We start from the raw sequence: 226,801 nt of genomic DNA, 5'->3' as shown, positions 1-226,801 counted from the left end.
GGAAGAGTTCACGGAAGACCGGATAGATATCCCCGGCCGAGACCAGTTGTTGCTGGGCGAACGTGTCGGAAAAGGCTTCGGCGATGCGTTCGTACTCGAACCACAGGGCCTGGTGCTCCCGCGGGGTTATTTCAACGTAAGTGTAGTACTGCACGAACGGCATGATCTGGTTGATCAGAATGTCGCGGCAGATTGGCGAGTCGTCGTTCCAGTTGTCGCCGTCGGAGGCTTGTGCGGCGTAGATGTTCCACTCATTGCTTGGATAGCGGTCGGCCATGATTTCCTGCATCAGCTTCAAGGCACTGGAAACGATGGTGCCACCGGTCTCGCGAGAGTAAAAAAACTCCTCCTCGTCGACTTCCCGGGCGCTGGTGTGGTGGCGGATGAACACGACGTCGATCTTGTCGTAGTTACGCTTGAGGAACAGGTACAGCAAAATGAAGAAGCGTTTGGCGATGTCCTTGGTCGCCTGGGTCATCGACCCGGAGACGTCCATCAGGCAGAACATCACCGCCTTCGAGCTGGGGTTGGGTTGTTTGATGAGCAGGTTGTATTTGAGGTCGAAGGTGTCGAGAAACGGCACGCGGTGAATGCGCGCGCTGAGTTTTTCGATTTCAGCTTCGATTTCCTGAATATCGCCGAAGTTGTCCGGCTCTTCCAGCTTGAGTCGCAACAATTCCTCTTTGGCTTCGCGCAATTTTGCCCGGCTGCTGCCAGACAGGGCTATCCGCCGGGCATGGGCCGAGCGCAAGGTGCGGATGATGTTGATCCGCGACGGGTTGCCCTCGTTGCTGATCCCGGCTCGAACGGTCTTGAAGGTGTCGGTGCCGGTCAGATTGCGCTTGACCAGGTTCGGCAGTTCAAGGTCCTCGAACATGAACTCGAGAAATTCTTCCTGGGTGATCTGGAAGACGAACTCGTCCATCCCTTCACCCGAGTTGCCGGCCTTGCCGGGGCCTCTGCCGCCAGCACCTCCGGGTGGACGGGCAATGTGCTCGCCACTGGTGAATTCCTTGTTGCCCGGATGCACGACGGTCTGCTTGCCACCGCGCCCGTGATGAAGCACCGGCTCGTCGATGTCGCGGCCAGGGATGCTGATCTGTTCGCCGTGTTCCATATCGGTAATGGAGCGCCGGCTGACCGCCTCTTCGACGGCTTTCTTGATGTGATCACGGTAGCGCCGCAGAAACCGCTGACGGTTCACCGTGCTCTTGTTCTTGCCATTGAGACGTCGGTCGATCACATAGCTCATAGGTGGCCCTCCGGGCAGCTTCAAGTTGTGAGCTGCAAGCTGCAAGTAGAAGCAGTTGCCCGAACATCAGGGCTTACGCGCTTTTTTCTTGCAGCTTGTGGCTTGTAGCTTGTAGCTGCTTCATTGCGATTTCCGCACCCGTAGGTACCATTCGGAAAGAAGCCGTACCTGTTTGTCGGTGTAGCCCCGTTCGACCATTCGTGTGACGAAGTCGTTGTGCTTTTGCTGGTCCTCTTTGCTGGCCTTGGCGTTGAAGCTGATGACCGGCAGGAGGTCCTCGGTGTTGGAGAACATTTTCTTCTCGATGACCACCCGCAGTTTTTCGTAACTGAGCCAGGTCGGGTTTTTGCCGTTGTTGTTGGCCCGGGCGCGTAGAACGAAGTTGACGATCTCGTTTCGAAAATCCTTTGGATTGCTGATGCCGGCCGGCTTTTCGATTTTCTCAAGTTCTTCGTTCAGCGCCACGCGGTTGAGGATCTCGCCGGTTTCCGGGTCGCGGTATTCCTGGTCCTGGATCCAGAAATCGGCATACAGCACGTAGCGATCGAAGATGTTCTGGCCGTACTCGCTGTACGACTCAAGGTAGGCGGTCTGGATTTCTTTGCCGATGAACTCGATGTACCGCGGCGCCAGGTATTCCTTGAGGAAGCGCAGGTAGCGTTCGCGGGTTTCAGCCTGGAATTGCTCCTGTTCGATCTGTTGTTCCAGCACATACAGCAAGTGCACCGGGTTGGCGGCAATTTCGTGTGGATCGAAGTTGAAGACCTTCGACAGGATCTTGAACGCGAAACGAGTCGACAGGCCGTTCATGCCTTCGTCGACGCCAGCGTTATCGCGGTATTCCTGGATCGACTTGGCCTTTGGATCGGTGTCCTTGAGGTTTTCGCCGTCATACACACGCATCTTGGAGTAGATGTTGGAGTTTTCCGGCTCCTTGAGGCGCGAAAGCACGGTGAACTGGGCCAGCATCTTCAGCGTATCCGGCGCGCAGTGAGCCTTCGCCAGCGAGCTGTTGAACAGCAGCTTGTCGTAAATCTTCACTTCGTCGCTGACCCGCAGGCAGTACGGCACCTTGACGATGTAGATCCGGTCGATGAACGCTTCGTTGTTCTTGTTGTTACGGAAGGTGTGCCATTCCGATTCGTTGGAGTGGGCCAGCAGGATCCCGGTGAACGGAATCGCGCCCAGGCCTTCAGTACTGTTGTAGTTGCCTTCCTGTGTGGCGGTCAGCAGTGGGTGCAGCACCTTGATCGGTGCCTTGAACATTTCGACGAATTCCATCAGGCCCTGGTTGGCCCGGCACAGTGCGCCCGAGTAGCTGTAGGCGTCAGCATCGTTCTGTGGGAATTCTTCCAGCTTACGGATATCGACCTTACCCACCAGTGCCGAGATGTCCTGGTTGTTTTCATCGCCCGGCTCGGTTTTGGCCACGGCGATCTGGTTGAGGATCGACGGGTAGAGTTTCACCACACGGAACTGGCTGATGTCACCACCGAACTCGGCCAGGCGCTTGGTGGCCCATGGCGACATGATGGTGTTGAGGTAGCGCCGTGGAATGCCAAAGTCTTCCTCGAGGATCGCGCCATCTTCAGTGGCGTTGAACAGACCCAATGGCGATTCGAAAACCGGCGATCCCTTGATCGCATAGAAGGGCACTTTCTCGATCAGTTGTTTGAGCTTCTCGGCCAGGGACGATTTACCGCCACCGACGGGGCCGAGCAGGTAGAGGATTTGTTTCTTCTCTTCCAGGCCTTGAGCGGCATGGCGGAAGTACGACACGATCTGGTCGATGCATTCTTCCATCCCGTGGAAGTCTTCAAAGGCCGGATAGCGGCGGATCACTTTATTGGAAAAGATTCGCGACAGTCTCGAGTTGGTCGAGGTGTCGAGCAGCTCCGGTTCTCCGATGGCCAGCAATAGACGCTCAGCGGCGGAAACGTAGGCGCTGCGGTCCTTTTTGCACAGCTCAAGATACTCTTGTAGCGAGAGTTCTTCCTGGCGTGTGGACTCGAAGCGTTGTTGGAAGTGGCTAAAGATACTCATGACGTCACCTCGCTCGATACGTGGAGCCGACGCCGGATCATTCAGTCGATGCTGGCAGCAACCGAACAGGCAGTCGCTGTTTACCCCCCAGAACTCTTTCGGAGCTGACTACCCCGAAAGCTACTCCCGATGATCCGCGCGCCGGTGTACCGGCTCTCCCCTGTTTTGGATGGCCTGCGCTTAAGGATAGTTGCTTATTCGGGAGGTAAAGGCGAGATACGTAATTAGTTGTGGCAGACCGTTCGTCTGCCACCGCGCTAGCCCGCGGGAGCCGGGGCTTGCGCGTTACAAAAATATTATTCGGAAGTGCCTTGCGCCGTTTCCGAAGGATAAGTCGTACGCCACAGCTCAAAACCGCCATCCATGCTGTAGACGTCGGAGAAACCCTGGCTGATCAGGTACGCCGCCGCGCTTTGGCTGGAATTGCCGTGATAGCAGACCACTACCGTCGGCGCATCAAGGTCGGCGGCACGGATGAAATCCGAGATGGAAACGTTGTCCAGATGCTTCGAGCCGCTGATGTGCAGCGCGGCGAAGGTTGCAGGATCACGGACGTCGACCACCACTGCGCCATGTTCGCGCAAGGCTTGCGCCTGTTCCGGGGGGATACGTTTGAATTCGCTCATGGCGGGCTCCTGTGGCTCGGCTGAAAGCGCAGTCTAGCGCGGGGCGCTGGCTGACGATGGTTCGGAAATAGGTGGGGCGACTGGCGGCACGGCGGCATTGCCGTGTTCGTCGCATTTACAGGACAGGCGTACGCCGCTGTCGACATTCATCAGGGTCAGGGTGCCACCCCAGACGCAGCCGGTGTCGAGTGCAGAGATGCCTGGCTCGTTGCATTGGCCTTCAAGCGCCGCCCAGTGGCCAAAAATAATCCTGAGGCCCTTGGTCTTGCGTTCCTTGTGCTGGAACCAGGGTTTGTAACCGGGAGGCGCGGAGCCCAGACCTTCCTTGCTCTTGAGATCCAGTTTGCCTTCGGCGGTACAGAAACGCATGCGGGTGAAATAGTTGGTAATGACCCGAAGGCGCGTCACACCCTTGAGGTCGCTGTCCCATTTCGCCGGATCGTTGCCGTACATGCCATCCAGGTAGGGCGCGAACAGGTTGTCGTCGCGAAGGGCGGTCTCGACCTCGCTCGCGCACTTCAAAGCTTTACGCAGCGACCATTGCGGCGGAATGCCGGCATGCACCAGTGCGACGTTACGCTGTTCGTCGTAGTGCATGAGTTTTTGCTGGCGAAGCCAGTCCAGCAGCTCGGCGCAATCGGGTGCCTGGAGAATTTCACTCAGTGTGTCGCCTTTCTTCAGGCGTTCAATGTTCTTGCCGGCGGCCAGCAAATGCAGGTCATGGTTACCGAGCACGCAGACCAGCGATTCGCGAAGGCTATAAAGGAAGCGCAGCGTTCCCAGTGACTGAGGGCCGCGGTTGACCAGGTCGCCCACCAACCAGAGTTTATCCCGGGCAGGGTCAAAAGCGACTTGCTTGAGCAGGCATTGCAGCGGTTCGAGGCAACCTTGCAAGTCACCGACGGCGTACGTCGCCATCAGTGCAGGGCTCCGGGGACCGCCAGGCGGAATGGAGCGATGATTGCGTCGAAGTGCTTACCGTCATCGGCGAGCATCTGGTAAGTGCCCTGCATGGTGCCGACCTTGGAGGTCATGACGGTACCGCTGCTATAAGTGTGGCTCTCACCAGCCTCGATCAACGGCTGCTGGCCGACCACGCCCGCACCACGAACCTCCTCGACATGCCCGTCACCATCGGTGATGACCCAATGCCGCGACAGCAACTTGGCCGGCAGTTCGCCATTGTTGTGTACGGTGATGGTGTAGGCGAAGGCAAAGCGTTCGTGCTCGGGTTGCGACTGTTCTGCCAAATAGCGGGTGACGACGCTGACGTCGACCTGATAACGAGGATCGGACATGCAAGAGGCCTTAAAAACGAAGCGGGACGCGGGGCGTAGCTGACAGTAATCAGTCTAGGCCAGGTATCGGATAGTAAACCAGACATGGGCGCTGGTGTCCTACCCGATAACGCTCGTTTCCTGTCAGTCGGCGGCAGGTGTCTGTAGGACCTGTTCGCTAAGCTTGTCGGCCAGGCGCACGAAGGCGGCCAGATCGAGTTGCTCAGGGCGTAAGCTGCCATCGACGCCGGCGGCTGTGATCTCGTCGTTGCTCAGCAGCAGCTTGAGCGTGTTGCGCAAGGTCTTGCGCCGCTGGTTGAAGGCTTCGCGCACGACGCGCTCCAGCAGTTTGTGATCTTTGGCTGGGTGCGGCAGTACTGTGTGAGGCACCAGGCGCACGATGGCCGAATCGACTTTCGGCGGTGGATTGAACGCGCCCGGGCCAACGTTGAACAGGTGCTCGACCCGGCAGTGGTACTGAACCATGATCGATAACCGGCCCCAGTCACCACCGCCAGGACCCGCTGCCATCCGCTCGACCACTTCCTTCTGCAACATGAAATGCATGTCGCGAATCAGGCTGGCGTTATGCAACAGGTGAAAAATCAGTGGCGTCGAAATGTTGTACGGCAGGTTGCCAACCACCCGAAGGCTGCCCGGTGCGGCGTTCAGGCTGTTGAAATCGAACTTCAGCGCGTCGCCCTGGTGCAGGTTGAAGTTGCTCTTGCCGGCGAACTGCTGGTTGAGGATCGGGATCAGGTCCTTGTCCAGCTCCACCACGTCGAGTTGGGCGCCGCTGCCCAGCAGGCCTTGGGTCAGCGCGCCCTGGCCCGGGCCGATTTCCAGCAGGCGGTCTTCGGGTTTGGCATGGATGGAACGCAAAATGCGGTCGATAACACCGGCATCGTGCAGGAAGTTCTGGCCAAAACGCTTGCGCGCCCGGTGTTGGTAATGCTCGGTCATAAACGGGTCTCGGCCATCTGGTAGGCGGTTTCCAGGGCGACTTGCAGGCTGCCGGTGTCGATCTTGCCGCTACCGGCAAGGTCCAGGGCGGTGCCGTGATCGACCGACGTGCGGATGATCGGCAAGCCCAGGGTCACGTTGACGGCTGCGCCGAAGCCTTTGTACTTCAGCACGGGCAGGCCCTGGTCGTGGTACATCGCCAGCACTGCATCGCAGTGCTCCAGATATTTGGGGGTAAACAGAGTGTCGGCGGGCAGGGGGCCACGAAGGTCCATACCCTCGCCGCGCAAACGCTCTAATGTAGGTTCGATGATGTCGATTTCTTCATGGCCCAGGTGTCCGCCTTCACCGGCATGGGGGTTGAGCCCGCAAACCAGGATGCGTGGCCGGGCGATGCCGAATTTTTCTTTCAGGTCGGTGTGCAGGATTCGCGTGACCCGCTCCAGGCGTTCCGGCGTGATCGCATCGGCGATCTCGCGAAGGGGCAGGTGCGTGGTGACCAGTGCCACGCGCAATCCGCGGGTGGCGAGCATCATCACCACTTGCGCTGTATGGGTCAGGTCGGCGAGAAATTCCGTGTGACCGGAAAAGGCGATGCCGGACTCGTTGATCACGCCCTTGTGCACCGGGGCGGTGATCATCCCGGCGAAGTGCCCGTCCAGGCAGCCCTGGCCAGCGCGGGTGAGGGTTTCCAGGACGAAAGCCGCGTTGGCTTTGTCCAGTTGCCCGGCGATGACGTTGGTGTTCAGCGGGGTGTCCCAGACGTAAAGGCTGTTGGCTGGCGCGGGTACATCGGGCCAGCTGTCCGGGGTGACCGGGAGCAAACTGACAGCCACGCCCAGTAGCGCGGCCCGCTCAAGGAGCAGGTCGCGACTGGTAATGGCAATCAGGGGGTGTGGCTGGGCTTGCGAGGCGAGCAGCAGGCACAGGTCAGGACCTATGCCGGCCGGTTCACCGGGTGTCAGCGCGAAACGTTTCGGTTTCACTGCGTTGCCTGGTCTGCACCAGGGAGCTTGATCTCTACGTACGCTTCGTCACGGATCTGACGCAGCCAGGTTTGCAGCTCTTCGTCGTATTTGCGGTTACGCAGTACGGTCATTGCTTGCTGCTCACGGGCCTGGGTGGTGCTGTCAGTGGCGCGACGGCCAAGGACTTCCAGGACGTGCCAGCCATATTGGGTCTGGAATGGCTTGGACAGCTTGCCTTGTGGGGTCTTGGCCATCACTTCGCGGAATTCTGGGACCAGTGCGTTCGGATCGATCCAGTTCAGGTCGCCGCCGTTGAGGGCGGAACCCGGGTCTTCCGAATAGCTTTTCGCCAGGTCGCCAAAGTCTTCGCCCGCTTCGATACGGGTGTAGAGCGATTCAGCCAAGGCCTTGGTTTTTGCTTCGTCGCGAATCGGGCTCGGCTTGACCAGGATGTGACGTACATGCACTTCGTCACGCATCTGCGTCTCGCCGCCACGTTTCTCGAGGATCTTCAGGATGATGAAGCCGCCCGGGGTGCGCATTGGTTGAGTGATGTCGCCGATAGCCATGGTGCTCAGCATACGATCGAATGGAGGAGGCAGTTGAGCGGCTTTACGCCAGCCCATGTCGCCGCCTTCCAGTGCGGTTTCGCTGGCGGATTTGGCGATTGCCAACTGACCGAAGTCAGCGCCTTGCTTGAGCTGCTGGTAAACCGCGTCGGCCTGTTTGGCGGCACTCTGGATCGCGTCGGAGTTTGCACTTTCCGGCGTAGGAATCAGGATGTTGGCCAGATGAAACTCTTCGGACAGCTGCATTTTGCCCAGGTCGGAAGCGAGGAAGTTCTTCACTTCCTGTTCGGAAACCTGGATGCGCTCGGCCACACGACGCTGACGCACACGGCTGATGATCATTTCGCGACGAATCTGCTCACGGGCGTCGTCATAAGACAGGCCGTCGTGAGTCAGGGCGGCGCGGAATTGATCCACCGACATGTTATTGCGCTGGGCAATGGTGCCGACAGCCTGGTTCAGTTCTTCATCGGTAATGCGGATGCCCGAACGCTCGCCGATCTGCAGTTGCAGGTTTTCAACGATCAGTCGCTCAAGCACCTGCTGATCCAGCACGCTGGTCGGCGGTGCGGCAGCACCGCGTTTGGCGATGGTTTGCTGAACCTCATGAACACGCTGGTCCAGTTGGCTCTGCATGACCACGTCGTTGTCGACAATGGCCACCACTTTATCGATGGACTGCACCGCGGCGTTAGCCGCAGTACCCAGGAACAGCGCGCCCAGTACTAGCGGGCGCAGACAATCAGAAAGCTTGGTCTTCACGTTCACGATAACCTTGGATGCCTTTGTCGAGGAAGCTCTCTACTTTGGCGCCGGTGAGGCCGCCGAGTCCCTTCAGAACAATTTGGAGGAATACGCCGTGGTCGCCTTTCTCGTTTTGCGGAGCGTCCTGACTGAATTCGTCGTAGGAAACCCAGTAACGGTTGATCAGGCGCAGTTTCCAGCAGCAGTTGTCGTACTCGAAACCACCAAAGGCCTCAAGTGTACGGTTGCGGTTGTAGTCGTACTGCCAGCGGCTGATGGCGTTCCATTGCGGCACGATCGGCCAGATCACCGAGAAGTCGTGCTGTTCGATTTTGTAGTAGTCCTTCACGAAGTTGTCAGTGCCCGGCGTGCCGTAGTTACCACCAAATTGCCACTGACCAGTGTTCTGGTTGTAGATCACCTGGTCATTACGATAGCGATAGCCGGCGTTGATGACCTTGTTCGGGTTGTCTTCAGGCTGGTAGTGGAACATCGCGCTGCCCGATCGAGGGCTGTGGCTGTCCGGGTCCCAGTTGTAGTCGGCCGTAGTGCGCCAGTCTCGGTTCCAGCGGTACTCGTACTCGAGTGCGTATGGCGAAACGTTGGCTTGAGCATCGGCGCGGACTTTTGGATTGACTCCCGGCAACTGGACTTCGCGGTCCTTGAAGTACAGGGCCTGTCCGACACTGATGCGTTGACGTTCGAAACCGTTGTCTTCGATCCAGCGGTTGGTCACGCCCAGCGACAGCTTGTTCTCGTCACCGACGCGGTCGGAGCCGGAAAAACGGTTATCGCGGAACAACGACGCGTAGCTGAAGGTATATTCGCTGGTGTCGAACACAGGAATGTCTTCCTGGTCTTTCTGCGGCACGTAGAGGTAGTACAGGCGCGGCTCAAGGGTCTGGCGGTAGTTCTTGCCGAACCATTGCGTATTGCGGTCGAAGTACAGTCCGCTGTCGATGCTGGCGATTGGTACGCCACGGTTCTGATTGCTGTCGAAATTGCCGTTGAAATTTTCTGTCCCGGCTGCAGCTGCGGCTTGGTCTTGGGCCACGATTTGGCTTTTACCGGTACCGTCCAGATCCAGTTGGTACTGCGTGTATTGGTACTTGAGCGATGGTTTTATGAAGCCATAAGTCCAGTCCAACGGCAGGCTGACGCTCGGCTTGAGATTCAAGCGGTCGCCATTTGCGCGTGCCAAGCCTTGTACGTTGTTATCAAGACGTGGATCGACGCTGCCGTCTTCGTTTACGAAGTTGCCGTCTTTCAAATCGCGGTCAAACCGCACGATTTCTGTTTCGTAGTCGAAATTCAGCCCGTTCGGGTGAGTAGGCAACTGACCATTGAATGTGATCTGCGGCAAACGGTCATACGGCGTGATGTCCGAAACGGTCGCCAGCTGATAAGCCTGAGCATTGACTCGAGCGGTGTAGCTGTCGCCACGATAAGTGACGGAACCCTGTTGGTTCACGTAGTCAGCGCTTTTCACACCAATCTGATCAGTCTGCAGATCCTGGAAATAATACGGATCGCTAATCTTGGTGTAGTCGACCTGGGTGAACACGCGCGAGTCGAGGCCACCCTTGTGCTGCCAGTTATACATGTAGCGGTTTTTCTGGTAGTCGGTCTGCTTGCTGCGATCAGTGTCTTCGTCATTGAGGTACGCCGCACCGAACTGACCTTCGCTGGACTTGGTCAGGTAGCGGAACTCGCCTTCCATCAACAAGCCGTGCTTGCTCATGTAGCGCGGGTACAACGTGGCATCGTAGTTCGGCGCCAGGTTGAAGTAATACGGTGTAACCAGCATGAAGCCGGTATCGCTGCCGGTGCCGATGGTCGGCGGCAGGAAGCCCGACTGGCGACGGTCATCGATCGGGAAGTAGATGTACGGCGTGTACAGGACCGGAATGTCCTTCACCCGCAGCGTCACGTTGGTCGCGGTACCGAAACCGGTGGCCGGGTTCAAGGTGATGTTGTTGCCCTTGAGCTGCCAGGCGTTGCTGTTTGGCTCGCACGTGGTGTACGTACCATCCTTGAGGCGGATGATCGCGTTTTCGGCACGCTTGACGTACAGCGCGTTACCGCGGATACGGGATTTGTGCATCACGTATTCGGCGTTGTCGACCTTGGCTTCACCGGTGTCGAGCTGCACATCGGCGTGGTCGCCAACGATCAGCGCGCCATTGTCGCGGATGCGCACGTCGCCATTGAGTTCGGCGCGGCTCTCGGCCTGATATAGGCTGGCCTCGTCGGACTCGACCTGCATGCTGCCCTGACGCAACACAACGTCACCGGCCAGCGTGCCGACCTGGTTTTCGGTGTTGTAGCGCGAGGCCTTGGCACCAATAAAGGTCGGAGCGTCACTTTTATTCGTCTTGTCATTCATGCCAGGACGAATTGGTTCGATATAGGAACCAGAGCAGTAAGGACCGGTTTCGGCCAATTGCGCTGCTGTGAGATTCTCGCGAGGAACCCAGTCAAGGTGGCTGTAGTCTGCACTACGCGACTTCAGGCCGCGGCCTTTGGACTCGGTAACGAGCGCAGGCTTGGCGCCGGCGTCTTCGGGTGAACCGCTCTCGGCTGCAGCTTCGCCAGTGGCGCCGACTGCGCTACCGTCATGGACAGGACGCGGAGGCAATGCCGCCGCTGGCGCTTTTGGCGCACAGTCCCAGGCACCCGAAGCAGAGACTGAGCAGTCATACTGTTCCGCGGCGACCACGAATGAGGTGGCTAGAGGTTGCAGTGCCAGCAAACTGCCGGTTACCAGCAACGGAAATTTTTTACGAAACGCGGGGGATTTCAATGCCATCTTATTAGTCCGGGCTTCCTGCGTGCCATCTGCCCGCGGTGTGGGCCGCACGCCTCTCGATGGTCTGAAAAAGATGCTGGATAATAAAGCATGACCCGCTTGACGGCTAGCGCCGTCGGAGACCCTTGCAATGCCTGACCAAGATGTACGTTTGCAACACCTTAAAGTTTGGCTCGATGAGCAGTTGGCGACCCTCTTTGCGGAGCAGGGCTGGGGCGCCGTACCCCCGGCCACGTTGACCGCGGCCAGTAGCGACGCCAGTTTTCGGCGCTATTTCCGTTGGGAAGGCGAAGGTAAAAGTTTCATCGTAATGGACGCGCCGCCGCCCCAGGAAAACTGCAAACCCTTCGTGGATATCGCTTTTTTACTGGCGAAGTCCGGAATAAATGTGCCAAAAATTTATGCCGAGGACCTCGAGCGCGGGTTTCTTTTGCTCAATGACCTGGGCAACAAGACTTACCTGGACGTGATCGACAGCGAAAATGCCGACGATTTGTTCGAAGATGCCCTGCAAGCACTGCTGGCTTTTCAGCAGTTGCCGATGGTTGCACCGCTGCCAAGTTATGACGTGGCTTTGCTGCGTCGTGAGCTGGAATTGTTTCCGCAGTGGTTCGTGAAACATGAGTTGGGCATCGAATTCGACTCGGCCCAGCAGATGCTCTGGCAACAGGTCACCGACTTGTTGATCGACAGCGCCCTGGCCCAGCCAAAAGTCCTGGTGCATCGCGACTACATGCCGCGCAACCTGATGCTCAGCGAGCCCAATCCCGGCGTGCTGGATTTCCAGGATGCGGTCTATGGACCCGTGACCTACGACGTAACGTGCCTGTTCAAGGACGCGTTTCTCAGTTGGCCCGAGGAACGAGTGCGTGGCTGGCTGGAAAACTATTGGCAGCAAGCGGCTGCCCTGGATATCCCGGTACAGCCCGACTTCGAAGATTTCCTGCGAGCCAGCGACCTGATGGGCGTACAGCGGCATCTGAAAGTGATCGGCATCTTCGCCCGCATCTGCCACCGCGATGGCAAGCCGCGCTACCTGGCCGATGTGCCACGCTTCTTTGCCTATATAGAAGCGGTGATCGCCCGTCGACCTGAATTGGCTGAGCTGGATGTGTTGCTGATGAGCCTGCGTGCCGGAGCGAATGCATGAAAGCGATGATTCTAGCCGCCGGTAAAGGCGAACGCATGCGGCCGTTGACCCTGACGACACCCAAACCGCTGGTGCGCGCAGACGGTGTGCCGCTGATCGAGTATCACTTGAAGGCCTTGGCGACGGCGGGGTTTACCGAGGTGGTGATCAACCACGCCTGGCTCGGCCAGCAGATCGAAAGCTACTTGGGGGATGGCTCGCAATACGGCATGCGAATCCAGTACTCGCCAGAAAGTGAGCCGCTGGAAACCGGTGGCGGGATTTTCCGTGCGTTGCCGTTGTTGGGTGACGACGCCTTCCTGGTGGTCAACGGGGACATTTGGACCGACTACGATTTCAGTGTCTTGCATCAACCGATCACCGGGCTGGCGCATCTGGTGCTGGCGGACAACCCTGCTCACCACCCGGCGGGCGATTTCAGTCTGGTCGACGGACAGGTTCATGACGGTCGGCCGGACACGGCCAACCTGACCTACAGTGGCATTGCGGTGCTGCACCCGCAGCTGTTCGACGGTTGCTCTGCGGGGGCGTTCAAGCTTGCGCCCCTGCTGCGCGCCGCGATGGAGCAGGAGCAAGTAACCGGTGAGCACCTGAAGGGGCTTTGGGTGGATGTCGGCACTCAAGAGCGTCTGGATGAAGTTGAAACTCTGATAAAAGCGAGTCGCTGACATGTTATGGCCAGGGACTCTGATTGGAGCCGGGGCGGGCTTTTTCATCGCCAGCATTCCGGGGGCCATGCTCGGCGCGTTATTGGGACAAGCGCTGGATCGGCGCCTGCATCTGCGGAGCTGGGGGCAGTTGCGTGAAAAGCTTGGCGGTCGTCCAATGCTGCGCAACGATGAATTGTTGTTCGTGCTGCTGGGGCGGCTGGCCAAGTGCGATGGGCGGGTAACGGATGGCCATATCCAGCAGGCCCGTCAGGAAATGCACTCGTTGGAAATGCACGAATCGGCGCAGCTGCGGGCGATTGCCGCGTTCAATCGCGGCAAGTCGGGGGATGACCGGCTGCGCGGTTATCTGCGGCGCTTGAGTGCTCAACCCCATGCGTCGGAAGGCGTCTTGCGTGCCTGCTGGCGGATGGTCTGGGCGGATGGTCGCGCGGGGAGCCGTGAGCTTGCACTGATCAAGCAGTGGGGGAAATGGCTCGGTTGGACGTCATACCAGGTGCAGGCACTGGCGACTGAGTACGAACCGCAGAAACGCTCAGTGGGGAACAGCGCGCCGACGTATCAAGATGCTTTGCGGCTATTGGGCGTGTCCGCGACCACAGAGCCCGCACAGATTAAACATGCCTATCGACGCCTGCTCAGTCGTCATCACCCGGATAAAATTGCCGGCAGCGGTGCGACGGCGTCGCAGGTGCGCGAGGCCACCGACAAGACGCGCGAGCTGCATAGCGCCTACACGTTGATTCGTGAGCGACGGAATTTTCGGTGATTGGCTGGAAGATCAAAAGATCGCAGCCTGCGGCAGCTCCTACAGATGTGCCCTGTGTAGGAGCTGCCGAAGGCTGCGATCTTTTGCTTTTGCTTAGCCCGCGTTCTGCGGACTCAACCAGCCCCGTACCCGGCGGACCAGCTGTTCCTGCTCTGCCTTGGCGTTACCGGGCAATGCCTTCAACGAGACCTGGCTGAACGCCGACGTCTTCTGCCGTTTGCTGGCCTGCAAGCGCTCCAGCGCTGCGTTGCGATCCAGCGCTTTGTCCTTGTAGAAAATATCGGCAGTGGGCAGCTTCAGCGTCGGCGTCAGTTCGGCCAGCCCAGGCTTCGCGGTGAGGGGCGTCTGTGCAGCAACCATCACCAATTTCTCCACTTGCGATGGCTGTTTCTCGCTCAAATACCGCGCCGCCCAGTAAGCACCGGTGCCATGCCCCAATATGACGATGCTGCGGGCACTTTGCTGTTCGGCATAGGCAACGGCGGCGTCGATGCGCGCAAAGATACGCTCGGCGTCGGCCTTCGTTTGCTCTTCTGTGGTTTCGGCGATGGCCTTGTCGGCAACTTCCGCCTCACCACCTGCCGCTTGCTCGATGGGTGCTGCCGTGGTCGAGTCCTTGCTGCCGGTTTCCGGCGCCTTGAGCGTTGGTGGCATTTCCACGACGCGTGGCGCAATGGCATCGCTTTGCAGGTCCGGCAAGGTGATACTCAGGCTGCTCCACTCGACGTCCGGTAATGTGCGGCGCAATGGACCGATTGCTTGCGGCCAGTCAACGGTTTCGCCAGCGCCCGGGATGATAATCACCGCGCCTTTGGGTTCGGCGGTATTGGCCGGTTTCCACAAGGCCAGGAACGTATCGGCGCCCGCTTGCAGTTGTTGCTGTTCCTGAGCGGGGATTTTGCGCTCAAGTGCGGTCGCTTCTTCCTGACTACGCTCAAGCAGCGGCTGGCGTTCGGCCGGTTTTTCTGCGGCGGCTTTTTCCGCAGGGGCGAGAGCCGGGGTGGCCGCCTCGACGGAAAAGGCGCAAGGCAAGATCAGCGACAGGCACAATGCTGGCAGCGCCAGGCGGTAGACAGGGGGCATCGGATATTCCAGGCCAGAAGTTATTCCGGCAGCCTAATGGGTTGGTCAGTATTTGTCAGTGTGTGAGAGTTCAATGATGCGTTTTCGCTGCCTGTGGGTTATCGGCTGTTTGTGGTTTCCCTTGATGGGTTGGGCGGCTGCCGCGCCACCGGCGCACGCCGCGCAATTGTCCGCAGGCCAGCAGCAATGGCTGGCACAACATGACGAATTACGGGTCGGGCTGGTGTTGCAAGCGCCTTTCGCTCAATACGATCGCCGCTTGCAACGCCTGTCCGGGGTCAACGTAGAGTTGATGAAATGGTTGGCCAAGTCGCTCAAGGTCGAGCTGAGTTGGCGCAACTTTCCCGACCTTGCGCAATTGGAGGCCGCTGCGCGCGAAGGTGAAATCGATATCGCTCCGGGGCTGAGCCAAACCCCTGGCGGGCTGCGTTTATGGCAGTTTTCCGACCCGTACATGCGCGTGCCGCAATTGGTGGTCAGCGACCAGAAAAGCACCGGCGTGGTCGAGCTGGAGAAACTCGACAGCCAGACCCGTGTCGCCGTGCGCATGCCCAGTGCCACCGCCGACTACCTGCGCAGCAATTATCCGCACCTGAACCTTCAAGGCGTGCCCATCGAGCGCCAGGCGTTGCAGTTGTTGCTCAGTCAGCAGGCGAGTTATGCCGTTGTTGATGAGGCGCAACTGGGGCGTCTCTCCATCGAACCGGAGTTTTCCGGGTTATTGGTGGTTGGCGATATTGGTCTGCCGCAATTGCTGCGCGTTGCCACGCGGCGGGACTGGCCGGAGCTTGCCGGCATTGTCGAAACCGCGCTCCGGGCGATCCCGGCCAAGGACCTGGAGCATCTGCACAACCAATGGTTACAGCCCAAATATCCGCGGCTGACCGAGTCCCCGGGGTTCTGGCAAAACCTTTGTCTGCTGTTGGTGGTGCTGGTGATGAGCAGCATGGCTATCGTGTTCTGGCAGCGCCGGCAACAGCACAGTCTGGAGCAACGACTGCTGGCGGCGCGGGAAGACATTGCCTTGCGTGCCGCCAGCGAAGAAGCGTTACGCCTCACCCAGTTTTCCATTGATCAAAGCACAGTCGGCATCCTTTGGGTTAACTGGGATAGCCATGTGCGCTATGCCAACCGCGCGGCCGAAACCATGTTGGGTTATCCGTCAGGCGCAATCATCGACCGGCCGCTGATCGACTTCGAACCCGGCCTGCACATGGACCGCTGGCTGAACCTGTGGAAGCGCGCCCGGGCCAGCGAAGACGGTCCGCAAAGTTTCGAAACCAACTGTGTACGCGCCGACGGCAGCATCTTGCCGGCAGATGTTTCATTGAGCTTCCTGCGGTTTCGCGATGGCGAATACCTGGTGGTCTACCTCAACGACGTCACCGAGCGTCGTCGTGCCCTGGCCGCTTTGCAGGAAAGTGAGGCGCGACTGCAAGGGATCGCCGCCAACGTTCCCGGATTGGTCTTTCGACTGGAGCGGGCGCCGGTGACAGGGCAGATCGACTTTGCCTACATCAGTGAAGGCAGCGAAAGCCTGTCGGGGTATTCGCCGGCCACCCTGGCTCATCGCGACAAAGGCCTGCGCAGCCTGGTGCATCCGGACGACAAGGCCAGTTATCACCAGACCCAGGATCATGCGCTGGATACCGACAGTGACTGGTCCTGGCAAGGACGGATTCTTACCCGGTCGGGCGCGCAGCGCTGGGCCGAGATCAAGGCCATCACCCGTCGGCTCGAAGATGGCGCCTACGTCTGGGATGGCATTGTCTGGGACATCAGTGAAAGCAAGCGCATCGAACTGGAACTGGCCAGCTCCCGAGAGCAGTTGCGCGAATTGTCCGCGCACCTGGAGAGCGTTCGGGAAGAGGAAAAAGCCCGCATCGCCCGGGAAGTTCACGACGAGCTGGGTCAGATGTTGACGGTGTTGAAACTGGAAACCTCCATGTGCGAATTGGCCTACGCCCAGCTCGATCCCGGTCTGAACGAGCGATTGAACAGCATGAAGCGCTTGATTGCGCAGCTTTTCCAGTTGGTACGGGATGTGGCCACGGCGTTGCGGCCACCGATTCTCGATGCGGGCATCGCGTCCGCCATTGAATGGCAGGCCCGCCGTTTCGAGGCGCGCACGCAGATTCCGTGCCTGGTGCAGGTGCCGGACAATCTGCGGGTGCTCAGTGATGCCAAGGCGATTGGTTTGTTCCGCATCCTTCAGGAAGCGCTGACCAATGTGATGCGCCATGCCCAGGCGCATACTGTCGAGCTCACATTGGCGCTGGAGGGCGACGAGTTATGCCTGACGGTCAGTGATGATGGTGTAGGGTTTGTCGCTTCCACCGGTAGGCCGACATCCTTTGGTGTGGTCGGCATGCGTGAGCGGGTGTTGATCATGGGCGGGCAGTTGTCGCTAGAGAGTGAGTTGGGGGAGGGCACGACGTTAGAAGTGCGAGTACCTCTGGATTGATAAAAGATCGCAGACTGCGGCAGCTCCTACATCGGACGCGTACCCTGTAGGAGCTGCCGCAGGCTGCGATCTTTTCGGCATCAACGCGTTTAATGAGGAGAGGCAAGTGATCCGTGTACTGGTAGCCGAAGACCACACCATTGTCCGCGAAGGCATCAAGCAATTGATCGGCCTGGCCAAGGATTTGCTGGTGGTGGGGGAGGCGAGCAATGGCGAACAGTTGCTTGAGACGTTGCGTCATGTGGCCTGCGAAGTGGTGTTGCTGGATATCTCCATGCCTGGCGTAAATGGGCTGGAGGCGATTCCACGGATTCGTGCGCTGAACAATCCGCCGGCGATTCTGGTGCTGTCGATGCACGACGAAGCGCAAATGGCCGCGCGGGCCTTGAAGGTCGGTGCCGCTGGCTACGCGACCAAGGACAGCGATCCGGCGCTGCTGCTGACGGCGATTCGCAAAGTCGCGGCAGGCGGGCGCTACATCGACCCGGACCTGGCCGACCGCATGGTCTTCGAGGTCGGCCTGACCGATTCGCGGCCGCTGCATTCATTGCTCTCGGAACGTGAGTTCTCGGTGTTCGAACGCCTGGCCCAAGGCGCCAACGTTAACGACATCGCCCAGCAACTGGCCTTGAGTAGCAAAACCATCAGCACCCACAAGGCGCGGCTGATGCAAAAACTCAACATCACCTCTCTGGCTGAACTGGTGAAATACGCCATGGAACACAAACTCCTGTAGGAGCTGCCGCAGGCTGCGATCTTTTGATCCTGATCTTCGGTGATCTAAGGCCGCCAAAAGATCGCAGCCTGCGGCAGCTCCTACAGGGGCAAGTCGTCATATCTATTTACGACATGCCCGCGACAGCGCTTTTGCCTGTTCTTGCGGCTTACAGCTAGCAACTTGCCGCTGCTCTATCCAATCCCGTCATCCTTGTAGGGCAATCCCTACCCCCAACCTTCCATCCGGCTGAGGCGATTCTCTCCTGCACCCCGATTTGCGTGCTCCCCAGCGTCCACTAGGCTTAGTCCTCAGCAGTCATCAATAACAAAGGTGTGGGTATGAGCCAGGTCGATTCAAACGCAGGGGCCAGCGACATTCTGGTCAGCTTTCGTGGAGTGCAAAAAAGCTACGACGGCGAGAACCTGATCGTCAAAGACCTCAACCTGGAAATTCGCAAAGGCGAATTCCTCACCCTGCTCGGGCCGTCCGGCTCCGGCAAGACCACCAGCCTGATGATGCTCGCCGGTTTCGAAACACCAACCGCCGGTGAAATCCAGCTGGCCGGACGCTCCATCAACAACGTGCCGCCGCACAAGCGTGACATCGGCATGGTGTTCCAGAACTACGCCTTGTTCCCGCACATGACGGTCGCCGAGAACCTCGCGTTCCCGCTGACGGTGCGCGGTTTGAACAAGAGTGATGTCAGCGACCGGGTCAAACGTGTCCTGAGCATGGTTCAGCTCGACACTTTCGCCCAGCGTTATCCGGCACAACTGTCCGGCGGGCAGCAGCAGCGTGTGGCCCTGGCCCGCGCCCTGGTGTTCGAACCGCAACTGGTGCTGATGGACGAACCCCTCGGCGCACTCGACAAACAACTGCGCGAACACATGCAGATGGAGATCAAGCATCTGCACCAGCGTCTCGGCGTGACCGTGGTCTACGTGACCCACGACCAGGGCGAAGCCCTGACCATGTCTGACCGGGTGGCGGTGTTCCATCAAGGCGAGATCCAGCAGATCGCGCCACCGCGCACGCTGTACGAAGAGCCGAAAAACACCTTCGTCGCCAACTTCATCGGCGAGAACAACCGGCTCAACGGCCGCTTGCACAGTCATACCGGCGACCGCTGCATCGTCGAGCTCGGTCGCGGTGAAAAGGTTGAGGCCCTGGCGGTCAACGTCGGCAAGACCGGCGAGCCCGTCACCCTGTCGATTCGCCCGGAACGCGTGAGCCTCAATGGCTCCAGCGAGTCCTGTGTCAACCGCTTCTCAGGGAGGGTGGCGGAATTCATCTATCTGGGCGACCACGTCCGGGTTCGCTTGGAAGTCTGCGGCAAGACCGACTTCTTTGTGAAACAACCGATTGCCGAGCTTGATCCTGCGCTCGCCGTCGGCGACGTGGTACCGCTTGGCTGGCAGGTCGAACACGTACGCGCGCTCGACCCACTTTTAGAGGCGAACTGATCGCCCCCCTGCTTCAACCAACCCTGCACGTGGAGAGAACAATAAATGTTGAGATCCCTGAAATTCACCGCTTTGGTCATGGGCATGATCGGCGCGGCACACGCGATGGCGGCGGGCCCGGACCTGACCGTGGTGTCCTTTGGCGGGGCGAACAAGGCGGCGCAGGTCAAAGCCTTCTACGCACCGTGGGAAGCAGCAGGCAACGGCAAGATCGTGGCGGGCGAGTACAACGGCGAAATGGCCAAGGTCAAAGCCATGGTCGACACCAAAAGCGTGTCCTGGGACCTGGTGGAAGTTGAGTCGCCAGAGCTGTCTCGTGGTTGCGACGAAGACATGTTCGAACAACTCGACCCGGCGCTGTTCGGCAAATCCGAAGATTACGTCAAAGGCGCTATCCAGCCTTGCGGCGTGGGCTTCTTCGTGTGGTCGACCGTGTTGGCTTACAACGCCGACAAGGTAAAATCTGCACCGACCAGCTGGGTGGATTTCTGGGACACCAAGAAATTCCCAGGCAAGCGCGGCCTGCGCAAGGGTGCCAAGTACACCCTGGAATTCGCACTGATGGCTGACGGCGTTGCGCCGAAAGACGTCTACAAGGTGCTGGCCGGCAAGGATGGCCAGGATCGCGCGTTCAAGAAGCTTGATGAACTCAAGCCAAACATTCAGTGGTGGGAAGCCGGCGCTCAACCGCCGCAATACCTTGCTTCGGGTGACGTGGTCATGAGCTCGGCCTACAACGGCCGGATCGCTGCCGTGCAGAAAGAAAGCAATCTCAAAGTCGTGTGGAATGGCGGTATCTACGACTTCGACGCATGGGCCATTCCAAAAGGCCTGGACAAGGCGCGGGCTGAAGCGGCGAAAAAATTCATCGCTTTCTCGGTGATGCCACAGCAGCAGAAGACCTACTCGGAAAACATCGCCTACGGCCCGGCCAACATCCAGGCTGTACCGTTGCTGACCAAGGATGTCCTGAAAGACATGCCGACCACCCCGGAAAACATCGCCAACCAGGTGCAGATCGACGTCAGCTTCTGGGCTGACAACGGCGAGCAACTGGAACAGCGCTTCAATTCCTGGGCTGCGAAGTAGGAGCTGCCGAAGGCTGCGATCTTTTGATCTTCAGCGGTATTAGCGCCGCCAAAAGATCGCAGGCTGCGCCAGCTCCTACAGGTGCCGGTGTCTATTTCAAGAACATTGATGCAATGCGGCATCACCCTGCGTGATGTCGCCCATCCAAAGATTTCCGGAGTACGCCATGGCCACCGCCATTCCCCTGAACGCGGGCACTGACCCCACCTTGAAGCAGCGGCTCAAGCACGCCGAGCGGATCAACCGCTGGAAAGCACAAGCCTTGATCGCGCCATTGGTGCTGTTTCTGTTGCTGGTGTTCCTGGTGCCGATCGTGGCGCTGCTCTACAAAAGTGTCGGTAACCCGGAAGTGGTGGGCGGCATGCCACGCACCGTGACGGCTATCGCCAGTTGGGATGGCCGAGGCCTGCCCGCTGAAACGGTTTACAAGGCAGCCAGCGAAGACCTCGCTGAAGCGCGCAAGAATCAGACGTTGGGCGACCTGTCCAAGCGCTTGAACATGGAATTGGCCGGCTACCGCAGCCTGCTGACCAAAACCGCCCGTGCCTTGCCGTTCGCCACTGAACCGGCCTCTTATAAAGAAGCGCTGGAAGGCCTGGACGAGCGCTGGGGTGACCCGGCCTATTGGCAAGCCGTGCGCCGCAATACCGCCAGCATCACGCCTTTTTACCTGCTGGCGGCGGTCGATCACCGGATCGACGACCTCGGCGAAGTCGCCCCGGCCACACCGGACCAGGCGATCTACCTCGACATCTTCGCCCGGACGTTCTGGATGGGCCTGATCATCACCGGGATCTGCCTGTTGCTGGCTTACCCCTTGGCGTACCTGCTGGCGAACCTGCCGTCACGCCAAAGTAACTTGCTGATGATTTTGGTGTTGCTGCCGTTCTGGACCTCGATTCTGGTGCGCGTCGCGGCGTGGATCGTGTTGCTGCAATCGGGCGGGCTGATCAACAGTGGCCTGATGGCCATGGGCATCATCGATAAGCCGCTGGAGCTGGTGTTCAACCGCACCGGGGTCTACATCTCGATGGTACACATCCTGCTGCCGTTCATGATTTTGCCCATCTACAGCGTGATGAAAGGCATCTCGCCGACTTACATGCGTGCCGCGATTTCCCTCGGTTGCCACCCGTTTGCCAGCTTCTGGCGGGTGTACTTCCCGCAGACCTATGCCGGTGTCGGCGCCGGTTGCCTGCTGGTGTTCATCCTCGCCATCGGCTACTACATCACCCCGGCGTTGCTGGGCAGCCCGAACGATCAGATGGTCAGCTACTTCGTCGCCTTCTACACCAACACCAGCATCAACTGGGGCATGGCGACCGCACTCGGTGGGCTGCTGCTGTTGGCGACTGTGGTGCTTTATCTGATTTACAGCTGGCTGGTGGGCGCCAGTCGCCTGCGCCTGAGCTAAGGGGAGAATGAAATGCTGAGTCCTTATATGTCGCCTATTGAGCGGGCGTGGTTCTACAGTTTGCGGATTCTCTGCGGCTTGATTTTGTTGTTCCTGATCCTGCCGGTGCTGGTGATTATTCCGCTGTCGTTCAATTCGGGCAGTTTCCTGGTCTATCCGCTGCAAGGTTTCTCCCTGCATTGGTATCAGGACTTCTTCGCCTCGGCCGAGTGGATGCGCTCGCTGAAGAACAGCATCATCGTCGCTCCGGCGGCGACCGTATTGGCGATGGTGTTCGGTACGCTGGCGGCGATTGGGCTGACGCGGGGCGACTTCCCGGGCAAGCCGCTGGTGATGGCCCTGGTGATTTCGCCGATGGTAGTGCCGGTGGTGATCATCGGTGTGGCCAGTTATCTGTTCTTTGCGCCGCTGGGCCTGGGCAACAGCTTCTTTTCGCTGATCGTGGTGCACGCGGTGTTGGGCGTGCCTTTTGTGATCATCACGGTGTCGGCGACGTTGCAGGGGTTCAACCAGAACCTGGTGCGCGCCGCTGCCAGCCTGGGGGCTTCGCCGTTGACAGCGTTTCGTCGAGTGACCTTGCCGCTGATTGCGCCGGGCGTGATTTCCGGGGCTTTGTTCGCCTTCGCGACGTCGTTCGATGAAGTGGTGGTTACGCTGTTCCTCGCAGGTCCCGAACAAGCGACCTTGCCTCGGCAGATGTTCAGCGGCATCCGCGAAAACCTCAGCCCGACCATCGCCGCTGCTGCGACGCTGCTGATCGCCTTCTCGGTGATCCTGCTGCTGACCCTGGAATGGCTGCGTGGCCGCAGCGAAAAACTGCGCACCGCTCAGGTCTGACACGGTCCAGCGAACTGTGCTCGTCACGGGGCCACTGTAGGAGCTGCCGCAGGCTGCGATCTTTTGATCTTAAAAAATCAACGTCAAAAGATCGCAGCCTGCGGCAGCTCCTACAGGAATTTGCGGGGTTTTCGGGATCTTGGGTCATTCACAACCTGAATAGCAGACAACTCCCAATCCCCAGCTACTATTGTGCCCAGCTCCCCCATCTATAAGAGGCTGCGCACATGAGTCTTTCCTCTTTCAAAATCGCCCACAAACTGATCACCGGCGCAGGTGCCATCGAGCAACTGGCTGCCGAGCTGACGCGTCTGGACATCGACAACCCACTGATCGTCACCGACGCCGCGCTGGTCAAGTCCGGCACGGTAGCGCTGGCGCTGGCGCAGCTGGGGGATCGGAGCTACGAGATTTTCGACCGTGTATTGCCAGACCCTGAAATCGCCATCGTCGAAGACTGCATGCGGGTTTACCGCGAAGGCGGGCATGACGGCCTGATCGGTTTGGGCGGCGGCAGTGCGATTGACATCGCCAAGAGCGTCGCGGCCTATGCCGGTTATCACGGCGCGCTGGAGGATTTGTTCGGCATCGATCAAGTCCCGCGCAAAGGTCCACCGCTGATCGCCATCCCGACCACCGCCGGCACCGGCTCGGAAGTGACCAACGTCGCGATCCTCTCCGACAAGGTCGCGCAGTTGAAAAAAGGCATCGTCAGCGACTATCTATTGCCTGACGTGGCATTGGTCAGCCCGCAAATGACCCTGACCTGCCCACGCGGTGTCACCGCTGCCAGTGGCGTCGATGCGCTGGTGCACGCCATCGAGTCTTATCTTTCAGTCAACGCCTCGGCGATTACCGACGCGCTGGCCATCGGCGCGATCAAGTTGATTGCCAAGGCGTTGCCCAAGGCCTACGCCAATCCGTCCAACCTGCAAGCCCGAGAAGACATGGCCACCGCCAGCCTGATGGCCGGCATGGCCTTCGGCAATGCGGGCGTCGGTGCGGTGCATGCGCTGGCGTATCCGCTGGGCGGGCGGTTCAACATTGCCCACGGCGTCAGCAACGCCCTGTTGCTGCCGTATGTCATGACCTGGAACAAGATGGCCTGCGTCGAGCGCATGCAGGATATTGCCGAGGCCATGGGGGTGAAAACCGCTCATCTGAGCGCCAATGAAGCGGCCGACAAAGCCGTCGAGGCGATGACCGAGCTGTGCGCTGCCGTGGAAATCCCCTCGGGCCTGCGCAGTTTCGGCGTTCCAGAGGACGCCATCCCGGCCATGGCCGTGGAAGCTGCGGGCATTGAGCGTCTGATGCGCAACAATCCACGCAAGTTGAGCGCTGTCGATATCGAGAAGATCTACCGAGCTGCGTACTAGAGCCTGCGGTCACTTATTGATTGAAGGCAGGCCCAATCATCGCGGCCACAGTGCGCGCGCCAAAGCATGAGGTATACAATGCGCGCCATTGTGATTCTGCTCAAAAAAGGTGCGTCATGCAGCCCTTCGTAATTGCTCCGTCGATTCTTTCCGCCGACTTCGCCCGCCTGGGTGAAGAAGTGGACAACGTCCTGGCCGCCGGTGCCGACTTCGTGCACTTCGACGTCATGGACAACCACTACGTGCCGAACCTGACCATCGGCCCGATGGTCTGTGCCGCGCTGCGCAAGTACGGCGTGACCGCGCCCATCGACGCGCACCTGATGGTCAGCCCGGTGGACCGCATCGTCGGTGACTTCATCGAAGCCGGCGCGACCTACATCACCTTCCACCCGGAAGCCACGCAACACGTCGACCGTTCCCTGCAACTGATCCGCGAAGGCGGCTGCAAATCGGGCCTGGTGTTCAACCCGGCGACGCCGCTGGACGTGCTCAAGTACGTGATGGACAAGGTCGACATGATCCTGCTGATGAGCGTCAACCCGGGTTTCGGCGGGCAGAAGTTCATTCCTGGCACGCTCGACAAGCTGCGTGAGGCGCGCGCGCTGATCGACGCTTCTGGCCGTGACATTCGCCTCGAAATCGACGGTGGGGTGAACGTGAACAACATTCGTGAAATCGCCGCGGCTGGCGCCGACACTTTCGTGGCGGGCTCGGCGATCTTCAATGCGCCGAATTACCAGGAAGTGATCGAGAAGATGCGTTCCGAACTGGCACTGGCCCGCCCATGAGCGGCTTTGAGCAGCTGTTCCCCGGCCGCCTGCCGCGTCTGGTGATGTTCGATCTGGATGGCACCCTGGTCGATTCCGTCCCCGATCTCGCGGCAGCGGTTGATAACATGTTGCTCAAACTCGGGCGCAAACCTGCCGGCATCGAATCGGTGCGCGACTGGGTAGGCAACGGCGTGCACACGCTGGTGCGCCGGGCCTTGGCCAACCACATCGACGCCGAGGGTGTCGATGAGGTCGAAGCCGAACATGCCCTGGAATTGTTCAACGGCTTTTATGAGGACGGTCACGACCTGACGGTGGTTTACCCCGGCGTCCGCGACACCCTCAAGTGGCTGAACAAGCAAGGCGTGGAAATGGCCCTGATCACTAACAAGCCGGAGCGCTTCGTCGCACCGCTGCTGGATCAGATGAAAATCGGCCGTTACTTCAAATGGATCATCGGCGGCGACACCCTGCCACAGAAGAAACCTGACCCGGCCGCGCTGTTTTTCGTGATGAAAATGGCCAACATCCCTGCTTCGCAATCGTTGTTCGTCGGCGATTCGCGCAGTGACGTGCTGGCGGCAAAAGCAGCGGGGGTCAAGTGTGTGGCACTCAGTTATGGCTATAACCACGGCCGGCCGATTGCAGAAGAGTCGCCAGCGCTGGTGATCGACGACCTGCGCAAGCTAATTCCCGGTTGCCTGGATCCGGCCGCTGAGATAACGTTGGCCGACGCTGTTCAACCCCCTTCTGGAAACGCCATCGTGGTGGTCACTCGCAAACTCTGGATGAAAGTCATCAAGGCCCTGGCCCGCTGGCGTTGGCGCGCCTGACTTGTTCCTGGCCGGCGTACCGGCGCGTTTGCATACCTGACTGTTAGACCCTCAAGCCACGAGGCTACCCCATGATCCGCGAAGAATTCCTGCGTTTGGCCGCTGCCGGCTATAACCGCATCCCGCTTGCCTGTGAAACCCTGGCCGATTTCGACACACCGCTGTCGATCTACCTGAAACTGGCCGACGAGCCCAACTCTTATCTGCTCGAATCCGTTCAGGGCGGGGAAAAGTGGGGGCGTTATTCGATCATCGGCTTGCCGTGCCGCACCGTGCTGCGGGTTCATGACCATCACATCAGTGTGACTCACGACGGCGTCGAGATCGAAAGCCACGAGGCTGAAGACCCGCTGGCCTTCGTCGAAGAATTCAAGGCCCGTTACAACGTGCCGACCATCGCCGGCCTGCCGCGTTTCAACGGCGGCCTGGTGGGTTACTTCGGTTACGACTGCGTGCGCTATGTGGAAAAGCGTCTGGGCAAGTGCCCGAACCCGGACCCGCTGGGCGTACCGGACATTCTGCTGATGGTGTCCGATGCGGTGGTGGTGTTCGACAACCTCGCCGGCAAGATGCACGCAATCGTCCTGGCCGATCCGGCGCAGGCCGATGCCTTCGAGCAAGGTCAGGCGCGCCTGGAAGAACTGCTGGAAAAACTCCGTCAGCCGATCACGCCGCGCCGTGGTCTCGACTTCAGCAAGCAGCAATCGGCCGATCCTGTGTTCCGCTCCAGTTTCACCCAGGACGATTACGAAAAAGCCGTCGATACCATCAAGGAATACATCCTGGCCGGCGACTGCATGCAGGTCGTGCCGTCCCAGCGCATGTCGATCGACTTCAAGGCGGCGCCCATCGATCTGTACCGGGCGCTGCGTTGCTTCAACCCGACGCCTTATATGTACTTCTTCAACTTCGGCGACTTCCACGTCGTTGGCAGTTCGCCGGAAGTGCTGGTGCGGGTCGAAGACAACCTGATCACCGTGCGTCCGATTGCCGGCACTCGCCCGCGCGGGGCCAACGAAGAGGCTGACCTGGCGCTGGAAAAGGACCTGCTGTCCGACGACAAGGAAATCGCCGAGCACCTGATGCTGATCGACCTGGGCCGTAACGACACGGGTCGCGTATCGGAAATCGGTTCGGTGAAACTCACCGAGAAAATGGTCATCGAGCGTTATTCCAACGTGATGCACATCGTGTCCAACGTCACTGGCCAGTTGAAAGCCGGGCTGACGGCGATGGACGCACTGCGGGCGATCCTGCCGGCGGGCACGTTGTCTGGCGCACCGAAGATTCGCGCGATGGAAATCATCGACGAATTGGAACCGGTCAAGCGTGGCGTCTACGGCGGCGCGGTCGGTTACTTCGCCTGGAACGGCAACATGGACACCGCCATTGCGATCCGCACGGCGGTGATCAAGAACGGCGAACTGCACGTGCAGGCCGGTGGCGGCATTGTGGCCGACTCCGTGCCGGCGCTGGAATGGGAAGAAACCCTGAACAAGCGTCGCGCCATGTTCCGTGCAGTCGCCCTGGCTGAACAAACCCCGGAAAGCTGACCGATGAGTGTTGCCCGTATGACATGCCGCTTTGACTGACAAAGCGCTGGACGCTGCGGGCAACCCGTTCGAAGGCTGTATTTAAAGTCAGTGAATTCAAGAGGTTTAAGCCATGTTGCTGATGATCGATAACTACGACTCTTTTACCTACAACGTTGTGCAATACCTTGGTGAGCTCGGCTCCCAGGTCAAAGTCGTGCGCAACGATGAGCTCACCATCGCCGAAATCGAAGCCCTCAACCCTGAGCGGATCGTCGTTTCTCCCGGTCCTTGCACGCCGACCGAAGCCGGCATTTCCATTGAAGCGATCAAGCATTTCGCCGGCAAGCTGCCGATTCTGGGCGTTTGCCTCGGCCACCAGTCCATCGGCCAGGCCTTTGGCGGCGATGTGGTTCGCGCCCGTCAGGTCATGCACGGCAAGACCAGCCCGGTGTTCCACGAGGACAAGGGTGTATTCGAAGGCTTGAATCACCCATTGACCGTCACCCGCTATCACTCGCTGATCGTCAAGCGTGAAACCCTGCCAGGCTGCCTGGAACTGACCGCCTGGACCCAGCTCGAAGACGGATCGGTCGACGAGATCATGGGCCTGCGCCACAAGACCCTGAACATCGAAGGTGTGCAATTCCACCCTGAGTCGATCCTGACCGAGCAGGGCCACGAACTGTTCGCCAACTTCCTTAAACAAACCGGCGGCACGCGCTAAGGACTTTCCATGAATATCAAGACAGCCCTGAGCCGTATCGTCGATCAGCTCGACCTCAGCACCGATGAAATGCGCGATGTGATGCGCGAAATCATGACCGGGCAATGCACGGACGCGCAGATCGGCGCGTTCATGATGGCCATGCGCATGAAGAGCGAAAGCATCGACGAAATCGTCGGCGCCGTATCAGTCATGCGCGAGCTGGCGGACAAAGTTGAACTCAAGACCCTCGACGGCGTGGTCGATGTGGTCGGCACCGGCGGCGATGGTGCGAACATTTTCAACGTTTCCACCGCTTCCTCGTTTGTAGTCGCGGCGGCCGGTTGCACCGTCGCCAAGCACGGCAACCGCGCGGTGTCGGGCAAAAGCGGGAGTGCTGACCTGCTGGAAGCAGCCGGTATCTACCTGAACCTGACCCCGGTCCAGGTGGCGCGTTGCATCGACAACGTCGGCATCGGCTTCATGTTTGCCCAGACCCATCACAGTGCCATGAAGCACGCTGCCGGCCCGCGTCGCGAGCTGGGCTTGCGCACGCTGTTCAACATGCTCGGCCCGCTTACGAATCCGGCCGGCGTGAAACACCAGGTAGTGGGCGTGTTCAGCCAGGCGTTGTGCCGGCCGCTGGCCGAAGTCTTGCAGCGTCTTGGCAGCAAACATGTGCTTGTCGTGCATTCCAAGGATGGCCTGGACGAATTCAGTCTGGCGGCGCCAACTTTTGTCGCGGAATTGAAGAATGACCAGGTCACCGAATATTGGGTCGAGCCGGAAGACCTGGGCATGAAGAGCCAGAGCCTGCATGGCCTGGCGGTGGAAAGCCCGGCGGCGTCCCTTGAGCTGATTCGCGATGCCTTGGGCAAGCGCAAGACCGAGAACGGTCAGAAAGCTGCCGAGATGATCGTGCTCAATGCCGGTGCGGCACTGTACGCCGCCGACCTGGCGACCAGTTTGAAAGAAGGCGTTGCCCTGGCGCACGATGCGCTGCACACAGGCCTCGCTCGGGAGAAACTTGAGGAGTTGGGTGCATTTACCGCGGTATTCAAAGTGGAGAATGAGGGATGAGTGTACCGACGGTTCTGGAAAACATTCTGGCGCGCAAAGTCCAGGAAGTCGCCGAGCGTAGCGCTCGTGTGAGTCTGGCGGAGCTGGAAAGTCTGGCCAAGGCGGCCGATGCACCCCGTGGATTTGCCAAGGCATTGTTGGCTCAGGCCAAGCTCAAGCAGCCGGCGGTCATTGCTGAAATCAAGAAAGCTTCGCCGAGCAAGGGTGTGATTCGCGAGAACTTCGTTCCCGCCGACATCGCCAAGAGCTATGAGAAGGGCGGCGCGACCTGTCTTTCGGTGCTCACCGATATCGATTACTTCCAGGGCGCTGACGTGTATCTGCAACAGGCTCGTGCGGCGTGCAAACTGCCGGTGATCCGCAAGGATTTCATGATCGATCCGTACCAGATCGTCGAAGCGCGTGCCTTGGGCGCCGACTGCGTGCTGTTGATCGTCTCCGCCCTGGATGACGTGAAAATGGCCGAGCTGGCTGCCGTGGCGAAAAGCGTCGGCCTCGACGTGTTGGTGGAAGTTCACGACGGCAACGAGCTGGAGCGGGCCTTGAAAGCCCTCGACACGCCGTTGGTCGGCGTGAACAACCGCAATTTGCACACCTTCGACGTCAGCCTGGAAACCACGCTTGATCTGCTGCCGCGTATCCCGCGTGATCGTTTGGTGATTACCGAAAGTGGCATCCTCAATCGGGCCGATGTCGAGCTGATGGAAATCAGCGATGTATATGCATTCCTGGTCGGCGAAGCGTTCATGCGCGCCGAAAGCCCGGGCACCGAACTGCAGCGCCTGTTCTTCCCTGAGCGTGGCGTTGCTCTCAGCGGCTCGACCCTCGACTGAGACATTTTCGCAGGCAACCCGATTCCCTGTGGGAGCGAGCTTGCCCGCGAAGAGGCCATCAAGTACCCCATAGACTTCAGGTCTTACGGAGTCGTCCATGCCCCAACCAATCGCTCTGACTATCGAAGCAGGCCTGCTAGCCGAACAGGATTTGCTGGCCGAAATCTGCACTGGCGACTCGGAGTTCGGCCTGCTGTTCTGGCAACCCAGCGACCAAGCACTGGTCATGCCACGGCGTTTGAATCGTCTACCTGGCTTTGAATCCGCGTGCGAAGTATCGGACGCTGCCGGCTGGCCGGTGCTGCTGCGTGAAACTGGCGGTGAACCGGTGCCGCAATCGGCTTCAACCATCAACATCGCTTTGGTCTACGCACCACCCCGCTGCGAGGGAGACCAGAACCGGATTGAAACCGCTTACCGCCGACTCTGCGATCCGATCTGTCAGCTACTGGATGAATTGGGCGGCGTTTCGTCGTTGGGCGAGGTGGACGGCGCGTTTTGCGATGGCCGTTTCAACGTCAATCTCGACGGGCGCAAGATGGTTGGCACCGCTCAGCGCTGGCGCCAGAGCAAGGGTGGTTCGCGTCCGGTCGGGCTGGTGCACGGTGCGTTGTTGCTGGATAACGAGCGCGAATCGATGGTCGCGGCGGTCAATCGCTTCAATGAAGCGTGCGGCCTCGAACAGCGGGTTCGCGCCGAGAGCCACATCGCTTTACATGAGAAGTTCGCAGCGCCCGATGCGCTCGGGCGGCTCGACGCGCTTTATCGCCAGTTGCTGGCAGATATGTTCAAGGATTAGCGCGTACCGAAGACCACCATGGTCTTGCCTTTGACATCCACCAGGTTGCGTTCTTCCAGATCCTTGAGCACGCGACCGACCATCTCGCGGGAACACCCGACAATCCGCCCGATTTCCTGGCGGGTTACCTTGATCTGCATGCCATCGGGGTGGGTCATGGCGTCGGGCTGCTTACACAACTCCAGCAAGCAACGCGCAACGCGGCCTGTCACGTCGAAGAACGCCAGGTCACCGACCTTGCGGGTAGTGTTGCGCAGGCGCTGTGCGATTTGTCCGCTAAGCACGTAAAGAATGTCCGGATCTTGCTGCGACAACTCGCGGAATTTCGCGTAGCTGATTTCCGCCACTTCGCACTCGATCTTGGCGCGTACCCAGGCACTGCGTTCCTGTTCCAGGCCGGCCTGTTCGAACAGGCCCAGCTCACCGAAAAAATCCCCGTTGTTCAGGTAGGCGATGATCATTTCACGGCCGTCGTCATCCTCGATCAGAATGGTGACCGAGCCTTTGATAATGAAAAACAGCGTCTCCGAACGGTCGCCGGCACAAATGATATTGCTCTTGGCCGCGTAGCGACGGCGCTGGCAATGCATCAACAGCTTGTCGAGGTTCTTGATTTTGGGTGTGGGGGCAATAGCAACCATGGTTGTGTCCCGAAATGACTGCGCAATTTGTTGGTTTTTGTGGGAGCTGACGCAACCTGCGATCTTTTTTTGCTCGCCACGAAGCTGGCAATGCGCCAGCGAATTGGCGCCAGCATAACAGACACTTTCTGCAACATTCGAGAATTTGCCTACGACGCCGATGGTTTTGTCCCACAAAGGCGAGCGCTGTCAATCAAGGGCGCTGTGCTAAGCTGGCGACCCTTTTTTATACAGTGGAGTCTTGGCGATGAAGGCACGCATCCAATGGGCTGGCGAAGCCATGTTCCTCGGCGAATCCGGTAGCGGTCATGTCGTGGTCATGGACGGTCCGCCCGATGCCGGCGGTCGTAACCTGGGTGTCCGGCCGATGGAAATGCTCCTGCTGGGTGTTGGCGGTTGCAGCAATTTCGATGTGGTCAGCATCCTCAAGAAGTCCCGTCAGGCCGTCGAGAGCTGCGAAGCCTTCCTCGAAGCCGAGCGCGCGACCGAAGACCCGAAGGTCTTCACCAAGATTCACATGCACTTCGTGGTCAAGGGCCGGGCGCTCAAAGAAGCCCAGGTCAAGCGCGCCATCGAACTGTCCGCCGAAAAATATTGCTCGGCTTCGATCATGCTCGGCGCGGCTGGGGTAGAGATCACTCACGACTACGAGATCATCGAACTCGGTTGAGAGCGTTTTCCGGCACAAAAAAGGCGAACTACCTCACGGCAGTCGCCTTTTTTATTGCATGGAGCACCTGTCCCTGTAGGAGCGAGCTTGCTCGCGATGGACGTTAACGGTTACGCGTGTTTTGTGGGTAAACGTGTCGCTCTCCGGTTTATCGCGAGCGAGCTCGCTCCTAAAGATCAGGTCAGATTCGGTAAGTACTCTTGGTCATCACCTTGGCCAACAAACTCATCCCGAACTTGACCGGCGCCGGAAAACGAAACCCTCCCGCCTCCAACGCGCTTTCAGCGTGCTGTTCTTCATCGATGCGCATCTGCTCAAGAATCGCCCGGGACTTTTCGTCCTCCGCCGGCAGTTGCTCAAGGTGTTCGTTCAGGTGCTTGCACACCTGATGCTCGGTGGCAGCAACGAAACCCAGGCTGACTTTATCGCTGATCAACCCGGCCACCGCACCAATCCCGAACGACATGCCGTAGAACAGGGGATTAAGGATGCTGGTGTGGCTGCCCAGTTGATGGATGCGTTGTTCGCACCAGACCAAATGATCGATTTCTTCTTCGGCGGCATGTTCCATGGCCGCGCGCACTTGTGGCAGCTTCGCGGTCAGTGCTTGCCCTTGATACAACGCCTGGGCGCAGACTTCGCCGGTATGGTTGATGCGCATCAGGCCGGCGACGTGCCGGGTGTCTTCGTCGCTCATTTGCGCATCCGGCTGCACGATAGCGGGCGACGGACGGTACGGCTGGCCACTGAAAGGCAGCAAGGTACGCATCGCGGCATCGGCTTGTAGCAAAAGACGGTCAATTGGCGAGTAGTGACGTTGGGTAGTCATGCTGACCTCCGGGAAGAATCTCGGCGGTCAGTTTAACCGAATCGGCCGGAGAAGGATTGCGCTGGGTCAAAAGCAAAAGGTCGCAGCCTGCGGCAGCTCCTACACATATTTCCCTGTAGGAGCGGCCGCAGGCTGCGATCTTTTAAGGTTGAGCCAATCAGCCCGGCGGCCAATGCATCTGGCGCTGACCAAGCACGTGCATATGAATGTGGTAGACAGTCTGCCCACCTTCTTCATTGCAGTTCATGACAACGCGAAAGCCTTTTTCGCAGCCCAATTCGAGCGCCAGGCGCTGGGCAGTGAACAGAATGTGTCCAGCCAACACCTTGTCGTCCTCGGTGAGGTCATTCAAGGTGCGCACCGGTTTCTTCGGGATCACCAGGAAATGCACTGGTGCCTGTGGGGCGATGTCGTGGAAGGCCAGTACCTGGTCGTCCTCGTAAATGATCTTCGCCGGGATTTCCCGGTTGATGATCTTGGTGAACAGAGTATCCACAGCTGTTTTCTCCGTTGTTAGGGCTGGCCTGAGTGTAACCACGGGTCATGCCCGAGCCCAGCCTTTTGCCTTGAATGTCTGTCAGCGCGGGCAATAGGCCTTGTTGACCATGCCGGCGATTGTCCGGTTCAGCCAGCGAGAGCCGAGCCGCGGCATGAAGGCGAACCAGCGATTGCGGCGACCTGGAATAATGATGGCGCGGTTTTTCTCCAAGGCCCTCACGGTGTAGAGCGCGACTTCCTCGGGGCTCATCAGCATTTTGCTGCCGGCCAGTTTGTCGGTGTCCAATTGCGCGGTGCGATAGAACGCCGTGCGGGTCGGGCCGGGGCAGAGCACCGATACCTTCACCGCGCATTTTTTCAGCTCGACGCGCAGGCCTTCGGAAAAATGCAGTACATAGGCCTTGCTGGCGTAGTAAGTACTCATCCACGGGCCGGGATGGAATGCGGCGACCGACGCGACGTTCAAAATCTGCCCACCACCTTGCAGCGCCATGCTGTTGCCGATGGCGTGGCACAAACGAGTCAGGGCGAGGATATTGACCTCGATCAGGTCCTGCTCGGTCATCCAGTCCTGGGCCAGGAACGGACCGCAGGTGCCGATACCGGCGCAGTTCACCAGCAAGTCGATCTGCCGATCACCTTCTTCCAGTTCCAGCAGAAAACCCGACAGGCGCAGCGGTTCGCCTAGGTCGCAGGCACGGAACAGCACTTCCACACCAAAACGTTGGGTCAGTTCAATGGCAATACTTTCCAGCTGATCACGTTGTCGGGCCACCAGAATCAGGCTGCGGCCACGGCGGGCCAGCGCTTCGGCCATCGCCAGGCCGATGCCGCTGGAAGCGCCAGTGATCAGAGCGTAACGGGTCATGCAGTTCTCCATCGCAACAGCTCCGCGCCGGCGACGCAGGTGTCACGGGCGGGGAGCGCTGTTCATTCTTTCGCAGAGTCTACAGGGGCCGGGGGTTCTTCGGCTTCATCGTCTGCGGTATCTGGTGCTTGTTCGGCCTCTGCTGCGGGCTCGACTTCAACTTCGTCGGTCGTGACCGAGCCACTTTCATAGCTGCTCTCGGTGGTGCTTTCGTATTCATTCTGCAGTGCGCCGATGCCGCCCATGAGTGAGCCAATGAAAACGACGGTGACGAACACCAGCCAAAGGGCGCAGAGCACTTTGACTGCGGTGCTGTTGGCCGGTGGTGGTGCGCCGTATTGGTTGGCTGTGGCGTTGCCCGGCAAAACCGCCACTAAAATCGGGAAAATCCAGCCCACAATGGGCACCAACGTCAGCAGATACAGCCAGCCGGACCAACCCAGGTCATGCAGGCGCTGGACGCTGATCTGAATGCTGACAACGATAAACGCGATGCATATCGCCGTGCCGACCAATCCACCGATCACCAGGCCGACGGTTGATGTCAGGGCAATGAGCGAAAGGCCGATGGAAACAAAAACGCCGCCAACGCCCATCAGTACCAGCATCAAGGCCATCGTCCAGGCCAGATAGCGCAGACGGCCAATGCGTCCTGTGAAGGTGAAGGCCTTGAGCGGGCCGAACTCGGGTAACGCTTCACCGACCGGCGCCAGTGGTGGCGCGTAAGGTGATTCGTCGCCTGCCGCTACCCATTGGTTGGGAGCAGGGGATGGCTCATGAACGTCGGACAGATTCAGTTCAATCGACGGTTCGCTTTCGATTCGGGCATCGATACCGGTTTTGGTCAGCGCCTGAAGGTAGGTTTGCGCGTCTGCATGCGTCAGACCCTGCTTGAGCGCAACGGGCCGGCCACTGAACAACCTCTCGATGGCCGCCACGTCGCTCTTGAACAGCTCGGCGAGATTGAGCTTGGCCGTGGTGACGTCAACACCTGGCAGCAAGGCGCCGCTGAATACGATCTTGAAACGGTTTTCACTCATTGCGAGGCATCCTTGTCGCGAAGTTTTGAACACTGAATGGTGCGAGTCTGGAGTGTAAGGCCAGCCGGAGCGACTGGCCGAACTTTCCTGTCAGCGTGGCCAGCGTTTCGGTAGCTGCGCGGCCAGTTCCAACGCCTTGCGATACTCGGCGTCGAGACGTGCCACCAATTGATCGACGCTCGGCAAATCATCGATTTCGCCGACGCCCTGGCCTGCCGACCACACGGTTTTCCAAGCCTTCGCTTCATCGCTCACTGGCTTGAGTTTGGCGCCGAAGTTCACCTCGCCCTTGCCTTGCAGCGCTGCCGTGTCGAAACCGGCAGCCTCCAGGCTTTGGCGCATAAAACTCGCGGGTATACCTGAAACGGCTGGAGTATGGACGATGTCCGCTGCTCTGGATGTCAGCAGCATCTCCTTATAGGCGTCAGGCGCATGGCTTTCAGTGGTGCCGATAAATCGCGTACCAAAGTAGGCTAAATCCGCACCGAGCAATTGTGCAGCAAGAATCTCGTGGCCGTGATTCAGGCAGCCGGCCAATAGCAATGTCTTGTCGAAAAACTGGCGGATCTCGGCGATCAGCGAGAACGGGCTCCAGGTGCCGGCATGTCCACCGGCACCCGCGGCCACGGCGATCAATCCGTCCACACCGGCCTCGGCGGCTTTCTCCGCATGACGGCGAGTCGTCACGTCGTGAAACACCAGGCCGCCGTAGCTGTGGACTGCGTCCACGACTTCTTTCACCGCGCCGAGGCTGGTGATCACAATCGGCACTTTGTGCTCGACACAGATCTCCAGGTCAGCTTGCAAGCGCGGGTTGCTGTTGTGGACGATCAGGTTGACCGCGTAAGGCGCCGGGTTTTCCAGTGTCGCCAGTCCCGCTTCGATTTCTTCCAGCCAGGCCTTGAAGCCGCTGCTCTCGCGTTGATTCAACGCAGGGAAGCTGCCCACCACGCCGTTTCGGCAGCAGGCGAGCACCAACTGAGGATTGGAAATCAGGAACATCGGCGCTGCCACTACGGGTAGACGCAAACGTTGTTCGAGCAAAGCGGGCAGCGACATGGGAAGTACCCCGGTGAGTTGTGCTTGTTGGAGTTAGAACGGCCGAACCACGACCAGAATTACGATAGCCAGCAATATCAGAACCGGCACTTCATTGAACCAGCGATAAAAGACATGGCTGCGGGTGTTCTCGCCACGGGCAAAACGTTTTACCTGCGCGCCGCACATGTGGTGATAGCCGATCAGGATGACCACAAGCGTCAGCTTGGCGTGTATCCACGCGCCCTGACTGAATATGCCGGGGTTGAGGCCGATCAGCGCGATGCCGAATATCAGGGTCGCGATCATCGCCGGGCCCATGATGCCGCGGTACAGCTTACGCTCCATGATGCTGAAGCGTTCTTTGCTGACGGTGTCCTCACTTTGCGCGTGATAAACGAACAGGCGCGGCAAATAGAACAGGCCGGCAAACCAGCAGACCATGCTGACGATATGAAAAGCTTTGAGCCATAGATAGAGCATTTTTCAGATATTCCCAGGTTCACGGTAGGCTGGATAGTAGAGGCTTGAGGCTCCGCACGTCACCTTGCCGGTTGTCGCAGGACGATACGAGCCCTATTATCGACGGCTTTCCAGTGGTTTCGTTTGAGGGCAGGTTTATGGTCAAGGTCGGTATCGTCGGCGGCACGGGTTACACCGGTGTCGAACTGCTGCGTCTGTTGGCACAGCATCCGCAAGCAGAAGTGGTCGTCATCACTTCCCGATCCGAGGCTGGCCTGGCCGTGGCCGACATGTACCCGAACCTGCGAGGCCATTACGACGGCCTGGCGTTCAGCGTTCCGGACATCAAGACGTTGGGCGCTTGCGACGTGGTGTTTTTCGCCACGCCTCATGGTGTTGCCCATGCGCTGGCAGGCGAGTTGCTGGCGGCCGGAACCAAGGTCATTGACCTGTCGGCAGACTTCCGTTTGCAAGACGCCGATGAGTGGGCCCAGTGGTACGGTCAGCCACATGGCGCACCGGAGTTGCTGGAAGAAGCGGTCTATGGCTTGCCGGAAGTCAATCGTGAGCAGATCAAAGAGGCTCGCCTGATCGCTGTGCCGGGTTGCTACCCAACCGCTACGCAGTTGGGTTTCCTGCCATTGCTGGAAGCCGGTCTGGCCGATACCACTCGTTTGATCGCTGATTGCAAATCCGGCGTCAGCGGTGCTGGTCGTGGCGCCTCTGTAGGCTCGCTGTACTCCGAGACGTCGGAAAGCATGAAGGCCTACGCTGTAAAAGGTCACCGTCACTTGCCGGAAATCCGCCAGGGTCTGCGTCGCGCAGCGGGCAAGGATGTTGGTCTGACTTTCGTTCCGCACCTGACACCGATGATCCGTGGCATTCACTCGACGCTGTACGCAACCGTCGTGGATCGCTCGGTGGATCTGCAAGCGCTGTTCGAAAAGCGTTATGCCAACGAACCGTTCGTCGATGTGATGCCGGCCGGCAGCCACCCGGAAACCCGCAGCGTGCGGGGTGCAAACGTCTGCCGTATCGCCGTGCATCGTCCACAGGACGGTGATCTGGTGGTCGTGTTGTCGGTCATCGACAACCTGGTCAAGGGCGCGTCGGGTCAGGCAGTGCAGAACCTGAACATTCTGTTCGGGCTGGATGAGCGTCTGGGCCTGTCCCACGCCGGCATGTTGCCGTAAGGCTGTAGCCCGCTTAACAAAAAGGCCCGTTGAACGGGCCTTTTTGCGTTTCGAGCCGGCAATCGGGTTTATTGATATACCGTAACAATAGTTGACCGATTTTCTAGGAGAAGCGGATAATGCGCGTCATCACGCATTATGGCGGCGTAACGCCGGGAGATAGTCAGCATGAGCGTCGAATCCTTCACCCCCACGGCTTTGCAATTCACTCACGGTGCCGCGCACAAGGTGAAGAGTCTGGTCGATGAAGAGGGGAATGATCGCTTGAAGCTGCGCGTATTCGTTACGGGCGGCGGTTGTTCGGGTTTTCAGTACGGCTTCACCTTCGATGAAGAAGTGGCCGATGACGACACCATCGTCGAGCGCGAAGGAGTGAGTCTGGTCGTTGACCCGATGAGCTTCCAGTACCTGGCAGGTGCCGAGGTCGATTATCAGGAAGGCCTGGAAGGTTCGCGCTTCGTCATCAAGAACCCGAACGCCTCCACGACGTGTGGCTGCGGCTCTTCGTTCTCGATCTGATCGCGCTTTTCAGTATTAACAAACGCCGCATGACCTTCGGGTCCTGCGGCTTTTTGTTGTCCGGGGTTCTGCTTCAGGCGGGGTAGATGGCGCCGAGTATGCGCAGGCCGCGTGCGCCCGTCACACTGGGTCGGTTGGCCGCGATCCCTTCGAGGCAGCAATGGGCGAGCCAGGCGAAGGCCATGGCTTCGACCCAGTCGGGGTCTACGCCGTGAGCGACCGTGCTACTGACTTTTGCGTTCGGCAACAGGCTGGCCAAGCGATTCATCAGCGTCGTGTTGTGCGCGCCGCCACCGCAGACAAGTAGCTCTTGAGTGTCCGATTGGGCGTGTTGCAGTGACTCGATAATGGTCAGTGCGGTGAGCTCAAGCAGTGTTGCTTGCACGTCTTCGGCGGCGAAGGCCGGCAATTTTGAAAGGTGCTGCGTCAGCCATGGCAGGTTGAACACTTCGCGGCCGGTGCTCTTGGGGCCTTTGGTCACGAAGAATGGGTCACTAAGCAGTTCATTCAGCAGAATCGGTTTGACCTTGCCGCTGGCTGCCCATTGGCCGTCCCGATCAAAGTTGTCGCCGCGTTGCTGATGAATCCAGGCATCCAGCAACACATTTCCCGGACCGCAGTCGAAACCCGCTACAGGTTTGCCGGGCTCGATCAGGCTGAGGTTGCTGAAACCTCCGACATTCAAGACTGCGCGGTTGCCGGCCTGCTCTTCAAAAAGGGCTTCGTGAAAGGCTGGAACCAGCGGGGCGCCTTGCCCGCCGGCAGCAACGTCGCGACTGCGGAAATCGCTGACCACGGTAATGCCGGTCAACTCGGTCAGCAAGGCAGGGCTGCCGATCTGCACGGTAAACCCACGTGCCGGTTCGTGGCGAATGGTCTGGCCGTGGCTGCCAATCGCGCGAATATCTTCGGGTTTCAGGTTTTGTTGTTCAAGAAGGGTGTGAATGCCCTCGGCTGCCAGTGTCACCCAGTTCTGTTGGGCGATGGCGGAGCGGGCAATCTCGTCCGGGCCGCTGGCGCACAAGCCAAGCAGCTCAGTGCGCAGGGTGTCGGGCATGGGAATGTAGTGCGTGGCGATCAGCTTGATCGCCGGGGCCAACTCGACCAGCGCGATATCCAGGCCATCGAGGCTGGTCCCGGACATCACACCTATATAGAGCGTCATGGCTTAGCGCTTGCTGGAAGCGAGCATGGTGGCTTTCTCTTGATCCATGCGCGCCATCAGCGGTTGGCTTTGCGCCAGGAAACGTGCGCGCTCGGCCTTGGCGATCGGATCGGCCATCGGCAGCTTTTGGCCCAGTGGATCGACGTGAACGCCGTTGACCTGGAACTCATAGTGCAAGTGCGGACCTGTAGAAAGCCCGGTGGTACCGATGTAGCCAATCACCTGGCCTTGCTTGACGTTCCCGCCGGTCTGCACACCTTTGGCGAAGCCCTGCATATGCCCGTACAGCGTACGGTAAGTGTTGCCGTGCTGGATGATTACGGTATTGCCATAGCCGCCGCGGCGACCAGCCAGCAACACTTTACCGTCACCGGCAGCCTTGATCGGCGTGCCGCGCGGCGCTGCGTAGTCGACGCCTTTGTGGGCACGGATCTTGTTCAGGATCGGGTGTTTGCGGCCCATCGAAAATTTCGAGCTGATGCGGGCGAAGTCAACCGGCGTACGGATGAACGCCTTGCGCATGCTATTGCCGTCAGCGGTGTAGTAGCTGCTATTGCCTTGTTTGTTGGTGTAGCGCACGGCGGTGTAGGTCTTGCCGCGGTTGGTGAAGCGTGCGGAAAGGATCGGACCGTTGCCGACAGCCTTGCCGTTGACGACTTTCTGTTCGTAGATCACATCAAACTCGTCGCCCTGGCGAATATCCTGGGCGAAGTCGACGTCGTAGCCAAACACGCTGGCCATGTCCATGGTCAGGCTATGGGACAGACCGGCACGGGCAGCGGATTGCGACAGCGAGCTGTTGATCACACCATGAACATAGGCGGAGCGCACGGTAGGTTTGGCGGTAATGCGGTTGAACACGTAACCCTTGTCATTCTTAGTCAGGGTGATGCTTTCGAGGTCGCTGACCTTGCTGTGTAAGTTGGTGAGCTGGCCATCAGGGCTTAGTTCGAATTCAAGTTTCTGGCCATGTTTGAGCTGGCTGAATTGCTTGGCCTGTTTGTCGCTAGCCAGCACGTCATGCACTGACGCAGCCGGGAGGCCAACCTTCTCGAATAGTGTAGAAAGTGTGTCGCCCTTGGCGACGATCACTTCCCTGTGGTTGGGTGCCTTCTTTTCTTCGGCGACCGGCGGCACAGTTGCGGCTGCAGGCGCGGCCTCAGCGGTTTCCTGCGTGTCTTCGGCGCTGTTATCGATCTGCGCGAAGGGGGAAGTCACCGGTTCATTTGTGGCTTGAGCGGCATCAGCGGCGTCTTGATCTTGTGTCAGTTGTTCAGCAGGGCTTTCCAGTTCAAGACTCAGGGTCGTCTTTTTGGCTTCAACATCACTGGAAGGGAATACCAGAAGCGCCAGGCTCAGAAGAGCGGCAATACCACTTGCTGCGAGCAGGTGGGTCTTCGGGTAAAGCGGCGGCGCTTTAGACGATTCTTTGGTCATAGGTAATTTTTGACTTTGAAAAAGATGAATTGGAAAAGATGAATGACATGATGAAGATGAAATAACTGTATAAAATATAACCAAATCATCTCTGAAGCAAGTCCGCGGACGCTCTGCCTGCGGATTGGCGTCATTGCGCCGGCCAAACTTTGTATTTGACGCGTGATCTTGTATGGTTAGTCCCCTTTGAATTCGAGCCTTGCGGGTCTGTTATGAAGTCGGTTGAAGAGCAGCTAGCGCTGATTAAACGTGGTGCGGAAGAATTGTTGGTCGAGTCCGAGCTGATCGAAAAGCTCAAGCGTGGCCAGCCGCTACGTATCAAGGCTGGCTTCGATCCGACTGCGCCGGATTTGCACCTGGGTCATACCGTGCTTATTAATAAGCTGCGCCAGTTCCAGGAGCTGGGGCATCAGGTGATCTTCCTTATAGGTGACTTCACCGGGATGATCGGTGATCCGAGCGGCAAGAGTGCGACCCGCCCTCCGCTCACGCGCGAGCAGGTTCTCGAGAATGCCGAGACCTACAAGACTCAGGTCTTCAAGATTCTTGATCCGGCCAAAACAGAGGTGGCGTTCAACTCCACCTGGATGGATCAGATGGGGCCGGCCGACTTCATCCGTCTGACTTCGCAGTACACCGTGGCTCGGATGCTGGAGCGCGATGACTTCGACAAGCGTTACACGACCAATCAGCCGATCGCTATTCACGAGTTCCTTTATCCGCTGGTCCAGGGTTATGACTCTGTCGCTCTGCGCGCGGATATCGAGCTGGGCGGTACCGATCAGAAGTTCAACCTGCTGATGGGGCGTGAGCTGCAACGTGCTTATGGTCAGGAGCCGCAGTGCATTCTGACGATGCCGCTGCTCGAAGGTCTGGATGGTGTGAAGAAGATGTCCAAGTCCTTGGGCAACTACGTCGGTATCCAGGAAGCGCCGGGCGTCATGTACAGCAAGCTGGTTTCCATTCCGGATGTGTTGATGTGGCGGTACTTCGAATTGCTCAGTTTCCGCTCCATGGATGAGATCAATGCATTCCGTGCTGATGTCGAAGCGGGCGCGAACCCTCGTGACATCAAGATCAAGCTGGCCGAAGAGATCGTTGCGCGCTTCCATGGGGAGGAGGCCGCGGCCAATGCTCACCGTGCGGCGGGTAACCGTATGAAGGAAGGCGAGCTGCCGGATGACCTGCCGGAGATCGAGTTGAGTGCTGCCGAAGATATGCCGATTGCCGCGGTCCTTAATAAGGCTGGCTTGGTGAAGAACTCGGCGGTCGCGCGTGATCTGCTGAATTCGGGCGGTGTGCGTATTGATGGTGAGGTTGTTGATCGCACCTTTATATACGTACTGGGCGCGACTCACGTTTGCCAGGCCGGGAAGAAGGCATTTGCGCGTATTACGCTCAAATCCTAATAAAGCTGAAATCAGCGCTTGACGGCAGATTCTGAGCCTCTATAATTCGCCCCACTTCCGGCGCAGTCGAAACGGAAAACTCCTTGGTAAACAAAGAGTTACGCAGTTTTCGACAGTGAGTTGCTTCAGGTCATCGAAGCCGAAAGGGAGTTGAAAAAGAGGTGTTGACAGCAGCGAGTAACGCTGTAGAATTCGCCTCCCGCTGACGAGAGATCGAAAGCGCAAGTGGTTGAAGTTGCAGAGGAAACTTTGAAAACTTCGAAAAATAACCGCTTGACAGCAACAGAGGCTGCTGTAGAATGCGCGCCTCGGTTGAGACGAAAGATCTTAACCAACCGCTCTTTAACAACTGAATCAAGCAATTCGTGTGGGTGCTTGTGGAGTCAGACTGATAGTCAACAAGATTATCAGCATCACAAGTTACTCCGCGAGAAATCAAAGATGTAACCAACGATTGCTGAGCCAAGTTTAGGGTTTCTTAAAAACCCAAAGATGTTTGAACTGAAGAGTTTGATCATGGCTCAGATTGAACGCTGGCGGCAGGCCTAACACATGCAAGTCGAGCGGTAGAGAGAAGCTTGCTTCTCTTGAGAGCGGCGGACGGGTGAGTAATGCCTAGGAATCTGCCTGGTAGTGGGGGATAACGCTCGGAAACGGACGCTAATACCGCATACGTCCTACGGGAGAAAGCAGGGGACCTTCGGGCCTTGCGCTATCAGATGAGCCTAGGTCGGATTAGCTAGTTGGTGAGGTAATGGCTCACCAAGGCGACGATCCGTAACTGGTCTGAGAGGATGATCAGTCACACTGGAACTGAGACACGGTCCAGACTCCTACGGGAGGCAGCAGTGGGGAATATTGGACAATGGGCGAAAGCCTGATCCAGCCATGCCGCGTGTGTGAAGAAGGTCTTCGGATTGTAAAGCACTTTAAGTTGGGAGGAAGGGCAGTACATTAATACTGTGCTGTTTTGACGTTACCGACAGAATAAGCACCGGCTAACTCTGTGCCAGCAGCCGCGGTAATACAGAGGGTGCAAGCGTTAATCGGAATTACTGGGCGTAAAGCGCGCGTAGGTGGTTCGTTAAGTTGGATGTGAAATCCCCGGGCTCAACCTGGGAACTGCATTCAAAACTGTCGAGCTAGAGTATGGTAGAGGGTGGTGGAATTTCCTGTGTAGCGGTGAAATGCGTAGATATAGGAAGGAACACCAGTGGCGAAGGCGACCACCTGGACTGATACTGACACTGAGGTGCGAAAGCGTGGGGAGCAAACAGGATTAGATACCCTGGTAGTCCACGCCGTAAACGATGTCAACTAGCCGTTGGGAGCCTTGAGCTCTTAGTGGCGCAGCTAACGCATTAAGTTGACCGCCTGGGGAGTACGGCCGCAAGGTTAAAACTCAAATGAATTGACGGGGGCCCGCACAAGCGGTGGAGCATGTGGTTTAATTCGAAGCAACGCGAAGAACCTTACCAGGCCTTGACATCCAATGAACTTTCCAGAGATGGATTGGTGCCTTCGGGAACATTGAGACAGGTGCTGCATGGCTGTCGTCAGCTCGTGTCGTGAGATGTTGGGTTAAGTCCCGTAACGAGCGCAACCCTTGTCCTTAGTTACCAGCACGTAATGGTGGGCACTCTAAGGAGACTGCCGGTGACAAACCGGAGGAAGGTGGGGATGACGTCAAGTCATCATGGCCCTTACGGCCTGGGCTACACACGTGCTACAATGGTCGGTACAGAGGGTTGCCAAGCCGCGAGGTGGAGCTAATCCCAGAAAACCGATCGTAGTCCGGATCGCAGTCTGCAACTCGACTGCGTGAAGTCGGAATCGCTAGTAATCGCGAATCAGAATGTCGCGGTGAATACGTTCCCGGGCCTTGTACACACCGCCCGTCACACCATGGGAGTGGGTTGCACCAGAAGTAGCTAGTCTAACCTTCGGGAGGACGGTTACCACGGTGTGATTCATGACTGGGGTGAAGTCGTAACAAGGTAGCCGTAGGGGAACCTGCGGCTGGATCACCTCCTTAATCGACGACATCAGCTGCTCCATAAGTTCCCACACGAATTGCTTGATTCATTGAAGAAGACGATAAGAAGCAGCCCGAAATTGGGTCTGTAGCTCAGTTGGTTAGAGCGCACCCCTGATAAGGGTGAGGTCGGCAGTTCGAATCTGCCCAGACCCACCAATTTTTGTGTGGGAACCTGTAGCAATACGGGGCCATAGCTCAGCTGGGAGAGCGCCTGCCTTGCACGCAGGAGGTCAACGGTTCGATCCCGTTTGGCTCCACCACTACTGCTTCTGTTGTTGAAAGCTTAGAAATGAGCATTCCATCGTGATGATGGTGAATGTTGATTTCTAGTCTTTGATTAGATCGTTCTTTAAAAATTTGGGTATGTGATAGAAAGATAGACTGAACGTTACTTTCACTGGTAACGGATCAGGCTAAGGTAAAATTTGTGAGTTGCTCTTAATTGAGTATTATCGAATTTTCGGCGAATGTCGTCTTCACAGTATAACCAGATTGCTTGGGGTTATATGGTCAAGTGAAGAAGCGCATACGGTGGATGCCTTGGCAGTCAGAGGCGATGAAAGACGTGGTAGCCTGCGAAAAGCTTCGGGGAGTCGGCAAACAGACTTTGATCCGGAGATGTCTGAATGGGGGAACCCAGCCATCATAAGATGGTTATCTTAAGCTGAATACATAGGCTTAAGAGGCGAACCAGGGGAACTGAAACATCTAAGTACCCTGAGGAAAAGAAATCAACCGAGATTCCCTTAGTAGTGGCGAGCGAACGGGGACTAGCCCTTAAGTGGCTTTGAGATTAGCGGAACGTTCTGGAAAGTACGGCCATAGTGGGTGATAGCCCTGTACGCGAAAATCTCTTAGTCATGAAATCGAGTAGGACGGAGCACGAGAAACTTTGTCTGAATATGGGGGGACCATCCTCCAAGGCTAAATACTACTGACTGACCGATAGTGAACTAGTACCGTGAGGGAAAGGCGAAAAGAACCCCGGAGAGGGGAGTGAAATAGATCCTGAAACCGTATGCGTACAAGCAGTGGGAGCCCACTTTGTTGGGTGACTGCGTACCTTTTGTATAATGGGTCAGCGACTTATTTTCAGTGGCGAGCTTAACCGAATAGGGGAGGCGTAGCGAAAGCGAGTCTTAATAGGGCGTCTAGTCGCTGGGAATAGACCCGAAACCGGGCGATCTATCCATGGGCAGGTTGAAGGTTGGGTAACACTAACTGGAGGACCGAACCGACTACCGTTGAAAAGTTAGCGGATGACCTGTGGATCGGAGTGAAAGGCTAATCAAGCTCGGAGATAGCTGGTTCTCCTCGAAAGCTATTTAGGTAGCGCCTCATGTATCACTGTAGGGGGTAGAGCACTGTTTCGGCTAGGGGGTCATCCCGACTTACCAAACCGATGCAAACTCCGAATACCTACAAGTGCCGAGCATGGGAGACACACGGCGGGTGCTAACGTCCGTCGTGAAAAGGGAAACAACCCAGACCGTCAGCTAAGGTCCCAAAGTTATGGTTAAGTGGGAAACGATGTGGGAAGGCTTAGACAGCTAGGAGGTTGGCTTAGAAGCAGCCACCCTTTAAAGAAAGCGTAATAGCTCACTAGTCGAGTCGGCCTGCGCGGAAGATGTAACGGGGCTCAAACCATACACCGAAGCTACGGGTATCACTTAGGTGATGCGGTAGAGGAGCGTTCTGTAAGCCTGTGAAGGTGAGTTGAGAAGCTTGCTGGAGGTATCAGAAGTGCGAATGCTGACATGAGTAACGACAATGGGTGTGAAAAACACCCACGCCGAAAGACCAAGGTTTCCTGCGCAACGTTAATCGACGCAGGGTTAGTCGGTCCCTAAGGCGAGGCTGAAAAGCGTAGTCGATGGAAAACAGGTTAATATTCCTGTACTTCTGGTTATTGCGATGGAGGGACGGAGAAGGCTAGGCCAGCTTGGCGTTGGTTGTCCAAGTTTAAGGTGGTAGGCTGGAATCTTAGGTAAATCCGGGATTCTAAGGCCGAGAGCTGATGACGAGTTACCCTTTGGGTGACGAAGTGGTTGATGCCATGCTTCCAAGAAAAGCTTCTAAGCTTCAGGTAACCAGGAACCGTACCCCAAACCGACACAGGTGGTTGGGTAGAGAATACCAAGGCGCTTGAGAGAACTCGGGTGAAGGAACTAGGCAAAATGGCACCGTAACTTCGGGAGAAGGTGCGCCGGTGAGGGTGAAGCATTTACTGCGTAAGCCCATGCCGGTCGAAGATACCAGGCCGCTGCGACTGTTTATTAAAAACACAGCACTCTGCAAACACGAAAGTGGACGTATAGGGTGTGACGCCTGCCCGGTGCCGGAAGGTTAATTGATGGGGTTAGCTAACGCGAAGCTCTTGATCGAAGCCCCGGTAAACGGCGGCCGTAACTATAACGGTCCTAAGGTAGCGAAATTCCTTGTCGGGTAAGTTCCGACCTGCACGAATGGCGTAACGATGGCGGCGCTGTCTCCACCCGAGACTCAGTGAAATTGAAATCGCTGTGAAGATGCAGTGTATCCGCGGCTAGACGGAAAGACCCCGTGAACCTTTACTATAGCTTTGCACTGGACTTTGAATTTGCTTGTGTAGGATAGGTGGGAGGCTTTGAAGCGTGGACGCCAGTTCGCGTGGAGCCAACCTTGAAATACCACCCTGGCAACTTTGAGGTTCTAACTCAGGTCCGTTATCCGGATCGAGGACAGTGTATGGTGGGTAGTTTGACTGGGGCGGTCTCCTCCTAAAGAGTAACGGAGGAGTACGAAGGTGCGCTCAGACCGGTCGGAAATCGGTCGTAGAGTATAAAGGCAAAAGCGCGCTTGACTGCGAGACAGACACGTCGAGCAGGTACGAAAGTAGGTCTTAGTGATCCGGTGGTTCTGTATGGAAGGGCCATCGCTCAACGGATAAAAGGTACTCCGGGGATAACAGGCTGATACCGCCCAAGAGTTCATATCGACGGCGGTGTTTGGCACCTCGATGTCGGCTCATCACATCCTGGGGCTGAAGCCGGTCCCAAGGGTATGGCTGTTCGCCATTTAAAGTGGTACGCGAGCTGGGTTTAGAACGTCGTGAGACAGTTCGGTCCCTATCTGCCGTGGACGTTTGAGATTTGAGAGGGGCTGCTCCTAGTACGAGAGGACCGGAGTGGACGAACCTCTGGTGTTCCGGTTGTCACGCCAGTGGCATTGCCGGGTAGCTATGTTCGGAATAGATAACCGCTGAAAGCATCTAAGCGGGAAACTAGCCTCAAGATGAGATCTCACTGGGACCTTGAGTCCCCTGAAGGGCCGTCGAAGACTACGACGTTGATAGGTTGGGTGTGTAAGCGCTGTGAGGCGTTGAGCTAACCAATACTAATTGCCCGTGAGGCTTGACCATATAACACCCAAGCAATTTGTGAACTCGAAAGAGGCCAGATTGCGGTGTGTGAAGACGAAACGAACCGAAAGTTCGAGATACTCACAAAGCACCAAGATCTATCACATACCCATTCGCTGGAGCGTGATCCGCAAGGAGAACGAGCCGGCTACCGAATTTCTTGACGACCATAGAGCATTGGAACCACCTGATCCCATCCCGAACTCAGCAGTGAAACGATGCATCGCCGATGGTAGTGTGGGGTTTCCCCATGTGAGAGTAGGTCATCGTCAAGATTAAATTCCGAAACCCCTATCTGCGTATGCAGGTAGGGGTTTTGTTTTGCCCGCAGGAAAGTTTGCCTCATAGGGTTTCTATGCAACGGGTCGGGCCATGGCTATCATGCGGGCCTCATTGTGAGGCGAGACTTGCATGCTGACGTTGTTAAAGCTTCTTAAAGATGGCCGATTCCATTCGGGTCAGGCCTTGGGCGTTGCCTTGGGCATCAGTCGTAGCGCCGTATGGAAACAGCTTCAGCACTTGGAAGCTGAGTTGGGCTTATCTATCCACAAGGTGCGGGGGCGCGGCTATCAACTGGCTGCACCACTGACGCTGCTTGATCCGGACAAGATAGAGGAGCAGGCGTCTTCTTGTGGTTGGCCCATTCTGGTTTTCGACTCCATTGACTCCACCAATGCAGAGGCTTTGCGTGCAATAGGGCAGGGTCAGGCTGCGCCGTTTCTGGTGCTCGCCGAGCGCCAGACGGCGGGTCGTGGGCGGAGAGGGCGAAAATGGGTGAGTCCGTTCGCGGAAAATATTTATTACAGCTTGGTGCTCCGCATTGAAGGTGGCATGCGCCAGCTTGAAGGCCTGAGTCTTGTCGTTGGGCTCGCCGTGATGCAGACCCTGCGAGAGTTTGGTGTATCAGGTGCTGGCTTGAAATGGCCTAACGATGTTCTGGTCGGGCAGAAAAAGATCGCCGGAATATTGCTCGAGTTGGTGGGGGATCCTGCGGATGTGTGTCATGTGGTCCTGGGCGTTGGAATTAATGTGAACATGCAGATTACCGGCGAGGTTGATCAGCAGTGGACTTCTATGCGGCTCGAGTCGGGCAAGGTGTTTGACCGCAATCACCTGGTCGCCGAGTTAGGTGCGGTGTTGCAGAAGTATTTGGAACGGCATCAAGTCGAAGGATTTTCCGCTATCCAGGCAGAGTGGGAGCAAAATCATCTATGGCAGGGGCGAGCGGTGTCGTTGATTGCAGGGGTTAATAAAATAGATGGCGAAGTGTTGGGGATCGATAATCAGGGTGCCCTGCGACTGAAGGTGGGTGGTGTGGAAAAAGTCTTTAGTGGCGGAGAGCTGAGTCTGAGGTTGCGTGATGATTCTTGAGCTCGACTGCGGAAACAGTTTTATCAAATGGCGTGTGCTGGACGCAGATGCTCGGCGGGTGGTCGGCGAGGGAGTCGTTGATTCTGATCACGCATTGCTGGGGAGTTTGGGCGCGCTCAAGGGACTGGTGCTGAAGTTTTGTCGGTTAGTCAGTGTTAGAACCGCTGAAGAAACCGGGGCATTGATTTCGCTACTTGAAGACACTTTCAGTGTGTCGGTGGCGTGTGCGGCTCCGGTTCGCGAAATGTCCGGCGTTCGTAACGGTTATGAAGAGTTTGAGAGGCTGGGACTCGATCGCTGGTTGGCGATGCTTGGGGGTTTTCACCTGGCTTCGGGGGCATGCCTCGTGCTCGATTTTGGTACTGCGGTTACAGCTGATTTCATCTCGAATGACGGAGAGCATCTGGGAGGATTTATTTGTCCAGGAATGCCATTGATGCGGAACCAGCTGCGCACCCACACCCGTAAAATTCGTTATGGGGATCTTGCGGCGGAGCGCGCGCTGGAGAGTCTCGTTCCGGGTCGTACAACCGTCGAAGCGGTTGAGCGGGGATGCTTGCAGATGCTGAGAGGCTTTGTCCTGACCCAGTTGGAGATGGCGCGTAGTTATTGGGGGGAGGACTTTGATGTATTTCTCACTGGTGGAGATGCGGACCTGGTTGCTGAAGTTGTACCCGGCGCCAGGGTGGTTCCTGATCTCGTCTTTGTAGGTTTGGCTATGGCGTGCCCCTTGTCCTGAGGTTTTTATGCGTTGGTTGTTCCTGCTGCTGCTCGTTCTTAATGTGTTCTATTACATCTGGCATCAACAAGAGGCCCCTCTTCGCGCGAAAGACGTAACACCGTTAAGTTTGTATCGAGGGTCGCAGCAGGATATCCGATTGCTGAGCGAGACGGCAGACGCGGCTCGAGAGAAGGGGCAGCCTGCCCAGGCGGACAATGGCTGTCTCTATCTGGGCGGATTTACTCGCCAGGACGCGGCTCAGGCGGTTGAGCGGCGACTGAGTGGTATGGATATCAAGTTTCAGTCCTTGCCGAAGGATCCTTCAGAGGCGGTTGGATACTGGGTGCGAGTGGCACCAGAAAGCCGCCGTTGGCTGGATGATGCGCAGTTGAAAAACCTTTCTAGAGAATTCAATGAGTTAAAACATAAAATAATGCCGTGCGAGGGGGTTGCACCTGCCGAATAGTTTGCATAGAATGGCGCCCGCTTCGCAGTGAAGACCTTTAACGGTAAGAGCTACGAAGCGATGTCAACGCAGCTAACCTCAGGTTTTTAATGAGAAAATGCTTGACAGAAGGCTGGCATGATATAGAATGCCGGCTCGCTTAGGAGGGGTTCCCGAGCGGCCAAAGGGATCAGACTGTAAATCTGACGTCTACGACTTCGAAGGTTCGAATCCTTCCCCCTCCACCATTTTTAGCGAGAGCTGCAAGCGCTCGCGGGTATAGTTTAGTGGTAGAACCTCAGCCTTCCAAGCTGATGATGCGGGTTCGATTCCCGCTACCCGCTCCAAGTTTGCAGATCCTGCGCAGTGTTACGCTCTTGTAGCTCAGTTGGTAGAGCACACCCTTGGTAAGGGTGAGGTCAGCGGTTCAAATCCGCTCAAGAGCTCCATATAACAAGGCAGATATGAAAATATCTGCCTTTGTTTTAATGGCTTGTTTGACTTGCTCAATTCTTCTCCTAGGGGTGATTTTGATGGCTAAGGAAAAGTTCGAACGTAATAAGCCGCACGTCAATGTTGGTACTATTGGTCACGTCGACCACGGTAAAACCACTCTGACGGCAGCTTTGACTCGCGTCTGTTCCGAAGTTTTCGGTTCGGCGAAAGTTGACTTCGACAAAATCGATAGCGCCCCTGAAGAAAAAGCTCGTGGTATTACCATCAACACCGCTCACGTTGAGTACGATTCGGCCGTGCGTCACTACGCACACGTTGACTGCCCTGGTCACGCCGACTACGTAAAGAACATGATCACCGGTGCTGCTCAGATGGATGGTGCGATTCTGGTTTGCTCGGCCGCTGATGGTCCGATGCCGCAGACCCGTGAGCACATCCTGCTGTCCCGCCAGGTTGGCGTTCCGTACATCGTTGTCTTCCTGAATAAGGCTGACATGGTTGACGACGCTGAGCTGCTGGAGCTGGTTGAGATGGAAGTGCGCGATCTGCTGAGCACTTACGATTTCCCAGGTGATGACACTCCGATCATCATTGGTTCGGCGCTGATGGCGTTGAACGGTCAAGACGATAACGAGATGGGCACTACTGCCGTCAAGAAGTTGGTTGAGACTCTGGATAGCTACATTCCGCAGCCTGAGCGTGCTATCGACAAGCCGTTCCTGATGCCGATCGAGGACGTGTTCTCGATCTCCGGTCGCGGTACTGTCGTGACTGGTCGTGTTGAGCGTGGCATTGTCCGCATTCAGGAAGAAGTCGAGATTGTTGGTCTTCGTGACACTGTCAAAACTACTTGCACTGGTGTTGAGATGTTTCGCAAGCTGCTCGACGAAGGTCGTGCTGGCGAGAACTGCGGCGTTTTGCTGCGTGGTACGAAGCGTGACGATGTTGAGCGTGGCCAGGTTTTGGTCAAGCCTGGCACCGTCAAGCCGCATACCAAGTTCACTGCTGAGGTTTACGTTCTGAGCAAGGAAGAGGGTGGTCGTCATACGCCATTCTTCAAGGGTTACCGTCCACAGTTCTACTTCCGTACGACTGACGTGACTGGTAACTGCGAGCTGCCAGAAGGTGTTGAAATGGTGATGCCAGGTGACAACGTCCAAATGACCGTCACTCTGATCAAAACCATAGCAATGGAAGATGGTCTGCGTTTCGCAATCCGTGAAGGCGGTCGTACCGTCGGAGCTGGTGTTGTAGCGAAGGTTATCGAGTAAATAGTTGTAATGTCTTTTTCGGGCCGGCATAATGGTCGGCCTGATTTTGTTTTAGGTCAGTAGCTCAATTGGCAGAGCGACGGTCTCCAAAACCGTAGGTTGGGGGTTCGATTCCCTCCTGACCTGCCAGATTCACTTGGTGTGTCTGGCTTTCTTTTCACAGGATCTTCATAGATGACTCCTAAAGCTGAAGCTCAAGGCTCTCGCTTCGATCTGCTCAAGTGGCTAGTAGTAGTCGCTTTGGTGGTTGTTGGCGTTGTTGGCAATCAGTATTACTCTGCTTCGCCGATCCTGTACCGCGTACTAGCTTTGCTCGTCATTGCTGCTGTAGCTGCCTTTGTAGGCCTGCAGACAGTCAAGGGCAAGTCTTTCTTTGTACTGGTTAAGGAAGCTCGCACCGAGATTCGTAAAGTCGTATGGCCAACTCGCCAAGAAACCACGCAGACCACGTTGATTGTTGTGGCTGTTGTTCTGGTTATGGCGTTGCTGTTGTGGGGGCTTGATTCCCTGCTCGGCTGGCTTGTTTCCTTGATTGTCGGCTAAGGGTGTCCCGTGGCTAAGCGTTGGTACGTTGTGCATGCTTACTCCGGTTACGAGAAGCATGTCATGCGCTCGTTGGTAGAGCGCGTAAAGCTGGCTGGCATGGAAGATGGCTTTGGCGAAATTCTGGTTCCCACTGAAGAAGTGGTTGAAATGCGTAATGGCCAGAAACGCAAAAGCGAGCGCAAATTCTTCCCAGGTTACGTGCTGGTTCAGATGGATATGAATGAGGGTACTTGGCACTTGGTCAAGGATACTCCTCGGGTCATGGGTTTCATTGGCGGTACTGCTGATAAGCCTGCGCCAATTACAGATAAAGAGGCAGAAGCGATTCTGCGTCGCGTTGCTGATGGTAGCGACAAGCCGAAGCCGAAGACATTGTTCGAGCCAGGTGAGTCGGTGCGTGTCAATGACGGACCGTTTGCCGATTTTACCGGTACGGTTGAAGAAGTTAACTACGAAAAGAGCCGGATCCAAGTGGCGGTGCTCATTTTCGGTCGCTCTACTCCGGTAGAGCTAGAGTTCAGCCAGGTCGAAAAGGTCTAGCTGGGCAAGCATCCCAACCCCGCAGCCCTAGGCTGTGGGGTTTTGTCGTCACTGGGATAAACGCGCAAGTAACCGGGGAGCCTTTCGAGGCGTTCGAACCCGTAATTGGAGTGCCTCATGGCCAAGAAGATTACCGCTTACATCAAGCTGCAAGTGAAGGCCGCTCAGGCTAACCCAAGCCCACCTGTTGGTCCTGCTTTGGGTCAGCACGGCGTGAACATCATGGAATTCTGCAAGGCTTTCAACGCCCGTACTCAGGGTATTGAGCCAGGCCTGCCGACTCCAGTGATCATCACTGTTTACAGCGACCGTAGCTTCACTTTCGAAACAAAATCCACACCTGCTTCGGTTCTGCTGAAGAAGGCGGCTGGTCTGACTAGCGGTTCCGCTCGTCCGAACACCGTTAAGGTTGGCACCGTGACCCGTGCTCAGCTGGAAGAAATCGCGAAAACCAAAAACGCGGATCTGACTGCAGCTGATATGGACGCAGCCGTGCGTACTATCGCCGGTTCTGCTCGTAGCATGGGCCTTAACGTGGAGGGTGTGTAATGGCTAAGTTGACCAAGCGTCAAAAAGCTATCGCCGGCAAAATCGAAGCAGGCAAGTCCTACAACTTTGTAGACGCTGCTGCTCTGCTGGCTGAGCTGTCGACTGTCAAGTTCAGCGAGTCGTTCGACGTTGCTGTAAACCTGGGTGTTGACCCGCGTAAATCCGACCAGGTTGTTCGTAGCGCTACTGTGCTGCCACACGGCACTGGCAAGACTGTACGCGTTGCAGTGTTCACCCAGGGTCCAGCTGCTGAGGCCGCTCTGGCTGCCGGCGCTGACCGTGTAGGTATGGACGACCTGGCTGCCGAAATGAAAGGCGGCGACCTGAACTATGACGTAGTTATCGCATCCCCGGATGCAATGCGCGTTGTGGGCCAGTTGGGTCAGATCCTCGGTCCACGTGGCCTGATGCCTAACCCTAAAGTCGGCACCGTAACTCCAGACGTAGCTACCGCGGTTAAAAACGCCAAGGCTGGTCAGGTTCGTTATCGCACCGACAAAAACGGCATCATCCACACTTCCGTTGGCAAAGTCGGCTTCGATGCCGTCAAGCTGAAGGAAAACGTTGAAGCTCTGATCGCTGATCTGAAGCGTATCAAGCCAGCTTCATCGAAAGGTATTTACGTCAAGCGCGTTACCCTGAGCACCACCATGGGTCCAGGTCTGGTCATCGACCAAGGCTCGCTCGACGCGTAAGACAGAAGTTGGCGCAAGCGATTGCGCCAATTGAAAGATTGGGGTCCCTGCCTGGCGGGGGCTATCCAAGACCGTAGGCGGCGCAAGTCTTAAACCTCAAGCCTACGCAGATGGTGCTCCCGGTTCCTTACCGAATCAGACACCAAAACGACATCTGGCCTCGGTTGGATGAAACGGTAACAAGCAGGAGTTTTTCCCGTGGCAATTAAACTTGAAGACAAGAAGGCCATCGTCGCTGAAGTCAACAAGGCTGCCCAAGTTGCTCTGTCCGCTGTCGTGGCTGATGCCCGTGGCGTAACAGTAGGCGCTATGACCGGACTCCGTAAAGAGGCTCGTGAAGCTGGCGTTTACGTACGTGTTGTACGTAACACCCTGCTCAAGCGCGCCGTTGCTGGCACTCAATATGACGTGCTCAACGACGTGTTCACTGGCCCGACCTTGATTGCATTCTCCAAAGAACATCCGGGTGCTGCTGCCCGTATCTTCAAAGAGTTCGCAAAAGGTCAGGATAAGTTCGAGATCAAGGCAGCTGCGTTCGAGGGCAAGTTCCTCGCAGCTAATCAGATCGACGTACTGGCAAGCCTGCCGACCCGTGACGAAGCAATTTCTCAGCTGATGAGCGTGATTCAAGGCGCAACCAGCAAATTGGCTCGTACTCTGGCGGCTCTTCGCGACCAGAAAGAAGCCGCCGCAGCCTAAGGCTGAGCGACTCCTTTCAGCGTTTATTGTTTATTTCGATGGCCGCGTAGGCTGTCACCCCAATACAGGAATTTATAGTCATGTCTCTGACTAACGACCAAATCATCGAAGCAATCGGCGAAAAATCCGTTCTGGAAATCGTTGAGCTGATCAAGGCCATGGAAGAGAAGTTCGGCGTTTCCGCTGCCGCTGCTTCCGCTGGTCCAGCTGCTGTCGCTGCCGTTGTTGAAGAACAAACTGAATTCAACGTCATGCTGCTGGAAGCTGGCGAGAAGAAAGTTAACGTGATCAAGGCAGTACGTGAACTGACCGGTCTGGGCCTGAAAGAAGCCAAGGCTGTAGTTGACGGCGCTCCTGGCGTTGTTCTGGAAGCTGTTTCGAAAGACGCAGCTGACAAAGCAAAAGCCACTCTGGAAGAAGCAGGCGCTAAAGTCGAGCTGAAGTAAGCATCGACTTTGCACCTCCAGCCCAAGCGTTAAGCGAAAGGCTGATGGCTGGTGGCTCTTGCCACCGGCCTTTTTCCGTTATTGGCAGCCGACTGGGTCGGTGCTGGTAACGAGCTGTAACCACCCGATGCGGTGGCGCAAACCATGGGGTTTGCACGATTTTCTGGCTGCTCCCGTCGGGAGGGGCCAAACAAGCAGGTGACCAAGCTGGGGAACGCTGATGGCTTACTCATATACTGAGAAAAAACGTATCCGCAAGGACTTTAGCAAGTTGCCGGACGTCATGGATGTGCCGTACCTCCTGGCCATCCAGCTGGATTCGTATCGTGAATTCTTGCAAGCGGGAGCGACTAAAGATCAGTTCCGCGACGTGGGCCTGCATGCGGCCTTCAAATCCGTTTTCCCGATCATCAGCTACTCCGGCAATGCTGCGCTGGAGTACGTCGGTTATCGCCTGGGCGAACCGGCATTTGATGTCAAAGAATGCGTATTGCGCGGTGTAACTTACGCCGTACCGTTGCGGGTAAAAGTGCGCCTGATCATTTTCGACAAAGAATCGTCGAACAAAGCGATCAAGGACATCAAAGAGCAAGAAGTCTACATGGGTGAAATCCCCCTGATGACTGAGAACGGTACCTTCGTAATCAACGGTACCGAGCGTGTAATCGTTTCCCAGTTGCACCGTTCCCCGGGCGTGTTCTTCGACCACGACCGTGGCAAGACGCACAGCTCCGGCAAACTGCTTTACTCCGCGCGCATCATTCCTTACCGCGGTTCGTGGTTGGACTTCGAGTTCGACCCGAAAGACTGCGTGTTCGTGCGTATCGACCGTCGTCGCAAGCTGCCTGCATCGGTACTGCTGCGCGCGCTGGGCTATACCACTGAAGAAGTGCTGGACGCGTTCTACACCACCAACGTCTTCCATGTGCAAGGTGAAAACCTCAGCCTGGAACTGGTGCCTCAGCGCCTGCGTGGTGAAATTGCTGTCCTGGATATCCTGGATGACAAAGGCAAGGTTATTGTCGAGCAAGGTCGTCGTATCACCGCTCGCCACATCAACCAGCTGGAAAAAGCCGGGATCAAAGAGCTGCAAGTGCCTCTGGACTACGTCCTGGGTCGCACTACCGCCAAGGTCATCGTGCATCCGGCAACCGGCGAAATCCTGGCAGAGTGCAACACCGAGCTGAACACCGAGATCCTGGCAAAAATCGCCAAGTCTCAGGTTGTTCGCATCGAAACTCTGTATACCAACGATATCGACTGCGGTCCGTTCGTCTCCGACACTCTGAAGATCGACTCCACCAGCAACCAATTGGAAGCGCTGGTCGAGATCTATCGCATGATGCGTCCAGGCGAGCCGCCAACCAAAGACGCTGCCGAGACTCTGTTCAACAACCTGTTCTTCAGCCCTGAGCGCTATGACCTGTCTGCGGTCGGCCGGATGAAGTTCAACCGTCGTATCGGTCGTACCGAGATCGAAGGTTCGGGCGTGTTGTGCAAGGAAGACATCGTCGCGGTTCTGAAGACTCTGGTCGACATCCGTAACGGTAAAGGCATCGTCGATGACATCGACCACCTGGGTAACCGTCGTGTTCGCTGCGTAGGCGAAATGGCTGAAAACCAGTTCCGCGTTGGCCTGGTACGTGTTGAGCGTGCGGTCAAAGAGCGGCTGTCGATGGCTGAAAGCGAAGGCCTGATGCCGCAAGACCTGATCAACGCCAAGCCTGTGGCTGCGGCGGTGAAAGAGTTCTTCGGTTCCAGCCAGCTGTCCCAGTTCATGGACCAGAACAACCCGCTGTCCGAGATCACCCACAAGCGTCGTGTATCTGCACTCGGCCCTGGCGGTTTGACTCGTGAGCGCGCTGGCTTTGAAGTTCGTGACGTACACCCGACTCACTACGGTCGTGTATGCCCGATCGAAACGCCGGAAGGTCCGAACATCGGCCTGATCAACTCCCTGGCCGCTTATGCGCGCACCAACCAGTACGGCTTCCTCGAGAGCCCGTACCGCGTGGTGAAAGACGCTCTGGTCACCGACGAGATCGTGTTCCTGTCCGCCATCGAAGAAGCTGATCACGTGATCGCTCAGGCTTCGGCCACGATGAACGACAAGAAAATGCTGGTCGACGAGCTGGTAGCTGTTCGTCACTTGAACGAGTTCACCGTCAAGGCGCCGGAAGACGTCACCTTGATGGACGTATCGCCGAAGCAGGTTGTTTCGGTTGCAGCGTCGCTGATCCCGTTCCTCGAGCACGATGACGCCAACCGCGCGTTGATGGGTTCGAACATGCAGCGTCAAGCTGTACCAACCTTGCGTGCTGACAAGCCGCTGGTCGGTACCGGCATGGAGCGTAACGTAGCCCGTGACTCCGGCGTTTGCGTCGTGGCTCGTCGTGGCGGCGTAATCGACTCCGTTGATGCCAGCCGTATTGTGGTTCGTGTTGCTGATGATGAAGTTGAAACCGGTGAAGCTGGTGTCGACATCTACAACCTGACCAAATACACCCGCTCCAACCAGAACACCTGCATCAACCAGCGGCCGCTGGTGCGTAAAGGTGATCGGGTTCAGCGCAGCGACATCATGGCTGACGGCCCGTCCACCGACATGGGTGAACTGGCGCTGGGTCAGAACATGCGCATCGCGTTCATGGCCTGGAACGGTTACAACTTCGAAGACTCCATCTGCCTGTCGGAGCGAGTTGTTCAAGAAGATCGCTTCACCACGATCCACATTCAGGAACTGACCTGTGTGGCACGTGACACCAAGCTTGGGCCAGAGGAAATCACTGCAGACATCCCGAACGTGGGTGAAGCTGCACTGAACAAGCTGGACGAAGCCGGTATCGTTTACGTAGGTGCTGAAGTTGGCGCAGGCGACATCCTGGTGGGCAAGGTCACTCCGAAAGGCGAGACCCAACTGACTCCGGAAGAGAAGCTGCTGCGTGCCATCTTCGGTGAAAAAGCCAGCGACGTTAAAGACACCTCCCTGCGCGTGCCTACCGGCACCAAGGGTACCGTCATCGACGTACAGGTCTTCACCCGCGACGGCGTTGAGCGTGATGCTCGTGCACTGTCGATCGAGAAGACTCAGCTCGACGAGATCCGCAAGGACCTGAACGAAGAGTTCCGTATCGTTGAAGGCGCTACTTTCGAACGTCTGCGCTCTGCTCTGGTCGGCCACAAAGCCGAAGGCGGCGCCGGTCTGAAGAAAGGTCAGGACATCACCGACGAAGTTCTCGACGGTCTTGAGCATGGTCAGTGGTTCAAACTGCGCATGGCTGAAGATGCTCTGAACGAGCAGCTCGAGAAGGCTCAGGCCTATATCGTTGATCGCCGCCGTCTGCTGGACGACAAGTTCGAAGACAAGAAGCGCAAACTGCAGCAGGGCGATGACCTGGCTCCAGGCGTGCTGAAAATCGTCAAGGTTTACCTGGCAATCCGTCGCCGCATCCAGCCGGGCGACAAGATGGCCGGTCGTCACGGTAACAAAGGTGTGGTCTCCGTGATCATGCCGGTTGAAGACATGCCGCACGATGCCAATGGCACCCCGGTCGACGTCGTCCTCAACCCGTTGGGCGTACCTTCGCGTATGAACGTTGGTCAGATCCTTGAAACCCACCTCGGCCTCGCGGCCAAAGGTCTGGGCGAGAAGATCAACCGGATGATCGAAGAGCAGCGCAAAGTCGCTGAGCTTCGTAAATTCCTCGACGAGATCTACAACCAGATCGGCGGTCGTAACGAAGATCTGGATAGCTTCTCCGACCAGGAAATTCTGGATCTGGCGAAGAACCTGCGTGGCGGCGTTCCAATGGCCACTCCAGTGTTCGACGGCGCCAAGGAAAGCGAAATCAAGGCCATGCTGAAACTGGCAGACCTGCCAGAAAGCGGCCAGATGCAGCTGACCGACGGCCGTACCGGCAACAAGTTCGAGCGCCCGGTTACTGTTGGCTACATGTACATGCTGAAGCTGAACCACTTGGTAGACGACAAGATGCACGCTCGTTCTACCGGTTCGTACAGCCTGGTTACCCAGCAGCCGCTGGGTGGTAAGGCACAGTTCGGTGGTCAGCGTTTCGGGGAGATGGAGGTCTGGGCACTGGAAGCATACGGTGCTGCTTACACTCTGCAAGAAATGCTCACAGTGAAGTCGGACGATGTGAACGGCCGTACCAAGATGTACAAAAACATCGTGGATGGCGATCACCGTATGGAGCCGGGCATGCCCGAGTCCTTCAACGTGTTGATCAAGGAAATTCGTTCCCTCGGCATCGATATCGATCTGGAAACCGAATAACACGTGACGCGAATCGAGAGCGGGGCAGGATTGCCCGCTCTCTGCTCCGCCAGGAGGAAAGGCCTTGAAAGACCTACTGAATTTGCTGAAAAACCAGGGTCAAGTCGAAGAGTTCGACGCCATCCGTATTGGATTGGCATCGCCTGAGATGATCCGTTCGTGGTCGTTCGGTGAAGTTAAAAAGCCGGAAACCATCAACTACCGTACGTTCAAACCTGAGCGTGACGGCCTGTTCTGCGCCAAGATCTTTGGCCCGGTAAAGGATTACGAGTGCCTGTGCGGTAAGTACAAGCGCTTGAAGCACCGTGGTGTGATCTGCGAGAAGTGCGGCGTTGAAGTCGCGCTGGCTAAAGTTCGCCGTGAGCGCATGGCGCACATCGAACTGGCCTCGCCAGTTGCCCACATCTGGTTCCTGAAATCGCTGCCGTCGCGTATCGGCTTGCTGATGGACATGACACTGCGTGATATCGAACGCGTTCTCTACTTCGAGAGCTATGTCGTTATCGACCCAGGCATGACCACCCTTGAAAAAGGTCAGCTGCTCAACGATGAGCAGTACTTCGAAGCGCTGGAAGAGTTCGGCGACGATTTCGATGCCCGCATGGGTGCCGAAGCTGTCCGTGAACTGCTGCACGCTATCGACCTGGAACACGAGATTGGCCGTCTGCGTGAAGAAATTCCGCAAACCAACTCCGAAACCAAAATCAAGAAGCTGTCCAAGCGTCTGAAGTTGATGGAAGCCTTCCAGGGTTCCGGCAACCTTCCAGAATGGATGGTGCTGACCGTTCTGCCGGTTCTGCCGCCAGATCTGCGTCCACTGGTCCCGCTGGATGGCGGTCGCTTCGCGACTTCCGACCTCAACGATCTGTATCGTCGAGTGATCAACCGTAACAACCGCTTGAAGCGCCTGCTTGATCTGTCCGCTCCGGACATCATCGTGCGCAACGAAAAGCGTATGTTGCAGGAAGCCGTCGACGCACTGCTCGACAACGGTCGTCGTGGCCGCGCTATCACCGGTTCCAACAAGCGTCCTCTGAAATCCCTGGCTGACATGATCAAGGGTAAACAAGGTCGTTTCCGTCAGAACTTGCTCGGTAAGCGTGTTGACTACTCCGGTCGTTCGGTAATTACCGTAGGTCCGACCCTGCGTCTGCACCAGTGCGGTCTGCCGAAGAAAATGGCTCTCGAGCTGTTCAAGCCGTTCATTTTTGGCAAGCTGGAAATGCGTGGTCTCGCGACCACCATCAAAGCTGCCAAGAAGATGGTTGAGCGCGAGCTGCCAGAGGTTTGGGACGTTCTCGCTGAAGTGATCCGTGAACACCCGGTTCTCCTCAACCGTGCACCGACCCTTCACCGTCTGGGTATCCAGGCGTTTGAACCGGTACTGATCGAAGGTAAGGCTATCCAGCTGCACCCTCTGGTCTGTGCTGCGTACAACGCCGACTTCGACGGCGACCAAATGGCCGTGCACGTACCGCTGACACTGGAAGCCCAGTTGGAAGCGCGTGCGTTGATGATGTCGACCAACAACATTCTGTCGCCAGCCAACGGTGAGCCAATCATCGTGCCGTCGCAGGACGTTGTACTGGGTCTGTACTACATGACTCGTGAAGCGATCAACGCCAAGGGCGAAGGTCGTGTGTTCGCGGATCTGCAAGAAGTTGACCGTGTGTTCCGTGCCGGCGAAGCCGCACTGCACGCTAAAGTCAAAGTGCGGATCAACGAAACCGTCAACGATCGTGATGGTGGCAGCGTCAAGAACACCCGTATCGTCGACACCACCGTCGGCCGTGCGTTGCTGTTCCAGGTTGTCCCACCTGGCCTGTCGTACGACGTCGTCAACCAGCCGATGAAGAAAAAGGCGATCTCCAAGCTGATCAACCAGTGCTACCGCGTGGTTGGTTTGAAAGAGACCGTGATCTTCGCTGACCAGTTGATGTACACCGGTTTTGCCTATTCGACCATTTCCGGCGTTTCCATTGGTGTTAACGACTTCGTTATCCCCGATGAAAAAGCCCGCATCATCAATGCTGCTACTGATGAAGTGAAAGAGATCGAAAGTCAGTACGCCTCCGGCCTGGTAACCCAGGGCGAGAAGTACAACAAAGTGATCGACCTTTGGTCCAAGGCGAACGACGAAGTTTCCAAGGCGATGATGGCCAACCTCTCGAAAGAGAAAGTCATCGACCGTCATGGCGTCGAAGTCGACCAAGAGTCCTTCAACTCGATGTACATGATGGCCGACTCGGGCGCACGGGGTTCTGCTGCGCAGATCCGTCAGCTCGCCGGTATGCGTGGCCTGATGGCCAAGCCGGACGGTTCCATCATCGAGACGCCGATTACTGCGAACTTCCGTGAAGGTTTGAGCGTACTTCAGTACTTCATCTCTACTCACGGTGCTCGTAAAGGTTTGGCGGATACCGCGTTGAAAACTGCGAACTCCGGTTACCTGACTCGTCGTCTGGTAGACGTGGCGCAGGATCTGGTTGTAACCGAGATCGATTGCGGCACCGAACATGGCCTGGTAATGACTCCGCACATTGAAGGCGGTGACGTTGTTGAGCCGTTGGGTGAACGCGTATTGGGTCGTGTTATCGCCCGTGACGTATTCAAGCCAGGTACCGAAGAAATCATCGTTCCTGCCGGTACGCTGGTAGACGAGAAGTGGGTTGAGTTCATCGAGCTGAACAGCATTGATGAAGTGATCGTGCGTTCGCCGATCAGCTGCGAAACCCGCTATGGCATTTGCGCCAAGTGCTACGGCCGTGACTTGGCTCGTGGTCACCAGGTGAACATCGGTGAAGCGGTCGGCGTTATTGCTGCCCAGTCCATCGGTGAGCCGGGTACCCAGCTGACCATGCGTACGTTCCACATCGGTGGTGCGGCAAGCCGGACCTCCGCAGCCGACAGCGTTCAGGTGAAAAATGGCGGCACGGTCCGTCTGCACAACCTGAAGCACGTTGAGCGAGTGGATGGTTGCCTGGTTGCTGTGTCCCGTTCCGGTGAGCTGGCAATCGCTGATGACTTCGGTCGTGAGCGCGAGCGTTACAAGCTGCCGTACGGTGCTGTGATTTCGGTTAAAGAAGGTGACAAGGTCGACGCTGGCGCAATCGTGGCCAAGTGGGATCCGCACACTCACCCAATCGTTACCGAAATGAAAGGTACCGTGACCTACGTGGGCATGGAAGAAGGCATCACGATCAAGCGTCAGACTGACGAATTGACCGGTATGACCAACATTGAAGTACTCGACGCCAAAGACCGTCCAGCTGCCGGTAAAGATATCCGTCCTGCTGTGAAGATGGTTGATGACAACGGCAAGGATCTCTTGCTGCCGGGTACCGACGTAATTGCTCAGTACTTCCTGCCTGCCAACGCCCTGGTCGGTGTAGCGGATGGTGCGAAGATCGCGATCGGTGATGTTATCGCTCGTATCCCGCAAGAGACTTCGAAGACCCGTGACATCACCGGTGGTCTGCCGCGTGTTGCCGACTTGTTCGAAGCCCGTCGTCCGAAAGAAGCCTCGATTCTGGCTGAAGTCAGCGGCACCATCGCGTTCGGTAAAGAGACCAAGGGCAAGCGCCGTCTGGTTATTACCCCGAACGACGGTACCGATCCGTACGAAGAGCTGATTCCGAAGTGGCGTCACCTGAACGTCTTCGAAGGCGAACAGGTAAACCGCGGCGAAGTTATCTCCGACGGTCCAAGCGATCCACACGACATCCTGCGTCTGCTGGGTGTGAGTGCGCTGGCCAAGTACATCGTGAACGAGATCCAGGACGTTTATCGTCTGCAAGGCGTGAAGATCAACGATAAGCACATCGAGACCATCCTGCGTCAGATGCTGCGTAAAGTTGAAATCGCTGAATCTGGCGATTCCACTTTCATCAAGGGCGACCAGATGGAATTGACTCACGTTCTGGTAGAGAACGAGCGTCTGGCGGGCGACGAGAAATTCGTTTCCAAGTTCACTCGCGTGCTGCTGGGTATCACCAAGGCGTCGTTGTCCACCGAATCGTTCATCTCGGCGGCTTCCTTCCAGGAAACCACTCGAGTACTGACCGAAGCGGCGGTAACCGGCAAGCGCGATTACCTGCGCGGCCTGAAAGAAAACGTAGTCGTGGGTCGTCTGATCCCGGCCGGTACCGGTCTGGCTTATCACAGCGAGCGTAAGCGTCGCCGTGATGCTGACAAACCGTTGCGCGTGAGCGCCAGTGAAGTGGAAGCTGCACTGACCGAAGCGCTGAACTCGAGCGGTAACTGAGTTCTGCGATAATCGAGCGTAAGGCCCTGATCGTTCCGTTCATCGAATCAAGACAATTTGTCGAGGTTGGATGAGCGGGAAGGTCGGGGCCTTGCCTTGACTGGGGACAAGATCCTCTTTAGACTCTTGTACCCCTAAATTTGGCGGGAATTCGTTCCTGCCATTTTGCTTTTCTTGCAAGACAATAGCGTCGCAAGACAACAGTGGAGCTAGTAGATGGCAACTATCAACCAGCTGGTACGTCAGCCGCGTAAGCGTATCGTCGAGAAATCCGACGTACCTGCGCTGCAGAACTGCCCGCAACGTCGTGGCGTATGCACCCGTGTGTATACCACCACGCCGAAAAAACCTAACTCGGCACTGCGTAAAGTATGCCGTGTGCGTCTGACCAACGGTTTCGAGGTTTCCTCGTACATCGGCGGTGAAGGCCACAACCTGCAAGAGCACAGCGTCGTACTGATCCGTGGCGGTCGTGTAAAAGACTTGCCAGGTGTTCGTTACCACACCGTTCGCGGCTCTTTGGATACTTCCGGCGTTAAAGGTCGTAACCAAGGTCGTTCGAAGTACGGTACCAAGAAGCCTAAGTAGTAGTGGCTTTTTGTAAAACTGATTTTCTATTTTTCTGAGTCGATAAGAGTAAGGTCGGAGGCGTCCCGTAAGGGCACCGATTCCGAGCGAACCTGAAGACCGTTTGAGGGCTTATCCATGCCAAGAAGACGCGTAGCAGCCAAGCGCGAAGTGCTTGACGATCCAAAATACGGAAGCCAAATCCTGGCCAAGTTCATGAACCACGTGATGGAAAGCGGCAAAAAAGCCGTTGCCGAACGTATCGTTTATGGCGCGCTGGAAAAGGTTAAAGAACGCAAGAACAGCGATCCCCTGGAAATCTTCGAGAAAGCTCTCGACGCCATCGCTCCGCTGGTCGAAGTAAAGTCGCGCCGTGTAGGCGGTGCTACTTACCAGGTTCCGGTCGAAGTTCGCCCGTCCCGTCGTAACGCATTGGCAATGCGCTGGTTGGTAGACTTCGCCCGTAAGCGCGGCGAGAAGTCTATGGCTCTGCGTTTGGCTGGCGAACTGTTGGACGCTGCTGAAGGTAAAGGTGCTGCAGTTAAGAAGCGTGAAGACGTGCACCGTATGGCTGAAGCCAACAAGGCTTTCTCGCACTACCGCTTCTAATTTTAGCGTCACTAATTTTGCGAGGGCTTTATGGCTCGTACAACACCGATTAATCGCTACCGTAACATTGGTATCGTTGCTCACGTGGATGCTGGTAAAACCACCACCACCGAGCGCGTCCTTTTTTACACTGGCAAAAGTCACAAAATGGGCGAGGTGCATGACGGCGCCGCGACCACAGACTGGATGGTTCAGGAGCAGGAGCGTGGTATTACCATTACTTCTGCTGCCATTACCGCCTTCTGGCAGGGTTCCGAGAAGCAGCACAAAGATCAATACCGCTTCAACGTCATCGACACCCCGGGCCACGTTGACTTCACTATTGAAGTTGAGCGTTCCCTGCGTGTTCTCGACGGCGCGGTCGTTGTGTTCTGCGGTACCTCGGGTGTTGAGCCTCAGTCGGAAACCGTATGGCGTCAAGCCAACAAGTACGGCGTTCCACGTCTTGTTTACGTAAACAAGATGGACCGTGCTGGTGCAAACTTCCTGCGCGTGATCGGTCAGATCAAGCAGCGTCTGGGTCACACTCCGGTGCCGATCCAGTTGGCTATCGGTTCCGAAGACAACTTCCAGGGCCAGATCGATCTGTTGGCTATGGAAGCTGTTTACTGGAACGATGCTGACAAAGGCATGGTTCCACGTCGCGAGCCTATCCCTGCTGAACTGCAGGAATTGGCTGACGAGTGGCGCGGCAACATGGTTGAGGCTGCGGCCGAAGCCAGCGAAGAGCTGATGAACAAGTACCTCGAAGGTGAAGAACTCACCAACGCGGAAATCAAGGCCGCTCTGCGTCAGCGTACTATCGCTGGTGAGATCGTCCTGGCTGTTTGCGGTTCTTCCTTCAAGAACAAGGGCGTTCCCCTGGTTCTCGATGCTGTGATCGACTACCTGCCGGCACCAGTTGATATTCCTGCCATCAAGGGTACTGACCCGGATGACGAGACTATCGAGCTGGAGCGTCATGCAGACGACGCAGAACCGTTCTCCGCCCTGGCGTTTAAAATTGCCACTGACCCATTCGTGGGTACCTTGACCTTCGTCCGCGTTTACTCGGGCGTGTTGGCCTCCGGCGACGGCGTGATCAACTCGGTTAAAGGCAAGAAAGAGCGTGTGGGTCGTATGGTGCAAATGCACGCAAACGCCCGCGAAGAAATCAAGGAAGTGCGCGCTGGCGACATCGCGGCCTTGATCGGCATGAAGGACGTCACCACTGGTGAGACTTTGTGCAACGCTGACAAGCCAATCATCCTGGTTCGCATGGACTTCCCGGAGCCGGTTATTTCGGTTGCCGTTGAGCCTAAAACCAAGGACGACCAGGAAAAAATGGGTATCGCACTGGGCAAACTTGCTCAGGAAGATCCATCTTTCCGCGTCAAGACTGATGAAGAGACTGGTCAAACGATCATCTCCGGCATGGGCGAGTTGCACCTGGACATCCTGGTTGACCGGATGCGCCGTGAGTTCAACGTCGAAGCCAACATCGGTAAGCCTCAGGTTTCCTATCGTGAGCGCATCACGAAGAACTGTGAAATCGAAGGTAAGTTCGTTCGCCAATCCGGCGGTCGTGGCCAGTTCGGTCACTGCTGGATTCGTTTTGCTCCTGCTGACGAAGGTCAGGAAGGTCTGCAATTCGTGAACGAAGTAGTAGGTGGTGTGGTTCCTAAGGAATACATCCCGGCTATCCAGAAGGGTATCGAAGAGCAGATGAAGAACGGCGTAGTTGCCGGCTATCCGCTGATCGGCCTGAAGGCTACCGTGTTTGATGGTTCCTACCACGACGTCGACTCCAACGAGATGGCGTTTAAGGTGGCTGCTTCCATGGCGACCAAGCAACTGGCCCAGAAGGGCGGTGGTGAGTTGCTCGAGCCGATCATGGCGGTAGAGGTTGTTACGCCTGAAGACTATATGGGTGACGTGATGGGCGACCTTAACCGTCGTCGCGGCATGATCCTGGGTATGGAAGACACGGTTTCCGGCAAAGTGATTCGTGCCGAGGTTCCGTTGGGTGAGATGTTCGGTTACGCAACCGACGTTCGCTCCATGTCCCAAGGTCGCGCAAGCTACTCTATGGAATTCAAAAAATACAATACGGCTCCGTCGCACATCGTCGAAACCGTTACCAAAAAACAAGGCTGATTCAGCCCCTTTAGGCTAGGAGTTAATTGTCGTGGCTAAAGAAAAATTTGACCGTACCCTCCCGCACGTCAACGTTGGCACCATCGGTCACGTCGACCACGGTAAAACCACGCTGACCGCTGCTCTGACTCGCGTCTGCTCCGAAGTTTTCGGTTCGGCCGTTGTTGCTTTCGACAAGATCGACAGCGCTCCGGAAGAAAAAGCTCGTGGTATCACCATCAACACCGCGCACGTTGAATACAACTCGCTGATCCGTCACTACGCTCACGTTGACTGCCCAGGTCACGCTGACTATGTGAAGAACATGATCACCGGCGCTGCTCAAATGGACGGCGCTATCCTGGTTTGCTCGGCCGCTGATGGTCCGATGCCACAAACCCGTGAGCACATCCTGTTGTCCCGTCAGGTTGGCGTTCCGTACATCGTTGTCTTCCTGAACAAGGCTGACATGGTTGACGACGCTGAGCTGCTGGAACTGGTTGAGATGGAAGTGCGCGATCTGCTGAGCACTTACGACTTCCCAGGCGACGACACCCCGATCATCATCGGTTCGGCTCTGATGGCTCTGAACGGCCAAGACGACAACGAAATGGGCACCACTGCCGTTCGTAAACTGGTTGAAACTCTGGACAGCTACATTCCAGATCCAGTTCGTGTTATCGACAAGCCGTTCCTGATGCCAATCGAAGACGTATTCTCGATCTCCGGTCGCGGTACTGTTGTAACTGGCCGTATCGAGCGCGGTATCGTCAAGGTTCAGGATCCACTGGAAATCGTTGGTCTGCGTGACACTACCGTCACCACCTGCACCGGTGTTGAAATGTTCCGTAAGCTGCTCGACGAAGGTCGTGCTGGCGAGAACTGCGGCGTTCTGCTGCGTGGTACCAAGCGTGACGACGTTGAGCGTGGCCAGGTTCTGGTTAAGCCGGGTTCGGTTAAGCCGCACACTACCTTCGAAGCTGAAGTGTATGTGTTGAGCAAAGAAGAAGGCGGTCGCCACACTCCGTTCTTCAAAGGCTACCGTCCACAGTTCTACTTCCGGACCACTGACGTGACCGGTAACTGCGAACTGCCGGAAGGCGTTGAAATGGTAATGCCAGGCGACAACATCAAAATGGTTGTCACCCTGATCAAAACCATCGCAATGGAAGATGGTCTGCGTTTCGCTATTCGTGAAGGCGGTCGTACCGTCGGCGCTGGCGTCGTAGCCAAAATCATCGCTTAATCAGTGATGACTTGAAAAAGCCCCCGCCTAGCGGGGGCTTTTTTATTGGGTTGACACTGTAGAAGCCCGTCTATAGAATTGCGCCTCCTTTTAACGGGCGTATTGCGCTCGGTGGGAATAGCAGCCGGAGTCTGAAATCCAATGCAAAATCAGCAAATCCGTATCAGGTTGAAGGCTTTTGACCATCGCCTGATCGACCAATCCACCCAGGAAATCGTGGAAACCGCGAAACGTACTGGTGCTCAAGTGCGTGGTCCAATTCCACTGCCTACCCGTAAAGAGCGGTTCACCGTTCTGGTCTCCCCGCACGTCAACAAAGACGCGCGTGACCAGTACGAGATCCGTACTCATAAGCGCGTTCTGGACATCGTCCAGCCAACGGATAAAACCGTTGATGCTCTTATGAAGCTTGATCTTGCGGCCGGTGTGGAAGTGCAGATCAGCCTCGGCTAAGACTCGGTCTTAGTCGTGTAACGCTCTGAAATGGGCGGCCATAGCGGGTGAAAGCCCCGTACACTCATGAGGTTTACAACATGACTATTGGTGTAGTCGGTCGTAAATGCGGTATGACCCGTATTTTCACCGAAGAAGGTGTCTCCATTCCGGTCACGGTCATTGAGATCGAACCGAATCGCGTCACCCAGTTCAAAACTGAAGAGACCGATGGCTATCGTGCAGTGCAAGTCACTGTAGGCGAGCGTCGTGCTTCGCGTGTTACAGCTGCTCAGGCTGGCCACTTCGCTAAAGCGAACGTTGCCGCTGGTCGTACCGTAATGGAATTCCGCCTTGAAGAAGGCGAGTACCAGGCCGGCGATCTGATCAACGCTGAAATCTTCGCCGCTGGTCAACTGGTTGATGTAACCGGTCAGTCCAAAGGTAAAGGCTTCCAGGGTACGATCAAGCGTTGGAATTTCCGCGGGCAAGATAATACCCACGGTAACTCCGTGTCCCACCGCGTTCCAGGTTCTATCGGCCAGTGCCAGACTCCTGGTCGTGTATTCAAGGGCAAAAAAATGTCCGGTCATATGGGCGCTGAGCGCGTGACCGTGCAGTCCCTCGAAGTAGTGCGCGTGGACGCTGAACGCAATCTGTTGTTGGTCAAGGGCGCTGTTCCTGGCGCTACTGGCGGCAACTTGGTTGTACGTCCAGCAGCCAAGGCTCGCGGTTAAGGGGAAGCTGACATGCAATTAAATGTAAATGACGCTCAAGCGATCGAAGTTTCCGAACTGACATTTGGCGGCGAATTCAACGAGACGCTGGTTCACCAAGCAGTCGTGGCCTACATGGCCGGCGGCCGTCAAGGTAGCAAGCAGCAAAAGACCCGTTCCGATGTTCGTGGTGGCGGTAAGCGCCCATGGCGTCAGAAAGGTACTGGCCGTGCTCGTGCCGGTACTATCCGTAGCCCAATCTGGCGTGGCGGCGGTACCACTTTCGCAGCTCGTCCTCAGGATCACACCCAGAAGCTGAACAAGAAGATGTATCGCGCAGCAATGCGTTCCATCCTTGCTGAGCTGGTGCGTACTGATCGTCTGGTTGTGGTTCAGGACTTCGCTGTTGATGCACCGAAGACCAAAGATCTGCTGAACAAACTGACCGGCATGGGCCTGACTGACGTCTTGATCGTGTCTGAAGTCGTTGATCAGAACCTGTACCTGGCTGCTCGTAACCTGCCACACGTTGATGTACGTGACGTGCAAGGTTCCGATCCAGTTAGTCTGATCGCATACGACAAGGTGTTGATCACCGTGTCGGCCGTGAAGAAATTCGAGGAGCTGCTGGGATGAACCAGGAACGCGTATTTAAAGTTCTGCTTGGCCCGCACGTTTCCGAGAAGGCTACGGTTCTGGCTGACAAGAAAGGCCAGTTCGTTTTCAAGGTTGCAACTGACGCAACCAAGCTGGAAATCAAGAAGGCCGTCGAAAGCCTGTTCAGCGTGAAAGTAGAGCGTGTTACTACCCTGAATGTTCTGGGTAAGAGCAAGCGCACTGCTCGCGGTCTGGGCAAGCGTAATGACTGGAAGAAGGCAGTTATCTCCCTTCAACCAGGCCAAGATCTCGATTTCAGCAGCAGTGCTGAGTAAGGAAGGGGTGCATCATGGCAATCGTTAAATGCAAACCGACTTCCCCTGGCCGCCGTTTTGTGGTCAAGGTGGTCAACCAGGAGCTGCATAAAGGCGCTCCTCACGCACCGCTGCTCGAGAAAAAATCGAAGACTGGTGGTCGTAACAACAATGGTCGCATTACCACTCGTCACATCGGTGGTGGCCATAAGCAGCATTATCGTCTGGTCGATTTCCGTCGCAACGACAAAGATGGCATCTCTGCCACTGTCGAGCGTATTGAATACGATCCAAACCGTACTGCTCACATCGCTCTGCTGCTGTACGCAGATGGCGAGCGTCGCTACATCATCGCCCCTAAAGGCGTGAGTGCTGGTGACCAGCTGATCGCAGGTGCTTTGGCGCCGATCAAGCCGGGCAACGCTCTGCAACTGCGTAACATTCCAGTTGGTAGCACCGTACACGGCATCGAATTGAAGCCAGGTAAAGGCGCGCAAATCGCTCGTTCCGCTGGTGCTTCGGCTCAGCTGATCGCTCGTGAAGGTGTCTACGTGACCCTGCGTCTGCGTTCTGGTGAGATGCGTAAAGTGCTGGCTGAATGCCGCGCGACCCTGGGCGAAGTCTCGAACTCCGAGCACAGCCTGCGTTCGCTGGGTAAAGCTGGTGCCAAACGCTGGCGTGGCGTTCGCCCAACCGTTCGTGGTGTTGCCATGAACCCGGTTGACCACCCGCATGGTGGTGGTGAAGGTCGTACCTCTGGTGGTCGTCATCCGGTATCGCCATGGGGCTTCCCGACTAAGGGCGCGAAGACTCGTGGTAATAAGCGTACCGACAAAATGATCGTCCGTCGTCGCAAGTAAATAGAGGGATACGACAGTGCCACGTTCTCTGAAAAAAGGTCCTTTTATCGATCTTCACCTACTGAAGAAGATCGAAGTGGCGGCGGAAAAGAATGATCGCAAACCGGTGAAAACCTGGTCGCGTCGTTCGATGATCCTGCCACAAATGGTCGGTTTGACCATCGCAGTACACAACGGTCGTCAACACGTCCCAGTTCTCGTTAACGAAGACATGGTCGGCCACAAACTGGGCGAGTTCGCCGGTACCCGCACTTATCGTGGGCACGTGGCAGACAAGAAAGCCAAGCGTTAAGGGGTTAGGAAATGGAAGTAGCCGCTAAGTTGTCGGGCGCTCGAATCTCCGCCCAGAAAGCCCGCTTGGTCGCCGACCAGATCCGCGGGAAGAAGGTGGGCGAAGCGCTCAACTTGTTGGCTTTCAGCAGTAAGAAAGCCGCCGAGATCATGAAGAAAGTGCTGGAGTCGGCCGTAGCCAACGCCGAGCATAACGAAGGCGCAGACGTTGATGACCTTAAAGTCAGCACCGTTTTCGTCAACGAAGGGCGTTCGCTGAAGCGCATCATGCCACGTGCCAAAGGCCGTGCTGATCGCATCGTCAAGCGGTCTTGCCATATCACTGTCAAGGTTGCTGACAAGTAACGGAGTCGAAGAGATGGGTCAGAAAGTACATCCCATTGGCATTCGCCTGGGAATCGTCAAGGAGCACACCTCCGTCTGGTACGCAGACGGTCGGACTTATGCGGACTATTTGTTCGCTGATCTGAAGGTGCGTGAGTATCTCCAAGACAAACTAAAAAGCGCGTCCGTAAGCCGTATCGATATCCATCGTCCGGCTCAAACTGCACGTATCACCATCCACACCGCTCGTCCAGGTATCGTTATCGGGAAGAAAGGTGAAGATGTTGAGAAACTGCGTCAGGACCTGACCAAACAAATGGGTGTGCCTGTGCACATCAATATCGAAGAAATCCGCAAGCCGGAACTCGACGGTATGTTGGTTGCGCAGAGCGTAGCTCAGCAGCTGGAGCGTCGCGTAATGTTCCGTCGCGCTATGAAGCGCGCTGTACAGAACGCCATGCGCATTGGTGCCAAAGGCATCAAAATCCAAGTGAGCGGTCGTCTCGGCGGTGCTGAAATCGCACGTACTGAATGGTATCGCGAAGGTCGTGTGCCACTGCACACCCTGCGTGCCGACATCGACTATGCCAACTACGAAGCTCACACCACTTACGGTGTGATCGGTGTAAAGGTTTGGATCTTCAAAGGCGAAGTAATTGGTGGTCGCCAAGAAGAACTGAAACCACAAGCACCAGCGCCTCGTAAAAAAGCTGCTAAGTAAGGGGTACGCCAAATGTTGCAACCAAAGCGTACGAAGTTCCGCAAGCAGATGACAGGCCACAACCGTGGTCTGGCTCAGCGCGGTAGCAAAGTCAGCTTCGGCGAGTTCGCGCTGAAGTCTGTAGCTCGTGGTCGTCTCACCGCTCGTCAGATCGAGTCAGCGCGTCGTGCTCTGACCCGTCACGTTAAACGTGGCGGCAAGATCTGGATCCGTGTATTCCCGGACAAGCCTATTTCCAAAAAGCCCCTCGAAGTTCGTATGGGTAAAGGTAAGGGTAGTGTGGAGTACTGGGTTGCCCAGATTCAGCCAGGCAAAGTCCTGTATGAAATCGAGGGTGTTACTGAAGAGCTGGCGCGTGAGGCTTTTGCCCTGGCTGCTGCAAAGCTGCCGCTCGCCACCGCCTTTGTTAAACGGACGGTGATGTGATGAAAGCGAATGAACTTCGTGAAAAATCCGCACAGCAGCTGAACGAGCAATTGCTCGGCTTGCTGCGCGACCAGTTCAATCTGCGTATGCAGAAAGCAACTGGCCAGTTGGGGCAGTCTCATCTGCTCTCGCAAGTTAAGCGTGACATCGCTCGCGTGAAGACTGTGCTCAACCAGCAGGCAGGTAAGTAATCATGGCTGAAGCCGAAAAAACTGTCCGTACGCTGACTGGCCGTGTTGTCAGCGACAAGATGGACAAAACCATCACCGTTCTGATCGAGCGTCGCGTTAAGCACCCGATCTACGGTAAATACGTTAAGCGTTCGACTAAGCTGCACGCGCACGACGAAACCAATCAGTGCCACATCGGCGACAAAGTCACTATTCGTGAAACTCGTCCTTTGGCCAAGACCAAGTCTTGGGCGCTGGTTGATGTTCTCGAACGCGCTGTGGAAGTCTAAGGACTAGGGGTCGGAGAAATTATATGATTCAGACTCAATCCATGCTCGATGTGGCCGATAACAGCGGCGCTCGCCGCGTTATGTGCATCAAGGTGCTGGGTGGCTCCCATCGTCGTTACGCTGGTATCGGTGACATCATCAAAGTTACCGTGAAGGAAGCAATTCCTCGCGGTAAAGTGAAAAAAGGCCAAGTGATGACTGCTGTTGTAGTCCGCACTCGTCACGGCGTACGTCGTGCTGATGGCTCCATTATCCGCTTTGATGGCAACGCTGCTGTTCTTCTGAACAACAAGCAAGAGCCGATCGGCACCCGTATCTTTGGGCCAGTGACCCGTGAACTTCGTACTGAGAAGTTCATGAAGATCGTCTCGCTCGCCCCAGAAGTGCTGTAAGGAGATCCGACATGCAAAAGATTCGTCGTGACGACGAGATCATCGTGATCGCCGGCAAAGACAAAGGTAAGCGCGGTAAGGTGCTTAAGGTTCTCGCTAACAACCGTCTGGTTATTGGCGGTCTGAACCTGGTTAAGCGTCATACCAAGCCTAACCCGATGTCGGGCGTACAAGGCGGTATCGTCGAAAAAGAAGCTCCACTGGACGCTTCTAACGTCGCCATTTTCAACGGCGAAACCAACAAGGCTGACCGCGTTGGTTTCAAAGTAGAAGACGGCAAGAAAATTCGTGTCTTCAAGTCGACCCAAAAAGCGGTTGATGCTTGAACACTGCTAGGTAGAAGACCATGGCACGACTAAAAGAGATTTACTGGAAGGAAATCGCACCGAAGCTTAAGGAAGAACTTAAGCTTTCGAACGTGATGGAAGTTCCACGCGTTACCAAAATCACCCTGAACATGGGTCTGGGCGAAGCAGTCGGTGACAAAAAAGTCATCGAGCACGCTGTTGCCGACCTGGAAAAGATCACCGGTCAGAAAGTCGTTGTGACTTACGCTCGGAAATCCATCGCTGGCTTTAAAGTCCGTGAAGGTTGGCCGATCGGCGTCAAAGTGACCCTGCGCCGTGAGCGTATGTATGAATTCCTGGATCGTCTGCTGTCGATCTCCCTGCCTCGGGTTCGCGACTTCCGCGGCCTGAATGCCAAGTCCTTCGATGGTCGTGGTAACTACAGCATGGGCGTTAAAGAGCAGATCATCTTCCCGGAAATCGACTACGACAAGATCGATGCTCTCCGCGGTCTGGACATTACCCTGACCACCACTGCCAAGAACGATGATGAAGGTCGCGCGCTGCTGCGTGCTTTCAAATTCCCGTTCCGCAACTGATTGGAGTAGGAAAATGGCCAAGATGAGCATGAAAAACCGCGAGCTGAAGCGTCAGCTCACGGTTGCCAAGTACGCCAAAAAGCGTGCAGCACTGAAAGCTATCATCGTTGATCTGAACGCAAGTCCAGAAGCGCGTTGGGAAGCTACAGTAGCTCTGCAGAAGCAGCCACGTGACGCAAGCGCTTCGCGCATGCGTAACCGCTGCCGCCTGACCGGTCGTCCACACGGCGTTTACCGCAAGTTCGGCCTCGGCCGTAACAAACTGCGTGAAGCTGCAATGCGTGGTGACGTACCTGGTCTGGTTAAAGCCAGCTGGTAAGCACTATCAAAGTCTCGGTGTTCGGGATCGCAAGATCCTGACCGCCGGTGACCTTGAACTTGAATCAAGCCCCTTTTGGGGCTTGATTCATTTGTGGGGTGTGTCTAGAATACCCGGCTCGCCTGAGCCCGTGCTTTTTTCGCATGGATGAGCTCGGCGACAAGTAGTAGCCGCAAGGCTAATTTTTTTGTATTAGGAGCGTCTAGCCCATGAGTATGCAGGACCCGTTAGCGGACATGCTAACTCGAATCCGTAATGCCCAGATGGCTGAAAAGTCCGTCGTAAGCATGCCATCTTCTACTTTGAAGGTAGCTGTTGCCAAAGTCCTGAAGGACGAAGGTTACATTGCGGGTTATCAGATCAGCAGCGAAATCAAACCACTGCTGTCCATCGAGCTGAAGTACTTCGAAGGCCGTCCGGTCATCGAGGAAGTGAAGCGCGTTAGCCGTCCAGGCCTGCGTCAGTACAAGTCCGTCGATGATCTGCCAAAAGTTCGTGGCGGTCTCGGTGTGTCTATCGTCTCCACCAACAAAGGTGTGATGACGGATCGTGCTGCGCGCGCTGCCGGTGTCGGCGGCGAAGTTCTTTGCACTGTGTTCTAAGGGGGGATAAGCATGTCACGCGTCGCTAAGAACCCCGTTAAGCTGCCAGCCGGTGTCGAAGTAAAATTCGCAGGCCAACAGCTTTCGGTGAAGGGTGCCAAGGGCACTCTCGAACTGAACATCCATTCGTCCGTTGAGATCGTTGAAGAAGCTGGTGAGCTGCGTTTCGCTGCTCGCAATGGCGATCAACAAACTCGCGCAATGGCTGGTACCACTCGTGCGTTGGTAAACAACATGGTCCAAGGCGTAAGCCAAGGCTTCGAGCGCAAGCTCCAGCTGGTCGGTGTTGGTTACAAAGCGCAAGCAAAAGGCACAGTGCTGAACCTGGCTCTTGGCTTCTCGCACCCAGTGGATTATGAACTGCCGGAAGGCATCACCGCTGAGACTCCTAGCCAGACCGATATCCTGATCAAGGGCATCGATAAGCAGCTGGTAGGTCAAGTGGCCGCCGAGATCCGCGACTTCCGTCCACCAGAGCCGTACAAAGGCAAAGGTGTGCGCTACGCGGACGAAGTCGTCCGTCGTAAAGAAGCCAAGAAGAAGTAGGGCATAGCAAATGACCGACAAAAAAGTTACTCGACTGCGTCGCGCTCGCAAAGCACGCCTGAAAATGCACGAACTCGAAGTCGTGCGTCTCTGCGTGTTCCGCTCGTCGCAGCACATCTACGCCCAGGTCATTTCGGCCGACGGCAACAAAGTCCTGGCATCTGCCTCGACTTTGGATAAAGAACTGCGTGATGGCGCCACTGGCAACATCGACGCGGCCACTAAGGTTGGCCAGCTGGTCGCTACGCGTGCAAAAGCCGCTGGCGTCTCGCAGGTGGCTTTCGACCGCTCTGGCTTCAAGTACCACGGCCGCGTCAAGGCGCTGGCTGATGCTGCTCGTGAAGCTGGGCTGGAGTTCTAAGTTATGTCAAATAACGACCAAAAGCGCGACGAAGGCTACATTGAGAAGCTGGTTCAAGTTAACCGCGTAGCCAAAACCGTTAAAGGCGGCCGTATCTTCACTTTCACCGCGTTGACCGTGGTTGGTGATGGTAAAGGGCGTGTTGGCTTCGGCCGTGGCAAGTCACGTGAAGTGCCTGCTGCGATCCAGAAGGCAATGGAAGCTGCTCGTCGCAACATGATCCAAGTTGATCTGAACGGCACCACTCTGCAGTACGCAATGAAGTCCGGTCACGGCGCTTCGAAGGTGTACATGCAGCCTGCTTCTGAAGGTACCGGTATCATCGCTGGCGGCGCTATGCGTGCTGTCCTCGAAGTTGCTGGCGTTCAGAACGTTCTGGCCAAGTGCTACGGCTCGACTAACCCGGTAAACGTGGTTCACGCCACTTTCAAAGGTTTGAAAGCCATGCAGTCTCCTGAATCCATTGCCGCCAAGCGTGGCAAAAGCGTCAAGGAGATCTTCTGATCATGGCTACCGTTAAAGTTACGCTGATCAAAAGCATGACCGGCCGCATCCCTAACCACAAACTGTGCGTTAAGGGTCTGGGTCTGCGTCGCATCGGTCACACTGTAGAAGTACTTGATACTCCCGAGAATCGCGGGATGATCAACAAGGCTTACTACATGCTGCGTGTCGAGGGTTAATCGATGAAACTCAATGATCTGAGTCCAGCGCCGGGTTCCCGTCGCGAAAAGCATCGTCCGGGCCGTGGTATCGGTAGTGGTTTGGGCAAGACCGGTGGCCGTGGCCACAAAGGTCAGTCCTCCCGCTCCGGTGGCACCATTGCTCCAGGCTTTGAAGGCGGTCAACAGCCGCTGCATCGTCGCCTGCCGAAGTTCGGTTTCGTTTCCCTGAAAGCCATGGATCGCGCAGAAGTGCGTTTGTCCGAGCTGGCTAAAGTGGAAGGCGACATCGTCACCGTGCAGTCCTTGAAAGATGCCAACGTGATCAACGTCAACGTTCAGCGTGTGAAAATCATGCTGTCCGGCGAAGTTACTCGCGCTGTTACCATCGGAAAGGGAATCGGCGCCACCAAAGGTGCGCGTGCGGCTATCGAAGCAGCTGGCGGCAAGTTCGAGGAATAAATGGCTAAGCAAGGTGCTCTCTCTGCGCTCGGCAAAGGCGGTATGTCTGAACTCTGGGCTCGTCTGCGTTTTCTGTTCCTGGCGATTATCGTCTACCGAATAGGCGCACACATCCCGGTTCCAGGTATCAACCCGGACCGACTCGCGGACCTGTTTCGACAGAATGAGGGGACCATTCTTAGCTTGTTCAACATGTTTTCCGGCGGCGCGCTGGAACGGATGAGCATCTTTGCGCTGGGGATCATGCCGTACATTTCGGCATCGATCATCATGCAACTGATGAGCGCCGTGAGCCCGCAGCTGGAGCAGTTGAAGAAGGAAGGTGAAGCTGGCCGTCGCAAGATCAGCCAGTACACCCGCTACGGCACTGTCGTCCTCGCTCTCGTCCAGGCAATTGGCATGTCCATTGGTCTGGCGGGGCAGGGCGTTGCGTTCACTGGTGACTTTGGCTTCCATTTCGTCGCGGTATCCACTTTTGTGGCTGGTGCGATGTTCATGATGTGGCTGGGTGAGCAGATTACTGAGCGTGGTGTTGGCAACGGTATCTCGATGTTGATTTTTTCGGGTATCGTCGCCGGTCTTCCGAGAGCGATCGGGCAGTCTTTCGAGTCTGCACGTCAGGGTGATATCAACATTTTCGCCTTGGTTGCCATCGGTTTGCTGGCAGTAGCGATTATCGGTTTCGTGGTGTTCATTGAGCGTGGTCAGCGGCGTATCGCCGTTCATTACGCCAAGCGTCAGCAGGGCCGCAAGGTTTTCGCTGCGCAGACTAGCCACTTGCCGCTGAAGGTGAACATGGCCGGTGTTATTCCGGCCATTTTCGCGAGCAGCATTTTGCTGTTCCCGGCTTCGTTGGGTGCCTGGTTCGGCCAGTCTGAAGGTATGGGCTGGTTGCAGGACATCTCGCAGTCGATCGCTCCTGGTCAGCCGTTGAATATTCTGCTGTTTAGTGCAGGGATTATTTTCTTCTGCTTCTTCTATACGGCGTTGATGTTCAATCCGAAAGACGTAGCGGAAAACCTGAAGAAGTCCGGTGCCTTTATTCCGGGCATCCGTCCAGGTGAGCAGTCTGCGCGCTACATTGATGGCGTTCTGACTCGCTTGACCATGTTCGGTGCTCTTTACATGACGGCCGTGTGCCTGCTTCCCCAGTTCCTGGTGGTTGCGGCAAACGTACCGTTCTACCTTGGCGGGACCTCGTTGCTGATCGTCGTCGTGGTTGTGATGGACTTCATGTCCCAAGTACAATCGCACCTCGTTTCGCACCAGTACGAATCCCTGATGAAGAAAGCCAACCTGAAGGGTTACGGCAGCGGCATGTTGCGCTGAGTACCCATAAGGTTCGAGGAGTTGGTGATGAAAGTTCGTGCATCGGTGAAAAAGCTGTGCCGTAACTGCAAGATTATTCGCCGCGAAGGTGTTGTTCGAGTAATTTGCAGCGCGGAACCGCGTCACAAACAGCGCCAAGGCTGAGTGTGATTGTGCTTCAAGCCCGGTAGCTAGTGCGCTACCGGGTTGATTATTTGTTATTACAGCGATATTATCTCGCGCCCTATTTCTTGGCTTCCGGGGCGTAGGTAGCTGTCAATTGGAGTCCCACTGAATGGCCCGTATTGCAGGCGTTAACATTCCAGATAACAAGCATACTGTTATCTCGCTGACCTACATCTATGGTGTTGGTCGCACAACTGCACAGAAGATCTGTGCAGTGACTGGGGTAAACCCAGCCGCAAAGATCAAGGATCTGAGCGACGAGCAGATTGAACAGCTGCGTGGCGAAGTGGCGAAGTTCACCACTGAAGGTGACCTGCGTCGCGAAATCAACATGAAAATCAAGCGTTTGATGGACCTCGGTTGCTATCGCGGTCTGCGTCATCGTCGTGGTCTTCCAGTGCGCGGTCAGCGTACCAAGACTAACGCGCGTACCCGTAAAGGTCCGCGTAAGCCGATCCGCAAGTAATCGCCCCAGCGAATCGACAGGAAATTAATCATGGCTAAACCTGCTGCTCGTCCTCGTAAAAAAGTCAAAAAGACAGTGGTTGATGGCATCGCCCACATCCACGCGTCTTTTAACAACACAATCGTGACCATCACCGACCGTCAAGGCAACGCTCTTTCCTGGGCTACCTCCGGTGGTTCGGGTTTCCGCGGTTCCCGCAAGTCCACGCCTTTTGCTGCTCAAGTAGCTGCTGAACGTGCTGGTCAAGCTGCGCTGGAATACGGTCTGAAAAACCTCGACGTTAACGTCAAAGGTCCAGGCCCAGGTCGTGAATCTGCAGTCCGCGCTTTGAATGGCTGTGGCTACAAGATCGCCAGCATCACCGACGTGACGCCAATCCCGCACAACGGGTGCCGTCCGCCGAAGAAGCGCCGCGTGTAATCCAGGAGATTGTAAAGAATGGCTCGTTACATTGGTCCAAAATGCAAACTCGCTCGTCGCGAAGGCACCGATCTCTTTCTGAAGAGCGGCGTGCGCGCGATCGAATCGAAGTGCAACATCGAAGCAGCACCTGGTATCCACGGCCAACGCCGCGGTCGCCAGTCCGATTACGGCACCCAACTGCGTGAAAAGCAGAAGGTCCGTCGTATCTACGGCGTTCTCGAGCGTCAATTCAGCGGCTACTACAAAGAAGCAGCTGGCAAGAAAGGTGCAACCGGTGAAAACCTGCTGCAACTGCTCGAATGCCGTCTGGACAACGTTGTATACCGTATGGGTTTTGGCTCTACTCGTGCCGAATCCCGTCAGCTGGTATCGCACAAATCCGTCAGCGTTAACGGTCAGACCGTAAACGTGCCGTCGTACCAGGTTCGTGCTGGTGACGTGGTCGCGATTCGCGAGAAAGCAAAGAACCAACTTCGCATTGTCCAAGCTCTCGATCTGTGTGCCCAACGTGGCCGCGTAGAATGGGTAGAAGTAGACACTGAGAAGAAGTCGGGCGTTTTCAAGAACGTTCCAGCTCGCAGTGATCTGTCCGCCGACATCAACGAAAGCCTGATTGTCGAGCTCTACTCCAAGTAAGGGCTAGAAAATAGGTGCATCCATGCAGATTTCGGTAAATGAGTTCCTGACACCCCGCCATATTGATGTGCAGGTTGTCAGTCCAACCCGCGCCAAGATCACACTCGAGCCTCTCGAGCGTGGTTTCGGCCACACCCTGGGCAACGCGCTGCGCCGCATCCTGTTGTCCTCAATGCCCGGCTGTGCAGTAGTCGAGGCCGAGATTGACGGTGTACTCCATGAGTACAGCGCCATCGAAGGCGTACAGGAAGACGTAATTGAAATCCTGTTGAACCTTAAAGGTCTGGCTATCAAGCTGCACGGTCGTGACGAAGTTACGCTGACCTTGTCGAAGAAGGGTTCGGGGGTGGTTACCGCTGCCGATATTCAGCTGGATCATGATGTCGAGATCGTTAACCCCGATCACGTAATCGCTAACCTGGCGTCTAACGGCGCCCTGAACATGAAGCTCACCGTAGCTCGTGGTCGTGGTTATGAACCGGCAGATTCGCGTCAGAGCGATGAAGACGAAAGCCGCAGCATCGGTCGCTTGCAGCTTGACTCTTCGTTCAGCCCGGTTCGCCGTATCGCATACGTGGTGGAAAACGCCCGTGTCGAACAGCGTACTAACCTGGACAAGCTGGTTATTGATCTGGAAACCAACGGTACCCTGGATCCTGAAGAGGCTATCCGCCGCGCTGCAACCATTCTGCAACAGCAGTTGGCTGCGTTCGTCGACCTCAAAGGTGACAGTGAGCCAGTGGTTGTCGAGCAGGAAGACGAGATCGATCCGATCCTGCTTCGCCCGGTTGACGATCTGGAACTGACTGTACGTTCGGCTAACTGCCTTAAGGCGGAAAACATCTACTACATCGGTGACCTGATTCAGCGTACCGAAGTAGAGCTGTTGAAGACTCCGAACCTTGGCAAGAAATCCTTGACTGAAATCAAGGACGTTCTGGCCTCCCGCGGTCTGTCCCTCGGCATGCGCCTCGACAACTGGCCGCCTGCAAGTCTTAAGAAGGACGACAAGGCGACTGCCTGATCGTCGTAATCACCGAACGTTGTGTTTGGTAAGGAATGAACCATGCGTCATCGTAAAAGTGGTCGTCACCTGAGCCGCACCAGCTCGCACCGCAAGGCCATGTTTCAAAACATGGCGGTGTCGCTGTTCGAGCACGAGCTGATCAAAACTACACTGCCAAAAGCTAAAGAACTGCGTCGCGTTGCTGAGCCGCTGATCACTTTGGCCAAGACAGACAGCCTGGCTAACCGCCGTCTGGCTTTCGACCGTACTCGTTCGAAAGCTATCGTTGGTAAGCTCTTCAACGACCTGGGCAAGCGTTACGCTACCCGTGAGGGTGGCTACCTGCGCATCCTCAAGTGCGGTTTCCGCACTGGCGACAACGCGCCTATGGCGTACGTCGAGTTGGTTGATCGTCCTGCCGGTGGTGAAGCTGTATCCGCTGAGTAAGACGTCAGTCTGAAACGAAAAGCCGGGCCTAGTGCCCGGTTTTTTGTGCCTGTAAGAAACGCGCTGTTTATACAAGCTTCCCTGCGGTTCCTGCCTTCATGATGCGAACGGCGTTACTGGTAGTATTTTTCTATTGATCTGTGCAAGTTAATGAATTTGTAGCCTTCCTGATCAATGGTCAATACTCCGTCCCAAGCCGATTAGCCGGCAGTTAAAGACTGACAGAGGAAGAGATCGCATGAGCCAAAATAAAACGCTTACCACCGCCAGTGGCGCTCCTGTCGCCGACAACCAGAATTCCCGCTCCGCCGGCCCTCGCGGACCACTGCTGCTCGACGACTTCCACCTGATCGAGAAGCTCGCCCACTTCAACCGTGAAAACATCCCTGAGCGCCGGGTACACGCGAAAGGCTCGGGCGCTTTCGGTACGTTCACCGTTACTCGCGATATCACCGAGTACACCAGCGCCAAACTGTTTGAGTCTGTCGGCAAGCAAACCCCAACCTTCTTGCGATTTTCCACTGTGGGTGGTGAGCGAGGTTCGGCCGACACCGAGCGTGATCCACGCGGTTTTGCCTTGAAGTTCTATACCGAGGAAGGCAACTGGGACATCGTTGGCAACAACACGCCGGTGTTCTTCATTCGTGACCCGCTCAAGTTTCCAGACTTTATCCACACCCAAAAGCGCCTGCCGCAAAGCAACCTGAAAAGTGCACAGATGATGTGGGACTTCTGGTCGCACTCGCCTGAGGCGCTGCACCAGGTCACCATCCTGTTTTCGGACCGTGGCATACCTGACGGCTACCGTCACATGCATGGCTTCGGCAGCCACACCTACAGCCTGATCAGCGCGAGTGGTGAGCGTCACTGGGTGAAATGGCACTATAAGACTCAGCAAGGGATCAAGAACCTGGCCCCGGCAGACGCTGCACGCCTGGCGGGTACCGACCCGGATTACGCCCAGCGCGACCTTTTCGGGGCGATTGAGCGTGGTGACTTCCCGAAATGGCGTGTGTGCATTCAAATCATGACTGAAGCGCAAGCCGCGGCGCACTATGAGAACCCGTTCGACGTGACCAAGACCTGGTCACAGAAAGAATTCCCGCTGATTGAGGTGGGTGAACTGGAGCTCAACCGCAATCCACAGAACTACTTTGCTGAAGTCGAGCAAGCCGCGTTCGGTCCGAGCAACATGGTTCCGGGTGTTGGCCTCTCGCCAGACCGCATGCTGCAAGGTCGGGTATTCGCTTACGCTGATGCGCACCGCTACCGTATCGGGACCAATCACCAGCAACTGCCGGTAAATGCGCCTCGTAGTCCAGTCAACAGCTACCAGCGCGATGGTTCGATGGCGTTTGGCAGCAATGGTGGTGCATCGCCCAACTATGAGCCAAACAGCTATGTAGACTCGCCAAAACAGGCACCTCGCTACGCCGAACCACCGCTGGCATTGAGCGGTTCCGCGGATCGTTACGATCACCGCGAAGACACCGACTACTACAGCCATGCCGGTGCACTGTTCCGACTTATGTCTGACGAGCAAAAAGCGCTCTTGGTGAACAACATTGCCGGGGCGATGGCAGGTGTTTCCAGCGATGTCGTTGATCGCCAATTGCAGCACTTCTTCAGAGCCGACCCGGCGTATGGAGAAGCAATCGCAAAGGCACTCAACGTATCGCTTAACTAAGTCTAAACGAGAAGCAGAACCGCCCTTATTTGGGCGGTTTTTGCGTTATTTAAACTACTTTTCTCAGAATATCTTCGCTTTTATCGCGCAAACGAAGTGACCAAACAGTCGCCTTGGTTCAAACTACAGACTTTCAAGCAGGGAGATGTAGGGCGATGCAAGGCCACCCAGATGTAATCGATTACCTCAACACGTTGCTGACCGGCGAGCTGGCGGCGCGTGATCAATATTTCATCCATTCGCGGATGTACGAGGACTGGGGTTTCACCGAGCTCTACGAACGTATCAACCACGAGATGGAAGAAGAAGCTGGGCACGCCGATGCCCTGATGCGCCGTATTCTGATGCTCGAAGGCACTCCGCGCATGCGTCCGGATGACCTTGATGTAGGCACCACTGTGCCGGACATGCTCGCCGCCGATTTGCGACTGGAATACAAAGTCCGCGCCGCACTCTGCAAGGGCATCGAGCTCTGCGAGCTGCACAACGATTACGTTAGCCGCGAGATGCTGCGTATTCAGCTGAATGACACCGAAGAAGACCACACCTACTGGCTTGAGAAGCAACTGGGTTTGATCAAATTGATCGGTCTGGAGAATTACCTGCAATCGCAGTTCTGAATTATAGAAGCCAAAGATCGCAGCCTTCGGCAGCTCCTACAGGTGTACGCTCTGTAGGAGCTGCCGCAGGCTGCGATCTTTTAGCGGGCCATACAAAAAGCCCCTGTCACTGATGAAGTGACAGGGGCTTTTTCATGGGTCTGATTCAGGCCCTGTCGCGCTCCAGCAACGGCTTGAGGTAGAAGCCAGTATGCGACTGCTTCATCTCGGACACTTCCTCCGGCGTACCGACGGCAATGATCTGCCCTCCCTTGGAACCTCCTTCCGGCCCAAGATCCACCAGCCAGTCGGCCGTCTTGATCACGTCCAGGTTGTGCTCGATCACCACCACGGTGTTGCCGTGGTCGCGCAGTCGATGCAATACGTCGAGCAGTTGCTGAATATCCGCGAAGTGCAAACCCGTGGTGGGCTCATCGAGGATGTACAGCGTCTTGCCCGTATCGCGCTTGGACAGTTCGCGGGATAGCTTGACCCGCTGCGCCTCACCACCGGACAGCGTGGTCGCCGATTGCCCCAGCTTGATGTACGAGAGACCTACATCCATCAATGTCTGAAGCTTGCGCGCCAGCGCCGGGACCGCATCGAAGAACACCCGGGCTTCCTCGATAGTCATCTCGAGGGTTTCGTGAATGCTCTTGCCCTTGTACTTGATCTCCAGGGTTTCGCGGTTGTAGCGCTTGCTCTTGCAGACGTCGCACGGGACATAGATGTCCGGCAGGAAGTGCATTTCCACTTTGATCAGACCATCGCCCTGACAGGCTTCGCAGCGTCCGCCCTTCACGTTGAAGGAGAAGCGCCCCGGACCGTAGCCGCGAGAGCGGGATTCCGGAACGCCGGCGAAGAGTTCCCGAATCGGCGTGAACAACCCGGTGTAGGTCGCCGGGTTGGAGCGAGGCGTGCGACCGATCGGGCTTTGGTCGATGTCGACGACCTTGTCCAAATGCTCCAGACCTTTGATGCTGTCGTGAGCTGCAGCCTCAAGCGTCGTTGCACCGTTGAGCGCCGTAGCACTCAAAGGAAACAGCGTGTTGTTGATCAGCGTCGACTTGCCCGACCCCGATACACCGGTGACACAGGTCAGCAGGCCGATAGGAATGTCCAGATCGACGTTGCGCAAGTTATTGCCGCGAGCGCCCTTGAGAGATAGCGACAACTTCTTGTTACGCGGTGTGCGTTTGGCAGGAACGGCAATCTTCACGCGACCCGACAAGTACTTGCCGGTCAATGAGTCCGGGTGGGCCATGACCTCGGCCGGCGTACCTTCGGCGACAATATGTCCACCGTGTACACCGGCGCCCGGACCAATATCCACCACGTAATCGGCCAGGCGAATAGCGTCTTCATCGTGTTCGACCACGATCACTGTGTTGCCGATATCCCGCAGATGCTTGAGCGTACCGAGCAAGCGGTCGTTATCGCGCTGGTGCAGACCAATCGACGGTTCGTCGAGGATGTACAGGACACCCACCAGGCCCGCGCCGATCTGGCTGGCGAGACGAATTCGTTGAGCTTCACCGCCAGACAACGTGTCCGCACTGCGATCCAGCGACAGATAATCGAGACCGACGTTGACCAGAAACTGCAAACGCTCGCGAATCTCCTTGAGAATCTTGTCGGCAATCTCGCCGCGGCGGCCGGTAAGTTTCAGACCCCCGAAATACTCACAGGCATCGCCAATCGGCAGATTGGTCACCGCGGGCAACGTCTTCTCGCCCACCCAGACGTGCCGTGCCTCACGACGAAGGCGCGTGCCGCGGCAATCCGGGCAAGGCTGGGTACTGAGGAACTTGGCCAGCTCTTCACGCACCGAGGCGGACTCGGTTTCGCGATAGCGACGTTCCAGGTTCGGCACGATGCCTTCGAACGGGTGCGAGCGTTTGACGATGTCGCCGCGATCGTTCAGGTATTTGAAGTCGACGTTTTGCGAGCCGCTGCCGTGCAGGATGTATTTCTGCTGATCGGCCGGCAGTTCGTTGAATGGCACTTCGAGGCTGAATTTGTAGTGTGATGCCAGCGACCCGAGCATCTGGAAGTAATAGACGTTACGCCTGTCCCAGCCGCGAATCGCGCCTTCGGCCAGCGTCAGCTCACCATTGACCAGTCGCTTGATGTCGAAGAACTGCTTCACCCCCAAACCATCGCAGGTCGGGCAAGCGCCAGCCGGGTTGTTGAAGGAGAACAGCTTGGGTTCCAGCTCGCTGATGGCATGGCCGCAGATCGGGCAGGCGAAGCGCGCGGAGAAGATGATCTCTTCGCCGGGCTCGTCGTCCATCGGCGCAACCAGGGCAATGCCGTCGGCCAGCTTCAGCGCCGTCTCGAACGACTCGGCCAGGCGCTGTTGCAGATCGGCGCGGACCTTGAAGCGGTCGACTATTACATCAATCGAATGCTTCTTTTGCTTATCCAGCTTCGGCAATTCATCCAGTTCGCAGATCCTGCCGTTGACCCGGGCCCGCACAAAGCCTTGGGCGCGGAGTTCTTCGAAGACCGAAAGGTGCTCGCCCTTACGCTCGCGGATCACCGGGGCCAGCAGCATCAGTTTGCTGCCCTCCGGTTGGGCGAGGACCAGGTCAACCATCTGGCTGACGGTCTGCGCTTCCAGCGGAATATCGTGATCCGGGCAACGCGGAATACCTACGCGCGCGTAAAGCAGGCGCAGGTAGTCGTAGATTTCGGTGATGGTGCCGACCGTCGAGCGCGGGTTGTGCGAGGTCGACTTCTGTTCGATGGAAATGGCTGGCGACAGACCTTCGATGGTGTCGACATCCGGCTTTTCCATCATCGACAGAAACTGCCGGGCATAGGCCGACAGCGATTCGACGTAGCGGCGCTGGCCTTCGGCGTACAGCGTGTCGAACGCCAGGGACGATTTGCCGGATCCGGACAGGCCGGTGATGACGATCAGTTTGTCCCGTGGCAGGGTCAGGTCGATGTTCTTCAGGTTGTGGGTTCGGGCCCCACGAATCAGGATCTTGTCCAAAGTGGCCTCGCTTGGCGGGCGTCGAAAACGTAGGAGTATACGGCCAAATACTGGATGGATGCACACTATCAAACGAGTGGATGACTGTCTTAGATGAAGAGTCTGTCAGCAGAGCGCGGCAAAGCGTCGCGATATACCCTGTCAATCGATGGGACTGGTAGAATCGCCGCCGGTTCACATGAGGTTTTTCCATGCACGATCCCCACAGCGAACGCATGAGTGGCAGTGAGACCCGCGCAGCAAGCGGTCTGGCCCTGGTGTTCGCCTTCCGTATGCTTGGCATGTTCATGGTGTTGCCGGTATTGGCGACCTATGGCATGGATCTGGCTGGAGCGACCCCGGCCCTCATCGGGCTGGCGATTGGCGCTTACGGCCTGACCCAGGCGATCTTTCAAATTCCGTTTGGCTTTATTTCCGACCGTATCGGTCGCCGTCCGGTGATCTATCTGGGGCTGATCGTCTTCGCCCTCGGCAGCGTGCTGGCCGCCAATGCCGATTCGATCTGGGGCGTCATTGCCGGACGAATCCTGCAAGGCGCCGGGGCGATTTCTGCCGCGGTGATGGCGTTGCTGTCGGACCTGACCCGGGAACAGCATCGGACCAAAGCCATGGCCATGATCGGCATGACGATCGGTCTGTCGTTCGCTGTCGCCATGGTGGTAGGCCCGTTGCTGACCCGGGCATTCGGTTTGTCCGGGTTGTTCCTCGCCACCGGCGGCATGGCGCTGTTCGGCATCGTGATCGTGATGTTCATGGTGCCGCGCGCCACCGGGCCATTGCAGCACCGTGAGTCGGGCGTCGCGCGACAGGCGCTGATACCGACCCTCAAGCATCCCGACCTGCTGCGCCTCGACCTGGGCATTTTTGTGTTGCATGCGATGTTGATGTCGAGCTTCGTCGCATTGCCCCTGGCCCTGGTCGAAAAGGCCGGCTTGCCCAAGGAACAGCACTGGTGGGTGTACCTGACTGCGCTGTTGATTTCGTTCTTCGCCATGATCCCGTTCATTATCTACGGCGAGAAGAAACGCAAAATGAAACGAGTTTTATTGGGTGCAGTGCTGACGCTGATGCTCACTGAGCTATTCTTCTGGCAGTTCGGCGATAGCTTGCGGGCGCTGGTGATTGGTACGGTGGTGTTCTTCACCGCGTTCAATCTGCTGGAAGCTTCGTTGCCATCGCTGATCAGCAAAGTTTCACCGGCAGGCGGCAAGGGCACGGCGATGGGGGTTTACTCCACCAGCCAGTTCCTCGGTTCGGCACTGGGCGGGATCCTCGGCGGCTGGATGTTCCAGCATGGCGGTTTGTCGGTTGTGTTCCTGGGATGTGCCGGGCTGGCTGCCCTCTGGCTGGCCTTTGCTGTTACCATGCGCGAACCTCCCTACGTGACGAGCCTGCGCTTGCCGTTGTCGCCCGAGGCGATCCGCGAAGCGGGTCTGGTCGAGCGCCTGAAGGGCCTCGTAGGGGTAACAGATGCAGTGATAGTCGCTGATGAAGCGGCCATTTACATCAAATTGGACACCGAACTATTGGATCGCACCACCCTCGAGCGCCTGGTGAACAACCCGGCCTCGACAGCGTGTGAAGCCTAGGAGAACGTTATGGCCCGTGGGGTTAACAAAGTCATATTGGTCGGCACTTGCGGCCAGGATCCCGAAGTTCGCTACCTGCCTAACGGTAACGCCGTGACCAACCTGAGTCTGGCGACCAGCGAACAGTGGACTGACAAGCAAACCGGTCAGAAGGTCGAGAAGACCGAATGGCACCGTGTTTCGATGTTCGGCAAGGTTGCCGAGATCGCCGGCGAATACCTGCGTAAAGGTTCGCAGGTCTATATCGAAGGCAAGCTGCAGACCCGCGAGTGGGAAAAAGACGGTATCAAGCGTTACACCACTGAAATCGTGGTCGACATGCAAGGCACCATGCAACTGCTCGGCGGCCGTCCTCAACAGGGCGACCAGCAAGGCGGGGGCAACAATTACCAGCAGTCCGCCCCGGCCCCACGCCAGCAGGCTCCGCGTCCTCAGCAGTCGGCACCACAACAGTCGCGCCAGGCTCCGCCTCCACAGCAGGCAGCGCCGCAACCGGCTCCGGATTTCGACAGCTTCGATGACGATATTCCGTTCTAGCAGTCGCAGCTTTCTCAGAGCCATAAAAAAAGCGAAGCCCTTAATCGGGCTTCGCTTTTTTGTTAGCGCGGTTAACTGGACAACGTGGTCACATTGGCTCGTGCCGAGTGCAGCTTCTTGTAGCTATCGATCAGGCGCAGGTGTCTATCGAGCCCCTCCAGTTTCATGCTCGTAGGCGTCAACCCATGGAAGCGTACGCTGCCGTCCACCGAGCCGATCGCTGCATCCATCCGCTCGTTGCCAAACATCCGGCGGAAATTGGCCTCGAAGTCTTCCAGTTCCAGGTCTTCGTCCAGCTTCATCTCCAGCACCACATTGACGGCCTGGTAGAACAAGCCACGCTCAACCGTGTTGTCGTTGTACTGCAGGAACATTTCCACCGCCTCCTTCGCCTCTTCAACTTGCTGCAAGGCGAGATAAATCAGCAGCTTCAACTCCAGGATCGTCAGCTGACCCCAAGCCGTATTGTCGTCAAATTCGATGCCGATCAAGCTGGTGATGTCGGTGTAGTCATCCAGCTCACTTTCCACCAGACGCTCAACCAGCGCTTGCAGTTCGTCTTCGTCCAGGCGGTGCAGGTTCAGGATATCGGCGCGGAAGAACAGCGCTTTGTTGGTGTTATCCCAGATCAGATCGTCTACCGGATAAATTTCCGAATAGTCCGGCACCAGAATGCGGCAGGCCTTCGCGCCGATATGCTCGTAGACCGCCATGTACACTTCCTTGCCCATGCCTTTGAGAATGCCGAACAAGGTCGCGGCTTCCTCGGCATTCGAGTTTTCACCCTGGCCGGAGAAGTCCCATTCCACGAATTCGTAATCCGATTTGGAACTGAAGAAGCGCCACGACACCACACCGCTGGAGTCGATAAAGTGCTCGACGAAGTTATTCGGCTCGGTCACCGCATGACCTTCAAAGGTCGGCTGGGGCAAGTCGTTGAGGCCTTCGAAGCTGCGGCCCTGGAGCAATTCGGTCAGGCTGCGTTCCAGTGCCACTTCCAGGCTCGGGTGCGCGCCGAACGAGGCGAAGACACCACCGGTACGCGGGTTCATCAAGGTGACGCACATCACCGGAAATTCACCCCCCAGGGATGCATCTTTCACCAGTACGGGGAACCCTTGCTCTTCCAGCGCCTGAATACCGGCCAGTATCCCGGGGTACTTCGCCAGTACGTCGGCCGGCACATCTGGCAGTGCAAATTCACCTTCGATGATTTCGCGTTTTACCGCGCGCTCGAAGATCTCTGACAGACACTGCACCTGGGCTTCGGCCAACGTATTACCAGCGCTCATGCCGTTGCTCAGGTACAGGTTTTCAATCAGGTTGGACGGGAAGTACACCACCTCGCCGTCCGACTGGCGCACGTAGGGCAGTGAGCAGATGCCGCGCTCTTCATTGCCCGAGTTGGTATCGATCAGATGGGAGCCGCGCAGTTCGCCGTCGCGGTTGTAAATCTTCAGGCAGTACTCGTCAAGAATTTCGGTCGGCAGCGCGTCTTTGCGGCCAGGCTTGAACCAGCGCTCGTCCGGGTAATGCACAAACGGCGCATTGGCGATGTCTTCGCCCCAGAACTGATCGTTGTAGAAGAAGTTGCAGTTGAGTCGCTCGATAAACTCGCCCAACGCCGACGCCAACGCGCCTTCCTTGGTCGCACCCTTGCCGTTGGTAAAGCACATCGGCGAGTGCGCATCGCGAATATGCAGCGACCACACATTGGGCACGATATTGCGCCACGAGGCGATTTCAATCTTCATGCCCAGGTCCGCCAGAATGGCCGACATGTTGGCGATGGTTTGCTCCAGCGGCAGGTCCTTGCCCGCGATATAGGTGTGCGCCTCTGAGCTAGACGCAGGCATCAATAGCGCCTGGGCATCGGCGTCGAGGTTTTCCACTTCTTCGATCACAAACTCAGGCCCGGCTTGCACCACTTTCTTCACGGTGCAACGGTCGATCGAGCGCAGGATGCCCTGGCGGTCCTTGTCGGAGATGTCCGCCGGCAACTCGACCTGGATCTTGAAAATCTGGTTGTAGCGGTTTTCCGGATCAACAATGTTGTTCTGCGACAGGCGGATGTTTTCAGTGGGAATACTGCGAGTGTCGCAGTACAACTTCACAAAATAAGCCGCACACAACGCCGACGATGCCAGGAAGTAGTCGAACGGGCCCGGTGCCGAGCCATCGCCCTTGTAGCGGATAGGTTGATCGGCCACCACTGTGAAGTCATCGAACTTGGCTTCAAGCCGAAGGTTGTCGAGAAAGTTGACCTTGATTTCCATGGGGGATTACCAGAATAACGGGCTAGTCGATTTGGCCGCCATTATCCGGCTTTTCGGCCGTAAGTCTCAGAAAAAAGGCCAGTCACGTGCGCGCACGACTGGCCTTCCTTGTTTCGAGCACCCGACGCCGAAGCGTTGATCAGTGACGCGCCGCCAGGAACTCGTCAGTGGACACCACGCTTGCATAGGCAAAACCCAGGGCCGACATGAAGGCGGCGTGAACGTGAGCGGCCGGGACGGTGACGCCGTTAAACTCCAGGTCACGAGAGGCACAGGCGTCGTGAATCACCGTGACCGTGTAGCCAAAGTCAGCCGCAGCGCGAGTGATGCCATCGACGCACATGTGGCTCATGCTGCCCACGACGACCAACTCCTTGATTTCTTGTTCGTCGAGGATCGATTTCAGCTCGGTTTCGCGGAACGAGTTGACGAAGTGCTTGAGCACCACCGGTTCGTTGGGCCGGTTGAGGACTTTGGGGTGCAACTTCGCGCCTTCGGAACCTGGCGTGAAGAACGGTGCAGAGTCGGAAGTGAACTCGTGGCGGATGTGTACCACCGAATCCCCGGCGTCACGAAAGGCTGAAAGCAGACGGACGGCGTTGTCGGCGGCGGCATCGGCGCCGACCAGCGGCCACTTGCCTTGCGGGAAGTAGTCGTTTTGGATATCGACTACGATGAGTGCTTGCTTGGCCATGACTGTTTCCTCGAAGTGCTTGTTGGTGTGGAATGAAGTATCGGGGCTGGCGGGCCACTCGAGGATTGGCCGCACCGACAATAGAAGGGGGAAAACTGACAATGAGCGTAGACAGGGCAATCGCCGAACTCGGTGTGCTGATTTACCCAGGCGCGCAGATGGCGGCGGTGCATGGGCTGACTGACTTGTTCGGGGTGGCCAACCGGATTGCCGCCGAACATCAGGCCGCACACTTGCCGCTATTGCGGATCAGTCACTGGCAGGTCAATGGCGATCAGATGCCGGAGCGTGTTTTCGACAGCCATCCCGCGCCAGACGGTGGACGGGTGGCGGTGTTGATTCCGCCGTCGATTGCCGGATTCTCCGAAGGCCAGGCGCCGCAAGGTTTGCTTCGCTGGATTCGTCAGCAACACGCGCAAGGCGCGACGCTGGGCGGCGTCTGCGTGGGGTCGATACTGTTGGCCGAAAGCGGTCTGCTCGACGGGCGCAGCGCCACCACCCACTGGACATCGGCCAAGGCGTTTGCCGAGCGGTACCCGGCGATCAAGCTCAAGGCCGATGCACCCATCGTCGATGACGGCGACCTGATCACGACGGCCGGATTGATGGCCTGGTCGGAGCTGGGCCTGCGTTTGGTGGACCGTCTGCTAGGACCGAGTATTGCCACCGGCACCGCGCGGTTTCTGGTGGTGGAGCACAGCGACAGTGCGAGCGAATGTGGCAGTAACTTTGCACCGATTCTCAGCCATGGCGACGCGTCGATTCTCAAGGTCCAACACTGGCTGCAAAGCACCGGAGCGACCGACGTGTCGCTGGCCGCGATGGCCGAGCGAGCAGGATTGGAGGAGCGCACCTTCCTGCGCCGATTCCGTGCGGCGACCGGGCTTAAACCCACTGAATACTGCCAGCACCTGCGAGTGGGCAAGGCGCGGGAAATGCTCGAGTTCACCAACGGCACCATTGATCACATCGCCTGGACCGTGGGGTACCAGGACCCGAGCGCGTTTCGCGCGACGTTCAAGAAGATTACCGGGCTGGCGCCGAGTGATTACCGGACGCGGTTTGGGGTGATGCCGACGGCCACCATTGCCCGGTAGCGAATTCAACACAGTTCAAAATGTGGGAGCGGGCTTGCTCGCGAAAGCTATGTGTCAGTCACATCAATGCTGGATGTGCCGCCGCTTTCGCGAGCAAGCCCGCTCCCACATTCAAAACGGTGTAGGGCTTGAGTCGTGCAAAATGCCGGACTGCCAAGGGCTGTCGTGCAGAATAAGACAGGCGCGGAGCCATCATGTTTTTCGCAAGCGGCTGATTCGAAAGCTGTTTCACTTAGCCTCCGCTTGGCCTGATCTCTGCACCCTATCAACTACACTCATCAAGCGCAGATTGAAGGGGGACGCATGACCCCAGCAAACCGCAAGAAACTGGTTGTCGCACATTCGGTGCGTGGTGAGGCTCCGCTGCACGAAATTGAAACCAATCGCGCGCTGGCCCGTTGGCTGGCGCAAATAGTTGGCCTCAAATACGGCGGCAGTTACGACCCCGAGCTTCACAGTGGCCGTGACCTGTATTTCTTACCAACCCAGACGCTGGTGGGTGCTGCCGCCGCACGCCAGTTGGGCGTCAAGGGCCCGGAGGATTTGTGGGGTGGTTACGTCGACCATGATTTCATCTGCACCAAGGCCATCAGCCACGGCTTGCGCAATAAAAACGCTTTCGCCCCGGAAGGCTGGTCACCGTTGTTTTCCGAACGGGTGCGCGATGTGGTGCTGGACGGTCTCAGTGTGTTCTCCCTGGACGATGCGCGGCCCGCCGCAGAACACTTGCTCTACAACGGCCCAATCCGCATCAAGCCAATTCATGCCTGCGCCGGTCGCGGTCAGGAAGTGATTCAGAGCCTCGACCAGTTCGACGCCATACTCGCCAAGCCAGATGCCAAAGCGCTGTTCACCGAAGGCGTGGTGTTGGAACAGGACCTGGAGCAAGTAATTACCCACAGCGTTGGCCAGAGCTTTATCGGCGACAAGGTGCTGAGTTACTGCGGTGACCAGTACTTGACCGAGGATGCCCATGGCGAGCAGGTTTATGGAGGTTCCAATCTGCTGGTCGTGCAGGGCAGCTACGACGATTTGCTCAAGCTGGAGCTGGCCGAAGACGTGCGTCTGGCGATCCGCCAGGCGCAAGTGTTCGACCGTGCGGCGGATGAGGCCTATCCCGGTTTTTATGCCTCGCGACGCAATTACGATATTGCCCAAGGCCTGGACAATAACGGCAAACAGCGCAGCGGTGTGCTTGAACAGTCCTGGCGCATGGGCGGTGCCAGCAGCGCTGAAGTCGCCGCCTTGCAGAGCTTCGTCAACGATCCGGCAATGCGCGCGATTCGCGTGTCTTCGGTGGAAACCTACATCGATCAGCCGCTGCCGGTGGACGCCATTGAGGTGTACCGCGGGCCGGCCGAAAACAGTGACTTTCTTCTCAAGTACGTAACGGTCAAATCCTATGACGGCTAGAAGCGAAACCATTCAGATCGATATCGACGATGAACAGATGATCGGGACGTTTCTCAGTCCCAAATCGAAAGTCCCCGGAGTGTTGTTCGTGCACGGCTGGGGTGGCAGTCAGGAACGGGACCTGGAGCGGGCCAAGGGCATCGCCGGACTTGGTTGTGTGTGCCTGACCTTCGATTTGCGCGGGCACACGGGTGGCACAGGTATTCCGTTGTCCAGGGTTACACGTGAAGACAACCTGCGCGATTTGCTCGCCGCCTACGACCGACTGCTTGCGCATCCGGCGCTCGACACCTCCGCCATAGCAGTGGTCGGCACCAGTTATGGCGGTTACCTGGCGTCGATTTTGACCACGTTACGCCCTGTGCGCTGGTTGGCGCTGCGGGTGCCGGCGTTGTATCGCGACGATTTGTGGCACACGCCAAAACGTGAGTTGGACAAGGCTGACTTGCGCGATTACCGCAGCACGCTGATCCGCGCCGACAGTAATCGTGCGCTGCATGCGTGTTCGCAATTCACCGGGGATGTGCTGCTGGTGGAGTCCGAGACTGACGATTATGTGCCCCACGCGACCATCATGAGTTATCGCGCGGCGTGCCAGCAGACGCATTCGCTGACTCACCGCATTATCGATGGCGCCGATCACGCGTTGACCGAACCGGTTTCACAACAGGCGTATACCTCGATCCTGGTGGACTGGATTACCGAGATGGTCGTCGGGGAGCGGTTGAGCATTATTCAATCATCGTAGAAAAGATCGCAGCCTGCGGCAGCTCCTACAGAGGCATTCATTGTAGGAGCTGCCGCAGGCTGCGATCTTTTGATCTGTTATAAATCATCTGGGCTTCTTCGATATCCGCAGCGACTTCGCCTTGGCCTCCACCACCAAATACATCACCAGCGTAATCAACAACGGCAAAATAAAATAAATCGCCCGATACGCCAGCAACCCCGCTACCAGACTCCCCCGCGAAACTTCATGTTGCAGCAGTGCCACGAACACGGCCTCCAGCACCCCAAGCCCGGCAGGAATGTGTGTGATTACTCCGGCGATGGCGCTGATCAGCAGCACCCCCAGCACCAGTGGATAATCCAGCTTGCTCGGCAGCAAAGTGAAAATCACCGCCGCCATCAACGACCAGTTCAGCGCCCCGAGAGCCAGTTGCAGAACCGCCATGCGCAGCGACGGCAGGTTGATTTCCACCCCGCGAATCGCCCACTCCCGACGCTTGGAAAACCGACACGCCGCCAGATACCCCGCGCTGATCGCCAACAGCAACACACCCACACCTTGTAGTGCATCGCTGCTCAGCTTCCATCCCGGCGGCATTCGCACCAGCCCGCTGCTGAAGACCGTGCCGGCAATCACCATGTAGCCAAACCAGTTCGTCGCCAGGCTCAGGCCGAGAATCTTCGCGATGTTGCTTTTGCTCACGCCCAATCGTGAATACAACCGATAGCGCATGGCAATACCGCCCACCCACGCGCTCAAATTGAGGTTGAAGGCGTAGCTGATAATCCCCACCGGCAGGATCTGTTTCCACGTCAGGTCCTGGCGAATGTAAGTACGGCCGATCAGGTCGAAACAGGCGTAGACCAGAAAACTCACCAAAGTCAGCCCCGACGCGATGATCAGCGTGCGCACTTTGAAATCGGCGAGGGTATCGAACACCTCGTTCCATTCAATGCGCTCGGCGAGCATCGCGAACAACACAATCAAGGCCAGGAAAAACAGCATCGTCAGCGGTTTTTTCCAGCGGCTCCAGCGAGATTTGTTCGGGCTGTGGGCATGGGCAGCAGGCTGCGCTTCAGAGTGGCTCATCGGATGTCACTCCCGGCGGAATGGGCGAAAGGTTGCAGGCGCGGTTTATGTGCAGGCAGCCAACCGGCCCAGGCGGGGAAATGTCGCAGGAAGTGAAACACCAGAAAGCCAACCGTCATGTGCCAGACCCGGCCGCGCGGGGATTTGTCCGCCGACATGGCCTTGCAGTGGTTGTTGCTCAACGTTTCGAGACGCTCGAACAGCTCGCGATTGAAGGCTCGGTCGCGGATCAACACGTTAGCCTCCAGGTTCATCGACAGGCTCAACGGGTCGAGATTGCTCGAGCCGACGGTGCACCAATCCTCATCCACCAGCGCCACTTTGCCGTGCAGCGGACGCTCGCAATATTCGTGAATCTGCACGCCGGACTTGAGCAGGTAGTCGTAGGTCATGCGCGCCGCCAGTTTCGCGACCAGCATGTCCGGCTGACCTTGCAGGATCAGCCGCACATCGACGCCACGGCGGGCAGCGTTGCGGATCTCGCGCAACAGTCGATAACCGGGAAAGAAATAAGCGTTGGCGATGACCACCCGACGCTGGGCGCTGCGCAGCACTTGTCGATACACCTCTTCGATATCAGTTTGATGATCACCGTTGTCGCGGTACACCAGCCGAACCTGGCCGTCGTGATCGCTGAACGCCAACTCTGAACGTCGCTGCCGACGGCGTTGCCACCAATACTTGGCGCGCGCCGGACGGCCACTTTGCAGCAACGCGAAATGATGAATGTCGGCCACCGCCGGGCCTTGCACTTCAACGGAATAATCCTGTTTCGCCTCGGGACCGAAGTCGGCCAAATGGTCGGCGGAAAAGTTGATCCCGCCAACAAAGGCAATCGTGCCGTCGACCACCACGATCTTGCGGTGCAGGCGCCGGAACCAGTTCGTGCGGATGCCGAGATGCTTCGGTGCCGGATCAAATATCTGGATGTGTACGCCGGCCTCGCTCAACGCCGCGAGATACCCGGTCGTCAATTCGCCACAGCCAAAACCGTCGAGACTGGCGGTGACCCGCACGCCACGTTGCGCCGCTTCGATCAGTACTTGCTGCAGCTCGTTGCCGACCTTGTCCTCGAACACAATGAACGTTTCCAGAAGGATTTCGCTCTTGGCCTGACGCATGGCCTCGAACACCCTCGGGAAATACGCTTCGCCGTTTTCCAGCAGTTCCACGCGGTTGTTGCCTTGCCAGCCATATTCGACGTCGGCCACGCCAGGTTTACGGACCGGTGGGGTGGTAGATAAGTGTTCAACGGCGGCTTTTTCAATCGGAGCGCTGCTCATAGCTCGATCTCCACCGATAGCGGTGCGTGGTCGGAAAGGTGTGACCAGGGCCGTGCTGCCAGCACTTGAGGACGGCTGGCCTTTAGGTTGCGCACGTAGATGCGGTCCAGGCGCAACGCCGGCATTCGCGCTGGAAAACTGCGCGCCGGTTTGCCGTGGTGCTCGGCAAACACTTCGCGCAAACCACAAGGCTTGAGCAGGGCATCGGCGCGCTGGCGCCAGTCGTTGAAGTCGCCGGCAACGATGACTGGCGCGTCGTTCGGCAGCTCCTCAAGGCGTTGAACCAGCAGCTTGAGCTGTTCAGTCCGGTGGGTTTCACGCAGGCCCAGATGGACACAGATCGCATGCACTTGCGGTCCGTCACCCGGCAAGCGCAGCACGCAATGCAGGAGTCCACGATTCTCGTGGCCGCTGATGGACACGTCGAGGTTGTCGTGGCGAATGATCTGGAATTTCGACAGCAGCGCGTTGCCGTGATCGCCCTCGGGGTACACCGCGTTACGCCCGTAGGCAAACTGGGGCCATAGCGTGTCGGCGAGGAATTCGTACTGCGGGATAGTGGGCCAGTTGCTGTAGCGCTGGGGATGATGTTCGTGGGTGCCGTGGACCTCCTGCAAAAACACCACGTCGGCGGAAACACTGCGCACCGCTTCGCGGAGTTCCGGCAGGATGAAACGCCGGTTGAGGGCGGTAAAACCCTTGTGGGTGTTGACGGTCAGCACGGTGAAACGACGCACGGTGGCGAGGGTTGACGGCTGGTCGTCGGTGGCGCCGAGCTGCTCGGATATGTTCATGGCAGCACGCCTTCGGCAGCAGGTTCGCCGGGGGCCGTGGCCAGGTCTTTGTCGAGGTGGAAATGCTCGAGCAAACGGCGAGCATCGAAAGGCGCGCGGACTTTGATGTCGTTATCGAAGTAACAGAACACCTCGCGGGACTTGCGCGCCTGGGGCTTTTGCCGAGGGGCGATCAATTGTGGGTCGGCGGGTTGCTTGCCGTGACTCCACGCGTCGATCCGATCACCCCAGCGATCCAGCGCTTCGGGTGTGTAACCGCTGGCGTAGAGTTCTTCGGCGCCGTGCAAGCGCAAGTAGACAAAATCACTGGTGAGGTCTTCGCGATACGGCCATTTTCCGGCAGTGTCGGCGATGACCAACGCCACCTTGTAACGTTTGAGCAGGCGGATGAATGTCGGGTCGACGAAGGTCTCGTTCCTGATTTCAACAGCATGGCGCAACGGCTTTTTTTTGTAAGCCTTCATGCTCGCGTGACCGTGCAGGTGTGAATCATGCTGGCGGGCGAGGGCGGCGGCTTGCTGGGTGTCATGGGGCAGTTGCTTGAGGAAGCTTTCGAACAGCTCAGCGTCGAATTTGAAGTTGGGCGGAAACTGCCAAAGAATCGGCCCGAGTTTCTCCCTGAGCTCCAGGACCCCGGAGGCAAAGAAATTCGCCAAGGGCTGATGAATGTCGCGCAGGCGTCGGATGTGGGTAATGAAACGTGGAGCTTTGACGCTGAAGACGAAGTCCGCCGGGGTTTCGGCATACCACTGGGCGTAACGTTCGGGGCGTTGAAGGGCGTAAAACGATCCATTGATTTCGATGCTGTTGACCGCCCGCGACGCGAATTGCAATTCGCGCTTCTGGGTCAGCCCCTTTGGGTAGAAACCCCCTCTCCAGGGCGTGTAGCGCCAACCTGAAATACCGATGTGAATCGCCGCCATGTCGCCTCCCGTCTAGTGGTCCTCGGATGTCCCCGGTCTTTTGATGACTGCCGGGCACGCGAGAAAGTTTCGACGGGACTACGGACGGTTAAACCGATCCTGCAGATGCTGGGTTTCTGTAGGAGCTGCCGAAGGCTGCGATCTTTTGATCTTGATCTTGCCGGGATCGATGAAGATCAAAAGATCGCAGCCTGCGGCAGCTCCTACAAGGATTAATGGCTGGCGACGGTGCGGGTCGAGCCTTCGGCGCAGGTCGGGCCGAGGCGATCAAGGCGACCACTCCAGGCCGTCAACGCCAGCGCCACCAACACCACCAGACCACCAATCCACGCGGTGTGAATCAGGCCCAGGTGAGCGACGATCAGCCCACCGCCCCACGCGCCGCCGGCAATGCCGAGGTTAAACGCGGCGATGTTCAGGCCGGACGCTACGTCCACCGCATGCGGCGTGTGATGTTCGGCCTGACGCACCACATACACCTGCAACCCCGGCACGTTGCCGAACGCGACCGCACCCCAGACCAGCACGGTGGCCAGGGCCAACCATGGATTGCCAGCGGTAAAGGTCAGCACGAACAATACGGCAGCGAGCAGGGCGAAAATGATTTTCAGCGCGCTGATCGGGCCGCGCTTGTCGGCCAGTTTGCCGCCCCAGATGTTACCGACCGCCACCGAGATGCCGTAGACCAGCAACACCAGGCTGACAGTGCTGGCGCTGAAGCCGGAGATGTCCTGAAGAATCGGTGCGAGGAACGTGAAGGCAATGAACGAGCCGCCGTAGCCCACCGCCGTCATGGCATAGACCAGCAACAGCCGCGGTTGCTTGAGCACCTGCAATTGCTGCAACAGCGAGGCCGGCTTGCTGTGGGCAATGTTTTTCGGCACGTAGATCAGGCTGCCGATAAAGGCGATGACGCCCAGCGCAGACACCGCGAGGAATGTTTCACGCCAGCCGAAATGCTGACCGATGAACGTCCCCAATGGCACACCGGTGACCAGGGCGACGGTCAGCCCGGTGAACATGATCGCAATCGCACTGGCGGATTTTTCCTTTGGCACCAGGCTGGTGGCGATGGTCGAACCAATCGAGAAAAACACCCCGTGGGCCAGGCCGGTGACGATCCGCGCAATGATCAGCGATTCGTAGCTCGGCGCTTTCCATGCCAGCAAGTTGCCGAGGGTGAACAACACCATCAGCGACAACAGCAGCAATTTGCGCGGCACTTTACCCGTCAGGGCGGTCAGCACCGGGGCGCCTACGGCAACACCCAGGGCGTAGAGGCTGACCAGCAGGCCGGCGGACGGCAGGCTGACGCCGAGGTCGGCGCCGATGGTAGGTAACAAGCCGACGATGACGAACTCGGTCGTCCCGATGGCGAAGGCGCTGAGGGTCAGCGCGAGCAAGGCGATGGGCATGGCTGCAACTCCGGTGGGCTGATGTCTGGAGCGCAGTGTCGGAGATTGAGTCGTGCGGAAAAATAGAGGGATGAGCATTTGATATTTGAGCTGTGCGCAAATATGAAAGACTTGGGGATTAAAGGAGATTGCCAAGATCGCAGCCTGCGGCAGCTCCTACATGGAATGCGTTCCCCTGTAGGAGCTGCCGAAGGCTGCGATCTTTTTGAATCCCCGTCGATGTAAAACCGAACTTGCCTACAATGTCCCGATCAGTTTCTTACAGTCTCAATGGCAGGAGCACCGCGTTTGTTCAAGTTTAAAACCGCGCTACTACTGGGGATGTTGCTGATACTGGGCAGCAACGTGCTGCAAGCGGCGATATTGCCGGGGTTGCCGGCCACCACCGTCGCAACGCCACCGGCACACCCCGAACCGCTGGTACAAGGCGGGCTGCTGGGGGCCATCAGTTCGAGCATTGATCAAGTCCAGGGCAAACTCGATCTCAACGAGGACCTGCTCGACGCCTGGCGCCTGCGTGCAGACCGGGCGGCCGATGAGGTGGATCAACTGGTCAATCATCCTTCGGCACGTTCCAGCTGGAGCGTGGCGGGGGATTTCCTGCTGTTGTCCGGCGTGTGGATCGGCACTTTTGCGTTGCTTTGGCTGCTCGGCGGGATGCTGGTCACGCGTCTGTGTCAGCACCGGTTGTTGCTCAGTCGTGAGCGCGGCCAGGCTTTATTGGGCTATGTGTTGCCCTACACGATTCCGGCGCTGATCAGCTTGCCGCTGACGCTGTATGTCAGCCACTTTTTACCCGTGTCCGCCGGCCGGGCGCTGGCGTTGTGTTTCGCCTATGCCACCAGCAGTGGCATTTTCGCCGCGTCGCTGGTGTTGTCGCTGGTGGTGCTGTTCAACGCGGGCCACAAGCGCCGCGCAGTGCAGATTATTCTGCAGCACAGCCCGCGACCGCTGTTTTTGATCGGCTTTCTCGTGGCCCTGAGCGATGCCCTGACCAGCCCACAGATCGCCCGCCAGCTGGGCGGCAATCTCACCAGCAGTATCGCGGTGTTCACCGGGCTGGCGGCGACGATCACCTTCGGCATCCTGGTGCTGCGGATGCGGCGCCCGGTGGCCCATCTGATCCGAATTCTGCCGTTGGCCCAGCGCCTCAGCCAGCCGGCACTGCGTGAAACCCTGCGTATCTTTTCCGGGCTCTGGCACTGGCCGATTTTGTTGATGGTGCTGGTGTCGGTCATCAACCTGATCGGCATCGGCGATGACAATCAGAAAGTGCTGCGCTGTGCGCTGTTCACCACGATTTTGCTGATTGCGACGGTGTTCCTCAGCACCATGCTGCATCACCTGTTCAAATCGCGCAGTGAGACGGCAGCGCGCCGCAGCAGTGCCTACAAAGAGCGCTTCCTCAGTCTTTCGCACGCGTTGCTGCGGATCGCCATGGCGATCGTTTTTATCGATGTCCTGGGGCGGATCTGGGGCGTGTCGCTGTTCGAGTTCGCGGTGAGCAATTCGGTCGGCCGGGCGATCAGTGATTCGCTGAGCCGAATCGGTTTGATTTTCCTGGTGACCTGGATGGTTTGGGTGGTGTTGGACACGGCGATTCAGGAAGCCCTGAAACCGCCCGTCAACAAACGGTCGGCGCGCCAACCGAGTACTCGGGTCAAAACCATTCTGCCGCTGCTGCGCAATGCGATCAAAATCGTTCTGGTGGTGATCTGCGCAATCACCACCATGGCCAATCTGGGCATCAACGTTGCGCCTTTTCTGGCGGGTGCCGGGGTGGTGGGGTTGGCGATCGGTTTCGGTTCCCAGCAACTGGTGCAGGATGTCATCACCGGTTTATTCATCATCATCGAAGACACCCTGTCGATTGGCGATTGGGTGGTCCTTGATTCCGGCCACGCCGGCACAGTCGAAGGCCTGACCATTCGTACCTTGCGCCTGCGTGACGGCAAGGGCTTTGTGCACTCGGTGCCATTCGGCCAGATCAAGGCCGTGACCAATCAATCCAGGCAATTTGCGTATGCGTTCTTCTCGGTGCAGTTCACGTATGACACCGACGTGGACAAGGCCATCGAACTGATCCGCGAAGCCGGGCATTCCATCACGGACGATCCGTTCCTCAAGTACAACTTGCAAGGGCCGCTGGATGTGTTCGGCGTCGACAAAATGGACCTCAACGGCGTGGTGCTGACGGCGCAGTTTCGCACGGTGTCCGGTGGGCAATACGTGGTGAGCAGGGCGTTCAACCAACGATTGAAAAAGCTTGTGGATAACTGTCCTTGGGCGCATTTCGCGCAGACTTATCCACAGCAGGTTTTGTTGGCCAGGCCGCCTGTGGATGAGGCGACGGCGCTGGGGGTGGTGCCGGAGCATTCATCGGTATTGCTGCCGGATCAGCCGCGGACTCAATGATTTGCGGTGGGGCTGCGGGCCCCTTCGCGAGCAAGCCCGCTCCCACAGTTGATCTGTGTTGGAACAGGGTCTTGTGATCGACATAAATCCACTGTGGGAGCGGGCTTGCTCGCGAAGAGGCCAGCCCGGACACCATCAATGCCGGATCAGTTTGGTTTGTAATTCAGCATGATGCTGCTGATCCAGGTCCAGCCAGAAAACCGCCTTGCCGGCAATTTCGGCAGCCGCCGGCAACCCATCGCGATACACCAGCCGATTACTCGCCAATGCCGGCACTTTTACGCCCGGCAAAAGCGTTCCGGCGAGGTTCAGCGGATCGACGCCACACACCGCAATCAAACTCCCGTCATGCGGCCGTCGCCGGACTTCGCGCAGCAACGGAATCGCTTCCGGCAACGCAAACTGCTCACCGGCAAGGCCACTGACAAACCGTCCGCCGCGAATCTCGCCCCGGGCCTCCAGCCGATGAAAGGTGCGGAGCAATTCACGCCAGATCGGCAACCAATCCGCCTCTCGCTCCAACAAGCGCCAGAACACCACGCCATAGCGGCGCAGCAAGGTCATGGCGATGTGTTCCAGCGTGTCGCTTGGTGTGGGGGCCGGCCGCTTGTTATCCACTACCGGCGCCGCAGGGCCGCGCCGCAACAAGGCCCAGCGCCCGGCATCGTCCATCCCGCCGACAAACGCCCCACGCCCGCGTCGGCTGCTATGGGCCTGTCGTTTGCTGGCGGGGGTAATCAACGCGCGCAAACCGGCAAAGCTGTCGGCGTTCACCAGCCCGGCGCCGACCAATTCCTGCAAGGCAATTTCCAACTCCGCGCGCAGCAGATGGGCTTCATGAATCAACTCATCGAAAAACAGCGCACCCTGCTGGCTGAGCGCTTCGAAGACTTTTTGCGTCTTGGGCGACAGTTCGCTGACCGGCGTCTGCTCGGTCAAACTGCTCCACAGCCCGACCTGACTTCGCGGCAACAGCAAAATCGGCGTGCTGCGCAGCGCCGTGCTGGCGCTCTTGTTGCGCGCGGTCAGTCGGGTCCAGACCAGTTTGCCGCTGCGGCACAGATCATCCAGCCAGCTGGCCGAATAGTCTTTGATCCGCGCCGGCAGGATGTCGCTGTCCCAGGCAGATGCGGCAGCGGGATAGCCTTCGAATTGACCGACGATCACCGGCAAAACCGCGCTGCCCTGGCCTTGGGTCGCGCCGGACAGATGCTGCCAGTCAAACAGGAATCGCATGAAATCCTGCAGCGCCACCGGCTCGATTTCCCGCCGCAGACGCTTGACCGTGTAGCGGTGAATCCGCGCCAGCAGATGCCGTTCGCACCACTCTTCCTGATCGGCGCCGGGGGTGAATTGCCCGCGCAGAACATAGCCTTCGTGTTCCAGTCGAGCGAGGGCCTGGGCGACGCGATCCGTTGGTAAACCCAAAGGTTTGGCAATCTCGCTCAGCGGTAGCGGGCCAAATGCACTCAGCCGCGCACGGATCATCTCCAGCGCTGCCTCATCTGGCTCCCAGGCTTCGTCGAAACCCGGCAATGCCTCCAGCGGCGGCCACAGAATCGCCTGTGGATAAACCGCTCGCAGGCACGTCAGGCGTTCAAGCGCGAACCACAGCGATTGCCCGGGCGCCATCTGCAGACGGCTCGCGCGACCGCTCTGGGCAAGGACACCCAGCCACTCAAGCCACTGCGGATTGGCCTGCGCCTCGGTATCGGCGATACACGCCAGGCTCATTAGCGCCTCATGCATTTCATCGACGCCGGTCGGGGTTGGCCAGGCTTCATCGCGCACCGCTTGAATGGCATCGGCATCCAGTGCGCCGAGGTCGTCGGTGGAGTGTGGGTCGGTCCATCGGCGGTTGAGCACGGCTTGAGTCCGGCGTTCCTCCAGCGGTGCATCGTCGAGAAAGGTGTAGGGGCGGGCGCTGAGAATTTCCGCGGCGAGTGGCGAGGGCGCCGGTAAGTCACGGCTGATCAGCCGCACGTCGCCACTTTCCATGCGCCGCAACAACGCCAGCCAACCTTCGCAATCCATCGCCTCATGCAGGCAATCGTCGAGGGTCTGCTCCACCAGCGGATGTTCGGGAATCTCGCGTTCGCCCGCGAGGTTTTCCACGCAGGCGATCTGATCGGGAAACACGCTGGCGATCAGGTCTTCGCTTTTCATCTGCTGGATTTGTGGCGCGACTTTGCGCCCGCCGGTGTAGCGCGGCAATGCCAGGGCGACGCCGGCGTTCCAGCGCCAGCGCACGCCGAACAGCGGCGCATCGAGCACGGCCTGGATCAGCAAGTGTTCGGCGGTGTTGCTGTGCACATAACGCCAAACGTCGTCGAGTTCGAAGCTGTGACTGGTGGACAGCGACAGGACGATGGCATCTTCGCTGGCGGCCGCCTGCAATTCGAAGTTGAACGTGCGGCAGAACCGCTTGCGCAGGGCCAGGCCCCAGGCGCGGTTGATGCGGCTGCCGAACGGGGTGTGGATGATCAACTGAGTGCCGCCGGATTCGTCGAAAAAGCGCTCCATCAGCAGCGTGTCTTGCGAGGGCAGCGCGCCCAATGTCAATCGCGCGCGGGCGAGATAGTCCACCAGTTGTTCGGCGCTGGCGAGGTTCAGTCCGAGGGTCCCGGTCAGCCAGTCGAGCGCGGGTTGCAAGTGGCCGGGTGTGGCGCCGAGCAGCTCATCGAGCTGCGCTTGCAGGCGTGCCACGGCAAACGACAGATCAGCGCTGCGGCCAGGCGCCTCACCGAGCCAGAACGGGATGGTGGGCGGTTGGCCTCGGGCATCCTCGACCCGCACCTTGCCGGTATCGACCCGCAGAATCCGGTAGGACGTATTGCCCAGCTGGAACACATCCCCGGCAATGCTTTCCACTGCGAAGTCTTCGTTGACGCTGCCGATGTTCAGCCCTTGAGGTTCCAGCAGCACGCTGTAGTCGGCGTTGTCCGGGATCGTGCCGCCACTGGTCACGGCGGTCAGTTTGGCGCCCCGACGACCGCGTAGCGTACGCGTCACGGCGTCGCGGTGCAGATACGCGCTGCGAATGCCCTGGCGACCGTTGTAGCCCTCGGCGAGCATGTGCAGCAGCGCCTGATAATGGTGTTCGTCGAGCTCGGCATAAGGTGAGGCGTTGCGGAACATCTCCAGCAGCGCCTGCTCCTGCCATTCCTGACAGCTGACTTCGGCGATGATTTGCTGCGCCAGCACGTCCAGCGGCGCCTTGGGAATCTGCAAGGTGTCGAGTTCGCCCCGGCGCACGCAGTCGAGCAGGGCGGTGCATTCGATCAGGTCGTCGCGGGTGGTGGCGAACAAACGCCCCTTGGGCGTGCCGCCGACCTGGTGCCCGGAGCGGCCGACCCGTTGCAGGAACCCGGCAATCGAGCGCGGCGAGGCTATCTGGCAGACGAGGTCGACGTCGCCAATGTCGATGCCCAGTTCCAGCGATGCGGTGGCGATCAGCACCTGCAACTCGCCGCGCTTGAGCCGCTGTTCGGCGTCGAGGCGAAATTCCTTGGCCAGGCTGCCGTGGTGGGCGGCCACGGCATCCCGGCCGAGGCGTTCGCTCAAATGCCGGCTCAAACGTTCGGCCAGCCGACGGGTGTTGACGAAAATCAGTGTGGTGCGGTGCTCGCGGGCGAGGACGGCGAGGCGATCGTAGACCAGTTCCCAGACATCGTTGGCCATGACAGCTGACAACGGCACCGGTGGCACTTCAATGTCCAGATCCCGCGGGCGGGCGTGGCCGATGTCGATGATTTCGCAGTCACGGTCACGACCGACCAAATAGCGAGACACGGCTTCGATGGGTTTTTGAGTGGCCGAGAGTCCGATCCGCATCAGCGGTTGCGCGCACAGCGCCTGCAAACGTTCGAGGCTCAGGGCCAGGTGGCTCCCGCGTTTGCTGGCGGCGATGGCGTGGATTTCGTCGACGATCACCGTCCGCGTGGTGTGAAGCATTTGCCGGCCGGAGTCGGACCCGAGCAGCACATACAGCGATTCCGGGGTGGTGACCAGAATGTGCGGCGCCGTCTTGCGCATCGCCGAACGTTCTTTTTGCGGTGTATCGCCCGTGCGCACGGCAGTGTTGATCTGCAATTCGGGCAGGCCCATCGCGCGCAATTGTTCAGTGATGCCCGCCAGCGGGTTTTGCAGGTTGATCTGGATGTCGTTGGACAAGGCCTTGAGCGGCGAGACGTAGACCACCAGGGTTTCGTCCGGCAGACCGCCTGCGGTTTCCAGCCCACGATGAACCAGGTCATCGATGACGGCGAGGAACGCGGTGAGGGTTTTGCCGGACCCGGTGGGCGCGGCGATCAGAGTCGAACGGTGTTGGCGGATCAACGGCCACGCCCGGGCCTGGGCGGCGGTGACCGTCGGGAAAGTGTGGCTGAACCAGGCGCTGACGGCGGGGTGGAAGCCTGCCAGGGCCGCGTCCGTGGGGAGGGGCAGATTCATGAAGTAATTTATGCGGGCGGGGTGGGGAAGATGCAAGTACCGCTCAAGACCTTCGCCGCCCTTTCGGGCCTCTTCGCGGGCCAGTAGCAGCACCACAAATCCCGGGCAACTACACTTTACGGATGACGGTTGCGCACTAAACCCGCAAAATGCAACGATTCCGGCAACTATCAACGGCATCGCCCGCGGGCGGCGTCGATAAAACCATTGTTCCAATCAGACTGGGCCTGCTGACTCTATGCGAATGCGCCTTATGTTACTGGGCGGCGGAAATGCCCTTGGGCAGGCGCTGATTCGCCTCGGTGCGGAGGAAGACATCGGTTTCCTCGCCCCCCGCCCACCGCAAGACGGCTGGGATGCCGCGAGCCTGACGCAACTGCTCGACGACACGCGCCCCGACGCGCTGATCAATCTCGCCTATTACTTCGACTGGTTCCAGGCGGAGACGGTCAGCGAACCGCGCCTGGCCGGGCAAGAGCGTGCTATCGAACGCCTGGCCGAACTGTGCCAGCATCACAACATCGTCCTGCTGCAACCGTCGAGCTATCGCGTATTCGACGGTTCCCGGGCGACCGCCTACAGCGAAAAAGACGAGCCGGTGCCGCTGGGCCTGCGCGGTCAGGCGTTGTGGCGGATCGAGCAAAGTGTGCGTGCCACCTGTCCGCAACACGTGCTGCTGCGTTTCGGCTGGTTGCTCGATGACAGTCCCGACGGCACGCTGGGGCGTTTCCTCAGCCGGGCCGAACAGCCTGAAGAACTGCTGATGGCCGATGACCGTCGCGGTAATCCGACGCCGGTGGACGATGCTGCCCGGGTGATCATCTCGGTGCTCAAGCAGCTCGACTGCTCGGCGCCGCTGTGGGGCACCTATCACTACGCCGGGCACGAGGCGACCACGCCGCTGGCGTTGGGACAAGCCATCCTCACCGAAGCACGCAGCCTGCACCCGCTGGCCATCGAAGCACCGACCGCCCAGGCTCACGCCGCGCGCCCGGATGCTGCCGAAGAGCCGCAGCATGCGGTGCTCGCCTGCAAGAAAATTCTACACACGTTCGGGATCAAGCCGCGTGCCTGGCGCGCCGCACTCCCGGGCCTATTGGACAGGTTTTATCGCCATGGTTGACGGCCCTATTTTAATTACCGGCGGCGCCGGTTTCATCGGCTCGCACCTGACCGATGCCTTGCTCGCCAAGGGTCACTCGGTGCGTATCCTCGATGACCTTTCCACCGGAAAGCGCAGCAACTTGCCGCTGGACAATCCCAAGCTCGAGTTGATCGTTGGCGACGTCGCCGACGCCGCGCTGGTGGCGCGGGCGATGCTGGGATGCAGCGCGGTCGCGCATTTGGCGGCGGTGGCTTCGGTGCAGGCCTCGGTGGACGATCCGGTGAAGACGCACCAGAGCAATTTCATCGGCTCGTTGAACGTCTGCGAAGCCATGCGCCAGGCGGGCGTCAAACGCGTGATGTTTGCCTCCAGCGCGGCGGTCTACGGCAACAACGGTGAAGGCGAGTCGATCGATGAAGAGACGCTCAAGGCGCCGTTGACCCCGTATGCCTCGGACAAACTGGCCAGCGAACACTATTTCGATTTCTATCGTCGCCAGCACGCGCTGGAGCCGGTGATTTTCCGCTTTTTCAACATTTTCGGGCCGCGCCAGGATCCGTCCTCGCCGTATTCCGGGGTGATCAGCATTTTCAGCGAACGCGCGCACAAAGGCCTGCCGATCACCGTGTTCGGTGACGGCGAGCAGACGCGCGATTTCGTGTACGTCGAAGACCTGGTCGAACTGCTGGTGCAAGCGATCGAGAAACCACAGGTCGAGGTCGGCGCGGTCAACGTCGGCTGGAACCAGGCGACCACGCTCAAGCAAATGCTGGATGCGCTGCAAGTGGTGGTCGGTGAGCTGCCACCCGTGAGCTATGGCCCCGCGCGTTCCGGTGATATCCGCCATTCGCGAGCGAACAACCAGCGGTTGCTGGAGCGCTTTACCTCCCCGCCACAGACGCCGATGAGTGTCGGCCTGGCGCGTCTGCTGGGGCGATAGACAATTGTTGGAGCGAGCTTGCTCGCGATGGAATAACGAGCGGCGCGTTTACTCAGAAAACACGCGTTATCGTTAACGTCCATCGCGAGCAAGCTCGCTCCTACAGGGGCGCCTGGCTGATGGCGGACTCTTCCTAGAACTTGTAACCCAGGCCAACCATGTAAATAAACGGGTCAACGTCGACATTGACCTTGGCACGGGTGCCTTGTGCCACCGCATTGTTTTCGACTGTCGCGGTGGTATCAATGTCGATGTAGCGCACCTGGGCATTGATCATGATGTTGTCGGTCAGCATGTAGTCGGCACCGACCTGAAACGCCATGCCCCAGGAGTTATCCGCCTTGAAGTTGCTGAAGCCGGCGGCGCTGGCTTCGCTGCCGACGTGTTCGTCGTAGATCCAAGTGTAGTTGATACCCGCGCCGAGATACGGCTGGAACGCGGACTTATTGTCGAGCGGGTAGTAAACGACACTGAGGGTCGGCGGCAGGTGTTTCAGGCTACCGAGCTTGCCGTTCGCCGCGCCCAGGGCGGTGCCCTTGATCTTCACGTCGTGCTCGAACGGAGTGGCCGCGAGCAGCTCGATCCCCCAGTTGTTGGTGATCATGTAGGCAAAGTTCAGACCCAGCTGCGTGTCGCTGCTCATGGTGGCCTTGCCACCCAGGTCGGCGCCCTTCAGCGGGCCTTGATCGACCTTGACGCTGGAGCTGTCGGCTTTCGGATTGACGGTGATCGCGCCGGCCCGAACGATGATATCGCCGGCGTCATGGGCGTGGGCGAACGGGGCTGCGAGCGCGAGGGCAAACAGCGCGGCGCTGAGCAAGGACTTGTTCATGGGGGCTCCAAAGGACGTTAAAAATGTTCGATGTCCAATGGTAAACAGCCGTTTGATTGGGTCTTTTGATGCAGCTCAATGAAACGGTGATGGCCTTAAAAGATCGCAGCCTTCGGCAGCTCCTACAGGGTATGCGATCCCCTGTAGGAGCTGCCGAAGGCTGCGATCTTGGCGATTCAACGGTACAAAACTCTACCGGGATTCACTCCGGCAATTCATACACATAAATCTTGTCCGCCTCCATCTGATACCCCGCATCCGCCAGTTCGCTGCTGGACGCTTTAACCTGCAAAGCACCCTCGATCCAGTACGGCTGATACAACTCGTCCAACTTCACGCCGACTTCACTTTTCACATGCACGATCTGGTTCGACGGCGGTGGCGGCACATGGATGCAGGCGCCGAAATACGGCACCAGCAAAAACTCCGTAGTGCGCCCGTCTTCGCTCACTTCCAGTGGCACGATGTAGCCCGGCAACCGAATGTTCTGGCCGTCGAGGCTCTTCACCACCGGCGCGTTCGGCAGGTCCTGCTTGGCCGCTGGCGCCGACTCCGCCGATAACGTGCTGCTCATCTGCGACAGATCGTGCAGCGGCGTCATGTTCGGTACTTCCGGGGCGGCGTCCGGCGGGATCATTTCCGACCAGGTCAGGTCTTTCGGTTCGGCCGCCCATAAGGGCAGGGCGACCAGCATCAACAGCGCAAGCAGAGCGCGGGGCATCATTAACGTCCTCATAGTCTGATCGACAGGCCATCGGCCAAGGATTGGCGATACGCGCGCCAGGCCGGCACGCTACCCATCAGCAACGCGGCGATCAGGATGCCACCGAGCAGCGTCCATTCATATTCGCTGGGCCAGGCCAGCGGCAAGTACAAGCCGTAATTGGCCTGTACATAACCCTGCGCAGCGGCAATGCCCACGTAAAGCAGCGCCACCCCGGCAATCACGCCCGACAACGCCAGGGCAAATGCCTCCAGCACCAGCAAGGTCGCAATGTGCCACGGCCGGGCGCCCACCGAGCGCAGGATTGCCATTTCTCGCCGTCGTTCGTTGAGGCTGGTGAGAATCGCCGTGAGCATGCCGATCAACCCGGTCAACACCACAAACAGCGAGACCACGAACAAAGCTTTCTCCGCCGTGCTCATCAAACTCCACAACTCCTGCAACGCCACGCCAGGCAGGATCGCCAGCATCGGCTCGCCACGGAATTCGTTGATTTCACGTTGCACGGCGAAGGTCGAAATCTTGCTGTTGAGGCCGAGCATGAACGCGGTGATCGCCTGCGGCGTCAGGTCCATGTTACGTGCCTGATCGGCGCTGATCCGGCCGTTGCCCTGCGCGGGCACGCCGTTATGCCAGTCGATATGAATCGCTTCCATGCCGCCGAGGCTGATGTGCAACGTGCGGTCCACCGGGGTGCCGGTGCGTTTGAGAATGCCGACCACGGTGAACGGTTTGTCGTCGTGCTTGACCAGGCTGATCACCGCCACACCATGGGCCAGCACCAGTTTGTCGCCGAGTTTGTAGTGCAACGCATCGGCCACTTCGGCGCCGAGCACCACTTCGAACGGGTCGGTGGCGAAGGCGCGGCCGTCCGCCAGTTCCAGGTGTTGTTGATGGCCGTACTGATAGTGCTCGAAGTACGCTTCGGTGGTGCCCATCACGCGATAACCGCGATGGGAATCGCCGAGGGACATCGGGATTGCCCACTTCACTTTCGGGTTGTTGGCGAAGTGTTCGAAGCTGTCCCAACGGATGTTGTTGGTGGCGTTGCCGATGCGGAAGACCGAGTACAGCAGCAGGTTCACCGAACCGGAGCGGGCACCGACGATCAAGTCAGTGCCGCTGATGGTGCTGGCGAAACTGGCCTTGGCTTCGGTGCGTACCCGCTCAACGGCCAGCAGTAGACAGACTGAGAGCGCGATGGCGAACGCGGTGAGGATCGCCGTGAAGCGGCGGTTAGCCAGGCTGGCCAGGGCTAGACGAAACAAATACATCTCAAACCTCGGACGGGGTGGCGGCGCGATTGAGATCGGCCAGCGACAGGTGGCGATCGAACAGCGGCGCGAGGCTCTGGTCATGGCTGACGAACAACAGGCTCGATCCGGCTTCACGGCATTCGGCGAACAACAGGCGAATGAAGTTTTCGCGAGCGTTGTAGTCGAGGGCTGAGGTCGGCTCGTCGGCGATCACCAGTTCCGGCTGGCCGATCAACGCGCGCGCCGCGGCCACGCGTTGTTGTTGGCCGATGGACAGCGAGTCGGCGCGGCGGCTGAGCAGGTTCTGATCCTTCAAGCCCAAGTGGGCGAGCAGGGTGGCTGCCGCCTGATCGACGCTGCCGTGGCGCTGGATCGCACGTTCGGCGCGCAGTTTGGAGAAGTGGCAGGGCAACTCGACGTTCTCGCGCACCGAGAGAAACGGCAGCAAGTTGAACTGCTGGAAGATGTAGCCCGTGTGATCGACCCGGAAACGGTCGCGCGCCCCGGCACCCAGCTCGGTCAGTTCCTGGCCCAGCAGCCGAATGCTCCCGCGATCAGGCTTTTGCACGCCACCGAGCAAGCCGAGCAGGGTGGTTTTACCGCTGCCGCTGGGGCCTTTGAGGAACAGGGTTTCACCGGGTTCCAGGCGGAAGGCCGGGATATCCAGTAGCGGCGGGTGACCGGGCCAACTGAAGCCCAGGTTGGACAATTCGATGAGTGCTCGAGTCATTTAGCCAATTACATTGAATGTTGATGACCTGCGTAGGAGCTGCCGAGTGCAACGAGGCTGCGATCTTTTGATCTTGATCTTTAAAATCAAAAGATCGCAGCCTCGTTGCACTCGGCAGCTCCTACAGGTTTGCGGTGGATCAGAACTTGAGGGCGGCAGCCTTGGCCGTCACTTCGACGCCTTGCTGCCCGCTCGGGCTGATCAGTTGTACCTGAATTTTCTGCGTCGCCGGGAACGTGTTGAAAATGTTCGCCAGGTCCAGGGTTTTCAGCGCACCGGGAGCGGAGCAACTGAACTGGTAGTGGGCATGGATTTCGCTGTGGTCGTGATGATGCTCGTCCTTGGCGTCTTCGTCGTGATCATCATCGGCGTCGGGTTTGTCCCCAAACAACGGGCTTTCCAGTGCCTGCGTCGCCACCACGCAACCGGCGGCTTTCGGCAGGTTGAACAGTGCCAGAGGTTTTTCCAGCTGAGTGCGGACAGCGGCGACTTTGGCCTTGTCGGCGTCGGTGGTGGCGACATGTTCGAAGCCCACCAGGTTCATTGCCGGGCTTTCCAGTTCCAGCTCCAGGGTCTGACCATCCAGCGCTGCGTTCAGGCGACCGACGCCATGTTCGTGAGCGCCGAGACTGCCGTGCTCATGGTCATGTTCATCAGCAGCGTGGGCGACAGCCAGCGGCAACAGGGCGAATGGCAGAGCGAGAAGCAGACGGCGCATGGCGAGTCTCCGAAAAGTAAAATGAAAAAATTGTTATGTAATCTTATAACGTAAGTGCCGAGAGTTTGACCGTCTGCTTGGCGTTGCGCAAGTCGCATGGGAGCATGTCAGTCAGAAATGTGCAGGAGCGGACTTATGTTGCGTATACGCGGAAGCATCGGCGATTGGCCGGTGGATTTGACGCTGGAGATGGACGATGGCGACTGGGCGAAGCTTGGCGCGCAGTTGCAGGTGACCCGGCCTGAGACAACCCCAGCGCCGGCCAAAGCGGTGAACCAGGATGATGCGCTGTGGCAAGTCGCCAAAGACCTGCTGCGCAAGGCCGGGCATTTGAGCGGGCCGGATTTGCTGGAGCAGTTGGAAGGGCTGACCGGCAGCGCGGCGTCGGGCAAGCGCTTGTTGGTGCGACTGCGTCATTGCTCCGACGTGAAGGTCACGAGCGGCGGGGATACGCCGCTTTACAGCTGGATCGTATAAACCGCAAAAGATCGCAGCCTGCGGCAGCTCCTACAGGGATCGCGGCGTGATCCATTGCCGTCGGCTTGCGAACCCTATCCTGTAGGCGCTGCCGCAGGCTGCGATCTTTTGATCTTCAATAAAGCGCCGCAAACAACTTGCGGCGGTACGTGGTCACCAACGGATGATCATTGCCCAGCAACTCGAACACCTGCAGCAAGGTCTTGTGCGGCAAGCCTTCGCTGTAGCTGCGATTGCGGATGAACAACTTCAGCAACGCATCCAGCGCTGCGTCGTACTGCTGGCGGGCCAGTTGCTGGATCGCCAGTTGATACACCGCTTCATCGTCCTGCGGGTTTTTCGCCAGGCGCGCTTTCAGGTCCGCCGCATCCGGCAGGTCCTTGGCCTGGCCGAGGAACTGGATTTGCGCCTTGGCACCGGCCAATGCCGCCTTGTGCTCATCGCTCTTGACCGCATCCAGCACGGTTTGCGCTTCACCCAACTCGCCACGTTCGGTGAGGCAACGGGCGTAGAGGATCAGCGCCTTGGCGTTGGTGTTGTCTTCGCCCAGCAGCACGGTGAGCACGGCTTCTGCGTCGGCAAAGCGGCTTTCGTCAAACAAGGCCTGGGCCTGCTCGAACGGATCAGCCGCCGTCGGTGGCGGCATTTGCACGTGAGGCTCGAGCATCGCCCGCACCGCGGATTCCGGCTGTGCACCGGCAAAGCCATCCACCGGCTGGCCGTCCTTGAACAACACCACGGTCGGCAGGCTGCGAATGCCGAAACGAGCGACGACGTCCGGTTCGAGATCGCAATTGACCTTGGCCAGCAGCAACTCGCCCTGATAGCTCTCGGCAATGGTCTGCAGCAACGGCATCAGCACTTTGCACGGCGCACACCATTCGGCCCAGAAATCCACCAGCACCGGTTTGTGGAAAGAGTTTTCGATCACCGACTGGTCGAAATCGGCAGTCGTGGCGTCGAAGATGTACGGCGTTTCCTGACTCATGGGGGATCTCTTGGAAGCGTGGATACATGCACTATAAGGTGTGGCGCAAAAGATCGCAGCCTTCGGCAGCTCCTACAGGTGAACGTCGATCTATGTAGGAGCTGCCGCAGGCTGCGATCTTTTGGCGTCTTCAACCGCGCCGGGCATGGTAGAGGCTCACATGCCGAAACTCTTCCGGCTCACACAGATCCGGCAACGTCATCGCCTCCAGCATCTCGATGCGCTGATACAACGGGTGACGAAAATCCCGAACCCGCGAATCGGCCACCAAGGCCTCCTTGCCACGACTCAAGAACTCATCGAGCAACGGCAGATTCGCCCGGTCGTAGAGCACGTCGGCCACCAGGATCAGGTCAAACCGATCCGCCTCGGCGAAAAAGTCCGACGAATAGTCGAGGTGGACGTCATTGAGTTGCGCATTCGCCCGGCATGCGGCAATGGCCAGCGGATCAAGGTCACAGGCCACCACTTCCAGCGCGCCGGCCTTCACGGCGGCAATCCCTGCGACACCCGAACCCGCGCCGAAATCGAGAACACGTTTGCCTTTCACCCAATGGGGGAACTCGGCCAGATAGCGCGCCACCGCCAGACCGCTGGCCCAGCAGAAACTCCAATAAGGCGGCTCGTGCAGAATCCGCCGGGTTTCTTCCGGGCTGAACGCGCGGTCCATGTTATCGCCGTCGATCAGCCAGAGCTTCAAATCGGTATCCGGCAATGCGACGGGCACCAACTGCGCATCACCGAGCAGTTCACTCAAGGCCTGTTGCAGGTCGAGCGGTGCCTTCATGGCGCTTTGACGAATTGCAGTTGACCCAACGCCTGGGTGGTCGGCTGGGTAATGACTTGCGACGGCAGGTGCAAAATCAACTGGCCGGACTGGCTGGCGCGGCCCCGCAGTTCAACGCGGACACCTGCCGGGAAGGATTCCGGGTTGAAACGCAGGTGAAACGGCAGAATCTGATTGGTGCCGATCAGGCTCGAACTGGCGAGCAATTGTTGCGGGCGGTCCTGAGTATCGATCACCAGCAGCGCCAGCTCGACTTCCGCACCGGCGGGCACGCCTTGCAGGGTGCCGCTCAATTCACGCTGATACGCGGGCAGCGGGCCGAGGTCGGCAGATTCCTTCGCTTTCTTCTGCGCAGCCTGTGGAGCTGGCCCGGGCGTCGGCGGCTGGGGCTTGGGCGCATCGCTGCCGCAGGCCACCAGCAGGCTGAAAAGACTGAGCAAAACGAGCGGTCTGAGGGACATTTGCGGCTCCAGCAAGGTGAAATCCATGGATCTAGCTCTATAACCCGTCTGTATACCGCAAACCCTATGGCTTGTCTTGCCACCGGGATGCGCTACCATGGCCCTCCCTTTTTTTGTTGCCTGCCACCATGCACTGTCCGTTCTGCGGTGCCAACGACACCAAGGTCATTGACTCGCGTCTGGTCGCCGAGGGCGAACAGGTGCGCCGCCGGCGTGAATGCCTGGCCTGCGGCGAGCGATTCACGACGTTCGAGACTGCCGAACTGGTGTTGCCGCGCCTGATCAAAACCGACGGCAGTCGTCAGCCGTTCGACGAAGAAAAACTCCGCGCCGGCATGCAGCGTGCGCTCGAGAAGCGCCCGGTGAGTGTCGAGCGCCTCGAATCGTCGCTGGTGCACATCAAGCACAAGCTGCGCGCCACCGGCGAGCGCGAGGTCAAATCCCTCGTGGTCGGTGAACTGGTGATGGCCGAGCTGCAGAAGCTCGACGAAGTCGCCTACATTCGTTTCGCCTCCGTGTATCGCCGCTTCCAGGACCTCAACGAGTTCCGCGAAGAGATCGATCGCCTGGCCCGCGAGCCGGTGAAAGAATGACCACCTCCCCAGAACAAGCCATCCTCGACGCCCATTACATGGCCCGCGCCCTGGAACTGGCGCGCAAGGGTCATTACACGACACACCCCAACCCTCGGGTCGGCTGCGTGATCGTGCGTGACGGGCAGATTGTCGGCGAAGGCTGGCATGTGCGTACCGGCGAACCGCATGCGGAAGTCCACGCCCTGCGCGCCGCCGGCGACAAGGCCCGGGGCGCCACCGCCTACGTGACCCTCGAACCGTGCAGCCACCACGGCCGTACGCCGCCGTGCGCCGATGCGTTGATCAATGCGGGCTTGGCCCGGGTGGTTGCGGCGATGCAGGACCCGAACCCGTCGGTCGCTGGTCGTGGCATGCAACGACTGTCCCAGGCCGGTATCGCTACCGAATGCGGCGTGCTGGAAGGCGAGGCGCGCAAGCTCAACGAAGGCTTCCTCAAACGCATGGAACACGGCTTGCCGTTCGTGCGGGTCAAGCTGGCCATGAGCCTTGATGGCCGCACGGCGATGGAAAGCGGCGAGAGCCAATGGATCACCGGTCCCGCTGCGCGTTCGGCGGTACAACGTCTGCGCGCCCAGGCCAGCGTAGTGCTGACCGGCGCCGATACGGTGCTGGCAGACAACGCCCGGCTGACCGTGCGCGCTGACGAGCTGGGCCTGGACGCCGAGCAAACGGCGCTGGCCATGAGTCGTCCGCCGCTGCGCGTGTTGATCGACGGCCGCTTGCGCGTGCCGCTGGATGCGCCGTTCTTCAAGGCCGGCCCGGCGCTGGTCGCGACGTGCATGGCGATCGAAGAGCAATACGCCAACGGCCCGGAATGCCTGATTGTCGCCGGCGAGGATGGTTTGGTTGACCTGCACAAGCTGCTGGTCGAACTGGCCAGTCGCGGGGTCAACGAAGTGCTGGTGGAGGCGGGTCCACGTCTTGCGGGGGCTTTCGCTCAGCAAGGCTTGGTGGACGAATTCCAGATTTTCATCGCTGGCAAGTTCCTCGGTTCCTTGGCGCGGCCATTGCTGGATTGGCCGCTCGCGCAAATGAAGGATGCACCCGAGCTCAAAATCACCGAAATTCGCGCGGTTGGCGATGACTGGCGGGTCACTGCCATTCCTTCGCCAGCCGCGAGCGTATAATTCCCGGCCTGCGCTACGCGACGGCTATGTTCTCGAGGAGGACTTCATGTTTACCGGCATCATCGAATCCATCGGCAGTATTCGTGCATTGACCCCAAAAGGCGGAGATGTGCGGGTTTACGTAGAAACCGGCAAGCTCGATTTGAGCGACGTCAAACTGGGTGACAGCATCGCGGTCAACGGCGTATGCCTGACGGCCGTTGAATTGCCGGGCAACGGCTTTGCGGCGGACGTCAGTCGCGAAACCCTCGACTGCACGGCCATGAACGACCTCAAGAGCGGCAGTCCGGTGAACCTGGAAAAAGCCCTGACCCCGACCACTCGCCTCGGCGGGCACCTGGTCAGCGGTCACGTCGACGGCGTGGGCGAAGTGGTTGCCCGCACCGAGAATGCCCGCGCTGTGGAATTCCGCATCCGCGCACCGAAAGACCTGGCCAAGTACATCGCCCATAAAGGCTCGATCACCGTCGACGGCACCAGCCTGACCGTGAACGCGGTCGATGGCGCCGAGTTCCTGCTGACGATCATTCCGCACACCCTGAGCGAAACCATCATGGCGTCGTATCAGCCAGGTCGCCGGGTGAATCTGGAAGTGGACTTGCTTGCCCGTTACCTGGAGCGCCTGTTGTTGGGCGACAAGGCCGCAGAGCCAACGTCCGGTAACATTACCGAAAGCTTTCTGGCCGCCAACGGCTACCTCAAATCCTGAAGCTCAAATTTCGAAAGAAGGGGGGTGCCTTGTGGCGCTCAATAGCATCGAAGAACTGGTTGAAGACATCCGCCAAGGCAAGATGGTCATCCTCATGGATGACGAAGACCGCGAGAACGAAGGTGATCTGATCATGGCCGCCGAGTGCTGCCAGCCTGAACACATTAACTTCATGGCCAAGCACGCCCGTGGCCTGATCTGCATGCCGATGAGCCGCGAGCGCTGCGAGCTGCTGAAGCTGCCGCTGATGGCGCCGCGCAACGGTTCCGGTTTCGGCACCAAGTTCACCGTCTCCATCGAAGCCGCCACCGGCGTGACCACCGGCATCTCCGCCGCCGACCGTGCGCGCACCGTGCAAGCCGCAGCCGCGAAAGACGCCAAGGCTGAAGACATCGTCAGCCCGGGCCACATCTTCCCGCTGATGGCCCAGGCCGGCGGTACGCTGGCACGTGCCGGCCACACCGAAGCTGCGTGCGACCTGGCGCGCATGGCCGGTTTCGAGCCGAGCGGCGTGATCTGCGAAGTGATGAACGACGACGGCACCATGTCCCGTCGCGCAGAACTGGAAACCTTCGCCGCCGAACACAACATCAAGATCGGCACCATTGCCGACCTGATTCACTACCGGATGATCCACGAACGTACCGTTCAGCGGATTGCCGAGCAGCCACTGGACAGCGAACTGGGCCAATTCAACCTGGTGACCTATCGTGATTCCGTGGAAGGCGACGTGCACATGGCCCTGACCCTGGGCAACGTGTGCGCCGAAGAGCCGACCCTGGTTCGCGTGCACAACATGGACCCGCTGCGTGACCTGTTGATGGTCAAGCAGCCTGGCCGCTGGAGCCTGCGCGCCGCCATGGCCGCGGTGGCCGAGGCGGGCAGCGGCGTGGTGCTGTTGCTCGGTCACCCGCTGGATGGCGATGTATTGCTGGCGCACATCCGCGAAACCGCGGACCAGGCTCCGGCGAAAAAACCGACCACCTACAGCATCGTCGGTGCCGGTTCGCAGATCCTTCGCGACCTCGGCGTGCGCAAAATGCGCCTGATGAGTGCGCCGATGAAATTTAATGCGATATCCGGTTTCGATCTGGAAGTTGTAGAATACGTGCCCTCCGAATAATGACCGGTTGTTTCCAGTCCTTGATTCGCGGCTAACAAATCACTGAGGGACGCGTAGAAAACGCGTCCCGGCTCTTTAAGAGATCTAACGAATGACCCTGAAGACCATCGAAGGTACCTTCATCGCCCCTAAAGGCCGCTACGCTTTGGTAGTAGGCCGTTTCAACAGCTTCGTCGTTGAAAGCCTGGTCAGCGGTGCAGTTGATGCCCTGGTTCGCCATGGCGTGAGCGAAAGCGACATCACCATCATCCGTGCGCCTGGCGCCTTCGAAATCCCGCTGGTTGCGCAGAAAGTCGCTCAGAAGGGCGAATACGCGGCAATCATCGCCCTGGGCGCGGTCATTCGTGGCGGTACTCCGCACTTCGAATACGTGGCGGGCGAATGCACCAAGGGCCTGGCCCAGGTGTCCATGGAGTTCGGGGTACCGGTCGCTTTCGGCGTCCTGACTGTCGATTCCATTGAGCAAGCCATCGAACGTTCCGGCACCAAGGCCGGCAACAAAGGTGCTGAAGCTGCCCTGTCCGCTCTGGAAATGGTCAGCCTGCTGGCGCAGTTGGAGGCCAAGTGATTAGCGACGAAAGCGATCGTTTCAACCCGCGCGATCCGAAACCTGCGGACGCTGGCAAGCCATCCAAGAGCGTCAAGCGTCGCGAAGCCCGTCAGCTCGCGACTCAGGCGCTGTACCAATGGCACATGGCCAAAACTTCGCTGAACGAGATCGAAGCGCAGTTTCGGGTCGATAACGATTTCAGTGATGTCGATGCCGCTTACTTCCACGACATCCTGCACGGTGTACCGGCGCACAAGACCGAGATCGATTCTGCGCTCGCTCCGTGCCTGGACATCACCATTGATGAGCTCGATCCGGTTGAACTGGCCGTTCTGCGCCTGTCCACCTGGGAGCTGATCAAGCGTGTCGATGTGCCGTACCGCGTTGTGATCAACGAAGGGATCGAACTGGCCAAGGTCTACGGTTCCACCGACGGCCACAAGTTCGTCAACGGTGTACTCGACAAGCTGGCCCCGCGTCTGCGTGAAGCTGAAGTGAAGGCGTTCAAGCGCTAATCGGCGCTTGAACGGCTGCCTGATGGGCGAGTTTGAGCTGATCCGCAATTTCTTCGCCGCCGCGCCTTGTGCGCAGGGCGGCGAAGGCGTTGCCCTCGGGATTGGCGATGACTGCGCCTTGCTCGCTGTTCCCCCCGGGGAGCAGCTGGCGATTTCCACCGACACACTCGTTGCCGGTGTGCATTTCGCAGATCCCTGCGACCCGTTTCTGCTCGGTCAGCGTTCGCTGGCTGTAGCGGTCAGTGACCTGGCCGCCATGGGCGCCACCCCCGTTGCCTTTACCCTTGCCCTGACGTTGCCGACGGTGACCGCCGATTGGCTGGACGCTTTCGCCCGTGGTTTGAACGTCATGGCGCAGAGCTGCGGTGTGGCGCTGGTCGGCGGTGATACCACGCGCGGGCCGCTGAGCCTGACCATGACTGTGTTTGGCCGGGTGCCGGCCGGCAAGGCATTGACTCGCAGCGGCGCGCAACCCGGCGACCTGCTGTGTGTCGGCGGTGAACTGGGCAATGCCGCTGGCGCCTTGCCGTTGGTGCTCGGTCAGCGCACGGCAGAAGCGGCCATCGCCGCACCGCTGCTGGCGCATTACTGGTCGCCGCAACCGCAACTCGGTCTGGGCGTAGCACTGCGAGGCAAAGCCACTTCGGCGCTGGACATCTCCGATGGCTTGCTCGCCGACTGCGGGCATATCGCGCTCGCATCGAAGGTCGGTATTCAAGTTGAACGGGACAGGTTGCCGCTGTCGAAAGCTTTAGTGGCCTTCCTCGGTCAATCGGGCGCCGAAGACGCCGCCCTGAGCGGCGGTGACGATTATGTGCTGGCCTTCAGCGTACCGTCCGTCGAGTTGTCACAATTGCTGGCCGACGGTTGGGCGATCCATGTCGTCGGGCGTGTTGTGACAGGGCAGGGCGTTGTTCTGCTGGACGCCTCTGGGCAAGACATCACCCCGCAAAACCGGGGCTATCAACATTTTCGGGAGACACCGTGACAGATCATCCCAAACAGGTCCCGGCGGAATTCGTACCGCCTTCGGTCTGGCGCAATCCATGGCATTTCCTGGCGTTCGGCTTCGGCTCGGGTACCTTGCCAAAGGCACCGGGCACCTGGGGGTCATTAGTTGCGCTACCCTTTATCCCGTTGTGGCAGATGTTGCCTGACTGGGGCTACTGGCTGATGCTCGGCATCACCATGCTGTTTGGCTTCTGGCTGTGCGGCAAGGTGGCCGACGATTTGCGGGTACACGACCACGAAGGCATCGTCTGGGATGAAATGGTCGGGATGTGGATTACCCTGTGGCTGGTGCCGGAAGGATGGTACTGGTTGCTGGCGGGTTTCCTGATGTTCCGTTTTTTCGACATTCTCAAGCCGTGGCCGATCCGCTGGATCGACCGGCATGTGCATGGCGGCGTCGGGATCATGCTCGATGACGTCTTGGCCGGAGTGTTTGCGTGGTTGGCGATGCAAGGGCTGGTGAGGCTCTTTGCCTGAGGATCAAGCGGGAGGAACAGGGATGGCTCGACGCTGGTTGGCGGTGATGGTTTTCGCGATGCTCGGTTCACTCGTGCACGCGGAGGAAGCGCCGACGACGCCGTCCGTGATTCATCTGGCCAGCGAAGAGTGGGATGACTATACCGCTGCCGACGGGCATGGGCTGGGCTGGGACGTGCTGCGCGAAGTGTTTGAGCCTGCTGGCGTCAAACTGGATATCCGCACCGAACCCTACACGCGCTCCATCGGCCTGGCACAGCGCGGCGAAGTGGACGCTTGCGTCGGCGGTTATCGGGATGAAGTGAGCGACTTGCTGTATCCACGCTGGAATTACGACACCGATCACATCTATGCCTTGGGGTTGGCAACCAATCCGGCGCCGACCCTGGAAACCGTCGGCAACTATCGATTGGCCTGGGTCCGAGGCTACGAGTACCAGGCTTATCTGCCCAACGTGCGCCGGTATAACGAAGTGGTCCGGCGGACCGGGATTCTGTCGATGCTGACCCACAACCGTGCTGATTACTACATCGATGCCCTGACCGAAGTGGACTACATCGTTAGTCGGGCCAAGGATCCATCGCAGTACCGTCGCACCCATATTGCCGAATTGCCGCTGTACCTGTGCTTTGCCGATAACCCCAAGGCGCGCACGCTGATGGCGCTGTTCGACCAGCGAATGGAGCTGTTGGTAAAAAGCGGTAAGTTGAAACCGATCTTCGCGCGCTGGAAACAGCCATACCCCTTTGACGAGAAGTGAACGCAATCACTGTAGGAGCTGCCGCAGGCTGCGATCTTTTCAAAATCAAAAGATCGCAGCCTGCGGCAGCTCCTACATGAATCGATTGATCGCGGTGGCCCAGTGATCTAACTTTTTGATCGTTATGCCCCATAATTCAGCCTAAGCGTCTGTCGGAACCTGCTGTTACAATGCCGCGTCTGCGAATCTCCAGTACTTATTGATCAGGAGCACACCGGTGCCTGTCGTTTTTGTCGCCGCTTCCAAGCTGCCAACGCCTTTTGCGCAATTCACCATGCACGGCTTTCTCGATGAAGAAAACGGGCGCGAGCACGTTGTGCTGAGCCTGGGTGAGTTCGACGATGGTGCCCCGGTACTCGGCCGGTTGCACTCCGAATGCCTGACGGGCGACGCCTTGTTCAGCCAGCGTTGCGACTGCGGTTCGCAACTTGAGGCCGCCTTGCAGGCGATCGCCCGTGAAGGTCGTGGCGTGTTGCTCTACTTGCGTCAGGAAGGCCGTGGCATTGGCCTGCTGAACAAAATCCGCGCCTATGAGTTACAGGATGGCGGCGCCGACACCGTTGAAGCCAACGAGCGCCTGGGCTTTGCCGCTGACCAGCGCGACTACGCCATGTGCCTGCCGATGCTCGAGCACCTGGGCGTGAAATCCCTGCGTCTGATGACCAACAACCCGCGCAAGGTCAAAGCCTTGACCGACATGGGCATTTTGGTCGCCGAGCGCGTGCCGCTGCATACCGGCCACAACCCGCACAACAAACTCTACCTGGCCACCAAGGCCAGCAAGCTCGACCACATGATGGGCAACGAGCACCAGGGCGAGGCAGACCGGGCGTGACCCGCGGTCAAGTGCGGCGACGACTGTCCTTCAACTGGTGGCAATACCTGGCGCTGGCCTTGGTGCCGTTGTTCGTGATCAACGGCGTGTTTGGCCAGGGCGAGGCGATCCTGCCAGTGCTGGCGATGCCGCTGTTCATCGCCGGTGTCGCCTCGATGTTTGTCAGCCTGAAGTTCTTCGGCGGCTACAAGCATGCGCTGATTGCCACCCAGAAAGCCCTCGATACCCCGGACGAACCCTCTGCCTGGATTACCCTGGCGGCCAAGCGTCGCATGGCGTTCCTCGCGGCCGCGTTGCCAGCCTGGATCGGTGCGCTGGCGGTGTTCGTCGGCCTCGAAGCCGTGCCGCTGGTGCTGCTGGCGTTGTCGACCGTGGTGCTGTTCTACCTCTACCGTATTCCGCGTCAACTCGGCTGATGCTTCGCCATTGGCTCGCGGTTTTGCTGCTGGCCGTCAGTGGCTCGGCAATGGCTGTCGAGCGCGTTGTCAGCCTCGCGCCGTCACTCTCTGAAATCGTCGTTGAGTTGGGTTCAGCCGACCTGCTGGTGGGGGTGCTGGATGCCGGCGAGCGTCCGGCCGAACTCAGGGACCTTCCCTCCGTTGGCCGTTATAGTCAGTTGGACATGGAACGGCTGCTCAGCCTCAAACCCGATTTGCTGCTGCTCTGGCCCGGCAGCGTTGGCCCCGCCCAGCGTGAACAGCTCAAGCGCTTGAACATCCCCACCTACGTTGCTGAACCGCACAACCTCGAACAGCTCACCGCGCAGATTGAAACAATCGCCACGCAACTCGGTCGGCCGGAGCGCGGCGTTTTATTGGCCGCGGATTTGCGTCAACGACTGTCTGCCCTGCGTGATCGTTATCGCCGGGATGAGCCGTTGCGAGTGTTTTATCAGGTCTGGGACCGGCCGCTGTACACCGTCGGCGGCGGGCAGATCATCAGCGATGCGCTTGAAGTATGCGGGGCACGTAATGTGTTTGCCGACCTGACACTGCCAGCACCGCAAGTCAGCGTGGAGGCGGTGCTGCAGCGCAATCCCGAGGTGATTCTCGCCAGCAATCAGGCGCAGCTCGATGCGTGGAAGGCCTGGCCGCAGGTGAAGGCGGTGGCGCAGGGGCAATTGCTCCTGGTGATGGACAAGGGGTTGGAGAGGCCGAGCGGGCAGATGATTGAGGCGACGGCCAAGTTGTGCCATCTCATCCAGCCTGACCTATAGGAGCTGCCGGAGGCTGCGATCTTTTGATCTTGATCTTTGGTTGTTCTAAATCCATCAAAAAAAATAAAAATCAAAAGATCGCAGCCTTCGGCAGCTCCTACAGGTGATCTCAGCGGACTTCAGGTGTCCAGGTCACCCCGAACATCCATGCCCGACCCTCCTCGCGATACCCGTACTCACTGCCGTCATGGCTATACAACGCCCGGCTGTAACCCTTGTCCAGGAGGTTATCGACCTTCAGCTCAAGCTTGATTTCACGGTTGAGTTCCCAGCTACTGCGCAACCCCAACAATGCATACCCGCCCAACGGCTGCTGATTGTTCAAGTCGTCATAACTGCTACTCACCGCTTGCCAGCTGGCGCCGAGGCCCAGGCGATCAAATTGTCGATCCAGATCCAGGCTCAACGTGCGTCGCGCGCGCCGGGCTAACGTATGCCCGCTGTCGCGATCCCGCGGATCGATGATCGCCACGCCAAGATTGCTCTGCCAGCCGAACAGTTCCTGCTTCAGTGCCGCCTCGAAGCCGTTGATCCGCGCTGACGCCACGTTCTGCGGCCGTGAGTTGCTGCCGAAAATAATCGCGTCTTCCAGGTCCGTGCGATACAGCGACGCCTCCAGCCGACTGGTGTCGGTCAACTGGCTGCGCCACTGCAGTTCGTAACTTTTCGACGTTTCGGGCTTGAGGTCCGGGTTGCTGAAGTCCGGGTAGTACAGGTCATTGAAGGTTGGCGCGCGGAAGCCTTCGCTGTAGGTCAGCAACACGTCGTTGTCTGGATTCAAAGGCAAGGTAAAGGTGCCGCTCCAGCTGTTCTGGCCGCCGAACTGCTGGTTTTGGTCGCGGCGCAAACCCAGTTCCGTGGAGAAACTGTCCGCTTGATAGCGATGCTGGATAAACGCCGCGCGGTTCCAGCGGCTGTCCTCATCGAACGCCGTGCTGCTGTTGATGCGGTCTTCGTACCAGTCGCCGCCGAGCATCAGGCTGTTGCGCTCGTCGAGCGTCAAGTCGTTCTGCCAGTTCACAGAGTCGCGGTAGGTATTGAACACGCTGCGCTCATCGCTGAGCTTATCGAGGGTCTTCTCGCGGTTTTCGCTGTGGCCGAATTCGACGCGGGTTTTCCAGAGGTCGTTGACCCGAGCGTCGACATAACTGCTGACGCTGCTGACGTCGAACTCGCTGTAGGGCTGCTGCTGGACTGACTCGAACGTGTCCAGGTCGAAGCGGCCGAAGGGGTTGTCGAACTCACTCTTGCCACGGTTATCCAGCAGGTTGGCGCCGACTTCAATGTCATCGGTCAAGGCGTGGCTCACGCTCAGACTCACCGACTTGTTGCGGTACTCGTCATGATCGCCGTCGCTGGGATACGACTGGTGGGTGCGATTGATCCCGGCAGTCTCATCGAGGCTGGCGCCGAGGTTGAAGCGGGTTTGCTCGTCACCACCAGACAATCCCAGGCTGCGTTCCCAGGTTTGATTGCTGCCAACCCCTACGTGCATCCGCGGTTGTAAGCCTGGCTCGGCGCCGCGACGGGTGAAAATCTGGATGACCCCGCCAATCGCATCGCTGCCGTAAATCACCGAGCGGGAGCCGCGCAGCACTTCTACACGCTCGACCTGTTCGATGTTGATGTGTTGCAGGTTGCTGTCGCCGGAGGTCGAGTTGCCGATCCGTTGGCCGTCCACCAGTACCAGGCTTTGGGCCGAGTTGGTGCCACGAATGTAAATGCCCGGCAGGCTGCCACGCCCGCCGGTTTGCCCGACTTGCACGCCCGGAACCCGACGCAGCAGGTCCGTGACGCTGTTCGGTTGCAAGCGGTCGATGTCGTCGCGGGTGAAAACGGTATTGGCAGCGCTGCTGTCATTGCGCGCTTCGACCTGACGGTTGGCGCTGATCAGCACATCGGGGAGCTTCAGGGCCTGGTCACGTTCGAAGGTGTCGGCCAGGAGTTGGCCGGCTGGCAGAAGGGTCAGCGTCAGGGCGAGGGGGGAGAATTTCATGGGGAACCCGAGATTTCAGATACGACGCAACCCCCATGTAGGAGCTGCCGAAGGCTGCGATCTTTTGATTGTGCTTTTTGCAGATTTGAAGCTGCCGAAGAGCAAGATCAAAAGATCGCAGCCTTCGGCAGCTCCTACAGGGAGAGCGGGTTTACAGGCGTTGCAGGCGCTCGCGAACCGACGCCTCGATCCCGGCTTCATCCAGCCCGCACTCAGCCAGCATTTGCGCAGGCTTGGCGTGTTCGACGTAACTATCCGGCAAGCCCAAATGCAGCATCGACTTGAGGATGTTCTCGCGGGCGAGGAACTCGCTGACCGCGCCACCGGCGCCGCCCATGATGGCGTTCTCTTCGATGGTCACCAGCAACTCGTGGCTTCCGGCGATTTCGCGAACCAGTTCCTCGTCGAGGGGTTTGACGAAACGCATATCGACCACCGTGGCATCCAGCGTCTCGGCAACTTTCAGCGCTTCGACCAATTGCACACCGAACACCAGCAGCGCCACTTTATTGCCCTGGCGGCGCACCACACCTTTGCCAATTTCTATCGGCTCAAGGTTTTTCTCGATGGTCGCATTCGGGCCATTGCCGCGCGGATAACGCACGGCCGCCGGGCCGTTGTACAGGTGCCCGGTGCTGAGCATTTTGCGCAGTTCGTTTTCGTCACTCGGCGTCATCACCAGCATGCCGGGAATGCAGCGCAGGAACGACAAGTCGAAACTGCCCGCATGCGTCGGGCCGTCTTCGCCCACCAGACCGGCGCGGTCGATGGCGAACAGCACGTCGAGGTTTTGCACCGCGACGTCATGGATCAGTTGGTCATAGCCGCGTTGCAGGAACGTCGAATAAATCGCCACCACCGGTTTCGCGCCTTCGCAGGCCATACCGGCCGCGAGGGTCACGGCGTGTTGCTCGGCAATCGCCACGTCGAAATAGCGCAGCGGGAAACGTTCGCTGAAGGCCACCAGATCGGAGCCTTCCTTCATCGCCGGCGTGATGCCGACCAGGCGTGGGTCCGCAGCGGCCATGTCGCACAGCCACTCGCCGAACACGCCGGAGTACTTCGGCCCGCCGGCCTTTTTTGGCGCAGCGGCGGGAGCGTCCAGCGGTTCGAGCTTGGTGATGGCGTGGTAACCGATCGGGTCGACTTCCGCCGGGGCGAAGCCTTTGCCTTTCTTGGTGACGATGTGCAGGAACTGCGGACCTTTCAGATCGCGCATGTTGCGCAAGGTGGCGATCAGGGTCGGCAGGTCGTGGCCATCGATCGGGCCGATGTAGTTCCAGCCCAGCTCTTCGAACAGCGTGCCGGGAACCAGCATGCCTTTGGCGTATTCTTCGGTGCGACGGGCGATTTCCCAGGCGCCGGGCAAGCGCGACAGCACTTTCTTGCTGCCTTCGCGCATGCTCGCGTAAGTGCGGCTGGACAGGATCTTCGCCAGGTAATTCGACAAGCCGCCGACATTGCGCGAGATCGACATGTCGTTGTCGTTGAGGATCACCAGCATGTTGGCGTTCACTTCCGGCGCGTGGTTCAGCGCCTCGAACGCCATGCCGGCCGTCAACGCACCGTCGCCGATCACGGCGATTGCCTTGCGATCACTGTTCTGCAGGCGGGCGGCAATGGCCATGCCCAGCGCTGCGCTGATCGACGTGCTGGAGTGGCCGACGCCAAAGGTGTCGTACTCGCTCTCGGAACGACGCGGGAAGGCCGCGACGCCGTCCTTCTGGCGCAGGGTGCCCATGCGCTCGCGACGGCCGGTGAGGATTTTGTGCGGATAGGCCTGATGACCCACGTCCCACACCAACCGGTCGTCCGGGGTGTCGAAAACGTAATGCAACGCGATGGTCAGCTCGATGACGCCCAGGCCGGCACCGAAATGCCCGCCGGTCTGACCGACCGTGTAGAGCAATTCCAGGCGCAACTCATCGGCCAGGGTTTCCAGCTCGGCTTCGCCTAACCGGCGCAGGCCGTCCGGCGTGTTCGCACGGTCGAGCAGGGGCGTGGTCGGGCGCTTGCGGGGAATCTCATGAAACGTCGTGGGCATCAGGCGAATCGTTATAGGTATAAAAGATGCGGCAGTTTACCTGATGCATCGCCCCCTGCCCACGCGTTGGTTTTAAGTTGGCGGATACGCCATCAGCTGCGGCGGTCGACGATATAACGGGCCAGATCACGCAACGGCTCGGCAGCCGCGTCAAACGGTCGCAGCGCGTGCAGGGCTTGATCGCGCAGTTCCAGTGCATAAGCCTTGGCCGCATCGAGGCCGAGCAGTGCCGGATAAGTCGGTTTGTCGCGCGCGATGTCGGCGCCCTGGCGCTTGCCGAGGGTTTCGGTATCGCTTTCGACGTCGAGAATGTCGTCCTGGACCTGAAACGCCAGACCGATGGCCTGTGCATAAGTCTGCAAGGACTTCAATTCGTCCTTCTCCGCACGGCCGCTGGCCAGGGCGCCGAGTTTGACGCTGACCTCGATCAACGCGCCGGTCTTGTGCCGGTGCATATATTCGAGGGCTTTTTGATCGAGTTTCAGACCGACAGAGCCGAGGTCGATGGCCTGACCGCCGACCATGCCCGCCGGGCCCGCCGCCAAAGCCAGCGCGCTGGCCATTTGCAGGCGGATTTCAGCGTCCGAGGCGCTCAAGCGTGGATCGAGCAGGGCGCTGAAGGCCAGGCTCTGCAAGCCGTCACCGGCCAGAATCGCGCAGGCTTCGTCGAACTTCTTGTGAGTGGTCGGCTGGCCGCGACGCAGATCGTCGTCGTCCATGGCTGGCAAATCGTCGTGCACCAGCGAATACGCGTGAATCAGTTCCAGCGCGCAGGCCGCACCGTTGGCCTGCTCGGCTTTGCCGCCCAACGCTTCGCAGGCGGCGTAGGCCAACAGCGGTCGCACGCGCTTGCCGCCGTTCATCACGCTGTAGCGCATGGCTTCATAGAGGCGGGCGAGCTCAGGGCTCGGCGCGTTGAACAGGGTTTCCAGGGCCGCATTGACACGCGCCTGGCTGGTCGCCGTATACGCTGCAATCATTCTGGCTGATCCGCGTCGAAGGGTTCCTCGGCCAATTCGCCATCGCGTTCGAGCAACACCTGAACTTTTTGCTCGGCCTGGGCCAGCGCCGCCTGGCAATCGCGGGTCAGACCGATGCCTTGCTCGAAAGCCGTCAGCGAGTCCTCCAGCGATAATTCGCCGTTCTCCAGTCGCTCTACCAGCGTTTGCAGGTCGGCGAGGGATTGTTCGAAATCCAGTGCAGCTTTTTTGCGGGCCATGGCGGCTATTTCCGGTTGACGTTAAACCGGCGCGACACTAGCAGACATGGGGGTTATGGGCAAATTCATAGACCTTGTAGGAGCTGCCGCAGGCTGCGATCTTTTGATCTTGATTTTAAAAAACAAAATCAAAAGATCGCAGCCTGCGGCAGCTCCTACAGGGTTGAGTCATCGGGATAGCTGATTTGATAGCGGGTACTGCGCCCGCCGCCGGGAAGGCGTTCGAGGCAACCCTTCTCCAGCAATTCAGCCAGATGACGAGTCGCAGTGGCCTTCGACACCTTGGCCACCGCCTGATACTGCGCCGCACTGATCTCGTCCGCGAAACCTCGCGCCCCGCCATCGAGCAAGCGGTTTAGGACCTTGATTTGTTCGACTGACAGCCCGGACTCCCGATGCGCCTGCCAGAAACGCGCCTTGCCCAGCACCGATTCAATTCGCGCCATGGCCTGCTGCAGGCTGCGCAGCAACGTTTTTCGGCTGGCTTCAAACCAGGTTAGAAAGGCGTCGAGTTGCCGCTCCAGACCGAGGCGGGGCGGTGCTTCGAAGTGCACGGTCGGCCTGTCGAATCGTCCAGACACAACTTGCCAGCAACCGCCATGACCTCCGCCGCAAATTCAGATGTATTTGATTGTTTAAAACTCGCCAAATGGCTAACCTTCGCGCCTTCTACGACCCGATAGTCACGGGTCTTTCTGACGAAACGCAGTTTGTGGATCTGTAACGCGCCTAGGATCAGGCGCAGGGTTTCGTTATGCATGGCAGGAGGCGTCACATGCGTTCATTTCTTCTATTGCTGATGGGGCTGGCCTGCACGACCGCGGCCTGGGCCGATCCAACGGCCGCGCTGACGGAACCTGTCGGCGGCTGGCGCTACTCCGGCTTGCTCGACCGCAGCGAAAACCCGCAAGTCGCCTATCCCACACCGCCCATCGACCGGGGTGTGCAGCGCAATCGCACGATGATCGAAGGCCAGCTCAAGGCCATCGGCACCCAGCGCGGGCCGCACACACTGGCGGTCAATGGCAATCCGTTGAACCTGTACACCGACGACGAAGGACGTTTCGCCCGGCCCTATGCGTTTGGCGCCGGTTCCAACAGCGTCGAAGTGCGCAGCGCCGAAGGCCAGTCGCTCAAGCGCGTTCAATTCTATGAAGCCAACGACTTGCGCACCCCGGCGCGGATTCGCGTGGTGCTGGGTTGGGACGATCCGAAAGCCGAGCTCGACCTGCACATCATCACTCCCGATGGCCAGCATGCGTTTTTCGCCCTCACGGCGTTGACCAATGGCGGCGGCCTGGACCCCGACGGCGTCGATGGCCCCGGCCCGGAAATGTTCACCATGACCGCGCCGATGCATGGCACCTATCTGGTTTACGTGAACTATTGGGGCAACTTCGGCAGCGAAGGCTATAACTTCGATGAGGCCAGCAACCAGAACGAGGTCATCACCTCGCAGATCAACCTGGTGCTCAACGAAAACACCGTCGACGAAAAACGCGAGACCTTCATCGTGCCCCTGCGGGCGATCGGTGACCTGCTGCTGGTCAAGACTTTCAACTATTAAGCATCCCCCACCACGGATGAATTGCTGAGCTTTGGGAACATGAGCGTGAACATGAGCGATAACACTGCTACTCCTGCCGCCGCTGCGCCTGCTGCCAAAACTCCTCGCCGTTGGCCGGCGCTGCTGGTCGGGCTGTGCCTGGTGGCTGGCGTAGCGGGCGGGTTGGGCTGGTTCCTGCACAAGCCCAAGGCGCCGCCGGCGGCCCTTGCCAGTGACAAACTGGGCATGAGCCGGCCGGACGGTCTGCTTGAAACCCACTCCTTGAGCCAATTGCCCAAGGACTTGCTGGCGGTGCCGTTCCTAAAGGAAACCCTGACCGAAGATTTCGTCTTCTATTACGAAACGCATGTGGATCGGCTCGGGTTGATCGGCAGTTTGCGGCGAATCATTTACGAGCATGACCTGAAGTTGCAGGACAGCCTGATCGAGCAGCTGTTCGATCAGCCGGCGGACGTGGCGTTGTGGCGCGGGGCGGATGGTCGTCTGAAAGACTTTTTGTTGGTGATGGATCGTGGAGGTCTGGCCAAGGTGCTCGAGCCCTTGGCCAAAGTGGCGCTGGATGATTCACAGCTGACCAAAGTCGGCGAGGTGAAAGTCGGCACCGACGATGTGGCGCTCTATCAACTGAGCTACAACGCCAGTAAGGCGCTGTTGTTCGCCTCCCATGGCGACAAGTTGGTGGTGCTGTCGAATCCGACCAAACTCTACGATCCCGAAAGCGGTGCGCCGGAAGAATCAGGTAGCGTTTCGACCAAAGCCATCGCCGCGTTGCTCAACGGCGACAAACTGTTCCCCGAAGCCTTCGGCCTGCAACCCCGCGCCCCCGAGGTGAAACAACGCCTCTCGGTGAACGCCAGCGTCCTGGCCATGGGGTATCAGCGTTTCATCCCGAACTTCGCCGGCCTGCGTTTCGACATGGACGACAAGGGCTGGCACAGCTTCCTCGCCATGGATGAACTGGAGAACCAGCCGGATTTCGATTTCAAGCCGATCTGGCAAGCGATGCCGATGGGCGCCAGCGCCTGCGTGGCCCTGCCGCTCGCCGCCGAGCAACAGAAGCCGCTGCTGGTGAAACTGGGTGCCGAGGATAACGTGGCCCAAGCGTTGACCGAACACATGGCCGGTGCTGCCGGCCTGTGCTGGTACGCCGATTCGCGGCTGTATACGCCGCTGCTGGTCGCCAGCCTGAATGACAAGGACAGCGCCAAACTCGACGGCGATCTAGGCAAATTGTTCGGCTCGATGGTCGGCGCCTACGAAGGCAACGTCGAAGAGCACGCGTTCCCCGTGGTGGAAAAGCAGGAAGGCGACAATCACCAGTGGCAGCGCCAAGTCAGCTCTAACTTCGGCCCGTATGCGGCCAAGGATGCGGAGAACCCGGATGCGATCACCGGCAAGGCGTTCATGAAAGTCAGCCTGGCGCGCCACGGTTCGACGTTGTTGTTTTCCCTGGACGACAAGCTCGTGGACAAAGCCCTCGGCACCCTCGATAAACGCTTCCCGCCAATGGCCGACGTGGTTCCCAAAGACTTGCTGATGCCGGTCTATTTTGGCCCGGATTCCATGGCGCAACTGATGCAGCAGGAAACCCTCGACAGCCTGCCGCAGGACATGGAACCGGTGTTCTACAACGCCGCGCAAACCTACCTGATCCCAAAACTGCGCAAGCTCGGCGGTTATGGCAAATATGCGCTGACCTTGCCTGAAGGCAGCGAACCTGACGGCCATTGGCAGTGGCTGCCACTGGAATGGAAAGCGCTGTGACCGCACTTATCCGAGGCCTCGGCCTGCTGGCGATGTTGCTGGGCAGTCGCGTCTTCGCCGCCGAAACCGTGCCGCTCGATGTGCAGCAATCCCAGGTGTTCCGCGCCTGGTTTGTGCGCATCGCCCAGGAACAACTGACTCAAGGCCCGAGCCCGCGCTGGTATCAGCAGGATTGCGCCGGGCTCGTGCGTTTTGCCGCCAACGAAGCGCTTAAAGTCCACGACGACAAATGGCTGCGCAGCAATGGCCTGTCCAATCGCTACCTGCCGCCGGAGCTGCAACTGAGCGAAGCCCAGCGCGGCCTCGCCCAACAATGGCAGCAGGGCAGCGGCAAGGTCGGGCCGTACGTCAACGCGATCAAACTGATTCAGTTCAACAGCCATCTGGTGGGTCGGGACCTGGCGCAAGCCCGGCCCGGCGACCTGATGTTTTTCGATCAGGGCGACGACCAGCACCTGATGATCTGGATGGGCCGCTACATCGCCTATCACACCGGCACCACCACCCCCACTGACAACGGCATGCGATCCGCGAGCCTGCAGCAACTCATGACATGGAAGGACACCCGATGGATACCCGACGCAGCCAACCCCAACTTCATCGGCGTCTATCGACTGAACTTTCTCTCCCAATGATCGGTGCTCGCATGCTGCGCTTTCTGCCTTTGCTGTTGGTTTTAGTGCTGCCGTTTTCGACGGTCAACGCCGAGGACACCGTCGAGCCGAGCGGCTACACGCCGGTGGCCGGGGAAAGCTTTTTCCTGCTGGCCGACAGCAGCTTCGCCACGGATGAACAAGCGATGGTTCGCCTCGAAGCACCAGGTCGCGACTACCGCCGATTCCGTATGGAACCCTACGGCGGCGCCGACATTCGCGTGTACCGCATCGACAAGCCGCTGGACTTCCTCAAGCGCCAGAAGAACCTGCACCGCGTGGTCAGCGACGGCCAGTTCAAGGGCGAAGGGCTGTCGAATACCCTCGCGTACCTGTGGGACAACTGGTACCGCAAATCCCGACGCGTGATGCAGCGGGCGTTTTCCTACGAGTCGCGCAAGCAAGTCACTGAGGAAGTGCCGGAACTGAAGATGGGCACCGCGATTGCAGCGCCAACGCCTTACGACGCCCAGCCGCAATTCGCACTGATTCCTGGCCTTCCAGTGGTCAGCCAATTCCGTTATCCACTGTGGGAAGCGAAACCGATCCAGCCGCCTGAGGGCGTAAACCTGGCCGGTTCTTCCAGCGAGTTCGTCAGCGTCGCGCCGGGCAACGTCTACATTCCACTGGGCCACTTGAAACCGGGGCTGTACTTGGTGGAAGCGCTGATCGGCAAGTACCGTGCGACCACGATGGTGTTCGTTTCCAACACCGTGGCGGTGAGCAAGATTGCCGGTGACGAACTGGTGGTCTGGGCGGCGCGCAAACACGAAGGCAGTTCGGTGCCAAAGGTCAATGTGCTGTGGACCGATGGACTCGGCGTCATGAGCAGCGGCGCCACCGATGCCGATGGTTTGCTGCGGTTGAAACATGTCAGCCCGGAGCGTTCGTTCGTGATTGGCGAGGACGAAGAGGGCGGGGTGTTCGTCTCTGAAAACTTCTATTACGACAGCGAAATCTACGACACCAAACTGTATGCGTTCACTGATCGGCCGCTGTATCGGCCGGGTGATTGGGTGTCGCTCAAAATCGTCGGGCGCGAGTTCAAGAACGCTCGCGATTCTGTGCTGCCGACCGCTGCCGATGTCAACGTGACTGTGCTCGATGCCACCGGCACCGCGCTGCAATCGCTGGCGCTGAAACTGGATTCGAAGGCTGGCACCCAAGGGCGTTTCCAATTGCCGGACAATGCCGTCGCGGGTGGCTATGAACTGCGTTTCAGCTACAAGGACCAGGCCTACAGCAGCGCCTTCCGCGTGGCCGAATACATCAAGCCGCACTTCGAAATCTCACTCAACCTGGCCAAACCCGATTACCGCACCGGCGAACCGGTGAAAGGCAATCTGGTGTTGCTGTACCCGGACGGCAAACCGGTGGCTGACGCCAAATTGACCCTGAGCCTGCGTGCCCAGCAACTGTCGATGGTCGACAACGAACTGCAATACCTCGGGCAATTCCCGGTGGAGCTGACCAGCACCGAACTGACCACCGATTCCAAGGGCAACGCGACCCTCGACCTGCCGGCTGCCGAAAAGCCGAGCCGTTACATGCTCACCGTGTTTGCCAGTGATGGCGCTGCCTATCGGGTCAAGACCACCAAGGAAATCCTCATCGACCGCGGCGCCGCGAGTTTCCGTCTTGGCGCGCCGCAGCGCTTCAGCGCGGTGGGCGACAAGGTTGCATTCAGTTATCTGAATGAGGGTGGCAGCGAGCAGAGCAAAGCGGTCACGCCGAGCGGCTACAGCTGGGTACGCCTGGAAGACCAAACCACTGGCGACGGCAAACTCGCGGCCACGGATAAAGGCTTCACCGTGGCCTTCGACCGGCCGGGCACTTACAACCTGAGCTTGAAGGACGAGCATGGCCGGGTGGTCGGCGCGACCGGCCATTCGGTCACTGGCGACGGCGTCAAAGCCGTACCCGGCACCGTGGAAATCGTCCTCGACAAAGCCGAGTACAAGGCCGGCGATGAAGCCCTGGCGTTGATCACGTTCCCCGAGCCGGTCAGCGATGCGCTGCTGTCGCTGGAGCGTGACAAGGTTGAGGCCACGGCGCTGATGTCCAAGGGTGGGGACTGGCTGAAGCTGGAAAAACTCAGCGAGACGCAATACCGCGCGCGCATCCCGGTGAAGGATAACTTCGCACCGAACCTGACGTTTTCCGTGCTCTACACCAAGGGCGGTCAGTACAGCTTCCAGAACGCCGGCATCAAGATGATCGCGCCGCAAATCGACGTGGCCATCGCCACCGATAAAGAGACGTATCAGCCGGGCGATACCGTGTCCGTTGATCTCAGCACCCAGTTCGCCGGCAAGCCGATCCCGGCGCACCTGACGGTCAGCGTGGTCGACGAAATGGTCTACGCGCTGCAACCGGAAGTCGCGCCGACCATCGACCAGTTCTTCTACCACCCACGCCGCAACAACGTGCGCACCAGCGCCAGCTTGTCGTTCATCAGCTACGACGTGGCGTTGCCGGGCAGCCCTGGCGCACCGGGCAAAGCCAACCGCAGCGAGCGCGGCGTCAAAGTGCTCGAGCGACCGCGCCGTGAAGACGTCGACACCGCCGCGTGGCAGCCGGAACTGATCACCGACGCCAGCGGTAAAACCCGCTTCACGTTCAAGATGCCGGACTCGCTGACCCGCTGGCGCATCACCGCGCGAGCCATCGCCGATGACGGGCAGGTCGGGCAGAAGAAACAATTCGTGCGTTCGGAAAAACCGCTGTACCTGAAGTGGAGCGGGCCAACCAAATTCCGCACCGGCGATAAACCGGACCTCGGGGTGTTCGCTTTCAGTCAGGCTGAAAAACCGGTCAAGGCTGAACTGGTGATTCATTACGGCGGCGCGGATCAGCGCGTACCGGTGACCCTGAACAACGGCATCAACTACATCGCGCTGCCGGCGTTTGCGTTGGCCTCCGGCGAGTGGACCGCTGAACTGGTGCAGGACGGTAAAACCGCTGACGCACTGGCCGTGCGCCTGACCGCGACCGGTGAAGGCTGGCAGGTCACGCAGAGCCAAAGCCTGGACGTGGCCAGCGGCGATACGCCGCTGACGTTGCCGGCGGACGCGACGGATATTCGCCTGCGCCTGGACGACAGCCCGCAAGCGCTGTTCCGCTCGGCGCTCGATGATTTGCTGAGCTATCCGTACGGCGGCGTCGAGCAGACGGCCAGTCGCTTGCTGCCGTTGAGCATCGCCTATCCGACGTTGGCGTCGAATCCGCAGATCCGTGATCGACTGCGGCTGATCATGCAGAACAGCCGCCTGCGCCTGGTGCAAATGGCGGGGCCATCGGCGAGCTTCACGTGGTGGGGCATGGACGGTGAGCCGGATGCGTTCCTCACCGCGTACGCCTATTACGCCGACTGGCACGCGAGTAAAGCGCTGGAGCTGAGCCTGCCGCCCGAGCATTGGCAGCGGGTGCTGGAGGTCTATTCAAAACAGGCGAAAAACACGCCGCTGTTGCAGCGCGCGTTGATCCTGTCGTTCGCCAAACAGATGCAGTTGCCGGTGAACACCTTGCTCAGCGGTTTGATGGATGATCTGGCGAAAGCAGGCGAGGGCAATGCCGCGAACCTGATGGACGATGGCGAAGACAGCATCGTCATGAGCGATCCGGATTCGGCGCTGGGCCTGGCGGCGGCGCGTGTGTTGACCGCTTCGTTGGCGAAGCAATCGAAGGTCAATCTGCCCGATGCTTTCAATCGTCAACTGGCCGACGCCCAGCAACGTCTGGCCGTCAGTTCCCAGCCGTTTGCCGAAGCATTGAACCTGTCGCTGCAAACCTTCGATCAGGCGCACGCGCAAGCGCTGCTGCAACGCTTGTTGCCGCAGCAATCGACCCTGGAACGCGCCTTGGCGCTGACCTGGTTGCAACGCAGCATCGAGCAGGCCTCGCCGACCATCGCCCTGACGCCGGGTGAAGGCTGGAAAAAACAGTTCGGTGATACCGGCGAGATGTATTGGACGTGGCAGGGTGCTGCGCCCGTCCCGGCCGTGTTGTCGCTGAGCGGGACGCAAGAGCGTCCGTTGCGGGCGGCATTGAGCTTCCTGACCCGGCAACCGCCTGTAGATCCGATGCCTGTGACCATCACTCGTCGTTTGTCGCGCCTGGTGCCGGGTGATGAAGCGTTCACCTTCAAACTGGAAGCGATCGGCACCCAGCCGTTGTCCAGCGACAGTCTGTACCTGGACGAAGTGATCATCACCAGCAAAGCCGCCAAGCCGTTGCGCTACGGGATGATCGAAGTGCCGCTACCGCCGGGCGCCGATGTCGAGCGCACCACGTGGGGCATCAAGTTGATGGGCAAGGCAGGCACTGAACCGACGACGCTGGAGAAAGCGCGTTTCGAGCCGGGTCAGATGGCTTACGCGATTCCAGTGGATGCCCTGAGCGGCGAGTTGCGCCTGCGTCACCTGGTGCGTTTCTCACAAAAAGGTCAGTTCAATCTGCCGCCGGTGCGTTTCACTCAGGTCTACGCGCCGCAGCATCAGGCGCAGGAACAGAAACCGGCGCTCGGCCAGGTCACGGTCAATTGATGTGATCCGCCCTCTGGTCTGGTGGCTGCTGTGTGTGCTCCCTGCGCTGGCGACAGCGCAGGACGAGCCGCTGCGGCTGGGCTTCAAGGGTGAATTGCTGTCGCTGAGCCGGACTCAGGTGATTTCTCGCGAGCCAATGCCGACTGATTTGCAAACCCCATTGGGCAGTCTGTGGAAGTTGTTTGTGTATGGCTGGCTGGTCGATACCGGCGCACGTGAGCCGGCTTATGAGTGTCGTGGGCAGTCGAAGGAAGAGGTTTATTGCTGCACCGCCGGTGGCAAAATTGAGCGTGATCAGGCATTGGTGAAGTCGTGCGGTTTGTATTTTTCACCTGCACGGCTTGGCATTACTGGCGCTGACTGGCGGGCATATTGGCAGTTAAGGCAGGCGCCTGAGTGGGTGCTGGACTTGCCGTCGTTGCAGCCTTCTACGCGGATTTCCGTGGCTGAGTTGCTGAAAGTGCTGGCCGTGATGCCGGCGCAGGATCAGGCGCGGCGAGTGTTGCTGGACGTGGTGTTGAACGCGGCTGACGGCAATGTCGTAGGCGAACTCGGTAGCCGGCTGCGGGTGAAAACCTGGAGTTGGTTGGGTGATCAGGACCCATCGTCGCGCCAGGGTGGATTTGCCGGTTGGACGGTGGATGGCACGCCGATCTGGGCCGGTGGGCGCGGGACCAGTCAGATGGTTCTTCGTCATTATGGTGCTGCGTTGGCGTCGGTGTTGCCGGTGGATTGGCCGTTGGATGCGGGACGTTGTGTCGAAGTGGGGCTGTTTTCTCGCTATCCGATTGGGCGCGTTCTGGCGGGGGATCGGGTTGTTTCTTCCGGGCCGTTACAGGGTGACTATCGCGTCGAATTCGTCAACGGCAATCAGCTTGATATCCACAGCGACGGCGAGTTGTTTTTAACGGGCGACAGCGCTTCACAAAAGCTTGTCGCGCGTGTGGATCGCGAAGAATACGTTGCCCGTGTTCTCCAGCGCGAAGCCAAGTCCGAACCCGCTGAAGCCGCCAAAGCCCTGGCCGTTGCCATTCGTACTTACTTGCTGCAAAACGCCACCCGCAACGGCGACTGCCTGAGCATCGACGACAGCAGCAGTCGTCAGCGCGTCGCCCCACGCCCGGCCACCGCCGAATCGCGCAACATCGCCGCCTGGACCAGCGATCTGGTCCTGGCCGGCAGCACCGTCACCTACCACTCCGACCAACCCGGCCCGGACAAACTCTCCTGGCAGCAAGCCGTCGAACAAGCCAACGCCGGCCAACGCTACGACGCCATTCTGCTGCACGCCTACCCGCGCGCCAGCCTCAGCCGCTGGGACAACCCCGTCGCCTCCTGCGAAGCACTTCCGGCCGCGCAAGACTGGCTGCAAACCCAACGCCGCAGCTGGCGCCCACGCCTCGAAAGCGAAGTCGGCTACAACGAAGTCAGCACCTTCGCCGTCTGCCGCCTGGCCTTCGGCCGCCCCTACGTCGACCGCGAACGCCAGCGCATCTACGTGCGCGGCGCGCTGTCGCTGCAAGACCGACTCGACCTGACCCACGAATACCTGCACCTGGCCTTCGAAGCACATCCCAACGGCCAGGATGAAACCTACATCGAAGGGCTCGCCCGCCACCTCTTGCTGGAATAGGCCATGAAACTCCGTTATCCACAGGTCTTCCTGTTCCTTTGTTCTTTTTGCGTACTGCCGACGACGTTTGCCGGCGCGGTCAGCCTTGATACCCCTGTGGGTGGCTGGCGTACCGGTGCGGTTGAAGGGGAAGGAGAGACCTTCCGCCAGACCGTCAACTACCCGGCTTCGTCGGTCAATACGCCGGTGGGGCAGGCCAACACCGCGCGCATCAGCGGGCAGATCAAAGCCACCCCAAAATCCGCTGAACCGGGACGGTTGATCGTCAATGGCGTCAGCATGCCGCTGAAGATCGATCCTGCCGGCCGCTTTGATCGGCCGTTCTCGTTCCCCAACGGCAGCAACAGCGTTGAAGTCCGCAGCCCCGATGGCCAGCAACGGCATCGCACGCAATTCCTCAATGCCAGTGGTGGCGCCACGCCGGCCAAGTTGCGGGTGTTGCTGTCGTGGGACAGCGACAACACGGACCTGGATCTGCACCTGATCACGCCGGACGGTGCGCACATCTGGTACGGCGATCGTGTCGCACCCAATGGCGCGGCACTGGATGTCGACGTGACGACGGGTTATGGCCCGGAAATCTTCGCCATGCCGGCGCCGATCAAGGGGCAGTATTTGGTGTATGTGAATTATTTTGGTGGCGGGTATCGCAGTGATGAGGAGGGGCAGGAGGATGCGGTTCAGCCACTGACCACGGCGCAGGTGACGGTGATTACGGAGGAGGGGACGCCTGGCGAGAAGATGGAGACGTTTGTGGTGCCGATGCGGGCGGTGGGGGAGTTGACGTTGGTTAAGGGGTTTAGTTATCCGTGAGGTGGGAAATCTGCAAGCGGTGCTGACACAATCAGGTTGGCATTTGTCGCCGCAATGCTGTGGCGAATCAAGGACACTGCCTGCAGCGGTTGTACTTTTCTGTCCATAAGGAATGAACATAATGAGTTTTTCAGCAGCAAACAGCATTGCCGCCGTCTGGCCACTGATCAGTGGCTTGGCTGAGTTGAATACACCCAGTGGGAAAAAGACGTTTGAGGTAGTGGCCGTGAGTGCCAACGGGGTCACTGTGAAGCCAGGCGCTACACCAATAGTTATACCTCGCAGCGCCTTCGAGGCGGCTCTACAATATTTGCACAGTCATAATCATGACCGAAGAGGACCGTGTGTGATAAACGCAAACACAGTCGCCGAAAAGGCGGGACCTCTTTGTCGAGCCTCCCGCTTGACTGCCACTGGCAATTACGGCCAAAGAAACATCACTTACGTCTTGCCAATCCTGCAGGCGCTGAATGTGGTCGAGATTCAACCCAAGTCGCCTGCGAGAACCTGGTTACTTTGAGCGCTTGGGTGTTGCTCGGAAAAACCCTGGCTCAATCGTAAAGCCAGGGTTTCAACTCCTTGAGGTTGGTGACCACAATCTGCTGCGCCTCAGCGATGGGGTTCAGGTTTTTCGGGTCAATCTGGTAGCGCTGCAACACATACTTCACCAGTGCCCTGCGGCTTGGAACGACCAACTGTCCATCCGTCATGCCAAAGTCGATTTCAATGATTGCCCGCTGCGCTTTATCCAGGCGTTCGTCAGGCTTGATGATGACCGGCACCTCTGTGTTCCATACATCATCTCCATCGATACCGTTTTCGGTTTTATCCTCCCGCATGTCGGGCACGCCTCTAAACCTGCTCAGTACGAAGTCGCGGTACTGGCGATTTTTTTCGCAGTAGGCGCGAACGTGCCAGCGCATGCCGGTATACACCAGCGTGTGCGGTGCAATTGTGCGGCCCTCGGGGGTTGGGCTATTCAGCGAGACGTAGTCGATGTCCAGGCGCAGATGGTCGCGACAGGCCTTGAGCAGTGGACGCAGGACTTCCGCCTTGATCGACCGATCGGGTACTTCGAGCACCTTGGTGTGGGCGTAAGCCAGGGCCAGTCCTTCGATGTGCGGTGCGCGTGCGTTGTTTTGATACAGCAGGTGCAAATAGGCGCTGGCGCTGTCGTCTATGAACAGTGGTTTGAACACTTTGCTGGGCACATAGCCCTTTATCTGTTTGTCATATGTAAGGTTTTTAGGCGCATGTTCATTGATGTAGGTGTTGATGTCCTTCGACGCCTGCTGCCGACTGATTCCAAAGCTCTGGATCAAGTGTCCCGTTGTCAGCCGGCCTTCCCACCAGGTTACGGTCTCGATCAAACGATAACGCAGTGCCAGGTCCCAGCGGACCTGCTCGATGGATTGCTTGCGTTTCATAACCTCTCCATGTGCGCCAATTCTTTACCTGTATAAGTCTACATTGTGGACCTGTCGTCTAACACTACATATCGTGTGGCTGTCTTTCGAGATAACTCGAACTCACGAGGGAAGTGGATATGAACACGTTGGACGTGGTTTCTACAGGTGCGGTGGTTTTGCTTGGCGTGATTATGTTGACCCTGTTGTTTCAGTATCTGCGGTTGCGTCGTATCTGGCAGATGATGCTGGACTGTCGGGCCGCCACACGTTGGGCACGCATCTGGGAAACAGAAAATCGCGAATTGCGCTCGGCCTTGCGAGCGGAGAAAGCGCATGTCGAGCAACTGCAAGGAAAGCTGATGATATTGCAGTCATTGATCCCGGCGGTGTGAAGGACGGAGTGGAGGATGGCCCTCATCTTCCTGATCAACTTGCGAGGAGTTTCCCATGAAAGAGTTGGCCTGTTTTGCGATCGGTCTGGTGGTCGGTGCCTTGATGATGAAAAAAAACCAGTCGATCGACAATCTGAAAAAAGAACTGGACCGCGAAAGGTTTCGTAACAGTCTTTAGCGCCCCGCCGAGCGCTTGGGAGGCTTCGGCTTTCCGCTAATGGCGAACAACGTCAGATAGTGTTAAAAAGCCACTAAATGGAACGTTCGCCAGCATGTGATGCCGGCGGACTATCAGATCAAGGTCGATTCGAGCTATCCCATCATGTCAGATCCCAACGACAGTCTATTCAGGCGCCGGATCCTGTTCCGCGTCATCCTTCGCGAGTCCAAAAGCGTTTCCAGTCCGGATTCGATTGAACATCGTGAGCCAATCGCTGAAACATTCCCGTCAATCACCTGGCGGCTAAACAAAACCCCGCCTTACCCCGAGCAAAGCCTGGAGCCGTTTCATGGCAGCGACTCTCGACGCCCGCTTGTGCGCCCCGGCACCGCCAAAGCACATTTTTATCAGGAGACACCATGAAGCCCAGCGATCTCTCTACTCCTGCTTCCACCGCTGCGCATGAGCACAACAATGACGAAATCAATCGGGATATCGCGCGCACTGCAACAGCGTTGTCCACGAGTGAAACCGTCAGTCGCTATGGCAGTGCCAACGCCGAATACATCAAAGGTTTTACCGGCGTCGACAATGAAGCCGGGAAAATTCTAAGCAAGGGCCTGAAAGGCGTCAGCCAGGAAAAGACCATCGTCAAACAACGAGCGGGCTGGGCTGCCGAAATCTCGGGTACCAGTCGCGACAACGCTGAAGCCATCATCAACAAATCAGCCGAACGCACCATTCGCAGCGACGACTTGAAGCATTACGGCATTGAAACTGACTCCAGATACCGTGAGGCAGTGGACCGGGTCCGTGTGAATGAAAAGGGCGAGATCGTTTATGAGGCCCAGACAAAATTAGAAGCCAGCGGAAACAGGGTTGCCAACCAGGTCAGCCACGAAGATCACAAGTACAGCAAGTATTTCGGCAAAAAACTGGAACTGCCGAGCGAGCAGGTCGAAGACGCCAAGACTTACTGTCGGGATCGCTCGGAAGGCTTGAGGAAGCGCGCACTGCAGGCAGAGCAGAAGGGAAAACCTGAGCTGGCGGAAAAATTCCGTGAACGCGCGGATAAATTCGACAAGCTTGCTGCAGAAGACATCGTTGACCTTGGCATCACCACCGAGCAGGCCATCGATTACGCCGAAAGGCCGCTGCGTGAGACGGTGAAAGATATCGCCCGTACCAGTCACCGTGCCGGTATGGAGGGCGCCAAATACGGCGCGCTCATCGGTGGCGTCATTTCGTTGCTGACCAATGCGTTCAACGTTGCACAGGAAAAAAAGCAATTCGGTGAAGCTGCTCAAGATGTAGCCGTCGATACGGCTAAAGCTGCCGTACTTGGCTATGGCACTGCCTTTGCCGGCTCGGCGCTGAAAGGCGGTATGCAGCAATCAAGCAATCAAACCTTGCGCACCCTCGCGGGTACGAACGCACCGGCGCTAGCGATCAACATCTGCCTGTCACTGGGCAGTTCGATCAAGCGTTACGTCAGCGGTGAGATCAGCGAGGCGCAGTTGCTGAGCGAAGTGGGTGAGAAAGGTGCAGGCATGCTCTCCAGCAGCATGATGGCTGCACTCGGGCAGATCGCCATTCCCATCCCCTTTGTCGGGGCTGCCATCGGCGGCATGATTGGCTACACCCTTTCGTCTCTGTTTTACCAAAGTGCATTGGATGCTGCCCGTGGCGTTGAGCTTTCTCGTCAGCAACTGGCGCGCACCTGTGCAATCGAAGCCGCTGCCCGTGACCGCATCGCAGAAGAACAAGCGCAACTGGATGACTTCACGCGTCGCGAAATTCCTCAGTTACGCCGAGAAACGGAACACTTGTTTTCCATTGTGAATTCCGCCGGCGACAGCAACGCCGATGTCTTGGCTGCCGCCATCAATCAATACGCCACCCTCTTGGGAAAACAACTGCAGTTTCAGTCAATGGAAGAGTTCGACGATTTCATGAGTTCCGACGACCCATTGACCTTGTAACCCACGTTGTTTGACCTGACGCACCCCTGGAAAAAGGACGACCCCCTGCATGCTTATCAAACTGCTGTCCAATTCGGACAAGTTGCACCTCATTGAACTGGCGAAGCTGCTGGCCTTGGCCGACAAACCGCTTCTGTGGGATGGAAAGACTGCCGACGAGTTCACCTCTGATACTGATCTCAGTGCACTGTCCATTCAGGAAGGTGAGCAGGAGCGCGAACTGATTGCTGAACTTGAGCAATCCGCCAGCCCTCAATCTGCCTTCGCCGGTTTGGCAATTTTTTCGTCAACAGACGTCAAATCTCGACTCATCGAGATTCTGAAAACATTTCCGATTCCTAAAGCGGAAAAGCCTGAAACCCGCGTACAAGCCGCCACGACGGTTTTGAAAGCGCTGCTCAAGGGCAAGAAATTCGAGCTGCCATCCACGCCCAAAGTCATCTTGTTCGAGCTGCTGCTGGTCGCCCTGCGTGACGGCCACATCACAAGCATCGAGTGGGCGCTGCTCAAAGAGTTTCAGCTACATCATCAATTGGAAGACTTCATCTTCGATGATCTCCTGGAGCGCGCCGAAACGCTGAATCAGGAAGTCAGCAAAACCATTTCGATCATTCTCGAGTAAGGATACGACCATGCCTATTCCCCTGATTATTGGTGCTGTAGCCGCCGCTGCCGGTTTGTACGGAGCAGCCAAAGGTGTCGGCGGTGCGATTGACCACAGCAACGCTAAAGACATCAATACCGACGCCCGCTCGATGGTGAACTCCGCCAACCAAAAGGTCGAAGAACAGCGCAAGGCGACCAACGCTACGCTGGAAGACTATGGCCAGCGCAAACTGCGTGCGTTCAACGGTGTGGTTGCCGAATTTATCGAAACCTTCGAGCGTTTGAAAAACGTCGAGCTCTCTCAGAGTCCGGAGCTGGATAAACTGAACGCGGGTGATTTTTCCAATAAAACCCTCTCCGGTTTACGGCAGGACTACCAGGCACTCAAGGATGCAGGCCTCGGTCTGGGTGCTGGTATGGGAGGTGGTGCAGCGCTGGCCTTTGGTGCCTACAACGGCACCATGTTGCTCGCCACTGCGAGCACGGGCACGGCTATTTCTTCACTGGGAGGCGTTGCCGCCACCAACGCCACACTCGCCTGGCTGGGTGGCGGTTCGTTGGCCGCCGGTGGCTATGGCATGGCCGGAGGCATGATGGTGTTGGGTGGCATCGTCGCAGGCCCGGCGTTGGCAATCTTCGGCCACGTTTTGGGTAACAAGGGCGAAGAAGCCCTGAACACTGCCCGCAGCAACCTGGAGCAAGCTCGCACTATCCGCGATCAAGCCGAGTTGATGGCCGGCAAGCTGCAGGCTATCGAGAAAGTGACTTCGCTGGCGAACGCGACATTCTCCAAAATCAGCTCTCAATTGCGCCGCACCGTGAGCGAACTGAAAAAAATCATCGATAACAATGGCGTGGATTACCGCACCTATTCGGATGAAAGCAAGAAAGTGGTTTTCCACTCAGTCAAGTTTGCCCAGTTGCTCAAGGCCATGATCGACACGGCTATTCTGGATAAGGACGGCAATCTGGTGTTGGCAACGGAAAAGCGCATCAAGGATGTCGCAGCCGTAGCGAGCGGACAGAAAGCGAGCCTGGATACTCCCTCCGCATAAAACGCCTTGCCCGCGCCTAGGCGCGGGCAATCCACCCAATGTTCCTGTTGCTAACGGTGCCGCGTCATAGCGGTAACATTTTTATGCAAAGCCCTGTCATATCAACCTCCGCCTTCCCCTGCAGCCAATGCGGGCTGTGCTGCCAGCATGTACACGTTGCCGAGGAAACCCGGTTCCTGGATCGTGGCGACGGCACTTGCAAGCACTACGATGCAACCGCCAAAGGTTGCACCATCTACTCAGAGCGCCCGGACATCTGTCGAGTGGATCGTCAATACACCCTGCGCTACGCCCATCAATACAGTTGGGACGAGTACGTGTCTCTGAATTTGCGGGTCTGCGCGATTTTGCAGGCACAACAGCAGCAGGCTGTTGCGATGAAAATCACGGCACTCGAAGTCTGACGATATCGGTTACCAGAGTGGTGATCGCCTTGGTTAGCAAGGTGATCCTTGGGGCAGGATTATTTCAGGCATTAAAAAGCCGGCTTGTGGCCGGCTTCTCGGGGACTGGCTTGGTTCATTTTTGGTAAACCGCGCCAGCCTTCAAAACGTACACCCGGATCTTGCGTCCGGCTGTGGGACTCGGCGAGAAAATCATCTGCCTTGTCGGTGCGATCAGGGCCGCGGGGCGGGTCGATGCGCAAATGTGGGGCGCAGCATACTGATTTTTTTGGGGAATTCCCAGCTTGGTGTGCGTCCTCGCGCTATCACGTGATTTGTAGCAGCTGGCGAAGCCTGCGTCCGACTGCGCAGCAGTCGTAAATCCATTCACCGCGGTGTTACAGATACACCGCAGATACAGGGTTTACGACTGCTGCGCAGTCGGACGCAGGCTTCGCCAGCTGCTACCAAGGTGTTCATAGGAACGGCACGGGTGGTCGGCGTTTGTTGAGGGTCGACCACCAGAATACCCAGCCCAATACCCTGATGTTCTGCTCTTCGATTTGCGCGGCCCTGAAGACCTCGTCCGGGTATTCGGCGCTGTTGTGGCTGCGCAAGCGCAAGCCATTCCCCGGCATCCGGTGCAGATACTTTATTCGCAGCATCCCGTCGTGTTCGATTGCGTAAATCTCGCCGTCAATGATCTGGGTCAGGCCGCGATCGATGGCGAGGGTTGAACCGTCTTCAATCTTTTCGTCCATGCTGTTGCCGATCATGCAGGCGCAGATGGCATCCGCGTGGTTGATTTCCAGTGAGTCGAGATGGCTGCGGGGCAGCCGGATGGGTTGGTTTGTGTCTTCAATGACGTGCGTTTTATTGGAGCCCTGGGCGACAGGCACTTCTTTGTAAAAGAACAACTCGACATCGGTGGGCTCGATAACGGTGTAGATGCCCCGGATGGCCTGGGCGTCGAAGGTGTTGCCGGTCTCGTCGACCAGCCGCAGGTGTCTGGCATCTTTCGGGCCTTCCAAGCATTTGAGCCACTCACTGTTCACCGAGAGCTTTCTGGCGACGGCTTCCATGCAGTGATCGGGCACACCGCGGGTGTACCAGTTGTGGACGTTTTGCGGCGCCGTGTCGAGAAATTCGGCGAATCCCGTCGTCGTGATGTTCGCCGCCTTGAGGAGCGCTTTAAACCGTGGACCGCTTGTGTTTTTTTTCTTCATAAACATGAGTCTACGGGCGTATGGCGCGGCTTTGAATAAACGAACCGTTCAAAATGCGCGGGAAATTTACGACCGCATGTAAGACGTATTAGGTAAAAATTAAACAAGAAAAAACAGAAGCGCCGAATTGTTAAACGCTGCGTTTAAAGCCTTTCCTGCGCCCACAAAAAACCCCGGATTAACCGGGGTTTTTTCAAGTCGTCAGTGGCGCAAGGCCAGTGGCGGCTCAGCCTTTATAAGCAGCAACCGACTTCATGATCGCGTCGCGGGCGGCGTCTGCACCGGCCCAGCCTTCGATCTTCACCCATTTGCCTTTTTCGAGGTCTTTGTAGTTCGCGAAGAAGTGCTCGATCTGCTGAATCAGCAGCGGTGGCAGGTCGGTGTATTCCTTCACGTCGACGTACAGCTGGGACAGCTTGTCGTGTGGGACTGCGATGACTTTGGCATCGCCGCCGCCGTCGTCGGTCATGTTCAGGATGCCGACCGGACGAGCGCGGATCACCGAACCTGGGGCAACCGGGTAAGGGGTCACGACCAGCACGTCGAGGGGGTCACCGTCGTCAGCCAGGGTGTTTGGGATGAAACCGTAGTTGGCCGGGTAGAACATCGGGGTGGCCATGAAACGGTCAACGAACAGGCAATCGCTGTCTTTGTCGATTTCGTATTTGATCGGGGCGTGGTTGGCCGGAATCTCGATCGCGACGTAGATGTCGTTCGGCAGGTCTTTGCCAGCCGGAATCTTGCTGTAGCTCATTGGGCGGTGCCCCCGTTAGTTGACCAAAAACACTTGGCCGGATTGACCAAAAAGTGGCGGCGATTATAGGCATATTCCGCCTTCGATGCCACGTACCCGACCTTAGTCGGGTGTCTGATAGACCGGGTCTTCGGCCTGAAGTTGCTTGAGTCTTGCCAACGGATCCTGGCGGTAAAACAACTTCAGCTGCTCGTAAACCCGAGGATACGCCTCGTGCAGCAAGTCCGGGGCGCTGAAGAAGTATTCACTGGTGACGGCAAAGAACTCGGCGGGGTTTTCCGCCGCGTAGGGATCGATGGCGGTTTCGGCGTCGGGGTTGCGATCCAGTTGACCATCAAGGTCGTCGTAGGCTTCTTGCATAACCTTGGCCCATTCGCTGACCCGCATGTCGGGGTGCAGCGGTGGCAGGCCGTTGGCGTCGCCGTTGAGCATGTCGAGTTTGTGCGCTAGCTCGTGGATCACCAGGTTGTAGCCTTCCCAGCCACCGCTGGCCATCACGCCGGGCCAGGCGAGGATGATCGGGCCTTGCTGCCAGGCTTCGCCGCTATGCTCGCCGTCCCATTCGTGCTCGACGCCACTGGCATCGCGATGGCGCTGGGGGCTGAGGAAGTCATCGGGGTAGAGGACGATTTCGTGGAAACCCTGATACCAGTTCAGGTCACCCAGGTTCAGCAGTGGCAATTGAGCCTGGGCGGCAAGCAGCAGGCGTTGCTCCTGATGGAGTTCGACGCCGGGCAGGGCAGTCAGGTGTTTGTCCTGGAGGAACAGCACGCTGGCTTCACGCAACCACTGGTCTTGTTCGTCAGTGATCCCGTCGAGAAAACTCAGGTGGTGGCGTACCCGCTGCCACATATCGTCGGCAATCGGGTGTTTGGCCAACGTGCGTTGGCGACGCCAGGCGCTTAGCGACCACATACCCATTTAGCGTGATTGGGCTTTGGACGCCGCATTGCCGAAGCGGCTGCGGACCATGCCGATGATCATCGGAACCAGCGACAGCAGAATGATACCCACGACCAGCAGCGACAGGTTTTGCTTGATGAACGGTACGTTGCCGAAGAAGTAACCCAGCGTCACCAGGCCGCCGACCCACACGATCGTGCCGAGGATGCTAAAGGCGAAGAAGCGCGGGTACGGCATTTTGGCCACGCCGGCGACGAAGGGTGCAAAGGTGCGGATGATCGGCAGGAAGCGTGCGAGGGTGACGGTTTTACCGCCGTGCTTCTCATAGAAGTCGTGGGTTTGTTGCAGGTAGTCGCGCCGGAAGATCTTCGAGTTCGGATTGCTGAACAAACGCTCGCCGGCCGTTCGTCCGATCACATAGTTGGTGCTGTCACCGAGGATGGCCGCCAGCATCAGCAGTCCGCCCAGCAGCACAGGGTCCATGCCGCCACCGGCTGCCACGGCGCCGGCGATGAACAGTAGGGAATCGCCCGGCAGGAATGGCATCACCACCAGGCCGGTTTCGCAGAAGATCACCAGAAACAGAATGGCGTAGATCCATGGCCCGTAGTTGTTGACCAGCATGTCGAGGTAAACATCGAGATGCAGGATAAGGTCGAGCGGGTTGAAATCCATGGGGGGCACCTGTGGTGACGGCCCGACTCGGCAGGCCTGTGCGGATGACTTCGCGAAAGCCTACAGACGGGTGTAGTTTTTCTTACAAGCCGGAAAGGCCGGCATTATACGGGCTGAAACGTGAAAAGCGCGTCCAGTGTGTAGCGGGGGATTTCTGGGTTTTGCGGTGTCTGTGGGGCAAAGATCGCAGCCTTCGGCAGCTCCTACAGATTTACGCGATCCCTGTAGGAGCTGCCGAAGGCTGCGATCTTTTAAGGTCTTACAGCTCTTCGCTGATCGGCAACACATAGTTCTTGAACTCGGTGTCTTCTTTGAACCCGATGGATTCGTAGGTTTTCTGCGCGACTTCGTTGTTGGCGCTGGTGGAAACGCGCATGCGCACGGCATTGGTTTCCTTGGCCATTTTCTTCGCGGTGCGGATCAGGTTGTCGGCCACTAACTGACGGCGGGCGTCTTCGGCGACGTAGATGTCGTTGAGAATCCATACCCGTTTAAGCGAAAGCGACGAAAAGCTTGGATACAACTGACAGAAACCCATCAGTTTGTGGGTGTCGTCATCGGCCAGGGCCAGGTAGATCACCGACTCCTTGCGTCGCAGGCGTTTCTCGAGGAACGCCCGGGACGAGTCCGGATACGGCAGGGAGCCATAAAACTCGCGATATTTGACGAACAACGGGGTCAGCATGTCCAGGTGTTCGAGGGTCGCTTGAATAATCCGCATCGATAGGTCTCGTCTTCAAGTGGCTGTCTTCATGTGCTCTGACGGCAAACGGTTCTCGCTCGGGCAGCCGTGTTTCGATCCTGCCTGAAATCGAATGAGAAACGCAATGCGGAAACGATTCAGGCATCCGACGGACCCAGTAGGAAATTACCTTTCATGTCTGCACCTGCGTCCGACGCCAACGTCTGAACTTGTGCCTCGTCCTTCAGATTGACGCCAGACAGCTGCCGACGACAGGCTTCTCGCATCAAATACAGCAAGCGGTGTGCCGCCATCCCGTAACTCAGTCCTTCGAGACGAACGTTGGAGATGCAGTTGCGATAGGCATCGGTCAGCCCAACCTTGGGATTATAGGTGAAATACAGTCCCAGGCTGTCTGGGGAGCTGAGCCCTGGGCGTTCGCCGATCAGGATCACCACCATCTTCGCGCCGAGTAACTCACCGATTTCGTCGGCGACGGCGACCCGACCCTGTTCCACCAGAATGACCGGTGAAACGGACCAGCCGTCCCCCACAATCTGATCTTCCATCCGCGCCAGAAACGGCAGGGTATGGCGATGAACGGCCAGCGCCGACAACCCATCGGCAACGACAATCGCCAGATCAATGCCGCCGGGGTTGGCCAACGCGTAATCGCGCAACGTCTGCGCCGATTCGCTGCTCAACTTTCGCCCCAAATCAGGGCGTTGCAAATAACTGTTCCGGTCCGTGGCGGCGCTGTGTAGCAACAAACTGCTGCGTCCGCGTTCGGTCAGTTGCGCACTGAGCCCGGCATGGTCGAACGGTAAGTGCACCGCATCCCGCGCCTCGGCGTGGGCGTACTGGAAATCCAGCTGGGCGCTGGTCGGCATGCTGGTACCCGTTCGACCCAGGGCGATCCGCGCCGGTGTCAGTCGGCGCAGTTCCAGCAACGGGTTCTCTGGATCAGCGGGTGTTTTATCCATTTCAACACTCATCCCAGTTGCCCCATCGCTTGGCGGAAGGCCGCCGGCAGGCTGTCGCCGAAGTGAATCTTGCCGTCGGCCTGAGTGAAGATGCCCATTTTCGCCAACCACTGTTCGAACTCCGGCGCGGGTTTGAGGCCCAGGGTTTGTCGGGCATAGAGCGCGTCATGAAACGAAGTGGTCTGGTAGTTGAGCATGATGTCGTCGGAGCCGGGGATGCCCATGATGAAGTTGATCCCGGCCACGCCCAGCAGGGTCAGCAGGGTATCCATATCGTCCTGGTCGGCTTCGGCGTGGTTGGTGTAGCAAATGTCGCAGCCCATCGGTACGCCCAGCAGTTTGCCGCAGAAGTGGTCTTCCAGGCCGGCACGGATGATTTGCTTACCGTTGTAGAGGTATTCCGGGCCGATGAATCCTACGACCGTGTTCACCAAAAACGGTTTGAAATGTCGCGCCACGGCGTAGGCGCGGGTTTCGCAAGTCTGTTGATCGATGCCGTGGTGGGCGTTGGCTGACAGGGCACTGCCCTGGCCGGTTTCGAAATACATCAGGTTCTGGCCCAACGTGCCGCGATTCAGGCTCAAGCCGGCGTCGTAACCTTCCTGCAAGACGTTCAGGTTGATGCCGAAACTGGCATTGGCCGCCTCCGTGCCAGCGATCGACTGGAACACCAGGTCCAGCGGTACGCCGCGATTGATCGCTTCGATGGAGGTGGTGACGTGGGTCAAGACGCAGGCTTGCGTAGGAATTTCGTAGCGCTGGATGATCGCGTCGAGCATTTCCAGCATGGCGCAGATCGACGCGATGCTGTCGGTGGCCGGGTTGATGCCGATCATGGCGTCGCCGTTGCCGTACAACAGGCCGTCGAGGATGCTCGCGGCGATGCCGGACGGTTCGTCGGTGGGGTGGTTGGGTTGCAGGCGCGTGGATAAACGACCGCGCAAGCCCATCGTGCCGCGAAACTGAGTGACCACGCGGATTTTCTGCGCCACCAATATCAAGTCCTGCACGCGCATGATTTTCGACACGGCGGCCGCCATTTCCGGGGTCAGGCCGGGGGCGAGGGCGCGCAGGCTCTGTTCGTCGGCGGCATCGCTGAGCAACCAGTCGCGAAAACCACCGACGGTGAGGTGGCTGACGACGGCGAAGGCCTGTTTATCGTGAGTGTCGATGATCAGTCGGGTGACTTCATCGGCCTCATATGGAATTAGGACTTCCTGTAGGAAATGAGCCAGCGGGATGTCAGCCAGGGCCATCTGCGCGGCCACGCGTTCGCCATCATTGAGCGCGGCTACGCCGGCCAGGAAGTCTCCGGAGCGTGCCGGGCTGGCCTTGGCCATGACTTCCTTGAGGCTCTCGAAGCGGAAAGTCCGGGCGCCGATGGAGTGGGCGAATGTGGCCATGGTGTCCTCCTGATCCAATCAATAACTCAAATACACCCCTGTAGGAGCTGCCGCAGGCTGCGATCTTTTGATCTTGTCTTTTAAGATCAAGATCAAAAGATCGCAGCCTGCGGCAGCTCCTACAGGGCAAGTTCAGACGCCTTCGAGCATCGCATCCGCCGGTGCATCGAAGCGCTGTTTGGCGGTCAGTTGGAAATACAAGTAACCGGCCGCCATGAAACCAAGGAACACACACCCGATCAGCGTGTTGAACCAGGCCATTGCTATCAGGCAAACCACCGCCAGGAACAGCGCAATCCCCGGCACGATCGGGTAGCCCGGTGCACGGAATGAGCGTTCCAGGTTGGGTTCGGTCTTACGCAGCTTGAACAGGCTCAGCATACTGATGATGTACATCACGATGGCGCCGAATACCGACATGGTGATCATCGCCGCCGTCAGTGTCATGCCTTGCAGGTTGACCAGACCATCGCTGTAAATCGCCGCGATACCGATCACGCCGCCCGCCAGGATGGCGCGGTGCGGCGTCTGGAAACGCGACAGTTTGGCCAGCGAACGAGGCAGGTAACCGGCACGGGCCAGCGCAAAGAACTGCCGCGAGTACCCGAGGATGATCCCGTGGAAACTCGCCACCAGGCCAAAAAGGCCGATCCAGACCAACATGTGCATCCAGCTCGAATTATTGCCGACCACCGCTTTCATCGCCTGGGGCAGCGGATCGTTGATGTTCGACAGCTGACGCCAGTCACCAACACCGCCCGCCATCACCATCACGCCGATCGCCAGGAACACCAGGGTCAGGATGCCACTAACGTAGGCCTTGGGAATTGTGCGTTTGGGGTCCTTGGCTTCTTCGGCGGCCATGGCGGCACCTTCAATGGCGAGGAAGAACCAGATCGCAAACGGGATCGCCGCAAAGATGCCCGGGATCGAGGCCACGGTGAATTCGTTGGAGCCTGACCAGCCGTTGAGCACGAAGTTACTGAAACTGAAGCCCGGCGCAACCACCCCCATGAACACCAGCAATTCGGCAACGGCCAGTACGGTGACCACCAATTCGAAGGTGGCGGCGATGCTGACGCCGAGAATATTGAGGCCCATGAAGACAAAATAAGCACCAACGGCGGCAATCTTGGGATCAAGTTCCGGGTATTGCACATTAAGGTAGGCGCCGATGGCCATGGCAATCGCCGGGGGCGCAAAGACGAATTCGATCAGGGTGGCGATGCCGGCGATCAATCCGCCTTTTTCGCCAAAGGCCCGCCGGCTGTAGGCAAACGGCCCGCCTGCGTGGGGAATCGCAGTGGTCAATTCGGTGAAACTGAAGATGAAGCAGGTGTACATCGTCGCCACCATCAACGCGGTGACGAGGAAACCCAGGGTGCCTGCGGTGCCCCAGCCGTAACTCCAGCCGAAGTATTCGCCGGAAATCACCAGGCCGACGGCTATGCCCCATAGATGCAGGGTGCCGAGTGTGGGTTTGAGCTGTGTAGAAGAAGTCATAAGTCCTCGCTGTCTTTTTATTGTTTGATCTGTTGGACTTTCAGGTACGACGTTTTGTGTGTGGAACGGGCACGCAAAGCCCATGCCAGAGCGGCAGGGCGATGCTTGGTGAATGGTTTGGAAAGCCATCTCTGTAGGAGCTGGCGAAGCCTGCGATCTTTTCAATCAGACGACGGGAGCTACCGACAAGCAAAGATCAAAAGATCGCAGCCTGCGGCAGCTCCTACAGTCGGATGGTTTAGAAGAACCCCAACGGATTGATGTCGTAGCTCACCAGCAGGTTTTTGGTCTGCTGATAGTGATCGAGCATCATTTTGTGGGTTTCACGACCGACGCCGGATTTTTTGTACCCGCCGAACGCCGCATGCGCCGGGTACAGGTGGTAGCAGTTGGTCCAGACACGACCGGCCTTGATGGCGCGGCCCATGCGGTAGGCGCGGTTGATGTCGCGGGTCCAGAGACCGGCGCCCAGGCCGAACTCGGTGTCGTTGGCGATGGCCAGGGCTTCGGCTTCGTCCTTGAAGGTGGTGATGCTTACCACCGGCCCAAAGATTTCTTCCTGGAACACGCGCATTTTGTTGGTGCCCTTGAGCAGGGTCGGCTGGATGTAATACCCGGTCGCCAGGTTGCCCTCGAGTTTTTCGATTTTGCCGCCGGTCAACAACTCGGCGCCTTCGCCCTTGGCGATTTCCAGGTACGAAAGGATTTTGTCGAATTGCTGCTCCGACGCCTGGGCGCCGACCATGGTGTCGGTGTCCAGCGGGTCGCCACGTTTGATCTGCAGGACTTTCTTCATCACCACTTTCATGAAGTCGTCGTAGATCGACTCTTGCACCAGTGCGCGAGACGGGCAGGTGCAGACTTCGCCCTGGTTGAAGAATGCCAGCACCAGGCCTTCTGCAGCTTTTTCGATGAAGGTTTCTTCGGCTTGCATGATGTCGGCGAAGAAGATGTTCGGCGACTTGCCACCCAGCTCCACGGTGGACGGAATGATGTTTTCCGCGGCGCATTTCATGATGTGCGAGCCGACCGGGGTCGAGCCGGTGAAGGCGATCTTGGCGATGCGTTTGCTGGTGGCCAAGGCCTCACCGGCCTCTTTGCCATAGCCTTGCACCACGTTCAGCACGCCCGGCGGCAGCAGGTCGCCGATCAGCTCCATCAGCATGGTAATGCCCAGCGGCGTTTGCTCGGCAGGCTTGAGCACCACGCAGTTACCGGCCGCCAGTGCCGGGGCGAGTTTCCAGGCGGCCATCAGGATCGGGAAGTTCCACGGGATGATCTGCCCGACCACGCCCAGCGGTTCATGGATGTGATAGGCCACGGTGTTGCCGTCGATTTCGGCGGCGCTGCCTTCCTGGGCACGGATGCAACCGGCGAAGTAGCGGAAGTGGTCGGCAGCCAGCGGAATGTCGGCGTTGAGGGTTTCACGTACGGCTTTGCCGTTGTCCCAGGATTCGGTGATCGCCAGCACTTCGAGGTTCTGTTCGATGCGGTCGGCGATTTTCAGCAGCACCAGCGAGCGCGCCTGGGCGGACGTGGCGCCCCAGGCATCGGCAGCCGCGTGGGCAGCGTCCAGGGCTTTATCGATGTCTTCGGCCGTGGAGCGCGGGAATTCGGCAATCGGTTGGCCATTTACTGGCGAGGTATTGGTGAAGTACTGACCTTTAACAGGCGCGACGAACTCGCCGCCGATGTAGTTACCGTATTTGCTCTTGAACGAAACGATAGCGCCTTCAGTACCGGGGTGAGCGTAACGCATGGTGATTTCTCCTTGGCTTTTGTGCTTATAAGGGAGAGCGCATGAGCGCTTGCTATAAGCGTAGAGCAAAGGTCGGGCCACTGCCTTGCAGGTCAGGCAAATCAAGGCCTTGCGCGGTTTGTGTCGGACGGGCGGGCAGCGCCTGCAACGCTTTTGGTACAGCCCCCGTGACACTTTGTACCGCTTGTGCCACACCCTGTGACTGGGTGGTCTTGCCAGCATTGTAATGCAGGCTAGGCTGGAGGATGCTCGGTACTCACAGATGAATGGCTGCTGCATGACCCCTGTAGGAGCTGCCGAGTGAAACGAGGCTGCGATCTTTTGATCTTGTTCTTAAAAGCAAAATCAAAAGATCGCAGCCTCGTTTCACTCGGCAGCTCCTACAGGGGCGATGTAGACCGCTCGGGGAGAATAATAAGAAATGCACGACAACCATTTAAGTCGCCATGCCCGGCAAGTGCTGACTGTGACCCAGGGCAAATCCCACCTGCACGGTCCCGGCAGCGATCCGTCGATTGCCCGTTCCTGGCTGCGTTGTCTTGAGGATTATCATCTCGACCCGGCGCTGACCATGCCGCCGACAGTGCTGGAGCATGGCCGCGTACTGGAAAGCCGCGAGCGCTTGCAGCAAGTGCTGCACATTGCCGGCAACGAAATGGCCAGTCTTCATCAGCAACTTTCCGGCGCTGGCCACGCGGTGCTGCTGACCGACGCGCGCGGGGTGATCCTCAACTGCGTCACCGCGCCTGCAGAACGGAAGATTTTCGAACGCGCCGGCCTCTGGCTTGGCGCCGACTGGAGCGAGGCGTGCGAAGGCACCAACGGCATCGGCACGTGCCTGGTGGAGCGGCAGTCGCTGACCATTCATCAGGATGAGCATTTTCGCGGCCGCCACACCGGCCTCACCTGCTCCGCAAGCCCGGTGTTCGATCCGCACGGCGAACTGCTGGCGGTGCTCGACGTATCGTCGGCGCGCCATGATGTTTCGCGGCAGAGCCAGTTCCACACCATGGCCCTGGTCAATCTGTCGGCGAAGATGATCGAGAGCTGCTATTTCCTGCGTTATTTCGACAATCAATGGTTGCTGCGCTTTCACTTGCAGGCCGAATCCGTGGGGCTGTTCAGCGAGGGGTTGCTGGCGTTCGACGGAGAAGGGCTGATCAGTGCGGTCAACCAGAGCGCGCTGAATCTGTTGGGGCATGTTCGCGGCGGATTGTTGGGCAAACCGGTGGAGGCATTTTTCGATTGCTCGCTGGATGACTTGCTCGGCCGCGCGAGTGTGAATGCCAGCGCCAGTTGGCCGTTGCGAACCCGAGACGGGCGCAGTCTGTTTGCCGTGCTGCGGGGCCAGCCGCGCAGCATTCCGGTGCCGGTGGTTCAACGCCCGGCGATGGCTGAGCGCCCGCGCTTGTCGGGCATCTGTATTGGCGATGCTGCCTTGCAGGAAGATTTCCGCAAGTCCCTGCGAGTCTTTGAACGGGACGTGCCGCTGTTGATCAATGGCGAAACCGGATCCGGCAAAGAGGCCTTCGCCAAAGCCGTGCATCAAGCCAGTCAGCGCGCTGAAAAAGCGTTCGTTGCCCTCAACTGCGCGGCGATTCCTGAAAGCCTGATCGAGAGCGAACTGTTCGGCTATCGCGGCGGCAGCTTTACCGGCGCGCGTAAGGAAGGCATGCGCGGCAAGTTGCAGCAGGCCGATGGCGGGACGTTGTTCCTCGATGAAATCGGTGACATGCCGCTGGCACTGCAGACGCGGCTGTTAAGGGTGCTGGAAGATCGTCAGGTGGTGCCGATTGGCGGCGAGCCGGAGGCGGTCAATGTGCGGATCATCAGCGCCACTCACCGCAATTTGCTGGAGCGAGTGCAGGATGGCAGCTTCCGCGAAGATTTGTATTACCGGCTCAATGGGTTGGAGATCGGTTTGCCAGCGTTGCGTGAGCGCAGCGATAAATCCCAGCTGCTCGACTTTTTGCTGGCTGAAGAGGCGGCAGGGGAGGCGGTGCTGATAGATGAACCGGCCCGCCAGGCTTTGTTGGGCTTCGCGTGGCCCGGTAACGTGCGGCAATTGCGCAATGTACTGCGGACATTGGCGGCGTTGTGCGACGGCGGGCGGATCGGTCTGGAGGATTTACCGGCGATGATTCGACAGACCCGGCCGGCACCGGTGGTGACCGTTGAAGAGCCGTCTGAGCATCCGCTGGAGGATGCCGAGCGGCTGGCGTTGCTCAATGCGCTGGAACAGACGCGTTGGCATATGACGCATACGGCGGAACAGCTTGGCGTCAGTAGAAACACCCTTTACCGGAAGCTGCGTAAACACGGTATCGCACGGTAAACCGTGTCGCGGCCATTCGCGAGCAAGCCCGCTCCCACATTTGATTGGTGGTGTTCACATTCTCTGTGTTCACAGGAGAACCAATGTGGGAGCGGGCTTGCTCGCGAATGGCGTCAGAGAGACCGAAACACAAGGTGCGATTTTCCCCTCCCTACGCTAACCTGCGGCCATGTTTTACGAGGTCGACTATGCACATTCATATTCTTGGTATCTGTGGCACTTTCATGGGTTCGATGGCGGTTCTGGCCAAAGAGCTGGGCCATCACGTGACGGGCTCCGATGCCAACGTCTATCCGCCGATGAGCACTCAGCTTGAGGCGCAGGGCATTGAGTTGACTCAAGGCTACGATCCTGCACAGCTCGATCCGGCACCGGACCTGGTGGTGATTGGCAACGCCATGTCTCGCGGCAACCCGGCGGTCGAGTACGTATTGAACAAAGGCCTGCCGTACGTCTCCGGCCCGCAATGGCTGGCGGATCACGTGCTGCAAAGTCGCTGGGTGCTGGCGGTCGCGGGTACTCACGGCAAAACCACCACCAGCAGCATGCTCGCCTGGGTGCTGGAACACGCGGGCATGAGCCCGGGTTTCCTGATCGGCGGCGTGCCGCAGAACTTTTCCGTGTCGGCCCGCCTGGGCGGCACTCCGTTCTTCGTGATCGAAGCCGACGAGTACGATAGTGCGTTCTTCGACAAGCGCTCCAAGTTCGTTCACTACCGCCCGCGCACGGCGATCCTGAATAACCTGGAGTACGATCACGCCGACATCTTCCCCGATCTGCCAGCCATCGAGCGGCAATTCCACCATTTGGTGCGCACCATCCCGAGTGAAGGCCTGGTGATCCACCCGACCACCGAACCGGCGTTGCAGCGCGTGATCGAGATGGGCTGCTGGACCCCGGTGCAAACCACCGGTGCCGGTGGTCAGTGGCAGGTCAAGTTGCTGAGCGCAGACGGCTCGAAGTTCGAAGTGATGTTTGAAGGCGTCAATCAAGGCGTGGTCGACTGGGACATGACCGGTCAGCACAACGTCGCTAACGCCCTGGCGACATTGGCGGCGGCTCGCCACGTCGGCGTTGTGCCTTCCCTGGGCATCGCCGCGCTGAGCGTCTTCAAAAGCGTGAAGCGCCGTATGGAAAAAGTCGCGGAAGTGCGTGGCATCACCATTTATGACGACTTTGCCCACCACCCGACGGCCATCGCCACCACCCTTGATGGCTTGCGCAAACGCATCGGCGATGCGCCGTTGATCGCGATTATCGAGCCGCGTTCCAACTCCATGAAACTTGGCGCTCACCGCGACGGCTTGCCGGAAAGCGTGGTCGATGCCGATCAGGTGATCTGGTACGCGCCACCCAACCTCGGCTGGGACCTGGCCGGCACCGCCGCGCTGTGCACGGTGCCGTCGATCGTCAGCGATTCGCTTGAAGGCATCATCGAACGGGTGAAAAGCCAGGCCCAGCCCGGCACCCACGTGGTGATCATGAGCAACGGCGGCTTCGGCGGCCTGCATGGCAAACTCGCCGAGGCACTGCAATGAACAACGGCCCGGAACGCATCACGCTGGCGATGACCGGTGCTTCCGGCGCCCAGTACGGTTTGCGCCTGCTCGACTGCCTGGTGCGTGAAGATCGCGAAGTGCACTTCCTGATCTCCAAGGCGGCGCAATTGGTGATGGCTACCGAAACGGACGTCACGCTGCCGCCCAAGCCGCAGATGATGCAAGCCTTCCTCAGCGAATACACCGGCGCTGAAGCCGGGCAGATTCGGGTTTACGGCAAGGAAGACTGGATGTCGCCGGTGGCCTCGGGCTCCGGCTCGCCGGCGGCGATGGTGGTGGTGCCGTGTTCCACCGGGACCTTGTCGGCCATTGCGACCGGTGCCTGCAACAACCTGATCGAGCGCGCCGCCGACGTGACGCTGAAGGAGCGGCGTCAGCTGATTCTGGTACCCCGTGAAGCGCCCTATTCGAGCATTCACCTGGAAAACATGCTCAAGTTGTCGAACATGGGTGTGACGATTTTGCCGGCCTCGCCCGGTTTCTATCATCAGCCACAAACCATCGACGACCTGGTCGACTTCGTTGTGGCGCGGATTCTCAATGTGCTGAACATTCCACAAGACATGCTGCCGCGCTGGGGCGAGCACCATCTGACCAGCGATGAATAAGCTACTGGCGATTGTCCTGGCGTTGCAATTGGCCGGGTGCGCCACGGCGCGTACGCTTGATGCTTCCAAGCCTGGAGCGCCGTTGGTGTACGCCGGCACGCGGCTGGATTTGTATGCGATGAACGGCGGTTGCTGTGCCAAGGACCGATTCGGTGCAGAAGCGCCGAGCTATCCGGGCGTGGACCTGCCGGCCAGCGCGTTGCTCGACACGTTGCTGTTGCCGTTGTCGGTTTTAACGGTGATCGGGGTCAGTTTTCAGGCGTCGGGCGGGTTGTAGCGTTCGACCTGAATCGGTGTCGCGCCCTTCGCGGGCAAGCCTCGCTCCTACAGGTTATGCATCATTTCAAGGCATGCATCTGACCTGTAGGAGCGAGGCTTGCCCGCGAAGGCGTCAAGTCAGGCGCCGCAGGATTACTTGCCGAGCTTGCGCAATTCATCCGACTCGACAATCCTGACCCCATCCTGCTCTTCCAGCGCCAGCCGCCACATGGCGCGGGCCAGTTGGCAGGCTTCGATGCCGCGGTATTTGCCGGGAATCAAGCGCGACAATGGTCCGGCGAATTGCTCGGCGGTACGCGGTTCGAGGCGCTCGCCCAGCAGCAGCGAAGGTCGGCAAATGGTCAGTTGCGGCCAGTTCTGCGCCCGCAATGCGTGTTCCATCTCGCCTTTGACCCGGTTATAGAAAACCGAGGACCTGCGATCCGCCCCCAGGGCACTGATCACGATCAGGTGCCGTGCGCCCATTTCCCGGGCTCGTTTGGCGAAAGCCACCACCATGTCCAGGTCGACGGCGCGAAACGCCTGTTCCGAGCCGGCTTGCTTGATGGTCGTGCCGAGGCAGCAATACGCGATGTCGACGCGACCATTGAGTTGCGGCAGGAACACGGCCGGGTCGCCGACCGGGTTTTCCAGGTGGGGGTGCTCGGCGAGTGGTCGGCGTGAGGGCGCCAATACCCTTGAAATCGTTGGCTCGTTGAGCAGGCGATCAAGCAGGTGTTCACCGGTCAAACCGGTAGCTCCGGCAAGCAATACGTGCTGAGGCGTCAAGTACATAGTGTTTCCCCCTTGATACTATTCAGCTTAGTTGCTCTTTGAATCCTTGCTGCTGATGGCGGCACTTTGCAATGCCTTTCGTGCTTGCTGCTTGCGCAACAGCTGCCAGTGGGAGAGCACGGTTTTCGGTGCCCAGATCTGTGGCTCGGAGGCTTCGAAGTTGTCCGCCAGCTCACGCTCGGCAACCGTGGCCTTGGCCAGCTTGAAGGCTTGTTCCAGATCGTCCGTCTGGTTCAATGCCTGGGCGAACAGCGCGTCGCCGAAGTAGGTGAAATTGGCTTCTTCGGAACAGCCGAAGGACACCCGGTCGGCGCGCGAAGCGGTCATGATCAGGGTGCGCTCGTCCTTGAGGGCCGGGATGAACCCGCCGGAGTAGCAGGACGAAATCACCACGATTTTGTCGCGGTTTTTCAACGGTGCGAGGACGGCAGCGAGTTCGTCGGCCGGCAGGTCGGACAATTCCATGCGAGGCTGATCGAGCACCAGTTCGTGTTCGCTGGTGCCGTGGCTGGTCAGGTAGATGAAGATCAAGTCTTCCGGGCCACTGCGCTCGGCCAGGGTCAGGACGGCGCGACGCAGGTTTTCCCGGGTGGCCATGGGGCGGTCCATCAGGTGATCGCGATGGTTCACCAGGCGGATCTGGCCAAATGCGCCGAAGCGGCTGGCGAGCATGTTGCTGACGTAATCGGATTCGCGCAGAAACACGCTCTGCTTGCCGTCACCGCCGAGGGTCAAGGTGTACAGCTCTACCGCCGAGGTCGAGGCCGGCACGTTGAACAGGGCATCGTCGAGCAAGCGGCCCTGGGCCAGCAACCCCAGTTCCAGGGAGTCGGGCAGTAATTTGCCGTCGGCGTCACGGACGCGCTGGCCATTGATCCAGGTCCCGCTTTGCACGGTGCCGTCAGTCAGCACCAGGGTGCCGCGACCGGAATAGCTGTCATTGTCGAATTGACCGATGTAGAAACTGCCGTCAGGCAGGTTTAACCGACCCGGGCCGGTGAAGCGCCAGTCACTGAACTGGCCGATGTAATGACTGCCGTCCGCGCCGATCAACTCACCCTTGCCGTTCAGCGATCCTTCCTTGAACTGGCCCAGCCAGACATCGCCATCGGCGTTCTCGTAGCGGCCCTTGCCGTGCAATTGATTGTTCTTGAAACCGCCGACGTAGATGTCGCCGTCCGCGCTGTTGAATGTGCCGTTGCCTTCCAGCTGACCGTTGACGAAATGCCCGGTGAACAGATTGCCGCTGGCATCGCCGCGCTGGCCTTCGCCATTGGGTTTGCCGTGGGCAAACTGGCCTTCATACGAGCTGCCGTCGTCGAGTTCGAGACGACCGAGCCCTGAATACTGGTCGGCTTTGAATTCGCCGCGGTAGGTCATGCCGTTTTCTTTGAGGGTGCCTTCACCCTCGCGTCGACCGAGTTTGAAACCGCCGGTGTAGCTGCTGCCGGTGGTCGTCAGTGCGCCTTGGCCGTCGAACAGCCCCTGATTGAATTGGCCGCGATAGACCTCGCCATTGCTGCCGTGCCATTCGCCCTGGCCATGCCATTGGCCCTTGTCGAAGTCGCCGGCGTACCAGCTGCCGTTCGGGTAGTCGATGCGGCCCTGGCCTTGCAGCAACCCGTCGACCAGATCACCGCGATAGCGTCCGCCGTCCGGAAGGCGGGCGTCAGGGGACAACAGCGATTCGCCGTCGCCGCACGCGGTGAGCATCAGGGTCAAAGCGAGGAGGGCAAGTGGGCGCATAGCGGGATCCGGGCAATTAGGCGACCGAGTATGCCGCAGCTCTATGACTTAGATATAGATAGAGGTCGCGAAACAGCGTGAGCTGCTTCGCATCCGGGAGGGTTTACACGAAGCAGAGGGACAGTGGCTCGGCAATGTACGCCGGTTTGTCCGAACCTTCGATTTCAAGCGTGGCGGTGGCTTTGAGCAGCCATTGGCCGGGCTTTTTCTCGGTGACTTCGGTCAGGTCGACCTTGAGCCGTACTTTCGAGTTGACCTTCACTGGCTGAATGAATCGCACGCTGTCGAGGCCGTAGTTGACCACCATCTTCAGGCCTTCAGGCAGGATGAGGATGTCTTCCATCAGTTTCGGGATTAGCGACAGTGACAGGAAACCGTGTGCAATAGTGCTGCCAAATGGCGTTTGCGCGGCTTTGACCGGGTCGACGTGGATGAACTGATAGTCACCAGTGGCTTCGGCGAACAGGTTGATGCGCTCCTGATCGATGGTAAGCCATTCGGAACGTCCAAGTTCCTTGCCGACATAATCTTTGAGCTCTGCAGCGGGAACATAGGGCATTGAGACTCTCCTTGGGTTCATCGGTATTTTTAGTTTTGAGGTGGGGGGATTTGACCTCCCGGATTACCACTTTAGATCAACATGGCAAATGGCTCAGGTCAACTGACCATGCTTATGGCGAATGCCGGTCTATAGCGTTGGCATGCTTATAATGCTCGGCCCGCCACTGCGGGTGACGGGTTCTGCGGGAGATGACAGATGTTGTTACGAGGTTTGACCTGGCTGGTACTGTTCCAATTGCTGGGCACAGCCATCAACCATTTGTTTTTGCCGGTGTTGCCGGGGCCGATCATCGGCCTGTTGCTACTGCTGGTGTATTTGATCAGCCGTGGTCAGGTCGGCGAACCGCTGAACCTCGCGGCCAGCAGCCTGCTGCGTTACCTGCCGTTGCTGCTGGTGCCGCCTGCCGTGGGCGTGATGGTCTATGCCAAAGACATCGCTGCGGATTTCTGGGCCATCGTCGGCGCGCTGGTGTTGTCACTGGTGCTGTCCCTGTCGTTTGTCGGCGTGCTGATGCAGCGTCTGATCAAGCGCCATGTTCATCCTGAGGACGGCCAATGACCTTCGACTGGCAGGGCGCCTGGGCGTCAGTGATTCATCATCCCTTGTTCGGCATCGGCATCACCCTCGGCGCCTATCAACTGGTGTTGGCGGCGTTCGAGAAAACCCGCTGGGTGTTTCTGCAGCCGGTGCTGGTTTCCATGCTGCTGGTGATCGGAGTGCTGGTGGGCTGCGGCCTGACCTACGCCGAATACCGCAAGAGCACCGAGATCCTCAGCATCCTGCTCGGCCCGGCCACTGTTGCGCTGGCAGTGCCGCTGTACCTCAATCTGCGACGGATTCGGCAGTTGTTCTGGCCGATATTTACTACGCTGGTGGTAGGCGGTGTGGTCGCCACCGGGCTGGGCGTGTTGCTGGGCTGGTCGTTCGGCGCCGAACACATGATCCTGATGACCATGGCGCCAAAATCAGTGACATCGCCGATCGCCATGCTGGTGGCCGAGCAGATTGGCGGTGTCGCGGCGCTGGCAGCCGTGTTTGTGTTGATCACCGGGGTGATCGGGGCGATCTTCGGCCCGAGTCTGCTGACCCGGCTGGGTGTCCACAGTCCCGAGGCGCGCGGCATGGCCCTGGGCATGACAGCCCACGCGGTCGGCACGTCAGTGGCGTTGCAGGAAAGTGAAGAGTGCGGCGCCTTTGCGGCGCTGGCGATGAGTCTGATGGGCGTGGCCACGGCGGTGTTCCTGCCCTTGGCCGTGTCGATGGTGGTGTAAGGAAATGTCTATGAGCTTGCCGCTTTTTCCGCTGAACACGGTGCTGTTTCCAGGCTGCATCCTCGACTTGCAGATCTTCGAGGCGCGCTACCTGGACATGATCAGTCGCTGCATGAAACAGGGCGGTGGCTTCGGCGTGGTGTGCATTCTCGACGGTGAAGAGGTCGGCATCGCCCCGGCCGGTTATGCGCTGGTCGGCTGTGAAGCGCTGATCACTGATTTCAAACAGCAAGACAATGGCTTGCTGGGGATCCGGGTGCAGGGTGGGCGGCGATTTCATGTGTTACATACCGAGGTGCAGCGCGACCACCTGACCGTCGCCGAGGTCGAGTGGCTGGAAGACGAGCCGGAGCAACCGCTGCAAGACGAGGACGCCGACCTGGTCGCCTTGCTCAAGGCCCTGGCCGAACACCCGATGGTCGAAGCGCTGAACATGGGCACCGAAGCGACCGGGCAGCAATCACTGGCCAATCAATTGGCGTACCTGTTGCCGTTTGCCGAAGTGGACAAGATAGACCTGCTGCAACTCGATGATCCGCAGCAGCGACTGGATGCGATCCAGGCATTGCTGGATGAGTTGCAGGGCGAGTTGTTTGCCTGACGAACCCTAAAAGATCGCAGCCTGTAGCAGCTGCCGAGCCTGCGAGGCTGCGTCCGGCGGCGAAGCCGTCGTAAGGATTTTCGCAAATACCTGCGAGGACTGCGTCCTCGAACGCAGCCTCGCAGGCTCGGCAGCTGCTACGCGTGATTCGGCATTAATAGGCGTATCTCAACATCGCATGGGGCAAATGCCGCAGCGCGAAGAATCCGAACAGCGCCACCAATGCAGGCAACACCAGCCACCAGACCCTGGTCGGCATGGCGTTGAGTGGCGTCTGGCGCTGACTCAGCCAGAGGCTCGCCGCGCAAACACACGCCGCCAGCATTGCACCGGCCAGCACATCCGTCGGCCAGTGCGCGCCCAGGTACACCCGCGACAACGCAATCGTCAGTGCCGGCAAACAACCCAGCAGCAACCAGGTCAGGCGCATCCGCGGCGGTTGCCCGCGTCCAGCCAGGACGGCGAGCGTCAGAAACAACGCGAAAGAGCCCGAGGCGTGGCCGCTGGGCATGCTGTAGGTGGCCAGCGGATCACTCAGCACTTCCGGGCGCATGCGGGCGAAGAAGTGTTTGGTCACGGTGTTGCCTAAAGCGGTGCAGAGCAAAGTGCTACCGGCGAAAATCGCTTGCCGCCATTGCCGGGTGACCAATAACAAACCGGTCACCAGGGCGCTGAACATCAGCATGTTGCGGAACTCGCCGATTAGCGTGAAGACGATCGCCACTTCATCGAGCATCGGGCTGCGGTGCTCTTGCACCAGTGTCATCACGCCCTGGTCGAGGGCGGTCAAGTAGGGATAGCCGATAAACAATCCCGCCAAAATCAGAAAGCTCATGCCGGCAATCAGCATCGTCGCTTTGCGATGCTGGCGCAGGCTGCTAGTCACGCTCAATCCCACCATCACCGCAATACTGCCGGCGACAATCCCGGCCTCAGGCCAGAAACCCTCCGGCAACGGCAGGCGAATCGCTGCACCCGTGGCCCAGCCCGGCAGCAGATAGGCAACGCTCCAGCCCGCGGCGGCCAGCAGGCTGACGGCGACGAAGCGCGGGAACGGCATGTCGAACATCCCTGCAACCATTGGCAGCATCGGCCGCAGTGGACCGATAAAGCGCCCGACCAACAAGCTGGCGATGCCATAGCGCTGGAAATACGCCTCGGCACCGGCGATCCATTCCGGGTGATGGCGCAAGCCTGGCAGGCGCCGGATGTTCTGGTGGAAATGTCGCCCGATGAAATACGAAACCACGTCGCCCAGCACGCCAGCGACGAATCCCAGCAGCAATGTTTCGCTCAACGACAGCGCACCGCTGCCGGCCAGCACCGCGACGGCAAACAACAACACCGTGCCGGGCACGATCAGCCCGGCAATTGCCAGGCACTCCACGAAGGCCACTAGGAACACCGCCGCCGCCAGCCATTGCGGGTTGACCGTCAACCAACCGGTCACGCTATCGAGCCATGGGCCCATAAAAACAACTCCATCTTATTGATTGATCCCCTGTAGGAGCTGCCGAAGGCTGCGATCTTTTGATCTTGAAAGATCGCAGCCTTCGGCAGCTCCTACAGGGGATTGTGTTCACAGCAAAAAATAATCGCGACCTTCGACCTGCCCCCGTCGCAACGGGTTCCGCGTGCAATACGGCGCGTAGGCGGCATCGACGAAGCGGTACATCAAGTGTTCGTCGCGCCCATGGGGAATGCCCAGTCGTGTGGTCTGAATGATGTGGCCCGGGACCGCGCCAACATCTTCCACCAACAGCGCTTCGTGATCGAAACGCTTGGCATCCCACACCGGCACCCTCAAACCCAGCGCCTTGCACAGCAGCGTCTGCCCGGCACACAGTTTTTGAGACGGGCGAGGGCGACCCTGTGCATCAGGGTTATTCAGCAGCATCTGCGCCAGGCTCGCTGGTCCGCTTGACTCGTCGACCCACGGATAGGCGGATTTGATCAGTACCGCATTGCCGGGACCCTGGGCGCTGAAGTTCAGCGAATCGCCTCCGCGGGCGTAATACATATAGATGTGACCGCCATCCAGAAACAAAGCCTTACGCTTTTCTGTGTAGCCGAGGGAGGCATGGCTGCCTTTTTCTTCGAAGTAATAGGCTTCGGTTTCGATGATCCGCGCGCTGAGCCACAGCTCGCCTACCCGGTGCCGGATGACTTTGCCGAGTAAATCCCGCGCCAGGGTTTGCGCGTCTCGGTCGAAAAACGCGTCCGGGAGTGCCTTGGGCAGGCTCGCAGCAGACGCACGAACAGACAGGTTAGTCATGATGAACGGCGTTTATCAGGGCTGATTGAGCGCTGATGATAACAATTTGCAGCTTAATCACGGCTGAACGTCGGCAAATTGCCCTCCATTTCGACCATCCGCCCGTCACCGCTGTTAGTCCCGGTACGCGACAGCTATAATCTGCCGCTTTACTCTTTACCAAGACCTTAGCAAAGACCGCCACCGACAATGACTGAGTCCGTTCTTGACTACATGACCCGCTTGGGTCGCGCTGCCCGCGAGGCTTCTCGCGTCATCGGCCGTGCCAGCACCGCGCAGAAAAACCGCGCCTTGCAGGCTGCTGCCAATGCGCTGGACGCTGCACGCGCCGAGCTGACGGCTGCCAATGAACGGGATTTGGCCGCTGGCCGCGCCAATGGCCTTGAGCCGGCACTGCTCGAACGCCTGGCGCTGACGCCAGAGCGGATCGACGGCATGATCGTCGGCCTGCGTCAGGTCGCGGCACTGCCGGACCCTGTGGGCGCGATCCGCGACATGAGCTACCGGCCGTCGGGGATTCAGGTCGGCAAGATGCGCGTGCCGCTGGGCGTGATCGGGATCATCTATGAATCCCGTCCCAACGTGACCATCGATGCCGCCAGCCTGTGCCTCAAGTCCGGCAACGCGACCATCCTGCGTGGCGGTTCCGAAGCGATTCATTCCAACCGTGCCATTGCCGCCTGCATCCAGCGCGGTCTGGCCGAGGCCGACCTGCCGGCCGCCGTGGTGCAAGTGGTTGAAACCACCGATCGCGCCGCCGTTGGCGCGCTGATCACCATGCCTGAATATGTCGACGTCATCGTGCCCCGTGGTGGCCGGGGCCTGATCGAGCGGGTCAGCCGCGATGCCCGCGTGCCGGTGATCAAGCATCTGGACGGCATTTGCCACGTGTACGTCAGTGCCCACGCCGATCTGCCGAAAGCCCAGCGCATCGCGTTCAATGCCAAGACGTACCGTTATGGCATCTGTGGCGCGATGGAAACGCTGCTGGTCGATCAAATCGTTGCCAAAGATTTCTTGCCGGCGATGGCAGCACAGTTCCGCGAAAAAGGCGTCGAACTGCGCGGTTGCGAACGCACCCGGGCCGTCATCGATGCTGCTGTGGCTACTGAAGAAGACTGGAACACCGAGTATCTGGCGCCGATTCTCTCGATCCGTGTGGTCGACGGACTGGACCAGGCCATCGAGCACATTAATAAGTACGGCTCCCATCACACTGACTCGATTGTCAGCGAACACCAGGGCGACACCCGGCGTTTCGTGGCTGAAGTCGATTCGGCATCGGTGATGATCAACACGCCGACGTGCTTCGCCGATGGTTTCGAATACGGATTGGGTGCCGAGATTGGTATTTCTACTGATAAGCTGCACGCCCGCGGACCGGTCGGTCTCGAAGGCCTGACCTGCGAGAAGTACATCGTGGTCGGTGATGGCCAATTGCGCGGCCAGGCGACGGTCTGACTTGGGCGACCTAAAAGCGCCGTCCCCGGTATCCGGCAGCGAACCCGCGCCTCGCCGTATCGGCATGCTGGGCGGGACGTTCGACCCGGTGCACATTGGCCATTTGCGCAGTGCGCTGGAAGTCGCCGAATCGCTGGCGCTCGATGAATTGCGTCTGACACCCAGTGCCAGGCCGCCTCATCGGGATACGCCGCAGGTGTCGGCGAAAGACCGTCTGGCGATGGTCGAGTGCGCGGTGGCCAGTGTGGCACCGTTGGTGGTGGACGCCCGCGAATTGCAGCGGGACAAGCCGTCCTACACCATCGATACCCTGGAATTGATGCGCGCCGAACTGGCTGCTCAAGACCAGGTTTTTCTACTTTTGGGCTGGGACGCATTTTGCGGCCTGCCCACTTGGCACCGCTGGGAAGAGTTGCTCCAGCATTGCCACATCCTGGTGCTGCAACGCCCGGATGCCGACAGCGAACCGCCGGATGCCTTGCGCAACCTGCTGGCAGCGCGCTCGGTGAGCGACCCGCTGGCCCTCAAAGGGCCGAGCGGACAGATTGCATTCGTCTGGCAGACGCCGCTCGCGGTATCCGCCACCCAGATCCGTCAACTGCTGGCCAGCGGTAAGTCGGTACGTTTCCTGGTGCCCGACGCGGTCCTGGCCTACATCGATGCGCACGGTCTCTACCGTGCGTCGAACTGAAAAGAGGGCATGCTTCCAGGCACGAAATGACGTGTATTGAAGCGCCCGAACATACGAGCAAAACGAGTTTTATATGACTGACAAAGACGTAACTAAAGTAAAGCGCAAAGGCACGTTCAAGAGCGCCCCGTTGCCAGTAGAGGCTCAAACCGGCCCTGAGCTGCGCGGCGAAGAACTGGTCAAGGTTGCCGTTGCGGCCCTGGAAGACGTCAAGGGCCAGGACATCCAGGTCATCGACGTTCGTGAAAAGCAGAGCATCACTGACTTCATGATCATCGCCACGGGTACTTCGAACCGCCAGATCGGCGCGATGCTGGACAAGGTCCGCGAAGCGGTCAAGGCTCAGGGCGTCAAGCCTTTGGGTGAAGAAGGCAAGGGCGACAGCGACTGGGTCCTGCTGGATATGGACGACGTCATCGTGCACATGATGACCGCCTCGGCTCGTCAGTTTTACGACCTCGAGCGTCTGTGGTCCGGTGCAGAGCAGAGCCGTGCTCTGAACGCTGCTCACCACAGCCCGGAAAACACCCATGAGCACTTCGTCAAGCTCAACAAAGACCAGCAATAAGGGACCGCTGTGCGACTGCGACTGATCGCCGTCGGTTCACGCATGCCCAAATGGGTGGAAGAAGGCTGGCATGAGTATGCCAAGCGTCTTCCGTCCGAGCTGGCGCTGGAACTGGTGGAAATACCGCTCAACACCCGTGGCAAGAACGCCGACGTGGCGCGCTTCATCCGTCAGGAAGGCGAAGCCATGCTGGCCAAGGTCGGGCCGAACGAGCGCGTCGTCACCCTCGAAGTCCATGGCAAGCCCTGGAGCACCGAGCAGTTGGCGGTCGAACTCGATCGCTGGCGGCTGGACTCGCGCACGGTCAATTTCATGGTCGGCGGCCCCGAAGGGCTGGCGCCGGAAGTCTGTGCGCGGGCCGATCAGCGTTGGTCATTGTCGCCGTTGACGTTGCCGCATCCGTTGGTGCGCATCCTGATCGGCGAACAGTTGTACCGTGCCTGGACAGTTCTGTCCGGCCACCCTTACCACAAGTAGTTCTGCCCTCATGTCCCAGCCGATCCGCATCAAGGACCACGAAAAAGACGCCCGTCTGGTGCGTGGCCGCGTCGTGTTCGGGGCCATTGCGGTCGTGACGCTGATTGGTGTGCTGATCGCGCGCCTGTATTTCCTCCAGGTGATCCAGTACGAGTATCACTCGACCCTGTCGGAAAACAACCGCGTCCATGTGCAGCCCATTCCGCCGACTCGCGGGTTGATTTTCGACCGCAACGGCGTGGTGGTGGCCGATAACCGGCCCAGCTTCAGCCTGAGCATGACCCGCGAGCGCTCAGGCGACTGGCAGCAAGTGCTCGACGTGATCGTCGAAGTGCTGGAGATGACGCCCGAGGACCGGGTGATTTTCGAGAAGCGCATGCGCCAGGGGCGCCGGCCGTTCGAACCGGTGCCGATCCTGTTCGAATTGACCGAAGAACAGATCGCGCGAATCGCGGTGAACCAGTTCCGCCTGCCTGGGGTGGAAGTGGTCGCGCAACTGGTTCGTCATTACCCGCAGGGTGCGCACTTTGCGCACTCGGTGGGCTACATGGGGCGGATCAACGAGAAAGAGCTCAAGACGCTGGACCCGGTGAGCTACAGCGGCACCCATCAAATTGGCAAAACCGGCATCGAGCGCTTCTACGAGCCGGAATTGCACGGTCAGGTCGGTTACGAAGAAGTCGAGACCAACGCCCGTGGCCGCGTGCTGCGGGTGCTCAAGCGTACCGAGCCGATTTCCGGCAAGGACATCGTCCTGAGCCTGGACATCAAATTGCAGGAAGCCGCCGAAACCGCACTCGGTGGTCGCCGCGGCGCGGTGGTCGCGTTGGACCCGAAAACCGGCGAAGTGCTGGCGATGGTCAGCCAGCCGAGTTTCGACCCGAACCTGTTTGTCACCGGCATCAGCTTCAAGGCTTATTCCGAGCTGCGCGATTCCATTGACCGGCCACTGTTCAACCGCGTACTGCGCGGCCTGTACCCGCCAGGCTCGACCATCAAGCCGGCGGTGGCGATTGCCGGCCTGGATTCGGGCGTGGTCACCGCGTCGACCCGGGTCTTCGACCCCGGTTACTACATGTTGCCCAATTACGATCACAAATATCGCAACTGGAACCGCACCGGCGACGGCTACGTGGATCTGGACACGGCGATCATGCGCTCCAACGACACCTACTTCTATGACCTGGCCCACAAGCTGGGGATCGATCGGTTGTCGACGTACCTGGGCAAGTTCGGGATCGGCCAGAAAGTGTCCCTGGACATGTTCGAAGAATCCCCGGGACTGATGCCGTCGCGGGAATGGAAGCGTGCAACCCGTCGTCAGGCGTGGTTCCCGGGCGAGACCCTGATTTTGGGGATCGGCCAGGGCTACATGCAGTCGACTCCGTTGCAACTGGCCCAGGCCACGGCGCTGGTGGCCAACAAAGGTGTGTGGAACCGTCCGCACTTGGCCAAGACAGTCGAAGGCGAGAGGCCCAAGGATGAGAATCCGATGCCCGACATCATCCTGCGCGACCCGTCCGACTGGACCAAGGTCAATCACGGTATGCAGCAGGTGATGCACGGTGCCCGGGGTACGGCGCGCAAGGCCGCGATCGGCGCGCAATACCGGATTGCCGGCAAAAGTGGTACGGCCCAGGTAGTCGCGATCAAGCAGGGCGAGAAGTACGACCGTTCCAAGGTCCAGGAGCGCCACCGCGACCACGCCTTGTTCGTCGGCTTCGCGCCGGCCGACAACCCGCAAATCGTGGTGGCGGTGATGGTCGAGAACGGCGAGTCCGGTTCCGGTGTCGCCGCCCCGGTGGTACGTCAAGTCATGGACGCCTGGCTCCTCGACCAGGACGGCCGACTGAAAGCCGAGTACGCCAGTCCTACCACTGCGGAGGCTACTGCCCGTGATGAATAATTTTGATCGCATGCTCTCCAGCGAGGATGTGATGCGTCGCCGTGCGACGCTGCTGCAACGATTGCACATCGACGGCCCTTTGCTGATCCTGCTGCTGACCCTCGCGGCGGGCAGCCTGTTCGTGCTGTATTCGGCCAGCGGCAAGAGCTGGGACCTGCTGGCCAAGCAAGCCACTTCGTTCGGTATCGGCCTGGTGTCGATGGTGGTCATTGCCCAGTTCGAGCCGCGTTTCATGGCTCGTTGGGTGCCGGTCGGTTATGTGCTCGGCGTGTTGTTGCTGGTGGTAGTGGACGTCATGGGCCACAACGCCATGGGCGCGACGCGCTGGATCAATATTCCCGGGGTGATCCGCTTCCAGCCATCGGAGTTCATGAAGATCCTGATGCCGGCGACCATCGCCTGGTATTTGTCCAAGCGCACATTGCCGCCGCAGCTCAAGCACGTAGGCGTCAGTCTGTTTCTGATCGGGCTGCCCTTCATCCTGATCGTGCGTCAGCCCGACCTCGGCACCTCGCTGCTGATCCTCGCCGGTGGTGCGTTCGTCTTGTTCATGGGCGGCCTGCGCTGGCGCTGGATCCTCAGCGTGCTGGCTGCCGCCGTGCCAGTCGCCGTGGCGATGTGGTTCTTCATCATGCACGACTACCAGAAGCAGCGAATCCTGACCTTCCTCGACCCCGAAAGTGATCCGCTGGGGACGGGCTGGAACATCATTCAGTCGAAAGCCGCCATCGGTTCCGGCGGCGTTTTCGGCAAGGGCTGGTTGCTGGGCACTCAATCGCACCTCGACTTCCTGCCGGAAAGCCACACCGACTTCATTATCGCGGTCATGGGCGAAGAATTCGGCCTGGTGGGCATCTGCGCATTGCTGTTGATTTACCTGTTGTTGATCGGTCGCGGGCTGGTGATTACCGCCCAGGCCCAGACATTGTTCGGCAAATTGCTGGCTGGCAGCCTGACCATGACGTTTTTTGTTTACGTTTTCGTCAACATCGGTATGGTCAGTGGCCTGTTGCCGGTGGTGGGGGTGCCGTTGCCGTTCATTAGCTACGGAGGAACTTCGCTGGTAACGCTGCTGTCAGCGTTTGGGGTTTTGATGTCGATCCATACCCATCGTAAGTGGATCGCACAGGTTTGAATAAGGTGAAGATTTCAATGCAAGAAATGCGTGGCTGGGCGACTCGAAATGCGTCGTGGGTCGGCCTGGTAAGCATCCTTGGCACTGCGCAGGAAGCGTTGGCCGGCGATTACGAAGGCACACCCCAGGTGGCCGAATTCGTTGGTGAAATGACCCGCGACTACGGGTTCGCCGGTGAACAGCTGATGGGTGTGTTCCGCGAAGCCGAGCGCAAGCAGGGGATTCTGGACGCGATCTCGAAACCCGCCGAGCGGGTCAAGCAATGGAACGAGTATCGCCCGATGTTCATCACCGATGCGCGCATCGCCCGTGGTGTGGACTTCTGGCGTCAGCACGAGGCCGTATTGGCGCGCGCGGAGCAGGAATACGGCGTGCCGGCGCAAGTGATTGTTTCGATCATTGGTGTCGAGACCTTTTTCGGCCGCAATACCGGCAATTATCGGGTGATCGACGCGTTGTCGACCCTGGGGTTCGACTATCCTCCCCGTGCTGAATTCTTCCGCAAGGAATTGCGTGAGTTCCTGCTGCTGGCCCGTGAAGAGCAGGTTGATCCGTTGACCCTCAAAGGCTCCTATGCCGGCGCCATGGGGTTGCCGCAGTTCATGCCGAGCAGTTTTCGCGCGTATGCGGTGGACTTTGACGGTGACGGTCACATCAATATCTGGACCAATCCGGACGATGCCATCGGCAGCGTTGCCAGTTATTTCAAGCGTCACGGCTGGGTGGCGGGCGAACCGGTCGTCAGTCGCGCTGACGTGCGTGGCGATCAGGTCGACGAAGGTTTGACCACGGGCATCGAGCCGACTAAAACGGTCGGGGAGTTGCGAGCCTTGGGCTGGTCGAGTCATGATGCGCTTCGCGATGACATGCCGGTCACGGCTTTCCGTCTGGAAGGCGACAATGGCCCCGAATACTGGATGGGCCTGAAGAATTTTTACGCAATCACGCGTTATAACCGCAGCGTGATGTACGCCATGGCGGTACATCAACTGTCTGAACAGCTGGTCCAAGCACGGGGCGTCAAGTAATGCGGGCATTGCCTATGAATAAACCCCTGAAGCTGATGGCATTCGCCGCGTTGGCGGTGCTGGTCGCCAGTTGTTCGACCAGCCGCGCGCCGACCCAGAAGACCTCTGGAACCGCCGTGCGCGCCATGCCGGGGCTGGACGTCAACCGTGCCCACAAAGATGGCGCACCTTGGTGGGACGTCGACGTTTCGCGCATCCCGGATGCCACGCCGACCCTGCACAGCGGTCCTTACAAGGCCAACCCGTACACTGTGCTGGGCAAGACCTACTTCCCGCTGCAGGACTCCAAGACGTATGTCGCCTCGGGCACGGCTTCGTGGTACGGGACCAAGTTCCACGGGCAGAACACCGCCAACGGCGAAGTGTATGACCTGTACGGCATGAGTGCCGCGCACAAGACCTTACCGCTGCCGAGTTATGTTCGGGTGACCAACCTGGACAACAACAAGAGCGTGGTCCTGCGGGTCAACGACCGTGGGCCGTTCTACTCGGACCGCATCATCGACTTGTCCTACGCCGCCGCCAAAAAGCTCGGCTATGCCGAAATCGGCACGGCGAGGGTCAAGGTTGAAGGTATCGACCCGCAAACGTGGTGGGCTGCCAAGGGCCGTCCGGCGCCTTTGATGCTCAATGAGCCTCAAGTAGCGCAAAATGCCGCGCCGACGATTACCGCTTCGGCGGGGAAGGTCGAGCAATGGACACCGCCGCCGCAGCAACACGCCGCCGCTGTAGTGCCCGTGCAGATCGATGCAAAAAAAAACGCTTCTGTACCAGCCTCTGGCCAGTATCTGCAGGTGGGCGCGTTCGCCAACCCGGACGCTGCAGAACTCCTGAGATCGAAGCTCAGCGGGATGGTGAGCGCTCCGGTGTTCATCAGCTCGATCGTGCGCAACCAACAGACACTGCATCGGGTACGCCTGGGGCCGATCGGCTCCCAGGGTGAAATCCAGCAGGTGCAGAACAGCGTGCGAATGGCCAATCTCGGTTCTCCGAGCCTGGTCACCGCCGAGTAACACGTAGTACTTGATTGACGGTTCGCTTGCAGTTGGGGGGTGAACCGGGTTGTTGGCTCGTGAAGAACAAAAGCCCGGCAAGGGTTCTGAGTTGAACAACTGAACACGCGACAGCTCGTTAGAAAGCTGTTTGATTAGTTTTGCCCATGGGCAGTTTCCATTAGCGATTTCGAGAGACGGATGAACATCACCACCTTTGCCAAACGCCTGTTCCTGTTAGTCCCGCTGCTACTCTCACCCGCCGCGTTCGCGGTCGAGATGATGCCGTCGCCACCACAACTGGCCGCCAAGGCCTACGTGCTCATGGACGCCAGCAGCGGCAACGTGCTGGTCGAGAACAATGGTGACCAGCGTCTGCCACCGGCCAGCCTGACCAAGCTGATGACCGCGTACATCGCGACCCTGGAAATCCGTCGTGGCCAGATCGGCGAAAACGATCCGGTGACCGTCAGCGAGAATGCCTGGCGTACCGGCGGTTCGCGGATGTTCATCAAGGTCGGCTCGCAAGTCACTGTCAGCGACCTGCTGCACGGCATCATCATTCAGTCGGGTAACGACGCCAGTGTTGCGCTTTCCGAGCACATCGCCGGTAGCGAAGACGCGTTCGCCGACCTGATGAACAAAACCGTGGCCGACCTGGGCATGACCAACACCCACTTCATGAACCCGACCGGCCTGCCGAACCCTGAGCACTACTCGTCGGCTCACGACATGGCGGTGCTGGCTCGCGCGATCATTCACGAAGATCCGGCTCACTACGCGATCTACTCGCAGAAAGAGTTCTTCTGGAACGGCATCAAGCAACCTAACCGTAACCTGCTGCTGTGGCGCGACAAGACTGTTGATGGCCTGAAAACCGGTCACACCGACGAAGCTGGCTACTGCATGGTGTCTTCGGCTGTACGTGATGGCATGCGCCTGATCGCCGTGGTGTTCGGCACCAACAGCGAAGTGGCCCGCGCCTCTGAAACCCAGAAGCTGCTGACTTACGGTTTCCGCTTCTTCGAAACCCAGACCTTCTATCAGAAAGGCGCCGAGCTGGCTCAGGCTCCTGTCTGGAAAGGCACCACCAATCAAGTCAAGGCCGGCCTGGCTGAAGACCTGACCATGACCCTGCCAAAAGGCCAGTTGAAAAAGCTCGCCGCCAGCATGACCATGAACCCGCAACTGGTTGCGCCAATCGCCAAGGGCGACGTGATCGGTAAAGTCGAAGTGAAACTGGACGACAAGGTGGTGCACAGCGCCGACCTGATCGCTCTCGACGCTGTCGAGGAGGGTGGTATCTTCCGCCGCATGTGGGATAGCATCCGTCTATTCTTCTACGGCTTGTTCAACTGAATTAGTGTGGACTTGCATGACCCCGTTCCAATCCGGAGCGGGGTCATGTCCGTTGCCACGGCTTACGAGGCCGTTACGCCATGACAGATACCGAAGTAAAGGCGCCAAAGATCGAATTCCCAGCCAATGATTATCCGATCAAAGTGATCGGCGACACCATTGTGGACATCAAGCAAAAGATCATCGATATCGTCAAGAAACACGCGACGATCAACGATGAGAAGGTGGACGAACGCCAGAGCAGTAACGGCAAGTACACCACTATCCAGTTGCACATCATCGCTACCGGGCAAGACCAGCTGTACGACATCAACAGCGAACTGCGGGCTACCGGTTTCGTGCACATGGTGTTGTGATGTCTGGCACGCTGGGCTTTCGCGAGCTCGGCCAGATGGCTTATGAGCCGGTCTGGCATGCCATGCAACGCTTCACCAACGAACGCGGCACCGATGCCGCGGACGAGATTTGGCTGGTGGAACACCCGCCGGTGTTCACTCAGGGGCAGGCCGGCAAGGCCGAGCACTTGTTGCTTCCGGGTGATATTCCGGTGGTGCAGGTCGATCGTGGTGGTCAGGTGACTTACCATGGTCCGGGCCAGTTGGTCGCCTACCTGTTGCTCGATGTGCGCAAGCTGGGTTTCGGTGTGCGTGACCTGGTCACCCGCATGGAACACTGCCTGATCGAGTTGCTGGCCAGTTACGGCGTCACGGCGGCGGCCAAGCCGGATGCGCCGGGTGTCTACGTCGACGGGGCGAAAATCGCTTCCCTGGGTCTGCGGATCCGCCACGGTTGCTCCTTTCATGGCCTGGCCTTGAACGTGGACATGGACCTGGAACCGTTTCGACGGATTAATCCCTGCGGCTACGCCGGGCTGGCGATGACCCAGCTGCGCGATCACGCAGGATCGATTGAATTTGCCGAGGTAAGTGCCCGGCTGCGCGCGCAGCTCGTCAAACACCTCGACTATGCTGAGCAGACGACCCTAACGGGCGGAATCGACTGATATGACTACTGATGCAGTGCAAACCATGATCCCGACGCTGGATGTCACCGAGCGTCCGGCCCCGCGTGCCAAGGTTGAAGCCGGCGTCAAGCTGCGCGGCGCCGAGAAGGTTGCACGCATCCCGGTAAAGATCATTCCGACCACCGAACTGCCAAAGAAGCCTGACTGGATTCGCGTGCGCATCCCGATTTCCCCGGAAGTCGACCGGATCAAGGCTCTGCTGCGCAAACACAAGCTGCACAGCGTGTGCGAAGAAGCGTCCTGCCCGAACCTGGGCGAGTGCTTCTCCGGAGGCACCGCGACCTTCATGATCATGGGCGACATCTGCACCCGTCGTTGCCCGTTCTGCGACGTCGGCCACGGCCGTCCAAAGCCTTTGGACGTCAACGAGCCGGAAAGCCTGGCGATCGCTATCGCCGACCTGAAGCTCAAGTACGTGGTGATCACCTCGGTTGACCGCGACGACCTGCGTGACGGCGGTGCCCAGCACTTTGCCGATTGCATCCGCGAGATCCGCAAGCTGTCGCCGAACGTGCAGCTCGAAACCCTGGTCCCGGACTATCGTGGTCGCATGGACGTGGCGCTGGAAATTACCGCCGCCGAGCCGCCAGATGTGTTCAACCACAACCTGGAAACCGTACCGCGCCTTTACAAGGCTGCGCGTCCGGGTTCGGATTACCAGTGGTCGTTGACCCTGCTGCAACGCTTCAAACAGATGATGCCGCACATTCCGACCAAGTCCGGCCTGATGCTGGGTCTGGGCGAAACCGACGAAGAAGTCATCGAAGTCATGAAGCGCATGCGCGAACACGACATCGACATGCTGACCCTGGGTCAGTACTTGCAACCGTCTCGCAGCCACTTGCCGGTCCAGCGCTTCGTGCACCCGGACACGTTCGCCTGGTTTGCCGAAGAAGGTTACAAAATGGGCTTCAAGAACGTCGCTTCCGGCCCGCTGGTACGTTCGTCGTACCACGCCGACGAGCAGGCGAAGCTGGTTAAAGCTGAGCTGATGTCGTCGTGATCGGCTGAGAGAAATGGAAAGCGCCCGCAAGGCATTCAGTCTTGCGGGCGTTTTTTTGCCTTACTCACCGTGGTGACGGATTTTTCTGCAACCTGCGGGCGACGAAGCCTCTTCTGTTTGTCCCCGTTCCTGACTACTGTGTGATGAAGTGTTCACGCTGGGAGATTCATGGATGACCGTTCGACCGACCCACAACCTTTGTCCACATGCTGCTGTGCCTGCCTTGCCGTCGGAAGGTGTGATCGGCGTCATTGCGCCCGCCGGTCCCGCAGCGCTGGACACCCACAAAGCCGTCGAGTGGATGCGCGCTCGCGGTTATTCGCTACGGGTGTTTCCCGGGGTGTACAAAAAGGAAGGCTACCTGGCCGGTAGCGACGATGTACGACTCAATGATTTGCACGCGGCGTTTGCCGATACCGAGATCGACGCCATCATCTGTCTGCGAGGCGGTTACGGTACACCGCGACTGCTTGATCGCATCGACTTCGAGCTGCTGCGCAATAACGCCAAGCCGTTCATCGGCTACAGCGACATCACCGCGCTGCATTTGGCAATCAGCCGTTATGCGGGTTTCGTGACGTTCCATGGGCCATTGCTGAACGCCGATCTGCTGGGTGACCGGCAGCAACCGACCGAGTCATCGTTTTTCAACATGCTCAGGGGCCAAGTGAAGGCCGGTAGCCTCCTGGCGCACCCGAAGGCCTTTCCGTTGACCACCATTGAACCTGGCATCGCTCACGGGCGTTTGTTGGGCGGCAATCTGTCGATGATTGCCGCGACCATGGGCACGCCGTATGAGATTGATGCCGAAGGTGTCATTCTGTTTATCGAAGACATTAACGAGCCGTTGTATCGCATCGACCGGTTGCTCACGCATCTGCGTCTGGCGGGAACATTGGGCAAGCTGCGTGGGATTCTGGTAGGGGATGTGGCCGGGGTGGATACGTCTGCGCTGGAACGGTTGCTGAAGCAGGCCTTTGAGTCGTTGCGGATACCGGTGCTGGCCGGGTGGCGCAGTGGGCATTGCGACCCGAACCTGACGTTGCCGATGGGCGCGTTGGTGAGGCTGGATGCGGGGAGCAAGGAGTTGGTGTTGGAGCAGGATGTAGTTGTCAGTCGCTAGATTGTAATCGCCAGTTATTCAGTCTTCGCGAGCAAGCCCGCTCCCACATTTAATCTGTGTCGCACACAAATCAAATGTGGGAGCGGGCTTGCTCGCGAAGCTTTTAGCGGCTACGAAGGCCTTCCAGCAGCTTGTGCGTCGGATACCCATCCGCCGGCCAGCCAAACGATTGCTGGGCGCTGCGGATGGCCTTGCGGGTATTGGCGCCAATGATCCCATCGGGATTGCCCGCGTCGTAGTTCTGGGCACTCAGCAAACTCTGCAGTTCGATCCGCTCGGTACGGCTCAACGGCAAATCATCTTTTGGCCAGGCGCCGCTGATCAAGCCGCCGCCATTGAAACGCTCGGACAACAGACTCACGGCCAACGCATAGGACGACGAGTTGTTGTACTTGAGGATCGCGCGGAAGTTGTCGAGGACCAGGAAGGCCGGGCCACGGTAACCGGCGGGTAGCAGCAGGGCGGCGGACAGGTGTTCGGAACCTGCCGGGGCCTTGGCACCCTCGGGCAGCGTGACGCCCAGTTGCAGCCATTCGGCAACGCTCTTGCGAATCGTGCCATCGGCCAGGATGTAGTTGAAACTACCCGGCAATTGCACTTCGAAGCCCCATGGCTGGCCTTTCTGCCAGCCGGAGCTTTGCAGGTAGTGCGCGGTCGAGGCCAGGGCATCGGCGGGGCTGTTCCAGATATCGCGACGGCCATCGCCATCGAAGTCTACGGCGTGGGTGTTGTAGGTGGTCGGGATGAATTGGGTCTGGCCCATGGCACCGGCCCAGGAACCGAGCATTTTTTCAGGTGTGATGTCGCCCTGTTGCAGAATCTGCAGGGCGGCGATCAGTTGCGCCTGGGCGAATCCGGGACGACGGCCTTCGTAGGCCAGGGTCGCCAGCGAGTTGATCACCGACTTGTTGCCCTGGAACTGACCGAAGTTACTTTCCATGCCCCACACCGCCACCAGTGCCTGACGATCAACGCCATAGCGCTGCTCGATGCTTTGCAGGATGTCGGCGTATTGGCTGACCAGCGCCTGGCCTTTGCGTACGCGCAGGGGAGACAGGGCGCCGTCGAGGTATTCCCACACCGGGCGGGAAAATTCCGGTTGGCTGCGGTCGGCACGAATCACGCTGGGGTCGAAGCTGACGTCGGCGAAGGCGCGGTCGAACAGGTCGGCGCGGATACCGGCGGCCAGCGCATCCTTGCGGAAACCCGCTTGCCATTCGGCGAAGGTCTGGGTCGGCTGGATGTCGAGGTTTTCACCGGTCGGAACCACCGGCGGAATGACCGCAGGGGCTGTAGCGACGGGAAGGGTCTGAAGCGGCTGGGCGTCGGCGGCGGTTGGTTTTTCCGCGCAGGCGACAAGCAAAATGAGGCTGGAGGCAGCGATCAGTTGGCGCAGGTGCCAACGACGGGAAAGACTAAGGGGCATGCACGGGTCCAGGGAAAACGAATCAGGTACAGACCTTAACATGTTGAGCGAACGCCTGCCTTTCAGGCCGCCAGAAAGTAAGAAGCCTCCCAGCTTTTAGACTGGAAGGCTTCGCGGCGGTAGCTGCCTTTGCCCTTGCCGGCGGGTTCCTGACGGCTGCGGAACAGTGGCTGGGCGATGATGGATTTGGCCTTGTTGGGGCCATGCCTGGATGGCTTTTTGCTCATGATGATTTCTCGCAAGTGAGTGGGTTTTGCGGGGCAAATCATCGGCCGAAGTTCGGGTTCTGTCTATAGTGCAAATGGATGTGTTTTGTGTAGGAAGCAAGATCAAAAGATCGCAGTCTCCGGCAGCTCCTACATGGGTCACCCTGTAGGAGCTGCCGGAGGCTGCGATCTTTTGATCTATTCGGCAGGCAACGACAATCTCTGGCCGGCCATCAACAACGCCAACCGGCTCAAACTCATCCACGGCGAACCCGCGGCCTGGCCCTTGATCTGCGCATCGATGCGCTGAGCTTCCAGCAACAGCTGCGCCCAGCGTTGCGCCGAGTAGCGTTGCAGGGCTTTGCTCATCAGCGGTTTACGCTTGTCCCAGACGGGCGGACGGGCGGAGCTGAAGGCTTTGTCCAGCGGTATGCCCTGGCTGTATTGCAGCGACAGACTGGCCAGCAGGCGCAGTTCCCGCGCCAGGGCCCACAGTATCACCGGCGGTTCGACGCCTTCACCGCGCAGCCCTTCGAGCATGCGCAGGGCATGAGCCGCCTCGCCGTTGAGAATGGCATCTGTCAGGCCGAAGACATCGAAGCGTGCACTGTCGGCCACCGCAGCCTGCACGGTTTCGACGGTGATCTGCCCGCCTTCGGCCATCAGCTTGAGCTTCTCGATTTCCTGGGCGGCGGCGAGCAAGTTGCCTTCGACCCGCGCCGCGATCAGTTCGACCGCGTCCTGGCTGGCGGAAAGCCCGGCCTGTGACAGCCGCTGACGGATCCAGCTCGGCAACTGGTTGGCTTCCACCGGCCAGATCTGCACGAACTGGGTCTGCTGGCCTTCGACCAGCGCCTTGCCCCACTTGGTTTTCTGCGCACTGCCATCCAGTTTCGGCAGGCTGATCAGCAGCACCGTGTCTTCCGCGGGACGCGAGCAGTACTCGATGAACGCGGCAGCGCCCTTGTCCCCGGGTTTGCCGGACGGTAGACGCAATTCCAGCAAGCGCTTTTCGGCGAACAACGACATGCTTGCACCCGCTTGCAGCAGCGTGCCCCAGTCGAAACTGGCATCGGCGGCAAAGACCTGGCGTTCGTCGAAACCCTGTTGGCGGGCGGCCGCACGGATGGAATCGGCAGCTTCCTGGCACAGCAACGGGTCATCGCCGCTGATGATGTAGACCGGCGCGAGGGCACCTTGCAGGTGTTTTGCGAGTTGGGCGGGAGCGAGCTTCATAAGAGAGGGCGAACGGGGCGCCTGAGCGCCCCGTAAGTCTTACTGCTGCGGCAGCTGGACGGGCGACTGGCGCGGAGTGTCCGCTTCAGCCTTTTGCGCGGCTTCCAGCGCCGCGGCTTCGGCCTTGGCCTTGGCTTCGGCGGTCTGCTGCAATTGATCCAGCTGGGTCGGCGAGATCTGCTGCAGGCGCAGCATCATGCGTTGAATCAGTTCACGACGTGTTTCGGAGCGGGCAGTGACGGCCTCCTGGTCGGAACCTACGAGGTTGTTGCCGTCATGGATAAAGATTTTCTGCACTTCGAGCTTGTCACTCAGCAGCGACAGGTCGTGGGCCCCACGGATGTCGTAGTTCAGCACCGTTGTCACCTGATACTCACCCGTTCGACCGGCACCCGCATAGCTGAGGATGCGCTGGCTTTCCTGCTCGTCGGTCAGCACCAGTTTATAGGGAGCGCCGGTGTAAACCTTGACGCCGCTGCTTTCCAGTACCTGGCGCAACTGCGTCACGGTTTCGCCGTAGGCGTTACGCGCGCTCAGGTCGAGTTCCTTGATCGCCAGTTCGGTGGTGCCGGTGCCGCGCAGCTGGAACCCGCAGGCGCTCAGCAGAACGGCGAGGCCCATCACCAGCAAATTGCGTTTGATCATCTTGTTGCTCCCCTTGAAACCAGGTGGGCCGATCATGCGGCCCGAAAGGTTTTACTCGGCGCCAGGCATGACCTGGCGCCTGATCCAATTAACTGGCGACGATATTGACCAGTTTCCCGGGCACTACGATCACTTTACGAATAGTCAGGCCGTCGACAAAGCGCAGCACGTTTTCGTTGGTCCGCGCCGCGGCTTCAACTTCTTCGCGCGTCGCGGTGGCCGGCATTTCAATCTGGCCGCGCAGCTTGCCGTTGACCTGGATGACCAGCGTCAGGCTGTCCTGCACCAGGGCGCTTTCGTCCAGCACCGGCCAACCTGCGTCGATCACCGGGTCGGCGTGACCCAGTTGATTCCACAGCTCGTGGCTGATGTGCGGGGTGATCGGCGCCAGCAGCAGCGTCACGGTTTCCAGACCTTCCTGAACCAGTGCGCGATCCTGCTCGGTGCCTTGCGGCGCTTTTTCCAGCACGTTCATCAGCGTCATGACCTGGGCGATGGCGGTGTTGAATTTGTGGTTCTGGCCGACGTCGTGGCTGGCCTGCTTGATGGCGTGGTGGATCGAACGGCGAATGGCTTTCTGCTCGTCGTTCAGGCCAGCGACGTCCAGTGTGCCCGGCAGGCCCTGAGTGACGTGCGCTTGTGCCAGGCGCCAGACGCGCTTGAGGAAACGGTGCGAACCTTCTACGCCGGAGTCGGACCATTCCGCGCTCATGTCGGGTGGCGAGGCGAACATCATGAACAGGCGGCAGGTGTCTGCGCCGAACTGGTCAATCATCGACTGTGGGTCAACGCCATTGTTCTTCGACTTGGCCATCTTCTCGGTGCCACCGATTTCCACCGGCAAGCCGTCTGCGATCAGCTTGGCGCTAATGACCTTGGCCTTGCTGTCGCGTTCGAGTTCGACGTCCGCCGGGTTGAACCACGTGTAGGCACCGTTGGCTTCGCGACGATAGTAAGTCTCGGCAATCACCATGCCTTGGGTCAGCAGGTTCTTGAACGGCTCGTCGGAGCTCACCAGGCCTTCGTCGCGCATCAGCTTGTGGAAGAAGCGCGCGTAGAGCAGGTGCAGAATGGCGTGTTCGATACCGCCGATGTACTGATCCACCGGCAACCAGTGGTCGGCCGCGGATTTTTCCACCAGGCCGCCTTCATAGTGCGGCGAGGCGTAGCGGGCGTAGTACCACGAGGACTCGACGAAGGTGTCCATGGTGTCGGTTTCACGCTTGGCCGGTGCGCCGCATTTCGGGCACTCGCACTCGTAGAACTCGGGCATGCGCGCCAGTGGCGAACCCGCACCATCCGGAACGACGTCTTCCGGCAGTATCACAGGCAATTGATCTTCCGGGACCGGCACATCACCGCAGGTGCCGCAGTGAATGATCGGGATTGGGCAGCCCCAATAGCGCTGACGGCTGATGCCCCAGTCGCGCAGGCGGAACTGGGTGCGCGAGGCACCGAGGTTCTTCTTGATCAGCGCGACTTCGATGGCGTCGAAAGCGCCGGCGAAGTCGAGACCGTCGAACTCGCCGGAATTGATCAGCGTGCCGTGCTCGCCGTAAGCATCCTGCCAAGGCGCCGGGTTGCTGTCACCGGAACTGGTGCGCACCACGGACTTGATCGGCAGGTTGTACTTGGTGGCGAACTCGAAATCGCGTTCGTCGTGCGCCGGAACAGCCATGACCGCGCCGTCGCCGTAGTGCATCAGCACGTAGTTGGCGACCCATACCGGGAGTTTCTCACCGGTCAGCGGGTGCTCGACGAACAGCGAGGTCGGCAAGCCTTTTTTCTCTTGAGTGGCGACGTCGGCTTCAGCGACGCTGCCGCCCTTGCATTCGGCGATGAACGCCTGCAGCTCAGGGTTGTTCAGCGCGGCCAGGGTGGCCAGGTGGTGTTCGGCGGCCACGGCAACGTAAGTCGCGCCCATCAGGGTGTCCGGACGGGTAGTGAAGACTTTCAGGGCACCGGTTTCACCAATGGAGGCGACGTCGTACGGGAACTGCACTTCCATCCCGCGGGATTTGCCGATCCAGTTGCGCTGCATGGTCTTGACCTGTTCAGGCCAGCCCGGCAGATCGTCGAGGCTCTCCAGCAGTTCATCCGCGTACGCGGTGATCTTGAAGTAGTACATCGGGATTTCGCGCTTTTCGATCAGCGCGCCGGAACGCCAGCCGCGACCGTCGATCACCTGTTCGTTGGCCAGGACGGTCTGGTCGACCGGGTCCCAGTTCACGGTGCCGCTTTTTTTGTAGATCACGCCTTTTTCGAACAGGCGAGTGAACAGCCATTGTTCCCAGCGGTAGTAATCCGGCTTGCAGGTGGTCACTTCACGGGACCAGTCCACCGCCAGGCCGAGGCTGCGCAACTGGGTCTTCATGTAGGCGATGTTTTCGTAGGTCCACTTGGCGGGCGCTACGTTGTTCTTCATCGCGGCGTTTTCCGCCGGCATGCCGAAGGCGTCCCAACCCATGGGTTGCAGGACGTTCTTGCCTTGCATGCGCTGATAGCGGGAGATCACGTCGCCGATGGTGTAGTTGCGCACGTGCCCCATGTGTAGCTTGCCGCTGGGGTAAGGGAACATCGACAGGCAGTAGAAAGTCTCCTTGCCTGGCTGTTCACTGACTTCAAAGGACTTTTGCTCGTCCCAGAACGACTGGGCGGCGGCTTCGATTTCACGGGGCTGATATTGTTCGTGCATGGCTACTTTTGAACTGAATAGGGGTGGCCTAATCCTCTTCGATGCAACGCTGGGCGATGATCACGCCGAATCGGCGTTTCGCTGCCCAGGCAAGCTGGAAGTGGAGTTACAGGAAGCGCCGTAGCATACATGACCGCACTCTACCGAGGGAAACCCTGATTGCTGCCGCGCGTCTCGCAAAAAACGCTGCGAGGGCCGTTGGTCGCGGCGTTCAGCCGGTTTGTTCAGCGAAGCTAAGCTCTAAATGGGGAGTAGGTCTTATCTTCAATGAGGTGAGGGATGGTTGAGTCACAGCAAAAAGCTACAAAACCGGAGCTGTACGAAAGACTGATTGATCGTCTGGGAATCGCCCTGGACGCGGCAAAAACCGCCGGGCGGCTGCGTGATGAACGTCCTCTTGAGCTGGAACTGCGTGGCTTGAGCCCCGCTGAGTTTGCACTGGTCAAGGCGTATCTGGATCGCAGTGAACGTGAGACACACGGATGCTTGTCAGAAGCAGTGAAGCAACTCGATGCACCACGTTCGGCCAAGATCATCTGGCTCAAGGACAAGACTCCCGGCAGGGACTCGGTAAAGGTCCGGTCTCTGCAATTCAAGTAAGGGCACTTGAAGCTGAAGCCATGGCTGATGTTTATTTAGAGCATAGTCCTTCCGCATTTGTTGTCGCATTGCGTCAACCCACTTAGGCTTCGAGCATCTCTGGAGATGCTCGATGCCTTTTCGTTATTTTGTGAAACAACTTCTCTTGCCGCCCGGCCTTCTCTTGCTGTTGTTGGTGCTTGCCTGGTGGCTGCGCCGCTCAAGGCCACGCCTTGCCGGGGCGTGCTTTGCGCTGGGTGTGGGTGGCTTTTGGTTGATGAGCCTGCCGGTGATGGTGCAGTGGGGCGCAGCGGCCCTTGAACGTGAACCGCCGCTGGCGCGCGAGGAATGGTCAACGCTGGGCCAGCGCGCGGACGCAATCGTGGTGCTGGGTTCGGGTCGTGAACGTGGCGATCTTGCCTGGGGGGCCGATCAGCCAACCGGTGTCGGTCTGGGGCGAGAACGTTATGCCGCAAGACTGGCCAAGGCCTCGGGCTTGCCGATCCTGACCAGCGGCGGCCTGCATTACGGTACACCGCCGACCGAAGCCAAATTGATGGCGGACTCTTTGCTCGATGATTTCGGCGTGACTGTGCGTTGGCAGGAAGGGCGCAGCCGTACGACCTGGGAGAACGCACAGTTCAGCGCCGAGGTGTTGCTGCCGCAAGGGATCAAGCGTGTGGTAGTCGTGACTCAGGCCTGGCATATGCCCCGGGCAGTCTGGAGTTTTCAGAAGGCAGGGTTTGAAGTGGTGCCGGCGCCGGTCGGTTTTTTAGGCGTGGACAACGCCCGACCGCTGGGCGGCTGGATGCCCGAGTTCAAGTCGATCTGGCAATCCGGGCAGTTGTTGAATGAGGCGGTGGGGCAGCTCGGGTATTCGGTGTTTTACCGCTGAAGATCAAAAGATCGCAGCCTTCGGCAGCTCCTACAGGGTGTACACAATCCCCTGTAGGAGCTGCCGAAGGCTGCGATCTTTTAAACGGTCTTGGCCATCCGGTTCGCAATGAGCGCCCAGCCAAACAACAACACACACACAATGATCAACGGCCACGAACGCCATTGCAGATAAGGCGTCAGGTTGTGCATCGGCACCACTTCGCCGTACAGGATGCCGCGTTCGAACTGTGGGATCTGCGCGGTGATCTGGCCGAACGGGTTGATCAGGCCGGTGACGCCGTTGTTGGTGGCGCGGATCATCCAGCGACCGGCCTCAAGCGCGCGCATCTGCGCCATCTGCAAATGTTGCAGCGGGCCAATGGACGTGCCGAACCAGGTGTCGTTGCTGATGGTCAGCAGCAAATCGCTACGGGCGGCGAGGCTGGCGGCGAATTCCGGATACACCACTTCGTAGCAGATGAACGGTGCAATCTGATAACCCTTGGCCTGCAGCATCGGCTGATCGGCCGGGCCACGGGCAAAGTCCGACATCGGCAAGTCGAAAAAGGCAATCAGCCCGCGCAGTACTTCCTGCAGCGGCACGTATTCGCCGAATGGCACCAGCTTCTGCTTGAGGTAGGTGCCGTCACCTTCGCCCACCACGGTGATGCCATTAAAGAAGCGCTTCTCGTGGCGCACTTCCTGGCGTATGGGGACGCCGGTAATCAGCGCGGACTTACGCTCTGCGGCGAAGTTTCCCATCATGCTCAGGTAGCCCTCGGCGGACTCCTTGAGTACCGGGACCGCGGTTTCCGGCCAGATCAGCAGGTCGACGCGTTTGGAGCTGAGGCTCATGTCGCGGTACAGCGCCAGTTGCGCGTTAACCTGCGCCGGGTCCCACTTCATGCTTTGTTCAATGTTGCCCTGAATGGCCGCGACGCTCAGCGGTGCACCCGCGGGACTGGTCCAGGCGTGGCCTTTGAGCGCCATGCCGGCTACCCACGGTCCGATCAGCAGCAGCACGCCAGCGGCTACAAATCCCTTGCGCCCGGTCTTAATCAGGCGCGAAGCGTTGTAGATCAGTGCGGCGGTCAGGGCCAGGGTGAAAGACACCAGCCACATGCCACCCACCGGTGCGAGCCCGGCCAGTGGGCCGTTGAGCTGGCTGTAGCCGGAATAGAGCCACGGGAAGCCGGTGAGAAACCAGCCGCGGAACGCTTCCTGACCCACCCACAACGCCGCGAACGCCAACGCATCGGCCAGCGGTGCTTCGTTGCGGCGCAACCATCGCGCCCACAACCAGGCGGGCAGGGCGAAAAACCAGGCAATCGCCGCGGTGAAGATCAGCATCAGGAAACCGGCCAACAGCACTGAAGCGCCACCGAAGTGGTGAATGCTGTAGTAGATCCAGCTGGTGCCGGCGCCAAACAGGCCGAAACCGAAACACCAGCCACGGCCCAGGGCCTGACGGGGGCTCAGCTCACGCAAACCGGCATAGAAGAACCCGACCGCCAGCAATGCCAGCGGCCAGATATCGTATGGCGCCAAGGCCAGGGTGGTGAGTGCACCGGCCGCCACGGCCAGCAGATTACCGGGCCAGCCGGGGCGGGTTACGCGGAGCATGTCAGTCCTTAACGGGCAATTGGAGTCAGGCGCAGCAAGTGAATCCGACGACTATCGGCGTTCAGGATGCGGAAGCGATAAGGGCCGATTTCAGTGATTTCGTTGCGTTTCGGCAAGTGCCCGAACGCGCTCATCACCAGGCCGCCAACGGTGTCGAATTCGTCGTCGGAGAATTCGCTGTCGAAGAACTCGTTGAAGTTCTCGATCGGCGTCAGGGCCTTGATCAGGAAATCACCGCTGGGCAGCGGCTTGATGTAGCTGTCTTCTTCGACATCATGTTCGTCTTCGATGTCGCCGACGATTTGTTCCAGCACGTCTTCGATGGTCACCAGGCCGGCCACGCCGCCGTACTCGTCAATGACGATGGCCATGTGGTTGTGGTTGGCGCGAAACTCACGCAACAGCACATTCAGGCGCTTGGACTCGGGCACGAAAGTGGCCGGTCGCAGCAGGTCCTTGATGTTGAAGCTGTCGCCGTTTTCCTTGAGGATCAGCGGCAGCAAGTCCTTGGCCAACAAAACGCCCATCACGTCGTCGTGGCTTTCGCCGATGACCGGATAGCGGGAGTGGGCCGAGTCGACCACGGCAGGCAGGAATTCACGCGGTGTCTGGGTCGCCTTGATGCTGATCATCTGCGAGCGCGGGACCATGATGTCCCGTACTTGCAGGTCCGCAACCTGGATGGCGCCTTCGACGATGGCCAGCGCTTCGCTGTCCAGCAACTTGTTCTGGTGTGCGTCGCGCAGCAGCTCCAGCAGCTCCTGGCGGTTCTTCGGCTCGTGGGCAAAAGCCTGGGTGAGCTTACCCAGCCAAGACTTCTGCCCGTTGCTCGATCGATCTTCGCTCATAGCGATTACTCTGAATCCTTTGTTGTAAAGACAGGGGATGTTTCAATTTCGTCGTCCGCGTACGGATCGGGATAGCCCAGTTCGGCAAGCAACGTTCGTTCCAGCGCTTCCATTTCTTCGGCTTCGTCGTCATCTATATGATCGTAACCCAGCAGATGCAAGCAGCCGTGAATCACCAGATGCGCCCAATGGGCCTTTGGTTCCTTGCCTTGCTCGGCAGCTTCGCGCTCGACCACGGCCACGCAGATCACCAGATCGCCCAGCAGCGGTATATCGAGAAATTCGTCAGGCACATCGGCAGGAAACGACAGGACGTTAGTGGCGTAGTCCTTTTGCCGCCAGGTGTGGTTCAGCTCGCGGCCTTCGGCTTCGTCGACCAGGCGAATGGTCATCTCGGAGTCGGCGGTGCGCTGGCGCAGGCCCAGTTCGCACCATTGGCGGAACTCGGCTTCGCTTGGGGCGGGCGCTTCGGTAGCCAGTTGCAGATCAAGCTCAAGCATCGCGGCGGCTATCCTTTGGCGTTTCGTCGGTGACACGATTCTCGAAGCGCTCGTAGGCTTCGACGATTCGCTGCACCAGCGGATGGCGCACAACGTCCTTGGGCTTGAAGTGGGTGAAGCTGATGCCCGGCACATCTTTCAGCACTTCGATCACATGGTGCAGCCCGGACTTGGTGCCTTTCGGCAGGTCGACCTGGGTAATGTCACCGGTGATGACCGCCGTGGAGCCGAAGCCGATCCGGGTCAGGAACATCTTCATCTGCTCGACCGTGGTGTTCTGGCTTTCGTCGAGGATGATGAAACTGTTGTTCAGCGTGCGACCGCGCATGTAGGCCAGTGGCGCAACCTCGATCACCTGGCGCTCGATCAGCTTGGCCACGTGTTCGAAGCCGAGCATTTCGTAGAGTGCGTCGTAGAGCGGACGCAGGTACGGGTCAATTTTCTGCGACAGGTCGCCGGGCAGGAAGCCAAGCTTTTCGCCTGCTTCAACGGCCGGACGCACCAGCAGGATACGGCGAATCTGCTCGCGTTCCAACGCATCTACCGCACAGGCAACTGCCAGGTAAGTCTTGCCGGTACCGGCAGGGCCGATGCCAAAATTGATGTCGTTACCGAGGATTTCCTTCACGTAGCGCAGCTGATTCAAGCCGCGAGGGCGAATCATGCCTTTTTTGGTGCGCAGGGCCACGGAGGGTTCGGACGGGGATACGTTGTCCAGCTCTTCGACGGCCGATTCCTGGAGGAACAGGTGAACCGTGTCCGGCGACAGCTCGGTACCTTTGGTTTCCCGGTACAGGCGGCGCAGGAGGTTTTCTGCGGAGGTGGTGTGTTTGGGGTCGCCGATCAGTTCGAACTGGTTTCCGCGGTTGCGGATCTCGATGGTCAGGCGCTGTTCAATCAAGCGCAGATGCTCGTCGAACATCCCGCACAGATTGGCGAAGCGGCGAGCCTCAAAGGGCTCGAGGATAAAACGATGTGGTTCTATGGGTGCGTTCAAGGTCGTATTTAGCCGCCCTGGGGCAATTAAGATGAAATCAAGGATAACGCCAGAGGCTCGGGTGCGAAAGCTCTTAAAACGTCTAATCTCCGAGACTGCCAAGATCGCAGCCTTCGGCAGCTCCTACAGGGAAATGCGATCCCTGTAGGAGCTGCCGAAGGCTGCGATCTTTTTGCCTTTATTGAATCAACGAGCCCCGCAGCGAGTGCGGCTGTGCGGCGTCAATGTGCACGTCGGCAAACTGGCCGATCAAGGTTGGATTGTCGCAGCGGAAATTGACGATCCGGTTGTTCTCGGTCCGGCCTTGCAGCTCGCCGGGGTCCTTTTTCGAATAATCGGTGACCAGGATCCGTTGGGTCGAGCCGACCATTTGTCGGCTGATTTCGAAACCTTGCTGATTCAGGCGATGTTGCAGCGCGTTCAGGCGTTCCTTTTTCAGCGCTTCCGGCGTTTCGTCCAGCAGATCGGCAGCCGGTGTACCCGGGCGCTGGCTGTAGACGAACGAGTAGGAAAAGTCGAAACCGACGTCTTCGATCAGCTTCATGGTCTGTTCGAAGTCTTTCTCGGTCTCGCCCGGGAAACCGACAATGAAGTCCGAGCTGATGCAGATCCCTGGCACGGCGGCCCGCAGTTTGCGCAGTTTGGACTTGTATTCCAGCGCAGTGTGGTTTCGCTTCATTGCCGACAGAATCCGGTCCGATCCCGATTGCACTGGCAGGTGCAGGTGTTTGACCAGCTCCGGCACATCGGCGTGGGCCTGGATCAGGCTGTCGGAGAATTCCAGCGGGTGCGAGGTGGTGTAGCGAATCCGGTCAATGCCGTCGACAGCGGCCACCACGCGAATCAGTTCGGCGAGGTCCGCCAGGCGACCGTCGTGAGTGCTGCCGCGATAGCCGTTGACGTTCTGCCCCAGCAAGGTCACTTCGCGCACGCCGTGTTCGGCGAGGTGAATGATCTCGGCGATCACGTCGTCGAATGGACGGCTGACTTCTTCACCGCGGGTGTAGGGCACCACGCAGAATGTGCAGTACTTGCTGCAACCTTCCATCACCGACACATAGGCGCTGGGGCCATCGATGCGTGGCTCGGGCAAGTGGTCGAACTTTTCGATTTCCGGGAACGAGACGTCCACTTGCGGCAGCTTGGTGGCGCGCGCGGCGTCGATCATTTCCGGCAGGCGGTGCAGGGTTTGCGGGCCAAACACCACGTCCACGTACGGGGCGCGATCGCGAATGGCCGCACCTTCCTGGCTGGCGACGCAGCCGCCGACCGCGATCACCATGTCCGGGTTGGCGAGTTTCAGTTCGCGCCAGCGTCCGAGCTGGGAATACACCCGGTCCTGGGCGCGTTCGCGAATGGAGCAGGTGTTGAGCAGGATCACATCGGCGTCTTCAGCGCGAGCGGTGACTTCCAGGGCCTGGTGTTCACCCAGCAGATCGACCATGCGCGAGCTGTCGTACTCGTTCATCTGGCAACCGTGGGTTTCGATGTAAAGCTTCTTGGCCATGGATACAGTCATCACGTGATTCAAAGAACCGCACATTATAGGGAACATGTCCCAAGGTTCCTACCGCTGCGCGTCCGGCGGCTATGCTATAGTTCGCGCCCTCATTTTTATCCCCGATGTGTTGCCTGCCGACCATGACCAAACGTGAAGCCCCAATCTACAAGGTGATTTTCCTCAACCAGGGCCAGGTGTACGAAATGTACGCCAAGCAGATCTATCAAAGTGATCTGTGGGGCTTCCTGGAAGTGGAAGAGTTCGTCTTTGGCGAGCGCACGCAAGTGGTCGTCGACCCGAGCGAAGAGAAGCTCAAGGCTCAGTTTGAAGGCGTGGTGCGCAGTTTTGTGCCGATGCATTCGATCGTGCGCATCGACGAAGTCGAGCGTCTGGGCACGCCGAAAATCAGCGAAGCCCGTGGCGCGGTCGGCAATGTCATGCCGTTCCCGATGCCGATGCCTGAGAAGTAGGCCTCTATACCGAGTTGCCCCCTTCGCGAGCAAGCCCGCTCCCACATTTAACCGCGTTCCAACTTAAGGACTCGGTCTAATGTGGGAGCGGGCTTGCTCGCGAAGGGGCCATTCAGAACAATGCAGAAATCAGGGAAGCGGTGAGAACGGCGTACGCCCATCGGCGCTCTGCAATTCCATCAGGTATTTACGAAAGATTTGCCCCAGCACCTGAGTCGCTATCTCAAGTTCTTCGCGAGGCATATTCTCCGCCACTTCGTCAGCGGTATCCAGCGCGTCTTCCGCGCCATTGACCGCCGCCATTTTCAGAACGATGTAAGCCTGGATGTTATTGGCCGGTACACCTTCGCCGTGGAAAAACATGGTGCCGAGTTTGAACTGTGCCTGGGCATGGCCTTGTAGCGAGGCTTTTTCGAAGTAGCTCAGGGCTTTATTGAGATCGCGCGGTGTGTTTTTACCGTCGTAATAAAATTCACCCAACTCGTATTGCGCTTGAGCATCCCCTTCATCCGACGCTTTCTGGCAGGCGGCGAGCGCCTGAGCCAAGTCTTGCGGCTGAGTATTGAGGGTGCAGCGACCCATCGCTGGGATTAACAACGAGTTGCCGCCTGCTTGTGCGAGCAAGGGCTGAAGGAGCAACAGGCAGCCCAATGCAAGGGCGCGGCCGGTGCGGTTCATGGGAATCGACTTACCTCTGAAGGGCGCGCGGACCCATCGAGGGGATCCAATAAGCGCGCATTATGAAATAAGCAGGGCCAACCTTACAAAGTCTTTACTCGTTTTTCTGCTGCGCGGGGAATATATCGCCCACTTTGCGGGAGTTTATTGGCAGATGAGTAGGAAACAGGACGCAGATGTAGGTGAAAGCTGACGCTGGCAATCGCCAACGTCAGCGGCCCGGCATTATTTCAAGGCAGCGAACGCACGCTCGGCGGCATCCAGCGTCAGTTTCAACTCGGCTTCGCCATGCGCGATCGAGGTGAAGCCGGCTTCGAATGCGCTCGGCGCCAGGTACACGCCGCCCTCCAGCATAAGGTGGAAGAAGCGGCCGAACAGGGCTGCGTCGCTGGCCATCACGTCATCGAAGGTCACGATGTCGTCGGCACCGCTGAAGTACAGGCCGAACATGCCGCCGGCCTGTGTGGTCACGAACGGAATGCCCGCGGCATCGGCGCGCTGTTGCAGGCCATCGAGCAGGCGGCTGGTGTAGTCGCTCAGCTTGGCGTGGAAACCCGGACGGCTGATCAGGCGCAGCGTCGTCAGGCCAGCCGCCATCGCCAGCGGGTTACCCGACAACGTACCCGCCTGGTAGACCGGGCCCAGTGGCGCGATGCACGACATGATTTCGCGCTTGCCGCCGAAGCAGCCAACCGGCATGCCGCCGCCGATGATTTTGCCGAAGGTCGTCAGGTCGGGCGTCACGCCGTAGTGCGCTTGTGCACCGCCGAGGGCCACACGGAAACCCGTCATCACTTCGTCGAAAATCAGCACCACGCCGTGCTTGTCGCACAGGGTCCGCAGGCCTTCGAGGAAGCCCGGCGCCGGTGGCACGCAGTTCATGTTCCCGGCCACCGGCTCGACGATGATGCACGCCACCTCCTGGCCCACTTCGGCGAGCATGGTTTCGACCGCGTCGATGTCGTTGAACGGCAGGGTCAACGTGTGTTTGGCGAAGGCCGCCGGCACGCCGGCCGAACTTGGCACGCCTTGGGTCAGGGCGCCGGAACCGGCCTTGACCAGCAGGCTGTCGGAGTGGCCGTGGTAGCAGCCTTCGAACTTGATGATGCTGTCGCGACCGGTAAAACCACGGGCCAGGCGAATGGCGCTCATGGTCGCTTCAGTACCGGAGCTGACCATGCGCACCATTTCCATCGACGGCACGATCGAGCAGACCAGATCAGCCATCTGGGTTTCCATCTCGGTCGGCGCACCATATGACAAGCCGTGCTCAAGCTGTTTACGCACCGCATCCAGCACGTCCGGATGGCTGTGGCCGAGGATCATCGGGCCCCAGGAGCCGACGTAATCCACATAACGTTTGTTGTCTTCGTCGGTGACGTAGGCGCCTTCCGCGTGCTTGAAGAACAACGGCGTGCCGCCAACACTCTTGAACGCGCGAACCGGCGAGTTCACACCACCGGGAATGTGTTTCTGGGCATTGGCAAACAGGGTTTCGGAACGAGACATGATCGGGCTCTCAAAAATCAGGATTTGAACAATTCGTTGAATGCGCGGGCGCGGCGTGTCACTTCAGCAGTGCTGTCGGCGCCGAATAGGCCGTGGACTACCGCGAGCAGGTCGACGCCGTGCGCCACCAGCGGGGCGGCGTTGTCCAGGGTGATGCCGCCGATGGCGCAGATCGGCAGGTGCAGTTTGCTGCGGGCCTGGTCGAGCAGTTCGAGGCTGCAGGTCGGTGCGCCGGGTTTGGTATTGGAATTGAAGAAACGACCGAACGCGACATAACTGGCGCCTTCCTTGGCCGCTTGCTCGGCGAGTTCGAGCTGCGCGTGGCAGGTCGAACCGATGATCGCCTGGCGACCGAGCAACGCGCGTGCCGGGGTCAGTGGGCCGTCGGTCTGGCCCAGGTGGACGCCGACGTTGAGGCGCGCGGCCAGTTCGGCATCGTCGTTGATGATCAGTTGGGTCTTGTAGCGTTCGCACAGATCGCGCAGGGTTTCGGCCTCACGCAGGCGGCGGGCCTCGTCGCTGCTCTTGTCGCGGTATTGCAGCAGGGTGACGCCGCCTTCCAGCGCCGCCTCCACGTACGAAAGAAATTTACCGGCCAGTAACTGACTGTCGGTAATGGCGTACAGGCCACGTAGTTTCATCGGACAAGCCTCACCGCAGTGCTAAAAGAAAGTTACGAACAGAAGTCCAGCGGCAGGCGGCGTGGCACGAATTGGCCTTTGCCCAGCTGTTCGGCATCACGCAGGGTGCGCCACGTGTAGTTAAGCGCGGTCTGCACGGCGCTGACGAGATTTTCACCCTGGGCCAGACGGCCGGCGAGGGCGCTGGCCAGTGTGCAACCCGAACCGTGATAACTGCCGGGCAAGCGTTGGCAGGTGTAGGTTTCGCGCAGGCCGTCGCGGCTGTACAGGCGATTGTGTATTTCGTGTTCATCGCCGTGGCCGCCGGTGATCAGCAGGTGTTTGACGTACGGCAGGAGTTTTGCAGCGCACTCGTCCGCGGTGCCGTCGGGCAATTCGGCGAGGATGCGGGCTTCAGGAAGGTTAGGGGTGGCAATGATTGCCAGGGGCAGCAGGCGTTCGCGCATGGCGTAGCCGACTTCATCCTTGCCCAGTCGTCCGCCGCCACCGGCACGCAGCACCGGGTCGCAGACCATTGGCAGATGCGGGTGCGCCGAAAGCAGTTCGACGACGGTGTCGACCATTTCCAGGGAACCGAGCATGCCCAGTTTGACGGCGGCGACTTCGGAATCGTTGAGCACGGCGTTGGCCTGGGCCAACACCCACTCACGGTCCAGGACGCGGAAGTCAGTGACGTTGACCGTGTCTTGCACGGTCAGGGCGGTGACGGCCGGGGCCGCATGACATCCCTGGGCGAGCAGGGCTTCGATATCTGCCTGCAAGCCGGCGCCACCACTTGGATCGTGGCCGGAGAGACAGAGGACAACGGGGCGAGAGCTGTAGATATTCATGGTGCGCGAGCTTACCACCAGTCGACCAGCGAGTCATGACAGGGACTTTGTAGCAGCTGGCGAAGCCTGCGTTCGGCTGCGCAGCAGTCGTAAACCCAGCATCCACAATTCACCTGAAACACCGCAGTGCCTGATTTTACGACTGCTGCGCAGCCGGACGCAGCCTTCGGCAGCTGCTACAGGGTATGGGGTGTTTGCGGGTCAACAGCTCTAACTCAATGGCTGGCGCTGGAACGCCCGTCCTAGAGCCTTTGTGGGAAAAGTTTCGATGGTGTTCAAAGGCCATCAACGGCTATGCTAGAGTGGATCCAAACCAATAACAGGTCTGCCGGTTTTACGTCTACTCAAAAGGAATGGGGGGCTTCCTGACTCAACCGGAAAGGCCACGCTGGGGCTTCAATGCGCTATTTGTTGATGTTGCTGTTGTATTTGCCCCTTATGGCGAGTGCTGTCGAATTCGATGAGTTCACTCAAAGCCTTCCCTTGGGACGAACCCTGCAAGTGTTCGAAGACGCGGGTGGTCAGGCGACCATCGCGGATATCCGTGCGCAAGCGGCGGCTGGAAACTTCAAGCCCCACCACAAAGACACCCTCAACGCCGGTTACTCGCGTTCAGCGTTCTGGCTGAAAATCGATTTGCAATACCGCCCGACAAACCCGGCTGTGCAACGCAGCTGGCTGCTGGAATTGGCCTATCCGCCTCTCGACCACCTTGATCTTTATTTGCCCAATGCGGGTGGTGACTATCAGAGAGTTCGACAGACCGGCGATGCCTTGCCATTCGCCACGCGCGAGATCCGCCAGAACAATTACCTGTTCGATCTGAATTTCACCCCTGGCCAGATGCAGACCGTGTACCTGCGCCTGCAAAGCGAAGGCTCGATCCAGGCTCCGGTCACGTTGTGGTCGAGCACCGCGTACCTCGAAGAGCAGCCGGTTCGACTCTACGTGCTGGGGCTGATTTATGGCGTGTTGCTGGGGATGCTGGTCTACAACCTGTTCATCTACCTCAGCGTGCGCGACACCAGTTACCTCTATTACATCTTCTACATCGCCTCGTTCGGTCTGTATCAGTTGTCGGTGAACGGCGCGGCCGTGCAATATTTCTGGCCGGACAATCCCTGGTGGGCCAACGCCGCGACGCCGTTCTTCATTGGTTGTGCGGGGCTGTTCGGCAGCCAGTTCGCCCGCAGTTTCCTGCAGACGGCCACTCACAGTCGTTGGCTTGACCGCTTGCTGCTAGCGTTGATTGCGTTCGGTGCGCTGGTGGTCGGCTTATCGTTGATGACCAGTTACGCCCTGGCCCTGCGACTGGCGACGGCATTGGCGCTGACGTTCACCGTGGTCATCTTCACCGCGGGGATTTTTGCCTGGCTGCGCGGTTTGCGCGTGGCGCGATATTTCATTATTGCCTGGTCGGCGTTTTTACTCGGCGGCATCATCAACACGCTGATGGTGTTGGGTTACCTGCCAAATGTGTTCCTGACCATGTATTCCAGCCAGATTGGTTCGGCGATCGAAGTCGCGTTGCTGTCGCTGGCGCTGGCCGACCGCATCAACGCCATGCGTGAGCAGCAGGCGCAGACCCTGTTCGATGCCGGCCAGAAGCTGGAAGTGCTCAACCAGCAACTGGCGCACAGCAACAAGCTCAAGGATGAATTCCTCGCCACGCTGACCCACGAACTGCGCACCCCCATGAACGGGGTGATCGGTTCGCTGGAACTGATGCAGACCGTGGAGATGGACCCGGAGCTGGAGCAATATCAGCAAACCGCCGCAGGTTCGGCACGGGACATGATGCGCATGGTCAATGGCATCCTCACGTTGACCGAACTGCAGGCCGGCAAGCTCAAGGCTTCGGCGACCACCTTCAGTTTGCGTAGCGTGGTTGAAGCGTTGCGCCTGCAGTTCCAGGGCAATGCTGCGAGCAAGTCGCTGGACTTCAAGGTCGAGGTGACACAGGGGTTGCCGGATCGCTTGCACGGCGACAGTGCCAAGTTGGCGCAATGCCTGGAATGCCTGCTGGATAACGCCATCAAGTTCACCAAGGTTGGCGGTCTGGCGTTGCGGGTGACGGGCAAGCTTCTGGAAAACAATCGTCTGGCGCTATCGTTTGCCGTGATCGACACCGGCATCGGCTTCACCGATCTGGGGGAGGCGACGCTGTATCAGCGCTTCTTCCAGCTCGATGGCTCGATGACCCGTGAGTACGGCGGCCTGGGTGTCGGCCTGGCGATTTGTCGGCAACTGGTCGAATTGCTCGGCGGGCGGCTGACTCATCGCTCCGAACCGGGAAGCGGCAGCCGCTTCCAACTGGATGTCGAGTTCGAACTGCCGGTGATCGAGCGGGTGCAAACGCCTTTTATGACGGGGGCGTTTCCGCGCCTGCGATTGCCTCAGGACTGCACGGTGCTGCTGGTGGATGACAGCGGCGTCAACCAGTGGGTGATGCGCGGGATGCTGCTCAAACTCGGGTTTCGGGTGCGCACCGCCGCCGGCGGCACCGCTGCGCTGGATTATCTGCAACGTGAGGCGTTCGACGCCGTGCTGCTTGATTGTCAATTGCCAGCCGTGGACGGCGTGTCCCTGTGCTGCCAGATCCGCACTTTGCCAGGCTGCGCCGAATTGCCGGTGTTTTTGGTGGCGCTGAGCGCGGATCGCGAGCGTTGTCCGACCGGCGCGCTGATCGATTACTTGAGCAAACCGGTGAAATTCGAGGATTTGCAGGCAGCGCTCTATCGACGGGTGCTGTGTTCGGAACAGGGTGAAAGCGCCGGCAGTTAGGCGGGTATGACACTTTGATCGGCCAAGGAGCGGTGCTTAACTGAAATCCCTTGGCTGACCAAAGGAGCCCCGTCATGAACCTGCATCAGTTCGCCGAAACCCACGAAGTCACCAACCAGCCACCGTCGCTGGACGGCACCAATCTGTATCGCATCGACTTGCCGTTGCAGGAGTGGTCGCGGCGTTTCGGGGCCGGCTGGGCCGAGTCGCGAATCGATGCGTATGGCGCACTGGCCGGCGGCCCTCTGATGGAAGCGGGGTTTCTGGCCAATCAAAACAAGCCGGTGTTCAGCAGTCATGACCGTTATGGCCATCGCATTGATCTGGTGGAGTTTCACCCGGCTTATCACGAGCTGATGCGTACGGCGGTCGAGCACGGTCTGACCTCCTTGCCTTGGGCCCATCCGCAGTCCGGCGCCCACGTCGCCCGCGCGTCCATGACCTACCTGCACAGCCAGGCCGAAGCCGGCAGCGGTTGTCCGTTGACCATGACCTTCGCCAGCGTTCCAGCGATGCGCCTGCAACCGGACCTGGCCGAGCAATGGCTGCCGAAAATCCTGTCTACCGAATATGACCCGCGCAACGTCGGCATGGCCCACAAGGCCGGCGTCACGATCGGCATGGCCATGACCGAGAAACAGGGCGGCACCGACGTTCGGGCCAACACCACCAAGGCCTATCCGGTCGGTGCCAGCGGTCCGGGCCAGGCTTATGAACTGGTGGGCCACAAGTGGTTCTGTTCGGCACCGATGTGCGATGCCTTCCTGACCCTGGCCCAGACGGACAAAGGGCTGACCTGTTTCCTCCTGCCGCGCCATCGCCCGGACGACACGCGCAATCAGTTCTACATTCAGCGGCTCAAGAACAAACTCGGCAACGTCTCCAACGCTTCCAGCGAAGTGGAGTTTCGTGGCGCGCTGGCGTGGATGGTGGGCGAAGAAGGGCGGGGCGTTCCGACCATCATCGAAATGGTCGCCATGACCCGGTTCGATTGCATGGTCGGTTCCAGTTCGCTGATGCGTCAGGCGCTGACCCAGGCCAGCCATCACTGCGCTCATCGCACCGTCGGCAGTAAATTGCTCAGCCAACAGCCGCTGATGCAGAACGTGTTGGCCGACCTGGCCCTGGAAAGCGAAGCGGCGCTGGCCTTGAGCCTGCGCATGGGCCGGGCGCTGGATCACCTGGATGACGAGCACGAGGCGAAGTTCGCGCGACTGGTCACTGCGGTGGGCAAATACTGGATCTGCAAACGCGCGCCCGCCATGATCAACGAGGCTGCCGAGTGCATGGGCGGCGCCGGTTATGTCGAAGAAAGCATCCTGCCGCGCCTGTACCGTGAGGCGCCGGTGAACTCGACGTGGGAAGGCTCCGGTAACGTGCAATGCCTTGATGTCCTGCGGGCCTTGTCGAAAGAGCCGGGTGTGCTGGAGGTGTTGTTCAGCGAGTTGGGTGATGGCCATGGCGACAAGCGCCTGGCCGCGCACATCAATCAATTGCAGGCCGCTTTCAAGGACACCAGCGACATTCAATACCGCGCCCGGCAATTGACCGAAGACATTGCCTTGGGGCTGCAAGCCAAGCTGTTGCTGGAAGCGGGTAATGCGGCGGTGAGCGATGCCTTTATTGCCAGTCGCCTGGGTTCCGCCGGCCGGGTGTATGGCGCGTTGCCACGCGGGCTGGAGGTGGAAGCGATCGTGGCGCGCTCGACTCCGCAGGGCTGTTGAATAGCTAAAAGATCGCAGCCATCGGCAGCTCCTACAGGTGTATGAGGTGCCTGTGTTGGAGCTGCCGAAGGCTGCGATCTTTTTTCACTGTTCCCGTGAAGCGACGATGCAGGCAAGATGAAGGCCTGCAAGTCAGAACACAGGATGCTGATCGTGACCGAAGCTTTTATTATCGTTCAAACCGCCGAGCAAGCCGTGGACCGGCTTGCGCTCTTGCACAATCGTGCAACCACCGCGCTGAATCAGGCGCTCAAGCGTTACCTCAAGGACCGTGTTGAGCCGGACGCCGAACAGCGTGCGATGTTTCGTTATCCTGAACTGCGTCTGACCTACCATTGCCAGGGCGAAGTCCCACAAACCACGCGCGCCTACGCCAAGGTCCAGCTGCCGGGAACCTACAGCGTCACCGTCACCCATCCGGCGGCGTTCCGTAAATATCTGCTGGAACAACTGGTGCCCTTGATGCACGACTTCACCGTGACGGTAGAAGTGGGCATCAGCCAGCAGAACATTCCTTATCCGTACGTGGTCGAGCAGGGCGATGAACTGGCCGGCTCCGGCGTTACCGCCGCCGTGCTGGCGCGGGTGTTCCCCAGTACTGACCTGTCGGCCGCGACCGATGGCATTGCCGATGGTCTGTACGATTGGGAAAACACCGATCCGCTGCCGTTGGCCCTGTTCGATGCCGCGCGCGTGGATTTTTCCCTGCGCCGACTGGTGCATTACACCGGCAGCGACTGGCGTCATGTGCAGCCCTGGATTCTGCTGACCAACTACCACCGTTATGTTGACCAGTTCATCGTCCATGGCCTGGAGCAGTTGCGCAGCGATCCGCGTTTTGTGCGTATGGTATTGCCGGGCAACGTGATCATCGAAAAAAGCATGGACCACGGCGAGGCGTCGGCCATTGCGGCGGGCGTGGTCTGGCATCGCTACCAGATGCCGGCCTATCACTTGATTGCCAACGACGGCCACGGTGTGACGCTGGTGAACATCGGCGTCGGCCCGTCCAATGCCAAGAACATCACCGACCATTTGGCGGTGCTGCGTCCGCATTGCTGGTTGATGATCGGCCACTGTGGCGGTTTGCGTCAGTCGCAGACCATCGGCGACTACGTGCTGGCTCACGCCTACATGCGCCGCGACGGGATTCTCGACCGGGTCGTGCCGCCGAACATTCCGATTCCGGCCCTGGCTGAAGTGCAGATGGCGTTGCAGCAAGCGGCGGCCAACATCACCGGCGAGAAGGGCGACGAACTGAAGAAACGCCTGCGCACCGGTACCGTGCTGACCTACGACGACCGTAACTGGGAACTGCGCTGGGCTCAGGAACGCCCGTTGATCAACCTGTCGCGCGCCGTGGCAGTGGACATGGAAAGCGGCACCATTGCTGCGCAAGGCTATCGCTTGCGCGTGCCGTACGGCACGCTGCTCTGCGTTTCGGACAAGCCGTTGCACAGTGAAATCAAGCTGCCGGGCTCGGCCAACGCGTTCTACGAGCGTGCGGTGAGCCAACACTTGAAGATTGGCATCGAGGCAGTGGATCTGCTGCGCACGGAACTCAACTCATTGCACTCGCGCAAATTGCGCAGCTTCGACGAGCCGCCGTTCCGCTAACGGTTGTCATGGTCATTTAGCAGTCAGGGCACTAGCATTAGCAGCCCTGACCGCTAGATGTTCTCTTTGCCATGTCCCGTCCCCAACGTCCTGCATCTCGCCGTCCTGGCGCGAGTAACCCGCCATCAGCCCCGCGCCGTGTCGCCAAGGCGCCACCGGCCGAGCCGAAGCTGATTCTGTTCAACAAGCCTTTCGATGTGCTGACGCAATTCAGCGACGGCGAAGGGCGGGCGACGCTCAAGGACTATATCGAGATTCCCGGGATTTACCCGGCAGGACGGCTGGACCGCGACAGCGAAGGTTTGCTGCTGTTGACTAATGACGGGCAGCTTCAAGCGCGGATCGCCGATCCGAAGCACAAACTGGCCAAGACCTATTGGGTGCAGGTGGAAGGCGAGCCGAGCGCGGAACAGTTGCAACGCCTGCGCGATGGCGTCGAGTTGAACGACGGCATGACCTTGCCGGCCGAGGCGCGACAGCTTGAAGAGCCCGAGCTGTGGCCGCGCAATCCGCCGGTGCGCTTTCGCAAAAGCGTGCCGACCAGTTGGCTGGAATTGGTGATTCGCGAAGGGCGCAACCGTCAGGTGCGACGCATGACCGCCGCAGTCGGTTTGCCGACGCTACGGCTGGTGCGGGTCAGAATCGGCGACTGGTCGATCGAGGGGCTCGATCAGGGCCAGTGGAAGGAAGTGCCGGCGCGTTTATGAGGCGTTTTCGATGTACGCGATCACGACGCTTTTGATGATGAACGCGAGAATCCCCAGGCCTAGCACAAAGAACAGAATGAGCGTGCCGAACTTGCCGGCCTTGGACTTCTTCGCCAGGTCCCAAACGATGAAACCCATGAAAATGATCAGGATGGTGACCAGGCCGGTCATCATCCATTCTTCAAATACTGCAGGATCCATCGAACATCTCCAGCGCGAGCGGGGCGAAAAGGGCGGGGGCGAGTATACGCCAAGGGGGATTGGCGGGGCATTGACCTGTGTCGGTGTGCCGCGGCTATTCGTCGCCCGATCCGCTCTTGTAGGAGCTGCCGCAGGCTGCGATCTTTTGATTTTGCTTTTTGAAAACAAGATCAAAAGATCGCAGCCTCGTTGCACTCGGCAGCTCCTACAGAAGAGCGGCTTAGCTGCGCAGGTGAGTCAGGGGTAATTCGGTGCTGTTGAGCACCTGGTTCAACACAAAGCTCGAGCGCACGCTTGTCACGCCTTCAATCCGCGTCAGATGCCCCAGCAGCAATTTCTGATAGTGGTCCATGTCTGGCACCACCACCTTGAGCTGATAGTCGGCATCCATCCCGGTCACCAGGCTGCATTCCAGCACCTGCGGCAAGGTACGAATCGCCGCTTCGAAATTTTCGAACCGCTCCGGCGTGTGACGGTCCATGCCGATCAGTACGTAAGCCGTCAGGCTCAGGCCGAGCATTTTGCGGTCGAGCAAGGCGACCTGGCGAGTGATGTAGCCGTCGTCTTCCAGTTGCTTGACCCGCCGCGAGCAAGGCGAAGGCGACAGGCCGATGCGCTCGGCCAGTTCCTGGTTGGAGATGCGCGCGTCACGCTGCAATTCCGCCAAAATGCTCAGGTCGTATCGGTCGAGTTTGCTCATCAATCAGGCCTTTGTCATAACTATTGCGGCAGATTATCTATCCAGGGTTAAAAATTGCGCAAGTAATGTTTGTTTGAGCAATCTTCGCAATCCTCTGCCGGCGCGGCGAGCCTATTCTTATCACCAGAATCACTGCTCGGACAAACAGTCCACAGCGGCTCGCCCAATCAGGCCAGTCGCGGTCGCCACCCCCAACAGGGGGATGAGCCGGCCCCCGAGCTACACACTGTCCAGAAGACGGCGTGAGGTGAGCCGACGTCAAAAGCGTCGAGCACGGACGAAGTTCTCAAAGGGAGGCCGACGGGTCTCCCTTTTGTTTTGCCCGCGATTTTTCATGCCCTTGAGAAAGTGTCCCTCAATAAATAAGTTGCGCGACTGATAACCTGTAGCAGAACCGGCCTGAGCTTTCCCAGTCTTACGTACAGGCCCTAACCCGCAGTGAGGAAAAGCATGAAGTCGCGCATCTGGCGTTTGGCCGGTGTTGGTTTGCTGTGTGTAAGTGTCACTGCGCAATCGCTGGCCGATGAGCCGCAAAACCGTGGCCCCGAGGGCGGGCAACACGGGTCGGATGGCCAACAGGGAAATAATCAGGGGCATGGCGGCAACAATCAGCCGCGTCCGCAAAATAATCCTCAACAGAATAATCAGCCGCGTCCGCAAAATGGTCAGCAGCAGAATCAGCCGCGCCCGCAGAACAACGACATCATTCGGGGCGACAACAGCCGTCAGTTCGAGCACAACGGCCAGAATCAGCAGAACCGTCAGCCACACGACTACAACAGTCCGGTTCGTCCGCCACCACCACCGCCGCAGTTACCGGCCAACGACCTGCCGATCCAGGGCCGGCCCGACACCGTGCGCCAGACCCAGCAACCACAGCGTGGTTACTACCAGGACGTGCCACGGCGCAATGACAACAACGCGCATTGGCAGAACAACGGTTCGCGCCCCAATGACACGCACTGGGCTGGTCGCCCAGAGGGGCACGGGAACGGCTGGGGCCCAGGGCCGCAATATCGTCCCGGGCACGTGATCGACCGCTTCCCGGACCGTGAATATCGCGTGCCTTATGGCGGGCGGGACTATTTCTATTCCGGTGGCTACTGGTATCGCCCGCAAGGTCCACGTTATGTGGTGATTCAACCACCGCGCGGGATTCGCGTCGGCTACCTGCCCGATTACGCCCGTGAAGTGTGGATCGGCGGTGCGCTGTTGTTCCTCGCGGCGGGTTCGTATTACGCCTATCAGGAAAGCACTCAGGATTACGTGGTGGTCGAACCGCCCGTGCAATCTCAACCGCAACCGACCAGCAATGGCTATGACGTGACGGCGTATCCGGCTAGCGGCCAGTCGCCGGAGCAAGTCAGTCAGGACGGTTACGAATGCTATCAATACGCGGTGCAGCAAAGTGGCTTCGATCCGCGAACAGCCACCTATCAACCCGACCCGTCGGTGGTGCAAGCCTACCGCCAGGCCCAGGGTAACTGCCTGGGCAGTCGCGGTTATCAGGTAACGTTCTGAGTCCTGGCGGCCAGCACCACTTCCTGCGGGTCGGCGTGCACCAGCACCTCGGCTCGCGGGTAGGCGGCTTGAATGGCATCGGCGGCCTGATCGCTGATGCCGTGAGCGACTGACAGGGTCAGGTCGCCCGGCAATTCCAAGTGCAGTTGCACGAACCACTGGTTGCCGGAAATGCGCGTGCGCAGGTCATGCGCACCCAAGACGCCCGGTACGCTGCACGCCAGTTCGAGCATGTGTTGGCTGACATCCGGCGGCAGTTCTTCATCCATCAGCACGGTAAAACTCTCGCGGGCGATCTCAATCGCGCTCCACAGAATGTAGACCGCGATCCCCAAGCCAAACCACGCATCCACCTGATGCCAGCCAAACCCGGCCAGTACGAGCGCGACCAGAATGCTGCCGTTGAGCAACATGTCCGAACGGTAATGCAGCGAGTCGGCGCGCACCGCGTTAGACCCGGTGGCCTTGACCACCCGATGCTGCAACATCAGCAGGGCCAGGGTCAATGCCAGGGAAAACACGATCACCCCGATGCTGATCCACGGCGCCCCCACCGGTTCCGGATGCTTCAACCGATCGAATGCCTGCAAGGCAATCAACACCGCACTGCCGCCAATGAACAGCGCCTGAGCCATGCCGGCCAGAGACTCGGCCTTGCCATGCCCGTAACGATGATCGTCATCGGCCGGGCGCAAGGCGTAATGCACCGCCAGCAAATTCAGCAGCGAAGTGACACCGTCGAGCGCCGAGTCGGTCAGCCCGGCGAGCATGCTCACTGATCCGCTCAACCACCAGGCGATGGCCTTGGCGACGATGAGCGAGCACGCCACCGCCACCGAGGCACGGGTCGCCAACCGCAGCAGGCGGGCGTGTTCGGAGCTTGAGATCATAAGTGCGGCTTTTCCTTGAGTGTCAGGCGGCGGGCTGCAGGCCGAACATGGCCAGTTGCTGGGTGCTGCCTTTGTGCTGGATCAAGCGTGGGTCATCCAGCGGGAAGCTGCGGCCCAGTTCAGTTTCGAGAATAGTCTGCAACTTGCGGTTATCGACTTTACCGTCGGCGCCGATGGCTTCCTTGAGTTTTTCCGGGGCGACCTGAGCGGTGTGGCCAGGCTCGAAGTAAATGGCGCCGGTGGCGAAGTCGACAGCAAAAGCGATTAAGCCGGGGATGATGTAAAACAGCAGGCCCACGGCATCCAGCGCAGCAATGGCCGGGTCGATCTTGCCGTCAATCTGGCCACGGCGATCGGGGTAGAAAATCGATCCGCACGCGGTCACTTGGGTCAGCAGGGTTGCCACCAATACACCGCCAATCAGGCGAAAGGGTACACGCATAGGAAAACTCCTGAGTCATCTGGAAAGCGTCGTCGATATGAATTAGGACAGCAACGAGCGATAAGCAGTTCGCCGTTATACTCGGCCCTCTGTTTGGGAGCCAGCATGATTTCTTTGCCGATTGATGAAGTTTTACCCGCCCTGCGTGAAGCCTTGGCGACACGCCACGAAGCCGTGCTCGAAGCACCGCCTGGCGCCGGTAAAACCACCCGCGTTCCACTGGCCTTGCTCAATGAGACGTGGTTGGCCGGGCAGACCATTTTGATGCTCGAGCCGCGTCGGTTGGCTGCGCGTGCAGCGGCGGAGCGATTGGCCAGTGAGCTGGGCGAAAAGGTCGGCGAAACCGTCGGCTATCGCATTCGGCTCGACAGCAAAGTCGGCCCCAATACCCGTATCGAAGTGGTCACTGAGGGCATCCTCACCCGGCGCTTGCAGGATGATCCGGCGCTGGAAGGCGTGGGTTTGCTGATTTTTGATGAATTTCACGAACGCAGCCTCGACGCCGACCTGGCGTTGGCCTTGAGCCTGAATGGCCGCGAGCTGTTCCGTGACGATCAACCGCTGAAAATCCTCTTGATGTCGGCAACCCTGGAAGGCGAACGCCTGGCCGGGTTGCTCGACGCCGCGCCGATCCTGCGCAGCGAAGGCCGCATGTACCCGGTGGCGATGCGCTGGGGCCGGCCGTTCCAGCCCGGTGAATTCATCGAGCCGCGCCTGGTGCAGACCATCCTCGAAGCCTTGAACGACGAAACCGGCAGCGTGCTGGTTTTCCTGCCGGGGCAGGCGGAAATCCGTCGGGTGCATCAACAACTGGCCGATGCTTTGGGCGAGGGCACGCCGGTGTTGCTCTGTCCGTTGCACGGCGAACTGGACCTGGCAGCGCAACGTGCGGCGATCGACCCGGCGCCGACCGGCAAACGTAAAGTGGTGCTGGCGACCAACATCGCCGAGACCAGCCTGACCATTGATGGCGTACGCGTGGTGATTGATGCCGGGTTGGCGCGAGTGCCGCGTTTCGATCCGGGCAGCGGCATGACCCGCCTCGATACTCAGCGTATTTCCAAGGCCAGTGCGACTCAGCGTGCAGGTCGGGCCGGGCGCCTGGAACCGGGCGTGTGTTATCGCTTGTGGTCGCAGGATCAACACGAGCAACTGGCGGCGTACGCCAGTGCGGAAATTCTTTCGGCGGACCTTGCCGGCTTGGCCTTGCAACTTGGACGCTGGGGCGTTCTGCCGGGGCAACTGGTTTGGCTCGACGTGCCACCCGCTGCCGCTTATGCACAGGCTCAGGATTTGCTTGATCGCCTGGGCGCACTGGATGGCGACGCGTTGACCCGCCATGGGCAAGCCATGGCCGAACTGCCGGCGCATCCGCGCATCGCGCATTTGCTGTTGCGCGGGCAGGCACTGGGTCTGGCGGACATGGCGTGCGATGTTGCGGCACTGCTCGGTGAACGGGATATCTTGCGCGGTGCGGGTGCTGATCTGCACAGCCGACTGGTGCTGTTGTCCGGCGAAGCACGTGCCGCGCGCGGCGCTCAGGGCGGGGTGCAGCGAGCCCGGCAACTGGCCCGGCAGTATCGCGGTTATCTGCGCGGCAAAGCGTCGGCGCCGGTCAGCGATCCGGATCATCCGCGCTGGCTCGGTGCGCTGCTGGCGCTGGCTTATCCCGACCGCGTTGCCCAACAGCGGCGAGCCGGTGGCGCGGAATATCGCCTGGCCAACGGTCGCGCTGCGCTGTTCGCCGAAGCCGACAGTTTGATGAAGCAACCGTGGCTGGTGATCGCCGATCTCGGCAGCCGTCAGGGCCAGCGTGAAGAGAGGATTTATCTGGCGACGGATTTCGATCCGGCGTTGTTTGATTCGGTACTGGCCGAGCAAGTGCGGGTGGTCGATCAACTGGATTGGGACGAGCGCGAAGGCGTGTTGCGTGCCGAGCGTCAGCGCAAGGTCGGCGAGTTGATCCTCAGTCGCGAGCCACTGACCGGTCTCGATGAAACCGCTCGCACTCAGGCGCTGGTGAATCTGGTGCGGCGCAAAGGCCTGGAATTGTTGCCGTGGACCCCGGAGCTGCGCCAGTGGCAGGCGCGCGTGGCGTTGTTGCGTCAGTTGGACCTCGGTAGCAAGCGTGAGAGTGAGTGGCCGGATGTCAGCGACGCTGCGCTGCTCAAAAGCCTTGAACACTGGCTGATGCCCTATCTGGGGAAGGTCTCGCGGCTCAGTCACTTCGCCAACCTTGACCTGTCGAGCATCGTCCACAACCTTTTACCGTGGCCGCTGCCGCAACGGCTCGATGAGTTGGCGCCGCATCATTTGAGCGTGCCGTCGGGCTCCTCGATTCGTCTGGACTACAGCGAACAGCCGCCGATTCTGGCGGTGCGTTTGCAAGAGCTGTTCGGCCTGGCCGAAACCCCGCGCATTGCCGGTGGCCGGCAAGTGGTGAAGTTGCATTTGCTGTCCCCGGCGCGGCGGCCGGTGCAGGTGACGCAGGATTTGGCGAACTTCTGGCGCAGCACCTACGCCGAGGTAAAGAAGGATTTAAAGGGGCGTTATCCGAAGCATTATTGGCCGGATGATCCGTTGGTGGCCGAGGCTACTGCTCGGATCAAGCCCCGTAAGGGCTGAAGATCAAAAGATCGCAGGCTGCGCCAGCTCCTACAAGGGATCGCATTTCCCTGTAGGAGCTGCCGAAGGCTGCGATCTTTTGACGTTGATGTTAGAAGGATTTGAAGGGGCGTTATCCGAAGCACTATTGGCCGGATGATCCGTTGGTGACCGAGGCTACTGCTCGGATCAAGCCGCGTAAGGGCTGAAGATCAAAAGATCGCAGGCTGCGCCAGCTCCTACAGGGGATCGCATTTCCCTGTAGGAGCTGCCGAAGGCTGCGATCTCCGAAGCATTATTGGCCGGATGATCCGTTGGTGGCCGAGGCTACTGCTCGGATCAAGCCCCGTAAGGGCTGAAGATCAAAAGATCGCAGGCTGCGCCAGCTCCTACAAGGGATCGCATTTCCCTGTAGGAGCTGCCGAAGGCTGCGATCTTTTGACGTTGATGTTAGAAGGATTTGAAGGGGCGTTATCCGAAGCATTATTGGCCGGATGATCCGTTGGTGGCCGAGGCTACTGCTCGGATCAAGCCCCGTAAGGGCTGAAGATCAAAAGATCGCAGGCTGCGCCAGCTCCTACAGGGGATCGCATTTCCCTGTAGGAGCTGCCGAAGGCTGCGATCTTTAAGAGGCCGCCTTGGCCGTCAACTGCTCCCGACAATAATCAGCAAACAACTGCGCCGGTTTGGTCAGTTGCCCGCGCTTGAGCCACGCCGCCACCAGCCCTGAACCGGTGACGTCTTCGACGATGTCCACGCACACCACTTTCTGGCCGTCGTAGGTGCACTCCGAGTGCGGGCGGGTGACCAGGATCGAGAAGCCGAAACCTTGGCCGACCATGCCTCGGACCATCTCGATCGACGGGGAGCTGAAGGCAATGTTCGGCGACAGGTTCAGCTCTTCGAACAGGCTGACGAAGTAAGTCCGGCTCGGTTGCACGTCCAGCAGAATCATCGGCTCCAGGCACAGATCGCGCAGCGACACCTGCTTCAACTGCGCAAAGCGATGATCCGCCGGCAGCAATGCATAAGGCCGCTGCGCCGGCATCAGCGGTTCGGTCTGGATGGTGGCGTCGAGGTCGTGTTCATAGAGGATCGCCAGGTCGAAAGTGCCCGAGGTCAGGCCTTGCACCAGCTCTTGCTGCTCACCGTCGCGGATGCGGATTTTCACCCCCGGGTACAACGCCGAAAACCCGGCAATCAATTGCGGCAGGTACAGCGGCGCGACTGTTTCGAAGCAGCCGATATCGATTTGTCCGGCCACCACGTCGTTGTCGGCCAGGGCGTTCTGTTCGAACTCCTTGGCCATGCGCAACAGCTCCTGGGCTTTGCGGTAAAACCGCGCACCGCTGGGGGTCAAGGACACGCCTTGTGCGTGATGACGGATCAGCAGTTGCACGCCGAAGCTGTCTTCCAGGCCTTTGATCGCCGTGGAAATGGCCGGCTGGGCGATGTACAGCTTGCGCGAGGCCTCGGCGACGCTGCCGCATTCGACGGTGGTGATGAAGTACTTCAGTTGACGCAGGTTGTAGGCAGCCACGGCAAACCTCGGGGTGGATGATGTCGACATCCAAGCAAATTGCGAGCCGCCCGCATCCGTTCGTTCGACGGTGTTGTTGTGTTTGAACAATAACCACATGGCGCACAACTAGGGAGATTGGCTGCCCAGTTTTTTCATGGTCTGCGAAGACATTTTTACTATTTTTCCTCGACACGGGCCTCAGCCACCATCCAGACACAAGAAAAGCCCATGGAGCATCTGAACGTGTTCGAGCTGACCTACTGGCAAAACAAAGCCGCTGCGCTGCAGTTTCCCGACCAGGCCGTGATCGACGGCAAATTCCGTTCGGCGCATTCAGGCCAGACCTTCGCCGCGATCAACCCGGCCACCGGCCAGTGCCTGGCCAACGTGGCCGCTTGCGGCATTGAAGACGTGGACGTCGCAGTTAAAAATGCACGGCAAGTATTTGCGGCCGGGATCTGGTCGGCGCGTTCGCCGAGTGAGCGCAAGCAAGTGCTGCTGCGCCTTGCCGATCTGATCATGACTCACCGTGAAGAACTGGCCTTGCTCGATTCGCTGAACATGGGCAAACCGGTGATGGATGCCTATAACATCGACGTGCCGGGCGCGGCCGGGGTGTTTCGCTGGTACGCCGAAAGCCTCGACAAACTCTACGACCAGATCGCCCCCAGCGCGCAAAACGTGTTGGCAACCATCACTCGTGAAGCGCTGGGGGTGGTCGCTGCCGTTGTGCCGTGGAACTTCCCGCTGGACATGGCCGCGTGGAAGCTCGCGCCGGCCCTGGCTGCGGGTAATTCGGTGATCCTCAAACCCGCCGAGCAGTCGCCGTTTTCCGCTCTGCGTCTGGCCGAGCTGGCGTTGGAGGCCGGATTGCCGGCAGGCGTGCTGAACGTGCTACCGGGCCTCGGCGAACAGACCGGCAAAGCCCTCGGTTTGCACCCGGATGTCGATTGCCTGGTGTTCACCGGCTCCACCGAAGTCGGCAAATATTTCATGCAATATTCCGCGCAGTCGAACCTGAAACAGGTGTGGCTGGAATGCGGCGGCAAGAGTGCCAACTTGGTGTTCGCCGATTGTCAGGACCTTGATCTGGCTGCCGAGAAAGCCGCCTTCGGCATCTTCTTCAACCAGGGCGAAGTGTGCTCCGCCAACTCGCGGTTGCTGGTGGAGCGCTCGATTCACGATGAGCTCGTCGAGCGCCTCAAAGCGCAGGCCGAGCGCTGGCTGCCGGGGGATCCGCTGGACCCGTCCAGCAGCGCCGGGGCCATTGTCGACAGCCGTCAGACCGCGCGCATCATGAAATTCATCGAACAGGCCGAACGCCAAGGCGCGACAAAAATATGTGGCGGTCGGCAGTCGATTTTCAACGGCTCCGACAACTTCATCCAACCCACGATTTTCACCGGTGTGAGCCCGGACATGCCGCTGTTTCGCGACGAAGTATTCGGCCCGGTGCTGGCCGTCACGGCGTTCGATGACGAGGCACACGCCTTGCAATTGGCCAACGACAGCGTCTACGGTTTGGCCGCCTCGCTGTGGACCGACGACCTCAATCGCGCGCACCGCGTGGCGCGGCAATTGCGAGCGGGCACGGTGTCGGTCAACAGCGTCGATGCGCTCGATGTGACCGTGCCTTTCGGCGGCGGCAAACAGTCGGGCTTCGGCCGCGACCTGTCACTGCACTCATTCGATAAATACACCCAGTTGAAGACCACCTGGTTTCAGCTGCGCTCATAACAGCCGCTAACAACAAAACGGAGAACTGGCGATGACCACACCACGTGAAACCCGCGACTACCAGGCCGCCGATGCTGCGCACCACATCCATGCATTCGTCGATCAAAAAGCACTCAACGACGAAGGGCCGCGAGTGATGGTCCGTGGCGAGCGCTTGCACCTGTGGGACAACGATGGTCGGCGGTACCTCGACGGCATGTCCGGGCTGTGGTGCACCAACCTCGGTTATGGCCGCAAGGACCTGGCGGCTGCGGCCACTCAACAGCTTGAGCAATTGCCGTACTACAACATGTTTTTCCACACCACCCACCCGCAGGTGATCGAGCTGTCGGAGCTGCTGTTCAGCTTGCTGCCGGGGCACTACAGCCACGCGATCTACACCAACTCCGGCTCGGAAGCCAACGAGGTGCTGATCCGCACCGTGCGCCGGTACTGGCAAGTGCTGGGCAAGCCCGAGAAGAAAGTCATGATCGGTCGCTGGAACGGTTACCACGGCTCGACCCTGGCGGCGACGGCGCTCGGCGGGATGAAGTTCATGCACGAAATGGGTGGCATGATTCCGGACATCGAGCACATCGACGAGCCGTACTTCTTCGCCCACGAAGGCCACCTGACCCCGGCTGAATTTGGTCTGCGGGCGGCGCAACAACTGGAAGCGAAGATTCTCGAACTGGGCGCGGACAAGGTCGCCGGGTTCATCGCCGAGCCGTTCCAGGGCGCCGGCGGGATGATTTTTCCACCCGAGAGTTACTGGCCGGAAATTCAGCGGATCTGCCGCAAGTACGACGTGCTGCTGTGCGCCGACGAAGTGATCGGTGGCTTCGGTCGCACCGGCGAATGGTTCGCCCACGAGTACTTCGGTTTCGAGCCCGACACCCTGTCGATCGCCAAGGGTCTGACCTCCGGTTACATCCCTATGGGCGGGCTGATTCTGTCGAAGAAAATGGCCCGGGTGCTGGTGGAGCAGGGCGGGGTGTTTGCCCACGGCCTGACCTACTCCGGGCACCCGGTGGCGGCGGCGGTGGCCATTGCCAACCTCAAGGCGTTGCGCGATGAAGGGGTGGTGACGCGGGTCAAGGACGACATCGGGCCGTACTTGCAACAGTGCTTGCGCGAGGTGTTCGGCAATCACCCGTTGGTGGGTGATATTCAGGGTGTCGGGATGGTCGCGGCGCTGCAGTTGGCCGAGGACAAAAGCAGTCGCAAGCGCTTTGCCAACGAGAATGACATTGCCTGGCGCTGCCGCACGATTGGCTTTGAGGAAGGGGTGATCATTCGTTCGACACTCGGGCGGATGATCATGGCGCCGGCGTTGATTGCCAGTCGTGAGGAGATTGATGAACTCGTCGGCAAGACCTTGAGGGCGCTGGATCGCACGGCGCAGGAATACGGCCGGCTTTGATATAAAAGGAAGGTCCTTCGGGCCTTTTCGCGAGCCTGCTCGCGAACGCTTCTGCCCATGAAAAGATCGCAGCCTTCGACAGCTCCTACAGGGGATCGCATTCCAATGTAGGAGCTGCCGAGTGCTGCGATCTTTTGCTTTCCAGAGAATTGCACCCGCCCAGTGCGCCCCCTTACACGCCGCCCTTTTCCGGCGCACGCTACCCAGTTTTTTCATCGCTCGCCTCGACATATTTCCTATTTTTCCTAATCCCGGCCTTGGGCCAACATCGACTTCGCCAGTCAGCCGAACGCTGCCCACCGAAAGGTCCTCCAGAGACCACAGGTCGCAGCACTTCTCCAGGGCCGCTGGCCGTACTGCCCATGACAAAACTAAATCAACAGCTTTGGGAGTGCTCCATGATCAAGTCCTTGTTTACCCGCTTCGCTCATCCACTGGCGGTCACCGCCATCGCCGCGACGGTCGCCACCAGCGCCCAGGCCGGTACCCTGTCCATCGGTCATACCACGTGGGTCGGCTACGGCACGCTGTACCTGGCTCAGGACCTGGGCTACTTCAAGGAAAACGGTCTGACCGTCGAATTACCCGTGGTCGAAGAAGCCTCGATGTACATGGCCGCGCAGGCTTCGGGCGAATTGTCCGGCTCGGCGTCGACCATCGACGAAGTGCTCAAGTACCGCCCGCAATTCTGCTTCAAGGCAGTCGCCGCACTCGATGACAGCCATGGTGGCGACGGTGTGCTGGTGGGCAAGGACGTCAAGAGCCTGCAAGAGCTCAAAGGCAAGTCCGTGGCGGTGAACGAAGGGTCGACCTCGCAGTTCTGGCTGTCGTACTTGCTGAAAAAACATGGCATGACCATGAGCGACATCACCGTGCAGAACATGACGGCTGACGACGCCGCCACCGCGTTCATCGCCGGTCGCGTGCCGGCCGCCGTGACGTGGGAGCCGCACCTGTCGATGGTCCGTGACAAGAAACAGGGCAAGGTGCTGATCGACAGCAGCAGCACACCGGGCGTGATTGTCGACGTGGTCGCGCTGAATTGCTCGGTCATCGAGAAACAGCCGGAAGACGTCAAGGCCTTGGTCGCCGGACTGTACAAGGCCGTGAAATACACCCAGGACCATCCAGACGAAGCCTACAAAATCATGGCCAAAGGCGTCGGCGGCTACCTCGCCGATCCAAAGGAACTGGCCGCCGCCGCGCAAGGCGTACGTTTTTACGATCAGGCGATGAGCGAAAAACTCCTGGGCTCGCCCGGCAAGCCGGGGGACAGCGAGCCGTTGATCAAACTGGCCAATGAAACCGCCAGTGAATTGCAGGGCAAACCCTACAACGTCAGCAATGACGACCTGATCGACAACCGTTTCGTCAGCCCGCTCTAGGAGTTTCCCATGTTCAAGCGCAATTCATGGCTGAGCCGCTGCATCACGCCCAAGACCGGCCTGCCCGTGCAGGTCATCTGGAGCGCGAGCGGCCTGGCCTGGGTGTTGTTGATCGGCCTGTGGGCCGGGTTGTCTTACGGGGGCGTGGTGCCGGGCATGTTCCTGCCGACACCGGGTGCGGTGGTGGAGGCCGCTGTGCGCCTGGGCCGCGACGGCACGCTCGGCCAACATGTGTGGGCCAGCGTCGAAGTGGTGATGGTCGGCTTCATCGTGTCGTCGCTGGTGGCGGTGCCGCTGGGTCTGTTGATGGGCAGCTTTCGCATCGTCCAGGCGTTCCTCGAGCCGCTGGTCAATTTCATTCGCTACCTGCCGGTGACCTCGTTTGTGCCGTTGTTCATCCTGTGGATCGGCATCGGCCTGGAGCAGCGGGTGTCGGTGATTATCTTCGGCGTGTTTTTCCAGCAATTGGTGATGATTGCCGACGTGTCCAAAGGCATCTCCAAGGACCTGATCAACGCCTCCTACACCCTGGGCTCGAACCGTCGCGATGCGGTGTTGCACGTGATCGCCCCGGCGTCGTTGCCGGGTGTGCTCGATACCTTGCGCGTGACCATGGGCTGGGCCTGGACTTATCTGGTGGTCGCCGAACTGGTGGCGGCGTCCAGTGGACTGGGCTACCTCAGCCTCAAAGCCATGCGCGGCTTTCAAGTGGATGTGATTTTCCTGGCCATCGCGATCATCGGCCTGCTGGGCCTGGTCACCGATCAACTGTTCCGTTTCCTACGTCTGAGGATCACCGCATGGGCTCAGTAACCGCAGTCAACCCGCGTGTCGTCACCCCGACGGTCGCATCGGCCCACGCTGCGCCACGCCTGCAAGTGGACAAGGTCAGCTTGCGCTATCAGAAGCCCGACGGCGGCATGTTCACCGCGCTGGAGCAGGTGTCGTTCGAAGTGCCGGATCAGCAATTCGCGGTGCTGGTGGGGCCGTCGGGTTGCGGCAAGTCGAGTTTGCTGTACCTCACTGCCGGTCTGAATGAACCCACCGAAGGCGAGATCTACGTCGGTGGCCAGCAAGTGCAGGGGCCGGGCGCGGACCGTGGCATGGTGTTCCAGAGCTACACGCTATTCCCGTGGCTGACGGTGCGGCAGAACGTCGAGTTCGGCCTCAAGCGGCGCGGCATGGCCGCTGCGCAGCGCAAGGAAATCGTCGACTACTACGTTAACGAAGTCGGCTTGACCGGGTTCGCCGACAACTACGCCAAGCAGTTGTCCGGCGGCATGATGCAGCGTGTGGCGATTGCTCGCGCGTTAGCCAATGATCCGCAAATCCTGCTGATGGACGAACCCTTCGGCGCGCTCGACAGCCAGACTCGCCTGCAAATGCAGCAACTGTTGTTGCGGGTCTGGGGCAATAGCAAGAAGACCGTGCTGTTCGTGACCCACGATATCGATGAGGCGATTCTGTTGGGCGACCGGGTTTACGTCATGGGCGCCCGGCCCGGGCGGATCAAGCAGATTCTGGACGTGCCGATCGAACGCCCACGGACACTCGACATGGTCATGGAGCGCTCGTTCATCGATATGAAACGCAAGATTTTTGGGCTGCTGCATGACGAACTGGAAGAAGAACATTGATGGTTGACGGACAACCCCTGTAGGAGCTGCCGCAGGCTGCGATCTTTTGATTTTGCTTTTTTCAAGATCAAAAGATCGCAGCCTGCGGCAGCTCCTACAGGGGTTGCGTTTCAAGGCGCGGCGGGCAGGAGGAAGCGGGCGATTACCGGCAGGTGATCGGAGATGCGCAACGTGTCGTCCTGCCGCACCATCGCTTCGACTCGTTTGATTCGCGGACTGTAGAACAGGTAATCGACAGTCCGGTCCGGGCCGTTCAAGCCGGGGTCGTTCGGGTAGTGGGTCAGCCACCGTGCCCGGTCGACACCACTGGCTTCGTTGTTGGTCGGGATCATCGGGTACCTGTCCCACAGCAGGTGCAGTGCGCTGTCGGTGGTGTAAGGCGTGCGTTGATCGTCAGACAAGCGTCGATATTGCCCCAGCGGCAGCAGGTTGAAGTCACCGCCGATCAACCACGGCGTGCCACGGCTTTCGTACTTGTCGAGCACTTTGGCCACGGCCGTCACCTGGTCTTGCAAGGTTTGGTCGGGTTCGGTGACGCGATCCAGATGGGTATTGAGCACCGCCATCTGGCCGCCGTCGCTCAAGGGAAAGTAACTCACCAGCAAGGCGTTTTTCGGCTTGAATTGGCGACTGATGGCATTGGCCGGTAGGGTCGGCAGTTGCAGACGTTCGGCGTGTTCGATCTGGAAGCGGCTCAGGGTCGCCAATTGTCGGCCAACGCTGCCAAAGATGTGCGGGTCAGGAACGAAATCGGCTTTCCAGTCGAAAGCGTGAGCGCTACACGGATAAAGGTCCGCCACCCGTTCCTGAAGCAACTTGAGCTGGTTCTGGTAATCGCTGGCCTTGGCGCCGTCATCGAGTTCCTGCAGCAGCACGATGTCGGGTTGCTCATCGCGAATCACCCGTGCCACTTCATCGAGGCTGAAGGCCATGTCTTCGGCGGTCGGATTTTCGTCGTCGCCGCGCGCCAGGTCATTCCAGAACACATAGCGTTTGCCCGCCAGGAACTGGACGTTCCAGGTCATCACTTTCAAGGCCTGACCAGGCACCAGGGTCGGCGCTTGAGCGTTGCAACTGACCGGCAACACCTCCTTGGCACCGGGGCGCCAGGTCAGGTTGTAGAGCAGCAGTGCAAATACGCCGATGACAATCAGCAAGGTCAGCAGGGTGTAGCGCAGTAGACGGGTCATGGCTCGGCTTATAGCGTTACAAAAGATGGCCCCGAGCATAACCGAGCGTAAGGGGCATGCCCATCATTTAGCCATGACACGCACTTTTGTAGCAGCTGGCGAAGCCTGCGTCCGGCTGCGCAGCAGCCGTAAATCCAGTGCGCACGGTCTACCTGCTACACCGTGAGCATTGATTTTACGACTGCTGCGCAGCCGGACGCAGGCTTCGCCAGCTGCTACAAGGGGCGTATCGTCAGTCAGAGTGATCGATCAATTTTCTCGGGCGTCTCGCCGATCAGCATGAACAGGCGGAACAGCACCACGCTGGTGAACAGTTGCAGGAAACTGTGAGCGCTGTCGATTAGCAGCGAAACCACCGGATTCGGATCGGGGTACACCGCCACGGTCGCGCCCTTGAGTATCCACAACGGCCCCATCACGCAAAGGATGCACAGCAGGATGCGCAGGAAATGGCCACGGGTCAGGCGCATGCTTTCCTTCATCGCCGCCAGCGGGGCCAGGCCGCGCAGCACCAGCAGGTACTCGGCGAACGCCAGGGTCACCATCAGCCAGATGCCCGGCAGGAAATACAACGACAGGCCGATCAGGATCAGCACGGTATTGAGCGCCGTGAGCAGGGCGAAGCGCGGCCACAGGGTCGCGGACATCGCCAGCAGGTCGCGGGTGCGCGGCGACTCGCCACGGCTGCGGGCATCGAGAAACAGGATCAGCGCGGCGGTGTACAGCGGATACACCAGCAGGCCGACAATCACGCTGTAACCGGGAAATCCTTCCGGGCCGGCGGTGTTGTCGACGATTTGTTGCAACAGCGCCTCAAGGATCACCAGCGGCAGGCACAGCTGCACGATCTGGCCCAGATTGCGTTTGAAGAAATACAAAGAGTCACGCAGTACATCAAACGGATTCATCAGTCGGTATCGCAGGTTATAAGCAGTTACACACTTTAACCGATGATGTGCCGCCAGAAGCAAACGTAAACGTTAGGTAAAGGCCATTGAAACAACTTGTTTCAGCCTCCATTAAGGTCGGGCACCTTATCCTCTGTGGAGAAGGACAACGATTTTCCCGGCAATCTACGAGGTCGCCATGAACAGCGAAGAACAAACCCTGATCGATGGACTGTTTTCCCGGCTGCAACAGGCCGAAACGAATTCAGCCCCGCGCGATGCCCAGGCTGAGGCGCGGATCAAGGAACACCTGACTCGCCAACCCGCGGCAGGTTATTTCATGACCCAGGCGATTCTGGTGCAAGAGGCGGCCATCAAGAGCCTCGACGAACAGAACCAGCAATTGACCCGGCAAGTCCAGCAGTTGCAGGCCGAACTGCAATCGGCCAAGGCTCAGGCACCGGCTGTTGCGCCTGCCAGTGGCGGCTTTTTATCAAGCATCTTTGGTGGCGGTTCGCGTGATTCTCAGCCAGCACCGGCCCAGAGCGCACCGCCATCGAGTGGCGGCTGGCGTGAACCGGCGCGGCCGTCGTTCAACGCGCAGCCGGCCCAGCAGAACTTTGGTGCAGCGCCGCCTCAGCAGAATTACGCGCCGCAACAACCAGCCGGCAGCGGTTTCATGGGCGGCGCGCTGAAAACGGCAGCGGGCGTGGCAGGTGGCGTGATGCTGGCGCAAGGCATCAGCAGCCTGTTCCATCACAACCAGCAACCGGACGTAGTTGAAGTGATCAAGGAAGAACCGGCTCAGGTCAGCGATCAAAGCGGTGACAAAGGCTGGGGCGATGATCAGCGTGTGGCCGACAACGCCTCCAATGATCAGGGCGGTTATGCCGACACTGATTACAACGATGACAGCTCATCGTTCTTCGGCGGCGACGACGATTCCTTCGTCTGACACGCCATTCGTCCGGAGCGCTGCGGCGCTCCGGGCCGATTATTCGCGGAACAATCCTTATGGCTGGCATACTGGGCGACCTTTCGGGCCTGGTGCCTGATCCAGCCTGCGCGTCTGTGCGCTCATGAGGATGCACGGTGAAGAAAATTGCAGTGTTCGCCGACGTTCAAAACCTCTATTACACCGTGCGTCAGGCCTATGGTTGCCACTTCAACTACGCCGCGTTGTGGGCTGACATCAGCAAACAGGGCGAGATCGTCGAGGCCTATGCCTACGCGATCGATCGTGGCGACAGCAAACAGCAACAATTCCAGCAGATCCTGCGCAACCTCGGCTTCATCGTGAAGCTCAAACCCTACATCCAGCGCAGCGATGGCTCGGCCAAGGGCGACTGGGACGTGGGCATCACCCTCGACATCATGGACGCCGCCGATCACGTCGACGAAGTGGTACTGGCCTCCGGCGACGGTGATTTCGACATGCTGCTGGAGCGCATCATTAGCAAACACGGCGTGCAAGCGGTGGCTTATGGCGTGCCGGGCCTGACGGCCAACTCGCTGATCCGCGCCGCCAGCCGCTACGTGCCGATCGAAGGCGCGTTGCTGCTCAAGAATTGATTTTTACGGAGTTGAAACAGGTTTGGAACGCATAGCAGTCATCGACTTTGAAACCACCGGGATCTCCCCGAGCAGCAGCTGCCGGGCCACGGAAATTGCCGTGGTGATCCTTGAACAGGGGCGCATCGTCGAGCGTTACCAGAGCCTGATGAACGCTGGCGTGCGCGTCCCGGCCTTCATCGAACAACTGACCGGCATCAGCAACGCCATGCTGCGCACCGCGCCATCGGCCGAGCAGGTGATGAACGAGGTCAACGAATTCGTCGGCTGCACTCCATTGCTCGCGCATAATGCCGCGTTCGACCAGAAGTTCTGGGACTTTGAACTGGGGCGCATCAAACGCACCCGCTTGCAGAACTTTGCCTGCTCGCTCTTACTGGCCCGTCGCCTGATGCCTGCGGCGCCGAATCACAAGCTCGGCACCCTCACCACTTTCGCCAAACTGCCCCACACCGGCCAGGCTCACCGGGCCATGGCCGATGCGGAAATGGCCGCCAACCTGACGACGCATCTTGCGCAGGAGTTGCGGCAGAAGCACGGGTTGCGCGAGTTGTCGCATGATCTGCTGGTCAGCCTGCAGAAAGTGCCGGCGGCGAAGATCAACGAACATCTCAAGCGCCACCGCGGGTTCTGACCACAACACCCAAATCCCCAGCGTTATTTTCCATTGCCTTCCAACTGCCCGGTGATCTCTGTGCTTTGAAAAGTGTACCGGCCCTATAAATAGGTTTTGTAACTTATTTTTCGCCGTTGGCCTTTCTAGAATGGCTGTTCACTTGCCTTGCCTACGAGCTACCCAATGCCTGGCCTACGTCGCTTTCCCTTGCCGTTGATCGCTGCTTTTTTCGCTTTGTATGTGATTTGGGGGTCGACTTACCTGGTGATTCGTATCGGCATCGAATACTGGCCGCCGTTGCTGCTCGCGGGTATTCGGTTTGTGATTGCCGGTTCGTTGATGTACGCCTTCCTGCGTTGGCGCGGGGCGCCGGCACCGACCTGGGCGCAGTGGAAAGCCGCGGGGATCATCGGGATTTTGCTGCTCAGTTGCGGCAACGGCGCGGTCAGCGTGGCTGAGCACACGGGCGTGGCCTCGGGCGTGGCTGCATTGGCCGTGGCGACGGTGCCGTTGTTTACTTTGCTCTGCGGATATTTCTGGGGCGCGCGTAATACCCGTCTCGAATGGGCCGGGATTGTGCTCGGGCTGATCGGCATCGCCATGCTCAATCTCGGCTCGAACCTGCAATCGAGTCCGCTGGGCGCTGTGTTGCTGGTGTTCGCGGCGGCGGCTTGGGCATTCGGGTCGGTCTGGAGCAAACACTTGCCGTTGCCCCAGGGCGCGATGGCCAGTGCCGTGGAAATGCTGGTGGGCGGCGTGGTGCTGTTGATCGGCAGCGCGGTCAGCGGTGAACACCTGGAAAGCCTGCCACCCATCGAGGGTTGGGCCGCGCTGGCGTACCTGATCTTTTTCGGTTCGATCATCG

The 226,801-nt window shown here is 58.9% G+C and carries 215 protein-coding genes, 6 tRNA genes, 3 rRNA genes and 3 pseudogenes (2 of these 227 running past the window's edge); 150 read left to right on the top strand and 77 right to left on the bottom strand.

The features are described 5' to 3' along the window. The 9 genes from ACA052_RS26375 to ACA052_RS26335 form a co-directional block, all read right to left on the bottom strand. A protein-coding gene (locus ACA052_RS26375; protein ID WP_497647429.1) for a YeaH/YhbH family protein crosses the window boundary here: on the bottom strand, positions 1–1,252 show its 5' portion. The gene continues 20 nt to the left of window position 1, outside the view; only the first 1,252 of its 1,272 coding nucleotides appear in the window; it begins with the start codon at positions 1,250–1,252; its stop codon lies beyond the left edge, outside the window. 120 nt (positions 1,253–1,372) lie between these two features. Further along, positions 1,373–3,295: a PrkA family serine protein kinase gene (locus tag ACA052_RS26370; RefSeq protein ID WP_008027052.1), complete on the bottom strand. Its 1,923-nt coding sequence runs from the start codon at positions 3,293–3,295 to the stop codon at positions 1,373–1,375. A gap of 296 nt (positions 3,296–3,591) precedes the next feature. Further along, entirely contained in the window at positions 3,592–3,921 is a 330-nt protein-coding gene (gene glpE / locus ACA052_RS26365) for a thiosulfate sulfurtransferase GlpE (RefSeq protein ID WP_497647428.1), read from the bottom strand. A 33-nt stretch (positions 3,922–3,954) separates the two neighbouring features. After that, complete coding sequence (locus tag ACA052_RS26360) at positions 3,955–4,839, bottom strand: symmetrical bis(5'-nucleosyl)-tetraphosphatase (protein WP_497647427.1); 885 nt, start codon at positions 4,837–4,839, stop codon at positions 3,955–3,957. Next, positions 4,839–5,219 carry a Co2+/Mg2+ efflux facilitator ApaG/CorD gene (apaG, locus tag ACA052_RS26355; protein ID WP_497647426.1) on the bottom strand — a complete coding sequence of 127 codons (381 nt, stop codon included), beginning with the start codon at positions 5,217–5,219 and terminating at the stop codon, positions 4,839–4,841. Before apaG ends, ACA052_RS26360 begins: the two co-directional genes overlap by 1 nt. 123 nt (positions 5,220–5,342) lie before the next feature. Next, complete coding sequence (rsmA, locus tag ACA052_RS26350; RefSeq protein WP_497647425.1) at positions 5,343–6,161, bottom strand: 16S rRNA (adenine(1518)-N(6)/adenine(1519)-N(6))-dimethyltransferase RsmA; 819 nt, start codon at positions 6,159–6,161, stop codon at positions 5,343–5,345. Then, positions 6,158–7,147: a 4-hydroxythreonine-4-phosphate dehydrogenase PdxA gene (pdxA, locus tag ACA052_RS26345; RefSeq protein ID WP_497647424.1), complete on the bottom strand. Its 990-nt coding sequence runs from the start codon at positions 7,145–7,147 to the stop codon at positions 6,158–6,160. The genes rsmA and pdxA overlap by 4 nt, the downstream gene beginning before the upstream one ends. Beyond that, positions 7,144–8,466, bottom strand: coding sequence for a peptidylprolyl isomerase SurA (gene surA, locus ACA052_RS26340; protein WP_497647423.1), 1,323 nt, complete (start codon positions 8,464–8,466; stop codon positions 7,144–7,146). Before surA ends, pdxA begins: the two co-directional genes overlap by 4 nt. Beyond that, complete coding sequence (locus tag ACA052_RS26335; RefSeq protein ID WP_497647422.1) at positions 8,441–11,251, bottom strand: LPS-assembly protein LptD; 2,811 nt, start codon at positions 11,249–11,251, stop codon at positions 8,441–8,443. Before ACA052_RS26335 ends, surA begins: the two co-directional genes overlap by 26 nt. Positions 11,252–11,381: 130 nt before the next feature. Here ACA052_RS26335 and ACA052_RS26330 point away from each other — a divergent pair, with 130 nt between their 5' ends. Genes ACA052_RS26330 through ACA052_RS26320 form a run of 3 tightly spaced genes read left to right on the top strand, consistent with a single transcriptional unit; the run spans position 11,382 to position 13,838 of the window. Next, entirely contained in the window at positions 11,382–12,401 is a 1,020-nt protein-coding gene (locus ACA052_RS26330) for an aminoglycoside phosphotransferase family protein (RefSeq protein ID WP_497647421.1), read from the top strand. Continuing rightward, a complete protein-coding gene (murU, locus tag ACA052_RS26325) occupies positions 12,398–13,069 on the top strand; it encodes an N-acetylmuramate alpha-1-phosphate uridylyltransferase MurU (protein WP_497647420.1) in 672 nt (223 codons plus the stop codon). Before ACA052_RS26330 ends, murU begins: the two co-directional genes overlap by 4 nt. A gap of 1 nt (position 13,070) precedes the next feature. After that, positions 13,071–13,838, top strand: coding sequence for a TerB family tellurite resistance protein (locus ACA052_RS26320; RefSeq protein ID WP_497647419.1), 768 nt, complete (start codon positions 13,071–13,073; stop codon positions 13,836–13,838). A 93-nt stretch (positions 13,839–13,931) separates the two neighbouring features. On the opposite strand, the gene ACA052_RS26315 is transcribed toward ACA052_RS26320, so the two are convergent. Next, positions 13,932–14,921, bottom strand: coding sequence for an alpha/beta hydrolase family protein (locus tag ACA052_RS26315; RefSeq protein WP_497647418.1), 990 nt, complete (start codon positions 14,919–14,921; stop codon positions 13,932–13,934). A 73-nt stretch (positions 14,922–14,994) separates the two neighbouring features. Between ACA052_RS26315 and ACA052_RS26310 the strand changes: the two genes are divergently transcribed. From ACA052_RS26310 to ACA052_RS26245, 14 genes are all read left to right on the top strand, one after another. Continuing rightward, positions 14,995–17,385: a PAS domain-containing sensor histidine kinase gene (locus ACA052_RS26310; protein ID WP_497647417.1), complete on the top strand. Its 2,391-nt coding sequence runs from the start codon at positions 14,995–14,997 to the stop codon at positions 17,383–17,385. 106 nt (positions 17,386–17,491) lie between these two features. Next, positions 17,492–18,121 carry a response regulator gene (locus ACA052_RS26305; RefSeq protein ID WP_150745994.1) on the top strand — a complete coding sequence of 210 codons (630 nt, stop codon included), beginning with the start codon at positions 17,492–17,494 and terminating at the stop codon, positions 18,119–18,121. 320 nt (positions 18,122–18,441) lie between these two features. Next, complete coding sequence (locus ACA052_RS26300) at positions 18,442–19,566, top strand: ABC transporter ATP-binding protein (protein WP_497647416.1); 1,125 nt, start codon at positions 18,442–18,444, stop codon at positions 19,564–19,566. 45 nt (positions 19,567–19,611) lie between these two features. Beyond that, complete coding sequence (locus tag ACA052_RS26295) at positions 19,612–20,655, top strand: ABC transporter substrate-binding protein (protein WP_497647415.1); 1,044 nt, start codon at positions 19,612–19,614, stop codon at positions 20,653–20,655. Between the two features lie 166 nt (positions 20,656–20,821). After that, the gene (locus ACA052_RS26290; RefSeq protein WP_497647414.1) at positions 20,822–22,069 is read left to right on the top strand and encodes an ABC transporter permease; all 1,248 of its coding nucleotides are present in this window, start codon (positions 20,822–20,824) and stop codon (positions 22,067–22,069) included. A 12-nt stretch (positions 22,070–22,081) separates the two neighbouring features. Next, a complete protein-coding gene (locus ACA052_RS26285; protein WP_497647413.1) occupies positions 22,082–22,906 on the top strand; it encodes an ABC transporter permease in 825 nt (274 codons plus the stop codon). A gap of 227 nt (positions 22,907–23,133) precedes the next feature. Further along, a complete protein-coding gene (locus ACA052_RS26280; RefSeq protein ID WP_497647412.1) occupies positions 23,134–24,282 on the top strand; it encodes an iron-containing alcohol dehydrogenase in 1,149 nt (382 codons plus the stop codon). A 116-nt stretch (positions 24,283–24,398) separates the two neighbouring features. Next, the gene (gene rpe, locus ACA052_RS26275) at positions 24,399–25,073 is read left to right on the top strand and encodes a ribulose-phosphate 3-epimerase (protein WP_008035979.1); all 675 of its coding nucleotides are present in this window, start codon (positions 24,399–24,401) and stop codon (positions 25,071–25,073) included. Continuing rightward, positions 25,070–25,888, top strand: a complete 819-nt coding sequence (locus ACA052_RS26270) for a phosphoglycolate phosphatase (protein WP_497647411.1) — start codon at positions 25,070–25,072, stop codon at positions 25,886–25,888. Before rpe ends, ACA052_RS26270 begins: the two co-directional genes overlap by 4 nt. A 71-nt stretch (positions 25,889–25,959) precedes the next feature. Continuing rightward, positions 25,960–27,441 (top strand): anthranilate synthase component I, encoded by a 1,482-nt coding sequence (gene trpE, locus ACA052_RS26265; protein ID WP_497647410.1) that lies wholly within the window; start codon positions 25,960–25,962, stop codon positions 27,439–27,441. 112 nt (positions 27,442–27,553) lie between these two features. Then, positions 27,554–28,147 (top strand): aminodeoxychorismate/anthranilate synthase component II, encoded by a 594-nt coding sequence (locus ACA052_RS26260; protein WP_497647409.1) that lies wholly within the window; start codon positions 27,554–27,556, stop codon positions 28,145–28,147. Positions 28,148–28,156: 9 nt separating this feature from the next. Further along, positions 28,157–29,206, top strand: coding sequence for an anthranilate phosphoribosyltransferase (gene trpD, locus ACA052_RS26255; protein WP_497647408.1), 1,050 nt, complete (start codon positions 28,157–28,159; stop codon positions 29,204–29,206). After that, complete coding sequence (trpC, locus tag ACA052_RS26250) at positions 29,203–30,039, top strand: indole-3-glycerol phosphate synthase TrpC (protein ID WP_497647407.1); 837 nt, start codon at positions 29,203–29,205, stop codon at positions 30,037–30,039. The genes trpD and trpC overlap by 4 nt, the downstream gene beginning before the upstream one ends. Positions 30,040–30,136: 97 nt before the next feature. Then, entirely contained in the window at positions 30,137–30,838 is a 702-nt protein-coding gene (locus ACA052_RS26245) for a lipoate--protein ligase family protein (RefSeq protein ID WP_497647406.1), read from the top strand. On the opposite strand, the gene crp is transcribed toward ACA052_RS26245, so the two are convergent. Further along, positions 30,835–31,479: a cAMP-activated global transcriptional regulator CRP gene (gene crp / locus ACA052_RS26240; protein WP_497647405.1), complete on the bottom strand. Its 645-nt coding sequence runs from the start codon at positions 31,477–31,479 to the stop codon at positions 30,835–30,837. The two genes, ACA052_RS26245 and crp, sit on opposite strands and share 4 nt — an antisense overlap. Positions 31,480–31,726: 247 nt before the next feature. On the opposite strand from crp, the gene ACA052_RS26235 reads away from it, so the two are divergent. Beyond that, a complete protein-coding gene (locus ACA052_RS26235; RefSeq protein WP_042730268.1) occupies positions 31,727–32,149 on the top strand; it encodes an OsmC family protein in 423 nt (140 codons plus the stop codon). Between the two features lie 181 nt (positions 32,150–32,330). Here the strand turns inward: ACA052_RS26235 and coq7 are convergent, their stop codons facing one another. The 6 genes from coq7 to hemJ form a co-directional block, all read right to left on the bottom strand. Further along, a complete protein-coding gene (coq7, locus tag ACA052_RS26230) occupies positions 32,331–32,978 on the bottom strand; it encodes a 2-polyprenyl-3-methyl-6-methoxy-1,4-benzoquinone monooxygenase (RefSeq protein ID WP_497647404.1) in 648 nt (215 codons plus the stop codon). A gap of 157 nt (positions 32,979–33,135) precedes the next feature. Beyond that, positions 33,136–33,474 carry a histidine triad nucleotide-binding protein gene (locus ACA052_RS26225; RefSeq protein WP_497647403.1) on the bottom strand — a complete coding sequence of 113 codons (339 nt, stop codon included), beginning with the start codon at positions 33,472–33,474 and terminating at the stop codon, positions 33,136–33,138. 81 nt (positions 33,475–33,555) lie between these two features. Then, positions 33,556–34,344, bottom strand: coding sequence for an SDR family NAD(P)-dependent oxidoreductase (locus ACA052_RS26220; protein WP_497647402.1), 789 nt, complete (start codon positions 34,342–34,344; stop codon positions 33,556–33,558). Between the two features lie 62 nt (positions 34,345–34,406). Beyond that, positions 34,407–35,384 carry a DUF805 domain-containing protein gene (locus ACA052_RS26215; RefSeq protein ID WP_497647401.1) on the bottom strand — a complete coding sequence of 326 codons (978 nt, stop codon included), beginning with the start codon at positions 35,382–35,384 and terminating at the stop codon, positions 34,407–34,409. A 90-nt stretch (positions 35,385–35,474) separates the two neighbouring features. Continuing rightward, positions 35,475–36,443, bottom strand: coding sequence for an NAD(P)H-dependent flavin oxidoreductase (locus tag ACA052_RS26210; protein ID WP_497647400.1), 969 nt, complete (start codon positions 36,441–36,443; stop codon positions 35,475–35,477). A gap of 33 nt (positions 36,444–36,476) precedes the next feature. Then, positions 36,477–36,905, bottom strand: coding sequence for a protoporphyrinogen oxidase HemJ (hemJ, locus tag ACA052_RS26205; RefSeq protein ID WP_497647399.1), 429 nt, complete (start codon positions 36,903–36,905; stop codon positions 36,477–36,479). Positions 36,906–37,042: 137 nt separating this feature from the next. On the opposite strand from hemJ, the gene argC reads away from it, so the two are divergent. Together argC and erpA are read left to right on the top strand one after the other, a co-directional pair. Then, positions 37,043–38,077: an N-acetyl-gamma-glutamyl-phosphate reductase gene (gene argC, locus ACA052_RS26200; RefSeq protein ID WP_497647398.1), complete on the top strand. Its 1,035-nt coding sequence runs from the start codon at positions 37,043–37,045 to the stop codon at positions 38,075–38,077. A 168-nt stretch (positions 38,078–38,245) separates the two neighbouring features. Next, positions 38,246–38,596 carry an iron-sulfur cluster insertion protein ErpA gene (gene erpA / locus ACA052_RS26195; protein ID WP_007947969.1) on the top strand — a complete coding sequence of 117 codons (351 nt, stop codon included), beginning with the start codon at positions 38,246–38,248 and terminating at the stop codon, positions 38,594–38,596. A gap of 73 nt (positions 38,597–38,669) precedes the next feature. Here the strand turns inward: erpA and ACA052_RS26190 are convergent, their stop codons facing one another. Beyond that, entirely contained in the window at positions 38,670–39,761 is a 1,092-nt protein-coding gene (locus ACA052_RS26190; protein WP_497647397.1) for an anhydro-N-acetylmuramic acid kinase, read from the bottom strand. Between the two features lie 3 nt (positions 39,762–39,764). Beyond that, positions 39,765–41,198: a peptidoglycan DD-metalloendopeptidase family protein gene (locus ACA052_RS26185; protein ID WP_497647396.1), complete on the bottom strand. Its 1,434-nt coding sequence runs from the start codon at positions 41,196–41,198 to the stop codon at positions 39,765–39,767. 212 nt (positions 41,199–41,410) lie between these two features. Here ACA052_RS26185 and tyrS point away from each other — a divergent pair, with 212 nt between their 5' ends. The 56 genes from tyrS to bfr all read left to right on the top strand — a co-directional run bounded on the left by tyrS (position 41,411) and on the right by bfr (position 85,029). Then, on the top strand, positions 41,411–42,607 hold the full coding sequence (tyrS, locus tag ACA052_RS26180) for a tyrosine--tRNA ligase (protein ID WP_497647395.1): 1,197 nt from the start codon (positions 41,411–41,413) through the stop codon (positions 42,605–42,607). A gap of 498 nt (positions 42,608–43,105) precedes the next feature. Then, positions 43,106–44,642, top strand: a 16S ribosomal RNA gene (locus ACA052_RS26175). Between the two features lie 82 nt (positions 44,643–44,724). Then, a tRNA-Ile gene (locus tag ACA052_RS26170) sits at positions 44,725–44,801 on the top strand. 28 nt (positions 44,802–44,829) lie between these two features. Then, a tRNA-Ala gene (locus ACA052_RS26165) sits at positions 44,830–44,905 on the top strand. A gap of 248 nt (positions 44,906–45,153) precedes the next feature. Then, positions 45,154–48,045: ribosomal RNA gene (locus ACA052_RS26160) — 23S ribosomal RNA — on the top strand. A 159-nt stretch (positions 48,046–48,204) separates the two neighbouring features. Continuing rightward, positions 48,205–48,320, top strand: a 5S ribosomal RNA gene (gene rrf, locus ACA052_RS26155). The 16S, 23S and 5S rRNA genes sit together here with 2 tRNA genes alongside, the layout of an rRNA operon. 136 nt (positions 48,321–48,456) lie before the next feature. Next, complete coding sequence (gene birA / locus ACA052_RS26150) at positions 48,457–49,416, top strand: bifunctional biotin--[acetyl-CoA-carboxylase] ligase/biotin operon repressor BirA (RefSeq protein WP_497647394.1); 960 nt, start codon at positions 48,457–48,459, stop codon at positions 49,414–49,416. After that, positions 49,406–50,155, top strand: coding sequence for a pantothenate kinase (locus tag ACA052_RS26145; protein ID WP_497647393.1), 750 nt, complete (start codon positions 49,406–49,408; stop codon positions 50,153–50,155). Before birA ends, ACA052_RS26145 begins: the two co-directional genes overlap by 11 nt. 7 nt (positions 50,156–50,162) lie before the next feature. Continuing rightward, positions 50,163–50,603, top strand: coding sequence for a hypothetical protein (locus tag ACA052_RS26140; RefSeq protein ID WP_497647392.1), 441 nt, complete (start codon positions 50,163–50,165; stop codon positions 50,601–50,603). Positions 50,604–50,745: 142 nt separating this feature from the next. Further along, positions 50,746–50,830, top strand: a tRNA-Tyr gene (locus tag ACA052_RS26135). 25 nt (positions 50,831–50,855) lie between these two features. Next, positions 50,856–50,929, top strand: a tRNA-Gly gene (locus tag ACA052_RS26130). A 26-nt stretch (positions 50,930–50,955) separates the two neighbouring features. Continuing rightward, positions 50,956–51,031: transfer RNA gene (locus ACA052_RS26125), tRNA-Thr, on the top strand. Between the two features lie 84 nt (positions 51,032–51,115). Next, complete coding sequence (gene tuf, locus ACA052_RS26120; RefSeq protein WP_007896619.1) at positions 51,116–52,309, top strand: elongation factor Tu; 1,194 nt, start codon at positions 51,116–51,118, stop codon at positions 52,307–52,309. Positions 52,310–52,362: 53 nt separating this feature from the next. Continuing rightward, positions 52,363–52,438, top strand: a tRNA-Trp gene (locus tag ACA052_RS26115). Positions 52,439–52,483: 45 nt separating this feature from the next. Further along, complete coding sequence (secE, locus tag ACA052_RS26110) at positions 52,484–52,852, top strand: preprotein translocase subunit SecE (protein WP_007896620.1); 369 nt, start codon at positions 52,484–52,486, stop codon at positions 52,850–52,852. A 9-nt stretch (positions 52,853–52,861) separates the two neighbouring features. After that, positions 52,862–53,395 carry a transcription termination/antitermination protein NusG gene (gene nusG / locus ACA052_RS26105; protein ID WP_007896622.1) on the top strand — a complete coding sequence of 178 codons (534 nt, stop codon included), beginning with the start codon at positions 52,862–52,864 and terminating at the stop codon, positions 53,393–53,395. Between the two features lie 117 nt (positions 53,396–53,512). Beyond that, positions 53,513–53,944, top strand: a complete 432-nt coding sequence (gene rplK / locus ACA052_RS26100) for a 50S ribosomal protein L11 (protein WP_003210097.1) — start codon at positions 53,513–53,515, stop codon at positions 53,942–53,944. After that, positions 53,944–54,639, top strand: a complete 696-nt coding sequence (gene rplA, locus ACA052_RS26095; protein WP_007896626.1) for a 50S ribosomal protein L1 — start codon at positions 53,944–53,946, stop codon at positions 54,637–54,639. Before rplK ends, rplA begins: the two co-directional genes overlap by 1 nt. Before the next feature lie 198 nt (positions 54,640–54,837). Continuing rightward, positions 54,838–55,338 carry a 50S ribosomal protein L10 gene (gene rplJ / locus ACA052_RS26090; RefSeq protein WP_010467255.1) on the top strand — a complete coding sequence of 167 codons (501 nt, stop codon included), beginning with the start codon at positions 54,838–54,840 and terminating at the stop codon, positions 55,336–55,338. A gap of 80 nt (positions 55,339–55,418) precedes the next feature. Continuing rightward, positions 55,419–55,784, top strand: a complete 366-nt coding sequence (rplL, locus tag ACA052_RS26085) for a 50S ribosomal protein L7/L12 (RefSeq protein ID WP_008145490.1) — start codon at positions 55,419–55,421, stop codon at positions 55,782–55,784. Positions 55,785–56,004: 220 nt separating this feature from the next. Continuing rightward, positions 56,005–60,078 carry a DNA-directed RNA polymerase subunit beta gene (rpoB, locus tag ACA052_RS26080; protein WP_497305859.1) on the top strand — a complete coding sequence of 1,358 codons (4,074 nt, stop codon included), beginning with the start codon at positions 56,005–56,007 and terminating at the stop codon, positions 60,076–60,078. Between the two features lie 64 nt (positions 60,079–60,142). Then, on the top strand, positions 60,143–64,342 hold the full coding sequence (gene rpoC, locus ACA052_RS26075; RefSeq protein ID WP_008145492.1) for a DNA-directed RNA polymerase subunit beta': 4,200 nt from the start codon (positions 60,143–60,145) through the stop codon (positions 64,340–64,342). Positions 64,343–64,558: 216 nt separating this feature from the next. Then, positions 64,559–64,930 (top strand): 30S ribosomal protein S12, encoded by a 372-nt coding sequence (rpsL, locus tag ACA052_RS26070; RefSeq protein WP_002555494.1) that lies wholly within the window; start codon positions 64,559–64,561, stop codon positions 64,928–64,930. Between the two features lie 117 nt (positions 64,931–65,047). Beyond that, complete coding sequence (gene rpsG, locus ACA052_RS26065; protein WP_002555493.1) at positions 65,048–65,518, top strand: 30S ribosomal protein S7; 471 nt, start codon at positions 65,048–65,050, stop codon at positions 65,516–65,518. A gap of 30 nt (positions 65,519–65,548) precedes the next feature. Beyond that, positions 65,549–67,654, top strand: coding sequence for an elongation factor G (gene fusA, locus ACA052_RS26060; RefSeq protein ID WP_497647391.1), 2,106 nt, complete (start codon positions 65,549–65,551; stop codon positions 67,652–67,654). Positions 67,655–67,685: 31 nt separating this feature from the next. Further along, a complete protein-coding gene (gene tuf / locus ACA052_RS26055) occupies positions 67,686–68,879 on the top strand; it encodes an elongation factor Tu (RefSeq protein WP_008145495.1) in 1,194 nt (397 codons plus the stop codon). Positions 68,880–69,020: 141 nt separating this feature from the next. Further along, positions 69,021–69,332 carry a 30S ribosomal protein S10 gene (gene rpsJ, locus ACA052_RS26050; RefSeq protein ID WP_003186070.1) on the top strand — a complete coding sequence of 104 codons (312 nt, stop codon included), beginning with the start codon at positions 69,021–69,023 and terminating at the stop codon, positions 69,330–69,332. 80 nt (positions 69,333–69,412) lie between these two features. Beyond that, positions 69,413–70,048: a 50S ribosomal protein L3 gene (gene rplC / locus ACA052_RS26045; protein WP_003186059.1), complete on the top strand. Its 636-nt coding sequence runs from the start codon at positions 69,413–69,415 to the stop codon at positions 70,046–70,048. A gap of 12 nt (positions 70,049–70,060) precedes the next feature. Further along, positions 70,061–70,663, top strand: a complete 603-nt coding sequence (rplD, locus tag ACA052_RS26040; protein ID WP_007896707.1) for a 50S ribosomal protein L4 — start codon at positions 70,061–70,063, stop codon at positions 70,661–70,663. After that, complete coding sequence (gene rplW / locus ACA052_RS26035; protein ID WP_002555488.1) at positions 70,660–70,959, top strand: 50S ribosomal protein L23; 300 nt, start codon at positions 70,660–70,662, stop codon at positions 70,957–70,959. The genes rplD and rplW overlap by 4 nt, the downstream gene beginning before the upstream one ends. 14 nt (positions 70,960–70,973) lie before the next feature. Beyond that, positions 70,974–71,798, top strand: coding sequence for a 50S ribosomal protein L2 (gene rplB / locus ACA052_RS26030; protein WP_003176423.1), 825 nt, complete (start codon positions 70,974–70,976; stop codon positions 71,796–71,798). A 16-nt stretch (positions 71,799–71,814) separates the two neighbouring features. Then, complete coding sequence (gene rpsS, locus ACA052_RS26025; RefSeq protein ID WP_002555486.1) at positions 71,815–72,090, top strand: 30S ribosomal protein S19; 276 nt, start codon at positions 71,815–71,817, stop codon at positions 72,088–72,090. A gap of 11 nt (positions 72,091–72,101) precedes the next feature. Next, positions 72,102–72,434 carry a 50S ribosomal protein L22 gene (rplV, locus tag ACA052_RS26020; RefSeq protein WP_003103908.1) on the top strand — a complete coding sequence of 111 codons (333 nt, stop codon included), beginning with the start codon at positions 72,102–72,104 and terminating at the stop codon, positions 72,432–72,434. Between the two features lie 13 nt (positions 72,435–72,447). Then, positions 72,448–73,134: a 30S ribosomal protein S3 gene (gene rpsC, locus ACA052_RS26015; protein ID WP_003176422.1), complete on the top strand. Its 687-nt coding sequence runs from the start codon at positions 72,448–72,450 to the stop codon at positions 73,132–73,134. A 12-nt stretch (positions 73,135–73,146) separates the two neighbouring features. Next, positions 73,147–73,560, top strand: coding sequence for a 50S ribosomal protein L16 (rplP, locus tag ACA052_RS26010; protein WP_008145497.1), 414 nt, complete (start codon positions 73,147–73,149; stop codon positions 73,558–73,560). Further along, complete coding sequence (rpmC, locus tag ACA052_RS26005) at positions 73,560–73,751, top strand: 50S ribosomal protein L29 (protein WP_002555481.1); 192 nt, start codon at positions 73,560–73,562, stop codon at positions 73,749–73,751. Before rplP ends, rpmC begins: the two co-directional genes overlap by 1 nt. 2 nt (positions 73,752–73,753) lie before the next feature. Then, on the top strand, positions 73,754–74,020 hold the full coding sequence (rpsQ, locus tag ACA052_RS26000) for a 30S ribosomal protein S17 (RefSeq protein ID WP_003176419.1): 267 nt from the start codon (positions 73,754–73,756) through the stop codon (positions 74,018–74,020). A gap of 23 nt (positions 74,021–74,043) precedes the next feature. After that, on the top strand, positions 74,044–74,412 hold the full coding sequence (gene rplN / locus ACA052_RS25995) for a 50S ribosomal protein L14 (protein ID WP_002555479.1): 369 nt from the start codon (positions 74,044–74,046) through the stop codon (positions 74,410–74,412). An 11-nt stretch (positions 74,413–74,423) separates the two neighbouring features. After that, the gene (gene rplX / locus ACA052_RS25990) at positions 74,424–74,738 is read left to right on the top strand and encodes a 50S ribosomal protein L24 (protein WP_003176416.1); all 315 of its coding nucleotides are present in this window, start codon (positions 74,424–74,426) and stop codon (positions 74,736–74,738) included. A gap of 20 nt (positions 74,739–74,758) precedes the next feature. Then, positions 74,759–75,298, top strand: a complete 540-nt coding sequence (gene rplE, locus ACA052_RS25985) for a 50S ribosomal protein L5 (RefSeq protein WP_003176415.1) — start codon at positions 74,759–74,761, stop codon at positions 75,296–75,298. Between the two features lie 13 nt (positions 75,299–75,311). Further along, on the top strand, positions 75,312–75,617 hold the full coding sequence (rpsN, locus tag ACA052_RS25980) for a 30S ribosomal protein S14 (RefSeq protein ID WP_003176414.1): 306 nt from the start codon (positions 75,312–75,314) through the stop codon (positions 75,615–75,617). Between the two features lie 209 nt (positions 75,618–75,826). After that, complete coding sequence (gene rpsH / locus ACA052_RS25975) at positions 75,827–76,219, top strand: 30S ribosomal protein S8 (protein WP_003186040.1); 393 nt, start codon at positions 75,827–75,829, stop codon at positions 76,217–76,219. 12 nt (positions 76,220–76,231) lie between these two features. Beyond that, positions 76,232–76,765, top strand: a complete 534-nt coding sequence (gene rplF, locus ACA052_RS25970) for a 50S ribosomal protein L6 (protein ID WP_003176412.1) — start codon at positions 76,232–76,234, stop codon at positions 76,763–76,765. A gap of 10 nt (positions 76,766–76,775) precedes the next feature. Next, positions 76,776–77,126, top strand: a complete 351-nt coding sequence (gene rplR / locus ACA052_RS25965; protein ID WP_003186037.1) for a 50S ribosomal protein L18 — start codon at positions 76,776–76,778, stop codon at positions 77,124–77,126. A gap of 3 nt (positions 77,127–77,129) precedes the next feature. After that, the gene (rpsE, locus tag ACA052_RS25960) at positions 77,130–77,630 is read left to right on the top strand and encodes a 30S ribosomal protein S5 (RefSeq protein ID WP_007943782.1); all 501 of its coding nucleotides are present in this window, start codon (positions 77,130–77,132) and stop codon (positions 77,628–77,630) included. A gap of 2 nt (positions 77,631–77,632) precedes the next feature. After that, positions 77,633–77,809: a 50S ribosomal protein L30 gene (gene rpmD, locus ACA052_RS25955; protein WP_003186033.1), complete on the top strand. Its 177-nt coding sequence runs from the start codon at positions 77,633–77,635 to the stop codon at positions 77,807–77,809. Positions 77,810–77,812: 3 nt separating this feature from the next. Then, complete coding sequence (gene rplO, locus ACA052_RS25950) at positions 77,813–78,250, top strand: 50S ribosomal protein L15 (protein ID WP_007896782.1); 438 nt, start codon at positions 77,813–77,815, stop codon at positions 78,248–78,250. Then, positions 78,251–79,579, top strand: a complete 1,329-nt coding sequence (gene secY, locus ACA052_RS25945; RefSeq protein ID WP_414908691.1) for a preprotein translocase subunit SecY — start codon at positions 78,251–78,253, stop codon at positions 79,577–79,579. 27 nt (positions 79,580–79,606) lie between these two features. Then, positions 79,607–79,723: a 50S ribosomal protein L36 gene (rpmJ, locus tag ACA052_RS25940; protein ID WP_002555468.1), complete on the top strand. Its 117-nt coding sequence runs from the start codon at positions 79,607–79,609 to the stop codon at positions 79,721–79,723. A gap of 130 nt (positions 79,724–79,853) precedes the next feature. Further along, on the top strand, positions 79,854–80,210 hold the full coding sequence (rpsM, locus tag ACA052_RS25935; RefSeq protein WP_003186020.1) for a 30S ribosomal protein S13: 357 nt from the start codon (positions 79,854–79,856) through the stop codon (positions 80,208–80,210). 30 nt (positions 80,211–80,240) lie between these two features. Continuing rightward, positions 80,241–80,630, top strand: coding sequence for a 30S ribosomal protein S11 (gene rpsK / locus ACA052_RS25930; protein WP_002555466.1), 390 nt, complete (start codon positions 80,241–80,243; stop codon positions 80,628–80,630). Positions 80,631–80,648: 18 nt separating this feature from the next. Beyond that, positions 80,649–81,269 (top strand): 30S ribosomal protein S4, encoded by a 621-nt coding sequence (rpsD, locus tag ACA052_RS25925; RefSeq protein WP_003210056.1) that lies wholly within the window; start codon positions 80,649–80,651, stop codon positions 81,267–81,269. 22 nt (positions 81,270–81,291) lie between these two features. Continuing rightward, on the top strand, positions 81,292–82,293 hold the full coding sequence (locus ACA052_RS25920; protein WP_003186012.1) for a DNA-directed RNA polymerase subunit alpha: 1,002 nt from the start codon (positions 81,292–81,294) through the stop codon (positions 82,291–82,293). A 42-nt stretch (positions 82,294–82,335) separates the two neighbouring features. After that, positions 82,336–82,722 (top strand): 50S ribosomal protein L17, encoded by a 387-nt coding sequence (gene rplQ / locus ACA052_RS25915; RefSeq protein ID WP_008145500.1) that lies wholly within the window; start codon positions 82,336–82,338, stop codon positions 82,720–82,722. Between the two features lie 238 nt (positions 82,723–82,960). Next, positions 82,961–84,409: a catalase gene (locus tag ACA052_RS25910; RefSeq protein WP_497647390.1), complete on the top strand. Its 1,449-nt coding sequence runs from the start codon at positions 82,961–82,963 to the stop codon at positions 84,407–84,409. A gap of 155 nt (positions 84,410–84,564) precedes the next feature. Then, positions 84,565–85,029: a bacterioferritin gene (gene bfr / locus ACA052_RS25905; protein WP_497647389.1), complete on the top strand. Its 465-nt coding sequence runs from the start codon at positions 84,565–84,567 to the stop codon at positions 85,027–85,029. Positions 85,030–85,174: 145 nt separating this feature from the next. Here the strand turns inward: bfr and uvrA are convergent, their stop codons facing one another. Continuing rightward, positions 85,175–88,009: an excinuclease ABC subunit UvrA gene (uvrA, locus tag ACA052_RS25900; RefSeq protein WP_497647388.1), complete on the bottom strand. Its 2,835-nt coding sequence runs from the start codon at positions 88,007–88,009 to the stop codon at positions 85,175–85,177. A 191-nt stretch (positions 88,010–88,200) separates the two neighbouring features. Here uvrA and ACA052_RS25895 point away from each other — a divergent pair, with 191 nt between their 5' ends. Both ACA052_RS25895 and ACA052_RS25890 read left to right on the top strand, forming a co-directional pair. Further along, complete coding sequence (locus tag ACA052_RS25895) at positions 88,201–89,598, top strand: MFS transporter (RefSeq protein ID WP_497647387.1); 1,398 nt, start codon at positions 88,201–88,203, stop codon at positions 89,596–89,598. Positions 89,599–89,607: 9 nt separating this feature from the next. Continuing rightward, positions 89,608–90,135, top strand: a complete 528-nt coding sequence (locus tag ACA052_RS25890; RefSeq protein WP_010467282.1) for a single-stranded DNA-binding protein — start codon at positions 89,608–89,610, stop codon at positions 90,133–90,135. A 71-nt stretch (positions 90,136–90,206) separates the two neighbouring features. On the opposite strand, the gene ACA052_RS25885 is transcribed toward ACA052_RS25890, so the two are convergent. Continuing rightward, positions 90,207–92,411, bottom strand: coding sequence for an OsmC domain/YcaO domain-containing protein (locus ACA052_RS25885; RefSeq protein WP_497647386.1), 2,205 nt, complete (start codon positions 92,409–92,411; stop codon positions 90,207–90,209). A gap of 139 nt (positions 92,412–92,550) precedes the next feature. Then, entirely contained in the window at positions 92,551–93,105 is a 555-nt protein-coding gene (locus ACA052_RS25880; protein ID WP_497647385.1) for a cysteine hydrolase family protein, read from the bottom strand. A gap of 101 nt (positions 93,106–93,206) precedes the next feature. On the opposite strand from ACA052_RS25880, the gene ACA052_RS25875 reads away from it, so the two are divergent. The 3 genes from ACA052_RS25875 to ACA052_RS25865 all read left to right on the top strand — a co-directional run bounded on the left by ACA052_RS25875 (position 93,207) and on the right by ACA052_RS25865 (position 96,363). Next, positions 93,207–94,202 (top strand): GlxA family transcriptional regulator, encoded by a 996-nt coding sequence (locus tag ACA052_RS25875; protein WP_497647384.1) that lies wholly within the window; start codon positions 93,207–93,209, stop codon positions 94,200–94,202. Positions 94,203–94,505: 303 nt separating this feature from the next. Beyond that, positions 94,506–95,615, top strand: a complete 1,110-nt coding sequence (locus ACA052_RS25870) for a DUF3182 family protein (protein ID WP_497647383.1) — start codon at positions 94,506–94,508, stop codon at positions 95,613–95,615. Continuing rightward, positions 95,605–96,363 carry an alpha/beta hydrolase family protein gene (locus ACA052_RS25865; RefSeq protein WP_497647382.1) on the top strand — a complete coding sequence of 253 codons (759 nt, stop codon included), beginning with the start codon at positions 95,605–95,607 and terminating at the stop codon, positions 96,361–96,363. Before ACA052_RS25870 ends, ACA052_RS25865 begins: the two co-directional genes overlap by 11 nt. An 84-nt stretch (positions 96,364–96,447) precedes the next feature. Here ACA052_RS25865 and ACA052_RS25860 read toward each other — a convergent pair whose 3' ends face one another. The 5 genes from ACA052_RS25860 to ACA052_RS25840 form a co-directional block, all read right to left on the bottom strand. After that, the gene (locus ACA052_RS25860; RefSeq protein WP_497647381.1) at positions 96,448–97,434 is read right to left on the bottom strand and encodes a lysylphosphatidylglycerol synthase domain-containing protein; all 987 of its coding nucleotides are present in this window, start codon (positions 97,432–97,434) and stop codon (positions 96,448–96,450) included. Continuing rightward, positions 97,431–98,717 carry a cardiolipin synthase ClsB gene (gene clsB / locus ACA052_RS25855; protein WP_497647380.1) on the bottom strand — a complete coding sequence of 429 codons (1,287 nt, stop codon included), beginning with the start codon at positions 98,715–98,717 and terminating at the stop codon, positions 97,431–97,433. The genes ACA052_RS25860 and clsB overlap by 4 nt, the downstream gene beginning before the upstream one ends. After that, entirely contained in the window at positions 98,714–99,511 is a 798-nt protein-coding gene (locus ACA052_RS25850) for an endonuclease/exonuclease/phosphatase family protein (protein WP_497647379.1), read from the bottom strand. Before ACA052_RS25850 ends, clsB begins: the two co-directional genes overlap by 4 nt. After that, complete coding sequence (locus ACA052_RS25845; protein WP_497647378.1) at positions 99,508–100,434, bottom strand: DUF72 domain-containing protein; 927 nt, start codon at positions 100,432–100,434, stop codon at positions 99,508–99,510. The genes ACA052_RS25850 and ACA052_RS25845 overlap by 4 nt, the downstream gene beginning before the upstream one ends. A gap of 212 nt (positions 100,435–100,646) precedes the next feature. Further along, entirely contained in the window at positions 100,647–101,849 is a 1,203-nt protein-coding gene (locus ACA052_RS25840; protein WP_497647377.1) for an MFS transporter, read from the bottom strand. 288 nt (positions 101,850–102,137) lie between these two features. On the opposite strand from ACA052_RS25840, the gene ACA052_RS25835 reads away from it, so the two are divergent. Next, on the top strand, positions 102,138–104,264 hold the full coding sequence (locus ACA052_RS25835) for a mechanosensitive ion channel family protein (protein WP_497647376.1): 2,127 nt from the start codon (positions 102,138–102,140) through the stop codon (positions 104,262–104,264). A 135-nt stretch (positions 104,265–104,399) separates the two neighbouring features. On the opposite strand, the gene ACA052_RS25830 is transcribed toward ACA052_RS25835, so the two are convergent. After that, complete coding sequence (locus ACA052_RS25830; protein WP_497647375.1) at positions 104,400–108,716, bottom strand: DNA glycosylase AlkZ-like family protein; 4,317 nt, start codon at positions 108,714–108,716, stop codon at positions 104,400–104,402. A gap of 238 nt (positions 108,717–108,954) precedes the next feature. On the opposite strand from ACA052_RS25830, the gene ACA052_RS25825 reads away from it, so the two are divergent. Both ACA052_RS25825 and pgnE read left to right on the top strand, forming a co-directional pair. Continuing rightward, entirely contained in the window at positions 108,955–109,839 is an 885-nt protein-coding gene (locus tag ACA052_RS25825; protein ID WP_497647374.1) for a sugar nucleotide-binding protein, read from the top strand. Further along, on the top strand, positions 109,832–110,761 hold the full coding sequence (gene pgnE / locus ACA052_RS25820; protein WP_497647373.1) for a UDP-N-acetylglucosamine epimerase PgnE: 930 nt from the start codon (positions 109,832–109,834) through the stop codon (positions 110,759–110,761). Before ACA052_RS25825 ends, pgnE begins: the two co-directional genes overlap by 8 nt. Before the next feature lie 133 nt (positions 110,762–110,894). Here the strand turns inward: pgnE and ACA052_RS25815 are convergent, their stop codons facing one another. From ACA052_RS25815 to ACA052_RS25795, 5 genes are all read right to left on the bottom strand, one after another. Next, positions 110,895–111,593 (bottom strand): OmpW/AlkL family protein, encoded by a 699-nt coding sequence (locus tag ACA052_RS25815; RefSeq protein ID WP_497647372.1) that lies wholly within the window; start codon positions 111,591–111,593, stop codon positions 110,895–110,897. A 202-nt stretch (positions 111,594–111,795) separates the two neighbouring features. Beyond that, positions 111,796–112,314, bottom strand: coding sequence for a DUF3299 domain-containing protein (locus ACA052_RS25810; RefSeq protein WP_497647371.1), 519 nt, complete (start codon positions 112,312–112,314; stop codon positions 111,796–111,798). An 11-nt stretch (positions 112,315–112,325) separates the two neighbouring features. After that, a complete protein-coding gene (locus ACA052_RS25805) occupies positions 112,326–113,591 on the bottom strand; it encodes an ABC transporter permease (protein WP_497647370.1) in 1,266 nt (421 codons plus the stop codon). A gap of 1 nt (position 113,592) precedes the next feature. Then, the gene (locus tag ACA052_RS25800; protein ID WP_497647369.1) at positions 113,593–114,303 is read right to left on the bottom strand and encodes an ABC transporter ATP-binding protein; all 711 of its coding nucleotides are present in this window, start codon (positions 114,301–114,303) and stop codon (positions 113,593–113,595) included. A gap of 139 nt (positions 114,304–114,442) precedes the next feature. Beyond that, a complete protein-coding gene (locus ACA052_RS25795; RefSeq protein ID WP_497647368.1) occupies positions 114,443–115,021 on the bottom strand; it encodes a DUF2796 domain-containing protein in 579 nt (192 codons plus the stop codon). A 135-nt stretch (positions 115,022–115,156) separates the two neighbouring features. Here ACA052_RS25795 and ACA052_RS25790 point away from each other — a divergent pair, with 135 nt between their 5' ends. After that, the gene (locus ACA052_RS25790) at positions 115,157–115,498 is read left to right on the top strand and encodes a hypothetical protein (RefSeq protein ID WP_497647367.1); all 342 of its coding nucleotides are present in this window, start codon (positions 115,157–115,159) and stop codon (positions 115,496–115,498) included. Between the two features lie 115 nt (positions 115,499–115,613). Here ACA052_RS25790 and trxA read toward each other — a convergent pair whose 3' ends face one another. The 3 genes from trxA to ACA052_RS25775 all read right to left on the bottom strand — a co-directional run bounded on the left by trxA (position 115,614) and on the right by ACA052_RS25775 (position 117,734). Then, positions 115,614–116,486, bottom strand: coding sequence for a thioredoxin (trxA, locus tag ACA052_RS25785; RefSeq protein ID WP_497647366.1), 873 nt, complete (start codon positions 116,484–116,486; stop codon positions 115,614–115,616). A gap of 130 nt (positions 116,487–116,616) precedes the next feature. Further along, positions 116,617–117,273: a class I SAM-dependent methyltransferase gene (locus ACA052_RS25780; protein ID WP_497647365.1), complete on the bottom strand. Its 657-nt coding sequence runs from the start codon at positions 117,271–117,273 to the stop codon at positions 116,617–116,619. Then, on the bottom strand, positions 117,270–117,734 hold the full coding sequence (locus ACA052_RS25775; RefSeq protein WP_497647364.1) for a YbaY family lipoprotein: 465 nt from the start codon (positions 117,732–117,734) through the stop codon (positions 117,270–117,272). The genes ACA052_RS25780 and ACA052_RS25775 overlap by 4 nt, the downstream gene beginning before the upstream one ends. 128 nt (positions 117,735–117,862) lie before the next feature. Here ACA052_RS25775 and nrdR point away from each other — a divergent pair, with 128 nt between their 5' ends. The 12 genes from nrdR (at position 117,863) to ACA052_RS25715 (ending at position 126,653) form a co-directional block, all read left to right on the top strand. After that, on the top strand, positions 117,863–118,327 hold the full coding sequence (nrdR, locus tag ACA052_RS25770; protein ID WP_003228656.1) for a transcriptional regulator NrdR: 465 nt from the start codon (positions 117,863–117,865) through the stop codon (positions 118,325–118,327). Further along, a complete protein-coding gene (gene ribD, locus ACA052_RS25765; RefSeq protein ID WP_497647363.1) occupies positions 118,324–119,457 on the top strand; it encodes a bifunctional diaminohydroxyphosphoribosylaminopyrimidine deaminase/5-amino-6-(5-phosphoribosylamino)uracil reductase RibD in 1,134 nt (377 codons plus the stop codon). Before nrdR ends, ribD begins: the two co-directional genes overlap by 4 nt. Before the next feature lie 46 nt (positions 119,458–119,503). Next, positions 119,504–120,166, top strand: coding sequence for a riboflavin synthase (locus tag ACA052_RS25760; protein ID WP_054616781.1), 663 nt, complete (start codon positions 119,504–119,506; stop codon positions 120,164–120,166). A gap of 31 nt (positions 120,167–120,197) precedes the next feature. Then, positions 120,198–121,289: a bifunctional 3,4-dihydroxy-2-butanone-4-phosphate synthase/GTP cyclohydrolase II gene (gene ribBA, locus ACA052_RS25755; RefSeq protein ID WP_497647362.1), complete on the top strand. Its 1,092-nt coding sequence runs from the start codon at positions 120,198–120,200 to the stop codon at positions 121,287–121,289. A 91-nt stretch (positions 121,290–121,380) separates the two neighbouring features. Continuing rightward, complete coding sequence (gene ribH / locus ACA052_RS25750; RefSeq protein WP_003185938.1) at positions 121,381–121,857, top strand: 6,7-dimethyl-8-ribityllumazine synthase; 477 nt, start codon at positions 121,381–121,383, stop codon at positions 121,855–121,857. Then, positions 121,854–122,354, top strand: a complete 501-nt coding sequence (nusB, locus tag ACA052_RS25745; RefSeq protein ID WP_123423461.1) for a transcription antitermination factor NusB — start codon at positions 121,854–121,856, stop codon at positions 122,352–122,354. Before ribH ends, nusB begins: the two co-directional genes overlap by 4 nt. Before the next feature lie 22 nt (positions 122,355–122,376). Further along, positions 122,377–123,342, top strand: a complete 966-nt coding sequence (gene thiL, locus ACA052_RS25740) for a thiamine-phosphate kinase (protein ID WP_497647361.1) — start codon at positions 122,377–122,379, stop codon at positions 123,340–123,342. Next, positions 123,339–123,842, top strand: a complete 504-nt coding sequence (locus tag ACA052_RS25735) for a phosphatidylglycerophosphatase A (RefSeq protein WP_201116083.1) — start codon at positions 123,339–123,341, stop codon at positions 123,840–123,842. Before thiL ends, ACA052_RS25735 begins: the two co-directional genes overlap by 4 nt. A 22-nt stretch (positions 123,843–123,864) precedes the next feature. Next, positions 123,865–124,602: a substrate-binding periplasmic protein gene (locus ACA052_RS25730; RefSeq protein WP_497647360.1), complete on the top strand. Its 738-nt coding sequence runs from the start codon at positions 123,865–123,867 to the stop codon at positions 124,600–124,602. A 217-nt stretch (positions 124,603–124,819) separates the two neighbouring features. Further along, positions 124,820–125,437 carry a GTP cyclohydrolase II gene (gene ribA, locus ACA052_RS25725; RefSeq protein ID WP_497647359.1) on the top strand — a complete coding sequence of 206 codons (618 nt, stop codon included), beginning with the start codon at positions 124,820–124,822 and terminating at the stop codon, positions 125,435–125,437. Continuing rightward, a complete protein-coding gene (locus tag ACA052_RS25720) occupies positions 125,434–125,853 on the top strand; it encodes an MFS transporter (RefSeq protein ID WP_497647358.1) in 420 nt (139 codons plus the stop codon). Before ribA ends, ACA052_RS25720 begins: the two co-directional genes overlap by 4 nt. Further along, positions 125,853–126,653 carry a cobalamin-binding protein gene (locus ACA052_RS25715; RefSeq protein ID WP_497647357.1) on the top strand — a complete coding sequence of 267 codons (801 nt, stop codon included), beginning with the start codon at positions 125,853–125,855 and terminating at the stop codon, positions 126,651–126,653. Before ACA052_RS25720 ends, ACA052_RS25715 begins: the two co-directional genes overlap by 1 nt. A gap of 109 nt (positions 126,654–126,762) precedes the next feature. Here ACA052_RS25715 and ACA052_RS25710 read toward each other — a convergent pair whose 3' ends face one another. The 5 genes and pseudogenes from ACA052_RS25710 to ACA052_RS25690 all read right to left on the bottom strand — a co-directional run. Continuing rightward, on the bottom strand, positions 126,763–128,649 hold the full coding sequence (locus ACA052_RS25710; RefSeq protein WP_497647356.1) for a TonB-dependent receptor domain-containing protein: 1,887 nt from the start codon (positions 128,647–128,649) through the stop codon (positions 126,763–126,765). A gap of 151 nt (positions 128,650–128,800) precedes the next feature. Next, positions 128,801–130,693 (bottom strand): 1-deoxy-D-xylulose-5-phosphate synthase, encoded by a 1,893-nt coding sequence (gene dxs, locus ACA052_RS25705; protein ID WP_497647355.1) that lies wholly within the window; start codon positions 130,691–130,693, stop codon positions 128,801–128,803. A 92-nt stretch (positions 130,694–130,785) separates the two neighbouring features. Continuing rightward, positions 130,786–131,673, bottom strand: a complete 888-nt coding sequence (locus ACA052_RS25700; protein WP_497647354.1) for a polyprenyl synthetase family protein — start codon at positions 131,671–131,673, stop codon at positions 130,786–130,788. Then, positions 131,670–131,912, bottom strand: a complete 243-nt coding sequence (locus ACA052_RS25695) for an exodeoxyribonuclease VII small subunit (protein WP_007894317.1) — start codon at positions 131,910–131,912, stop codon at positions 131,670–131,672. Before ACA052_RS25695 ends, ACA052_RS25700 begins: the two co-directional genes overlap by 4 nt. A 155-nt stretch (positions 131,913–132,067) precedes the next feature. Next, a pseudogene (locus ACA052_RS25690) lies at positions 132,068–132,499 on the bottom strand (hypothetical protein); the annotation flags it as partial. Between the two features lie 188 nt (positions 132,500–132,687). On the opposite strand from ACA052_RS25690, the gene ACA052_RS25685 reads away from it, so the two are divergent. The 6 genes from ACA052_RS25685 to ACA052_RS25660 are packed head-to-tail and all read left to right on the top strand — an operon-like array spanning position 132,688 to position 142,886. Then, on the top strand, positions 132,688–133,479 hold the full coding sequence (locus ACA052_RS25685; protein ID WP_497647353.1) for a YfaP family protein: 792 nt from the start codon (positions 132,688–132,690) through the stop codon (positions 133,477–133,479). 51 nt (positions 133,480–133,530) lie between these two features. Continuing rightward, positions 133,531–135,243, top strand: a complete 1,713-nt coding sequence (locus ACA052_RS25680; RefSeq protein WP_497647352.1) for a DUF2138 domain-containing protein — start codon at positions 133,531–133,533, stop codon at positions 135,241–135,243. Continuing rightward, positions 135,228–135,878, top strand: a complete 651-nt coding sequence (locus ACA052_RS25675; RefSeq protein WP_497647351.1) for a DUF1175 domain-containing protein — start codon at positions 135,228–135,230, stop codon at positions 135,876–135,878. Before ACA052_RS25680 ends, ACA052_RS25675 begins: the two co-directional genes overlap by 16 nt. After that, positions 135,875–140,440 carry an alpha-2-macroglobulin family protein gene (locus ACA052_RS25670; RefSeq protein WP_497650400.1) on the top strand — a complete coding sequence of 1,522 codons (4,566 nt, stop codon included), beginning with the start codon at positions 135,875–135,877 and terminating at the stop codon, positions 140,438–140,440. The genes ACA052_RS25675 and ACA052_RS25670 overlap by 4 nt, the downstream gene beginning before the upstream one ends. 1 nt (position 140,441) lies before the next feature. Then, positions 140,442–142,073, top strand: coding sequence for a DUF2300 domain-containing protein (locus tag ACA052_RS25665; protein WP_497647350.1), 1,632 nt, complete (start codon positions 140,442–140,444; stop codon positions 142,071–142,073). 3 nt (positions 142,074–142,076) lie between these two features. Then, a complete protein-coding gene (locus tag ACA052_RS25660; RefSeq protein ID WP_497647349.1) occupies positions 142,077–142,886 on the top strand; it encodes a YfaP family protein in 810 nt (269 codons plus the stop codon). Between the two features lie 551 nt (positions 142,887–143,437). On the opposite strand, the gene ACA052_RS25655 is transcribed toward ACA052_RS25660, so the two are convergent. Further along, positions 143,438–144,313, bottom strand: coding sequence for a helix-turn-helix transcriptional regulator (locus tag ACA052_RS25655; protein ID WP_497647348.1), 876 nt, complete (start codon positions 144,311–144,313; stop codon positions 143,438–143,440). 119 nt (positions 144,314–144,432) lie between these two features. Here ACA052_RS25655 and ACA052_RS25650 point away from each other — a divergent pair, with 119 nt between their 5' ends. The 7 genes from ACA052_RS25650 to ACA052_RS25620 all read left to right on the top strand — a co-directional run bounded on the left by ACA052_RS25650 (position 144,433) and on the right by ACA052_RS25620 (position 148,894). Further along, positions 144,433–144,687, top strand: a complete 255-nt coding sequence (locus ACA052_RS25650) for a hypothetical protein (RefSeq protein WP_497647347.1) — start codon at positions 144,433–144,435, stop codon at positions 144,685–144,687. A gap of 55 nt (positions 144,688–144,742) precedes the next feature. After that, positions 144,743–144,865, top strand: a complete 123-nt coding sequence (locus ACA052_RS25645) for a hypothetical protein (protein ID WP_497647346.1) — start codon at positions 144,743–144,745, stop codon at positions 144,863–144,865. Positions 144,866–144,964: 99 nt separating this feature from the next. After that, on the top strand, positions 144,965–145,270 hold the full coding sequence (locus tag ACA052_RS25640; protein ID WP_497647345.1) for a hypothetical protein: 306 nt from the start codon (positions 144,965–144,967) through the stop codon (positions 145,268–145,270). Continuing rightward, positions 145,267–146,829 carry a hypothetical protein gene (locus tag ACA052_RS25635; protein WP_497647344.1) on the top strand — a complete coding sequence of 521 codons (1,563 nt, stop codon included), beginning with the start codon at positions 145,267–145,269 and terminating at the stop codon, positions 146,827–146,829. The genes ACA052_RS25640 and ACA052_RS25635 overlap by 4 nt, the downstream gene beginning before the upstream one ends. Positions 146,830–146,878: 49 nt before the next feature. Beyond that, positions 146,879–147,451: a hypothetical protein gene (locus ACA052_RS25630; RefSeq protein WP_497647343.1), complete on the top strand. Its 573-nt coding sequence runs from the start codon at positions 146,879–146,881 to the stop codon at positions 147,449–147,451. Positions 147,452–147,461: 10 nt separating this feature from the next. Next, entirely contained in the window at positions 147,462–148,490 is a 1,029-nt protein-coding gene (locus ACA052_RS25625) for a hypothetical protein (RefSeq protein ID WP_497647342.1), read from the top strand. Positions 148,491–148,528: 38 nt separating this feature from the next. Beyond that, entirely contained in the window at positions 148,529–148,894 is a 366-nt protein-coding gene (locus ACA052_RS25620) for a YkgJ family cysteine cluster protein (RefSeq protein WP_497647341.1), read from the top strand. Positions 148,895–149,349: 455 nt separating this feature from the next. On the opposite strand, the gene ACA052_RS25615 is transcribed toward ACA052_RS25620, so the two are convergent. The 9 genes from ACA052_RS25615 to exaC form a co-directional block, all read right to left on the bottom strand. Beyond that, positions 149,350–150,099 (bottom strand): S24 family peptidase, encoded by a 750-nt coding sequence (locus ACA052_RS25615; protein WP_497647340.1) that lies wholly within the window; start codon positions 150,097–150,099, stop codon positions 149,350–149,352. 226 nt (positions 150,100–150,325) lie between these two features. Further along, a complete protein-coding gene (gene ppa, locus ACA052_RS25610) occupies positions 150,326–150,853 on the bottom strand; it encodes an inorganic diphosphatase (protein WP_414910588.1) in 528 nt (175 codons plus the stop codon). Between the two features lie 102 nt (positions 150,854–150,955). Beyond that, entirely contained in the window at positions 150,956–151,768 is an 813-nt protein-coding gene (locus ACA052_RS25605) for a M90 family metallopeptidase (protein ID WP_497647339.1), read from the bottom strand. Positions 151,769–151,774: 6 nt separating this feature from the next. Beyond that, positions 151,775–152,431 carry a DedA family protein gene (locus ACA052_RS25600; protein WP_497647338.1) on the bottom strand — a complete coding sequence of 219 codons (657 nt, stop codon included), beginning with the start codon at positions 152,429–152,431 and terminating at the stop codon, positions 151,775–151,777. Between the two features lie 259 nt (positions 152,432–152,690). Continuing rightward, complete coding sequence (locus ACA052_RS25595; RefSeq protein WP_497647337.1) at positions 152,691–153,152, bottom strand: GNAT family N-acetyltransferase; 462 nt, start codon at positions 153,150–153,152, stop codon at positions 152,691–152,693. Between the two features lie 119 nt (positions 153,153–153,271). Beyond that, positions 153,272–154,096, bottom strand: a complete 825-nt coding sequence (eutC, locus tag ACA052_RS25590; protein ID WP_497647336.1) for an ethanolamine ammonia-lyase subunit EutC — start codon at positions 154,094–154,096, stop codon at positions 153,272–153,274. 8 nt (positions 154,097–154,104) lie between these two features. Further along, positions 154,105–155,499: an ethanolamine ammonia-lyase subunit EutB gene (locus ACA052_RS25585; protein ID WP_497647335.1), complete on the bottom strand. Its 1,395-nt coding sequence runs from the start codon at positions 155,497–155,499 to the stop codon at positions 154,105–154,107. A gap of 132 nt (positions 155,500–155,631) precedes the next feature. Continuing rightward, positions 155,632–157,002: an ethanolamine permease gene (gene eat / locus ACA052_RS25580; RefSeq protein WP_497647334.1), complete on the bottom strand. Its 1,371-nt coding sequence runs from the start codon at positions 157,000–157,002 to the stop codon at positions 155,632–155,634. 238 nt (positions 157,003–157,240) lie between these two features. After that, complete coding sequence (exaC, locus tag ACA052_RS25575; RefSeq protein WP_497647333.1) at positions 157,241–158,761, bottom strand: acetaldehyde dehydrogenase ExaC; 1,521 nt, start codon at positions 158,759–158,761, stop codon at positions 157,241–157,243. Between the two features lie 421 nt (positions 158,762–159,182). Here exaC and ACA052_RS25570 point away from each other — a divergent pair, with 421 nt between their 5' ends. The 4 genes from ACA052_RS25570 (at position 159,183) to ACA052_RS25555 (ending at position 163,540) form a co-directional block, all read left to right on the top strand. After that, positions 159,183–161,096, top strand: a complete 1,914-nt coding sequence (locus ACA052_RS25570) for a sigma-54-dependent Fis family transcriptional regulator (protein WP_497647332.1) — start codon at positions 159,183–159,185, stop codon at positions 161,094–161,096. A gap of 188 nt (positions 161,097–161,284) precedes the next feature. Continuing rightward, positions 161,285–162,634 (top strand): UDP-N-acetylmuramate:L-alanyl-gamma-D-glutamyl-meso-diaminopimelate ligase, encoded by a 1,350-nt coding sequence (gene mpl, locus ACA052_RS25565; RefSeq protein WP_497647331.1) that lies wholly within the window; start codon positions 161,285–161,287, stop codon positions 162,632–162,634. After that, a complete protein-coding gene (gene ubiX / locus ACA052_RS25560) occupies positions 162,631–163,263 on the top strand; it encodes a flavin prenyltransferase UbiX (protein WP_497647330.1) in 633 nt (210 codons plus the stop codon). Before mpl ends, ubiX begins: the two co-directional genes overlap by 4 nt. Beyond that, positions 163,256–163,540, top strand: a complete 285-nt coding sequence (locus tag ACA052_RS25555; protein ID WP_497647329.1) for a YceK/YidQ family lipoprotein — start codon at positions 163,256–163,258, stop codon at positions 163,538–163,540. Before ubiX ends, ACA052_RS25555 begins: the two co-directional genes overlap by 8 nt. A 134-nt stretch (positions 163,541–163,674) precedes the next feature. Here the strand turns inward: ACA052_RS25555 and ACA052_RS25550 are convergent, their stop codons facing one another. From ACA052_RS25550 to ACA052_RS25540, 3 genes are all read right to left on the bottom strand, one after another. After that, positions 163,675–164,316, bottom strand: coding sequence for an oxidoreductase (locus ACA052_RS25550; RefSeq protein WP_497647328.1), 642 nt, complete (start codon positions 164,314–164,316; stop codon positions 163,675–163,677). 27 nt (positions 164,317–164,343) lie between these two features. After that, complete coding sequence (locus ACA052_RS25545) at positions 164,344–166,062, bottom strand: C13 family peptidase (RefSeq protein WP_497647327.1); 1,719 nt, start codon at positions 166,060–166,062, stop codon at positions 164,344–164,346. A gap of 103 nt (positions 166,063–166,165) precedes the next feature. After that, positions 166,166–166,621 (bottom strand): MaoC family dehydratase, encoded by a 456-nt coding sequence (locus ACA052_RS25540; protein ID WP_497647326.1) that lies wholly within the window; start codon positions 166,619–166,621, stop codon positions 166,166–166,168. Between the two features lie 198 nt (positions 166,622–166,819). Here ACA052_RS25540 and ACA052_RS25535 point away from each other — a divergent pair, with 198 nt between their 5' ends. The 3 genes from ACA052_RS25535 to ACA052_RS25525 are packed head-to-tail and all read left to right on the top strand — an operon-like array spanning position 166,820 to position 168,496. Then, entirely contained in the window at positions 166,820–167,182 is a 363-nt protein-coding gene (locus tag ACA052_RS25535; protein ID WP_497647325.1) for a CidA/LrgA family protein, read from the top strand. Beyond that, on the top strand, positions 167,179–167,895 hold the full coding sequence (locus tag ACA052_RS25530) for an LrgB family protein (RefSeq protein WP_497647324.1): 717 nt from the start codon (positions 167,179–167,181) through the stop codon (positions 167,893–167,895). The genes ACA052_RS25535 and ACA052_RS25530 overlap by 4 nt, the downstream gene beginning before the upstream one ends. A 10-nt stretch (positions 167,896–167,905) precedes the next feature. Next, positions 167,906–168,496 carry an LON peptidase substrate-binding domain-containing protein gene (locus tag ACA052_RS25525; protein ID WP_497647323.1) on the top strand — a complete coding sequence of 197 codons (591 nt, stop codon included), beginning with the start codon at positions 167,906–167,908 and terminating at the stop codon, positions 168,494–168,496. Between the two features lie 154 nt (positions 168,497–168,650). Here ACA052_RS25525 and ACA052_RS25520 read toward each other — a convergent pair whose 3' ends face one another. Further along, on the bottom strand, positions 168,651–169,967 hold the full coding sequence (locus tag ACA052_RS25520; RefSeq protein WP_497647322.1) for a bifunctional DedA family/phosphatase PAP2 family protein: 1,317 nt from the start codon (positions 169,965–169,967) through the stop codon (positions 168,651–168,653). Positions 169,968–170,075: 108 nt separating this feature from the next. After that, positions 170,076–170,771, bottom strand: coding sequence for a DNA-3-methyladenine glycosylase (locus tag ACA052_RS25515; RefSeq protein WP_497647321.1), 696 nt, complete (start codon positions 170,769–170,771; stop codon positions 170,076–170,078). A 189-nt stretch (positions 170,772–170,960) separates the two neighbouring features. On the opposite strand from ACA052_RS25515, the gene ACA052_RS25510 reads away from it, so the two are divergent. The 13 genes from ACA052_RS25510 to ACA052_RS25450 all read left to right on the top strand — a co-directional run bounded on the left by ACA052_RS25510 (position 170,961) and on the right by ACA052_RS25450 (position 183,538). Then, entirely contained in the window at positions 170,961–172,232 is a 1,272-nt protein-coding gene (locus tag ACA052_RS25510) for a glutamate-5-semialdehyde dehydrogenase (protein ID WP_497647320.1), read from the top strand. Continuing rightward, positions 172,201–172,923 carry a nicotinate-nucleotide adenylyltransferase gene (gene nadD, locus ACA052_RS25505; RefSeq protein WP_497647319.1) on the top strand — a complete coding sequence of 241 codons (723 nt, stop codon included), beginning with the start codon at positions 172,201–172,203 and terminating at the stop codon, positions 172,921–172,923. Before ACA052_RS25510 ends, nadD begins: the two co-directional genes overlap by 32 nt. A gap of 73 nt (positions 172,924–172,996) precedes the next feature. Further along, positions 172,997–173,491, top strand: a complete 495-nt coding sequence (rsfS, locus tag ACA052_RS25500) for a ribosome silencing factor (protein WP_497647318.1) — start codon at positions 172,997–172,999, stop codon at positions 173,489–173,491. Between the two features lie 9 nt (positions 173,492–173,500). Next, positions 173,501–173,968 carry a 23S rRNA (pseudouridine(1915)-N(3))-methyltransferase RlmH gene (gene rlmH, locus ACA052_RS25495; protein ID WP_007937439.1) on the top strand — a complete coding sequence of 156 codons (468 nt, stop codon included), beginning with the start codon at positions 173,501–173,503 and terminating at the stop codon, positions 173,966–173,968. A gap of 10 nt (positions 173,969–173,978) precedes the next feature. Continuing rightward, on the top strand, positions 173,979–175,874 hold the full coding sequence (gene mrdA / locus ACA052_RS25490; protein WP_497647317.1) for a penicillin-binding protein 2: 1,896 nt from the start codon (positions 173,979–173,981) through the stop codon (positions 175,872–175,874). A gap of 31 nt (positions 175,875–175,905) precedes the next feature. After that, entirely contained in the window at positions 175,906–177,009 is a 1,104-nt protein-coding gene (rodA, locus tag ACA052_RS25485; RefSeq protein WP_461988785.1) for a rod shape-determining protein RodA, read from the top strand. 17 nt (positions 177,010–177,026) lie between these two features. Continuing rightward, positions 177,027–178,037: a lytic murein transglycosylase B gene (gene mltB, locus ACA052_RS25480; protein WP_497647316.1), complete on the top strand. Its 1,011-nt coding sequence runs from the start codon at positions 177,027–177,029 to the stop codon at positions 178,035–178,037. Further along, positions 178,037–179,050 carry a septal ring lytic transglycosylase RlpA family protein gene (locus ACA052_RS25475; RefSeq protein WP_497647315.1) on the top strand — a complete coding sequence of 338 codons (1,014 nt, stop codon included), beginning with the start codon at positions 178,037–178,039 and terminating at the stop codon, positions 179,048–179,050. The genes mltB and ACA052_RS25475 overlap by 1 nt, the downstream gene beginning before the upstream one ends. A 180-nt stretch (positions 179,051–179,230) precedes the next feature. Further along, entirely contained in the window at positions 179,231–180,388 is a 1,158-nt protein-coding gene (locus ACA052_RS25470) for a D-alanyl-D-alanine carboxypeptidase family protein (protein WP_201116124.1), read from the top strand. 80 nt (positions 180,389–180,468) lie between these two features. Next, positions 180,469–180,744 carry a DUF493 domain-containing protein gene (locus ACA052_RS25465; RefSeq protein WP_054052426.1) on the top strand — a complete coding sequence of 92 codons (276 nt, stop codon included), beginning with the start codon at positions 180,469–180,471 and terminating at the stop codon, positions 180,742–180,744. Then, positions 180,744–181,391, top strand: a complete 648-nt coding sequence (gene lipB, locus ACA052_RS25460; RefSeq protein WP_497647314.1) for a lipoyl(octanoyl) transferase LipB — start codon at positions 180,744–180,746, stop codon at positions 181,389–181,391. The genes ACA052_RS25465 and lipB overlap by 1 nt, the downstream gene beginning before the upstream one ends. Position 181,392: 1 nt before the next feature. Continuing rightward, positions 181,393–182,415, top strand: coding sequence for a lipoyl synthase (lipA, locus tag ACA052_RS25455; protein ID WP_090179476.1), 1,023 nt, complete (start codon positions 181,393–181,395; stop codon positions 182,413–182,415). Positions 182,416–182,587: 172 nt separating this feature from the next. Next, positions 182,588–183,538, top strand: a complete 951-nt coding sequence (locus tag ACA052_RS25450) for a S66 peptidase family protein (RefSeq protein WP_497647313.1) — start codon at positions 182,588–182,590, stop codon at positions 183,536–183,538. Between the two features lie 103 nt (positions 183,539–183,641). Here the strand turns inward: ACA052_RS25450 and ACA052_RS25445 are convergent, their stop codons facing one another. From ACA052_RS25445 to leuS, 5 genes are all read right to left on the bottom strand, one after another. After that, positions 183,642–184,964: a lytic murein transglycosylase gene (locus ACA052_RS25445; RefSeq protein WP_497647312.1), complete on the bottom strand. Its 1,323-nt coding sequence runs from the start codon at positions 184,962–184,964 to the stop codon at positions 183,642–183,644. A gap of 62 nt (positions 184,965–185,026) precedes the next feature. Beyond that, positions 185,027–185,191 (bottom strand): alternative ribosome rescue factor ArfA, encoded by a 165-nt coding sequence (arfA, locus tag ACA052_RS25440; protein WP_497647311.1) that lies wholly within the window; start codon positions 185,189–185,191, stop codon positions 185,027–185,029. A 177-nt stretch (positions 185,192–185,368) separates the two neighbouring features. After that, positions 185,369–186,406, bottom strand: a complete 1,038-nt coding sequence (holA, locus tag ACA052_RS25435; protein WP_497647310.1) for a DNA polymerase III subunit delta — start codon at positions 186,404–186,406, stop codon at positions 185,369–185,371. A gap of 39 nt (positions 186,407–186,445) precedes the next feature. Next, entirely contained in the window at positions 186,446–187,051 is a 606-nt protein-coding gene (locus tag ACA052_RS25430; protein WP_497647309.1) for an LPS-assembly lipoprotein LptE, read from the bottom strand. An 88-nt stretch (positions 187,052–187,139) separates the two neighbouring features. Next, complete coding sequence (leuS, locus tag ACA052_RS25425) at positions 187,140–189,746, bottom strand: leucine--tRNA ligase (RefSeq protein WP_497647308.1); 2,607 nt, start codon at positions 189,744–189,746, stop codon at positions 187,140–187,142. Positions 189,747–190,025: 279 nt separating this feature from the next. Between leuS and ACA052_RS25420 the strand changes: the two genes are divergently transcribed. Continuing rightward, the gene (locus tag ACA052_RS25420) at positions 190,026–190,346 is read left to right on the top strand and encodes a hypothetical protein (protein ID WP_497647307.1); all 321 of its coding nucleotides are present in this window, start codon (positions 190,026–190,028) and stop codon (positions 190,344–190,346) included. A gap of 112 nt (positions 190,347–190,458) precedes the next feature. Further along, positions 190,459–191,220: a YdcF family protein gene (locus ACA052_RS25415; RefSeq protein WP_497647306.1), complete on the top strand. Its 762-nt coding sequence runs from the start codon at positions 190,459–190,461 to the stop codon at positions 191,218–191,220. Positions 191,221–191,300: 80 nt separating this feature from the next. Here the strand turns inward: ACA052_RS25415 and lnt are convergent, their stop codons facing one another. The 5 genes from lnt to miaB form a co-directional block, all read right to left on the bottom strand. Further along, positions 191,301–192,824 (bottom strand): apolipoprotein N-acyltransferase, encoded by a 1,524-nt coding sequence (gene lnt, locus ACA052_RS25410; protein ID WP_497647305.1) that lies wholly within the window; start codon positions 192,822–192,824, stop codon positions 191,301–191,303. An 8-nt stretch (positions 192,825–192,832) separates the two neighbouring features. After that, positions 192,833–193,672 (bottom strand): CorC family transporter, encoded by an 840-nt coding sequence (locus tag ACA052_RS25405; RefSeq protein ID WP_045062079.1) that lies wholly within the window; start codon positions 193,670–193,672, stop codon positions 192,833–192,835. 5 nt (positions 193,673–193,677) lie between these two features. After that, positions 193,678–194,172 carry an rRNA maturation RNase YbeY gene (gene ybeY / locus ACA052_RS25400; protein WP_497647304.1) on the bottom strand — a complete coding sequence of 165 codons (495 nt, stop codon included), beginning with the start codon at positions 194,170–194,172 and terminating at the stop codon, positions 193,678–193,680. Then, on the bottom strand, positions 194,165–195,169 hold the full coding sequence (locus tag ACA052_RS25395; RefSeq protein ID WP_497647303.1) for a PhoH family protein: 1,005 nt from the start codon (positions 195,167–195,169) through the stop codon (positions 194,165–194,167). The genes ybeY and ACA052_RS25395 overlap by 8 nt, the downstream gene beginning before the upstream one ends. Before the next feature lie 178 nt (positions 195,170–195,347). Next, positions 195,348–196,676, bottom strand: coding sequence for a tRNA (N6-isopentenyl adenosine(37)-C2)-methylthiotransferase MiaB (gene miaB, locus ACA052_RS25390; RefSeq protein ID WP_497647302.1), 1,329 nt, complete (start codon positions 196,674–196,676; stop codon positions 195,348–195,350). A gap of 134 nt (positions 196,677–196,810) precedes the next feature. Here miaB and ACA052_RS25385 point away from each other — a divergent pair, with 134 nt between their 5' ends. Further along, positions 196,811–197,140 (top strand): DUF1820 family protein, encoded by a 330-nt coding sequence (locus ACA052_RS25385; protein ID WP_007894425.1) that lies wholly within the window; start codon positions 196,811–196,813, stop codon positions 197,138–197,140. A gap of 129 nt (positions 197,141–197,269) precedes the next feature. Here ACA052_RS25385 and ACA052_RS25380 read toward each other — a convergent pair whose 3' ends face one another. The 4 genes from ACA052_RS25380 to ACA052_RS25365 form a co-directional block, all read right to left on the bottom strand. Beyond that, positions 197,270–197,818 (bottom strand): tetratricopeptide repeat protein, encoded by a 549-nt coding sequence (locus tag ACA052_RS25380; protein WP_497647301.1) that lies wholly within the window; start codon positions 197,816–197,818, stop codon positions 197,270–197,272. A gap of 225 nt (positions 197,819–198,043) precedes the next feature. Beyond that, on the bottom strand, positions 198,044–199,327 hold the full coding sequence (gene hemL, locus ACA052_RS25375) for a glutamate-1-semialdehyde 2,1-aminomutase (RefSeq protein ID WP_497647300.1): 1,284 nt from the start codon (positions 199,325–199,327) through the stop codon (positions 198,044–198,046). A 17-nt stretch (positions 199,328–199,344) separates the two neighbouring features. Then, entirely contained in the window at positions 199,345–199,968 is a 624-nt protein-coding gene (gene thiE, locus ACA052_RS25370) for a thiamine phosphate synthase (RefSeq protein WP_497647299.1), read from the bottom strand. A 32-nt stretch (positions 199,969–200,000) separates the two neighbouring features. After that, positions 200,001–200,798: a hydroxymethylpyrimidine/phosphomethylpyrimidine kinase gene (locus ACA052_RS25365; RefSeq protein WP_497647298.1), complete on the bottom strand. Its 798-nt coding sequence runs from the start codon at positions 200,796–200,798 to the stop codon at positions 200,001–200,003. A 399-nt stretch (positions 200,799–201,197) separates the two neighbouring features. Between ACA052_RS25365 and ACA052_RS25360 the strand changes: the two genes are divergently transcribed. The 4 genes from ACA052_RS25360 to ACA052_RS25345 all read left to right on the top strand — a co-directional run bounded on the left by ACA052_RS25360 (position 201,198) and on the right by ACA052_RS25345 (position 207,630). Further along, entirely contained in the window at positions 201,198–203,582 is a 2,385-nt protein-coding gene (locus tag ACA052_RS25360) for a hybrid sensor histidine kinase/response regulator (RefSeq protein WP_497647297.1), read from the top strand. Positions 203,583–203,656: 74 nt separating this feature from the next. After that, positions 203,657–205,306 carry an acyl-CoA dehydrogenase family protein gene (locus ACA052_RS25355; RefSeq protein ID WP_497647296.1) on the top strand — a complete coding sequence of 550 codons (1,650 nt, stop codon included), beginning with the start codon at positions 203,657–203,659 and terminating at the stop codon, positions 205,304–205,306. Between the two features lie 117 nt (positions 205,307–205,423). Beyond that, the gene (amn, locus tag ACA052_RS25350; RefSeq protein WP_497647295.1) at positions 205,424–206,923 is read left to right on the top strand and encodes an AMP nucleosidase; all 1,500 of its coding nucleotides are present in this window, start codon (positions 205,424–205,426) and stop codon (positions 206,921–206,923) included. 71 nt (positions 206,924–206,994) lie between these two features. Continuing rightward, a complete protein-coding gene (locus ACA052_RS25345; protein WP_497647294.1) occupies positions 206,995–207,630 on the top strand; it encodes a pseudouridine synthase in 636 nt (211 codons plus the stop codon). On the opposite strand, the gene ACA052_RS25340 is transcribed toward ACA052_RS25345, so the two are convergent. Together ACA052_RS25340 and ACA052_RS25335 are read right to left on the bottom strand one after the other, a co-directional pair. After that, entirely contained in the window at positions 207,625–207,831 is a 207-nt protein-coding gene (locus ACA052_RS25340) for a DUF2788 domain-containing protein (protein ID WP_497647293.1), read from the bottom strand. The two genes, ACA052_RS25345 and ACA052_RS25340, sit on opposite strands and share 6 nt — an antisense overlap. 220 nt (positions 207,832–208,051) lie before the next feature. Beyond that, positions 208,052–208,531, bottom strand: coding sequence for an Lrp/AsnC family transcriptional regulator (locus tag ACA052_RS25335; RefSeq protein WP_007894448.1), 480 nt, complete (start codon positions 208,529–208,531; stop codon positions 208,052–208,054). A 450-nt stretch (positions 208,532–208,981) separates the two neighbouring features. Here ACA052_RS25335 and ACA052_RS25330 point away from each other — a divergent pair, with 450 nt between their 5' ends. Continuing rightward, positions 208,982–210,052, top strand: a complete 1,071-nt coding sequence (locus ACA052_RS25330; protein WP_497647292.1) for a DUF6515 family protein — start codon at positions 208,982–208,984, stop codon at positions 210,050–210,052. On the opposite strand, the gene ACA052_RS25325 is transcribed toward ACA052_RS25330, so the two are convergent. After that, the gene (locus tag ACA052_RS25325) at positions 210,037–210,942 is read right to left on the bottom strand and encodes a cation diffusion facilitator family transporter (RefSeq protein ID WP_497647291.1); all 906 of its coding nucleotides are present in this window, start codon (positions 210,940–210,942) and stop codon (positions 210,037–210,039) included. The two genes, ACA052_RS25330 and ACA052_RS25325, sit on opposite strands and share 16 nt — an antisense overlap. Positions 210,943–210,964: 22 nt before the next feature. Then, positions 210,965–211,384: a periplasmic Zn2+ metallochaperone PmcY gene (pmcY, locus tag ACA052_RS25320; RefSeq protein ID WP_497647290.1), complete on the bottom strand. Its 420-nt coding sequence runs from the start codon at positions 211,382–211,384 to the stop codon at positions 210,965–210,967. Between the two features lie 105 nt (positions 211,385–211,489). Between pmcY and hrpB the strand changes: the two genes are divergently transcribed. The 3 genes and pseudogenes from hrpB to ACA052_RS25305 form a co-directional block, all read left to right on the top strand. Next, on the top strand, positions 211,490–214,009 hold the full coding sequence (gene hrpB / locus ACA052_RS25315) for an ATP-dependent helicase HrpB (RefSeq protein ID WP_497647289.1): 2,520 nt from the start codon (positions 211,490–211,492) through the stop codon (positions 214,007–214,009). A 95-nt stretch (positions 214,010–214,104) separates the two neighbouring features. Then, positions 214,105–214,197: pseudogene (locus ACA052_RS25310) on the top strand (ATP-dependent helicase C-terminal domain-containing protein); the annotation flags it as partial. A 245-nt stretch (positions 214,198–214,442) separates the two neighbouring features. Beyond that, positions 214,443–214,535: pseudogene (locus ACA052_RS25305) on the top strand (ATP-dependent helicase C-terminal domain-containing protein); the annotation flags it as partial. A 78-nt stretch (positions 214,536–214,613) separates the two neighbouring features. Here the strand turns inward: ACA052_RS25305 and ACA052_RS25300 are convergent. Continuing rightward, positions 214,614–215,528, bottom strand: coding sequence for a LysR substrate-binding domain-containing protein (locus tag ACA052_RS25300; protein WP_497647288.1), 915 nt, complete (start codon positions 215,526–215,528; stop codon positions 214,614–214,616). Between the two features lie 225 nt (positions 215,529–215,753). On the opposite strand from ACA052_RS25300, the gene ACA052_RS25295 reads away from it, so the two are divergent. The 5 genes from ACA052_RS25295 to ACA052_RS25275 all read left to right on the top strand — a co-directional run bounded on the left by ACA052_RS25295 (position 215,754) and on the right by ACA052_RS25275 (position 221,671). Beyond that, positions 215,754–217,247 carry an aldehyde dehydrogenase gene (locus tag ACA052_RS25295; RefSeq protein ID WP_497650399.1) on the top strand — a complete coding sequence of 498 codons (1,494 nt, stop codon included), beginning with the start codon at positions 215,754–215,756 and terminating at the stop codon, positions 217,245–217,247. Between the two features lie 31 nt (positions 217,248–217,278). Continuing rightward, the gene (locus ACA052_RS25290; protein ID WP_497647287.1) at positions 217,279–218,649 is read left to right on the top strand and encodes an aspartate aminotransferase family protein; all 1,371 of its coding nucleotides are present in this window, start codon (positions 217,279–217,281) and stop codon (positions 218,647–218,649) included. A 398-nt stretch (positions 218,650–219,047) separates the two neighbouring features. Then, positions 219,048–220,034 (top strand): ABC transporter substrate-binding protein, encoded by a 987-nt coding sequence (locus tag ACA052_RS25285; RefSeq protein ID WP_497647286.1) that lies wholly within the window; start codon positions 219,048–219,050, stop codon positions 220,032–220,034. A gap of 9 nt (positions 220,035–220,043) precedes the next feature. After that, positions 220,044–220,847, top strand: a complete 804-nt coding sequence (locus ACA052_RS25280) for an ABC transporter permease (protein ID WP_497647285.1) — start codon at positions 220,044–220,046, stop codon at positions 220,845–220,847. After that, a complete protein-coding gene (locus tag ACA052_RS25275; RefSeq protein WP_497647284.1) occupies positions 220,835–221,671 on the top strand; it encodes an ABC transporter ATP-binding protein in 837 nt (278 codons plus the stop codon). The genes ACA052_RS25280 and ACA052_RS25275 overlap by 13 nt, the downstream gene beginning before the upstream one ends. 110 nt (positions 221,672–221,781) lie before the next feature. On the opposite strand, the gene ACA052_RS25270 is transcribed toward ACA052_RS25275, so the two are convergent. Further along, on the bottom strand, positions 221,782–222,861 hold the full coding sequence (locus ACA052_RS25270; RefSeq protein ID WP_497647283.1) for an endonuclease/exonuclease/phosphatase family protein: 1,080 nt from the start codon (positions 222,859–222,861) through the stop codon (positions 221,782–221,784). A 236-nt stretch (positions 222,862–223,097) separates the two neighbouring features. After that, complete coding sequence (locus ACA052_RS25265; RefSeq protein WP_497647282.1) at positions 223,098–223,769, bottom strand: YciC family protein; 672 nt, start codon at positions 223,767–223,769, stop codon at positions 223,098–223,100. Positions 223,770–223,947: 178 nt separating this feature from the next. Between ACA052_RS25265 and ACA052_RS25260 the strand changes: the two genes are divergently transcribed. The 4 genes from ACA052_RS25260 to yedA form a co-directional block, all read left to right on the top strand. Beyond that, positions 223,948–224,703 (top strand): DUF2076 domain-containing protein, encoded by a 756-nt coding sequence (locus tag ACA052_RS25260; protein WP_497647281.1) that lies wholly within the window; start codon positions 223,948–223,950, stop codon positions 224,701–224,703. Between the two features lie 137 nt (positions 224,704–224,840). Beyond that, complete coding sequence (locus tag ACA052_RS25255; RefSeq protein ID WP_054052625.1) at positions 224,841–225,320, top strand: LabA-like NYN domain-containing protein; 480 nt, start codon at positions 224,841–224,843, stop codon at positions 225,318–225,320. Positions 225,321–225,342: 22 nt separating this feature from the next. Next, on the top strand, positions 225,343–225,954 hold the full coding sequence (locus ACA052_RS25250; protein ID WP_497647280.1) for a 3'-5' exonuclease: 612 nt from the start codon (positions 225,343–225,345) through the stop codon (positions 225,952–225,954). A gap of 165 nt (positions 225,955–226,119) precedes the next feature. Next, positions 226,120–226,801 carry the 5' portion of a drug/metabolite exporter YedA gene (gene yedA / locus ACA052_RS25245; RefSeq protein WP_497647279.1) on the top strand. 245 nt of this gene lie beyond the right edge of the window, so 682 of the gene's 927 nt are visible here — the first part of the coding sequence; its start codon is at positions 226,120–226,122; its stop codon lies beyond the right edge, outside the window.

The sequence above is a fragment of the Pseudomonas sp. LBUM1644 genome, from assembly GCF_059716195.1.
This window is presented reverse-complemented; position numbering and strand designations above follow the sequence as displayed.

Coding starts and splice junctions, on each gene's coding strand:
- ACA052_RS26370 (WP_008027052.1), bottom strand. CDS start 3,295: ATGAGTATCTTTAGCCACTTCCAACAACGCTTCGAGTCCACACGCCAG.
- glpE (WP_497647428.1), bottom strand. CDS start 3,921: ATGAGCGAATTCAAACGTATCCCCCCGGAACAGGCGCAAGCCTTGCGC.
- ACA052_RS26360 (WP_497647427.1), bottom strand. CDS start 4,839: ATGGCGACGTACGCCGTCGGTGACTTGCAAGGTTGCCTCGAACCGCTG.
- apaG (WP_497647426.1), bottom strand. CDS start 5,219: ATGTCCGATCCTCGTTATCAGGTCGACGTCAGCGTCGTCACCCGCTAT.
- rsmA (WP_497647425.1), bottom strand. CDS start 6,161: ATGACCGAGCATTACCAACACCGGGCGCGCAAGCGTTTTGGCCAGAAC.
- ACA052_RS26335 (WP_497647422.1), bottom strand. CDS start 11,251: ATGGCATTGAAATCCCCCGCGTTTCGTAAAAAATTTCCGTTGCTGGTA.
- ACA052_RS26330 (WP_497647421.1), top strand. CDS start 11,382: ATGCCTGACCAAGATGTACGTTTGCAACACCTTAAAGTTTGGCTCGAT.
- murU (WP_497647420.1), top strand. CDS start 12,398: ATGAAAGCGATGATTCTAGCCGCCGGTAAAGGCGAACGCATGCGGCCG.
- ACA052_RS26320 (WP_497647419.1), top strand. CDS start 13,071: ATGTTATGGCCAGGGACTCTGATTGGAGCCGGGGCGGGCTTTTTCATC.
- ACA052_RS26315 (WP_497647418.1), bottom strand. CDS start 14,921: ATGCCCCCTGTCTACCGCCTGGCGCTGCCAGCATTGTGCCTGTCGCTG.
- ACA052_RS26310 (WP_497647417.1), top strand. CDS start 14,995: ATGATGCGTTTTCGCTGCCTGTGGGTTATCGGCTGTTTGTGGTTTCCC.
- ACA052_RS26300 (WP_497647416.1), top strand. CDS start 18,442: ATGAGCCAGGTCGATTCAAACGCAGGGGCCAGCGACATTCTGGTCAGC.
- ACA052_RS26295 (WP_497647415.1), top strand. CDS start 19,612: ATGTTGAGATCCCTGAAATTCACCGCTTTGGTCATGGGCATGATCGGC.
- ACA052_RS26290 (WP_497647414.1), top strand. CDS start 20,822: ATGGCCACCGCCATTCCCCTGAACGCGGGCACTGACCCCACCTTGAAG.
- ACA052_RS26285 (WP_497647413.1), top strand. CDS start 22,082: ATGCTGAGTCCTTATATGTCGCCTATTGAGCGGGCGTGGTTCTACAGT.
- ACA052_RS26280 (WP_497647412.1), top strand. CDS start 23,134: ATGAGTCTTTCCTCTTTCAAAATCGCCCACAAACTGATCACCGGCGCA.
- rpe (WP_008035979.1), top strand. CDS start 24,399: ATGCAGCCCTTCGTAATTGCTCCGTCGATTCTTTCCGCCGACTTCGCC.
- ACA052_RS26270 (WP_497647411.1), top strand. CDS start 25,070: ATGAGCGGCTTTGAGCAGCTGTTCCCCGGCCGCCTGCCGCGTCTGGTG.
- trpE (WP_497647410.1), top strand. CDS start 25,960: ATGATCCGCGAAGAATTCCTGCGTTTGGCCGCTGCCGGCTATAACCGC.
- ACA052_RS26260 (WP_497647409.1), top strand. CDS start 27,554: ATGTTGCTGATGATCGATAACTACGACTCTTTTACCTACAACGTTGTG.
- trpD (WP_497647408.1), top strand. CDS start 28,157: ATGAATATCAAGACAGCCCTGAGCCGTATCGTCGATCAGCTCGACCTC.
- trpC (WP_497647407.1), top strand. CDS start 29,203: ATGAGTGTACCGACGGTTCTGGAAAACATTCTGGCGCGCAAAGTCCAG.
- ACA052_RS26245 (WP_497647406.1), top strand. CDS start 30,137: ATGCCCCAACCAATCGCTCTGACTATCGAAGCAGGCCTGCTAGCCGAA.
- crp (WP_497647405.1), bottom strand. CDS start 31,479: ATGGTTGCTATTGCCCCCACACCCAAAATCAAGAACCTCGACAAGCTG.
- ACA052_RS26235 (WP_042730268.1), top strand. CDS start 31,727: ATGAAGGCACGCATCCAATGGGCTGGCGAAGCCATGTTCCTCGGCGAA.
- coq7 (WP_497647404.1), bottom strand. CDS start 32,978: ATGACTACCCAACGTCACTACTCGCCAATTGACCGTCTTTTGCTACAA.
- ACA052_RS26220 (WP_497647402.1), bottom strand. CDS start 34,344: ATGACCCGTTACGCTCTGATCACTGGCGCTTCCAGCGGCATCGGCCTG.
- ACA052_RS26215 (WP_497647401.1), bottom strand. CDS start 35,384: ATGAGTGAAAACCGTTTCAAGATCGTATTCAGCGGCGCCTTGCTGCCA.
- ACA052_RS26210 (WP_497647400.1), bottom strand. CDS start 36,443: ATGTCGCTGCCCGCTTTGCTCGAACAACGTTTGCGTCTACCCGTAGTG.
- hemJ (WP_497647399.1), bottom strand. CDS start 36,905: ATGCTCTATCTATGGCTCAAAGCTTTTCATATCGTCAGCATGGTCTGC.
- argC (WP_497647398.1), top strand. CDS start 37,043: ATGGTCAAGGTCGGTATCGTCGGCGGCACGGGTTACACCGGTGTCGAA.
- erpA (WP_007947969.1), top strand. CDS start 38,246: ATGAGCGTCGAATCCTTCACCCCCACGGCTTTGCAATTCACTCACGGT.
- ACA052_RS26190 (WP_497647397.1), bottom strand. CDS start 39,761: ATGACGCTCTATATAGGTGTGATGTCCGGGACCAGCCTCGATGGCCTG.
- ACA052_RS26185 (WP_497647396.1), bottom strand. CDS start 41,198: ATGACCAAAGAATCGTCTAAAGCGCCGCCGCTTTACCCGAAGACCCAC.
- tyrS (WP_497647395.1), top strand. CDS start 41,411: ATGAAGTCGGTTGAAGAGCAGCTAGCGCTGATTAAACGTGGTGCGGAA.
- birA (WP_497647394.1), top strand. CDS start 48,457: ATGCTGACGTTGTTAAAGCTTCTTAAAGATGGCCGATTCCATTCGGGT.
- ACA052_RS26145 (WP_497647393.1), top strand. CDS start 49,406: ATGATTCTTGAGCTCGACTGCGGAAACAGTTTTATCAAATGGCGTGTG.
- ACA052_RS26140 (WP_497647392.1), top strand. CDS start 50,163: ATGCGTTGGTTGTTCCTGCTGCTGCTCGTTCTTAATGTGTTCTATTAC.
- tuf (WP_007896619.1), top strand. CDS start 51,116: ATGGCTAAGGAAAAGTTCGAACGTAATAAGCCGCACGTCAATGTTGGT.
- secE (WP_007896620.1), top strand. CDS start 52,484: ATGACTCCTAAAGCTGAAGCTCAAGGCTCTCGCTTCGATCTGCTCAAG.
- rplK (WP_003210097.1), top strand. CDS start 53,513: ATGGCCAAGAAGATTACCGCTTACATCAAGCTGCAAGTGAAGGCCGCT.
- rplA (WP_007896626.1), top strand. CDS start 53,944: ATGGCTAAGTTGACCAAGCGTCAAAAAGCTATCGCCGGCAAAATCGAA.
- rplL (WP_008145490.1), top strand. CDS start 55,419: ATGTCTCTGACTAACGACCAAATCATCGAAGCAATCGGCGAAAAATCC.
- rpoB (WP_497305859.1), top strand. CDS start 56,005: ATGGCTTACTCATATACTGAGAAAAAACGTATCCGCAAGGACTTTAGC.
- rpsL (WP_002555494.1), top strand. CDS start 64,559: ATGGCAACTATCAACCAGCTGGTACGTCAGCCGCGTAAGCGTATCGTC.
- rpsG (WP_002555493.1), top strand. CDS start 65,048: ATGCCAAGAAGACGCGTAGCAGCCAAGCGCGAAGTGCTTGACGATCCA.
- fusA (WP_497647391.1), top strand. CDS start 65,549: ATGGCTCGTACAACACCGATTAATCGCTACCGTAACATTGGTATCGTT.
- rpsJ (WP_003186070.1), top strand. CDS start 69,021: ATGCAAAATCAGCAAATCCGTATCAGGTTGAAGGCTTTTGACCATCGC.
- rplC (WP_003186059.1), top strand. CDS start 69,413: ATGACTATTGGTGTAGTCGGTCGTAAATGCGGTATGACCCGTATTTTC.
- rplD (WP_007896707.1), top strand. CDS start 70,061: ATGCAATTAAATGTAAATGACGCTCAAGCGATCGAAGTTTCCGAACTG.
- rplW (WP_002555488.1), top strand. CDS start 70,660: ATGAACCAGGAACGCGTATTTAAAGTTCTGCTTGGCCCGCACGTTTCC.
- rplB (WP_003176423.1), top strand. CDS start 70,974: ATGGCAATCGTTAAATGCAAACCGACTTCCCCTGGCCGCCGTTTTGTG.
- rplV (WP_003103908.1), top strand. CDS start 72,102: ATGGAAGTAGCCGCTAAGTTGTCGGGCGCTCGAATCTCCGCCCAGAAA.
- rpsC (WP_003176422.1), top strand. CDS start 72,448: ATGGGTCAGAAAGTACATCCCATTGGCATTCGCCTGGGAATCGTCAAG.
- rplP (WP_008145497.1), top strand. CDS start 73,147: ATGTTGCAACCAAAGCGTACGAAGTTCCGCAAGCAGATGACAGGCCAC.
- rpmC (WP_002555481.1), top strand. CDS start 73,560: ATGAAAGCGAATGAACTTCGTGAAAAATCCGCACAGCAGCTGAACGAG.
- rpsQ (WP_003176419.1), top strand. CDS start 73,754: ATGGCTGAAGCCGAAAAAACTGTCCGTACGCTGACTGGCCGTGTTGTC.
- rplN (WP_002555479.1), top strand. CDS start 74,044: ATGATTCAGACTCAATCCATGCTCGATGTGGCCGATAACAGCGGCGCT.
- rplX (WP_003176416.1), top strand. CDS start 74,424: ATGCAAAAGATTCGTCGTGACGACGAGATCATCGTGATCGCCGGCAAA.
- rplE (WP_003176415.1), top strand. CDS start 74,759: ATGGCACGACTAAAAGAGATTTACTGGAAGGAAATCGCACCGAAGCTT.
- rpsN (WP_003176414.1), top strand. CDS start 75,312: ATGGCCAAGATGAGCATGAAAAACCGCGAGCTGAAGCGTCAGCTCACG.
- rpsH (WP_003186040.1), top strand. CDS start 75,827: ATGAGTATGCAGGACCCGTTAGCGGACATGCTAACTCGAATCCGTAAT.
- rplF (WP_003176412.1), top strand. CDS start 76,232: ATGTCACGCGTCGCTAAGAACCCCGTTAAGCTGCCAGCCGGTGTCGAA.
- rplR (WP_003186037.1), top strand. CDS start 76,776: ATGACCGACAAAAAAGTTACTCGACTGCGTCGCGCTCGCAAAGCACGC.
- rpsE (WP_007943782.1), top strand. CDS start 77,130: ATGTCAAATAACGACCAAAAGCGCGACGAAGGCTACATTGAGAAGCTG.
- rpmD (WP_003186033.1), top strand. CDS start 77,633: ATGGCTACCGTTAAAGTTACGCTGATCAAAAGCATGACCGGCCGCATC.
- rplO (WP_007896782.1), top strand. CDS start 77,813: ATGAAACTCAATGATCTGAGTCCAGCGCCGGGTTCCCGTCGCGAAAAG.
- secY (WP_414908691.1), top strand. CDS start 78,251: ATGGCTAAGCAAGGTGCTCTCTCTGCGCTCGGCAAAGGCGGTATGTCT.
- rpmJ (WP_002555468.1), top strand. CDS start 79,607: ATGAAAGTTCGTGCATCGGTGAAAAAGCTGTGCCGTAACTGCAAGATT.
- rpsM (WP_003186020.1), top strand. CDS start 79,854: ATGGCCCGTATTGCAGGCGTTAACATTCCAGATAACAAGCATACTGTT.
- rpsK (WP_002555466.1), top strand. CDS start 80,241: ATGGCTAAACCTGCTGCTCGTCCTCGTAAAAAAGTCAAAAAGACAGTG.
- rpsD (WP_003210056.1), top strand. CDS start 80,649: ATGGCTCGTTACATTGGTCCAAAATGCAAACTCGCTCGTCGCGAAGGC.
- ACA052_RS25920 (WP_003186012.1), top strand. CDS start 81,292: ATGCAGATTTCGGTAAATGAGTTCCTGACACCCCGCCATATTGATGTG.
- rplQ (WP_008145500.1), top strand. CDS start 82,336: ATGCGTCATCGTAAAAGTGGTCGTCACCTGAGCCGCACCAGCTCGCAC.
- ACA052_RS25910 (WP_497647390.1), top strand. CDS start 82,961: ATGAGCCAAAATAAAACGCTTACCACCGCCAGTGGCGCTCCTGTCGCC.
- bfr (WP_497647389.1), top strand. CDS start 84,565: ATGCAAGGCCACCCAGATGTAATCGATTACCTCAACACGTTGCTGACC.
- ACA052_RS25895 (WP_497647387.1), top strand. CDS start 88,201: ATGCACGATCCCCACAGCGAACGCATGAGTGGCAGTGAGACCCGCGCA.
- ACA052_RS25890 (WP_010467282.1), top strand. CDS start 89,608: ATGGCCCGTGGGGTTAACAAAGTCATATTGGTCGGCACTTGCGGCCAG.
- ACA052_RS25885 (WP_497647386.1), bottom strand. CDS start 92,411: ATGGAAATCAAGGTCAACTTTCTCGACAACCTTCGGCTTGAAGCCAAG.
- ACA052_RS25880 (WP_497647385.1), bottom strand. CDS start 93,105: ATGGCCAAGCAAGCACTCATCGTAGTCGATATCCAAAACGACTACTTC.
- ACA052_RS25875 (WP_497647384.1), top strand. CDS start 93,207: ATGAGCGTAGACAGGGCAATCGCCGAACTCGGTGTGCTGATTTACCCA.
- ACA052_RS25870 (WP_497647383.1), top strand. CDS start 94,506: ATGACCCCAGCAAACCGCAAGAAACTGGTTGTCGCACATTCGGTGCGT.
- ACA052_RS25865 (WP_497647382.1), top strand. CDS start 95,605: ATGACGGCTAGAAGCGAAACCATTCAGATCGATATCGACGATGAACAG.
- ACA052_RS25860 (WP_497647381.1), bottom strand. CDS start 97,434: ATGAGCCACTCTGAAGCGCAGCCTGCTGCCCATGCCCACAGCCCGAAC.
- clsB (WP_497647380.1), bottom strand. CDS start 98,717: ATGAGCAGCGCTCCGATTGAAAAAGCCGCCGTTGAACACTTATCTACC.
- ACA052_RS25850 (WP_497647379.1), bottom strand. CDS start 99,511: ATGAACATATCCGAGCAGCTCGGCGCCACCGACGACCAGCCGTCAACC.
- ACA052_RS25845 (WP_497647378.1), bottom strand. CDS start 100,434: ATGGCGGCGATTCACATCGGTATTTCAGGTTGGCGCTACACGCCCTGG.
- ACA052_RS25840 (WP_497647377.1), bottom strand. CDS start 101,849: ATGCCCATCGCCTTGCTCGCGCTGACCCTCAGCGCCTTCGCCATCGGG.
- ACA052_RS25830 (WP_497647375.1), bottom strand. CDS start 108,716: ATGAATCTGCCCCTCCCCACGGACGCGGCCCTGGCAGGCTTCCACCCC.
- ACA052_RS25825 (WP_497647374.1), top strand. CDS start 108,955: ATGCGAATGCGCCTTATGTTACTGGGCGGCGGAAATGCCCTTGGGCAG.
- pgnE (WP_497647373.1), top strand. CDS start 109,832: ATGGTTGACGGCCCTATTTTAATTACCGGCGGCGCCGGTTTCATCGGC.
- ACA052_RS25815 (WP_497647372.1), bottom strand. CDS start 111,593: ATGAACAAGTCCTTGCTCAGCGCCGCGCTGTTTGCCCTCGCGCTCGCA.
- ACA052_RS25810 (WP_497647371.1), bottom strand. CDS start 112,314: ATGCCCCGCGCTCTGCTTGCGCTGTTGATGCTGGTCGCCCTGCCCTTA.
- ACA052_RS25805 (WP_497647370.1), bottom strand. CDS start 113,591: ATGTATTTGTTTCGTCTAGCCCTGGCCAGCCTGGCTAACCGCCGCTTC.
- ACA052_RS25800 (WP_497647369.1), bottom strand. CDS start 114,303: ATGACTCGAGCACTCATCGAATTGTCCAACCTGGGCTTCAGTTGGCCC.
- ACA052_RS25795 (WP_497647368.1), bottom strand. CDS start 115,021: ATGCGCCGTCTGCTTCTCGCTCTGCCATTCGCCCTGTTGCCGCTGGCT.
- ACA052_RS25790 (WP_497647367.1), top strand. CDS start 115,157: ATGTTGCGTATACGCGGAAGCATCGGCGATTGGCCGGTGGATTTGACG.
- trxA (WP_497647366.1), bottom strand. CDS start 116,486: ATGAGTCAGGAAACGCCGTACATCTTCGACGCCACGACTGCCGATTTC.
- ACA052_RS25780 (WP_497647365.1), bottom strand. CDS start 117,273: ATGAAGGCACCGCTCGACCTGCAACAGGCCTTGAGTGAACTGCTCGGT.
- ACA052_RS25775 (WP_497647364.1), bottom strand. CDS start 117,734: ATGTCCCTCAGACCGCTCGTTTTGCTCAGTCTTTTCAGCCTGCTGGTG.
- nrdR (WP_003228656.1), top strand. CDS start 117,863: ATGCACTGTCCGTTCTGCGGTGCCAACGACACCAAGGTCATTGACTCG.
- ribD (WP_497647363.1), top strand. CDS start 118,324: ATGACCACCTCCCCAGAACAAGCCATCCTCGACGCCCATTACATGGCC.
- ACA052_RS25760 (WP_054616781.1), top strand. CDS start 119,504: ATGTTTACCGGCATCATCGAATCCATCGGCAGTATTCGTGCATTGACC.
- ribH (WP_003185938.1), top strand. CDS start 121,381: ATGACCCTGAAGACCATCGAAGGTACCTTCATCGCCCCTAAAGGCCGC.
- thiL (WP_497647361.1), top strand. CDS start 122,377: ATGGGCGAGTTTGAGCTGATCCGCAATTTCTTCGCCGCCGCGCCTTGT.
- ACA052_RS25730 (WP_497647360.1), top strand. CDS start 123,865: ATGGCTCGACGCTGGTTGGCGGTGATGGTTTTCGCGATGCTCGGTTCA.
- ACA052_RS25715 (WP_497647357.1), top strand. CDS start 125,853: ATGCTTCGCCATTGGCTCGCGGTTTTGCTGCTGGCCGTCAGTGGCTCG.
- ACA052_RS25710 (WP_497647356.1), bottom strand. CDS start 128,649: ATGAAATTCTCCCCCCTCGCCCTGACGCTGACCCTTCTGCCAGCCGGC.
- dxs (WP_497647355.1), bottom strand. CDS start 130,693: ATGCCCACGACGTTTCATGAGATTCCCCGCAAGCGCCCGACCACGCCC.
- ACA052_RS25700 (WP_497647354.1), bottom strand. CDS start 131,673: ATGATTGCAGCGTATACGGCGACCAGCCAGGCGCGTGTCAATGCGGCC.
- ACA052_RS25695 (WP_007894317.1), bottom strand. CDS start 131,912: ATGGCCCGCAAAAAAGCTGCACTGGATTTCGAACAATCCCTCGCCGAC.
- ACA052_RS25685 (WP_497647353.1), top strand. CDS start 132,688: ATGCGTTCATTTCTTCTATTGCTGATGGGGCTGGCCTGCACGACCGCG.
- ACA052_RS25680 (WP_497647352.1), top strand. CDS start 133,531: ATGAGCGATAACACTGCTACTCCTGCCGCCGCTGCGCCTGCTGCCAAA.
- ACA052_RS25675 (WP_497647351.1), top strand. CDS start 135,228: ATGGAAAGCGCTGTGACCGCACTTATCCGAGGCCTCGGCCTGCTGGCG.
- ACA052_RS25670 (WP_497650400.1), top strand. CDS start 135,875: ATGATCGGTGCTCGCATGCTGCGCTTTCTGCCTTTGCTGTTGGTTTTA.
- ACA052_RS25660 (WP_497647349.1), top strand. CDS start 142,077: ATGAAACTCCGTTATCCACAGGTCTTCCTGTTCCTTTGTTCTTTTTGC.
- ACA052_RS25655 (WP_497647348.1), bottom strand. CDS start 144,313: ATGAAACGCAAGCAATCCATCGAGCAGGTCCGCTGGGACCTGGCACTG.
- ACA052_RS25650 (WP_497647347.1), top strand. CDS start 144,433: ATGAACACGTTGGACGTGGTTTCTACAGGTGCGGTGGTTTTGCTTGGC.
- ACA052_RS25645 (WP_497647346.1), top strand. CDS start 144,743: ATGAAAGAGTTGGCCTGTTTTGCGATCGGTCTGGTGGTCGGTGCCTTG.
- ACA052_RS25640 (WP_497647345.1), top strand. CDS start 144,965: ATGCCGGCGGACTATCAGATCAAGGTCGATTCGAGCTATCCCATCATG.
- ACA052_RS25635 (WP_497647344.1), top strand. CDS start 145,267: ATGAAGCCCAGCGATCTCTCTACTCCTGCTTCCACCGCTGCGCATGAG.
- ACA052_RS25630 (WP_497647343.1), top strand. CDS start 146,879: ATGCTTATCAAACTGCTGTCCAATTCGGACAAGTTGCACCTCATTGAA.
- ACA052_RS25625 (WP_497647342.1), top strand. CDS start 147,462: ATGCCTATTCCCCTGATTATTGGTGCTGTAGCCGCCGCTGCCGGTTTG.
- ACA052_RS25620 (WP_497647341.1), top strand. CDS start 148,529: ATGTTCCTGTTGCTAACGGTGCCGCGTCATAGCGGTAACATTTTTATG.
- ACA052_RS25615 (WP_497647340.1), bottom strand. CDS start 150,099: ATGAAGAAAAAAAACACAAGCGGTCCACGGTTTAAAGCGCTCCTCAAG.
- ppa (WP_414910588.1), bottom strand. CDS start 150,853: ATGAGCTACAGCAAGATTCCGGCTGGCAAAGACCTGCCGAACGACATC.
- ACA052_RS25605 (WP_497647339.1), bottom strand. CDS start 151,768: ATGTGGTCGCTAAGCGCCTGGCGTCGCCAACGCACGTTGGCCAAACAC.
- ACA052_RS25600 (WP_497647338.1), bottom strand. CDS start 152,431: ATGGATTTCAACCCGCTCGACCTTATCCTGCATCTCGATGTTTACCTC.
- ACA052_RS25595 (WP_497647337.1), bottom strand. CDS start 153,152: ATGCGGATTATTCAAGCGACCCTCGAACACCTGGACATGCTGACCCCG.
- eutC (WP_497647336.1), bottom strand. CDS start 154,096: ATGGATAAAACACCCGCTGATCCAGAGAACCCGTTGCTGGAACTGCGC.
- ACA052_RS25585 (WP_497647335.1), bottom strand. CDS start 155,499: ATGGCCACATTCGCCCACTCCATCGGCGCCCGGACTTTCCGCTTCGAG.
- eat (WP_497647334.1), bottom strand. CDS start 157,002: ATGACTTCTTCTACACAGCTCAAACCCACACTCGGCACCCTGCATCTA.
- exaC (WP_497647333.1), bottom strand. CDS start 158,761: ATGCGTTACGCTCACCCCGGTACTGAAGGCGCTATCGTTTCGTTCAAG.
- ACA052_RS25570 (WP_497647332.1), top strand. CDS start 159,183: ATGCACGACAACCATTTAAGTCGCCATGCCCGGCAAGTGCTGACTGTG.
- mpl (WP_497647331.1), top strand. CDS start 161,285: ATGCACATTCATATTCTTGGTATCTGTGGCACTTTCATGGGTTCGATG.
- ubiX (WP_497647330.1), top strand. CDS start 162,631: ATGAACAACGGCCCGGAACGCATCACGCTGGCGATGACCGGTGCTTCC.
- ACA052_RS25555 (WP_497647329.1), top strand. CDS start 163,256: ATGAATAAGCTACTGGCGATTGTCCTGGCGTTGCAATTGGCCGGGTGC.
- ACA052_RS25550 (WP_497647328.1), bottom strand. CDS start 164,316: ATGTACTTGACGCCTCAGCACGTATTGCTTGCCGGAGCTACCGGTTTG.
- ACA052_RS25545 (WP_497647327.1), bottom strand. CDS start 166,062: ATGCGCCCACTTGCCCTCCTCGCTTTGACCCTGATGCTCACCGCGTGC.
- ACA052_RS25540 (WP_497647326.1), bottom strand. CDS start 166,621: ATGCCCTATGTTCCCGCTGCAGAGCTCAAAGATTATGTCGGCAAGGAA.
- ACA052_RS25535 (WP_497647325.1), top strand. CDS start 166,820: ATGTTGTTACGAGGTTTGACCTGGCTGGTACTGTTCCAATTGCTGGGC.
- ACA052_RS25530 (WP_497647324.1), top strand. CDS start 167,179: ATGACCTTCGACTGGCAGGGCGCCTGGGCGTCAGTGATTCATCATCCC.
- ACA052_RS25525 (WP_497647323.1), top strand. CDS start 167,906: ATGAGCTTGCCGCTTTTTCCGCTGAACACGGTGCTGTTTCCAGGCTGC.
- ACA052_RS25520 (WP_497647322.1), bottom strand. CDS start 169,967: ATGGGCCCATGGCTCGATAGCGTGACCGGTTGGTTGACGGTCAACCCG.
- ACA052_RS25515 (WP_497647321.1), bottom strand. CDS start 170,771: ATGACTAACCTGTCTGTTCGTGCGTCTGCTGCGAGCCTGCCCAAGGCA.
- ACA052_RS25510 (WP_497647320.1), top strand. CDS start 170,961: ATGACTGAGTCCGTTCTTGACTACATGACCCGCTTGGGTCGCGCTGCC.
- nadD (WP_497647319.1), top strand. CDS start 172,201: ATGGCCAATTGCGCGGCCAGGCGACGGTCTGACTTGGGCGACCTAAAA.
- rsfS (WP_497647318.1), top strand. CDS start 172,997: ATGACTGACAAAGACGTAACTAAAGTAAAGCGCAAAGGCACGTTCAAG.
- mrdA (WP_497647317.1), top strand. CDS start 173,979: ATGTCCCAGCCGATCCGCATCAAGGACCACGAAAAAGACGCCCGTCTG.
- rodA (WP_461988785.1), top strand. CDS start 175,906: ATGCGTCGCCGTGCGACGCTGCTGCAACGATTGCACATCGACGGCCCT.
- mltB (WP_497647316.1), top strand. CDS start 177,027: ATGCAAGAAATGCGTGGCTGGGCGACTCGAAATGCGTCGTGGGTCGGC.
- ACA052_RS25475 (WP_497647315.1), top strand. CDS start 178,037: ATGCGGGCATTGCCTATGAATAAACCCCTGAAGCTGATGGCATTCGCC.
- ACA052_RS25470 (WP_201116124.1), top strand. CDS start 179,231: ATGAACATCACCACCTTTGCCAAACGCCTGTTCCTGTTAGTCCCGCTG.
- ACA052_RS25465 (WP_054052426.1), top strand. CDS start 180,469: ATGACAGATACCGAAGTAAAGGCGCCAAAGATCGAATTCCCAGCCAAT.
- lipB (WP_497647314.1), top strand. CDS start 180,744: ATGTCTGGCACGCTGGGCTTTCGCGAGCTCGGCCAGATGGCTTATGAG.
- lipA (WP_090179476.1), top strand. CDS start 181,393: ATGACTACTGATGCAGTGCAAACCATGATCCCGACGCTGGATGTCACC.
- ACA052_RS25450 (WP_497647313.1), top strand. CDS start 182,588: ATGACCGTTCGACCGACCCACAACCTTTGTCCACATGCTGCTGTGCCT.
- ACA052_RS25445 (WP_497647312.1), bottom strand. CDS start 184,964: ATGCCCCTTAGTCTTTCCCGTCGTTGGCACCTGCGCCAACTGATCGCT.
- arfA (WP_497647311.1), bottom strand. CDS start 185,191: ATGAGCAAAAAGCCATCCAGGCATGGCCCCAACAAGGCCAAATCCATC.
- holA (WP_497647310.1), bottom strand. CDS start 186,406: ATGAAGCTCGCTCCCGCCCAACTCGCAAAACACCTGCAAGGTGCCCTC.
- ACA052_RS25430 (WP_497647309.1), bottom strand. CDS start 187,051: ATGATCAAACGCAATTTGCTGGTGATGGGCCTCGCCGTTCTGCTGAGC.
- leuS (WP_497647308.1), bottom strand. CDS start 189,746: ATGCACGAACAATATCAGCCCCGTGAAATCGAAGCCGCCGCCCAGTCG.
- ACA052_RS25420 (WP_497647307.1), top strand. CDS start 190,026: ATGGTTGAGTCACAGCAAAAAGCTACAAAACCGGAGCTGTACGAAAGA.
- ACA052_RS25415 (WP_497647306.1), top strand. CDS start 190,459: ATGCCTTTTCGTTATTTTGTGAAACAACTTCTCTTGCCGCCCGGCCTT.
- lnt (WP_497647305.1), bottom strand. CDS start 192,824: ATGCTCCGCGTAACCCGCCCCGGCTGGCCCGGTAATCTGCTGGCCGTG.
- ACA052_RS25405 (WP_045062079.1), bottom strand. CDS start 193,672: ATGAGCGAAGATCGATCGAGCAACGGGCAGAAGTCTTGGCTGGGTAAG.
- ybeY (WP_497647304.1), bottom strand. CDS start 194,172: ATGCTTGAGCTTGATCTGCAACTGGCTACCGAAGCGCCCGCCCCAAGC.
- miaB (WP_497647302.1), bottom strand. CDS start 196,676: ATGGCCAAGAAGCTTTACATCGAAACCCACGGTTGCCAGATGAACGAG.
- ACA052_RS25385 (WP_007894425.1), top strand. CDS start 196,811: ATGACCAAACGTGAAGCCCCAATCTACAAGGTGATTTTCCTCAACCAG.
- ACA052_RS25380 (WP_497647301.1), bottom strand. CDS start 197,818: ATGAACCGCACCGGCCGCGCCCTTGCATTGGGCTGCCTGTTGCTCCTT.
- hemL (WP_497647300.1), bottom strand. CDS start 199,327: ATGTCTCGTTCCGAAACCCTGTTTGCCAATGCCCAGAAACACATTCCC.
- thiE (WP_497647299.1), bottom strand. CDS start 199,968: ATGAAACTACGTGGCCTGTACGCCATTACCGACAGTCAGTTACTGGCC.
- ACA052_RS25365 (WP_497647298.1), bottom strand. CDS start 200,798: ATGAATATCTACAGCTCTCGCCCCGTTGTCCTCTGTCTCTCCGGCCAC.
- ACA052_RS25360 (WP_497647297.1), top strand. CDS start 201,198: ATGCGCTATTTGTTGATGTTGCTGTTGTATTTGCCCCTTATGGCGAGT.
- ACA052_RS25355 (WP_497647296.1), top strand. CDS start 203,657: ATGAACCTGCATCAGTTCGCCGAAACCCACGAAGTCACCAACCAGCCA.
- amn (WP_497647295.1), top strand. CDS start 205,424: ATGAAGGCCTGCAAGTCAGAACACAGGATGCTGATCGTGACCGAAGCT.
- ACA052_RS25345 (WP_497647294.1), top strand. CDS start 206,995: ATGTCCCGTCCCCAACGTCCTGCATCTCGCCGTCCTGGCGCGAGTAAC.
- ACA052_RS25340 (WP_497647293.1), bottom strand. CDS start 207,831: ATGGATCCTGCAGTATTTGAAGAATGGATGATGACCGGCCTGGTCACC.
- ACA052_RS25335 (WP_007894448.1), bottom strand. CDS start 208,531: ATGAGCAAACTCGACCGATACGACCTGAGCATTTTGGCGGAATTGCAG.
- ACA052_RS25330 (WP_497647292.1), top strand. CDS start 208,982: ATGAAGTCGCGCATCTGGCGTTTGGCCGGTGTTGGTTTGCTGTGTGTA.
- ACA052_RS25325 (WP_497647291.1), bottom strand. CDS start 210,942: ATGATCTCAAGCTCCGAACACGCCCGCCTGCTGCGGTTGGCGACCCGT.
- pmcY (WP_497647290.1), bottom strand. CDS start 211,384: ATGCGTGTACCCTTTCGCCTGATTGGCGGTGTATTGGTGGCAACCCTG.
- hrpB (WP_497647289.1), top strand. CDS start 211,490: ATGATTTCTTTGCCGATTGATGAAGTTTTACCCGCCCTGCGTGAAGCC.
- ACA052_RS25290 (WP_497647287.1), top strand. CDS start 217,279: ATGACCACACCACGTGAAACCCGCGACTACCAGGCCGCCGATGCTGCG.
- ACA052_RS25285 (WP_497647286.1), top strand. CDS start 219,048: ATGATCAAGTCCTTGTTTACCCGCTTCGCTCATCCACTGGCGGTCACC.
- ACA052_RS25280 (WP_497647285.1), top strand. CDS start 220,044: ATGTTCAAGCGCAATTCATGGCTGAGCCGCTGCATCACGCCCAAGACC.
- ACA052_RS25275 (WP_497647284.1), top strand. CDS start 220,835: ATGGGCTCAGTAACCGCAGTCAACCCGCGTGTCGTCACCCCGACGGTC.
- ACA052_RS25270 (WP_497647283.1), bottom strand. CDS start 222,861: ATGACCCGTCTACTGCGCTACACCCTGCTGACCTTGCTGATTGTCATC.
- ACA052_RS25265 (WP_497647282.1), bottom strand. CDS start 223,769: ATGAATCCGTTTGATGTACTGCGTGACTCTTTGTATTTCTTCAAACGC.
- ACA052_RS25260 (WP_497647281.1), top strand. CDS start 223,948: ATGAACAGCGAAGAACAAACCCTGATCGATGGACTGTTTTCCCGGCTG.